Annotated in this window: 190 protein-coding genes, 5 pseudogenes, 1 riboswitch and 1 other annotated feature (2 of these 197 running past the window's edge); of the genes and pseudogenes, 27 read left to right on the top strand and 168 right to left on the bottom strand. The window is 46.2% G+C overall.

The features are described from left to right. The 4 genes from ABN764_RS14885 to ABN764_RS14900 all read right to left on the bottom strand — a co-directional run. Positions 1–9393, bottom strand: partial view of a non-ribosomal peptide synthetase gene (locus tag ABN764_RS14885; RefSeq protein WP_446672348.1) — the 5' portion only. It extends 7218 nt beyond the left edge of the window; 9393 of the gene's 16611 nt are visible here — the first part of the coding sequence; the start codon lies at positions 9391–9393; its stop codon lies beyond the left edge, outside the window. Between the two features lie 13 nt (positions 9394–9406). Next, a complete protein-coding gene (locus tag ABN764_RS14890; RefSeq protein ID WP_072729889.1) occupies positions 9407–9883 on the bottom strand; it encodes a DUF6790 family protein in 477 nt (158 codons plus the stop codon). A 410-nt stretch (positions 9884–10293) separates the two neighbouring features. Then, a complete protein-coding gene (locus tag ABN764_RS14895; protein ID WP_174808164.1) occupies positions 10294–11619 on the bottom strand; it encodes an MFS transporter in 1326 nt (441 codons plus the stop codon). 345 nt (positions 11620–11964) lie between these two features. Then, positions 11965–12579: a class I SAM-dependent methyltransferase gene (locus ABN764_RS14900; RefSeq protein ID WP_446672349.1), complete on the bottom strand. Its 615-nt coding sequence runs from the start codon at positions 12577–12579 to the stop codon at positions 11965–11967. Between the two features lie 331 nt (positions 12580–12910). Between ABN764_RS14900 and ABN764_RS14905 the strand changes: the two genes are divergently transcribed. After that, the gene (locus ABN764_RS14905; protein ID WP_446672350.1) at positions 12911–13144 is read left to right on the top strand and encodes a hypothetical protein; all 234 of its coding nucleotides are present in this window, start codon (positions 12911–12913) and stop codon (positions 13142–13144) included. Here the strand turns inward: ABN764_RS14905 and ABN764_RS14910 are convergent. Further along, a pseudogene (locus tag ABN764_RS14910) lies at positions 13089–13283 on the bottom strand (DUF7002 family protein); the annotation flags it as partial. The gene ABN764_RS14905 and the pseudogene ABN764_RS14910 overlap by 56 nt on opposite strands. A gap of 183 nt (positions 13284–13466) precedes the next feature. After that, positions 13467–13937: an SRPBCC family protein gene (locus tag ABN764_RS14915; RefSeq protein ID WP_446672351.1), complete on the bottom strand. Its 471-nt coding sequence runs from the start codon at positions 13935–13937 to the stop codon at positions 13467–13469. Between the two features lie 385 nt (positions 13938–14322). Here ABN764_RS14915 and ABN764_RS14920 point away from each other — a divergent pair, with 385 nt between their 5' ends. After that, entirely contained in the window at positions 14323–14751 is a 429-nt protein-coding gene (locus ABN764_RS14920) for a VOC family protein (RefSeq protein ID WP_065293717.1), read from the top strand. 531 nt (positions 14752–15282) lie between these two features. Then, a complete protein-coding gene (locus ABN764_RS14925; protein ID WP_446672352.1) occupies positions 15283–16632 on the top strand; it encodes a lytic polysaccharide monooxygenase in 1350 nt (449 codons plus the stop codon). A gap of 107 nt (positions 16633–16739) precedes the next feature. Here ABN764_RS14925 and ABN764_RS14930 read toward each other — a convergent pair whose 3' ends face one another. The 28 genes and pseudogenes from ABN764_RS14930 to ABN764_RS15065 all read right to left on the bottom strand — a co-directional run bounded on the left by ABN764_RS14930 (position 16740) and on the right by ABN764_RS15065 (position 46744). Continuing rightward, on the bottom strand, positions 16740–17147 hold the full coding sequence (locus tag ABN764_RS14930) for a 3-hydroxyacyl-ACP dehydratase FabZ family protein (RefSeq protein WP_174808169.1): 408 nt from the start codon (positions 17145–17147) through the stop codon (positions 16740–16742). Between the two features lie 192 nt (positions 17148–17339). Next, a pseudogene (gene brnQ / locus ABN764_RS14935) lies at positions 17340–18632 on the bottom strand (branched-chain amino acid transport system II carrier protein); the annotation flags it as partial. A 71-nt stretch (positions 18633–18703) separates the two neighbouring features. Continuing rightward, positions 18704–18992 (bottom strand) — a binding site (T-box leader). Between the two features lie 207 nt (positions 18993–19199). Next, positions 19200–25586 carry a S8 family serine peptidase gene (locus ABN764_RS14940; RefSeq protein WP_446672549.1) on the bottom strand — a complete coding sequence of 2129 codons (6387 nt, stop codon included), beginning with the start codon at positions 25584–25586 and terminating at the stop codon, positions 19200–19202. 257 nt (positions 25587–25843) lie between these two features. Further along, positions 25844–26662 carry a class I SAM-dependent methyltransferase gene (locus ABN764_RS14945; protein WP_446672353.1) on the bottom strand — a complete coding sequence of 273 codons (819 nt, stop codon included), beginning with the start codon at positions 26660–26662 and terminating at the stop codon, positions 25844–25846. Between the two features lie 37 nt (positions 26663–26699). Further along, positions 26700–27197 (bottom strand): DinB family protein, encoded by a 498-nt coding sequence (locus ABN764_RS14950; RefSeq protein WP_268624792.1) that lies wholly within the window; start codon positions 27195–27197, stop codon positions 26700–26702. A gap of 25 nt (positions 27198–27222) precedes the next feature. Continuing rightward, positions 27223–27924 (bottom strand): hypothetical protein, encoded by a 702-nt coding sequence (locus ABN764_RS14955; protein ID WP_446672354.1) that lies wholly within the window; start codon positions 27922–27924, stop codon positions 27223–27225. Positions 27925–28197: 273 nt separating this feature from the next. Next, positions 28198–28683 (bottom strand): 8-oxo-dGTP diphosphatase, encoded by a 486-nt coding sequence (locus tag ABN764_RS14960; RefSeq protein WP_446672355.1) that lies wholly within the window; start codon positions 28681–28683, stop codon positions 28198–28200. A 124-nt stretch (positions 28684–28807) separates the two neighbouring features. After that, positions 28808–29488: an HAD family hydrolase gene (locus ABN764_RS14965; protein ID WP_446672356.1), complete on the bottom strand. Its 681-nt coding sequence runs from the start codon at positions 29486–29488 to the stop codon at positions 28808–28810. Between the two features lie 58 nt (positions 29489–29546). After that, positions 29547–30128, bottom strand: a complete 582-nt coding sequence (locus tag ABN764_RS14970) for a hypothetical protein (RefSeq protein WP_446672357.1) — start codon at positions 30126–30128, stop codon at positions 29547–29549. A 61-nt stretch (positions 30129–30189) separates the two neighbouring features. Then, positions 30190–30486, bottom strand: coding sequence for a DUF5316 family protein (locus ABN764_RS14975; RefSeq protein ID WP_072729871.1), 297 nt, complete (start codon positions 30484–30486; stop codon positions 30190–30192). A gap of 187 nt (positions 30487–30673) precedes the next feature. Next, a complete protein-coding gene (locus ABN764_RS14980; protein WP_446672358.1) occupies positions 30674–32368 on the bottom strand; it encodes a M3 family oligoendopeptidase in 1695 nt (564 codons plus the stop codon). A gap of 311 nt (positions 32369–32679) precedes the next feature. Next, positions 32680–34374 (bottom strand): M3 family oligoendopeptidase, encoded by a 1695-nt coding sequence (locus ABN764_RS14985; protein WP_446672359.1) that lies wholly within the window; start codon positions 34372–34374, stop codon positions 32680–32682. Positions 34375–34487: 113 nt separating this feature from the next. Then, positions 34488–35003 (bottom strand): hypothetical protein, encoded by a 516-nt coding sequence (locus ABN764_RS14990; RefSeq protein WP_028531534.1) that lies wholly within the window; start codon positions 35001–35003, stop codon positions 34488–34490. Positions 35004–35016: 13 nt separating this feature from the next. Further along, complete coding sequence (locus ABN764_RS14995) at positions 35017–35514, bottom strand: Tim44 domain-containing protein (protein WP_072729867.1); 498 nt, start codon at positions 35512–35514, stop codon at positions 35017–35019. Positions 35515–35803: 289 nt separating this feature from the next. Next, positions 35804–36346: a hypothetical protein gene (locus ABN764_RS15000; protein WP_446672360.1), complete on the bottom strand. Its 543-nt coding sequence runs from the start codon at positions 36344–36346 to the stop codon at positions 35804–35806. Between the two features lie 252 nt (positions 36347–36598). Beyond that, positions 36599–37318 carry an alpha/beta fold hydrolase gene (locus ABN764_RS15005; protein ID WP_446672361.1) on the bottom strand — a complete coding sequence of 240 codons (720 nt, stop codon included), beginning with the start codon at positions 37316–37318 and terminating at the stop codon, positions 36599–36601. Between the two features lie 60 nt (positions 37319–37378). Beyond that, the gene (locus tag ABN764_RS15010) at positions 37379–37819 is read right to left on the bottom strand and encodes a GNAT family N-acetyltransferase (protein ID WP_446672362.1); all 441 of its coding nucleotides are present in this window, start codon (positions 37817–37819) and stop codon (positions 37379–37381) included. Between the two features lie 189 nt (positions 37820–38008). Further along, on the bottom strand, positions 38009–38755 hold the full coding sequence (map, locus tag ABN764_RS15015; RefSeq protein WP_065290526.1) for a type I methionyl aminopeptidase: 747 nt from the start codon (positions 38753–38755) through the stop codon (positions 38009–38011). Between the two features lie 216 nt (positions 38756–38971). Continuing rightward, positions 38972–39193, bottom strand: coding sequence for a hypothetical protein (locus tag ABN764_RS15020; protein ID WP_044355742.1), 222 nt, complete (start codon positions 39191–39193; stop codon positions 38972–38974). 83 nt (positions 39194–39276) lie between these two features. Continuing rightward, a complete protein-coding gene (locus ABN764_RS15025; protein ID WP_446672363.1) occupies positions 39277–39804 on the bottom strand; it encodes a DUF4269 domain-containing protein in 528 nt (175 codons plus the stop codon). A 125-nt stretch (positions 39805–39929) separates the two neighbouring features. Next, positions 39930–40646, bottom strand: a complete 717-nt coding sequence (locus ABN764_RS15030; protein ID WP_021255091.1) for a pentapeptide repeat-containing protein — start codon at positions 40644–40646, stop codon at positions 39930–39932. 17 nt (positions 40647–40663) lie between these two features. Next, complete coding sequence (locus ABN764_RS15035) at positions 40664–40990, bottom strand: PadR family transcriptional regulator (protein WP_044355744.1); 327 nt, start codon at positions 40988–40990, stop codon at positions 40664–40666. Positions 40991–41237: 247 nt separating this feature from the next. Then, positions 41238–42953, bottom strand: coding sequence for an ABC transporter ATP-binding protein (locus ABN764_RS15040; RefSeq protein WP_174809145.1), 1716 nt, complete (start codon positions 42951–42953; stop codon positions 41238–41240). 164 nt (positions 42954–43117) lie between these two features. Further along, positions 43118–43942, bottom strand: coding sequence for a nucleotidyltransferase domain-containing protein (locus tag ABN764_RS15045; RefSeq protein ID WP_446672550.1), 825 nt, complete (start codon positions 43940–43942; stop codon positions 43118–43120). A 24-nt stretch (positions 43943–43966) separates the two neighbouring features. After that, positions 43967–44161 carry a hypothetical protein gene (locus ABN764_RS15050; RefSeq protein ID WP_174809146.1) on the bottom strand — a complete coding sequence of 65 codons (195 nt, stop codon included), beginning with the start codon at positions 44159–44161 and terminating at the stop codon, positions 43967–43969. A gap of 481 nt (positions 44162–44642) precedes the next feature. Continuing rightward, positions 44643–45065, bottom strand: coding sequence for a metallothiol transferase FosB (fosB, locus tag ABN764_RS15055; protein WP_174809147.1), 423 nt, complete (start codon positions 45063–45065; stop codon positions 44643–44645). Between the two features lie 118 nt (positions 45066–45183). Beyond that, positions 45184–46161 (bottom strand): GNAT family N-acetyltransferase, encoded by a 978-nt coding sequence (locus ABN764_RS15060; protein WP_446672364.1) that lies wholly within the window; start codon positions 46159–46161, stop codon positions 45184–45186. A gap of 25 nt (positions 46162–46186) precedes the next feature. Further along, on the bottom strand, positions 46187–46744 hold the full coding sequence (locus ABN764_RS15065; protein WP_072729861.1) for a GNAT family N-acetyltransferase: 558 nt from the start codon (positions 46742–46744) through the stop codon (positions 46187–46189). A 279-nt stretch (positions 46745–47023) separates the two neighbouring features. On the opposite strand from ABN764_RS15065, the gene aac(2')-IIb reads away from it, so the two are divergent. Further along, on the top strand, positions 47024–47797 hold the full coding sequence (gene aac(2')-IIb / locus ABN764_RS15070) for a kasugamycin N-acetyltransferase AAC(2')-IIb (RefSeq protein WP_446672365.1): 774 nt from the start codon (positions 47024–47026) through the stop codon (positions 47795–47797). Between the two features lie 79 nt (positions 47798–47876). Here aac(2')-IIb and ABN764_RS15075 read toward each other — a convergent pair whose 3' ends face one another. After that, positions 47877–48815, bottom strand: a complete 939-nt coding sequence (locus ABN764_RS15075) for a DMT family transporter (RefSeq protein ID WP_446672366.1) — start codon at positions 48813–48815, stop codon at positions 47877–47879. A 136-nt stretch (positions 48816–48951) separates the two neighbouring features. Between ABN764_RS15075 and ABN764_RS15080 the strand changes: the two genes are divergently transcribed. Continuing rightward, the gene (locus ABN764_RS15080) at positions 48952–50313 is read left to right on the top strand and encodes an aminotransferase-like domain-containing protein (protein ID WP_446672367.1); all 1362 of its coding nucleotides are present in this window, start codon (positions 48952–48954) and stop codon (positions 50311–50313) included. A 104-nt stretch (positions 50314–50417) separates the two neighbouring features. On the opposite strand, the gene ABN764_RS15085 is transcribed toward ABN764_RS15080, so the two are convergent. The 25 genes and pseudogenes from ABN764_RS15085 to ABN764_RS15205 all read right to left on the bottom strand — a co-directional run bounded on the left by ABN764_RS15085 (position 50418) and on the right by ABN764_RS15205 (position 72669). Then, positions 50418–50837, bottom strand: a complete 420-nt coding sequence (locus ABN764_RS15085) for a VOC family protein (RefSeq protein ID WP_174810969.1) — start codon at positions 50835–50837, stop codon at positions 50418–50420. A gap of 241 nt (positions 50838–51078) precedes the next feature. Next, positions 51079–51624 carry an NUDIX hydrolase gene (locus tag ABN764_RS15090; protein ID WP_446672368.1) on the bottom strand — a complete coding sequence of 182 codons (546 nt, stop codon included), beginning with the start codon at positions 51622–51624 and terminating at the stop codon, positions 51079–51081. Positions 51625–51827: 203 nt separating this feature from the next. Beyond that, positions 51828–52346, bottom strand: a complete 519-nt coding sequence (locus ABN764_RS15095) for a DUF6886 family protein (protein ID WP_446672369.1) — start codon at positions 52344–52346, stop codon at positions 51828–51830. 47 nt (positions 52347–52393) lie between these two features. Next, positions 52394–52884 (bottom strand): annotated as a pseudogene (locus tag ABN764_RS15100) (HAD family hydrolase). A gap of 54 nt (positions 52885–52938) precedes the next feature. Continuing rightward, positions 52939–53472, bottom strand: coding sequence for a hypothetical protein (locus tag ABN764_RS15105; protein WP_174811109.1), 534 nt, complete (start codon positions 53470–53472; stop codon positions 52939–52941). Between the two features lie 34 nt (positions 53473–53506). After that, a complete protein-coding gene (locus tag ABN764_RS15110; RefSeq protein ID WP_174811110.1) occupies positions 53507–53962 on the bottom strand; it encodes an NUDIX hydrolase in 456 nt (151 codons plus the stop codon). A 161-nt stretch (positions 53963–54123) separates the two neighbouring features. After that, on the bottom strand, positions 54124–54678 hold the full coding sequence (locus ABN764_RS15115) for a GNAT family N-acetyltransferase (RefSeq protein WP_174811111.1): 555 nt from the start codon (positions 54676–54678) through the stop codon (positions 54124–54126). A 44-nt stretch (positions 54679–54722) separates the two neighbouring features. Then, positions 54723–54995, bottom strand: a complete 273-nt coding sequence (locus ABN764_RS15120; RefSeq protein WP_174811112.1) for a GNAT family N-acetyltransferase — start codon at positions 54993–54995, stop codon at positions 54723–54725. A 42-nt stretch (positions 54996–55037) separates the two neighbouring features. Continuing rightward, positions 55038–56060 carry an alpha/beta fold hydrolase gene (locus ABN764_RS15125; RefSeq protein WP_446672370.1) on the bottom strand — a complete coding sequence of 341 codons (1023 nt, stop codon included), beginning with the start codon at positions 56058–56060 and terminating at the stop codon, positions 55038–55040. Between the two features lie 205 nt (positions 56061–56265). After that, the gene (locus ABN764_RS15130) at positions 56266–56469 is read right to left on the bottom strand and encodes a DUF4177 domain-containing protein (protein WP_028531552.1); all 204 of its coding nucleotides are present in this window, start codon (positions 56467–56469) and stop codon (positions 56266–56268) included. A 57-nt stretch (positions 56470–56526) separates the two neighbouring features. Further along, positions 56527–57105, bottom strand: a complete 579-nt coding sequence (locus ABN764_RS15135) for a GNAT family N-acetyltransferase (RefSeq protein ID WP_446672371.1) — start codon at positions 57103–57105, stop codon at positions 56527–56529. 65 nt (positions 57106–57170) lie between these two features. Continuing rightward, positions 57171–57710: a DinB family protein gene (locus ABN764_RS15140; RefSeq protein ID WP_446672372.1), complete on the bottom strand. Its 540-nt coding sequence runs from the start codon at positions 57708–57710 to the stop codon at positions 57171–57173. After that, entirely contained in the window at positions 57711–57914 is a 204-nt protein-coding gene (locus ABN764_RS15145) for a DUF6199 family natural product biosynthesis protein (RefSeq protein WP_174810269.1), read from the bottom strand. 44 nt (positions 57915–57958) lie between these two features. Continuing rightward, positions 57959–58597, bottom strand: coding sequence for a histidine phosphatase family protein (locus ABN764_RS15150; RefSeq protein WP_174810270.1), 639 nt, complete (start codon positions 58595–58597; stop codon positions 57959–57961). Between the two features lie 454 nt (positions 58598–59051). Continuing rightward, complete coding sequence (locus tag ABN764_RS15155; RefSeq protein WP_446672373.1) at positions 59052–59855, bottom strand: AAC(3) family N-acetyltransferase; 804 nt, start codon at positions 59853–59855, stop codon at positions 59052–59054. A gap of 29 nt (positions 59856–59884) precedes the next feature. After that, on the bottom strand, positions 59885–60706 hold the full coding sequence (locus ABN764_RS15160; RefSeq protein WP_446672374.1) for a GNAT family N-acetyltransferase: 822 nt from the start codon (positions 60704–60706) through the stop codon (positions 59885–59887). 179 nt (positions 60707–60885) lie between these two features. After that, positions 60886–62364, bottom strand: a complete 1479-nt coding sequence (locus ABN764_RS15165; protein WP_446672551.1) for an amidase family protein — start codon at positions 62362–62364, stop codon at positions 60886–60888. A gap of 91 nt (positions 62365–62455) precedes the next feature. Beyond that, positions 62456–62635 (bottom strand): hypothetical protein, encoded by a 180-nt coding sequence (locus ABN764_RS15170; RefSeq protein ID WP_065290549.1) that lies wholly within the window; start codon positions 62633–62635, stop codon positions 62456–62458. A gap of 89 nt (positions 62636–62724) precedes the next feature. Next, positions 62725–63408, bottom strand: a complete 684-nt coding sequence (locus ABN764_RS15175; RefSeq protein ID WP_446672375.1) for a carboxylesterase family protein — start codon at positions 63406–63408, stop codon at positions 62725–62727. Between the two features lie 43 nt (positions 63409–63451). After that, positions 63452–64276 carry a GNAT family N-acetyltransferase gene (locus ABN764_RS15180; RefSeq protein WP_446672376.1) on the bottom strand — a complete coding sequence of 275 codons (825 nt, stop codon included), beginning with the start codon at positions 64274–64276 and terminating at the stop codon, positions 63452–63454. A gap of 37 nt (positions 64277–64313) precedes the next feature. Further along, on the bottom strand, positions 64314–64820 hold the full coding sequence (locus tag ABN764_RS15185) for a GNAT family N-acetyltransferase (protein ID WP_446672377.1): 507 nt from the start codon (positions 64818–64820) through the stop codon (positions 64314–64316). A gap of 248 nt (positions 64821–65068) precedes the next feature. Continuing rightward, positions 65069–65593, bottom strand: coding sequence for a GrpB family protein (locus ABN764_RS15190; protein ID WP_446672378.1), 525 nt, complete (start codon positions 65591–65593; stop codon positions 65069–65071). Between the two features lie 653 nt (positions 65594–66246). Then, a complete protein-coding gene (locus tag ABN764_RS15195) occupies positions 66247–69459 on the bottom strand; it encodes a cohesin domain-containing protein (RefSeq protein WP_446672379.1) in 3213 nt (1070 codons plus the stop codon). Then, positions 69456–71003, bottom strand: coding sequence for a dockerin type I domain-containing protein (locus ABN764_RS15200; RefSeq protein WP_446672380.1), 1548 nt, complete (start codon positions 71001–71003; stop codon positions 69456–69458). The genes ABN764_RS15195 and ABN764_RS15200 overlap by 4 nt, the downstream gene beginning before the upstream one ends. Positions 71004–71019: 16 nt before the next feature. Next, entirely contained in the window at positions 71020–72669 is a 1650-nt protein-coding gene (locus ABN764_RS15205) for an S-layer homology domain-containing protein (RefSeq protein ID WP_446672381.1), read from the bottom strand. 599 nt (positions 72670–73268) lie between these two features. Between ABN764_RS15205 and ABN764_RS15210 the strand changes: the two genes are divergently transcribed. Beyond that, the gene (locus ABN764_RS15210; RefSeq protein ID WP_446672382.1) at positions 73269–73952 is read left to right on the top strand and encodes an MIP/aquaporin family protein; all 684 of its coding nucleotides are present in this window, start codon (positions 73269–73271) and stop codon (positions 73950–73952) included. A gap of 176 nt (positions 73953–74128) precedes the next feature. On the opposite strand, the gene ABN764_RS15215 is transcribed toward ABN764_RS15210, so the two are convergent. The 4 genes from ABN764_RS15215 to ABN764_RS15230 form a co-directional block, all read right to left on the bottom strand. Beyond that, on the bottom strand, positions 74129–74965 hold the full coding sequence (locus tag ABN764_RS15215) for a phosphoenolpyruvate hydrolase family protein (RefSeq protein ID WP_446672383.1): 837 nt from the start codon (positions 74963–74965) through the stop codon (positions 74129–74131). Continuing rightward, positions 74962–76206 (bottom strand): Tm-1-like ATP-binding domain-containing protein, encoded by a 1245-nt coding sequence (locus ABN764_RS15220; protein WP_446672384.1) that lies wholly within the window; start codon positions 76204–76206, stop codon positions 74962–74964. Before ABN764_RS15220 ends, ABN764_RS15215 begins: the two co-directional genes overlap by 4 nt. Positions 76207–76328: 122 nt before the next feature. Then, a complete protein-coding gene (locus ABN764_RS15225) occupies positions 76329–77528 on the bottom strand; it encodes a phosphoenolpyruvate hydrolase family protein (RefSeq protein ID WP_446672385.1) in 1200 nt (399 codons plus the stop codon). A 181-nt stretch (positions 77529–77709) separates the two neighbouring features. Then, positions 77710–77934 carry a hypothetical protein gene (locus ABN764_RS15230; protein ID WP_072731263.1) on the bottom strand — a complete coding sequence of 75 codons (225 nt, stop codon included), beginning with the start codon at positions 77932–77934 and terminating at the stop codon, positions 77710–77712. Between the two features lie 277 nt (positions 77935–78211). Between ABN764_RS15230 and ABN764_RS15235 the strand changes: the two genes are divergently transcribed. After that, complete coding sequence (locus tag ABN764_RS15235; RefSeq protein WP_446672386.1) at positions 78212–78727, top strand: DUF1572 family protein; 516 nt, start codon at positions 78212–78214, stop codon at positions 78725–78727. Positions 78728–78752: 25 nt separating this feature from the next. Here the strand turns inward: ABN764_RS15235 and ABN764_RS15240 are convergent, their stop codons facing one another. From ABN764_RS15240 to ABN764_RS15260, 5 genes are all read right to left on the bottom strand, one after another. Next, positions 78753–79889, bottom strand: a complete 1137-nt coding sequence (locus ABN764_RS15240) for a sensor histidine kinase (protein WP_446672387.1) — start codon at positions 79887–79889, stop codon at positions 78753–78755. Then, positions 79886–80560 carry a response regulator transcription factor gene (locus ABN764_RS15245; protein WP_174810311.1) on the bottom strand — a complete coding sequence of 225 codons (675 nt, stop codon included), beginning with the start codon at positions 80558–80560 and terminating at the stop codon, positions 79886–79888. The genes ABN764_RS15240 and ABN764_RS15245 overlap by 4 nt, the downstream gene beginning before the upstream one ends. Before the next feature lie 27 nt (positions 80561–80587). Then, positions 80588–82363 carry an ABC transporter ATP-binding protein gene (locus ABN764_RS15250; protein ID WP_174810312.1) on the bottom strand — a complete coding sequence of 592 codons (1776 nt, stop codon included), beginning with the start codon at positions 82361–82363 and terminating at the stop codon, positions 80588–80590. A gap of 189 nt (positions 82364–82552) precedes the next feature. Next, complete coding sequence (locus ABN764_RS15255; RefSeq protein WP_446672388.1) at positions 82553–84007, bottom strand: lytic polysaccharide monooxygenase; 1455 nt, start codon at positions 84005–84007, stop codon at positions 82553–82555. A gap of 419 nt (positions 84008–84426) precedes the next feature. Further along, on the bottom strand, positions 84427–86763 hold the full coding sequence (locus tag ABN764_RS15260; protein ID WP_446672389.1) for a putative bifunctional diguanylate cyclase/phosphodiesterase: 2337 nt from the start codon (positions 86761–86763) through the stop codon (positions 84427–84429). 413 nt (positions 86764–87176) lie between these two features. On the opposite strand from ABN764_RS15260, the gene ABN764_RS15265 reads away from it, so the two are divergent. The 5 genes from ABN764_RS15265 to ABN764_RS15285 all read left to right on the top strand — a co-directional run bounded on the left by ABN764_RS15265 (position 87177) and on the right by ABN764_RS15285 (position 92620). Then, positions 87177–87857, top strand: coding sequence for a response regulator transcription factor (locus tag ABN764_RS15265; RefSeq protein ID WP_044355347.1), 681 nt, complete (start codon positions 87177–87179; stop codon positions 87855–87857). Between the two features lie 36 nt (positions 87858–87893). After that, positions 87894–89336 carry a sensor histidine kinase gene (locus ABN764_RS15270; RefSeq protein WP_174809787.1) on the top strand — a complete coding sequence of 481 codons (1443 nt, stop codon included), beginning with the start codon at positions 87894–87896 and terminating at the stop codon, positions 89334–89336. Positions 89337–89409: 73 nt separating this feature from the next. Then, positions 89410–90228 (top strand): DUF3919 family protein, encoded by an 819-nt coding sequence (locus ABN764_RS15275; protein ID WP_021255143.1) that lies wholly within the window; start codon positions 89410–89412, stop codon positions 90226–90228. 1 nt (position 90229) lies between these two features. Beyond that, the gene (locus tag ABN764_RS15280; protein WP_446672390.1) at positions 90230–91273 is read left to right on the top strand and encodes an ABC transporter substrate-binding protein; all 1044 of its coding nucleotides are present in this window, start codon (positions 90230–90232) and stop codon (positions 91271–91273) included. Positions 91274–91276: 3 nt separating this feature from the next. Further along, the gene (locus ABN764_RS15285) at positions 91277–92620 is read left to right on the top strand and encodes an MFS transporter (RefSeq protein WP_021255145.1); all 1344 of its coding nucleotides are present in this window, start codon (positions 91277–91279) and stop codon (positions 92618–92620) included. Positions 92621–92912: 292 nt separating this feature from the next. Here the strand turns inward: ABN764_RS15285 and lepB are convergent, their stop codons facing one another. The 3 genes from lepB to ABN764_RS15300 all read right to left on the bottom strand — a co-directional run bounded on the left by lepB (position 92913) and on the right by ABN764_RS15300 (position 95496). Next, entirely contained in the window at positions 92913–93410 is a 498-nt protein-coding gene (gene lepB, locus ABN764_RS15290) for a signal peptidase I (RefSeq protein WP_446672391.1), read from the bottom strand. 15 nt (positions 93411–93425) lie between these two features. Further along, positions 93426–94079 carry a hypothetical protein gene (locus ABN764_RS15295; protein WP_174809785.1) on the bottom strand — a complete coding sequence of 218 codons (654 nt, stop codon included), beginning with the start codon at positions 94077–94079 and terminating at the stop codon, positions 93426–93428. A gap of 217 nt (positions 94080–94296) precedes the next feature. After that, positions 94297–95496 carry an MFS transporter gene (locus tag ABN764_RS15300; protein ID WP_446672392.1) on the bottom strand — a complete coding sequence of 400 codons (1200 nt, stop codon included), beginning with the start codon at positions 95494–95496 and terminating at the stop codon, positions 94297–94299. Between the two features lie 313 nt (positions 95497–95809). Here ABN764_RS15300 and ABN764_RS15305 point away from each other — a divergent pair, with 313 nt between their 5' ends. Further along, entirely contained in the window at positions 95810–96436 is a 627-nt protein-coding gene (locus tag ABN764_RS15305) for a phosphatase PAP2 family protein (protein ID WP_446672393.1), read from the top strand. A gap of 64 nt (positions 96437–96500) precedes the next feature. Here ABN764_RS15305 and ABN764_RS15310 read toward each other — a convergent pair whose 3' ends face one another. The 6 genes from ABN764_RS15310 to ABN764_RS15335 all read right to left on the bottom strand — a co-directional run bounded on the left by ABN764_RS15310 (position 96501) and on the right by ABN764_RS15335 (position 101300). Next, the gene (locus ABN764_RS15310; RefSeq protein WP_446672394.1) at positions 96501–97235 is read right to left on the bottom strand and encodes a YdcF family protein; all 735 of its coding nucleotides are present in this window, start codon (positions 97233–97235) and stop codon (positions 96501–96503) included. A gap of 10 nt (positions 97236–97245) precedes the next feature. Further along, positions 97246–97539: a zinc ribbon domain-containing protein gene (locus ABN764_RS15315; RefSeq protein WP_446672395.1), complete on the bottom strand. Its 294-nt coding sequence runs from the start codon at positions 97537–97539 to the stop codon at positions 97246–97248. A gap of 88 nt (positions 97540–97627) precedes the next feature. Further along, positions 97628–99532, bottom strand: coding sequence for a DNA translocase FtsK (locus tag ABN764_RS15320; RefSeq protein ID WP_446672396.1), 1905 nt, complete (start codon positions 99530–99532; stop codon positions 97628–97630). 176 nt (positions 99533–99708) lie between these two features. Next, the gene (locus ABN764_RS15325; protein ID WP_174808033.1) at positions 99709–100248 is read right to left on the bottom strand and encodes a GrpB family protein; all 540 of its coding nucleotides are present in this window, start codon (positions 100246–100248) and stop codon (positions 99709–99711) included. A gap of 112 nt (positions 100249–100360) precedes the next feature. Then, the gene (locus ABN764_RS15330) at positions 100361–100759 is read right to left on the bottom strand and encodes a RidA family protein (protein ID WP_174808032.1); all 399 of its coding nucleotides are present in this window, start codon (positions 100757–100759) and stop codon (positions 100361–100363) included. A gap of 25 nt (positions 100760–100784) precedes the next feature. Then, positions 100785–101300 carry a GNAT family N-acetyltransferase gene (locus ABN764_RS15335; RefSeq protein WP_174808040.1) on the bottom strand — a complete coding sequence of 172 codons (516 nt, stop codon included), beginning with the start codon at positions 101298–101300 and terminating at the stop codon, positions 100785–100787. 240 nt (positions 101301–101540) lie between these two features. On the opposite strand from ABN764_RS15335, the gene ABN764_RS15340 reads away from it, so the two are divergent. Continuing rightward, the gene (locus ABN764_RS15340) at positions 101541–102323 is read left to right on the top strand and encodes a helix-turn-helix domain-containing protein (protein WP_174808031.1); all 783 of its coding nucleotides are present in this window, start codon (positions 101541–101543) and stop codon (positions 102321–102323) included. Between the two features lie 43 nt (positions 102324–102366). Beyond that, entirely contained in the window at positions 102367–103068 is a 702-nt protein-coding gene (locus ABN764_RS15345; RefSeq protein ID WP_446672397.1) for a transglutaminase-like domain-containing protein, read from the top strand. Between the two features lie 119 nt (positions 103069–103187). Here the strand turns inward: ABN764_RS15345 and ABN764_RS15350 are convergent, their stop codons facing one another. From ABN764_RS15350 to ABN764_RS15430, 17 genes are all read right to left on the bottom strand, one after another. After that, complete coding sequence (locus tag ABN764_RS15350) at positions 103188–103817, bottom strand: HD domain-containing protein (RefSeq protein ID WP_446672398.1); 630 nt, start codon at positions 103815–103817, stop codon at positions 103188–103190. A 253-nt stretch (positions 103818–104070) separates the two neighbouring features. Further along, positions 104071–105078, bottom strand: coding sequence for a zinc-dependent alcohol dehydrogenase (locus ABN764_RS15355; protein WP_446672399.1), 1008 nt, complete (start codon positions 105076–105078; stop codon positions 104071–104073). Positions 105079–105095: 17 nt separating this feature from the next. Then, complete coding sequence (locus tag ABN764_RS15360) at positions 105096–107345, bottom strand: helix-turn-helix domain-containing protein (protein WP_446672400.1); 2250 nt, start codon at positions 107343–107345, stop codon at positions 105096–105098. 69 nt (positions 107346–107414) lie between these two features. After that, the gene (locus tag ABN764_RS15365; protein WP_021257906.1) at positions 107415–108278 is read right to left on the bottom strand and encodes a carbohydrate ABC transporter permease; all 864 of its coding nucleotides are present in this window, start codon (positions 108276–108278) and stop codon (positions 107415–107417) included. Further along, positions 108272–109198: an ABC transporter permease gene (locus ABN764_RS15370; protein ID WP_174808039.1), complete on the bottom strand. Its 927-nt coding sequence runs from the start codon at positions 109196–109198 to the stop codon at positions 108272–108274. Before ABN764_RS15370 ends, ABN764_RS15365 begins: the two co-directional genes overlap by 7 nt. 112 nt (positions 109199–109310) lie before the next feature. Then, complete coding sequence (locus ABN764_RS15375; RefSeq protein WP_446672401.1) at positions 109311–110942, bottom strand: extracellular solute-binding protein; 1632 nt, start codon at positions 110940–110942, stop codon at positions 109311–109313. Positions 110943–111171: 229 nt separating this feature from the next. Further along, positions 111172–112236, bottom strand: coding sequence for a dihydrodipicolinate synthase family protein (locus ABN764_RS15380; protein ID WP_446672402.1), 1065 nt, complete (start codon positions 112234–112236; stop codon positions 111172–111174). A gap of 2 nt (positions 112237–112238) precedes the next feature. Then, positions 112239–113255 carry an NAD-dependent epimerase/dehydratase family protein gene (locus tag ABN764_RS15385; protein ID WP_446672403.1) on the bottom strand — a complete coding sequence of 339 codons (1017 nt, stop codon included), beginning with the start codon at positions 113253–113255 and terminating at the stop codon, positions 112239–112241. Between the two features lie 403 nt (positions 113256–113658). Then, positions 113659–114672 carry a linear amide C-N hydrolase gene (locus tag ABN764_RS15390; RefSeq protein ID WP_446672404.1) on the bottom strand — a complete coding sequence of 338 codons (1014 nt, stop codon included), beginning with the start codon at positions 114670–114672 and terminating at the stop codon, positions 113659–113661. Between the two features lie 2 nt (positions 114673–114674). Beyond that, complete coding sequence (locus ABN764_RS15395) at positions 114675–115193, bottom strand: XRE family transcriptional regulator (protein WP_446672405.1); 519 nt, start codon at positions 115191–115193, stop codon at positions 114675–114677. Positions 115194–115447: 254 nt separating this feature from the next. Next, complete coding sequence (locus ABN764_RS15400; RefSeq protein ID WP_446672406.1) at positions 115448–116329, bottom strand: GNAT family N-acetyltransferase; 882 nt, start codon at positions 116327–116329, stop codon at positions 115448–115450. Between the two features lie 81 nt (positions 116330–116410). After that, the gene (locus ABN764_RS15405; protein WP_446672407.1) at positions 116411–117211 is read right to left on the bottom strand and encodes a hypothetical protein; all 801 of its coding nucleotides are present in this window, start codon (positions 117209–117211) and stop codon (positions 116411–116413) included. Between the two features lie 127 nt (positions 117212–117338). After that, entirely contained in the window at positions 117339–117788 is a 450-nt protein-coding gene (locus ABN764_RS15410; RefSeq protein ID WP_268624722.1) for a GNAT family N-acetyltransferase, read from the bottom strand. 118 nt (positions 117789–117906) lie between these two features. Further along, positions 117907–118485 (bottom strand): histidine phosphatase family protein, encoded by a 579-nt coding sequence (locus ABN764_RS15415; protein WP_446672408.1) that lies wholly within the window; start codon positions 118483–118485, stop codon positions 117907–117909. Between the two features lie 116 nt (positions 118486–118601). Next, positions 118602–119063: a GNAT family N-acetyltransferase gene (locus ABN764_RS15420; protein WP_446672409.1), complete on the bottom strand. Its 462-nt coding sequence runs from the start codon at positions 119061–119063 to the stop codon at positions 118602–118604. A gap of 327 nt (positions 119064–119390) precedes the next feature. After that, positions 119391–121466 (bottom strand): serine hydrolase domain-containing protein, encoded by a 2076-nt coding sequence (locus tag ABN764_RS15425; RefSeq protein WP_446672410.1) that lies wholly within the window; start codon positions 121464–121466, stop codon positions 119391–119393. Positions 121467–121517: 51 nt separating this feature from the next. Next, complete coding sequence (locus tag ABN764_RS15430) at positions 121518–122687, bottom strand: serine hydrolase domain-containing protein (RefSeq protein WP_446672411.1); 1170 nt, start codon at positions 122685–122687, stop codon at positions 121518–121520. Positions 122688–123172: 485 nt separating this feature from the next. Here ABN764_RS15430 and ABN764_RS15435 point away from each other — a divergent pair, with 485 nt between their 5' ends. Further along, positions 123173–123646, top strand: a complete 474-nt coding sequence (locus tag ABN764_RS15435) for a pentapeptide repeat-containing protein (protein ID WP_174811547.1) — start codon at positions 123173–123175, stop codon at positions 123644–123646. A 308-nt stretch (positions 123647–123954) separates the two neighbouring features. Here ABN764_RS15435 and ABN764_RS15440 read toward each other — a convergent pair whose 3' ends face one another. Both ABN764_RS15440 and ABN764_RS15445 read right to left on the bottom strand, forming a co-directional pair. Beyond that, complete coding sequence (locus tag ABN764_RS15440) at positions 123955–124848, bottom strand: PhzF family phenazine biosynthesis isomerase (protein WP_446672412.1); 894 nt, start codon at positions 124846–124848, stop codon at positions 123955–123957. 223 nt (positions 124849–125071) lie between these two features. Then, positions 125072–125494 (bottom strand): hypothetical protein, encoded by a 423-nt coding sequence (locus ABN764_RS15445; RefSeq protein ID WP_446672413.1) that lies wholly within the window; start codon positions 125492–125494, stop codon positions 125072–125074. A gap of 174 nt (positions 125495–125668) precedes the next feature. Between ABN764_RS15445 and ABN764_RS15450 the strand changes: the two genes are divergently transcribed. Beyond that, the gene (locus tag ABN764_RS15450) at positions 125669–126565 is read left to right on the top strand and encodes an alpha/beta fold hydrolase (protein ID WP_446672414.1); all 897 of its coding nucleotides are present in this window, start codon (positions 125669–125671) and stop codon (positions 126563–126565) included. Between the two features lie 259 nt (positions 126566–126824). On the opposite strand, the gene ABN764_RS15455 is transcribed toward ABN764_RS15450, so the two are convergent. Further along, entirely contained in the window at positions 126825–127421 is a 597-nt protein-coding gene (locus ABN764_RS15455; protein ID WP_446672415.1) for a hypothetical protein, read from the bottom strand. A gap of 224 nt (positions 127422–127645) precedes the next feature. Between ABN764_RS15455 and ABN764_RS15460 the strand changes: the two genes are divergently transcribed. Next, the gene (locus tag ABN764_RS15460) at positions 127646–128251 is read left to right on the top strand and encodes an undecaprenyl-diphosphatase (RefSeq protein ID WP_446672416.1); all 606 of its coding nucleotides are present in this window, start codon (positions 127646–127648) and stop codon (positions 128249–128251) included. 119 nt (positions 128252–128370) lie between these two features. Here the strand turns inward: ABN764_RS15460 and thyX are convergent, their stop codons facing one another. The 3 genes from thyX to ABN764_RS15475 form a co-directional block, all read right to left on the bottom strand. Continuing rightward, positions 128371–129087: an FAD-dependent thymidylate synthase gene (gene thyX / locus ABN764_RS15465; protein ID WP_446672417.1), complete on the bottom strand. Its 717-nt coding sequence runs from the start codon at positions 129085–129087 to the stop codon at positions 128371–128373. Positions 129088–129267: 180 nt separating this feature from the next. Continuing rightward, positions 129268–129627: a DUF1634 domain-containing protein gene (locus ABN764_RS15470; RefSeq protein ID WP_446672552.1), complete on the bottom strand. Its 360-nt coding sequence runs from the start codon at positions 129625–129627 to the stop codon at positions 129268–129270. 47 nt (positions 129628–129674) lie between these two features. Next, entirely contained in the window at positions 129675–130553 is an 879-nt protein-coding gene (locus ABN764_RS15475) for a sulfite exporter TauE/SafE family protein (RefSeq protein ID WP_021255182.1), read from the bottom strand. A gap of 109 nt (positions 130554–130662) precedes the next feature. Here ABN764_RS15475 and ABN764_RS15480 point away from each other — a divergent pair, with 109 nt between their 5' ends. Beyond that, positions 130663–131118, top strand: a complete 456-nt coding sequence (locus tag ABN764_RS15480; RefSeq protein ID WP_021257925.1) for an Lrp/AsnC family transcriptional regulator — start codon at positions 130663–130665, stop codon at positions 131116–131118. A 238-nt stretch (positions 131119–131356) separates the two neighbouring features. On the opposite strand, the gene ABN764_RS15485 is transcribed toward ABN764_RS15480, so the two are convergent. The 23 genes from ABN764_RS15485 to ABN764_RS15595 form a co-directional block, all read right to left on the bottom strand. Continuing rightward, positions 131357–131854: a GNAT family N-acetyltransferase gene (locus ABN764_RS15485; protein WP_174808008.1), complete on the bottom strand. Its 498-nt coding sequence runs from the start codon at positions 131852–131854 to the stop codon at positions 131357–131359. Between the two features lie 51 nt (positions 131855–131905). Next, positions 131906–133393, bottom strand: a complete 1488-nt coding sequence (locus ABN764_RS15490) for an MFS transporter (protein WP_446672418.1) — start codon at positions 133391–133393, stop codon at positions 131906–131908. 129 nt (positions 133394–133522) lie between these two features. Next, the gene (locus ABN764_RS15495) at positions 133523–134572 is read right to left on the bottom strand and encodes a helix-turn-helix transcriptional regulator (RefSeq protein ID WP_446672419.1); all 1050 of its coding nucleotides are present in this window, start codon (positions 134570–134572) and stop codon (positions 133523–133525) included. Between the two features lie 133 nt (positions 134573–134705). Further along, entirely contained in the window at positions 134706–135092 is a 387-nt protein-coding gene (locus ABN764_RS29550) for a hypothetical protein (RefSeq protein ID WP_512699558.1), read from the bottom strand. Positions 135093–135101: 9 nt separating this feature from the next. Next, positions 135102–135311 (bottom strand): hypothetical protein, encoded by a 210-nt coding sequence (locus tag ABN764_RS15505; protein ID WP_446672421.1) that lies wholly within the window; start codon positions 135309–135311, stop codon positions 135102–135104. Positions 135312–135524: 213 nt separating this feature from the next. Continuing rightward, on the bottom strand, positions 135525–136148 hold the full coding sequence (gene yqeK / locus ABN764_RS15510) for a bis(5'-nucleosyl)-tetraphosphatase (symmetrical) YqeK (protein WP_446672422.1): 624 nt from the start codon (positions 136146–136148) through the stop codon (positions 135525–135527). Positions 136149–136421: 273 nt separating this feature from the next. After that, the gene (locus ABN764_RS15515; RefSeq protein WP_446672423.1) at positions 136422–138377 is read right to left on the bottom strand and encodes a TOMM precursor leader peptide-binding protein; all 1956 of its coding nucleotides are present in this window, start codon (positions 138375–138377) and stop codon (positions 136422–136424) included. Continuing rightward, on the bottom strand, positions 138374–139948 hold the full coding sequence (locus ABN764_RS15520) for a hypothetical protein (RefSeq protein WP_446672424.1): 1575 nt from the start codon (positions 139946–139948) through the stop codon (positions 138374–138376). Before ABN764_RS15520 ends, ABN764_RS15515 begins: the two co-directional genes overlap by 4 nt. 211 nt (positions 139949–140159) lie before the next feature. Further along, complete coding sequence (locus tag ABN764_RS15525; RefSeq protein WP_446672425.1) at positions 140160–140894, bottom strand: YfjL-like protein; 735 nt, start codon at positions 140892–140894, stop codon at positions 140160–140162. A 113-nt stretch (positions 140895–141007) separates the two neighbouring features. After that, positions 141008–141562: a GNAT family N-acetyltransferase gene (locus tag ABN764_RS15530; RefSeq protein WP_326848320.1), complete on the bottom strand. Its 555-nt coding sequence runs from the start codon at positions 141560–141562 to the stop codon at positions 141008–141010. Between the two features lie 242 nt (positions 141563–141804). Next, entirely contained in the window at positions 141805–142674 is an 870-nt protein-coding gene (locus ABN764_RS15535; protein WP_446672426.1) for a GNAT family N-acetyltransferase, read from the bottom strand. A 123-nt stretch (positions 142675–142797) separates the two neighbouring features. Then, on the bottom strand, positions 142798–143232 hold the full coding sequence (locus ABN764_RS15540) for a GNAT family N-acetyltransferase (protein WP_446672427.1): 435 nt from the start codon (positions 143230–143232) through the stop codon (positions 142798–142800). Between the two features lie 56 nt (positions 143233–143288). Next, complete coding sequence (gene corA, locus ABN764_RS15545; protein WP_065290607.1) at positions 143289–144242, bottom strand: magnesium/cobalt transporter CorA; 954 nt, start codon at positions 144240–144242, stop codon at positions 143289–143291. A gap of 367 nt (positions 144243–144609) precedes the next feature. Beyond that, positions 144610–145158: a GNAT family N-acetyltransferase gene (locus tag ABN764_RS15550; RefSeq protein WP_446672428.1), complete on the bottom strand. Its 549-nt coding sequence runs from the start codon at positions 145156–145158 to the stop codon at positions 144610–144612. Between the two features lie 94 nt (positions 145159–145252). Next, complete coding sequence (locus ABN764_RS15555) at positions 145253–145666, bottom strand: NUDIX hydrolase (RefSeq protein WP_446672429.1); 414 nt, start codon at positions 145664–145666, stop codon at positions 145253–145255. Then, complete coding sequence (locus tag ABN764_RS15560) at positions 145666–146658, bottom strand: 5'-nucleotidase (protein ID WP_446672430.1); 993 nt, start codon at positions 146656–146658, stop codon at positions 145666–145668. The genes ABN764_RS15555 and ABN764_RS15560 overlap by 1 nt, the downstream gene beginning before the upstream one ends. 16 nt (positions 146659–146674) lie before the next feature. Continuing rightward, positions 146675–147196 (bottom strand): hypothetical protein, encoded by a 522-nt coding sequence (locus ABN764_RS15565; RefSeq protein ID WP_174807993.1) that lies wholly within the window; start codon positions 147194–147196, stop codon positions 146675–146677. Positions 147197–147315: 119 nt separating this feature from the next. Beyond that, a complete protein-coding gene (locus tag ABN764_RS15570; RefSeq protein ID WP_174807992.1) occupies positions 147316–147882 on the bottom strand; it encodes a GNAT family N-acetyltransferase in 567 nt (188 codons plus the stop codon). A gap of 5 nt (positions 147883–147887) precedes the next feature. Continuing rightward, the gene (locus ABN764_RS15575) at positions 147888–148358 is read right to left on the bottom strand and encodes an NUDIX domain-containing protein (protein ID WP_174807991.1); all 471 of its coding nucleotides are present in this window, start codon (positions 148356–148358) and stop codon (positions 147888–147890) included. Positions 148359–148444: 86 nt separating this feature from the next. Next, positions 148445–148810, bottom strand: coding sequence for a VOC family protein (locus ABN764_RS15580; RefSeq protein ID WP_446672431.1), 366 nt, complete (start codon positions 148808–148810; stop codon positions 148445–148447). A 301-nt stretch (positions 148811–149111) separates the two neighbouring features. Further along, on the bottom strand, positions 149112–149672 hold the full coding sequence (locus ABN764_RS15585) for a DUF4303 domain-containing protein (protein ID WP_446672432.1): 561 nt from the start codon (positions 149670–149672) through the stop codon (positions 149112–149114). 134 nt (positions 149673–149806) lie between these two features. After that, positions 149807–150196, bottom strand: coding sequence for an SMI1/KNR4 family protein (locus ABN764_RS15590; RefSeq protein WP_446672433.1), 390 nt, complete (start codon positions 150194–150196; stop codon positions 149807–149809). A gap of 159 nt (positions 150197–150355) precedes the next feature. Further along, positions 150356–151114, bottom strand: coding sequence for an SMI1/KNR4 family protein (locus tag ABN764_RS15595; protein ID WP_446672434.1), 759 nt, complete (start codon positions 151112–151114; stop codon positions 150356–150358). Positions 151115–151261: 147 nt separating this feature from the next. On the opposite strand from ABN764_RS15595, the gene ABN764_RS15600 reads away from it, so the two are divergent. Together ABN764_RS15600 and ABN764_RS15605 are read left to right on the top strand one after the other, a co-directional pair. Further along, positions 151262–151489 carry a hypothetical protein gene (locus ABN764_RS15600; RefSeq protein WP_446672435.1) on the top strand — a complete coding sequence of 76 codons (228 nt, stop codon included), beginning with the start codon at positions 151262–151264 and terminating at the stop codon, positions 151487–151489. Positions 151490–151527: 38 nt separating this feature from the next. After that, positions 151528–152610, top strand: a complete 1083-nt coding sequence (locus ABN764_RS15605) for an ankyrin repeat domain-containing protein (protein WP_446672436.1) — start codon at positions 151528–151530, stop codon at positions 152608–152610. Between the two features lie 87 nt (positions 152611–152697). Here ABN764_RS15605 and ABN764_RS15610 read toward each other — a convergent pair. From ABN764_RS15610 to ABN764_RS15620, 3 genes and pseudogenes are all read right to left on the bottom strand, one after another. Beyond that, positions 152698–152793 (bottom strand): annotated as a pseudogene (locus tag ABN764_RS15610) (aminoglycoside adenylyltransferase domain-containing protein); the annotation flags it as partial. 28 nt (positions 152794–152821) lie between these two features. Further along, entirely contained in the window at positions 152822–153307 is a 486-nt protein-coding gene (locus tag ABN764_RS15615) for an SF0329 family protein (RefSeq protein WP_446672437.1), read from the bottom strand. Between the two features lie 407 nt (positions 153308–153714). Further along, positions 153715–154239: a metallophosphoesterase gene (locus ABN764_RS15620; protein WP_174810829.1), complete on the bottom strand. Its 525-nt coding sequence runs from the start codon at positions 154237–154239 to the stop codon at positions 153715–153717. Positions 154240–154703: 464 nt separating this feature from the next. Between ABN764_RS15620 and ABN764_RS15625 the strand changes: the two genes are divergently transcribed. Beyond that, positions 154704–155045, top strand: coding sequence for a DUF485 domain-containing protein (locus tag ABN764_RS15625; RefSeq protein WP_446672438.1), 342 nt, complete (start codon positions 154704–154706; stop codon positions 155043–155045). 3 nt (positions 155046–155048) lie between these two features. Then, on the top strand, positions 155049–156596 hold the full coding sequence (locus ABN764_RS15630) for a solute symporter family protein (protein ID WP_446672439.1): 1548 nt from the start codon (positions 155049–155051) through the stop codon (positions 156594–156596). A 343-nt stretch (positions 156597–156939) separates the two neighbouring features. Here ABN764_RS15630 and ABN764_RS15635 read toward each other — a convergent pair whose 3' ends face one another. The 4 genes from ABN764_RS15635 to ABN764_RS15650 are packed head-to-tail and all read right to left on the bottom strand — an operon-like array spanning position 156940 to position 158932. Next, complete coding sequence (locus ABN764_RS15635; RefSeq protein WP_446672440.1) at positions 156940–157383, bottom strand: MFS transporter; 444 nt, start codon at positions 157381–157383, stop codon at positions 156940–156942. Beyond that, complete coding sequence (locus ABN764_RS15640; protein ID WP_446672441.1) at positions 157320–157619, bottom strand: MFS transporter; 300 nt, start codon at positions 157617–157619, stop codon at positions 157320–157322. The genes ABN764_RS15635 and ABN764_RS15640 overlap by 64 nt, the downstream gene beginning before the upstream one ends. Positions 157620–157664: 45 nt before the next feature. Beyond that, positions 157665–157871, bottom strand: coding sequence for a hypothetical protein (locus tag ABN764_RS15645; RefSeq protein ID WP_446672442.1), 207 nt, complete (start codon positions 157869–157871; stop codon positions 157665–157667). After that, positions 157868–158932 carry a bifunctional transcriptional activator/DNA repair enzyme AdaA gene (locus ABN764_RS15650; RefSeq protein ID WP_446672443.1) on the bottom strand — a complete coding sequence of 355 codons (1065 nt, stop codon included), beginning with the start codon at positions 158930–158932 and terminating at the stop codon, positions 157868–157870. Before ABN764_RS15650 ends, ABN764_RS15645 begins: the two co-directional genes overlap by 4 nt. Positions 158933–159220: 288 nt before the next feature. Here ABN764_RS15650 and ABN764_RS15655 point away from each other — a divergent pair, with 288 nt between their 5' ends. Next, positions 159221–159730, top strand: coding sequence for a GrpB family protein (locus tag ABN764_RS15655; protein WP_446672444.1), 510 nt, complete (start codon positions 159221–159223; stop codon positions 159728–159730). Positions 159731–160044: 314 nt separating this feature from the next. Here the strand turns inward: ABN764_RS15655 and ABN764_RS15660 are convergent, their stop codons facing one another. The 3 genes from ABN764_RS15660 to ABN764_RS15670 form a co-directional block, all read right to left on the bottom strand. Beyond that, the gene (locus ABN764_RS15660; RefSeq protein ID WP_446672445.1) at positions 160045–160884 is read right to left on the bottom strand and encodes an SDR family oxidoreductase; all 840 of its coding nucleotides are present in this window, start codon (positions 160882–160884) and stop codon (positions 160045–160047) included. A 151-nt stretch (positions 160885–161035) separates the two neighbouring features. Further along, the gene (locus tag ABN764_RS15665; protein ID WP_446672446.1) at positions 161036–161422 is read right to left on the bottom strand and encodes a MerR family transcriptional regulator; all 387 of its coding nucleotides are present in this window, start codon (positions 161420–161422) and stop codon (positions 161036–161038) included. 167 nt (positions 161423–161589) lie between these two features. Next, a complete protein-coding gene (locus tag ABN764_RS15670) occupies positions 161590–161916 on the bottom strand; it encodes a DUF6506 family protein (protein WP_446672447.1) in 327 nt (108 codons plus the stop codon). A gap of 489 nt (positions 161917–162405) precedes the next feature. Here ABN764_RS15670 and ABN764_RS15675 point away from each other — a divergent pair, with 489 nt between their 5' ends. Next, positions 162406–163383: an EndoS/ChiA family endoglycosidase gene (locus tag ABN764_RS15675; protein WP_446672448.1), complete on the top strand. Its 978-nt coding sequence runs from the start codon at positions 162406–162408 to the stop codon at positions 163381–163383. A gap of 223 nt (positions 163384–163606) precedes the next feature. Here the strand turns inward: ABN764_RS15675 and eutH are convergent, their stop codons facing one another. From eutH to ABN764_RS15795, 24 genes are all read right to left on the bottom strand, one after another. Then, positions 163607–164722, bottom strand: coding sequence for an ethanolamine utilization protein EutH (gene eutH / locus ABN764_RS15680; RefSeq protein WP_021252523.1), 1116 nt, complete (start codon positions 164720–164722; stop codon positions 163607–163609). A 274-nt stretch (positions 164723–164996) separates the two neighbouring features. Then, complete coding sequence (locus ABN764_RS15685; RefSeq protein ID WP_021252524.1) at positions 164997–165542, bottom strand: BMC domain-containing protein; 546 nt, start codon at positions 165540–165542, stop codon at positions 164997–164999. Then, positions 165535–165810: a EutN/CcmL family microcompartment protein gene (locus ABN764_RS15690; protein ID WP_021257962.1), complete on the bottom strand. Its 276-nt coding sequence runs from the start codon at positions 165808–165810 to the stop codon at positions 165535–165537. Before ABN764_RS15690 ends, ABN764_RS15685 begins: the two co-directional genes overlap by 8 nt. A 15-nt stretch (positions 165811–165825) precedes the next feature. Then, on the bottom strand, positions 165826–166554 hold the full coding sequence (locus ABN764_RS15695) for an ethanolamine utilization protein (protein ID WP_446672449.1): 729 nt from the start codon (positions 166552–166554) through the stop codon (positions 165826–165828). An 18-nt stretch (positions 166555–166572) separates the two neighbouring features. Beyond that, a complete protein-coding gene (eutD, locus tag ABN764_RS15700) occupies positions 166573–167208 on the bottom strand; it encodes an ethanolamine utilization phosphate acetyltransferase EutD (protein ID WP_446672553.1) in 636 nt (211 codons plus the stop codon). 10 nt (positions 167209–167218) lie between these two features. Beyond that, on the bottom strand, positions 167219–168034 hold the full coding sequence (locus ABN764_RS15705; RefSeq protein WP_142544427.1) for a cobalamin adenosyltransferase family protein: 816 nt from the start codon (positions 168032–168034) through the stop codon (positions 167219–167221). Further along, positions 168025–168162, bottom strand: a complete 138-nt coding sequence (locus tag ABN764_RS15710) for a hypothetical protein (RefSeq protein ID WP_155987197.1) — start codon at positions 168160–168162, stop codon at positions 168025–168027. Before ABN764_RS15710 ends, ABN764_RS15705 begins: the two co-directional genes overlap by 10 nt. Before the next feature lie 40 nt (positions 168163–168202). Continuing rightward, on the bottom strand, positions 168203–168493 hold the full coding sequence (locus tag ABN764_RS15715; protein WP_005549798.1) for a BMC domain-containing protein: 291 nt from the start codon (positions 168491–168493) through the stop codon (positions 168203–168205). A 107-nt stretch (positions 168494–168600) separates the two neighbouring features. Beyond that, complete coding sequence (locus ABN764_RS15720; protein WP_072731102.1) at positions 168601–170076, bottom strand: acetaldehyde dehydrogenase (acetylating); 1476 nt, start codon at positions 170074–170076, stop codon at positions 168601–168603. 27 nt (positions 170077–170103) lie between these two features. After that, positions 170104–171033, bottom strand: coding sequence for a BMC domain-containing protein (locus tag ABN764_RS15725; protein ID WP_446672450.1), 930 nt, complete (start codon positions 171031–171033; stop codon positions 170104–170106). An 11-nt stretch (positions 171034–171044) separates the two neighbouring features. Beyond that, on the bottom strand, positions 171045–171698 hold the full coding sequence (gene eutL / locus ABN764_RS15730; protein WP_021252532.1) for an ethanolamine utilization microcompartment protein EutL: 654 nt from the start codon (positions 171696–171698) through the stop codon (positions 171045–171047). 78 nt (positions 171699–171776) lie between these two features. Beyond that, entirely contained in the window at positions 171777–172742 is a 966-nt protein-coding gene (gene eutC / locus ABN764_RS15735) for an ethanolamine ammonia-lyase subunit EutC (protein ID WP_044355399.1), read from the bottom strand. Positions 172743–172760: 18 nt separating this feature from the next. Continuing rightward, positions 172761–174125 (bottom strand): ethanolamine ammonia-lyase subunit EutB, encoded by a 1365-nt coding sequence (locus tag ABN764_RS15740; protein WP_021252534.1) that lies wholly within the window; start codon positions 174123–174125, stop codon positions 172761–172763. A gap of 292 nt (positions 174126–174417) precedes the next feature. Next, on the bottom strand, positions 174418–175848 hold the full coding sequence (gene eutA, locus ABN764_RS15745) for an ethanolamine ammonia-lyase reactivating factor EutA (protein ID WP_446672451.1): 1431 nt from the start codon (positions 175846–175848) through the stop codon (positions 174418–174420). 188 nt (positions 175849–176036) lie between these two features. Next, entirely contained in the window at positions 176037–177461 is a 1425-nt protein-coding gene (locus ABN764_RS15750; RefSeq protein WP_268624683.1) for a sensor histidine kinase, read from the bottom strand. Then, positions 177454–178026: an ANTAR domain-containing response regulator gene (locus ABN764_RS15755; protein ID WP_021252537.1), complete on the bottom strand. Its 573-nt coding sequence runs from the start codon at positions 178024–178026 to the stop codon at positions 177454–177456. The genes ABN764_RS15750 and ABN764_RS15755 overlap by 8 nt, the downstream gene beginning before the upstream one ends. Positions 178027–178100: 74 nt before the next feature. Then, positions 178101–178532: a EutP/PduV family microcompartment system protein gene (locus ABN764_RS15760; protein ID WP_268624682.1), complete on the bottom strand. Its 432-nt coding sequence runs from the start codon at positions 178530–178532 to the stop codon at positions 178101–178103. A gap of 12 nt (positions 178533–178544) precedes the next feature. Continuing rightward, positions 178545–178901: a BMC domain-containing protein gene (locus tag ABN764_RS15765; RefSeq protein WP_021252539.1), complete on the bottom strand. Its 357-nt coding sequence runs from the start codon at positions 178899–178901 to the stop codon at positions 178545–178547. A gap of 194 nt (positions 178902–179095) precedes the next feature. Further along, positions 179096–180238 carry a 1-propanol dehydrogenase PduQ gene (locus tag ABN764_RS15770; RefSeq protein WP_446672452.1) on the bottom strand — a complete coding sequence of 381 codons (1143 nt, stop codon included), beginning with the start codon at positions 180236–180238 and terminating at the stop codon, positions 179096–179098. 571 nt (positions 180239–180809) lie between these two features. Then, a riboswitch (adenosylcobalamin (AdoCbl) riboswitch) is annotated at positions 180810–180961 on the bottom strand. Between the two features lie 110 nt (positions 180962–181071). Continuing rightward, positions 181072–182382 carry an alpha/beta hydrolase family protein gene (locus ABN764_RS15775; RefSeq protein ID WP_446672453.1) on the bottom strand — a complete coding sequence of 437 codons (1311 nt, stop codon included), beginning with the start codon at positions 182380–182382 and terminating at the stop codon, positions 181072–181074. 140 nt (positions 182383–182522) lie between these two features. Next, the gene (locus tag ABN764_RS15780) at positions 182523–182981 is read right to left on the bottom strand and encodes a DUF3021 family protein (RefSeq protein ID WP_021257974.1); all 459 of its coding nucleotides are present in this window, start codon (positions 182979–182981) and stop codon (positions 182523–182525) included. 12 nt (positions 182982–182993) lie between these two features. After that, positions 182994–183431 carry a LytTR family DNA-binding domain-containing protein gene (locus ABN764_RS15785; RefSeq protein WP_138185347.1) on the bottom strand — a complete coding sequence of 146 codons (438 nt, stop codon included), beginning with the start codon at positions 183429–183431 and terminating at the stop codon, positions 182994–182996. Between the two features lie 235 nt (positions 183432–183666). After that, the gene (locus ABN764_RS15790) at positions 183667–186831 is read right to left on the bottom strand and encodes a collagenase (protein ID WP_446672454.1); all 3165 of its coding nucleotides are present in this window, start codon (positions 186829–186831) and stop codon (positions 183667–183669) included. Between the two features lie 403 nt (positions 186832–187234). Then, positions 187235–187690, bottom strand: coding sequence for a GNAT family N-acetyltransferase (locus ABN764_RS15795; protein WP_446672455.1), 456 nt, complete (start codon positions 187688–187690; stop codon positions 187235–187237). Positions 187691–188260: 570 nt separating this feature from the next. On the opposite strand from ABN764_RS15795, the gene ABN764_RS15800 reads away from it, so the two are divergent. After that, positions 188261–188428, top strand: a complete 168-nt coding sequence (locus ABN764_RS15800) for a hypothetical protein (protein WP_268624677.1) — start codon at positions 188261–188263, stop codon at positions 188426–188428. Continuing rightward, positions 188425–188955: pseudogene (locus ABN764_RS15805) on the top strand (MFS transporter); the annotation flags it as partial. The gene ABN764_RS15800 and the pseudogene ABN764_RS15805, both read left to right, overlap by 4 nt. 189 nt (positions 188956–189144) lie before the next feature. On the opposite strand, the gene ABN764_RS15810 reads toward ABN764_RS15805, so the two are convergent. The 10 genes from ABN764_RS15810 to ABN764_RS15855 all read right to left on the bottom strand — a co-directional run. After that, positions 189145–190044 carry a chitosanase gene (locus ABN764_RS15810; protein ID WP_446672456.1) on the bottom strand — a complete coding sequence of 300 codons (900 nt, stop codon included), beginning with the start codon at positions 190042–190044 and terminating at the stop codon, positions 189145–189147. A gap of 235 nt (positions 190045–190279) precedes the next feature. Then, positions 190280–191950 (bottom strand): glycerol-3-phosphate dehydrogenase/oxidase, encoded by a 1671-nt coding sequence (locus tag ABN764_RS15815; RefSeq protein ID WP_446672457.1) that lies wholly within the window; start codon positions 191948–191950, stop codon positions 190280–190282. Positions 191951–192127: 177 nt separating this feature from the next. Further along, entirely contained in the window at positions 192128–193618 is a 1491-nt protein-coding gene (glpK, locus tag ABN764_RS15820) for a glycerol kinase GlpK (protein ID WP_446672458.1), read from the bottom strand. Between the two features lie 139 nt (positions 193619–193757). Further along, on the bottom strand, positions 193758–194558 hold the full coding sequence (locus ABN764_RS15825) for an MIP/aquaporin family protein (RefSeq protein ID WP_446672459.1): 801 nt from the start codon (positions 194556–194558) through the stop codon (positions 193758–193760). 173 nt (positions 194559–194731) lie between these two features. Beyond that, positions 194732–195292 (bottom strand): glycerol-3-phosphate responsive antiterminator, encoded by a 561-nt coding sequence (locus tag ABN764_RS15830; protein ID WP_021252550.1) that lies wholly within the window; start codon positions 195290–195292, stop codon positions 194732–194734. 223 nt (positions 195293–195515) lie between these two features. Further along, positions 195516–197357 carry an ABC transporter ATP-binding protein gene (locus tag ABN764_RS15835; RefSeq protein WP_446672460.1) on the bottom strand — a complete coding sequence of 614 codons (1842 nt, stop codon included), beginning with the start codon at positions 197355–197357 and terminating at the stop codon, positions 195516–195518. Then, positions 197354–199165, bottom strand: a complete 1812-nt coding sequence (locus tag ABN764_RS15840; RefSeq protein ID WP_268624672.1) for an ABC transporter ATP-binding protein — start codon at positions 199163–199165, stop codon at positions 197354–197356. The genes ABN764_RS15835 and ABN764_RS15840 overlap by 4 nt, the downstream gene beginning before the upstream one ends. Positions 199166–199448: 283 nt before the next feature. After that, positions 199449–208952: a non-ribosomal peptide synthetase gene (locus tag ABN764_RS15845; protein ID WP_446672461.1), complete on the bottom strand. Its 9504-nt coding sequence runs from the start codon at positions 208950–208952 to the stop codon at positions 199449–199451. 260 nt (positions 208953–209212) lie between these two features. Beyond that, positions 209213–228499 (bottom strand): non-ribosomal peptide synthase/polyketide synthase, encoded by a 19287-nt coding sequence (locus ABN764_RS15850; RefSeq protein ID WP_446672462.1) that lies wholly within the window; start codon positions 228497–228499, stop codon positions 209213–209215. A gap of 166 nt (positions 228500–228665) precedes the next feature. Then, positions 228666–230686 carry the final stretch of a non-ribosomal peptide synthase/polyketide synthase gene (locus ABN764_RS15855; RefSeq protein WP_446672463.1) on the bottom strand. Its footprint extends 17944 nt past the window's final position, so 2021 of the gene's 19965 nt are visible here — the last part of the coding sequence; its start codon lies off the right edge, out of view; its stop codon occupies positions 228666–228668.

Below are 230686 nucleotides of genomic sequence, written 5' to 3' on the forward strand. Positions count from 1 at the left end.
TGTCGCATGACTTTCAGCAGCAACTGGAGCAACTGGCATTGCAAGATCAATGTCCTGCAATTCTGAAGGAATTCCGATACTCTTGACTAATGATTCAATCGTTGGATATTGGAACAGCTGCATTAACGGAATGGAACGCCCGAAAAGAGAATTGATCCGATTATTGATCAGGATTAGTCCCAATGAGTTCCCGCCAACGTCGAAGAAATTATCCCGCACGCTAATGCGATCGGTTCCGAGCACATCCTTCCAAATATCCAATATCGCCTTCTCCAATCCTGTTGAAGGCAATTTCGTTTGTCCCGTCATTTCCGATGACTCTTGTGGGAGCGGCAGTGCTTTTTTGTCAATTTTTCCATTTGGAAGCGTCGGCAGCTCCTCCAGCTGACGGATAAAGCCAGGAATCATATAATGAGGCAGCTTCTTTCGCAACCACGGCTTGAGCCATATATGCGCTTCTCCGTCAACATCCGCTTCTTTTTTAACCGTGCAATATAATCCAAGCTGTTTGTTCCCGCGCTTATCGTCGTAAGCAGCAGCTACAGCCTGTCTAATATGTTCATGCTTCTGAACAACCTTCTCGATCTCATCAAGCTCCACCCGATATCCGCGTACTTTGATCTGCGAATCCAACCGCCCCATCAGTTCGATTTCGCCATTGGCAAGCAATCGTCCACGATCCCCTGTGCGATAGAGGCGGCAGCCCGGAAGCTGTTCCGTTTCGAAAAACTTCCACTTCGTTTCCTCCGGATTGTTCAAATATCCGCGTGCAAGTCCATGTCCCGCCAAGCATAATTCGCCGTATACCCCTACCGGCTGCAGCAATCCAGAATCGCTGATGATATACGCTTGTGTGTTCGCAATCGGCTGTCCAATCGTAACCGACTTGGAAGCCGTCAACTCCTTCACAACCGACCAGATCGTTGTTTCTGTCGGGCCGTACATATTGAATAATCTTGCTTCGGAACGAGTTTGCAAGTCTTTCAACAAGGCGTCAGGATAATGCTCTCCTCCGCTCAAAATAGAGGTAAGCTGCTTCAGCGCAGGTGCAAAATCTGGATTCTCAACAAACGCCTTAATTCGCGAAACCGTGCTTAACAAATGCGTAACCTTGTGCTGAACAATTTTCTCATTCGCCAGCATCGGATCCAGCTGCTCATTCTCATTGGCAATATATACGGAATGGCCCGTGCACAGTGGAACAATCGACTCGAATGCAAAAATATCAAAGGATAACGTCGTTACACAAATGACACGATCCTCTTCGTGCTGGAACACACCTCTCTGTTGAATATCTTGAATGAAATTGAGGATGGAGCCTTGATTGATCATGACTCCTTTCGGCTTGCCCGTTGAACCTGACGTAAAGATGACACAAGCTAAGTTGTTTTGATGAGTTCGTGATACGGGATTGCTGCAGTCATCTGTATTGTGATTTCTGATAGAGCTAACGATCTCTCTGCAATCTACCATTTCCCCTGCAAACTCAATACCCGCTTGATACTCTTGTGGACATAATAGAATATTCACATTGCTCTCTGTGAGCATGTACGTGATTCGTTCCTTCGGGAATGCTGGATCGATCGGAACATATGCTCCGCCTGCCTTCAGCACCGCCAGCAGTGACACGATTAAGTACTCATCCCGTCTTGGCATCACGCCAACCAGCGTATCAGCGGTAACACCTTGCTCAATCAAGTGGTGCGCGATCACATTGGCTTGTTCATTCACTTCGCGGTACGTAAGCTGTCGTCCATCGGATACGATAAGCGCCGGTTTGTCTGGTTGTGTTCGTGCATGCTGTTCGAACAGCTCTACAATTACTAGGTTCTCGTCATATGGCAGCGCCGTATGATTCACTTCGGTCACAATCCATAACTTTTCTTCTGGCGTCAAGAATTCGATCTGCCCCAGACTGGTATTAATATCCGTTGTGATGCGCTGCAAAATGGCCTGAAAGTGTCCGATCATTCGCTGCACGGTTTCCTTGCGGAACAATCCCGTCGCATATTCTAGGAAACCTTCTACCGTCTTCTCTTTTTTGTTTTCCTGACAGGTTAGTACCAGATCATAAGCGGACGTCGTTGTCGGGAAGGCATATGGTGCAAACGAGATGCCATCGATTTCAAGATCATGGAACTCCATATTTTGAAAGTCGAAGCAGACATCAAACAGTGGATTGCGGTTGAATTCTCGTTGCAAGTGCAGACGGTCAACGAGTTCGTCAAATTGGCAGTCTTGGTTCGAAAATGCCTTCAGTGCGTTCTCCTTCACTTCATGCAGAAACTCAGCAAACGACTTCTGGCTCAACGGACGGTTCCGCATCGCAAGCATATTCACAAACATGCCGACGGTATCTTTCGTCTCTTCCTGCGTTCTTCCCGCTACAGGCGTACCGACGATAATATCCTCCTGACCAGAATAACGGGCTAGCAGGACATACCATGCACTCAACATCATCATATACAGCGTCGTTCCCGTTTCTTGAGCCAGTTGAATGAGCTTCGCCGCGCAATCTTCTTCAATGTGGAAATAAATCCGGTCGCCATGGAAGTCCTTGACAGGCGGTCGTTCATAATCTGTCGGCAATTCCAGTACAGGCAGTTCGCCGCCAAGCTGCTGGAGCCAGTATGCCCGCTGATCGTGGATTTCTTGTCCAGCAGACTGCTGCTCCGCTTGCCAGACTGCATAATCTTTGTACTGAAGAACCGGCTGCGTCAGCTCCCTGAAATACAACGCATTGAAGTCCCTCGTAATAATCTCCATGGATGTGCCATCCGCAATGCTGTGGTGCATGTCGAACAACAATAGCTGCTCGTCCGAGCCTGTACGGATGAGTTCGACTCGGAACAATGGTGCACTTTCTAAAGAGAATGGCTTAATAAACGAACGAATCAATGGCATGATATCCTCGTCATTGAAGCGGTCTATTTCCCGATACGTAAATGGAATTTCTACGGAATCATGAATAATTTGACCGGCTTGATCGCCGATAATGTCAAAAGAAGTTCGCAAAGATTCGTGGCGCAACATGAGCTTTTCCAGTGTCTGTTCTACTCGGGTTCTGTCCAACAGCCCTCTAATCTTCGTAGCTGATGGAAGGTTATATGCAACGCTGCTAGGATCAAGCAGATGCAGGGCATACATCCGATTTTGAGCAGATGACAATGGATAGTAATCTCTTTGTGCCGCAGGTGTGATTTGCACTTGCTGATAAGTGCTTGCTGAATTCTCATGCAAATGAGCGACCAACGCGCTCGGCGATGAATAGGTGAATAAATCAACAATCTCCACCTTGATACCTGCATGCTGCTGAATCGCATGAGCCAAGCTAACCGCCTTTAAGGAGTCGCCGCCGAGCGAGAAGAAGTCTTGATCGCTTGCAATCGTGTCGAAACCGAATACAGATTTATATGCATCCAATACCGCCTGCTCTAGTTCACTCTGGTTACGAAGTGTCGCTGCCACTGTGAGACGATCCACATGATTCTGCGAATGCTGAGAATAGGGCGTTTGATGCACAGCAGCATTTGATCGTGGCAATGATGCTTGTGGAGCGCTATGTGCAATACCTATTGGGAAATGTCCTTTGTCAAACACATAGGTTGGTAGCGACACACGCTTGCGAACAGTATTGCCTCGCATGGCTTTCCAATCGAGATCGACACCTGCTCCCCATAGGAGTCCTAGCTTATGATGAATATATTCCACATCATCCAGCGCCTCTTGCGGATGGCGTATTAAGTTCACGAAATGTTGACCGGCAGCCTTGGATTCATGTTGTCTCGCAAATGTACTTAAGGTACGACCCGCCCCGACTTCGATGAATACATCGTGCTCCGACTTTAAGATTTGTGTCAGGCATTTGGCGAAGTTCACTGGTCGCAAAATATGCGCTGCCCAGTAGGACGGCCGATTCATTTCGCTCGGCGACACCCATTCTCCGGTCACATTCGAGACGATCGGAATACGAGGCTCGTTGAACCGATAGGCGGAGAGCCGTTTCTCAAATTCTCGAGCAGCCTCCTCCATCATCGGCGTATGGAAGGCATGGGATGTTTTTACCCGAACTGCCTTCCAGCCGAGTTTCTCGCACTTCGCCTCGAAATGTGCAATCGCTTCTTCCCGTCCGCCAAGGACGCAGCTATTTGTCGTATTTTCCAGCGCAATCCACACATTCGGAATCAGTTCCGGCTCTACCATGCTTGCTGCCGCCATAACGGCAAGCATTACTCCTGGCTCCTGCTGCTGCATCAGACGTCCGCGCAAGCGAACAATTTCCACCGCATCCTTCAGTTCGAATACACCTGCGACCGTTGCCGCGGCAAGTTCTCCAATGCTGTGTCCAATCATTCCTGCCGGCTTCACGCCAAGCTCCAGCATCGTAAGCGCCAATGAGTAGCTTGTGGCAAACAGTGAAAATTGACTGTTCTCCGTCTGATTGATTCGTGAGCTATCGCCATCGCCGTATATCATATCCTCGAACATCAGCCGTTCGTCTTCAGTCAGGCATGACAGCACATGATTCATATGCCGCTTGAATATGCGGGATACTGCGCTTTGTTCAGCGGAACGGTACAAGGAACGACCCATTCCTTGGTACTGGCTCCCTTGTCCTGGAAACAGGAAGTATACCTGCCGCTTGGCTGGCTGCACCTCATGAACAGCAGCGTCTTGCAGCTGTTTCAGCAGAAGCTGTGGATCATCGGCGTAGCGGTTATTCACGACGAGCGCCTTACGGCAGGCAAATGGCTTCCTTCCTATCTGTAATGTCCATGCCGCATCGGTAACGTTAATGCTTGGGTTGTCTATCAAGTGCTGTACGATATTGTACGAGGTGTTGACAAGTGCCTCCTTGCTCTTGGCGGAGAACACAAGCAAATTCACCTGCTCCGGATCGCTGCTGTCCATCATGCTCGGAGCTTCCTCCAATACCATATGGGCGTTCGTACCGCCAACCCCGAACGAGTTGATGCCTGCTCGGCGCTTGCTGCCTGTACCGATGGTCATCCACTCCATTCCTTGTGCCTGCACAGTAAATGGCGTACTCGCAAAATCAATTTTGGGATTCGGTTCCGTATAGTTAACCGTTGGCGGGATATATTTGTGCTTCAAGCTAAGTGCGACCTTCGCCAAGCCGACCACTCCAGCAGCTGTATCGGTATGCCCTACGTTGCCTTTCACCGAGCCTAACGTACAAAATTGCTTCTTTTCAGATGCGAACGCCTTCGTTAAAGATTCCACCTCAATCGGATCGCCGAGCGCAGTGCCTGTTCCATGAGCCTCAACATAGGTTATCGTTTCTGGATCAATGCCTGCAACACGATACGCCTCCTGGATAACCTCAGCTTGTCCTTCCACACTTGGCGCCACAAAACCAATCTTCTGTCTTCCATCATTATTAATCGCGGAACCTTTAATGACAGCATAGATATGATCGCCATCCTCAATGGCATCGTCCAATCTCTTCAGCACGACTAATCCCATACCGTTCGAGAACATGGTTCCCTTCGCCTTGGCGTCAAATGGCCGGCAGTGTCCATCCGGAGAAAACATCATGCCTTCCTCGTAATAATAGCCCCCCTCATTCGGCAGTTCGATCGTGATCCCACCAGCCACAGCAATATCGCATTCGCCAAGAATTAATGACTGACACGATAAGTGAGGGGTAACCAGCGTTGTCGAGCAGCCTGTAAGCGCTGAATAAACTGGCCCTTTAATATCCAGCTTATAAGCGATCCGAGTCGCCAAGAAGTGATTCGTGCTCAGTGTAAAAGCTTGATACTTGTCACTAAATCCACTTTCGCCGAACAGAACCTTCTGATACCATTCAAAATCATCAGACCCGCCGAGAAACAACCCAATCTTCGAGGTGTCAGATCCGGGATAATATCCGGCATCCTCTAATGCTTCCCATGTCCCTTGATAGAGAAGACGAAGCTGTGGCGACATCATCTGCACTTCACCTGGTGTATATTCGAAGAAGCTTGCATCGAACTCATCAATGCCATCGATGCGTCCTTTTGCCTTCACATAATTCGGCGATTTCAGCAGGCTGGGCTGAATGCCTAATTCGAGCAATTCTTCATCCTTATAGAAATGGATGCTCTCTACGCCGCCTTTTAGGTTATTCCAGAAATCATGAATATTGGAAGCACCGGGCGCGTGAATGGACATGCCGATGATCGCGATATCCGATCGTACGACTTTTCTGTCCCGTTGGAAAAATGATGTCCGATCGGTAATCGTCTCTTCCTCAGCTTGATTGAAATGATCAGCCAGCAATCGTACAGTTGGATATTGGAACAGCAGCGTGATTGGGAAATCCTGCGTCAATGCTTTTTTCAGCTTGTTGTGCATTTGGATCAAGGCTATTGAGTGACCGCCGATTTCAAAAAAACTATCATCCACACCGACATGGGTAATTCCAAGTACCTCTTGCCACACAGAGGCAATAAGAACCTCTAAATCGGTATTCGGTGCTGTGTCGCTTGATGAAGCTGCGTCTAAATAGTCTTTGTCCGCGATCAGCGCATTCCGATTCACCTTCCCGCTCGTATTGAGAGGAAGCTCTCTTTTATGTACAAAGAAGGAAGGAATCATGTACGCTGGCAATTCCTTGGATAAGTGCTCCTTCAATTGAGCCACAGGAATGTCTTCATCAGAGAGATAATAGGCGCACAACGCAGCCGACTTGCCCGTCTCCTTCTTCACAACAACGATAGCCTGCGTAATTCCTTCCATCTGCGACAGCACATTCTCGATTTCTCCCGTCTCGAGCCGGACGCCGCGCACCTTTTCCTGAAAGTCAATTCGTCCGAGAAACTCAATCGTTCCGCTTGGAAGCCAGCGGGCCAAATCCCCCGTGCGGTACATATTGCGGAAGTAATCCGGGTCGATCCCTCCTTGATAGAACGGATTCGCGACAAACTTCTCCTTCGTCAGCTCATCCCGATTCAAATATCCCCTTGCCAACCCGACACCGCTAAGACATAATTCACCTGCTATCCCAATCGGCTGTAATTGATCTTGCTTGCCTACGATGTACCAGCGCGTCTCATTGAGCGGCTCACCAATTGGAATCGAGCGTGTTGTATCGTCGCCCCTAATCGAATAATGGGAAGCCCATATCGTGCATTCCGTTGGACCATATACATTTTCAAGCTTAATATCCGTATGCAGCGAATTGAATTTATGCAAAATATCCGGCGTTACGGCCTCCCCTCCAATACATATCCACTTCAAGGAGGCTAGCTTTGACAGATTGTCCGCATTATCCAGCAGTTCCAAAAAGGCACGGAACATCGTAGGGACAAAATTGATATGAGTAACCTTATGCTTGTGTATCTCCTCCAAAATGAATTGCGGGTTTTTCTCTCCGTCTGGCTCCAATACGAGCAAGCTGCCTTCTCCCATAAACCAGCCAAACAATTCCGTTCCGGAAACATCGAACGTATGCGGTGTTTTGAGTAGGTACAGATCATGTTCTTCCACCGGAAAACGTCTTTCCAGATCGAGCAATGTATTCACGACACTATGATTCTCGACCATGACGCCCTTCGGCTTGCCGGTCGAACCCGAAGTGTACATAATGTAGGCCAAACTGTATGGATCCAGCTGTACTTCGGGAATCGAGTCATCCCCACTGTATATGTTCGGATCACCCACATCGATGATGTCTACTTTCCATTCTTCCTCGAATGGGAGATCTGACGTAGTGATAAGATAAGACAAATTCGCATCTTCGAAAATAAATTGTTTTCTAGCTGACGGATACGTTGGATCTAGAGGCACGTATGCACATCCCGCCTTAAGAACCGCTAATAAACTAATGACTAAGTTAGCTGATCGTTCCAGCTGAATGCCGATACAGGATGGAGTTCCTTGCGTTTTATGAAGGATATTGCGAGCCAATTGATTAGCTTTTGCATGAACACTAGCATATGTCTCAACTTGGTCTTGGTCGATCAATGCCTTTCGTTCCGGATGCTTAGCGACCTTAGAGTGGAATCGTTCAATGATGGTACGAGGTTCGTATGTAAAATAGGAAGTTTGATTAAATTGTTGCAGGATGCGGCTTCGTTCTTGATCCAACAGCAACTCCGCTTCTCCGATCTTGATGTCTGCCTGTCCGCTTACCAGTTCCAGCAGTTTCATGAAGCGAAGACCTAATAAATCAATCGTTTCATCTGCAAAAAGTTCTGGCTTGTATTGAAGTTTAATCAAATCTTTGTGAGGGGCATGTTGCAGGATAACCATTAGGCTGCCGGGAAATGTTACGCGATCTTGATCGAGGATTTCTGCCTTAAGTGCGTACTGATCGCTGTCTTCTACGATATCATATACGAAGCTAACATCGAAGATAGATGGAGTTCCCGGCAATGGGAGCAATTGATTATCTCGCATAATCAGATTGTTCGGATAACCGATATGCTTGTAGACTTCGATAAGCTCTCTCGACACTTGCTGCAGTGCTTCGGAGAAGTTCTGTTCATCCTTCAGCAGCAGACGCATTGGCAGCATATACACAAAGCAGCCTATCGATTCCTCGAAATCCATATCGGGACGATATGAAAATGGAGAGGAGAACACAACATCCTCTTGCTGCGTATAACGATTCAACAGTACACCGAATGCGGCCAAGACAAACATAAAGGTCGTAACTTCCTGTTCCCTCGCCTGTTTATGAATCTGTTGCAATAGATTAGATGAGATCTCGATTCGTTTTTCCTTGCCGATGCCATGAACTTGATGTCGAATAAAGTCATTCGGCAAGGCAAGAGGCTCTGCACCTATCATCTTATTCGCCCAATATTCTCTTTCTTTGTCGTACCTTCCCTGAGCAAGTTTTGTATTTTCTTGGCTCATGAAGTCGGTAAATCCCGTATTCGGCTTTATTTCAATTGGCTCTTTTCGTGCGAGCTTATGATCGTATTCCAAGAGCTTTTGCTTCCATATTTCGAGTGATAATCCGTCGGAAATGATGTGATGAATGCTGATGAGAAAAATATGCTTCTTGTCAGATAGCTTAATCAAGCTTGTGTGAAATAGAGGAGCTGCTGTGAGGTCAAATACTCGGTTTAACTCTTGCTCAACCTGAAGCTTTACCCGTTCTTCCTGAAGTTCAGGTTCTGCAGAGAAATCTAACTTTGTTAGTTGAACATTGATTCGGTCGTGGACAACGAGAAGAGGCATTTCATTACTGACATCAAGACTGCATCGCAAGGCTTCCTGCTCCTCAATGACTAGACTCAGAGCTTGCTCGAACCGAACTTCGTCCACTCCCTCGAGCATGATGGAAGCTGTGATGTTATAAGAGAGCGGGTCGTCAATTTGGCAATCGAAGAATATTCCCTTCTGGACTTCTGTTAATTCTAGTCTGCGCGTTACCATAAGCTAGACCTCCTTAGTTGAAGACCCAGATTCCGCCGGCCATGATCGACAGAACCGTAATGAACGTTTGGTACACGACATCCATGATCAGATTTCCAATACTGTCTGCATCTGCTTTCTTGTTCTTAATCATGACATATGTATGAGACCACAACCCGCTTAACCCGTATATGTACATTGTGACAAGTACGCCTACCCAGAAGTTTCCGTGAAACCAAATTGCCATAATTCCCATCACCCCAAGACCAACTTGGGAAAATCCGTACTTGACTTGAAACGGCCCGCCTGGCCAGCCCAATTGAGATGCAGTTCTGTCAGCAATCGCAATGTTGTAAATAAATCCTATGACACCCACTAAGCCAAATGTCACAACAAACTGATGCAGCAACAGCACATTCGCAATTTCGCTCGTATTTGCTGAAAAACCATTAATCCAAAGCTGTACTACCGCTGAGACAATTCCCAATCCCCATAACAACAGAAACCACATCGTTACAAGCTCCTCTCAATTGATAGATTTGTTACCAAAGATAATAAAGTTGAAAGGTTAATTCTGTCAATAATATTATTTTTATACTAAACAATATCTGTCATCAATTATCCCAAATGGATTTAATCCAATATTCCTGAAATTTTGTTTCTTTTCTATCTATTGACTTCTCTCTAATTCTGATCATTTTGACGAACCAGAGTTGTTCCTCAATTCGGTCTATTAATGCTGACCTTATCTCCCTAATCCTTGATATAGTGCGATTTACACGTGTATTTCCCTACGAAGAACATAAAAAAAACACTCCTTCTTGCCTATCGAAGCACGATAAATCACAGCCGTGTTTGGATAAAGAAAGAGCGCTTATATTTTGTTGTCATTATATTGTATTAATGTTATTCATCTCTTTTTTATTTCTCGTCCACTGCATTGCTTTCCAATTCTTTAATCACTTTGGTTCGACCTGTAACAAACGATAAGAATGCGATGAGAATTCCAAACACAATAAACATAAAGCCAATGCCACGACCCGGCCCAATGCCAATAATGCTGCCAACTGATGTAGCGAGCAAACCGCCCTCCACCAATAGCGGATTGAATACATGCTCGGCCAATACACCAGAAAGAACATAGGCAATCGGATATCCGAGCTGCGTAGCCACCGATATGAGGGACCATACCCGCCCTTGCACGGTATTGTCAATATTTTGCCGAATCAATACTTCCAAGCTCGTCTGCACAAATGCTAGAGCAAAGAAAAAGAGAAATCCTGATACGACAATCACATATACATTCGTCGAAACGCCGATAAGCGAATAGAAGAGCCCAACAAAGACAAGACATACCGTCATTGTAGCGACATGCTTCTTAATTCCTCCAAAAATACTAATCAGTAAACTGCTGACTAGCAAGCCCGACGCACAGACGGATAGAGAGATTCCGTACGTTTTCGGATCTGTAAAGTTCAACATCATCGGAGCAAGCAAGGTCTGCAAAAATCCAATATAGAAGCACAATACAGAAGTAAGTGTAATGAGTACGACAATCCCTTTATTGGCGTTGATTGTCCGCATTCCTTCTTTCAGCTCATGCCAAAAACTTAGCTTGACCTGCTCTTCAACATGATGATTCTGGAGCTCAGCTTGCTCGGCAACTACCCGATTGCTTCTAACCCATACAACCAATAGCGCCGCGATGATAAATGACAAAATATCAATGACTAATATGTATTTGATGTCCATAATCGTAATCAAGATACCAGCTAGAACTGGGGAGACTAGAAACTGAGAAGTGGAGGCAAGCTGCATCAAGCCGCTTGCTTGGGTGTATTTTTCTTCACTGACGAAGTCGGTAACAGAAGCTTTGTAGGCGGGATTATGCAAGGCACCGAATATCGAACTAATGGATGCCCCTACGTATATGTGCCATACCTCCAAGCTGCCCATCAGCACGAAGGCCAAAATGAATATGAGACCAAAGGCAGAGCCTGCATCACCTAAGATCATCATCAATCTGCGATCGAAGCGATCGGCGAGGACACCCCCGACCGGCTTTAGCAACAGAGATGGCATAAACGAACAAAATATGACCATGGCATAGCTGGTCGGGCTTTGTGTTTGCTGTAATACTAGAATGCCGAGCGTAAAGGCAGTCAGACCGCTGCCAATATTCGATATGAGCTGGCCGAACCAGACTAGAAGGAACTTGGAAAATAGTTTCTGTTGAAGCGTATCCATGTTCTACCCCTTTTCCTCAATTGGTTGCTATGAAATTGTACAAGCAATATAAAATTAACCAAAAACCCTCCTTCTATTATCTACTTCCGATCGAGTAACAGCATTAACTAATACTAACATTTTTATCCTTATCCAAGCCTGTTGTCAAGACGTAAATTGCTGTGCTATGTAAAGGTGATCCACAATTCCCCCATCGACAAATGGTGCCGACAAATAAGGAGAAATAACGACAAAATCACTCTTTCATCACCCAATAAAAAGAACCGTTTGCGGCAGCCCAGATTATGGACCAAAAACGGTTCCTCCATTATATATATCTATATACGATTTTCCTTAGTTCCTTGTTTATGAATCTGTAAGTTTCCGCTTTAACAAATGGACATACCATTTCAACTCTGCATGATGATTGAACACACTGACCTTGTCCATCACCTCAAAATCCTTGCATCGATCCATTTCCGTTACTTTATTCTCGATCATCATATAGGCGAGATCTTCTTTGTTTTTATGTGAATACAGAGATGAGATAATGACACCATGTGGGGTTAGATAATTCGAGTAGTCCAGCAGCTTCTGCGGCGTATTGGGCACATAATGCAGCGATTCATTAAATACGATCACATCATATTTCTTTGCAGGTACATAATGATTAATGTCACCACAGTGGAACTGATTCAATGAGGATTTGGCCGATGCGACGTTAATGGCTTCTTGTGACAGATCAATCCCTGTATACCCTTGTTTCTCGCTGTCGAGAAGCATATCGAACAAGATGCCTGTCCCGCAGCCCATATCCAGAATCCCTTCTGTTCCAATAAATTTCCGAATGTAACCATACACCACCGAATATCGAGCATATTCCGTAATATCCGACAAATAATCCCACGCGTTCGACTTGTATTCCTCGTCCCATTGCTGCTGATTGCTTTCTAAGAAATCCGGAATTGTTACTTTTTCCATGTTGTTTCCTCCCACGCGTCAGATAGTTGATTGTTAACTTTTACGTCGCATCATAGGTGTTGTTCGATAAGAAAAGCAAATAAATGGAGAGTATGTCTTGTTGAGTTTGATAGTCGTAGATATGCAGGGAAGTATTAATAGTAGTCTTTCTTCATACTAGTATGCAATCCAGATCATGTCAATCTTATAGCGCTTTTACATTCGCAAGAAAGCGGCCTGCGATGCAAGCACAGCTCCAAGTGCCTCTAGATGTAAAAAACTCTTTACATGTTTACGTTTAACATATACACTATCGATGTAAAATTCTTTTGACATAAGGAGGTTTACAAGGATGAATAACTTTTTTCGTCCGATGGATGAAATGGAATTCAGCATTAGTTTGCGGGCAATCAAGATTGCCTTGATCTATTCTGTATTGATTTTGTTTATTCGTATGATATATGATTTTGCAGTAACGGGTTCTGTGATCGGTTTTGCTTTTTACCTGCTAATTACCCAAAATGCACTGTTCAGCATGGCACAAATTTATTTAAAATGGAAGTTGGGTAAATCTCCTCATTCTTAAGCTTGTTAGGTCGTAAAGAATACGCTTCACATTGTAAGACAGCAAATGCCTCAGAAGGCTCACGGCTTGTGTATGTATCCAGCATCTTTAAGCAATCTCTCGCCGTTGGCCAAAAGAATACATGCTGATCCCAACATGCTCTGAATTGCTGTCTTCAAATTATAGGCTGGATCCAGACTCTCCAAAATTCCCATATGAGAATTGATCGTCATGGTATATCCATCGCGACCGACATCCATGAATTCTGTTCGACGTTCTTCCGCCGATGGAGAATCGATCCAACCTCTGGAATGTAGCGATCTCTATATGACTTTCAACTCTTTCATTCCATGTTCTTCATCCGGTTATCAAGCTGTTCCAGTACCATTGGCCATGCTTGCTCATGCTGATTCTTGGATGCTTCATCTGGAAATCCAGCATGCGTTAGGCGGAGCTTCGTTCCTTCTGCAGAGGGAAGCAATGTTACGGTAACGACAGTCTCAGCTCCCTTTGTCCCCCCACTCCCCGTCACCCAAGCCAGTTCAACTAGCCTATCCTGTTCGAGACGAAGAAATCTCCCGTAATGCGGATGCCGCTGAGTCTCATGCTTCGTATCAGGTCGGTATACCGTTTCAAAATAAAAAACCGTATTCACCTCACCCTTCATCAATACGGTTCCCGGTTCCGCGAACCAGCGATCGAAACATCGTGTCCATGCTTTATATAGAACGGCTGGAGGAGTCTCCATTTCTCGTTCCACTGTGAGCTGATAAGGTCTTAATGAAAGATCAGGGATTGCAATCGGTTCTGTCATTGTGGAATCCATCCTTTCTTATTCCCGTGTTAGATACCCGCTTCATATATCTTCCCCATTTCATCCCTCATAGAACCCTTCCAGTACTTCATCTTAGCGCGATCCGATCCAACCCTATACCAGTCAACATTCGATTGTTCACACTCAGCCGCCACTCAAATCCTCCGGGATCATCCACATTTTTTTCTTTCTCTTTCTCTTGCAAACAATCTCCTGCAATAACATGCCTACTCTATAACTCTATGGACAGTAAAAAATATAGATAAAATTTAATATTATTGAATTTCACTCCCATGTATAATGAATCGTGAAACGACAATAATGCTAATATGTAAAGGTACCGTTAGTCTTCAGAACCAACAACTGCTAAGGAGTGAAGCCAACCATGTCCATCCATCCATATCTCAACTTCAACGGCAACTGCCGTGAGGTAGTCGAGTACTACGCCGAAGTGTTCGGGCTAGACAAGCCTCATATTATGACATTTGGGGACACACCGCCAGATCCATCGCATCCTCTTCCCGAGGAGGCCAAACATTTGGTCATGCACGCAAGACTGAACATTCAAGGAACGATCGTGATGTTTTCTGACGTATTTCCGGGCATGCCATACCAAGCAGGCACTAATATCACTCTTTCTATTGTTGACACAGATGTCGATAAATTGACATCCATCTTCAACAAGCTCAAGGAAGGTGGACAAGTTGGCATGGAGCTCCAAGAAACGTTTTGGAGCAAAGCCTACGGTAATTTGACGGATAAATTCGGTATTCAATGGCAAATCAATCACGATAATGGCGACTTTTCAAGTTAAATACAACCAACACTACATTATAAAAGGATGTACGCCACTTCGATTACGAAGGATGGCTGCATCCTTCTTCCTTATCTATGAACCATAATGACCTTATCCGGTTCCAAAGTACAACCTGAAAGTTAATGCGGTTTAATTAATTTTTATAATGGCATGCGCAATCTAATTAAAATATTTCGTTCACACGTTGGTCACACTTTCAAGTATGATAGAAGCAAACAACAACTGTAACATTTCAACAGCATTTTCTTCTATAATTCGACCACGAATACCTGTTCATGAAATCCACTCGCTTGCTGGACAATGTCCACGATTCCTTCATTTTGGGACTAAGTATGTTGCTTTGTATATGAACTCTTCCGAGTTTATATAATAGAGTTGCTAGAAGCTGTATCCATAGCGTCATCTAGGAGCTCCACTCTTTTATTTTGACAACTTCATATGGAAAGGAGGCCGACTTTAAGTTTAAAGGGTTTAACATTTCATTTGAATTGTTTCATGACATCCCATTATTCTTAGGAGGTTGATAGTGTGAATCAACTGCGTCTTTCCAACCCAATAACAACGAAGTTGCTTGTCGGTCTTGGTGCAATGCTCGTAACGGTTATCTGTATGGTGCTCTTTGCTGATAAAGCGTTTGGACATGGTTATATCGAAGGCCCTGCCAGCAGAGCTGCATTGTGTAAATCCGGTCAGAATACAAACTGTGGAGCGATTCAGTACGAACCACAAAGCTTGGAAGCACCGAAGGGGTTTCCTAATGCTGGACCTGCTGACGGCAAAATTGCAAGCGCTAACGGAGCCTTCCCTGAACTGGATGAGCAATCCGCAACTCGCTGGACTAAAGTCAACATCAATGCTGGACAAAACACGTTCAATTGGAAACTAACTGCAGCTCATGCAACATCAAGCTGGAAATACTATATTACAAAAGAAAATTGGAATCCTAATGCAAAGCTGACACGCGACTCCTTCGATCTAACACCATTCTGCTCCGTTAATTATGGTGGCGTACGTCCTCCATCGACGTATTCGGATACTTGTAATGTACCAGCTCGCACTGGCTATCATGTTATCCTTGCAGTGTGGGAAATTGCAGATACTCCAAACGCATTCTACAATGTACTCGACGTGAACTTTAGCGGAACGAACCCTGGCGACAACCAAGCTCCTACTGCACCTGCTAACCTGGCAGTGACTGCAACAACAGCAACAAGCGTGTCCTTGAAATGGGATGCTTCTAGTGATAACGTTGGTGTAACCGGTTACAACGTGTACAATGGCAACTCCCTTGTTGGCAACGTATCGGGATCCACACTTACGTATACTGTAAGCGGTCTCACATCCAATACTGCATATACCTTTACTGTGAAAGCGGTAGATGCTGCAGGCAATCAATCAGCTGCTAGCAATGTAGTAAGCGTTACCACACCTACAGTACCTGTTGATAATGACGCTCCAACTGCACCAACTGGCTTGCATGTAATGGGTACACCGACATCTACGTCGGTATCCCTGATGTGGAGCCCTTCCACTGATAATGTTGGCGTTGCTGGCTACCGCGTTTATCGTGGAGCGACATTAGTTGCAACTGTATCCGGCACAACAACAGACTATGTGGTTACTGGCCTCAGCCCGAAGACAGCGTACACATTTACTGTCCGTGCATTTGACGCTGCTGGGAATGTCTCTGCAGACAGCAATGCAGTATCCGCTACAACTGCTGATGCACCTGCAGTAGCTGCTTGGGTAGAAAATAAATCCTATGTAGTGGGCGACAAAGTTACTTACAATGGCACGGTATACGAGTGCCTCCAGCCGCACACGTCATTAGCTGGCTGGGAGCCTACTAACGTTCCAGCATTATGGGCTGTTAAATAAGATATAAGATATTCCCCCCCTTCCAAATAACAAGAAGAGTCGTCCATGTAATTCCCCGGACGACTCTTCTTTATTGATTGCGATTTAGATAATAATCCTTCATCTCATCAAGCGGTATAAATCATGATCTCATCTGCTCTTAGAATGACACGTCCGTCCACTGAAGCCTCGCCTTTGCCAATTGTGAATCCCTTTTTGCTCCGCAGTACTTCATAGCTGAGCTCTAGCTTGTCCCCTGCATATGCTCTCCCCATTGATTCCACACCTTTCAATGAAGATAAGAAGCCAAGACCACCCTGCTGACTCTGGACAGCTGTAAAAGCTCCTAGCTGGGCAAGTGCTTCAATAATAAGCGAATCCGGCATGAAAGTTGACGCACCCGACATAAACCATTCATTGTGAGAAATGAGTTTATATCCGTTCGCGGACGTACCCGGTTCAATCTGAGTGACGCGATCAATCATGAGAAACGGGTAACGATGCGGCAATATATCCATCACTTCTTGAATGTTCAACGTATCAGCTCCTAGATATCATTCATCTATGTTTTCACCAATTATTTCATATAAGGATGTTACTGTAAAGAAGCGATTTCCACGTAATGCCAGCCGCTTAGCTTCTCATTCATTTTACTTCTTTTTGAAATAAGTCTTGAATTTTCTTGTTACTTTGTAAAAAAACCGTTTGCTTTCCGGCCAGATAAGACCAAGTAAATAACCAATAACCCCTCCGACAATGGCCGGAACCAACCAGCCAATTCCTTGATTGTACAGCGGGAGCATCTTCAACCACGACAGAATCGTCTCGAACTGAATATCAGCTTGCTTCAATCCGTCGAATATACTGATGATGAACGTACCGACCAGTGCACCGACATATACCGATTGACGACCGCCGAACAAGCGATGTGACAGTGATAAAATGATCAATACAATGGATACGGGATAAATGATAAGCAAAATTGGGATTGAAATCGAAATGATCTTGTTCAAGCCTAGATTCGCCACCAATAACCCCAGCACGCAAATGATAAATGCAATTTGGTTGTAAGTAAATCGGCCAAGTAGTGTTGAGAAATACTGACTGCATGCGGACACCAATCCGATGCAGGTCGTAAGACAAGCAAGCGTGACAATGGCAGCCAGCAATATTAATCCAGCTTCCCCGAACAACTGCTGTACGATTTGCGTTAGCAGCTGTCCTCCATTTGCCGCATAACCGAGTCCAGTCACACTTGTAACTCCCAAAAACCCGAGTGCTGCATAAACCAAGGACAGTCCAACACCTGCGATGATGGCTGCTTGTATAGCCGCTCTTGTAATCGTTCGCTTGTCTTGGACTCCTTGATCACGAATGGCATTAATAACAATAATGCCAAAGGCCAATGCTGCTATCGTATCCATTGTTAGGTAGCCTTCCATAAACCCTTTGAATCCTGGTGAAACCGCATATTCCTTGATAGCAGGCTGTGCTTCGCCGAGCGGCCCCATCATGGCAGCAATGAATAATATCGTAATCGAAATCAGCAGCAATGGTGTTAGGATATTGCCAACCCGCACTACGAGCTTGGATGGATTTAGACATAACCAATAAACAACACAGAAAAAGACGAGTGTGTACACGAACAAAACCCAACTGCTTGATTGCAGTGACTCAGGTACAAAAGAGCGTACCCCCATTTCAAATGCAACGTTAGCAACCCGCGGTATTCCCATGGATGGCCCAATGGACAAGTAGACAACAACCGCAAACAAGATCCCAAACTTAGGATGTACTCGACTTGCTAAGTGCTGCATATCTCGTCCGGATAGTGCAATCGCAATTACCGTTAACAATGGCAGCCCAACACCAGTCAGGATAAACCCTGATATGGCATATATGAAGCTGTCTCCCGCCTGTTGTCCTAAAATTGGCGGGAATATTAGATTCCCCGCTCCGAAAAATAGCGAAAATAGCATAAGTCCCACGAAAAACACGTGGCTTCTCGGCAATGACTTCATCTTTCTGTTCCCCCTAGACGTCTAGTACATTTCTACAGCAGCATCCCCATACAACAAAAAAACCGTCCCTCGAAAGGGACGGATTCTATCCGCGTTACCACCCATATTCATGCAGCATGATGATAGACATTCGCAATTGCCAATGCATCTATCTCTCCTGCTCCATGCAGCTCTCTTCGCAGCCACACTTGCTGCGATATCCGAATAACGGTGGATATTCCGGCGCAGCTTACTTACTCTCGTTCGGCCACGCTTCTCAGAGATGATGTTCAGTTATGCGCCGAACGTTGGCTTGCAGCACTTCACCAACTCTCTGTAGATCGGCATTCATAGCTTACTCGTTCTCTTCGTTGAAGTTTTCATTCTTCAAGTTGTTTTCTATTGTCACATGAGCCTGATCTCGATGTCAATGTACAATATATCACAGTAACGAATGATCATGTACACATTTACAATTAATTCTAGTTCTTCTTATTCGATAAACAGAGCAAAATCCGCCCAATTGTTGCGGACGGATTTGCTCGAATTCTTACTTGTAATTAGACATCACTTCGTATTGCCGTGCACCTATAATTGGTTCATAGTCTTCAAATATCGATAGATAAGCATTGCTGCTTGCGCACGAGTCGGAGTCTGATCGCTTCCAAAGCGTCCCGTACCGATCCCTTGAATCCAGCCCTGCTCTACCGTAAAAGAAATAGCAGCTTGATTCGCCTGATCTAGATGATCCGTATCTGTAAAATGGGACTTCGCGGTAGTTGGCATTACTTTCGCAGACTTCTGAGCAAGCAATGCTACCATTTCAGCACGTGTAAACGGCTCATTATCTGCCTTAGCTGCCGACTTACCAACTCCGTCCAAAACCTCATTCACGAATCTTTCATTCTTTTTCATGGAAGCTTCTGTGCCTGCATGATGTGGCAACCGATCGAGCATCATGAGGAAATGCGACCGAGAGATAATTGCATTCGGCGTGTAGAGTCCCTTACCCGTTCCATTTACAATTTGCTGTGCTGCCAGTACTTCAATTGCATCTTTGCCCCAGTGATTTGCCAAATCCGCAAAGCTTGGAGCGTTCTCATACAACGCATACGTTCCCGTCTGTTCAACAGTCAAAGCAAGTCCTTCCGCATTATGAGTTGCCATTCCTGCAACACTCCATGTCCCCTGTGCGTTTATCCGATACATAGCTGTCTTGCGCAAATCCCTCACTTTCGAAGCGTCCCCTCGAAGCAAGAGGATAACTGGCTGAGTCAATTTGTCGCTCTCGTTATGAATGGCAACAAGGCTGGATACGAGATTTCCCGGGTCGCCACTAGCACCTCCCCCTGTTCCTGCCTGACGCTCCGAACCCTTCTTGACGGATACAAGCAGCTTAAACTGATCTTCCGCAGCATAATCCGCCAAGGAGGCCGTTGGTATCTTCAATTCATAGGCTGCTGAACGAATATGCAGTTCCTTCCCAGAAGCCAGAAGCTGCTTCATCATCGCTGCATGGAAAGTGATCGATACGTGAGTATAATCCTCGAAACGTACATTAGTAAGATCCATCTCAACTGCTGTACTAGCTTTACGCGTAAGCTGCTCACTCAGCCATGGTTCCAAGAGGGATACCGTAGCAGATTTAGCACCTGTCGCGGAAGCTGGCTGTTCTACCAAATACCCAATCGTTCGAGTATTAGCAATAACCGGTATCCGCTTATCCTTCTCTGGTACAGTGGTTACGGCCGAACTGGATGATCCACCGCCTGAAGGAGCAGGCGGCTCATACGGATGAGCATTCTTCTTGCGCACCGTAACGGTCGCTTCTGCTTGTTTGTCTTTATATCCAACTGTAATCGTTGCCGTACCTTCGTTCCATCCCGTTACCCGTCCCTTGTTATCTACCTTCGCTACTTGCTCATCTGAGGAATGGAACTGCAACGGCTCTGTAATTGGCGATAATTTAACTTCTCCATCTTCATATACGATCGCTGCAACAGACAGTGGTGCTGAATCTCCCACATGTATTGCAAGCTTATCAGGATACACTGTAATGCCTTGGAGTTCAGGCTCCCTTCCATCCCCGCGATGCACGGTTATCGTTGCTTGATCACTCCACTGTTGGTAGGTTACCTGAACGACCGACACCCCTTCACTCACGCCTGTAACACGACCAGCTTGATCTACCTCTGCAATTCGACTGTCTGACGAAGTAAATATCAATCCTTCTGTTATTGGCATCGGTAGGAGGTTGCCATTCTCGTATACGGCCGCTGTTACAGTCAGCGTCGACTGTTCCCCCGCCTTCAGGGACACATCTCGCGGATGTAGAGCGATCGATGTAATATCCCCATTTTGTGCAGGTGCCTGATAGTTGATCGTAATCGTGGCCGATTTGCTTGTCGCTTGTCCATTCGTTTCTGCGACTGCATACAACTTATTCGCTCCACGCTCCAATTCAGCTGAAATCGCAAATTGTCCTTGCTGCACCGTTCCAGTTCCGACACGAACGTCTTGACGATATAAGTGAATCGTCGTTCCATCGGTTGGATATATTCCTTTCACAACAATATGAGCATCTGTAACTGTGCTGCCTGACACTGGTTCAGTAATCACCGGTTCTTCCACAATCTTTGTAACCTTAGCCCGTATCATGTAATTGCCATCGCTGTTCCCTATCTTCTTCCACGAACCGCGATCCAGCTTCCATGAACGCCCTGAAAAATTGCCAAGCTTCGTCATCGACAATCCTGGTACATTTGGCATGACACCGTCCTGCATGTAGGCTACATAGAAATCACCGTTGACAATAATCGGATTCGGTATCGTTACATCTGTCCACGAACCATCCAGCATTGCCTTGCCTTCATACGGACCGGCCACCATCTTGCCTGGAAGGCCATCAGGGCCGCTGGCATCATAGATGGCATACTTGAATTTCTCCCCGCCAGGATTCGGCCAGCCTTGATCCCAGAATAAGAATCTTGCACCGGTTACTTGTGCAGGTCCGTCCGTTGTCATACGAACTGCAAACCCATTTCCAGATACAAAGAATGCCTTGGCATTATCAGCCACGCCATCATCGTAATAGATTTCATCTGCTGATCCTTGGAAGCTATTTAGCGTATATGAAACGTGAGTTGTATCGTTACCTATGAGCTTAATGTTGTCTTGAACCGATAAGTAGTTCAATGCGGATACCGATAGTTGATAATCGCCTTCGTAGGCTTCGAGTTCAAATTGTCCCTCTTCATTTGTTTCAACTGGTTTAACACGAACATCATTTAATAATCTGATTGTCGCATGCTTCACCGGCAACCCTGTTGCACGATCCGCTATCTTACCGGTAACCTTGCCTTTCGCCAATGGCTGTAAATGAACATCCATCACCGTATCTTGATTTTGCTCGATAACAATCGGTCGCTGCTCCGTCTTATAACCATAAGCCTCCACTTGCAGCGTATATGCACCAGGCGGATGCTTCAGTGTATAGCCTCCGGTTCCTGCATCAGAGCGTGTTGCCCGCTGCGATTGCAAGACGCTGATGTCCGCCATTATCGGCATCCGGCCCTTATTTGACTGCTGCATCACAGTCTGCAGTTGCTCATCCGACTTCGCGGCATGATCACGCTTCGCTGATTTCAACATTTCTAAGGTAAAGCGTGCATTCCTTGCTCCCTGCGTATAATCATTTGCTTTCCCTGCTTGTCCGGCAGCCGCCTGAGTAGAAGATGTCTTCGGTCTTGTCATCACCGGAGGGGTCTCCCTAACCTCCACATCATCAATGTACCAACCGAACTGGCTCGATGGCTGCTTGCTCTCGAATCGGAAGCGTAATTTGATCTTCTCTCCCATGTAAGTATCAAGTCCAAGCTCTTCCAAATACCAGAACCTACGTGGATGATTCGTATCATACCCCTGCTTCGGATATTCAGCGAGCGGTTTCCATGTCGCTCCCTGATCCTTGCTTATCTCAACTGTTGCCTTATCTCCATCATCAATATCGTACCATTGTTGGAAATACAACGTCGCATGCTTCACCTGTGTTAAATCGATTTCAGGCGATACCAGGCTCTCATTTACATCGCCGCCATAAGGGCCATTCAAGTTCGTGCCCCATACATTCTTGCCCGAAACTGCCTTTTGCGGCCCACGAGTCGGATGCGGAACACCATGCTCCCATTCGTTTCCTTTCCCTTCAACAGTCCAGCCCTTATTATTGCCTTCGAAATCATCACTGAAGATTTCACTGCCACCCGTAAATGTCCAAGATACGATATCCGAATCTGAACTCATCGTATGACTGACAGTTCGCGCCTTTACCTTGTAATAATACGTCCCCTTCTGAGGGGCAGGCAGATCGGCAAAGTTATAGCCAGAGCTTGTGCCAATCTCGTCCCAATTCCCACTCAAATCCTTCGTACGATAAATGACATATTCCTTCAATGTCCCCGAAGGCGCCTTGTCAAAATCAAGAATGACTTTGCCTGGTGCGTTGCTCCTAGTCTTAATTTTAGGGGGAAGCGGAATTGTCGAATCAGGAGCTTGGATTTTAATATCATCGATGTACCAGCCCTCGTCACTGCCAAAGTCTCCTCGTAAATTGAATACAACGTAGATTTGATCCCCTGCATATGGGGACAAGTCGATATATTCGGTTGTCCACGTGGTGTTGCGCATCGTAAAGGTTTTTACCCGTTCGAACGTGAAGTTCGATTTCTTGCTGCCGATAAACACTTCTGCCCGATCAAAGGAAGCGCTCCACCAATCGCCGAGCTTATACCAATGAGCAAAGGATAAAACAGCGTGTTTCGTATCCGTCAAGTCAATCACCGGCATTTCAACATAACTATTTGTTCCATTCGGATAATTGCCATCCAGAACGGTTGCCATTACTTTGGTGCCGGAGAATGCTTTTTTCGGGCCGCTTGTTGGAACGCCCCATTGCCATACTCCGGATGCGTCTCCGAATCCAAATCCTTCTATCGAGGTTTCGAAATCTTGCGTATAGCCAACCTTGACTCCCTTCGATACCGTTACGGGATAGATGTCTGTCTTGGACGAGCTGCCTGCGAAATTTACTGCTTCTATATAATATTCAATACCATTCAATGACAGCTCTTGAACAGGGATAGCTCCTTCATATAAACCATTCATATGACTTCCGGAAGTTCGAAGCAGCGCGTGCTTACTCCAGCCGGTAGTCCCCTTCTCACGGACATAAAGGTTCACATCCGTTACACTCACATCGTCCTTCACACGTGCAAAAATATCCTTGTCCAATATATTGAACGTCAAAGCGACAGACTCATGTTCAATCGTCGGAGTTCCCGCATTCAACCCATCGATCGTCACCTGACCAACAGCCTTGCCCAGCCCTTTGTTCTGGGTTGACACGGCATTGAGTGCATTAATAAGGCCTGAGCCATAGCCATTATTCGGCGTTTGTGGGAATTCATTGTCGGTTAATGCATCTGTAGTGGACGTCAATATGTCCCCTATATCCTTCACCTTTAAGCTGCGATTTGCCTGCTTAATCAGTGCAGCCACGCCTGCTGTATGCGGACTTGCCATCGAGGTGCCGTTCATGAGCGCATATTGTCCGCCTGGTACTGCTGAACGAATATGTACACCTGGAGCAGATACTTCCGGCTTCATTTGTCCATATGGCGTCGGCCCTTGCAGCGAGAAATCTGCCAGCTTGTTGTTCATGTCAACCGCACCCGTGGCGAATGATTCAGGGTAATTGCCCGGTGCTGCAATAGAGCCTGGTCCGCCATTGTTCTCCGGAGGATGCGTATTCCCTGCTGAGAATGCCGGGAAGATATCTGCTGCAATCCATGCCTTCACGATATCTTGGAAGAACTCATTCTTGCCAGCAGGTACGTTCCCCCATGAATTATTCACGACATCGGGCGCAAGTTCGGGATGCTTCACTCCGTGCTTGTCCGTAGGTGCAAGAATCCACTCCCCCGCCTTAATGAGATCTGCATCTGTCGTTTGTCCATTCGAATCGAACACACGAGCCGCTATCCACTTCGCATTGGGGGCTACCCCAATCTTGTTGCTGCCATCCTTCTCAGAGCCTACCATTGTGCCCATAACGTGCGTACCATGACCGCTTCCATCCGTAGGAAGCTTCTTCCTCTCGATTGTAGCGTCGAACCAGCTTAGCTCTGGGTCCACAATGTCACCATTTTGATTCAGACCTCTCCATTTATGCTGCAGTGCCGGATGGGTTCCATCTACACCGGAGTCCATGTTGGCAACGACAACGCCTGTTCCATCGAAGCCAAGCTCCCACGCCTGGGCTGCGTTAATATTGCGCAAGTTCCACGGAACTTCTTGATTGTCAGCAGCAGATTGTGCTTCCGTTAGCTTCGACTTCGACACGATTTCAGATTGAAGCGTATATGTATGGTTAGGCAGAATCTTCTCGATTTCATCACGGGCTGCGAGCTTCTCCATGGCCGCCTTCGTACTGGTTACCGCAATCGCATTCACAATGTAATACGGATGGAATTCACGCACATCCCCAGCGGACTCCATTTGACGGAGCTGCTGAATAATGCCTGATTGCGACTGGTCTGCTGTGCTCATTAGCGAGTTCACAATGAAGTTGCGCACCGTGCGTGTCTGCTTCGCTGATGATTCTCCCTTCCGCTTAGACCATTGCAGCGCATGCTGTGAGATGGCTTTCATATCCGGCTGTTCCTTTAACTTGATGATGTACGTCTCAACCCCGTCAGACTGAAAAGCTTGCAACAGCTTGGGATCGATAACTTGGTGACCACCGTCCGATGGCTTCGAATCCATAACTTTCTCATCGTACGCCATCGATGCATTAGACAGTACAGTAGACGCGGATGAATCAACTGATGTACCAACTGCGGCATACGTAAACGCCGGCGATGTAAGGACTAGAATACATACGAGTAATGATGCAATCCAACTTTTCAACCATGATTTCACCTGCAAAATCAGTTCCTCCTCGTTATCTCTCAATCTAGCATGTCGGTTCAACTTCTTCTTTTTTGGGACATCTTGTAATCTATCATATTTGTTTCCCTGTTACAATAGTTTTGTATTAGTGCAAAAAATGTTGTAAATTGTTGCATCCTCAGAAAAATGTGGTCATTTCGTCATGTCTATACCAAAAAAGACCCAGCATCGCGGCGTTTACCTCGATACTGAGTCTTAGAATTGTCAATCAAATTGTAGAATGTTCGTTATCTGATTTTCTTACCGATGTATAACAAATGGGTTCCTGTTCCTAGCAGCGAAGGATCTGCAGCAGTATCATATAGCAACTGATAGAGTCTTTCGAGCTCTTGTTCGCCACGGCTCGACCAATATTGCCACTGCTCCGGTGTTAAATTTCCTCCAAGCCCAGAGGAGCTGATCAACTGGATCCCTTCAAATCCATGTTCACGCATGAATGGCATAATCTCTTCTACCTTGTAAAAGTATGCGCCCGTAAATCTGCCTTTATCTGCATGATTGAATATTCCGGTATGTAAAAAATCTTGTAATGCCTCTACGTTATCAAGCGGCTTCCAATTCTGTGGAAACTTAAGAGAGAGAAGGGTGTGTACAAGGCGTGGTCGGAATGCAACAAAGACGATACCTCCCGGTTTTGTTACACGGTATAATTCTTCTGCGGCGGCTGTCCGCTCCTCTTCCTCCTGCAAATGATACAATGGCCCTAACATGAGAGCTGCATCATATTGTTCATTCGGTAGCATATGCAGTTTCCTAGCGTCTGCGGCATAGAATCCGCGAAATTGTGCAGTAAGATCAAGCTCAGCAGCCTTATTCTCTGCAAAATCAACAGAGGCAGGTGTTAGATCAGTTAAGGTGACCTGATAACCAGAGCGAGCCAATTCCATCGCGTACCGCCCAGGTCCGGCACCATTATCCAGAACCTCCCCTTGTGATGGAAGATACCGCTTCATGTAATGCCAATTGATGCGAAATTCTAAGCTCTCCCTCTCCAATCTTCCCCACTCGTCAAATCCTGTGTAATAATCAACGATGTCTTGCCGCATCTTAACCCCTCCTTTTATCCCAAACCATGATGTATGATTAAGCCCCTAATTGTGAGTCCCATACTCCTTGCAGCTTGCGCAAATAAACAATCTGTCCGGCGTGATAGGCAATATGAGCATTCATATTGATGAGCGTCGATTCCCAAGGTTCATCGGAACCGGGACGTGCAGGCTCTTCCATCTTGCTCTCGCTGGACGAAGTCAATTCCTGCTTCCACTGATCAAGAACAGAAGCGAACCGTTGCAGCAGCTCTGACCAATCCTCCTCGGTTCTATCAGACTTACCCAATCTAAAGGTTTCTTCATTTTCCATTGTCAGATCAGGGACTAGTTTTTGCTGAAAGCGAAGCAAGTAGCGTTCTTGCCAGAAGAGCAAATGTTCGGCAATCTCCCATATCGAGTGAACCTGATCATTCGGCTTCCATAGCGCCTGTGTTGCGGACAAGCCTTCCAACGATGTGAATAACGGAGCGAACCAGCCTTTTTCTAAGGTGCAGACGAGAAATTGATCGAGCAATATTTCTTTCCTGTTCATTTTCTTTCTCCTCCAAACACTATATTTATACTTGGGGCGTCGATTGCATTCGCTTACGAGCGCGCGATCTCCATTTGTATAACAACCAGGTCCATGCGGCAGATTCTGTGCTCTTATGCGTGGCTACATGATCTAAGAATATAAAGTCTGACGGCTCGACATGAATGCGAGCGAGCGGCTTTACTGAAGTGCAACTGGTCCATTCATCGAACGCGGCAGCTTTCTGTTCGGGGCCGTTGAACGTATCCTTGGACAGCAAATAAATCGTCCCACTCCTCCACGGGTGGTTGGTGTCTTCAAACGTTTCTCTTGTTAAAGAGAAAAAATAAAATCTCTTATTCCGTAAGCTAACTACACATCCATTGCGAAAATTGATCTTCAGCTTCACGCGGTCGAGCACGGCATAGAACATGGCCCAAATTCCATCACTAGTCGCAAAAACCGCCTCGGTCATGATCCCGTTGTACAACGTTTGCTGCTTCGTAAGCAGCTCATCGATTTCTGGATGATTCGACCCGTGTAGCAGCACGTTCTCCGCAGCAGCGATGTAACGTACAAACCGTTCTTTTGAATAAGAAGGAGCAATCCGCACGATGCCATCCCCATCAAGCGCTTCCTGATATGCCCGCTTGTATTCCCTCGTTTCTTCTTCTGAACAGCTTAGAGGCGCTGTTGTTCTAAGAAGTATGCGCAGCCCCAGTTCCGCAAGAATTGTAAGCAAGGACACGATATCGATCCTCCTAAAAAATGCGATAATAACCTGCAACTCCATCTTTAATACCATATTTAACCACACCAATTACTAATGTGCAATCTTTATAATTCTCATTAAGATACAATGAGTGCTGCGTTCCCTCTTCAACAAGAATGTCGGATCATGCAGAGGGCATGCATGACATGATTTCGATACAAATACACAAAAAACGCCAGGCACTCCCGGCGTTTTCTGCAAAGGTTACTTATTACGAGTTCACAACTACACGTTTGGTTGTCCTCTTCCTCATACAAGCAAGACAATCTTCTCTTCTATCGCTTGCTTCTCGTCTTCATTCCATACTACAGATATCTCAAATGTCCCTTCCTTGAAAAACAAAGAAAACTTTCGTTTGAACCAGGACTGCATTGGCAATTCCAACGCTTCCTCAATTGGCACCCACCCCAATTCCCCCTCAGGAGGATTCTTCAACAATTCTCCCTCATAGGAGGTAGCCAAATAATTGAATACCATGTACCGATAATTCGTAGAAGGAACGACATATTCGTCCAAGCCCTTATAGATCAGTCCACTCACTCGCAGACCTGTCTCCTCATAGACTTCTCGAATCGCTCCCTCCGTCAGACTTTCTGGAAATTCGACCTTGCCTCCCGGAGCCAAATATCCAGGAAAACCCTTACTGTCAGGACGATTCATCAAGAGTACTTGATCTCCATCCTGTACCATACACATCGTATACATACCATATGTAATTTCATTCGATGCAGTCATTTCTATCCCCCAACTTTCATGTAGAACAGATCATTAAAGTTCCGATCGTTAGTATCGTTGTTTATTGGCGGGAAGACCTTGTAGTTCATTCACCTGACGTTCCAGTTCCTCGATTCTAGGAAGATTACACAGATTCAACTTGGGAGCTCGGTGCGACGCTTGCGAGTACAGCATTCAATTCCTTCTCCGCCATCGAGTCTAATCGTCCATCACTGCCTGTGAATTCCATATGCGAGGTAACATTGTTCGGTACGACCACACAGTAAGCTCCCGCTGCTTTGGCTGCGATCATGCCGTGCATCGAATCTTCGAACGCAACCGCTTCCGTGCCTTTAACATCAAGTTCACGCAGCGTCTTCTCATATAAATCTGGAGCAGGCTTGATACGTTCCACATCATCCGACGTGTTCACAACTTCAAAGTATGATCGAATATTGAACTTATTCAAATAGGATTCAACCCACACACGGTTCGAGCTAGATGCAAGTCCGATACGTAATCCAGTACGCTTCGCTTCGGTTAGATACATCTCAACTCCAGGTCTCAAGCCCTTCCCTTCCATGATAATCGCGAACTGCGCATCCGCCTCCCGCTTGAATTCATCTCGATCTATCGGATGATTTGCATGTTCTACGATATAATCCAAAGGATCAAAGTGCTCGAAGGAAGCACCGACACACTGTCCCCATACTTCTATTTTCAAGTCTACTCCGTATGCAGCACTTACCTGTTTATACGACTCATACCATGCTGTTTCCGTATCGACAATCAAGCCATCAAAATCAAAAATTACTGCTTTAATCATTCGAATCCGCTCCTTCTACCATGCAGATGCCACAGCAATATGCACAGAATTGTTGTCGTTATTGTTGGTTGTCAAACACACGTTCTTCCTTCGACATGCGAGACTGCTTTTTCATCTTCTTCTGTTCTTCCTTACGCAGCGCATCGTTCACTTCTACCTCAATCTCGGTCAGTACCTCTTCCAGCTTCTTCGGCTTGGCTAACAGATTAAAACCTAGTGCACGCACCGTATTGATAGGCCCAGCTGGGAGCGCCCACCAGCCAAATACGAAGGTATACAGACTGAAGGCCATATTCAGAAGCGGTGTCAGATGATAACCCTTCACATAATAGCCCGTTTTCGTTCGATAGCTGAATATCCCGAAGGATAGACAGACCTCATACTGCACGAATTCGGATTCGTGATCAATTAGACATTGTTCATAGTTGGTTCCTTCTTGTCGAAGCTGCTCACGATTCAAGTACAACCAAATCACGAATTCATTACTCCGCTTCTGATCCTTGCGGAATACGATATACAGCAGAAGCATTACCGAGAGAACAATAGATTGAAATACGATATTGCGATAATCATGCCGAATGATGCTAGACACTAAAAAAATGGCAAAAAGCCCTGCTACAAGTAACAATACAAAGTGCATGAATGAATCTCCTGTTGACTAGTTAATCCATGATTTCTGATACCGAAAGTTCGTACCCAAGCTATTGGCTAATTGCTAATAAAATCAGAGATAGCACAATAAATGGGGTGGACATGATTAGAAACAAGGTTCCCCACCGTTCACGTTTCTGCCGCTCGTCCTTACTGCTCGTATGGTGGATATATCGTGCCTGATTCGGATCGGCAAACACGCCAAATAATAAGGCGCCTATTCCAATCAGGATTGCAGCTGTGAGGCCCAGCCATTTGCCAGCTGTGGTTAGGCTAGCTACACTTATTAAAATAAGTGTTAGGAGCAGACAGCTCCCACACGCGATGCCTAGCCACTTCATCTTCATGCTATCCCTCCTTCCTCAACCAATCCAGTTATCGCTCAATAACTTTCACAGCTATATTATACACGACCGCACACGATTACGAACCCTGTAATTCCCAATCCTCTTCCACTGTTACTCCATCTGCTCCGCATGCAAAGACCACAAGTACTTTTCGCTTGTGGCCTTCATTACTACTTCAATTGAAGGCTTACAAGGCAGTATCGTCAACCTTGTTCAACCAGTTCTCAATGTCCCCGATCACTGAAGCAATACAACCATTCTCGAATGGTGAAATTAAGCCGGCTACTTGAAGCAAGCCTGTGAAGGATTGACTTCCGCCTGCACGGCACAACTTCAAATAATCTGCCCAAGCGGATGTGAAATCTTCATTCATGCGCTTCCAGAATTGGAGAGCACACAACTGTGCCAATGCGTAGTCGATATAGTAGAATGGCCTTCGATAGATATGGTCTTGCCTCTGCCAAAGACCGCCACGCTCCAAGTAATCATTATCCTCATGATTCCAGTACGGCAAGTACTTCTTCTCGATCTCGCGCCATGCTGCCTTACGCTCTGCAGGCGTTGCTTCTGGATTGCTGTATACAAAGTGTTGGAATTCATCTACGGATACACCGTATGGCATGATCAACAGCGCTCCAGACAAGTGAGCGAACTTGTACTTCTCTGTATCTTCCTTGAAGAACAGCTCCATCCAAGGCCATGTGAAGAACTCCATGCTCATGGAATGAATTTCTGCTGCTTCATAAGTTGGCCAGTTATATTCAAGTACTTCCAAATGACGGCTCTCGTACTTTTGGAACGCATGGCCCGCTTCGTGCGTCAATACGTCGATATCATGGGACGTGCCATTGAAGTTGGAGAAGATAAACGGCGCGCCATACTCACTCAAGTACGCACAGTAACCGCCGCTTCGCTTGCCCTTCTTGCTGACAAGATCCATCAGCTCGTTCTCACGCATGAAAGTGAAGAACTCATTCATCTCCGGAGACAGTTCCTGATACATCTTCGCCCCGTTCTCAACGATCCATTCTGGATCGCCCTTCGGTGCTGCATTGCCTGTCTTGAAGTCGAATGCTTGGTCATAGTAGTACATTTGATCAATGCCGATCCGATTGCGCTGGCGCTCCTTCAACTTCACAGCGGCTGGCACGATATGTTCCAGCACCTGTGCTCTGAAATTCGCGACCATGTTCGCATCATAATCCGTACGGTACATTCGGTCATAGCCAAGCTGAACATAATTCTCGTAGCCCAGCTTCTTCGCAATCTTCGTACGTACTTTGACCAGATCATCGTAAATACGGTCGAACTTCGCTTCATTCACTGCCATGAAACCGTAATACGCGTCAGACGCACGCTTGCGCATGTCACGATCCGTTGACTGCTGGAACGGTGCCAATTGGGCTAGTGTACGCTCTTCCCCTTCAAATGAGATTTTAGCAGAAGCAATTATTTGAGCATATTCGGTTGAGAGCTTGTTCTCCAACTGCAAGTCTTCAATAATTTCTGGGCTGAACGTCTTGAGCATCTTCTCAGCCACCTGGAACAGTTGAATGCCACATTTCTGTTCAAGCTCCGCTCTGAACTTCGAATTCACAAGCGCCCGATAGTAGTCTGTTGTGTATTCTTGGATCACTGGACCTACCTCGTTCATGTATTCCTTCTCAGCTTTGTAGAATTCATCATTCATATCGATTGAATGGCGAATGGATACCAATATCGCCTGTGTATCGAATACACTGTGAAGCTTGTTAATCTCTGACATGATGTGATCCTGCTGCTCGAAGCTTTCTGCAGCTTCAAAGGAACTGATCAGTCGTTTCATTTGCTGTTCAATTTGTTTCGTATCCGGTCGGACATATGCGTATTCACTAAACTTCATCTTCTTATGCATCCTCTCTATCAGATAATCCATAGATTATTTTGGTGGGGGATATTGTAGAAAATAGAAGCCGGCTGCACCCACATGAAGTTCCGAAACACTTTAGCTTTATTCTACCCGCCTTTTAATTGCCATACATGGAAGAAGTAAAAAAACTATCTACCAACCCCTCTCCTCTCCCCTAATATTAACAGTACATCAATTTGCAATAAACGGAGAACAGCAAAAATTTGACCTTATGCAAAGACCACAAGCACGACTCGTGCTTGTGGTCCAAATGTTCATATCAGTTGCTATTCAATACTGATTGCTTACAATGCCGAATCATCGACACCATTCAACCAGTTCTCAATGTCCCCGATCACCGAAGCAATACAGCCATCTTCGAATGGTGAGATCAGTCCCGCTACTTGTACCAAGCCTGTGAAGGATTGACTTCCTCCTGCACGGCACAGCTTCAGATAGTCTGCCCAAGCGGACTTCCAATCTTCATTCATGCGCTTCCAGAATTGGAATGCACACAATTGTGCCAATGTGTAATCGATATAATAGAATGGCGACTGATAGATATGGCCTTGCTTCTGCCAGAATCCGCCGCGCTCCAAGTAATCATTGCCTTCATAGTCTCTGTGTGGCAAGTACTTCTTCTCGATGTCGCGCCAAGCAGCCTTGCGCTCCGCAGGTGTTGCTTCCGGATTGCTGTATACAAAGTGCTGGAATTCATCCACCGTTACTCCGTATGGGATGAACAACAGCGCGTCAGCCAAATGAGCAAACTTATACTTCTCCGTGTCTTCCTGGAAGAACAGCTCCATCCATGGCCATGTGAAGAACTCCATGCTCATCGAGTGAATTTCGGCAGCTTCATACGTTGGCCAGTTGTATTCTGGCACTTCGAAGTGACGGCTCTCGTACACTTGGAACGCATGGCCCGCTTCATGTGTCAAAACATCGATATCGCCGGATGTACCATTGAAGTTGGAGAAAATAAACGGTGCGCCATATTCGCTCAAGAATGTACAGTACCCGCCGCTTTGCTTGCCTTTCTTGCTGACAAGATCCATCAGCTCGTTCTCACGCATAAACGTAAAGAACTCATTCATCTCTGGCGACAATTCTTCATACATTTTAGCACCGTTCTGTACAATCCAATCTGGATCACCCTTCGGCGTCGCATTCCCTGTCTTGAAGTTAAACGACTCATCATAGTAGTACATTTGATCAACGCCGATCCGGTTGCCTTGACGCTCCTTCAGCTTCGTAGCTGCTGGCACGATATGTTCCAACACCTGCGCTCTGAAGTTCGCTACCATTTCCGCATTGTAATCGGTACGGCACATACGGTCGTATCCAAGCTGAACATAATTCTCGTAGCCCAGTTTCTTCGCAATCTTCGTACGCACCTTAACCAGATCATCATAAATGCGGTCGAACTTCGCTTCGTTCTCGGACATAAAGCCGAACTTCGCTTCAGAAGCACGCTTGCGCATATCGCGATCTGTGGACAACTCGAACGGTGTCAGCTGTGCCAGCGTGCGCTCTTCCCCTTCGAATAGAACTTTCGCAGAAGCAATCAATTGGGAATATTCTGTCGACAGCTTGTTCTCCAGCTGCAAGTCTTCAATGATCTCAGGGCTGAATGTCTTGAGCATCTTCTCTGCCAACTGGAACAGTTGAACGCCCCACTTCGCCTCGAGCTCCGCTCTATACTTCGAATTCACTAGCGCCCGGTAATAGTCAGTTATGTATTCTTGGATAACGGGACCTACTTCATCCATATACTCTTGTTCTGCTTTGTAGAATTCGTCATTTGTATCGATCGAATGGCGAATGGATACCAACTGCGCTTGCGTATCGAATTCACTGCGGAGCTTGTTGATGTCTGACATGATGCGATCTTGCTGTTCGAAGCTTTCCGCAGCTTCAAAGGAACTAATCAATTGTTTAATTTGCTGCTCAATTAACTTCGCATCAGGTCGAACATATGTGTAATCACTAAATTTCATCTCATATGCACCCTCTCTATTAGATACTCCATAGATTATTATAACGGAAATGTTGTAAAAAATAACTATTTAAAAGTAAGAGAGTGTGCATATGCGCTAATAATTTTTGATAATTACGTTACAAGCTCAACAAATTCTTCTACGTTATGCTGAATATAATGATGGATGTGTTCAAGCGTCGCTGGTGCTTGCTTCTTGTACGCTTCATAAAGGTGAGATACCTTGCCGTAGAGTTCCTCATTTTGTTCCAAATCAGCAACGATCGCTTCGCGCCAAGATCGGTCTGGCTTGCGATTGTATGACTCCACTAACGCTTCTACTTGGTCATACAAGCGAAGCATGCCTTCATCCTCAAATTGCCGCATGCCCTTCTTCAAAGCCTGCCACGCCCGTAGATCACCTACAAAATAAGAGGAAAACCAATAAAACTCATCGATAGATTCAGTATGCTTATGAAACACAAAAAACATAAACAGCGCCTTTTGACCCTCGGTCAACTTAGCATACACCTGTGACTTCTCAATAGGGTCCTTGCCCTTGATTCGCTCAATTATAGGCTCAATCATCTTCCAGCCCAGCGAGTCTTGTGCAATCGAACGATATACGTCCGTTTGCATTTTAATAATCATGACAATCAACCTCCTAGTTGTACTTGCTCATTAATGGCTCCCCATCTCGATCACTCAATATGAACAATCCTCCATCCTGGATTGCAAAATCCATCTGACCTGCCGGCACTTCGATCACTTCAATCAGCTGTCCCTGTGCATCACGCAGCTGCATGGTCATGGAATACGTAAATGACATTGACTTCACCGTCTTAGGTTCAGCCTCAGTCTCAGATTGTTCTTCTAGCTGAAATGAAGTCACTTCGATATTGCATTGCTGTTTCTTGGCTGTACCTAACGCAATGGCCAGAGTTCGGTTTCGATACAGTTGGTTATATGTCTCTCGGGTCAGGAAAGGCTTAATCCTCTCGTATCTCCCGAGGAGCTGATCCACATGTCCTGTAATTTGCGTATAATCAGGTACATCGTATTGTGCTTGCTTAAATGCTTCGGCCAACTTCGTATACTGCTGCCATTCTGTTGACGAGCAACCGATTGTGGACAACATGACACAGAAACACAATACAGTCATCCATATGATCCTCATCCTGAAATTCATACCTCCAACTCACAAAACGAGGAATAACTATTACCTGCACGATGAATCAATCCATCGAAGCATCCGATGAACTTGGAAGATCAAGAATAGTTGGAGCACTGTCATGCACATATAAAAATGGAAAAATCACATGTTGTGGGCAAAATATCATTTCTTGCGTAAAGAAAGAACGAGTTGTTTGTTGTGGAAGTCTGAGGTGTGCTTCTTCACCTTTGCTTGCCTGTAGAGCGCATCATAGGGCAACAAAGACAAGTTTATTCTTCTATTGAGAACCATGTTCCGCTACTTCCTGCTTGTTACGGAGGGAATGAATGAGAAGTGCAATGAAGTAACTGAACACAATCGTGAAAATAATCCCTAATAAATACGTGAATAGATTGAAGAAAGCAGAATTCATATACGGAGTGAGCAAATAATCCAATAAGGAATTGTCCGAAACATCATCAGGTACGCCCTCTCTCATAAACACAAAGCGCTGTACCAATCCTAATCCAATCGATATTCCAATGAGGAAAATGAGAAAACCGCTGTTGGACTTCTTATTACTCAACCGATTCATATAAACGAATCCTGATGCAGTACCAATGAGGGACAGCAACAAGAGGTAGAACGGAAGAAATAGGAGGATTGCAATCAATCCTATGTTGCCATTGCCTGATGTTCTGCCCGTTGAATGATAATGAATGGTCATCATATCAATGAGTTCAAGTTCGAGGAGCGTGACGACGAATAGGCATACAAAAAAACCAAGCATAAGCTTCTGCTGCTTGGAGCCGGAGATGACCGCATTCCAGAAGCTTGACATCCGTACACCACCAGAGATTTATAATATATGCCATATTGTACCATTTATTTGTTATGCAGATCAACACCTCAATTATGCCTAATCGGTGAACTTTATTAGCCACCTTCCCAACAATTGTAGACTTCTTCCCAATATGAAAAAGAGAAGGAACAGTGCACTCCTTCTCCCTGCATCATCTTTAATTTTTACCTTTTTAGCTCGACCTCAGATCCGATTATAAAAGTTGTAAAAGTTCCCGAGCCCTGCCCTTGCTTACTTGTCACACTGATTCAAAAAGTCTCGAATCGTCTCATACAATCCTTGTTCTTCCGTCATTCTAATTCCATGCCCAGAGTGAGCGAAGGGCCGCACCGTCAGATCCGCGCACATCAACTTGTAACGATTCAGATCTTCTTCCGTAATCATTGAATCATCCAGCATACCATGCATAACTAGAACAGGCTGTGGAAGCATGATTTCAAGAGCAGCATATTCAGAATCACGATGAATTCCGATTATCGCTTCCTGCCGAATGTGCGGTAAGCGTTCGTGCGGAATGATGTATTCATGTAAGTATTCTTCGGCCCACGCTTCGCTCATGGCACGATGCTCAGGCGGATAATCATCAAGCAGCAGACTGCGTATATGCGGCTTTTCTGCTCTCGCATACCCCAACGCATAGGATACTCCTCTTGAGTGGCTGTACATGTGATATTGAATCAATCCAGCGGTCTGTACAACCTTCTCGATATCGGCCACATGCTCCTCCAAGCCATATCCAGAGAGCGGTGTGTCACTATGTCCTCGTCCACGGAACGACAATGCCACACATCTTCGTGGAAGCAAGAATTCCATAAGTGCTTCAAATTCCTCCGCGGTCTCGGACAATCCCGGGCAAATAAGCAATGGGGTAAAAGACAGATCTGCTTCATCCAACGTATCCAGAACATGTATGCCTACGCCATCGCTGCTGTTCGTCCGATACGATTTCATCGACATCCCCCTTTAATTGCGAAGTCATTGCAAGATCTCTTCCTTCTCTTGCGTCATTGCTTAATTCAATGGCTTAATAAAGCCATATGCCGCATCCTTCGTAAATCCAAGCTTCTCATAAAATTGATGCGCATCCGTTCTCCACGCACTTGATAAAAGAACGACACTCTGACAGTCGCTTTCTATGGCAATTTTCTCAATCGCATCTACGAGGAGTTGTCCAATGCCTTTTCGATGATAGCTCTTGCTGACGATCATATTTTCCAGCACCATGAACGGGCGACATTGACCTGTTAAGTCATAGCAGCGAATCCCCATTACGGAGCCGACAAGCTTGCCGGAATCATCTACTGCACCTATGAATGTATAGTCTGGGTTCGATTGCAGCGCAGTAAATCTTTCTCTTAGCCTTTCAATGTTCGTCTCACTTTCATCGAGCTCCGTATATAGCTCTGCCAACTCATCAAGTTGAGTTCGTGCAACTGTCTGTATATGTATCATGATTGATCCCCCTTTTCGCGATAGACAGATATATCCATTCTATAATCACTCTGACAAATCCTTCAACATATAAATTAAACGGGATACAAAAAGAGAAAGCGCCCTCTAAATGGGATGATCTCCACCAGAGGGCGCTTGCACATACTCACATACATGACGCGTGTAACAACTGCTCGCAGCTATTTCCACTTATAAGGTTGTCAAAATAACTGGACCATCCTTCGTAATCGCAATCGTATGCTCATATTGCGCCGACAAACCGCCGTCAGCTGTACGTGCAGTCCAACCGTCGCTGTCGAGCTTCACATGGTAGCGGCCCGTATTCAGCATCGGTTCGATCGTAATGACCATGCCTTCCTTCAAGCGAATGCCGCGATTTGGAGAACCATAGTGCGGTACTTGCGGCTCCTCATGCATATCCTTGCCTATACCATGGCCGATGAAGTCTCTTACTACCGAGAATCCATTCGCTTCTGCATAGGATTGAATCGCATGTCCGACATCTCCGAGTCGATTGCCTGGAACCGCCTGCTCGATGCCGAGATACAAGCATTTCTCCGTAACGGTGAGCAATTTGTCTGCCTGCTCCGATACTTCACCGACACGGTAGCTCCACGCTGAATCAGACAGAGCGCCATTCAAATTTACGACCATATCAATGGTTACGATATCGCCATCCTTCAATGGCTCTTTGTTCGGGAACCCGTGACAGATCACATCATTCACAGATGCGCATGTCGCAAACGGAAAGCCGTGATATCCCTTCTGTTCAGGCGTTGCACCATGCTTATGCAAATAGCGCTCCACGAACTGATCGATCTCATGTGTGGTCACGCCAGGCTTAATCATACCTGCGAGCTCTTGATGCACCTGCGCAAGCAGTCTCCCCGATTCGCGCATTGCATCGATTTCTTGCTGACTTTTCAAAATAATCATATTTCTACACCTCAATAGCTGCGTAATGACGTAATATATCTTATTGTACACCAAAACACATTGCTACCCGGTCATTTATCACAAAAAAATTCATTTTGGCATCAATTGGTGTCTTTTCGCGGTCTTTCCACTCCACTGTAACATGCTGTAAAATCGCATTTCTTAGCCTTATACAACATGGGAGGGTTGGTAGATAATCCTCCCCATATGAGCTTCCTACTCTTCTGGCTGCAAACTCTCAATGGCCGTAAAAAATACATCCATTAATTCCATTTCGAAGTTGTGCTGCACATAATCCGTAATTTCATGAAGTTCCTGTTCGGATTTGAATTCAAGCACAGGACGTCCTTCGCATTTCAAGACGGTACAGCTATACTTCTCTTTGACCTGCTCGATGATATAATCTTGACTGACTGGTGCAACTGATTTTCCACTCATGCTGTGACTTGCCCCCCTATTATCTTTGCCAAATGTTACATATGTATCATTTCTAGCAATCAGCAGCATGATTGTCTATGAAGTTAATCACAATCGATTCGAAGTAATTGCTCATAGGGATCGCCATCAAGCTGAAGAAGCAGTGCGAAGGCAGGCTCGGTCTTCATACCCCGCTGTTTCAAGCTGATCACTTCCTTGCGGAACGATTCGCCATATTTGCGAAGCAGACAATCTTCAATTTCCATATGCCGAAATCCATTCTGAGATACCGAAGCGATAGGCTGACCGAAGATTTCAACAGGCCATTTCCCACAGCGAAAATTTACCTTTATTCGCTCTATCCCATCAGTCGTTCGACGTACGAGATCAAATTCATCGTAATGGCCAAAATGCTCGCTTACAAGCCGCTCAAATGCAGTGAAATCATGTACCTCGCAAGCAATGTCCAAATCACTTCCAGGAATATGGATGGATATGGGCAGCGTACCGATAAGTACTGGTGTGTACGGCTCTAGAATCTCCATAATCCGATGCTCTTGAAGCAAATGATACACGTCGACTTGATCTGCACTGCCATAGAGCAAATAGTCAGTGGTAAGCCACTTTTTCAAGAATGCCCCTCCTTCATTCCATTACGAGACTTCGGGCTATTACAAAAACTTACCCGCTGCCTAATGGCCCGCAGGTAAGTTCACATTATGAATACTTCATCCTTTACGCAGACGCACCAAGCTTCTTAGCGCACCGTTACATTGGACAAATCAGCCTTATAGCTCTTCAGCAGCGCATAAGTCAGCTTATCCATCGTCGCCCCGTCGAAAATCGTCTTCTTCACATCTGTCTTAAAGGACACATTGTTGAATACCGCATTGCGGAATGTTGTCTTTCGCAATCCAGCATAATCAAACACAACCCCATTGAATGTTAAGTTGTCGAAGCTGACGCCAGAGAAATCAGAGGACTTGAACGTGGTATTCTCGAAGATACAATCTGTGAAAATCGCTTTTCTCGCGCTTGACTTCACAATTTGCGCACCTGACAAATTTGCCCCTGTAAAGTTGACCTGATCCAAGCTGCTGCACTTGAAAGAACTGTTCGTTAAATCAGAATAGCTGAAATCCGATCCTTTCAAATTGCTGTAATTGAACTGTCCATCATGAACAGAAGTCGATTTGAAATCAGAGTTTTCCAAATTGCTTTTCGAAAAGTCCATCCCCACCTTCTGCTGCAGCTGAACCGTTTGCGAATTAATACTCTCAATGAGTTCAGAAATCTCACCAATCGATTCAATCGTTAGAAGATAAGCTGCCTCATCATCATAACCCTCCTTCTTCAAATCGCTCAGCTTCTCCTGTAAATCATACAGCAGTTCTTCCTTCAGTTCCTGGATCTGCTTCAAATCTTCATATGGGGAAAAGACGCTGTCCAAGTATCGTCTTAGTCGCTCATTCATCGCATATTCCACCTTTCTTATATCAAAATATCTAATATTTTCTTCGCATATTCCCAATTCTGCTTATTGTCTGCATATGTGACGCGCCCTTTGTCCGTAATGCGATAATACTTCCGTCTACCGCCATGCGTCTCGTCGCCCCAATAGGAAGTAATGTTTCCTTCTGACTCCAGCCGCTTCAGACTGGAATACATTGTGGCTTCCTTCAGCTCGTATTGCCCGTCTGATCCACTGTGCACCAGCTTGCATATTTCATAACCGTATTTATCTCCGCTCATCAGCAGCTTCAAAATAATTGTATCCGTATGGCCGCGCAGCAAATCGGAAGACAGCTTCGCATTCATGCAAGGATCACCTCCTCAATAACAATATAGATCAAAGTACTGTGACAGTCAAGGTACTATTATGATCATTGCAAATTACCCTCACACAACCACCTGCTGGAAGTGGTCCAAATACCCTAATCGAACAAAACAAAAAGCCTGATTCGAAACGCAATCATGCGTGAATCAGGCTTCAAAATCTAATTCATTTTATCATACAAATATACAAGTATGATCAGCAATGCTGGTCAGCACATAAAATTAGATGCTATTCTCTGAATTGCGCCTTGTGCAGTCGGCTATACACGCCGCCTTCTGCAAGCAGTTCGTCATGACCACCCTGTTCTACAATTCCCTTATCGGTTACAACTACGATACGATCGGCATTCTTAATCGTTGCCAAGCGATGAGCGATAACTAGCGTTGTCCGTCCCTCCGACAATTCCGCTAGAGACTGCTGGATAGCTGCTTCCGTCTCCGTATCAAGTGCAGATGTTGCTTCGTCCAAGATAAGGATTGGCGGATTCTTCAAGAACATACGCGCAATGGCAAGGCGCTGCTTCTGACCTCCCGACAGCTTCACCCCACGCTCGCCAATTACTGTGTTCATGCCGTCCGGCTGATCACGAATGAAGTCATCCAGTCGCGCGCGCCGTGCTGCTTCCCAAATATCCTTATCGGAGGCTCCAAGACGCCCATATGAGATATTCTCACGAATGGTTCCAGCGAACAAGAAGACGTCCTGCTGCACGATGCCAATCTGCTTGCGCAGCGATTGCAGCTTCAAATCGCGAATATCAACGCCGTCTACCGTAATACTGCCTTCAAGCACATCGTAGAATCTCGGCAGTAAACTGCAGAGCGTCGTCTTGCCAGAGCCCGACGGCCCTACGAAGGCAACCGTCTCGCCGGCGTTGATGGCAACGTTAATGCCGCGCAGAACAGGACGATCCTGTTCGTAACCGAACGTAACATCTTGGAACCGAATATTGCCGCGCAGCATGCCCACATCCACTGCATCCGGCTTATCCTTCACGTCAGGCTCGGTGTCGATAATCTCTACATAGCGCTTGAATCCAGCGATTCCTTTCGGATAACTCTCGATCACGGTATTAATCTTCTGGATCGGGCCGAGGAATACGTTCGTCAGCAAAATAAACGCCAAAAACTCTCCGTAAGATAATTCCTTCTGAATGACAAACCATGTACCGCACAGCAGTACAAATACGGTTACAATACGCATCAAAATATAACTGATTGACGTATTCCACGCCATGATGCGATAAGATAACAGCTTCGTCTTGCGGAAGCGGCCGTTGTTCTCTGCGAACAACTCCTTCTCATGTGTCTCGTTAGCAAAGGCTTGAACAACGCGGATGCCGCCAATGCTGTCTTCTACGCGAGCATTGAAATCAGCAAGGTCTGTCATCATTCTCCGAAATGTCCCCATCATCTTCTTATTGAAATAGATCGTGATGGAACATAGTAACGGAACAACGACGAACGTCAACACGGCCAGCTTCCAGTTCAACCCTAGCATAAGACCAAATGCGCCGAGCAGTGTCATCACCGCAATGAATAAATCTTCCGGCCCATGGTGGGCTACCTCTCCGATTTCAAGGAGGTCATTTGACATGCGGGACATCAGCTGCCCTGTCTTATTGTTATCGAAGAAACGAAATGACAGCTTCTGCAAGTGCTCGAACATTTTCTTGCGCATATCTGTCTCAATGTTAATGCCGAGCATATGCCCCCAGTACGTGACGACAAAATGCAGCACCATATTAATCAAATAGATCACGAGCAGGCCAATGCAAGCCCATACGATCCACGTCCAGTTCCCCGTTGGCAGCAGCTTGTCCACAACCTGGTTCACTGCCAGCGGGAACCCGAGCTCAAGTAATGCGACGAATACCGCACAGGTAAAGTCTAAGAAGAACAGCCCCATGTAAGGACGATAATAGGAGAAAAACCTTCGCAGCAATCGATTCCCTCATTTCTCTATGTCAGTATAATCATAATCAACAATCTATGTCATTATATAGCATTGATAATGATTATCATAGAGAAAAATAAAAAAGACTCGAGTTCACTCCTCCGCGATCCCGAATCTTCAGAAATACATCGATATTATAATTGCGTTACCAATCAAATTACACTGCTAGGCTCATTATCGAACAAATGGTTGCACTCATTCAGCAAATAAGTCATATACGCCAAGGCATCCCGCTTCCTCTCCCACTTCGAAGCATAGAGTGACTCCCCGATGCCTCGTCTTTCGTTGATCGATTCTTGCAGAATCTTATGCCATCGCTCAGGAACTATGCTCAATGCATATTCCCCCGCTCCAGCCTTACTCATAATCGCTCTTTCACGGAATGTATACCATTGTCTGGTTACACCAAGTACCCCCCATGCAACTTGAGCACGATTGAGCAGCAGGTAGGAATGAATAGACAATAACGGTGTTGATCTCTGTATCCAATTCGCCCAATAGGTATTCAAATTCTCATGCATGTCAGACATGAACAAGTTCATATCTAAGGGAATATCCAATTCAGAAATAGGCGGCCCAACGATTGCTATGCCATGATGCTTCATTTCATACCAGGTCACACGATTGAGCTCGAAATAACCGGCTCGGTTCATCTTCCCATCGCAATAATAGGGAAACGACGCAATTTCATGAGGCAGCTTGCCCATGTCCTCCCAAGTCAAGTAGATCCCGTTCATATTAGGCTTTGGAGCAAACCGCCTTACTTCCGCATGAATAATAGCCATTTGTCTGATCTCATCTGCATTCAGTCGTTCACGAGTGATCGCAATGAAGTCAATATCGCTTAATGATAACGAATAATCCCCTAACGCAATTGAGCCATAGACATACAAACCCTCTAGCCAATCCTGCTTATATTCGTCAATTAGCTTGATATATCGATTCAGAATAGTTTCAATCTCAGGTTGTATATTCACCAATGCTGTACGCTCCCTTGTATGTTACAAACTGCTCGGATACAAAATCATGGCCACGAAAACCAGTGTAACCATGAGGCCAACTACGAAAGCTCCATAGCGAACACCACGTAAATGCTGTGTTTCTTTGTCATAGTGCTCTCCTCGACGAAAGATACCATAGTACAATCCAAACATCAATTCGAACGACATCTTCAGAAAGCTCTTCAACGTTCGCATCGGAAAAACACTCCCTATCTAATCAGATAAATGATCATTACCTCTTCTGACTAGTCTTGATGCAGCGCTGTCTGATTATTTCTTTTTTTATATCCTTTTCTTCATCATCTCATTTAACAGCGGAAATAACAAATGATTTTGGAATTCCTTTGTACTTTCTCCTCTGATCCAGCGATTCTGTATTCATCTAAATATTTATTGTAGGCGACATTCTTCTCTTTTAACGAGCAATCGAAACAGTCCCCTGTCACCTTATGCTCGCGAATGCTCGCAGTCGTCCCTGATGATGTAATAAGCTTCATAGAAACAGGATGGAAATCCTGCAGCACAAACGTACCCCCAGAAGCTAGCAAAGTGCTGTTTCAAGATGATTTATTCTGTTCTGAGGTTGGTTGATAAGACAATCATCTTGATGTGGCATGCCAGCAGAATCGTGATGAAGAACATTATCTTAAATAGTATTAGATGATTATGGATTCACTCATTCCAAAAAAGTCATATGCGGCATCGTTTCCTTGTAATAGTCCAAGCGATCCGCCAATTGACCGGAGTGGAATTCAAATCGGTGTCCGTCTGGGTCTGTGAAATAGATCGACCGCTTGTCCCGCTCATCGCGCTCTCTTCCAGGCAGTATTCGGGCACCGTATTGGACAAGCTTCGTCTTTATCTCATCAATATCATGTTCGCTTACGGTAAAAGCAATGTGGGTATAGGTAGGATGAATCTCATCGCGTGGTACGTCTTGCTCTTCATTTAACGCAATCCATAATCCATGTAAATCGAAGTATGCCAGCTTGCGCCCCTTCACGACTAATTTCGCCTCAAGAATATGCTCATAAAATGAAATCGAGCGCTCCAAATCAGAAACAGAGAAGCATAGATGGTTCAATCCCTGCACCTTCATGTCTATTTCTCGCCACCTTTGTTAGTATTCATCGTTCATCCCGGAAATGTGTGATCATGCAAAAATGCACAGGAGGCGAATCTAGCGATTCGCCTACCCTGTTAGGAGTTGCTGACAGTTATGTACGATTGCTATCTGATCGATCAGTTTGTGCTGGAATGTACATGCGCTGAACCTCTATTGGCCCAGGCATAAAACCAAGATTGTAGTATACCGATTCCGCTGTATTCCCCTGCATCACATACAGTCTTAGAACAGGATAGTGCCCTTTCAAATTAGATAATGCCGTTTGAAGCATTCTTGTGGCAATCCCCTGCCCCGAATAGGAAGGATGCACGGCAATATTATAAATAGCTGGGTAACTTCCTTGCATGGACACGAGACATGCGCCTACCACTTCATTCGTATGACTATCGACAACGATCGTCGAGGCGTTCCTTACCAAGTCATTCGTGTAAGACACATATTCGCGGATATCCTCTTGATAGAATTGCATATCCGTCTGCTGTCTGCGAATGGCATCTATCGAACCTGCACCGGCAAAACTTCGATATAAGAGCCTCGCAATGTCATTCTCGTTCCGCAGTTGATTGATGCCATCCTGCTGGATCATTTCTGGCGTCTCCACAACAAAGCAATCTTCCCACGTGATTACAAAAGCTTCGGTTGGCCGCTGCATCCAGCGGCATCTGAATGCTGATGGCCAGAAGCCAGCCCTGCCTAGCAGCTCAACCTGATCTGGCAGTACCTCGAATATAATAATATCCTTGCTTAGATCAGACCAGCTGATTAGCGCTTCCTTCAATAATAACACGATCCGCCGTTCATCTCTGAATGGCGGGATGAAGAAGAGCGTAAACATGACATTGGGTGCTATCACTACCCCACCAATGAGAGCTTCGCCTTCATAAATCCAGAAGGGATCTCGCCATCCTTCATATTCATATCCTTGATCCTTGAAAAAACCGTTATATTCTGCACTATAATACACAGAGCAGTATATTCCCCATTCGATCTTATCCGCCTTCAGCAGGTATACCTGTTCCGATAACGCATAGCGCTGCTGTTCAGGCTCCCATGGTGGGATCATTGCCATTATGCATCACCTTTCAGCTGATAGGTCATTTCCCATCAAGTTGCATCTGCTCATATTCGTCCTTCAACACGCTCATCACGATAACATCCGAGTACTTTCCGTCCTTGAACATCTTCTGGCGGAGTCTCCCTTCCTCCTTGAAGCCACAGCTGATATAACAACGATGCGCCCGCTCATTGAATGCATACACCTCCAGCTCCAGCCGGTTCAAATTCAAGGAGTGGAATACAAACTTCTGCATCAGTCGAATCGCTTCCCTGCCATAACCGGCACCAAGCATATCTTTGCGGCCGATCACGATGCCAAGTACGGCGGAGCGATTTTTCCAGTCAATCTGATGCAAATCAATTTGACCGATATAATCCAACGATTGCCGATCAGCGATGACGAAGCCTTTCGATTTAGACGAACTGTCAATCATCATTTCTAGAAAGGCTTCCGTATCTTGTTCCGCATGCGGATACAAAAAAATATCACTCAGTGTATTCGTTATCTCCTCATCATTTGCCCATTTCCGAATCCATCCCAAATCTTCTCTGCGATATTCGCGTAATGTGATGCGGTTTCCATGTAAATATGGCATCAATTGCACCGTCCTCTCTTGAAAAAATTATTAGCTATTTCCTACCATTTATTTTTGCTATCATAACAATCAAGACCTAATCCATCAAGGTAATTTTCATTACAAGGTATTCTTTACTTCGACCACCTGTATACAGAGTGCCTTATCCACTCTTTGGAAACATCACACTAGGGTGCAACACTTCGATGGCTGCGTACTGCATTAGCATGACGCAAGACTTTTCCTTAGAATCACTGCAACAGGAAGCAGAGGTACACGTAGATGAAGAATTAGGGTACGTTGCAAATCAATAACAACTTGGGGGTGCTACTCATTCAAACGGAAAAAGAAAATCCAGAAGCAAGTCTGCTATCTTCTAATAAGCTTATGAACATGCACGCTGAAGCCCTGTTTACGCATGATGACAAGATGCGGCTCCGATCGATTAACGAGCCGTGGCCTGGTGAGCGTCCAGCTCCTCGCTTTTTCTTAGGACGAACCATGGATGGCAAGACGATATGTAGATTTCGCCATGATGTTCCAAGCTCGCTAGTCGAACAACTGAAGTCATTAATTAAGGTTGAACCCGCAATTCGTGATATTCATGCAACACCGAAGCACTATGAATCCTATATGAGCCTCCTGCATGCTGAACAATTCACAATGGGGCCTTGTTACTATGTACCTGAAACCAGCTTGGCGGATGCCAGTTCGGAGAAGCCAGTAACGATCACGAAAGAAAATATAACAAAATGGGATTATAGCGGATTCGAGTGGCTGGCCTCAGAAATCGAGTATGCACAGCCTTGCGTCGCAATCGTTCACCATGAGCAGATTATATCGCTATGCCGGAGTGTTCGTATTTCTTGTCACGCCCATGAGGCTGGGCTAGAAACGCTTCACGACTTTCGTGGTAGAGGGTACGCAGCTCACGTAGTTGCAAGCTGGGCTCAAGCGGTTCGCAGGATCGGAGCCATCCCGTTATACAGCACGTTCTGTGACAACTTCTCTTCACAGCGTGTCGCCGCAAAAGCTAATTTGCCGATATACGGAGTCAACTTCACTATCAGATAGCACCTATCTATAGCATGCAAAAAAAGCACCGAGTTTCGGTGCTTTTGGCTTTTCTTACACACTTCACAAATTCACTATCTCACGCCTGCTTCTTCATGTTGCTTGTACGGTGACGTTGACGAAGCGGGATATTGACGCCCAACACGCCGATTATAATGAGCACGGCTCCAACGATATGATAGTACTGCAAGCTTTCGTTCAAGATCATGACACCTGCTCCCATCGTCACAACCGTCCCTAATTGCGTAAATACGCTTACCTTCACTGCCTCTAGCTTCGATAATGCATAATTCGTCAAGTATGCGGTCATCAGAGAAGACAACACGCCCAAGTAGAGAATGGAGACTACGAACATCGGATCGAACAGCGGCTGCATCACTTTCCATGTCGTTCCTTGGGCAATATGCTGGAAGATCGCCATCGCATTAAAGAGCACGAATCCGAAGCTGGTCATAATAAAGGTTACATCCATCACTCCATATTTGCGTGTTCTCTTGCGTGCCGCAACGTTGTATCCCGCTAAGGAGAGAACAGACAGGAAGACAAGCAAGATACCTGATAAACTTGTATTTCCAACGTTAACGCCTTTCATCGCAAAGATATACATAAGTCCTGAGACCGACAGAAGTAGACCAAATTTTTGCTGCCATGTGGAATGCTCCTTCAACCAATACGATGCAAATATCATCGTGAATATCGGTACAGCCGCCTGAATAATCCCGGCTTCCGAAGCAGATACGGTGACGAGACCGAATGTTTGAAAGGCAAAAAACAATCCGGGATAAAGAACCGCAAGCGGGATAATCGTCGCAACATCCTTCCATCGCAGGTTCAGCTTTACCCTTCCGAACAGGATCAAGATCATGATAGCCACAAAGGATGCCGTAAATCGATAGGCAAGCATGTCTAGCGAGTTTACGCTTTGCAGCGCTATTTTTACAAAAACAAAGGAAAATCCAATAATCAGTGTATTTAGGATAGCGGCGATATACGCTTTTTTTACAGCTGAATGATTCATGATCGATTCCTCTCTTCCTTGCTTGCAAGCAATTGATTACTGAAGGCCCTACAACCATGTTAATTGCTGCAGCGCTATGCTACAATCAAGAAAATTAGCATCTGTACCGGTACAGATTCGAGGTGAATGGAGATCGATGTATAAATTCGAGCAGGTCATTCAGAATTTGGAGCGCAATCTGGAGAAGCACACCTTGAACGACGGGGATAAACTTCCTTCCATTCGAGAGCTTGCCATTCAATATGGGGTCAACAAGAGCACGATCATTCGGGCACTGCATGATTTAGAAGAAAGACATCTCATCTATTCGGTGGCGAAGAGCGGCTATTACGTTGTTCGGGCACGAAATCAAGCAGATTTCAAGAAGCAGGAAATTATCGATTTTGTCTCCGCCGCGCCTGACCCTGGCGTGTTCCCATACTTGGATTTCCAGCACTGTATCAACAAAGCGATCGATACCTACAAAAATGATCTATTCATATATGGGACCTCTCAAGGGCTGCCATCTCTACTTGCACTCATGCAGCGGCATCTCGCCAATTATCAGGTGTTTACACAGTTGTCCAACATCTTCATTGTATCAGGGGTGCAGCAAGCCCTCTCCATACTTTGTACCATGCCTTTTCCGAACCGAAAAAGGATGATTCTTATTGAACAGCCTTGTTATCATCTGCTGGTCGAACATCTGCAAACGCATCAACTTCCTGTAATGGGCATTCGCCGAACGGAGCAAGGCATCGATATGGACGAGCTAGAACGAATATTCCGTACGGAGGACATTAAGTTTTTTTATACAATACCAAGATTCCATAATCCGCTTGGCTCTTCCTACCGTACCGAAGAAAGGAAGCGAATCGCTGCCCTCGCACGCAAATACGACGTCTATATCGTCGAGGATGATTATTTGGCCGATTTGGAACACAATCCGAAGTCCGATCCACTATATGCGTACGATCAATCTGGGCATGTCATTTACTTGAAGAGCTACTCGAAGATTATTTTTCCAGGGCTCCGCATTGGGGTGGCTGTGATTCCAGATGCACTAATCCAGACGTTCAATCGGTATAAACGAACACAGGATATTGACAGTTCCATGCTATCGCAGGGAGCGCTCGAAATCTACTTGAAGAGCGGCATGTTCGAGCATCATCGCGAGAAAATACGCACCTCGTATGCCAGAAGGTCGCAGCTCATGCAGGAAGTATTGCGTGATATCTCCCTTCAGCAGCATGAACATTTCGCAATCCCAAGCGCTTCATCCCATCTAACGGTGCATACCCATCTGGAACTGCATGACAGACTGCCTGTGCAGCGGCTTATTTCGGATGCACAAAAGAAATCGATTCATCTCGAATCGATCGACAAGCATTACTTAGCTTCGTTCCCGGCAAGCAATTTGTTGAAAATCAATGTGACGAATGTGCCTGAGGATCGCATCGAGCTTGGGCTGCGTCAGCTCATAGAGATAGTGAGCACTATTCAGTTCAACAAAGGATAGCCTGAACCAAGATCCCCTACGAAGCGAAAAGGAGCGGCTCTCCTTAAGGTCAATTACTGACCATTAAAGATCCCGCTCCTCTTCCTTTCTCATGCAAATGCAAATTATGTATTCGCCAGATTCAATTGCCACGATACACCGAACTTGTCCTGTACCCAAGCAAATTTGGCGCTCCAAGACGAGGCTTCAAGCGGCATCAGCACTTGTCCTTCCTCAGACAGCTCCCGAAATACTCGATCGATTTCTTCTTCCGAATCGCATGTCACGAATAAGGATATAGCCGGCGTGAACTCATGGCGATGCTGCTTGTCCAAGTTATCAATGCACATGAACACCTGTCCTTTCAACGAGAACACGGCGTGCAGCACCTTATCCTTATCGCCTTCGTCCAGATTAGGCATTGCATCTCCATGTCGTACAAGGCTTATCACCTCAGAAGGTTGAAATATGGAAGTATAGTGCTTGATTGCCTCTTCAGCATTGCCGAAAAACATCAGAAACGGATTGATATTTGATGCGTTCACGCAAGTTCATCTCCTTTTAGCATTTATCCCCTTCTACTAATATTCTCGACTGCGGTCATACACATACCAAGCATCATGAACGGCATCTTTTAAAAAAACTCGACTGCATGGAACAAGTTCGTAAATTCTTAAGACAAAAAAATAGCCAATGACACCCTAAATGCAGTGCCCTTTGGCTTATAATCTCGTAATGCCCCAGCGTTTAGCAGTGAGGTATTAACGATCACATTTCAATTATTGATTATGAGGAATTGATCATAACAGCATATTTCTGCAAATACGCCTCCCGCTGTACCTCATCCCGTTCCAACGTGGAATCTATCTGTGTTGCAGTAATGTCCAGCAGCTTCCCTTTTTCAAATATGCAGTGATAATCGTAGCAGTACATATCGCTTCTCATGCCTTGAAGAACTTGGGGCATATTAGAGGCGACTCCTTGATTATGAACATCCATAATCCAATCTACTCGTTTCCAATCCAAGATGCCCTCGTCTGTCTTAATCGGCGTATTGTATGTAAAGCTCTTCTCCACACTTGCTGCGTACAAATACATGCCGCCAAACCTCGTCCCGTCCACCATCCAACTGACGATACCCTTGAATGTCAATTCCGTGGGCGTAATCCCCGTCTCTTCCGCCAATTCGCGTTCCATCGATTCACGAGGAGACTCCCCCGCTTCCAGCTTGCCGCCGATGCCATTCCAGCACCCCATCCAGCTCGGTTTCTCCCGATTAAGCAGCAGTACCTCGTTCCCGCGTTGAATATAACAGATATTGTAGATTAGCATATGATGTCTCTCCTGATGTTTCATAATGACTTCAGTTATCGTACCAAAAATAAAGCTAATTAGCGACAGTGGCACGCCATAAAGGAGTAGCAGTACGCCCGTTAGTAAATAACCCTCTTCCTCTGAGACAACCCATCCAAGAGGTTGATGATCGAGTTCTCCCTACTTGAAATGACTGATGCCTCAGTGCCACATCCTGCACTTTATTCAGCTGCTAATGGCTTCGCATGTTGAAATCGAATAATAGAGAAAGCATCCACCGTAGACGCAAGCACTGCATTGTAAATGGGATGCAAATTCGGTGTAAACCGCAATTCTACCCCAGTTCGCACGATGTGCTGAATGAGATTGGTCATCGGCTCGATCTGAATGGGCTTCACCGTTTGTTGCGAAATATAGTATCCAGCATTCGCATCTAGTAACTGAAAAGTGGAATCTTTAAACGTATATTTATAGATCGTTGTATTGCTTATCTGCTCGAGCCAGTCATTCTCAACCACTATTATTTTGTTTGCCACTGTGTGACCAAAGAATCTCGCTTCATCTTCCGTACTCATCATGTCCGATTTTGCATAAATGACCCTTGGACAATCTCGGGGCAAATAATAGTGAACCGCATTCTCCTCATTTATCGCCCATACTGCCGGCGGAATATGCGATTGTTTTGCTGGACGCGGTATAAATGTGGAAATGGTTGAATCTTCACTAAAATGGTATAGCATCGCTGATCTCCTTCATATATTCTTGTTGTCTTCGTATGAATATAAATCTATAAATATAATTTGAGATCCAACAGATCTCGAATCATCGCATCCGCCTCTGCAGGAATCTCATAATACTTGTCTCCCTTCCAGATTGCAGTCATTCCAATAGCGCGGCTCGCCCTCACGTCATTGTCCGGATGATCGCCGACGTAAAATCGCTTCTTCTGCTCGAACAGACAGTTTATACAATGCACGATGGAATAAAGCTGGATCTGGCTTGCGTAGCCCTTCCCACTCGGAAATCAAGATACAGTCAAAATAGGCTTCAATGCCAAGACCCTGCACATTTGCATACTGAAATTGACCATATCTGCCGGTAAACTGCATCCTTCCATACATAACCCCGGCAATCCAGCTCGACAAATCGATTCACGAAGGCCTGCTTATCGATCTTCTGCAAGCCTCTGAATCTCACATATTGATCCTCAAGAAAAGATAGCAATGAGCTCTCTCGATCCAATAGCGTACCATCCAAATCTAAGATAACAGCCTTCACACCGACACCTCCCGACCCGTATACCGTTCATTGTAAACAACAACTATCACTCACTTATGAGAATGTGGTATGATTGTTCACTTCCAACTCAATTATTTCAACATGCTCCTCACCATAACTATCTGACCAACGCAATTTGACATAACTGCCAGCGAAGTCATCCTTCGTCATGGTCCGCTCGAACTCCGTAGGCTCGCTTTGAGTGGAGCCCAAGTGATCCAATTCCGATAATAGTTGCACACTGCCGTTCGTAGCTAGCATTCCACTCGTAAGAACTCCCTCTTCGCGTTCCCCATGCTTCTCGTAATATTCAATATAGAACGATGAGGAATCCTTAATATCCTTGGTGTCACCCAGGTAAGTCAATGATGCAGATCCTCTTCGTATCGAATTCGATGTTCGCATCACCTGATAATGACGAAGCTTCCAGTGCTCTGACTGCCCTCTTAACTCGAACACATCCAACGCAGGCTGCACAACTGTCTCATTTTCTTTCTCTTTCTCTGTCATAAGGCATCCTATCGTGATCAAGTTTGTAATAAGCAAGATAAGCGCTATCCCCCATGGTACTTTAGAATGACGCATCATGCTCAACCTCCTTGCTTCCGATTGTCATCTTCAATTACCACTTCTGAATATATCCCGCCTTGCGCAAATACTTCTCATTGAATGGATTCAACTCTGGAATCGGTTCATCAAGAGCGAAATACTTCACTTCCAAACCCTCATGATCATTCACGACAGGTATTCCCGTTACATCCAAAGCTTCATACACTGCAATTACATTATAGACTTCATCACCGTGCGGGTATTGGAAGTACATATCCGATCCAGACAACAGTGTAACAAATTTCATTCCTCCTGCACGAAGTCCCGTTTCCTCATAAAGCTCGCGATGCGCCGCTTCCTCCATCGATTCCCCTAATTCCATTGCGCCGCCTATCGTTCCCCAATCCAGAGTATCCGCCCGCTTTTGAAGCAATAAGTGGCCTGCTTCATTAAATACGAGTACACAGGCACCTACTAAAAGCAATGGCTTCGTACCTACAACTTTCCGCAATTCCGATATATATCCCATGTCTTTCATATCTCCTTTATGAACGCTGTGTTGTTAGGCAGAATGCTGAATATGAATATTAACCCCAAAATTAGGCATAATCATTATCCTAAAAACAGGAACCGATGTACATACAAAAAAAAGCCATGCTTCCTTCGTTAAGATAAGCTGGCTGTTCTGGTCTACTTTGCATTTATGTAGTAGATGAGATGATCTGTCCACGCGTCATTTTCATATATAAATCCTTTTCGAATACACTCAAACTTCATTCCAACCCCTTCTGCACATTTGATTGAAGGAGTATTATCAAGGTTAATATGCGCCTCAATGCGATGATAATTAAGTTTATCAAACGCAAAAGTAATTGCTGCAGCTACAGCCTCTTTTCCATACCCCCTTCTCCAGTATTGATTATGAATCATATAACCTAATCTGGCCCATTGAAAATCATCCCGCAATAGCGTAGAAAAGTCGATGGCCCCTACATGGGCGTTGTCTTCTTTTCGAAAGATGCCGAAAAAATATAGTTTATCTTCGACAGCCAATCTATGATGATTGTCTATCTCGAGTTGAAACCATTCTTCGGTGTATCTGCTCATCTCAACGGTGCCTTCATCATATTTATGCTGTGCAGGCATCCTATTTTCATATCCAGCTAGCCATGCGAAGTAGTCTTCTCCCTCAAGCGGTCTAATCACAAGCCGTTCAGACTGTATACGGTAAGAGCACTTGTTCAACCAAACACCTCATCTTCAACTGAGATTTATTATGATAAAGATCGCTATTTCTCCAGGACATACAGATAATGAAGCATATCTCCGATCTGATATGGCTTGACGAATTCTTTTATAACAGCCATCCCTAGCCCACATAATCCAAAGCCATACTCTTGATAGCGCGCGTTCTGCCGATCTAACCATGCTTGTACATCTGCATCCTCAAACTTGCGATCATAGGCATACATGACCTCTTCATCCTGCAGAATCTCGCATAAATCTGGATAATCTGCCTGGTTCATCTGCCGCAATTGCAGCCGCTCTGTTTCTAGTATCATCTCTGCCTCCCCTTAATGCTACATTAGGATACAATAACGAACCTACGCCCTTATTGCGATTTCGATCAGTTCCTGTTCAATACGACGAGCATCATCAAGATGGAACATATGAGCGGATTTATCCATCCAGATCAACCGTTTGCCAGCAGGGGCCTCCAACTTCGCGCAAAACGTTTCTACAAACTGCCCATGCACATGAACATCATGTCTGCCGTGTATAAATGTAACTGGTATATCAAGCCTTGTTAATTTGTGTTCCAGTTGAATTTCGGCAAATTCCTCGACCATGCGCTGCGTATAAGTCGTTCGGAATCCATTGATCGTGTTTATCACATCTCGCAGCGTATAATCTGGTGAGCGGAGCAACATGCTTATAGCAGCCTTCATTCCTGGGGATTTCGTATCCTCATCCTCATACACCATGGAGTTGAATCTGCCCATCCATTTGCGAAGCGTACCCCACTGCTCCACACTATCCACATATGGGGGATCACCACATCGAAGCAGTTCGTCTCGTGCTTTTTTCATACCTCTTGCATCCGCCTGCTGCAGTGTCCATTCCAAACAGAGCTTGTCGTTTTCAGCCCAATTTATAATCTGTGAAATACCAATATACGCATGAATTTGCTCCGGAATTTCGGCTGCCAGAAGCAGCCCAATGATCGATCCCCAAGAATGACCAACAAGCGTGACCTTTTCACAACGATAGGTGTTCCTTACATAATGAATGAGTTCCTGTGCATCGTCTACAAATTGCTGCACATGAAATGATGCCCGAGGCGTACCGCTGGAGTAGGTTTTGCCTGAACCACGCTGATCCCACATAACGAGTGTATAATGTTCCATAAGTTGCTTGGTCGTAGTAGCGATAACGTAATCCCTTCCACGACAAGATACACCTGGCAACGGCAGACCAGGACCACCATGAAGCATAAGCAGGATAGGAAGACCTTCTCTTATCGATTGAACCAATATGTATTGTTCGATTCCACCGATCTGAACCTTCTCAATCTTATTGATGCCAGTATGAGGAATGTTGAACTCTCGTTTAGCTAACCATTTCATAGAGCTCCCCCTTGCAATCAGTGCGTTCCACGCCAACGGTACCAATAGCGATATGCCTCTTTGTACTGAAGCTTCTGATAGAGATGCAAGGCAGGCGCATTGTTCTGTACGACTAGAATATAGCTGCGAGATGCCCCTAAGCCCAGTCGCGGTTTTATGAGAATCCAGGACTGGGCCAACTTTCATCAAATTCCTTATATGTACCTTACAAATAGACTTTGCGCTTGAATACAGCAATGATATCTCTGGACTGACCATGGGTGGTGCTCGTGTCGAAGCAGGACACTAACTCCCATCCTTCGTAGCCAGCTTCATTCAGCATTTGCTCGAAGCCATCTTCATCGACCTTGCCGCCCAGAAATCCTCCTGTCTTATATTTGATCGTACGATATTCCCACTTCGTATCCAACTTATCATCTCCCAAGATAGCCAAAATAACTGTTCTCGTAAATTATATCACGATACTTCAGACAGATGATGACGCTCCTGCTGAAACGCCATGTCTCTCCCGAAATTCTCGCGCTAGTATACTCATCAAAATAGAGTCGTGGTATTCATGATTGTAGTAAAGTGCTTCTCTCTGAATCCCCTCTTGTACAAACCCAATCTTCTCGTAGGCTCGGACTGCCCTTGCATTGTATGAAAATACAACCAATTCAATTCGATTGAGGTTCAGCATACCGAAGCCGTAATCCAACATAAGAATCATTGCTTCCGAACCGTACCCTTGTCCGCAGTCCTCTTCAGCGAATATCGCGATACGAATATGACCGCTCCGATTCGATGGATCCATATCCATAATCGCAATTTCTCCAATCGGCCGATCATCATCCTGCAATGTGATAACAAACTGCGCCCGAGCACTGTCAGCTGCAATCGTATTCAAATAGTTTTGTAGAACTTCTTTGGAAAACAGCTTTTTCGTACCCGTCAATCGGTTAGACTCCTGTTGGAGTAATGCCTCATAGTACCAATCTATGTCGTCACCAGTAAATGGACGTAAGTATATTCTTTTTCCTGCTATCCCTTTGCGTGAATTGCTCATTTTACGTCACCCTCTTCAGTATATTTAGAAAAGAAAAATAGTTATGTAGCCATGTTCTTTGCTTTTCAAACTTTCAGTTCGGTTTCGATCCTTTGCCGCAGTGCCTTTTCATTCAGCCCATGCTGCACAAATTGAAACCGCGTGCCTGTTCTCCGCTGTACACGGTCTATGACTTGCCCAGCATGATAGGCTGTATGTTCAACGAGATGATAGAGGTCATACATAGAATGATTCTTGGAATGAGATTGATCGATCGCCACACCTAAAGCCTCAAAGGATTCGATTACCCGGGCAATCAACTCCAGCTTGCTCATAGGCTTATTCGGAAAATGCGTTTCGATGCCCTGATCGAAGCGGCGATCAGGGTTCGAGAGCCGCATCGTATTGCGGTCGACGTGCGCGATGATATGCAGCACAATGCTGCCAATACAATTTTCACCCTCTGACTCCTGATCCCACAGCATTTCAGGTGAAATGCATTGAAGACATGACAACAGCTTTACTTGATAGTGGGAAACCAGTCGATGTTTAGATATCAAGAGAAATTCATCTAACTGTCTATCATCCACCATATCTCCGCCCCCATTGCCAGCATCAAAAGCCACTCAGACAATCATCCTATAGATCAATAACCCTAGGCCTAAGGCCATAATGAGTACCCCGCTTGCCTTGGTAAGCATGATGTAATTACCACTTGGACCAGATTCTCCATCTATGGCCCGCCCATGCTTCATCTCCCATCCGAACTTAGGAAAGAAGAAGCTGACAGCTCCTGCAATAATAATAACAACAGCAAGGAAAACAGTCATAAGCAGCACATCCTCCGCTTCACTTATTTGCCTTCATTTCGACCTTACTCTTGGAAAGAAGCCTGATAGTGACTTGTATCTCCATGCTGAACAATTACAGCTTGTGACTCACCCGCAATAATCTCCACCTGACTAAGACTAGTTGGCTGAATATGAGGCGGATCCCAGAGTTGATCTGGAAGTCTGTGCTCAAAGTAAGCCATCAGCGTCTTCACGACAACCGTATGTGTCACGATCAGAATCGACTTGCCTTCGTTGTCCGCAATCATGGACTGTACATACGGCAGCACTCGATGACGAAGCTCTTCGAATGTCTCTCCGTTCACGCTCTTATATTCGGTCGGCTCATACCAAAATGCCTCGAACTGATCTGGATAGGCTCGCTGCAATTCATCTGCAAGCTGTCCTTCCCAGTCTCCCATATGAATTTCCTTCAACGCATCCGTACTAATAATCGGGATATCACGCTCCCCGCGAATGAGCCGTGCCGTCATATCCGTTCTGCCGCTGCTGCTGGCATAGATGCAATCAATCGCTGTATCCTTCATCGCTTCACCCAACCATTGTGCCTGCCTAACCCCAAGCGCCGTCAACGGGGAGTCCATATGCCCCTGCATGCGCCGCTCCACATTCCATTCGGTTTGGCCGTGGCGGACAATATATAATGTCGTCTTCTTGCTCATCGCTATCACTCCTATTCGCGAGCCGTTACTCGTTCGAAATCATTTCTGCACATACAACACAACCCGATCTGAGATACGGATGATCCTGGATCGGGCTTATCACGAGTAAATGCTGTTCCATTATTATACATACGAATTTCGATATTAGAAGTTACAAAATCGTTGTTCTGTCAATGCGCACTCGGAATATCGTGAACCGGCAGTATATCCCTCATGTAAGGCATAATAACGCAGTGTCATCCAACAAGTTATACCCTGCGATATGCATTCCAATCGACTTGCTGCAAGTTTTCTACTTGGAACGTTTCTCTTAGCAGTACGCCAAGCGAATAATTGCCTAACTCCTCTCGATAGCGCTGCTCGTCGATGAGCGATTTTTACATTTATAGGTAGTGAAGTAAGTCTGTTCGAAAACGTGAAGTAGGTACCACAAGGTGCTCGTTCACTCTATCATTCAGCGTCGATGTTTCTCCATCCACTGAACAGCATAATCAACAAGCTCTCGGACAGGCATTAGCAATGCGTCTGCATTTGCTATTTTCCCGCTGCGCACATAACCAGTATCACGGGCAAAATCAGCCCCCAGCTTCTCAAAGTCATCGGTATCGAAGTCTACATCTTGATAGGCTACCCATGATTTCACACCGTCTACGATCATCGGAGACTTCAACTCCATTATCTGCTTGCTCGCATAGTCAGCACGATACTCAGCCAAATGGATAGACGTATTATTGCCATGCCCAACGCCCAGCAGCAAGACCCAACCGTTTAGCTCGTACAATTTCGCTAGTGGAGACTGTTCACCAAGACTGTAATCGAGACTGTGATTCGCAATGATCCGATCCTTGTTCGCTCCCCACGCAGCAAAGGAAACCTGAGGGTGATAGCTTCGCACAACCCCGCTCTGCTTACGGAAAAGCTCTGGAATAATCCCCATTTCCAAGCACGGTGTAAATGCAATATCAAATGCTGGCATTTGCTCCCGAATCGGTTCCCACCACGATTCCGGAACAGGAGGGCATTGCCATGTCGATGGATCTGATAAATCCACGGTATGCGTTGGCATGACCAGAGTTCCCTGCTCACTTAGCTGCTCTTCGAGCGCCAGTATGACAGCTGATGCGCCGCCCGCAACCCAGCTGCCTAATGATTTCATAGAGGAGTGCAGAATAAGGTTCATCCCCGACTGCACGCCCAGAGCCTCAAAATCTTTCGTTAATGTGTCAATCGTAAATAGTTCCCCGCTCATGACTTCCATTTCGAATCCCACCTTATTTGAGTTACTTTCTATTTGCTCGTCCATGTTGTTCGTACGTAACCCAACTTCATTCCTACCCGCTCCATATTACGATGGCTTGGTGATAGAAATGCGCACTGGCTAACGGCCAACCGGCAGCCACTCTTTGCTGCTTCTGCGATTCTATGTTTCAACAGCCTGTTCTGTAATCCGAGCCTACGATATTCCGGTAAGGTCGCCGCAAATGTCAAGGAGGTAATACTGTTGTGCATATGCATGACCCCTGCAGCTGCAGGCTGCTGATCAACATAAGCGACATAGAACTTCCAGCCCAGACGATGATATAAAATTCGATTATTCATCGCGACATGCGGGATTCCGCTGTCCGGTAACCCAGTTCCCTTGCAATGAATCGTGGCATACATTTCGAAATCGTCTTCTTGCAGCTCAGCTACGCGAATGCGCTGATCATCCACCCACTTTTCTGCAAACGCCTTCGGCTCTATACCGTAATACATGGATGTATGATGACCAGAGGGATACATGCCACGCTCCGACAACCGCTTCAGAAATGGAGCGTCCACCATCCCGGGCACAATTTCGAACTGCGGCTTCCCTCCACGATCCGTGAAGAACTTCATCATATCTTCGATTCGGTCTATATCCGCTCCTCTGCATCCTTTTATCGTGTTGAAGGACGGCCAAGGCATTCCAGCACTAAAGTAGCACGCAGCTTCCCCAATTCGTTCCAGTTCTACAGCCTCGGGATTGCCCGGTTTCTGCTGAATCGCAAGCATGCGATCCCACATATAATTGATTTCGGATTGTTCAATTTCATTGATTAACCCTTCGGATGCGATGCCGCTTTCCATTTCCAATCCACCTCTGACTCTAGTAGGTATCGTAATACTATTCACACAATTTCGTGACTGTAGAGCAGGATCAATATTCCAGCTATTTTGCTCATAATAGCTGGCGCATAGATACAATATGTATCAATTGCGATGAATAAATATACAGCGCCCTGTCCTCTACAGAAGGGATATCCCCATTATGATTCTAACTGCGGAGCAACCCGATGCCTCGTCGCCTGCTCATAACCATAGGCCAGTCTCAGCAAAGTCGGTTCCGCATAAGCCCTTCCGACAAAGGTAACTCCTTGCGGCCCTTTCGTCGTATAGCCCCCAGGTGCTATAATCCCAGACTCGGCATATCCCGCCGGGATGGTGATGGATGGATACCCGGCTCGAGCGGCCAGATCAGCGCCATGCTCATTGCCTAGGAAGAACAGTGCATCCAATTCATGCTTACTCAAGACTTCGTCGATACCATGGCGAGCCATCTCCTGATTGCGATTGAGGCTAGCATGGTATTCTGGCTCCGTTAGCGTTCCACTTGTCTCTTCCGCCAAGTAGAGCACATTTTGACCGTATTTCAAGGCAATGTCTGCGTGCGCTTCATTGTACGCAATAACCTCTGCAAGAGAATGAACGGGCATCGTAATGTCCAATCTACCTAGATAGTCATTCAGCGCTTTTTTGAATTCAAATCGAAGTACATTGGAATCCCATTTCACATGCTCACAAGACAGCTCTACCGGATCAATGATGGTTGCACCCTTGCTTCTCAGCACCTCGATGGCAGACTCCATAATCGCTAGCCTCGCTTCATCCAAGTCCTGATAATAAAATCTTGGAATCCCTATTCGCGCCTGCTCGATGAAGCTCTCGTCTAAAAATGGTGTATAGTCGCGATATGATCGAGACTTACTCGTCTGCGTACATGCATCTGTCTCGTCGACCCCCGTTATCGCACCCAGCACTATGGCTGCATCTCTTACGGTTCGCCCCATCGGTCCAGCCGTATCCTGACTCACTGTAATCGGGATAATTCCGCTGCGGCTGATGAGACCTAGTGTCGGTTTAATTCCCACGATACCATTTTGACTGGATGGAGAAATAATCGAACCTGACGTCTCCGTTCCAATTGCAGCAGCTGTTAAATTCGCCGCTACCGCAACAGCCGAACCCGAGCTCGACCCGCCAACAAATAATTCGCCTGGCCCGTATGGATTAAGCGTTAGCCCACCTCGTGAACTGTAGCCCGCCCACATTGTGCTTGACATAAAATTTGCCCATTCGGTCATATTTGCCTTCCCAAGAATGATTGCGCCCGCCTCACGCAGACGTGCTGCTACGTAAGAATCCTCTGGCGCGATCCATTCCGCCAGTGCGATCGAACCTGCACTTGTATGCAGCCTGTCATGTGTATCGATATTATCCTTCAATACAATGGGGATGCCATGCAGCATCCCACGACATCTTCGTTCTTGCCGTTCTTTATCGAGTTCACGTGCAATCGCAATCGCATCCGGATTTACTTCCAAAATGGAACGAAGCTCCGAATCAACCTTACGGATACGTTCCAAATAGACGTTAACCAGCTCTTCCGCGGTCAGTTCTCCCGCATTCATTGCCGCCTGCATACTTGATATATCTGCTTCGATAATCCATGTAGATAATGATTCCATGTTCGATTCAACAACCTTCTCTGTCGTGTAATTTTCTATATCTATCATTCTTGTTCTAACGATCTGCTGTGTGAATAAATGATTCATTCATCTATGCAGAGCCTGCACCAATGAACTGAATGACTCCGATTCCGAATGTAACAAGGAAAATAACGATGACTGCAATGATTACATACTTGAACCCTCGAATAAACCTCTGATTTCTCTCAAGCTGCTTCTCTACCTCCGTTAGGCGCTGTTCAAGGTCTTGCAGATTTACTTCCTTTGACATGTCTTCGTTCCTCCTAATGAAGATAATCTATTGGAATAAACCGGATAGGCAGCTGGTAAAGATCATGGATGCTCGTTCATCGGCTTAACTTATTTCTCATTCGCTTCGCTTGATGAAGCAGGCTTGGAATGGCTTAGCAGCCATTGATATAGCTCTGGATTTTGATAGGTTTCCGTCCATGCATCGTGATTGGCATTCGGATAGATGGTTAACTTGGCATTGCCGCCTGCTGCGTTCGCCGCATCCACCATTTCGCTCGATTTTTTAACAGGTATTACATTGTCTTTCTCGCCATGGAATGCCCAGATGGCTGTATGTTTGAGCTGTGCCGCCTTTTGTGGGTTCCCCCCGCCACAGATCGGCGCAATCGCTGCAAACTTATTTGGGTAATCCGCAGCCAAGTTCCATGTTCCACAGCCTCCCATACTTAGACCAGTTGCATAGATCTTGCTTTCATCAATACGATAGGTTTCGCATACGTCATCCAGCAAAGCGATAATCGCATCGCGTTCGATTTCCCATAATGATTCTTCCGGGCATTGTGGAGAGACGATAACAAAAGGGAGTTTCTCTTCCTTCTCAGCCAACTTCGGTGGACCATGCCGCTTCACTAATTCGATGTCGTTCCCTCTCTCGCCAGCCCCATGCAGGAAGAGCAGCAATGGCCATTTCACCGCAGGTTCCACTTCATACTTGTCAGGCAAATATAATAGATAATTTATCTGTACTTGCTTCGTAATCTCACGCTGCATTCGATGTGATAATTGCGTCATTCATCAATCAGCCTCCTGGTTTACATAATAGAAAGTACGTTCCCTACTGCAGCTTATATTGATATCCCTTGTAGCTTATTTCTCTCTGGAACCCTATTCGCTCTGCAATTGCACTCGACGGCTTATTCGACGCTGTACAGTCCCAGCACATCGATTGGCCTTGGGAAAACAAATGCTCCGCATACGCACGAACTGCAATCTGCGCAAGCTTGCGTCCACGATATTGTTCTATCGTGTCAATTCCTAGCGCATGAATATGGCGGTATCGGAATCCGGTCATGCACAAGCTTGCGACGGTCTCATTGTGCATCACACAAAAACCACCACCTTCTTGTAGAAACCGCTCCGTCGATTCCCAAAAGTCTAGTACTCTGGATTCAACAAAAGAATGATTCCGAATACTTTTATTTTGCAGCAGTTCCTCTGTAACTTGGACAACCGTATAATCACGGTGAGGCAATTGGATTGCTTCTTGCTTGTAATCCGGCAACATTAGCGAATATACATAAGATGTCCATGAGGACAACTCTCGATCGGCAAATATGTGCTCAATCGCTTTATTCCAACTTGGATGAGTGCCGATGCATTCTGCCCACTCCAGCCCAAATCCCATCGCTTCTTCACGTATCACTTTATCCATATAGACTCTTATGTCCCTATTGAAGGATGCATTAGTAGCGTCACCAACAAATAAAAAACCATCTAAATTGCCCTGCCACACCATTGCGGACCTTGGAGAGTCCGGATGATCGACAAAAATTCTGCCTGGGTTGTTGCCTGCAACGATCGCCTTCGGCTCCAGCATCGTTGTGCAATTTACTAGATCCTTGCATATATAAAATTGATCGCGCTCAAGTTCAACTATCATATATATCGCTCTCCTTTCGATTTAGTTGATAGGTGTGTTAACGAATTCTTTTCTCTAAGCAGTAAAACGGGACATCCGAATGTGGAAAAATAACCGTTCCTCTTATTTCATATTGTAAATGTTGATAGAATGATAAAGCCCTTTCATTTTTGGAATAGCAATCTAATCGAATGCTGGATAGAGAATGGTTGCCTGCATACCACTCTGCAAAGCCCATTAATTTCGTTGCTATCCCTTGCCCCTGCAATTCCGGATCAACCCCAAGGCGATAAACAACAAGACACTCCGCATCCTGACTAGACTGCCATTGAATCGTCTCATACTCGGTAGGCTGACTGCTGTGCAAGGTAATGACTCCACAAATCAAATCATCCTTAAAATAGGCATACATTGACCCACTGGCTATACTTTGTTCTACCACTTCCACGTTGGGATAATGTTCATCCCATTGATCGATTCCTTGAGCAATCATATGTGCTGTGCACTGTGAGAAGAGCTTCATGATGTGTGGTAACTCCAACTTTTCAGCTAAACGAATGGTCACTTCATTTCCTTCTTCCTATAGGTTTTATACGATATTTTACAAAGGAATAACCTTTTCTTCCCTACGCAACAATTCCTGTTTTTTGATTTTTCCTTTCTATTACACTCCCGCTCATTCTGCACAAATTCTTCCTTCGTTAAGCCAAATAGAATCACATCCATTTACCGTCCATCGATATACCTTCAATATACCGCTTAAAGTGGAAGATTTCTTGTGAAAGAACAATATAAATAAAACTTTACCCAACCTTAATCCAGATTCACATTTTCCCTACGCGCCATGTTGATGATGCCTTGTATGAAATCAGACTTCCCCGCTGTGTATTGAACGCGATCATGCGGAAATTGTGCAACTAAAGCATGCTTAAGCTGCATATACTGCTCCCTTGCATCCCGGTGCATCTGTAAATAATTGCGGAATCGGATATTGTCCTTCCAATTCTCCCCATTATACAGATAGACATGCAGATGTTCTGTGCCCGCTCTCCACTGTCCCCTGCGAAAAAACAATCGTTCAGGGAAATCTGGCTTATGCACATATTCATAACCAATCTCCAGCAATCGTTCGATGTGCTTCGCCTTCATATCTTCTAATTCCCGTACACCAAGCATCATATCAATGACTGGCTTGGCACTGAGCCCCGGCACCGACGTGCTTCCGATATGCTCAACCGCCAAACCTATGTCCGCGACGGCTTCCATAATCTTGTTTCGTTCTTCTTCATACCTTCTTATCCATTCAGGGTTATATGAATCAATAATGACCTGTTCCATATCCGCACCTCATCCTGTCAAAACTTCAAAAGCATTTTTTCGAACCAACTTTCTAAAAAATCACACTCTACAGTGGCAGATATTAGTGACAACCGCGTCAGATCAGTATCCTGTTAATGATTGCCCCTCCATAATTATAAATCCATATCCCACTTCATTCCAAATTGATCTACTAATATTGTCAAATATAATTTGATTCGTATGTAACAGTGTATTCATTACATAAATTAAGTGTAGGCTTGTGGAGCTCTACAAATGAAATCGTTGAACTTTCGCTCTATTCCAAAGGGCCTTCTGGTCAACTTAATAGAGTATTTTCAACTACCGTGAATCTTGGCCCCACTTCCCCAAGTCCTGTCGAGATTTCAGTTGGATACCTTAGTGCAGGAACTTATGTCCTTAAAGGGGAATTTCAAGGTTCTTACGGTAGTCTTGGGATGGTTAGTTTGAATCAAGTCTATTAAAATAAAAGGGCCAAGCGTATGATTTCGTTCGTTTGGTCTTTTTATCTATCGCCCGCCCAAAACTAGTCGTAACAACGTACTATAAACATCTCATTGATGTACTCATAGAATGAGACAGCGCCCCTTTTCCGGCATTCAACCGAAAGAAGGGGCGCCTTGTTTATAAAGGGCTGCTCAGATGGCAGAACCCTAGTTCACGGACTCTAGCGATTTCAATACGACCAGTGCAATATCGCTGATATCAATGATTCCATCTCCGTTCAAGTCCATCATTCGGTTGCTGTCGTCAAGCTTCTTGCCCAATTGCTTGGCAATGAGCGCGATATCCTGAGCGTCTACTCTATGGTCTTTGTTGAAATCTTCTACATCGTAAGCGAATCGGATGCCAAGCTTCTCATCTTCCGAGAGCATATAAGACAGTTTGGTCACATCTCCATTTTTGTCGGTAAATAACGACTGTTTGGTAAGCACCACTTCCGCCGGATCGCCAAATTGCTTCGCCTTTATGGTTATATGCGCAATATCCACGTTGCCGCCTAGTGCTCGATCTCCTAACTGAGTAGCAATGATGTTGACTTTGCCCTTCGCACCGTCTTGGTTCCAACCCAGATAAGCGGTAGATGTGGAACCGAACCCGTCTGCCATCCGAACATCCACCACTTCGAACAGGACGGGCTCAAATGCCAATGCTGCCTGCACCGCATACAGGTCGGCAACGTCCTTGGCCTGCAAGATCACATCAAACGTATCTCCGACGGACACTTCGCCCACAGCCTTCAATTGCAGCCCGCCAGGTGACTGTCCTTCAAAGGTCACTTGGTCATAATATCCGACCATCATGTTCCACGCCGAAGAATATAGGGATATTCGTGCGAATACCGCTTGTTCTGGAGCAGTGCCGGTCGCTGAAATGTCGATCCATTCTTTTTTCGGCATGCCTTTAATTACCGTGCCTGCTACCGTACTGATCCGGGCACCGGATTTATCATAGAAATATAAAACGATGCCGGAGTCATCCGTTCTCAAGCCTTCAATCAGTCCCTGCTCGATATAGAGTTTCGCCGAAGCCGTATATTCGCCGCCGCGGACGACTGGAATCGGATCACTAAGATAGCTGCCGATTCCTTTATCGCTTTGTGACTTGTCAATAATTTTCAAGCTTTGCCCCGCTTCTCCGCAATAACTCTGCTCCTTCGAAAGGCTATACTCAACTTCCTTTCCTGCTTCCGTGCGACTCCAGCCCGGGATGGTTCCATCCGCATTTAGCGGTTCCTCGAAGCAGCCGTTTCTAACAGTCGTCTTGACGCTGTCAGACTCGGAAATCGGGATCATCATCAGTTTCGTTTTATCGGTGTAATAGATTTGTTCATGCCCGTCCGCGTCCTTAGCGAGCGTCATGAAGCTCAGTTCAAAGTTGCTTGGGGTTAAGGTGCGATGCTCCATCGTGGCTGGATCAACGACCGTCATCCGGCTCGCCAGGCCAATATAGAGAAGGCCATCCTCTCCCCAGCGGGAATAATACGGACGCCACATTCCGTAATCCTTTACATCGGAATAGATGTTTTTCTGCTTGACCACCGAAAGATCTTCCGGATTTAAAGCAAATAGGATACCGTCAACGCCGCCCCACAACAAACCGTCTGGACCAAACGTAAGGCCGCTGATCATCCGATGATTGCCAAGCCCTGTTAGTGATGTAAGCTGCGTATGCATCGTTATTTCCTTTTTCGCGACATCCCACACAAACACTTCCGGATTATTCGCAGGCATCGTTGTGTTTAACCCGCCGGATTTGGTAGTTGAACCATAAATTTTGCCGTCCTTATAGGCAAGACCTACAATGCTATGATCCTTGATGATATTGCGGTAAACCTGCTTTTCTCCGCTCGCCAAATCGTATATCGTTAATGCTCCGCCCAATAGCCCATAGTCCGGAATCGTGCCGATCAGCAGCTTTCCGTCCGCATACTCCATCTTATAGGGTCTATCTTGACCTGATCCAATCTGGAACAGCTGCTTAGGCTCACTCATTTTGCCGCCGGAAATATCCGTCTCATAAATGTACCCGCCAGGATATATCCCGTAATATACCTTATTTCCGGCAGATACGATCCCTTCCGCTTGTCCGATCAAGAAGTTGGATGATTCACGGGTTACCGGATCAAACGCACCTCCGACCCCGCCGGGATAAGCGGTCATATACAGGCGTCCGTCCGTACCCCGCTCCATATTATGAATCGGAATCGGTCCGCCTTTGGCGGCAACGCCCGGCAAATCTTTGCGCAGTCCTTTCTTCACGTCCAGCGCCGATAATTTGCCGTTGCCCTGGATCGTCACAATCGTGCGGTCAGGGGTTAGCTCAGGATCCCCCATATCGATCCATGCCGCCCCACGTAAGGAAGTAGCAAAGCTAATTCCCGTATTTCTCGTCGCAAGCGTCGACAAATCAACCTCCAAGATGCCTCCGTGGGCTGGCACATAAGCCTTGCCGTCCGCGACAGGGATCTGGTTATAGCTCATCACTCCCTTACCGTTTACTGGATCAACACCTATATATTTATCTTCCCACTTCTGTTCCTGCAGATTGTAGTAGACCATCATCAAACCTGCTTCTCCACTTGCTTTGACAAACAGATATTTATCCACTACGGCCATATCATAGGCAAATTCCAGTTTTTCATGTTCTACACCAAGAATGCCCGGTACTGCGTCAGAGATCACTTCCGAAGCCCCTGTCTCCACGTTTACCTTCACGACTTCGAACGGAAGTGCCATGCCGGCATAAATGTATCCATCAACGTATGCCATGGAGCGTATATAGTTGTGGTTAGCGAGCAAGCTCCCGTAATCCTTTAATTCTTTGGTCTTCGGATTATATCGGAACAGCTTGCCATGATCATAGGTGCCGATATAGACATTGCCTGCCGGATCGGTCGTCATGGACCATACTGACTTTTCGCTCCCGATAACCTTGAGCTTCTGGACGGTTTTGGTAACCGGAGAGTAGCTCCACAGCTCTCCCGTTCCTGATGCGGTATTGGTGCCAATATAAACGGTACCGTCGGGAGCAATGACATGTCTCCACGATTGGGCGACTCCTTCAAGCTCAAAAGTACGGATTAGCGCGTTATTTTTGACATCTATCACGTTAAATACGGCAGGAGTGGTTGATGCTGTTGTGTACAGCACATCCCTTTCATTTTCTTTTCCCATCACGCCGTCGTTGATCGATACGGTACGGATCGGATAACCGAGATTTATGGGCGTTCCAAACTTTAATTTCGACAATTTACTCTCCTTCTCCGAGGCTGCCTGCGCCCCCATCGGCAATAGCGTACTCAGCCCCAGTGCCAAGATAAGCGCCATAGTAATTGAACGGTTTCTCATACCGCGTGGTATCATAGAGCATGTCCTCCTTCATCCAAATTCAGCAGCTTCGACAGGATCGCGTTGGTCAGCGCCTCGACATCCGCATGATCAATTCTGCCGTCATTGTTGATATCATATTTCCAGTTGTCCCCCGTCGCCATTTGCCCGACCATTTTGGCTACAGCCATCACATCAAACAGATCAATCTTCCCGTCGCCGTTCACATCCAGAGATGCTCTGCGGATGTAGGTGCTGGATCGTTCATCGGATGTACCGATATAAATCTTGTTGTTCTGGATACCTTCTGAATCCTGTAAGCCAGAGCCCGTAAGAAGCGTAACATCAACACGATCTGGCTCACCCAAAACTTTAAAGGTGACATTTATGATCTGTTTATCATCGCTGACGCTAGAACCCGCTGTTTTGGATACCTCGAATTTCAGAACCCCCGCTTCATGACTCCAATCCAGCTTTACTTCCCCACCTGTATGAAAGTCACTTGCGACGGCTGCATACACAACCTCCAGCACTGTCGGATCATAACGCAAGCTGCCAAATGCCTTCTGCACGTCCTGACCTCGGCTCAGCATAATTTTGGCTTCAAGCTGCTGGCTGCCTGAAATGCCTGTCGGCATTTGCAGATGCAAGGTGCCTGGCGCTTTCTCTTCTTGCGGTGAGGTTAGAGTGAAGTCATCATAAAAAGCACCTGACTCCGCAGTAAAGTAGTTAGAAATAGAAGCTGCTAATCTCGCATTTACGGCATTGGAAGGAGCAATACCCGTTACCGTAACCCGCGTCCACGACCCGACGGTTCTTAAATGAACGATGTTCTCGCCATCCTTATCCGTATTGACCTGTTTCCCGGCTGCATCATAGAAACGAAGCACAAGGCTCGCTCCGGCCGCATTTCCTGCATTCGGGGCAATATACATCATGGCCGACCCGTTATACGTATAGCCCGGCGTTACAGGGTGCGGATCGCTCTGCACATAAATCGGCAGTGTATTCGATTTATCTACCAGCTTCAGGCTGGAAGTGCCGTAATACCGCATATCCTGCGATATTTCATGGGAAGTTCCCTCATTCGGAGCAAAAAACATGCTCCAGCCCGGGATGGTTCCATCCGCATTCAACGTCTCTTCAAACCCGTTATTGAAGAGTGGTTTCACTTCATGAATTTCTTGAGAAGCCAGTTCGCCCGCCCCTACAGGCTCAAGCAGCGGATCCTTTTCTTCTCCTTCCGGGATCAAGGAGTCATCCACCGGATCTTCCTGCGGTTGTTCAACCATACCGTCCGCCGAATCACCATCTTTGCCATCGGACGGCACATCAACTGAACCATCGCCAGGCTCACCGTTATCCATGCCAGATCCATCAGTCGGCCCACCATCAGCGGGTTCGCCAATCGGCTGATCGGCTGGATCACCGCCCTGTCCGGCAAATATCGCATCTTCACTTGCCACAGAAGCCTCGGCGGTTCCGGGAACAAGCATTAACGGCGGCTGCAAGGCGATTAGAAAAGCCAACGCGGCAATTCTCCCCATTTTCCAAGCTTTTTTCAATCCGGAGTTCAACATAACCGACTCCCCTCCCTTATTTCGCATGCTGATGCATTTTCCAAATCAACACGGCCGTATCGGCACGATTTGAAGACTGCTTCGGCATAAATAGGTTCTGCCCCGTACCTGAAATGATCTTCATTTCTTTTGCCTTATTTACCGACGATTTGGCCCAAGAACTAATTGCATTTTGATCAGCAAACGCCTTGCCTGAAGCCTGCGCATTGCCGCCCTGAACCTGACCGAGGATTTGTAATGCATTCATCATCATGACGACCATCTGCTCACGGGTCACCGGTTCATTCGGCTTGAATGTGCCATCGTCGTAACCTTTGGTTATTTGAAGCTGATGCATTATTTTCACGTCTTCGTAATACCAATCGCCTTTCCTAACATCCGAATATGCAGCTTCTTCTTTACGATCCGTTATAAGCCGATCCAAGGAGAGCGCTTTCACGATCATGGAAGAAAACTCAGCGCGGGTCACTGCTTTGCTAGGCGAAAATAACGTCTCCGATGTCCCTTGCACGATATGCTTCGCAGTTAGAGCCTCAATTGCATATCGAGCTTCCGGATAAATGCCGGAGATATCTTCATACGACTTGGTATATTCCATCACTCGGTATGTCCCGGCCTGCTTTACAACCAGCCTGAATTTACTAGCCTGCTCTTGATGGAGGGCTTCCCTGATATAATCCCAAGCAGCCGTAGCCGTGTTATAACGATAAACGCCCAGTTTATTGACATCACGTCCGCCCAGCGTATATTCCAACAATGCATTAAGCTCGATTTTATTGATTTCCGCAGTATTCATCTTCCATTGAGACAGAGATAATTTCATGTCCTCCAAAAGTGTTTTTCGCTTGCTCAGATCCTCTGGGGCAATCACATAGGTATCCACGCCCTCTTTATTCATAGAAATGGAAGATAGTTTCTCCAGGATGGATAACGCAGCTTTCTGCATGACCTCCTTGTCCGCTGAAGCCGGTTCCAATTTCAACCCGTTCAGTAAGGTTTGCAGCATTTCCGCAGCACGTACCGGATCCTTTTCCTTCAATATGGCATCCATATTCCAAACCGGCTCCTTGCTTGAACCCGTCTGTCCGCTCGTGGTGCCCGATCCTGAACCTGACCCCGATCCCGGAGACGGATCTCGGTCGTCCTTCTTCGAAATTGTAAATGTTATTGCTTCACCTACACCAAATGTAAGCACTTTCAAATCTTTGTATCCTTGCTCATTAACAACTCTTTCGCTGCTTACGGCTTTCACATGCTGAATCTCGACAGCGGCCTGTTTTCCTTGCAGCGCCTTAAACGTAATTTCTGCTAGGCGAACAGATGCCTGCGGAATTCCTTGCAGCTGTTTTCTCATCACGGGGATATAAAGCTTCCCTTCATTGGCATCATCCTTGTAAGCGCCAAAAGTATCATACCCGTCACCGGCCTTTACCTCCAGCACCTGCAAAGCCTTGAGGTCGTACGTTAGCGAAACCTCGACACCAAATAGATCATTGAAATTTTCACCGCTCACTTGCAACTTGAACGTGTCACCAACATGTACGCTGCTTGAAGGGTTACTAAGAGCAATCCGTGCCCCCTCAGCCGCCTTGGCGTCCATGCTACCAAAGTTGAAAGACGTCAATATGAGCAGCATCAAGCAAAGCGCAAACATCATTTTTTTCATCCTGATCTCTCCTTTCGGATCAAACTTTTGGGTTAGATACGGATTTAGCTAAAAGAGATCACCTCCTTCGGTCATGTCCTTTATTCTGTATAAAGTGAACCCACGATTGTTCAGATGAATTTTTCAACATGAAGTGCCATGGGTAAATGAAAACCCGCTTCATCATCTTATAGTCGACAGTAGCGGGTTTTCTTCGTTGTATATGGAAATGCAGTTCTAACTGAATCTCCTTTTGTAGTCGTGCATGTTTCATAATATTGCTTGAGTGAAATTGAAGTTTTGACGCTTTCATTTTCAAGGAACTTTTCTCCTATTTCGCTGCCTACCAATTGGAATTCTTACCCACCCCTCGATCTGATATAAATTTCTCCATCAGCCTACGTTTTCCTCTTTTATTCGCGTTATATCTTCAAAGGTAAGACAAATGCCCTTTTTCTGAATCGGATTCAACATATTTTTGCTGTAATGACGCATAGTCTTAACAGAGAAAGGACATTTTTAATGACTTTTCAGAAAATATTGGATGTTTCTTTATGGTTTTCAAAGGTGTATATGGTATTTGTCATTGACAATTCGTAAGTATTACAAGGAGGAACTACATGCACTCACCAATCAAAAAATATCTTTCCGAACTTATCGGTACATTTGTACTCGTTCTGTTCGGTTGCGGAAGCGCAGCAACTGCAGGAGCACAGCTCGGAAATCTCGGCATCGCCTTTGCCTTCGGCTTGTCGATCATTGCGCTGGCCTATGTAATCGGGCCAATCAGCGGATGTCACGTCAACCCAGCTGTCTCACTTGCCATGCTGTTCAATAAAAAAATGTCTGTTACAGACTTCATCGGGTATGTTGTCGCTCAAACAATCGGGGCTGTAGCAGGCGCTGGATTGCTGTATGCAATCATTGATTCCACGGGCACTGCGGTAACGAACCTTGGCCAGAACGGATTCGGGGCTGGTTACGGCATCGGCATTACTCCAATCATGGCATTTGTTGTCGAAATCGTATTGACGTTCGTGTTCATTTACGCCATTCTTGGTGTAACTTCGGATGAAAGCAAGGGCAGTGTAGCCGGAATCGTGATCGGTCTTACACTTGCGTTCGTTCACATTCTTGGTATTGGATTGACAGGAACATCCGTTAACCCTGCCCGCAGCTTCGGGCCTGCTGTACTGCTCGGCGGCGAAGCATGGTCCCAACTGTGGGTGTTCGTAACAGCACCATTCGTTGGCGCTATCCTAGCGGTCATTGCACTCCGCGTATTGGGAAGCCGCAAAGCCTAAGATAGACACCAACACATAACGAAGGGGCTTGCTGCATAAGCGCAGCAAGCCCCTTTGTATATGCAAAATGCACATGTGCTGTATATTCAAATTCAAACATCTTCATGCGAAAATGAGACATGCAAACCTCAACGAACGAAGCGGGAGAGCGCTCACTCCCCCGCTATGCTAATGTTCTATTGCTGCTTCAACTTCACATTCTTGAATGCTTCAGCTTGCTGTCTGATTCCGACTTCTGCAGCAAAACGCTCGATACTCGATGCCCCGAAGAATCCATCGATGCCTGTTGTATGTTCGAAGATATATTGCGCATCCTCTGGATCAGCGATTGGACCTCCGTGGCAGATAACGAGTATATCTGGATTAACCGATCGACCTGCGTTGGCAATTGCCTGCACTCTCTTCGCGCAATCATCAAGCGTCAATGCTGTCTTCGCTCCGATAGTACCCTTCGTAGTCAGACCCATATGCGCAACCAGAATGTCAGCCCCGGCCTTCGCCATCTTAATCGCCTGTTCTTCATCGAATACGTATGGCGTCGTCAGCATGCCGAGCTCATGTGCTTGGCGAATCATATCTACCTCTAGGTCATAGCCCATGCCTGTTTCCTCTAAGTTCGCTCTAAATACCCCGTCAATCAGTCCGACTGTCGGGAAGTTCTGCACACCCGCGAAGCCCTGTTCCTTCAATTGCTTCAGGAACACTTCCATGATGCGAAACGGATCCGTCCCGCACACACCCGCAAGTACCGGCGTATTCTTCACGACAGGCAGCACCTCAGCGCCCATGTCGACTACGATTTGGTTAGCATCGCCATAAGGAAGCAGTCCTGCAAGTGAGCCGCGTCCCGCCATTCTATATCTGCCTGAGTTGTAAATGATAATTAAGTCAACGCCGCCCGCTTCCCCACTCTTCGCGGAAATCCCCGTTCCTGCTCCGGCTCCGAGAATCATTTCACCATTGGCAACTTGTTGCTTTAATTTATTGATGATATCTTGGCGTGATTGTTTCATTGTACTTCCTCCTTGATGTAAGTTTCGCTGCTGCTGTGCTTCATCAGCTCAATGAGCTTCTGAGCTGCTGCGATTGCGAACTGTTCGTCATTGATGTCTGCATTCATTTCAATAAGCTCTACAGCTTCCTTATTGATCCGCGTACGAAGTGTATCGAATAAAGCCTTATCCTCTTCCATCCCGTAGAATGGCTGTCCTTCTACATCCAGTGCGGATACCCCCTTCAACGGCAGCATCAGCACTGTCGGTGAAGTTGCTTGATTCAGCTTATCGGCAATGATCTTACCGAGCTCTATATTCTCTTCAACCGTGGTTCGCATCAGCGTTACGGTCGGATTATGCTTATAGAAATTACGATTTTGGAACTGCTCCGGCACGGAATCGAATGGCCCGAAGTTCACCATATCCAGCGCCCCCGTCGATACGACCTGAGGCACTTGAGCCCGCACTGCGGCCTCCAGCCGATGCGGCCCAGCATTCAGCACACCGCCGACCAGTTCGTCGCACCATTCTGTTGTTGTCAAATCCAGAACACCATCGAAATAGTGGGATTCAATCAAGCATTCCATCGTCTTCCCACCTGCACCTGTCGCATGGAAGACAACAACCTCATATCCATGCTTCTCCAAGTACTCTCTCGCATGATTGACGCAAGGCGTTGTCACACCGAACATCGTGGCTGCAACTAGCGGCTTCTTCTCTACCGTCACCGTTACTTCTTCTTTCACCATGCCAGCAATCGCAAGTGCGGCATTCGTAAAGATGCGTGTCGAGATCGAGTTCAAGCCCGACACATCGACGATCGATGGATACATCATAATATCGCTAGTACCTACGTATTGCGATACGTTGCCAGAAGCAACCGTCGATACCATGATCTTCGGCACCCCAATTGGCAGCGCTCTCATTCCTGGCGTTACAATAGAAGTACCGCCAGAGCCGCCGAAGGAGAGGATGCCATCGAACTTCCCTTCCGAATACAACCTTGGAATCAGCTTCTCCATTCCTTGGGCCAACACTTCGGTTGCTAAGGCGCGATCCTTCTTGGAGGCGATTTCATGAATATCCGCCCGCACCTCTCTAGCCACTTCCTCGTTCGATACATCGGGAACGAACATCGGATCAAATACTCCACTATGAATCGTAAGCGTATTCAATCCAAGCCCTTCTAGAATTTCCTTCACATACAAAAACTCTTCTCCTTTGGAATCGAACGTACCGACTATCGCCACTGTTTTCAATATAACAACCTCCTTATGAAGTGGAAGTATATGAAGTACTGATCTATATGAACTACCTAAGCCGGCTTACAATTCAAGTATAGGGCGATTCCGATTCTGATTCATGTATATTTGTACGATGTTCATGTGTTTTTGTATTGTCGTTGATATTCTCTTGGAGACAATCCCGTTGTCTTTTTGAACATTTTGCTGAAGTGCGCATAATCGTTATAGCCAACCAAGCCAGATAGCTCCGACAAATCTAAATGACGCTGCTTCATCAACTCGATCGACTTATTGATTCGGAATCTAGTCAAGTATTCTGGAAATGTACATCCCACCTCTTGCTTGAATAAATAACTCAGATGGGTTCTAGACAGATGTGCAACTTGGGCCAGCTCTGCAAACGAAATATCATGCATGTAGTTCGCCTCAACGTATTCCTTCACGAACTGCACATAATCGTAATGCTTCGTTACCCCTTCGAGCATTTTATGAAGCAGCTTGTCTTGCTCCGTTACCCCAACTTCCTTAAAATCAATCGCAGTCTTCGTGATCGCCGCCTCTGAAGGAATTCGCTCAAATGATGAGCCGCCCAAGTACCCGACTGCACTTGTATTGTCATACATATATTTCACATCAGCCGGCGTATTGACTGGACCGCCATAGATCATCTTGATCACATTCGGATTGATTTTATCACTCACTTGGAAAATCTGCGCCGCCAAGTCTGCGGCTGCCTTCAAAGAGAGCACCTTCGCCGCACCTAATACGCCGCCCTTCGTAAATCCTAAGTGAGCACAGATTACATCTGCACCGGCTGCTGCCATCAGGTGCGCCTGTTCCCGGTTGAACACGAACGCAATCGTGAACATGCCCATCCCGCTTGCGATACGGATCGCTTCCACTTCCGACTCGAAGCTGATACCCGCTTCTTCTAGCGCCTCGCCGAATTGTCCACCAATCAGTCCAACGGTAGGGTAATTGTTGATTCCCGAGAATCCTTTATTCTGAATTTCTTGAATGTACGCCTCCAACCGAATTGTCGGATCTGTTGCGCATAACCCGAACATCACCGGTACCTCTCTGACGAGCGGTACAATTTCCTTCGAGCCAAATTCCATGACGAGCTCATTGCAGTTCCCAAATGGGAGCAGTCCCCCTAGAGAGCTTAAGCCCATCTGTCTGAAACGCCCCGAATTCAAGGCCAAAATGAAATCGGCGCCGCCCTTTACCGCATATTTAGCCGAAATCCCTGCACCGGCTGCTACGCCAATAATGTGCCCGTTCGATTTCAATTGGGCATGCAATCTATTTCGAATCGTTTCACGATCAAAGTACATGTTCACACACCTTCTTTTCATTGCCGTTGCTGCTGCTAGGTTGTTGTTTCGTTTCGATTGTGTTGTGAATATCATAACATTCTCTGATTAGCCGGTCGAATGTCCATAAATGAATGGCTTCAACTCGAGCAACATGCAAAAAAGCAGCTTGGTGAAAAATCTCCAAGCTGCTGCCTACGTACTATTGTATTTTCCTCTTAGCCCGACGCTGCGCAAGCAGACTGATTAGCACTGCCGTGTTGCCAACTATAAAAAAGAGTGACAGCATTGCTGCGAACAAAGTCGTTCCCATATAGTTAGAATCCTTATTCCCCTTCAATTGGATCAGAAATACGATGACGGCTATACAGCACGCAATACAACAAATCAGTAAGGCGCACAGGCGTCGCTTTATTCGTCGATCCATCTACCTATCCACCACCACATCATTCTCGTCTCATTCAAACCCTTCATTGATCCTCTAACACGAATGATTCCCATTTTCGTACAACTAACTGTATGATAAGCTTCGCTTTCGTCTCTTCTGTTATAAAAAAATTTGCTCATTTCCATTGCCCACAGTTCATATTCATTGCATAATACGAAGTATCATTACCATCATGAGGAAGCTGCTATACTACTCATTATTTCGTGTTGATCCGTAGCCATATAGTAACGATGTTCATTCGAGGAGGATGATTCGTATGGTGTTGCAAACGGAAAGCCAGATCGCCAAGCATTATTTGCAAGTCGTCAATGAGAAATTTGTAGAATTGAAGAAGATGGGTGAACGAACGTTTGAACAATTAGAGGACGAAGAGTGGAACTGGTCTTACAATGTGGACTCGAACAGCATCGCGGTCATCGTAAAGCATATGAGCGGCAATATGATCTCACGCTGGACCGACTTCCTCACTACAGACGGCGAGAAGGACGATCGCAATCGAGATGAAGAATTCGAGGACAACATAACGAGTCGCGAAATGCTCCTTGATGTGTGGAACCAGGGATGGAAGGTGTTTCTAGACACCCTTCAATCGCTGACCGTAGATGATCTCACCAAGACGGTGACGATCCGTCAGCAGCCGCACACTGTCATGGAGGCCATCGAGCGCCAGATGTCTCATTACGCCTATCATGTCGGTCAAATTGTGTACGCTGCCAAGGAATTGAAGTCCGAGAAATGGAGCACCTTATCCATTCCAAGAAAGAAAAACTGAACCTATTAAAAAAGCGCCGCTCACGCTACTTACGTAAACCGGCGCTTCCTGCTTCTAAAATAGATGATTCAGCCGCATTTGGGTCTAAGGGAAGCTTCACACAGAAGGTTGACCCTTCTCCCTTCCTACTTGACACTTGGATATCTCCAGAGTGAAGCTGGACGATCTTCTGCACAATAGACAGCCCCAACCCATTACCAGCGATGGTACGATTGCGAGACACATCTGCCTTGAAGAACCGCTCAAATAAATGCGGAATATGCTCCTCATCAATCCCAATCCCACTATCGCTAATGCACACTTCAACCGTTCCATTAGACATGCGCGCCTCGATATGAATAGCCCCACCTTCAGGCGTGAACTTAATCGCATTATGCACAAGGTTCATCCATACTTGACTCAGCATCTCTTCATCCGCTGAAATCTCCATTTTATCTACAATCAAATCTAATTCGATACGCTTCTCCAGCCATTGGGGTTCGCTGATCAACGCGATATTACGAAGCTGCTGATCCAATCGATAGCGCTTCATTTCCATCGGATGGTGCTCCGATTCCAGTGACGTTAATTTGAGCAAATTCTCGCTAAGCTTGGATAGTCTCATCGTCTCCATTTCAATGATTTGAAGATAATTTAGACGCTCTTCTTCGCTCAGTTCCTCACTCTGTAAGGCACGTGCGAATCCGCGAATCGAGGTCAATGGTGACTGAATTTCGTGCGAGACATTCGATATGAACTCCTGCCGCATCTGCTCCATTTCCCCTAAGCTGTCTGCCATTTGTTGAATCCCGTCAACGAGAGATCCGTATTCATCGCGGAAATCCTCATACATCGGGATACTGATATTAAACTCCCCTTGGGAAATTTTCTTCAGCGCATCCAGAATGGATTGGTAGAACTTAACGTGCTTAACGCGGACAAACGGGAATATGATTGCAAGTACCGCAACGAAAAATAGCAGTCCCATCACGCATAGAACAAGAAAAGCCCAATAGCTGTCTTGCTTCCAACCGACCCAGTTCATGACGTAAGGATTAATCAAATACGATAATGACCATGATGCCAGGATAAGTAATAATATGGTTGCCATTCCTGTTATGAATTTCAGAACACGACCTATCTTCGTCGCCTTAAAGGCTGCATACCGTTCACGAAGGGTCATTCGAGCACCTCTAGCCGATAGCCAAGCCCGCGAATCGTCTTGATCTTGAACCCATGTTCAGTCTCAGGGAACCTCTCCCGCAAGCGATTAATATGCACGTCAACTGTCCGCTCATTACCCTCGTAGTCATACCCCCATATATCCTCTATCAATTGTTCCCTGGAAAAGGTTTTGCCTGGATATCCGCCCAGCTTGAATAATAGTTCGAATTCCTTCAAAGGCAATGAAAACGTCGCATCGCTAGTGGTTACTTCGAGTGTATGCTGGTTCATGACGATACGTCCGAACTGAGCGATTTTTGATGTAGCGATCTGGTACCGCTTGAGCAGCGCCCTGACGCGAACGACAAGCTCCATCGGATCGAAAGGCTTCACTAGATAATCGTCTGTTCCAAGGTTGAACCCTTTGACCTTCTGTGATGTCTCGCCCTTAGCGGTTAGCATAAGGAGCGGGATATCATACAGCGCCCTTAATTCACGGCACAATTCCCACCCATCCATGTTCGGCATCATAATATCGAGCACAACCAAGTCAGCCTTATTGCTCTCCATTTGGGTAAGAGCTTCAACTCCATCAGGGGCTTCAATGGTCTTGAAGCCCTCCTTCTGCAAAAATACGGTGACTAGCTTGCGAATATGTGGATCATCGTCAACTACGAGTATGGTTGCCATCTACTCATTACCGCCCCTTTCTTCCTACTAGCAAGCCTCCTCCGATTCATCCAGAATGCGGAGCTGCTGTGCAGCGAATTCACGGTACATTTCGTGCGTCTCGAACAATGTCGCATGGGTGCCGCAGCCTGTTAGCTGGCCCTTCTCGACGAACAAAATTTGATCAGCATCTACTACGGTAGACAATCGATGTGCAATCACGAGCGTGGTACGGCCCTGCATCAGATTGTTCAATGCCTTCTGTACAACAATTTCTGATTTGCTGTCCAGCGCGGATGTTGCCTCATCGAGCATCAAGATACGCGGGTTGCGCAGCAGTGCCCGTGCAATGGCAATCCGCTGCCGCTGACCGCCAGACAGCTTAAGCCCCCGCTCTCCTACAGGAGTCTCATACCCTTCAGCAAGCTCCTGGATGAAGCCGTCTGCGTATGCCATTTGCGCGGCATGTTCCAGTTCTTCGTTCGTCACTTCACGATTCATACCATAGCAGATGTTCTCACGAATCGTTCCATCGATAAGCGGACTTTCCTGTGACACATAACCGATCTGAGTCCGCCAAGACTGGAGAGAGAATTCGTTAATATCCACCTCTCCAAGCTTAATTGCCCCTGAGGTTGGCAAATAGAAGCGTTCGAACAGCGAGAATAGTGTGGTCTTCCCACCGCCGCTCGGACCTACGATTGCCGTCACTTTTCCAGCAGGAATCGTGAAGCTTACATCCTCTAGTATAGGCTCACCGTGAGCATAAGCAAAGTGGACATTCTCCACTTGTATCGGTTGATCGGCTTGTTCCACCTGCTTGCCATGTACATGATCTTCCTCTGCTGCATCGAAGATGGAGATCATATGATCCGTTGCTCCAATTGCCTTCTGCAGCTGCGTAAAGAACATCGATAGCTGACTCATCGGCATCACGATCTGAATCAGATACAAAATGAAGGCAACCAACTCACCCGCAGACAACACGCCTGAGGATACCCGCATTCCACCATATCCGATGATAACAACAAGCAAGACCATTAACACAAAGGACATGATCGGAGCGATCAACGCCTGAACGACACCCTCTTTAATGCCGAAACGAAGCAAGTTATTGATGCCCTTGCGTCCGTTCTCATATTCTCTGGACTCTGCATTCGATGCTTTCACGAGACGAATCTCGGACAGGACTTGGCTTAATACAGCAGTGAAGGACGCTGTCTCATCCTGCAAGCCTTTTGATATTTTGAACATTTGTTTCCCAAGCGGGAGTAAAACCAGTGCTGCGAGTGGAATGACAACGAGCATAATGACCGTCATCTGCCAGTCCAAGTACAGCAATACGATAAATGAACCGATCACGGAAACGATTCCCGTGAAGAAACTTGATAAATGCTCAGTAATGAACCCTTTCACAATCCCGGTATCATTCGTAATTCGGCTTACCGTCTCACCAGTCTTGTTCTCATCATAATACGATACGGGCAATATCAGGAGCTTCCTCCACAATCGATCCCGCAATCCAGCTACAACCCGTTGGCCGATAAGATTCAGCATGTATATCGATAAACCGGAAGCAACCGTCTGAATAATGAAAGCTGCGGCCAGCGCCACAATCTGCATCGTATCCAGCTTCGACATGGAGAAGTTGTCTACCATCCCCTTCGTAAACATCGGTATTACCAGTGAGACAGCAGTTGAACCAATACTCATCAGCAACGCAATAAATAACATCAATTTCGATGGCTTTGTCTCATTTATGACGCGTAAAAATTGCCGCCAATTTCCGAATGACCCCTTCGTTCCTTCTATTTCTCTATCCATTGATCCCCAGCTCCTTATATATTATCCACTTGTGAAGTTGAGTCCATCATAATCAATGAATTTAAACGGAATGTAAACAAAAGCGACATCCATGCAAAAAGCCGTCCCATAACGAGAGCGGATGGAGAGTAAATTCTCCGGCTACTTTCGTTCGAGAACGGCTTTTTCGGGTTGTATTCAACTATGCATTTATTTTACAAGCTTCCACACATCTGTTTTTCCTGGCGTCTCGCCTTTTGTCCACCACTTCGCTTGGTACGTGGCGCCTTCATATGTCACCTTAGCTTGTCCATCATAGGAGGTTGAAGAATTCCACTCTTGTGCCACATCGCTCAGCAGCTTCCATACATCAGAAGAGCCTGGCTTATCGCCTTGCGTCCACCATTTTGCTTCATAATCCAGACCTTGATAAGTGACGCGATCGCCGCTTACATATACTTTCGTGCTGTCCCATGTCGTCGATGTCTGCTCATCCGACTTCGTAGTCACTTGAACCGCATTGCTCGCCGCAGATCGGTTGCCCGCTTCATCTACAGCCACTACAGTGTAAGTATAAGTCGTGCCAGACTTCAGCCCTTGATCCATGAAGGATGGCTCCACTGCTGTACCGACAAACGTACCATTGCGGAAAACTTCGTATTGGGCCACCCCAACATTATCCTTGGATGCATCCCATACGAGATGAACACCTGTAGTCATCGTATGAGGCGCTCTTACGTTCGTCGGAACGGATGGAGCTTCTGTATCCACAACAGCCGCCTTCGTTGTCACAGTAAGCGGGTTGCTTGCCGCTGAACGATTATTAGCCCCGTCAACTGCGACTACCGTATACACATACGAGGTGGAAGCAGTTAACCCTTTATCTACATAGGATGGAGTCACAGATGTGCCAACGAGTTTGCCATCACGGTAAATTTCATACTGCTTAATGCCATTTGAAGCATTTGATGCTGCCCAGCCTAGCTCAATACTTGCAGCTGTTTGGATTTTCGATTCGAGATTAGATGGAACCGTTGGTGGCTGAACCTCGCCATTGTTCACCAAGTTCACATCCACGACCTGATAGAATGCATTGCCTGTGTCCGCAATTTCCCAGACACCCAATATAATATGATAACCACTGCGGTCTGTTGGAATGGTTACCTCATGAGATACTTTGGTCTGTGGTTTTTTACCGCCATCTTGGAACGATGCGAACAATTCCAAATCCGAGCGCTTCAACGGCTCGTTCGGGTTCCAGCCTTTTTTCGTAATGTAGTATTTCCATTCCTTCGTGCTGTGCGGAGCAGTTAGATGCCAAGACATCGTGTTTTTGCCGCCATGCAGGGTAACCTTCGTCCATCGATCTGCCGATTGCTCGAACAGCTCGGGGAAGATCCCACCGCCTGTAATTTCTCCGTCCTTCGGACCGCCTACTGGGAAATTACCTTTTGCTTCTACACTCTGTGGCTCATATTGAATAGAACCGCAGTTTTTATTTTCTCCTTGCTTGCACAGCAGCGCCCGGCTTGTCGGTCCTTCCATATAACCATGTGCGTACGCTGTACCAGCATAACCGCCTGCTGCTGCGGCACCTAATACAACTATCCCGCATGAAAGGATAAGCGTTTTAACATTTGTGCTCCATTCGCTTCTCTTCGTCATTCGTACTGTCTCCTTCCGTGTCATCACGTCACTTATAGGTGAAAATGTACAGGACAATATGAGCATACATTCATTAGTTGTCCCGACCACATCTTACCCATAACTTCACGCTCTGCAAAGGTTCCACATACCTATAGACGCGCTTTCGAACCAGCACTATGTGCGGGATTATAATTTCATGAGGAAAGAACCATTATCGCGACTTAAGTCACAGGAATTAGTTCCATCCATTTCCATAATTCGAAAATGAAATACCATTATCCCAATTACCGGAATTTTGGCACGATTCTTCTTCATTGAAAAATAATCAAAAAATGCTATTAAAGTTAAAGCATTATAATTCATTGTGACTATGAAGACACCAATTTCATATGTCTTCATGATCATTTATTTAACCGAAAATTATTCTACATTTATCTTCATACCGTATCTTCAGTTCGCAGCGGTACAAAAAAAGAGCTCTCGACATCTGCTGCAGGCAGCGGCTTACTGAAGTAATAGCCTTGAATTTCACGACATTCCTTCTCAGTCAGAATATCCAACTGCTCCTTCGTCTCAATTCCTTCTGCAATCACATTCAGCTTCAAATGCTGCGCCATGGAAATAATGGTTGCAACGATCGCTTTATCATTCTCGTTGCTGGATATATCCGTAATGAAGGATCTATCAATCTTCAGCTTATGTATCGGGAACGTCTTCAAGTAGCTGAGAGAACTATATCCTGTACCGAAGTCATCCAAGCTAATACGAATGCCAAGCTTATTGAGTTCATGCAGAATGGTCGTGGATATCCCCGCATCCATCATCATGCTCTCCGTGATTTCGAGTTCCAAATATTGCGAGGGCAGACCTGTTTCGTGCAGTACCAGCTTCACTTGCTCGGTGAGATTCGAATGATGGAACTGCTGTGTTGACAGATTGACAGATACAGGAATAAGCGGACCTCCCGCATCATGCCATTCCTTCATCTGACGGCATGCCTCCCGAATGACCCAATTGCCGATTTCACTAATCATTCCTGTCTCTTCAGCTAATGGAATGAAGGCGCCTGGCATTAACAGGCCTCGCGTCGGATGGTTCCATCTCACGAGCGCTTCGACGCCGATCATTTTGTTCTCTTCCGTACTGATTTGAGGCTGATAATGCAGGACTAGCTCTTCCTTCTGTACTGCCTTGCGCAAGTCACCTTCTAGCTCTATCTTGCCTAGCAGGCCAACATCGAGATCTGAAGTGTAGAATTGATGACCGTTCTTGCCGTGTTTCTTCACCTCGTACATAGCTGCATCGGCCTTCTTAATCAATTCAACCGGATCTGTGCTGTCCTTCGGATAGATAGCCGTGCCGACACTTGTTGAAATGTAGAAATCATTATCCTTCAGCCGGAATGGCTGCCGCATCTCCTCGACGATACGCGTGGCCAATTTCTCACAATCAGTTCCAGCCGGATTCGTACGGCAGAGTACAATGAATTCATCGCCTCCGAGCCGTGAGATCGTTGCTTCATACCCTTCTACGCTAGAGATAATTCGATCGCTTACAGCCTTCAGGAATATATCGCCGTATGTATGTCCAAGCGAGTCATTAATTAACTTGAACCTATCAATATCCAGGGCCATTACGCCGAAGTATCCATCCTCCCGTTCACAATCCTTAATGAGCTGTGTCAGAATCTCGTTGAACATGCGACGATTCGGCAGTCCGGTCAGATCATCATGATAGGCCAGATGCTTAATCTGTTCCTTCGCTTTCTTCTCTTCCGTTATGTCCCGAGCGATAACATGATTGCCTGCAAGCTCACCTTCAATCTCCACCGGTACGATAATTACCTTCAGCTCTAACCGACGCCCATCCTTCGCAATCACTGCCGTATCATAGCTATGTGTTTTGTTTTCAATCGCAATATCGTACAACTTGCGGGCTCTTTCAGTTAAATCATCGGCAACGATCGCTTCAATATTAGATATATTTTGGTTTATGTATTCTTCCGCTTGCCCGCCAATCATCCGAATGACCGCAGGATTTATGCTAATGATTTGTCCGTTCGTATCTACGGATATGATTCCATCCACATTGTTCTCATACAATGTCCGGTACCAACCAGCATGTTCTTGAATCACATAATCTTTCTGGGACAGACGTCTGGTGATAAATACGCCGAATAAGGTCATGCCCAGTAACAAGAATGTCGCACAGGCAATAATGTAAGCGAGCACTGCCGGATCGATCAATAAGGCAGATCTCCGATAAATGTTCGGATCAATGTAGAAATGAGCTGCAATCATACCTGTATAATGCATGCCTGCAATGCCAGCGCCCATGATCAACGCACTTCCCAGCTTGTACCATGTTCCGCTTCCTGCTTGATCCTTGCGGAAATAGAACAGAAGCCACAGAGCGATCGCAGAAGCAGTCACCGCGATTGCAATCGACAATATCACAATTGCTGTATCATAGGTAATCCCAATCATCATCGCATCCATGCCAACATAATGCATGCCAGATATTCCAAGCGCCATCAATATGCCTGATAGGATAAGCTCGCCAATGCCGATCTTCTTCCTCGCTACGGTAAAGAGAGAGATACTTGAGACGAAAATCGCAAGGATTACGGAGATAACTACATAGTCGATGTCGTATGTAACTTTCACCGGCAGCGACATGGATAACATCCCCACAAAATGCATGGACCAGATGCCCAATCCCATTGATGTTGCCCCGCATATTAGCCAGATTAATCTTCTGTTTCCTTTGCTCATACTGATTCTCCCGGCAAGATCCAATGCAGAGTAGGATGCAGTTACAGCAATTAAATAAGAAACGATAACGAGAAACAAATCATATGTCCCATGAATATGATGGACATGCCCCACTTTCAGACACCTTCTTTCCCTTTGTTGATAGGCACTTGCCATCATTTCAAAGCAACCGTATTTATGCGACAATCATACTATATTACTGATAAATTTTAAATATCTTCTAGGCGATAAGTTGCTTTTTATAGGACTAATGAACCAATTAATTTTGTATATTTAGCAAACATTACCACGCATGCTTGCATCGCTTATCGTGTACAGTTATGGGTGTGGTTCATTTAGGATCTTTGCAGTAGCCTTTTCCAAAGCTGTTTTTTATAAAAAGTACTATTATTCCTATCAACGAGGAGAACACGATGAATATTCTAGTTGTCGATGACGAAGAGAGTATCTTGAATCTCATTCGACTTAATTTGGAAATCGAAGGATATCAAGTACATACCGCCGCTAACGGCCGCGAAGCCAATGAGCAGTGGCAGAAAGAGCATATCGACCTCATTATTCTCGATGTGATGCTGCCTGATACAGACGGCTATCAGCTGCTTCGCGAGTTCCGCGCTAGCAACGCGGATATTCCGATTATCATGCTTACTGCCAAAGGACAAATTAATGACAAGCTGCTCGGACTACAATTAGGAGCAGATGATTACCTTGTCAAGCCCTTCCATAGCACGGAGCTGCTGCTTCGAATTAAAGTTATCGAACGCAGATTGAACAAGCCAGTTCAAGTAAATGACAGCAATGGCAGTCTTATTCAATGTGGCCCGTTCCGGGTAGATTCAGAGAAGCGATCCATCCACGTAAATGACAAGGAACTAATATTAACTTATCGTGAATATGATTTGCTTCTGCTGCTCATTTCGAACAAGCAGCGCATATTTACACGTGACGATCTTCTCATGAAAGTGTGGAAGCTCGACTATCCGGAAAATACGAGAGCCGTTGATATTATGATTCAGCGCCTTCGCAAAAAGCTCGGCAATGAAGGTGATCGTATCAAAACCATTTATGGAGTTGGCTATAAAATTGATTGCTGACACAGTTGGCTATGATGATTACAAGGTGGACAACCGATGACTTTACAGAAACGAATCTATTTGGCACTACTCGCCCTTTTCATACCCGTTATGTTGTTTCTTTATATTGTGCTCGACATCTCACTGCAGAATAATATTTATCAATCAGCCGTTCATTCCTTGCAGAAGCTCAGCATCGAGGCCCAGATCTATACGATCAATTATGTGGAACGCGAGCAGCAGGGCGAACCAAAAGAAACGCTTCAAAAAGGAGCAACGCTCATTGCCTCTTATTTGTCCAAACGGATGGGTGTCCGGGTACAGATCATGAATGCACAGCAGCATGTCCTTTCGGATACGGAACGCGGATCGCTGTCTTATGTAAATCAAGATACGGAGCAAGCTTTGCATGGGACCAAGTCCTATATGATTCAAAAAGCTTCTCCTTCGCCGCTGCTCCTGTTCTCGAGTCCTATCTATGTGGATAATCAAGTCATCGGCTTGATTCGTTTTCTTCAACCCTTGGAAGAAGAGGCTCAATTACTGAATCGAATGAATGCGACCTTTGCGATTACATTCCTTCTCATTCTTGCCGTTGCTGTGCTTATTGCGAATCGCTTCGCGAAATCATTAAGCAAGCCTATCGAGCAGCTTCGAGATATGGCGAAGAAGCTGGCAAGCGGCAATTATAGTACACGCATCGAATTAAGCGCCTACGAAGAGATCAGCCAACTCGCCCATTCCTTCCATGCTATGGCCGATGCAATCGAGCTTCATGTTCAGCAATTAAGTCAGGAGAAGGACAAGCAGCGTGATTTCCTTGATCGGGTCACCCATGAGTTGAAGACTCCGCTGACTGCAATTATGGGGTATTCAAATTTAATTCCGCGGTTGAAGGACAGTAAGGATGTTGAGACGAGCCTGCGCCATATTTCCGTCGAAAGCGAACGAATGCTTACCCTAGTAGAGGAACTGCTGTCTCAGTCGAAATATAGCGACAGCCCATTCTCGGTGTCACCTACCATATGTGATATCGCAACCATTGCAAATGAGGCTGTCTATATTGTTCAGCTACGATTAGATAAATATCAGATTAAGCTTACGAATCAGCTAATCTCCACAATGGTCGTAGCCGACCCGGATAAGACAAAGCAAATCTTGTTGAATCTGCTTGATAATGCAATCAAATATAGCGATGCGTCTGAACTCATCATTCAACAGCGCACCAGTGAGCAGACAGTATCCATTACATTCCAAGATGATGGTATCGGACTTAGTCACTCACTAATTGAGAGATTCAGGATCGCATCAGCAGATGACTCCCTTCGTTGCTCCAGCGGAGGCAACGGGTTCGGTCTGCTCATCTGCAAACAGCTAATGACTAGACAAGGCGGCTCGATGTCTATCCATTCCGAGGAGGGAATCGGAACAATCGTTACGCTGGATTTTCGTTCACCAGCAGCACTTGATTCACATCCGCTGCCGATTTTCACGAAATAATACATTTACGAAACAATTACGAGGCGATTATGAAATGATAGTCGTTTATTCTGTCCAAGGAGAATAATGAAGGATGAACAAGATGTTAAGGAATGCCTTCCTATTTGGAGGTGTCATTCTGGTGCTGATGATCGCCGGCTATTACTTGAATGAACAAGTCTATCAAGAAGTCGGCCTTATCTATGATAAGCATGAAGTACTGCAAAAAGTAAGCGATTCCCTTCCCGTGCAGGCAACTATCTTTCATGGGAAATGGGGAACTCTCCAGGTCAATGACGAGGTAAGTTTGCATGCATTTGTATCCTATGTGGATCGCATTAAGCAGCAGTATGAACCGAAGCAGATAATGACTGCGAGAGATGAAGGACATGCCATGTTCTCCGGACGAATTCGCTATTTGAACGGAAGTGAGCAGACCTTCTCGCTCGAAAATACCTTAACCCTTGGCAAATGGTCTTACGGCCCAGGACATGAGACTCCAATGCTGTCTGCTATGCAGACGCAGCTGTTAAGTCTGTTCTATACGCCAGAACATTATGCGGAATTTATCCGCTCTTCCAAAGAGCTTACCTATCGTATAGATGGTATACAGGAAAGTCTGCAAGATGATGAAAAGGGTTACTTGGTATCTCAGATAAGTCAGGCATCTGAAATTAAGGATCCGGTAGAGATGAAACAGCTGCTGCTGCTGCGCAAGCAAAAGCCGCTCGCTTATATTACCGCTTTCAAACAGGATAATGAGATGCTGAATGACCGCAACAATCTGCTGCATATGGTCGTATACGCCGATTACGTCGTCATGGAATACATGGGGGATGACAACGGCAATTCAATCTATTTGCGGACAAAATTGGGGTCACTACTTCATGGGAAGAACATAGGGGCACAATAAAATGACACGATTCCTTTACCTTCTATTATTTATCTGCCTATTCACGCAGGCAAGCTGTACCAAAGATCAAAATACGATCACCGTAGATGAGCAAGGTGTGCCCCAATTAAATGGGCGCCATATCGTTGCATACGTCGCTGCTCGTGAGGAAGTCGGTAGCGCATTGCTATCCTCATTCTGTCAACGAACAGGTTGTACGTATGAGTACATTCGTTTGTCCACAGAAGAAATATTGCGGCGTGTTACACAGGAATCTGCCAAACCGCAAGCGGATCTCGTCATCGGCGGAACGATTGACGCGCATTTGACAATGAAACAGGAGAAGCTCTCCTCCCCTATTCGCAGCTCGAATCTCGCTGCGATTCCTAGCTCCTTCAAGGATGAAGATGGGTATTGGGCAGGATATGAGATTGAACAATTGTCTATTGCTGTCAATCGTGACCATTGGAATAAGGAATTTGCGCCATTAGGCTTAACGATGCCTAAGAAGTGGGAAGATCTTCTTCTTCCTGCTTACCAAGGGAAGATCGTTATGCCCGATCCGAATTACTCCGGAACGGCATATACATTCCTTTCCTCCTTATACGAGGCATGGGGCGAGCAGAGAACAACGGCCTTTCTCAAAGGTCTTACCCGCAATGTTGGGCTTCTCACAGTGAACGGTTACATGCCAGCTCAATACGTTAGTTCAGGCGAGTATGTAATCGGTATCAATTTCCTCGGAGATCAGCGCAAGCTGCGCGATGCAGGATTCGATCTTGTTAGCAGTGTTCCGAAGGATACGAGCTTATCTGTGAACGGGATCTCTAAAATTCGGAATGCACCTAATGAGACCGCTGCGGACTGGTTCATTAATTACAGCTTGTCCCAAGAGGCAGCAGCTGTTCTGGAACAAGTATCGTTCGGTACTCCTACCGTTCATCAGAACGAACAGGATATTTCGAATTCAGCTGTACTTCCCGTACACAGCTCACTACGCAGACTTGAACAGATTTTGAATCAATGGAACAACTTGCGTGCAGACACAAAAGGTCAAGGAGAATGAAGAATGTTTGCTTGGTTGAAAAAAGCTCCCGCCATACCACGATTGCCGGAGCACATGATCGCGAAATTGTACCGAATCTTCCGGATTCGTACATTGATCGGCATTTCTATCGGTTATGCAGGCTACTACTTAGTACGTAGCAACTTTACGTTATCCACACCTTATTTAAAGAGTGAGCTCGGGTTTACCACTTCTCAAATTGGTTTGTTGAGCTCGGCACTCGCCGTCACTTACGGGATAAGCAAGTTCTTCATGGGGAACTTGGCAGATAAAGCCCATACACAGCGCTTTATCGCTGTTGGTTTGTTCTTGTCTGCCATTATTAACCTTATCATGGGCTCTTCTTCCACGTTCGGTCTCATTTTCATGCTTCTTATCGTGAACGGGATGTTCCAAGGCATGGGTGCTCCTCCTTGCAGTATCACCCTGGCGAACTGGTTCTCGAAGAAAGAGCGCGGTACTTATATGGGAATCTGGAATACATCCCATAATATCGGCGGAGGTCTTATTGCACCAATCGTCGGTGTTGCATTAGGGGTTCTCGGCAATGCTTACTGGCAATCCGCAATTTTCGTCGTTCCCTCGATTATGGCCATGGTTATCGCCGTATTTGTATGGTTCTCCGGTAAGGATACGCCACAATCGATCGGCCTTCCGCCAATCGACGAATATCGCAACGATTATGATGATGTAGAACGCAATCCAGACGGCGACAAGCTGTCCTTGAAAGAAATCTTGTTTAAATACGTACTTAAAAACAAATTTATCTGGTTCCTGTGCTTGTCGAACGTATTCGTCTACTTCATTCGCTTCGGTGTCTTGAACTGGGTACCATTATACTTGACGGAAGAAAAAGGCTTCACACAATCGCAATCTCATGTTGCATTTGCTGTATTCGAATGGGCAGCAATTGTAAGCTCGCTCGTAGTCGGTATCCTTAGCGACAAGTTGTTCAAAGGCAACCGGATGCCGCTCTGTATCATCAGCATGGTCGGAGTCTTGTTGGCTACGCTCGTATATTGGCAGTCTTCGGACGTTCTTGTAATTACGATTGCCGTATCCATTATCGGCTGTCTCATCTATGTACCACAGTTCTTGATTGGCCTTAGCGCAATCGACTTCGTACCGAAGTTCGCTGTAGGTACAACGGTTGGTTTGACTGGTTTGTTCGCTTACTTGTTCGGTAACTTGACTGCAAGCGCACTCGTTGGATTTATCGTTGAATCCTCCGGCTGGAACGGCTGCTTCCTGATGCTGCTTGGAAGCGGTGTATTGGCAGCATTCTTCTTGACGCTTATTCAGATCGGCCGCAAGAAGCATATTCGCAATACTGCAAATCAAGCATAAGTGAATCGAGACTTAGAATTACTTATTTAACTTGCTATGTACACACCCTCTGTTGCGAGCTAATAGGCTCAGCATACAGAGGGTTTTCTTTTCCCCGCTACCAAAGCCAATCTCAACCCTCCCATCTATGCTTGAATAGCTATGGGAAATATTGATGTTCTGCAACAGAGGTTCCAAATACATATCGAGGGTCATACCTTGCATAAAAAGACCCCACCCTTGATTAATAACAGGTAATCACAGGTGAGGTCTTATAGTTTCTTCTTGTATGATAATGGATAAAAGGCGACGCCTATTGGCTAAAAATATGTGTCGGTACAACAGCCAGCACCTTGCCGATTATTTCGTCTGTGCTCACGAACGGCTTATCCCAAAGATGGGAATCGTTGCTATTGTTCCGGTTATCTCCAAGGAAAAAATAATGATCCTGTGGTACCGTAATCGGCCCATAGGAATAGTTCATCTTTTCCAGAATGTATGGTTCCTCGACTGGAACATCATTCCGATACAGCTGTCCATTCTTTACTTCAATACGATCTCCCGGCAAGCCGATAAGCCGTTTCACATACCGGTCTTCCGCAACTGGCGGATAAAATACAACAATATCCCCATGCTTTAGATCGGTTAACCACATCATTTTCTCAACGATCAAGTGATCCTTCTTCTCTATCGTCGGAATCATCGAGCCAGTCGGGACACTCATCGCTTCCGCGACATATGCTTTAATGAATAATGACAGACAGACTGCGACAATTACACTTGGAATCCACAGCTTCAACGTTTTCCACATAGTTCGGTTCCTTTCTTATTTATCGCTTTTAGTTTCACCAAACAACTCCAATTCCGCTCCAATCTCGTTCGATCTCCCGCTGTAAAAAGCCGTAGAATCTCTCGCATAGACACGGTATTCCGCGGTCACACTATTTTTCTGGTGAGGGATCAGCTCTACACTTTGAAAATCAAACTCAATAGTGTCGTCATTCATCAATCGTATGGGACGAATGCGGACATTTGTTTCTTCACCGTAATTATATACGGTAAATGTGCAAATAGTGGTCAGCTCCTTCACATCTTCAGAATATTGCACAGTCGAGCAGCTGCTGCCCTCCTTTGTGTAGTCTAACGAAGATATCCCCGATGCGAAATATTTCACGGTGAACATCACACCTTTGCTAACCGTAGGGGATACCATCGCGAACAAAATACACCCGATAATCAGCCGTTTTGCTAGCTTTGGATGATTATAAGAGCGAGCTGCACCCCGAATTCCAACAATTAATAAAAGGATACCAAAAATTACAGGCGGATGCCAACTCCCACCATCCATTTGTACCCACGGCGATAGACCAAGAAAGAGAAAGATCTCATCTCCGAAGGAACGTCCTAAGTGATGCATGGATATCAAAACGATACCAACAAATGTCGCCCCCAAATAAATTGGCCCCGGCTTCACCAACATTCTCCCCTCCCTCTCTTTCTAGGCGTGGTTGTAAATCATATGTACGATGCAATCGACTCAGCTCCCCTGTATCAGTCTTATTATCAGGCGGAATAGACAAATAACCCGGTCTCGTAACAAAGCCAGGTCATGATGTCCATATAAAGCGAACAGAATGTAACAATCAGTTTCACATCCCATAATTATACATACAAATCAACAGAGACGGAAGCATTCGTTATATTTCTTTGGCAACTGGTTGGGTAACATGTTGGGTAGACAACCGTTTAACCATCCATATCGAGAGCACGACAAACAGTACGCCGAAGGCAGCAAATGTCATGCTTGAACCAAAGTTCACGATAATCAGACCACAAATAAGCGGCCCGGCCGACATCCCAACATAGCGGATCAGATTGTACAAGCCTAATGCACTTGCTCTCTGTTCTTCGAACTCGCTGCTAATCATGGTTGAATAGAGAGGCGCAATCACCCCACCTGCTGTACCGTACAAGAACAAACCAATTGACAGCCCTACTAAAGAGTACGATTCAGTCAGAGCAAATATAAGAATGCTGCATGCTGCCATTAGATTACTGTAGAGCAGTAAACGACGTTGATCGATTTTAGCTTGAATTGATTTGTATACCACAGTTCCCAGTATCATACTGACCGCCATAGGAAGGTAGACCAAGCCGACAATCGTCAAGCTCATGTGATATTGATCGGTCAGAAGCGCAGGCAAGTATACGATGAGTGCGAAGTACAGGAAGAAATACAAGAAGCTATTCATAAGAATTCCTCTCCCGACTTGGCTTCGTAACACAATACCATATTGAACGATCATCCTGCGAATATTTATGGAAGCTGACCGATTCCTCTGGTCCTTCGGGAAGTATAATCCATTCCCAAGAAGCAATAATAGCGACACGCCAGTGAGGAACCAGAAGATGCCGGGATAATTATATTTCCCTCCTATCCATCCGCCAAGCACGGGGGCAACTGCGGGAGCAATTGACATTAGCATCTGATAAGTCCCCATTGCACTGCCCCGTTCCGCTCCTTGGTATAGCTTCCCAATGGTGGTAGCTGCAATTAACGGAATCGATGCTGTCCCTACAGCTTGCAATGCACGAAATACGAGAAACCAAGTAAAATCCTTCGTCACTGCGCAGCCGATACTAGCAGCAATCGATATAGCAATGCTAGGCATTAATATAAACCTTGCTCCCTTCACATCAATGAGTGCCCCACATCCAATTTGCATGATCGCAACGATAAAAATGAAAATCGAGACCGATGCGTTCACCATCGATAGCGACACATGAAAGGTATCACGTAACAGCGGAATAATCGGGGAATAGATGTTTTGCATCAATGATGCGAAGAACGTGCTTAGACATACTACGTATAAAATTAGCTTAGAATTTGATTGCATTCGCTTTCCTCCTCATCAGAGCTCTGATATTGCTCATTTCGTAATCTAATACTCGATGTATTGTTACACATGTAACGATATTGGTGTGAAAATGAGTTTGACATCTAAAATGAGACCACCAATATTGTTACGAATGAAACAATATTCAAAGTTTACTACGATATCTCCGTATTTACAACCCTTATTCATCACGAAAAGAAAAGCTGTATTGTTCTCATCCGTTCTTCATACATTCTTCAGCTTTTCATGCGGTTCGTCTATAGTTTTATGCTTTACGATGAGTTCAAGTTCGTAAAAGAAAGGATGAGCGAAGATGAATCGAAAGCTCTCGGCATATATTCCCCTGCTGTGGCTATTAGCAATCCCGGTGCTTAACATCTGTTACGGGTTATTAAATCATGGGAATACGATCGTTCATGACCTATCGACTGATTTGGATCAGGAAATCCCTTTTATCCCTGCATTTATCATTCCCTACGTAATTTGGTATCCCTATATTTTCACCGTACTTGTGCTGTTCTTCAGGAAGCAAAGAAATGTGTACTATCGAACGCTGCTCTCCCTCTGCGCCGGACTGGTCATCTGTTATATGGTCTATGCAGTATATCAAACGACTGTACCACGTCCTGAAATAGGAGAGCCTGGATTGCTGACAGCTCTTGTACAGCTTGTGTATCAAACAGATGCGCCATTCAACTGCTTCCCAAGCATTCATGTCTTCACATCCTATCTCATGATTAAGGCTGTATCCGACCCAGATTCACTGCATCGCTTCCCGTATTTACGAGCCATTGTCCTCATCCTCTCATGGGCAATCATAATATCGACATTGTTTGTGAAGCAGCATGTATTTATGGATGTGGCGGCAGGGATTGTAGTTGCAGAATTGGTATACAATCTTATACGAAAATGGCTATCGTATCTTAACATCGTTCCCTAGCATACACAAATAGGGAGATCCCCGAGCACTTGTGCATGAGGAATCTCCCTTACCGCAAATTTATTTAAAACAAAACCGCCTTCACCATCGCTAAAAATTCACGAATCATATTCGTTGGTTTCAGATGATTAGGGGAACTGCTTGATATTCCGTACGGCTCAAACCCAATCTTCCTGGCGAGCATCTTCGAGCGATACATGTGGAAATCACTTGTGACAATCATTAACTTGTTGCCTAATGCACCTTGTTCTCGAAGCAGAGTCTGTGAATAGAGTAGATTCTCCTTCGTTGAGGTTGACTTCCGTTCAGCAAGTATACGTTCCTTAGGTATCCCATTCTGTATTAAATAATCTTCCATTGCACTTGCTTCAGGTATATCTTCACCTGGCCCCTGACCTCCGGATACAATTACGGGAACTTGAGGGTTGGCTCGAATATAAGGCAAGCTTGCATCAAGTCTATCTTGCATCGTTGTTGAGAGCTTCGTGCCTCTTAATCCTGAACCTAGAACAATTACATAATCGACTTGTGCCTGATTACGATCATCTGTCCCCATCTCGGATATAATGAGCGATTCCACTACAACGAACAGCATTAAACCTATGGACACACAGATCAAGAATAGATTCCGCAACCATTTATACTTTTGAAAGTCTATTTTACGCAACAGAATATACAGGAAGCTAAGCGAACACGCGAAGGCGACTTCGAAAGTTCTTCCATAAACGATAAACAATACAACACATAGCCCAATCAAACCAAGATCGACGAGCATTGACTTACGACTCCAGCTTTTCATCTTCACGCTCCTAATTCTCCGTATTCGCCAGGGTCAACCCACATTCAGGACATACGGTATCATCTATACTTACCCGTATGCCGCAGGCCGGACAACATTCAGTATCATGGCTTGGCTGGACAGAATCAGGGGTTTCTTGTACTTGCGTCTGGGTCTGTATCTTATCCTTATGCAGTTCAACCAACAAATCTCGAATTTCTTTGATATGTTGGGCCATCTTCGACTGTTCAATGGCAGATTGAATCAGATGGTACCAAATATATAAACCACTACCTGCAATAATGATAACGACAACAATCCCCATGCGCTACATTCCCCCCTGTTCTATTTGCAGAAAATAGAGTGACACCCAGTCCTCATCTTACGCTAATCCAATATGGTGCATCACATGGTTAAGAGCCGATTTCCGACAAACTTGGTAATTGAATGATTTCTGAGAAACGCATCCGTAGTACTGAGCTGTTTTTCAAAAAGACGGCAACATCGTTGGCATCCCCTTCGATGATGATTACGGTTTCGGAGGAATAGCGATCCGTAGCTTTCACCAGAGACTCCGTTAATGCACGCACCTTGTCTGCATGTGTACGTTTTCTATCTTGTGCAGGAAGCCGCAGCACAAGCATACCATTCTTCGCATGTTGGAGATTCGATATAACGTTACTGCTTATGGAACTTGGATCCTGATCCTCCATATTGTCTATTGATACAGGTACGATTTGCCCCCATGATAGAATGCCGCACTTCTTATACACCTGAGACAAGAGTTCAATTACCTGTACCCTAGCAGGCTCGATACCGCCCATAACTGCAAGACACATGGGAGGCATATCGACGTACAATCCTTTTGCCTTCCCTTCTTGATATTGTGACAACCGATGGACAAGTTGGCGTAGCGATTCTGCATATTCGCCAAGTACTCCACTGGATAGGAATTCATTCAAACTACCTTGTAAATCGAATCTTGCTTCCCCCGTTTGATCTGATTGTGCCTTAGAGTAGTTTGGATTTGCTGATAATGTTCGTCCCTGCAGCGATTCATCTGGCTGTTGAAATTTATCAGTTTGCTGGGGTTCATCAGCATTCGATATCTCGCTACTCTTCATATTGGAATGCATTTCTGCTGTGTGATTGCCTGACTGGTCAGTATCGCTCAGCGATGTTGACTCCTTCCGCTTCTCTACTGATGGAGAAGTCGTCCGACTAGCGGATGGAACCTCAATGTTGAGCGCATACACACTTGTGAAATAAAGTCCTATTTCAATATGTTCCTCCAAGAAGCGGTGCATTTTCGCTGGCGCTCCCGTTAAAATGACGAGGATTTCATCATCTTCTTCAGTCTCATTTTCCAAACAACAAAATAACATATCTAGCGCTTCCCGCCCCTGTCCGGTTCGATCGTCTTCAAGCAGCTTGTAGGCATCTTGTATTACAAGTACGCCTCCGCGTGCCTGTTCAACAATATCGAGCGTAGACTGTGAGCGTCTTCGGCGGTACGGATCAATTAATTGTTTATAATTCACCTCAGTTACCGTTCGTTCAGACAAGTAGAACAGTTCGTGAAAGAGAGAAGAAATGAGATCAGCAGCCCTCATCTCCCAAGTACCCGGTTCCGTAGCGAATATCATATGAATTCTCGGATAATAAATGTCTTGTCCCAAATCATAGCGATTATTAAGCCTCTGGATTAGTCGAACGAGGCGCTGAATGTTCTGATGCATCGCATCAAGACCCGTTAACTCATGAAGCTCCTGCAAAAGGGCTTCTATATTTCGGTCCGCTTCAGCCTGTTCTTCTTCAGTCAAGTCCTCCTCATTGGAATACACCTCTTTGATAAGTGCAGTTACTCCATCTGGGGTTAGGAGCGCTTGCCGTCTATCACTTGCTGATGGCGGGCCAACAATTTGCACCACCTCTAGCTGCTCCTGAATGAGCCGAGCTCTCTGTGCTCCTATATTTAATTTTGATTGAAGGAGAGCCGTTGACGCGTATCCGACTTCCGCTACAATTATGGCTGCATCTTCGAGCAATTCGTCCTCTTCATCACCATCCGCACTTTCTTCTTCCCCATCGTCCTCATATTCCTCTTCCTCGTTATCTTCGTAGTCTTCTTCATAGCTTGTCGCATCAGCAATCATTCTCTGCCTTTCCGCCTCGCGTTCTTTCTTATCGCTAAAATAACGGTATATAACATAGATGCTTGATACACTGCCAAATAATACACCCAATAACAGAGAATATTCTGTCAGAAAGAAAATTGTCATCCAAACAATAAAAAATATGACCCATGGTAGATTCACACGTACACCCCATACTCTCTCTATTTTTTCCTTATCCTAATTCGAGTTGCGGTAATGCGATGATGAATTTTTGATACGGTCGAAGCTATATGTTCCGAATCCAAAAAAGGATCAATTATGCTCGCTGACTTCCATGGAACCATGATTGCCTATATCGGTCTAATTGAAGGACGATTTTACACATCTGTCTCTCCAGCCCTCCAGCCAACTTCCTGACTCCAACTGCTCGCTCTGCGCATAATGTCCCAGATGATAGGTTCTTTGGCATCAACATATCCATGCCTGTCCTTCTGGTACTTCTTCATCAGCTCATATTTGACCGCAGCATACAACTCACATTCATCAGTATGGCAGCGCAAGTAATCTCTGAGCAGAAGCGGGAACTGCTCCGCCCAACTCCCCAATTCTCGCACATGGATATGCGTGCGCTTCCCTCCAGGAGCTTCGCGAAAATAACGCTTCGTCTTGTCTGAATTATCTGCGCGATGAACATAGCCGATCGAATTGAATTGACGTATCAAATGTTCAAAGTTATTCCACGAACGAACAGATACCTGTATATCAATAATCGGCTTGGCTGCCAATCCTTCCACAGAAGTAGAACCAATATGATAGATTCGAAGCGCCGTATCACCAAGCACCTCTCTGATTTTCTGTCCGATTTCGGTGAATTCGGTTTTCCAGGATGGATCGTACGGTACAATCTCTATATCCATAAGTCTTGCTATCTCCTCTGAAGTCTCCTAGTTTCATGTGCATAGACAATCAAAGATTGGCGCACAGTCACTTCAACAGTAGCTGACACCCTATCAAGTACACCCTATATGTCTATACAACCGTATCCATCACAATCGCCTGTACTTCGATTTCAACGAGCAAAGCGGGATCGATAAGGGCCTTTACTTCTACCATCGTAGCTACCGGGCAAATGTCGCAGAAAAATTCACCGTGAGCTCTGCCAATCTCTTCCCACTTGGTTATGTCTGTGACGAACATTCTTGTACGCACAACATCGGACATGCTGGCCCCAACTTCGTGAAGCGCATCAGAAATTACCTGCAGTATATATGTAGTTTGAGCGTAAGCGTCATTTTCGCCGACCACTTTACCATCGCGCATCGCTGTTGTACCCGCAACCTCGACCTGATTGCCCACTCGTATCGCTCGGCAATAGCCTACCAATGGCTCCCAAGGTGATCCTGTTGTTACCCGAACTCGTTCGGTCATTGTATCCCACTCCCTCTATATCATGTTAATGTTCGAGCTTCTTATAATAAATAACGGTTGCGTGATAATCTCCATCTGCAGACTTGGCGAATTCCGGAATCCGTCCAGCTTCCATATACCCGTACGATTGGTATAACAAGTTGGAAGGATCTCCTTCTCTCGTATCTAGCACCAGCAAGCTTCGTTCTTCATGGTGCGCGCAATCTTCCACAACACGCAACAACCCCTTGGCAATTCCCATTCTGCGCTGGGAAGGGTGCACCATCAACTTCGCCACTTCCGCACGATGAAGAGCATTTGGCTTTTGAGCGAGATGAAGCTGGATTGTACCGCACACCTGATTATCAACGAGCGCAACCCACAGGCGCACCTCCGGCTGCAATACCGCCGCCCAGTAATCGTCAGCCATCTTGCGATCCAGTGGAGGAAGGAATCCTATTGATGCACCATCATTCACGACGTCCATTAACAACGTTGATAACCCATGAAGCACCTCTTCATCCAACTGCTCTATCTCTCTAATTTGAACACGACTGTCCATAGACTTCCACTCCGTTCGTCTGTCATGTATATCCAAGAACATGCTCCACGATTGCTTCCACAATACCTCTCGATATCTATTATTATCCACCCCAATAGAACCTGTCAAAGCAAGAAACGCTACAAAAATACCATTCTTACTGCGAGTCCCTCCCTTTACTTCAACCGTTCCGGTAGGTATAATTCGAACCAATGCTCCATTGGTCAACCGATGAAGTCGCGCAAAGGAGGAGTAAGCAAGATGTCTGCAATCATGAGCCCCTACGACCTAATCGTCTATTTTGGCTCTGATCATGTGTCTTTTCTCACGAACAAAGTAGATGCGGACAATCACAGCCATAACTATATTCAGATTACGATCGGCCTTGAAGAAGATGTAGCGATTACGGTAGACGGAGTCGCCTATCAAGCTTCCGGATTAATCTTGCATTCTAACATCGTTCATGAACTGCAAGGCCATGGACAGTGGCAATGGTATATGCTCATCAACCCAGAATCTGCATTCGGTGAGCATCTGAAGAGAACCTACTTACAGCACTCACCGATTTATATCCTAACAAGCAATCAAATCGAGGAACTGCAGCAGCTTGCAATCCAGCATTTATTTTCGCTACAGCAAGCAATGGAATACGACCAGATTTGGAACAAGTGCAAGCACATATTGAGCATGACGGATGACAATCTGCCGCCTATTCTTGACGCACGAGTTCATCACATCATGCAAGCACTAGAGAGCATTTCTCTCCCTCAATTGACTGTAAAAACACTCAGTAAGAAAGTATTTCTGTCCGAGAGCAGACTATCTCATCTATTCAAAGACAAGATCGGCATATCACTCGCCAGCTATATCGTTCATCATAAATTAGAACACGCATTCCATGCTGTCTTTAGCGGAAAATCCATAACAGACGCAGCAATGGAAGCGGGCTTTAATAGCCCTTCCCACTTCTCTAAGACCGTTCGAGACAAACTTGGCATGACTGCTCGTACAATTGTTCAACATAGCAGATATTTGAAAGTATGAATTCCTCCTCTCCTTTATAGTTGAAGGAGAAGGAGGAATGACCATGAAATCCTATTTAGAAGCGACGGCATTAGTTGATTATAACCATCCATCGATTCAGAAGCTTATCATAGAGCGATCCTGGAAAGAGGCTAAGGAGTACGATAAGATTCGTGATATATACGATTATGTGCGCAACCAGATCAAGTTCGGTTACAACCGTGGAGACGATATTCCCGCTTCGGAGGTATTAGCAGATGGATATGGCCAGTGCAATACGAAGAGCATCCTGCTGATGGCCTTGCTGCGTGGAGTCGGAATCCCTTGCCGTATTCACGGCTTCTATATCGATAAGAAAATGCAAAAAGGAGCATTGACTGGCATCATCTATACATTCGCTCCCCGCAATATCGTTCATGCCTGGACAGAAGTTCATTTCCAAGGCAAATGGCTCGCACTTGAAGGAGTCATTATCGATGATATGTACCTTCATCAAGTAAAAGATAGACTGTGCAGCTACAACGATGGTCATATCGGATACGGTATAGCAGTGAAAGACGTGAAGAACATCAACTTATGCTGGCGTGGCGACAGCACCTATATTCAGAACTTCTCGATTACGGAGGATTTAGGCTACTACGATAACCCAGATGAATTCTTCGCGGCATACAACAATACGAAGAGTCGGCTTAAGAAAGCCATGTTGAATCTGCTTCGCAAGCGGGTAAATCGACGCACCGACGCATTACGGGGAGGCAAACTATAATTAGCAACTATACCTGACCCCAAACATAAATAGCCTATCCCCAAAGAGAGTAGGCTTAGATGCAACCTCAACACCCGTGCCCGCATTGCTTCGGGATAGCAAGCAGTGCGGGCATTACGTCATCGATGATGCAACAAGATCTCACCATTGCATTCTGCACGAAATTGCGCTTGGAATTGCTCGGCGAAGATCATCTTCTGATCGAAAATATCTTTGGACAATTCATAGTTCAGCGCTTCTCGCGAGCTAGCTACATACTCGGCATAGTTCTCACTATCCCACAATTGAATGGCGTCGAATACATTTTCTTCGTTATTCCCGCTGTATACGAATTTCAGCCATATCTCCATGGAACCGAAATGATCCAGTATATCTGCATCTTGAACCAGCTTCATATAATAAGGCAATTCAGGAGAATCAGCTTGCTTCCGCGTATTATGGTGTCTGATAATTTCTGAAATACCTGCGAGTTCCTCTGCTGAACATGCGCCGTTCAGCAAGGTATGCACAAGTTCGGCTCCAGTAAGATGATGCGGCTCAATCCCTTTTGTTACGTCATGGAACAAGGCGCTCGCATAGATGATGTCATCCATTGTCGATTCGTTCGGAAAGAGACTCTTCCGCAAATGCATGGCTAGATTCGCCACACGTTGACCATGATAGTAAATGAATCCGCGTTCTCGATTGAGATGAGATTTTCGCTTGCTCATTGTCTTTCTTGCAATTTCTTTCACTTCATTCATATCCATAAGACCATCTCCCCCATTAACGACTACTCGCAATTCAAATCACTAGCATCATACAGTCGAGATTACTAGGCAATCTGGATGTATTGCTACATCAGCCCAGTAACCACAGAGAGAACCAATGGTTCATTTTTCCATACTAGTCTATTATAGAATTGCCTTTCTCTCAACAGAAAAAGCCGTACATCACAAATCATGGATTCGTCGTACGGCTCATATGTACTTACAAGAATACAAGTATATATAGACGCGAGTATTACGTCTCATGCCCGTATTGAAGCAAGGTCGCAACCACGTCTCTACGTTCCCTGTAATTATCGTAAGCCTCCTCGGCTCTTGCTACCGGATACACATGGGTGATCAATTTCTTCATCGAAATGCGTCCATCAGCGAGCAGCCGTATGTAGGCTTCGAGATTTCTCCCCTCCGTCCATCGCACATGACCGATCGGGTAATCTCGATTCTCCTGCTCATATTGCTTGTCATACCGACCGGGTCCTCCTGCCCTTGAAATGAGAACTTGAGCCTCTTTCTGGAACATGAGCTCTCTGGAATAGTCCATCGACAGATCGCCAACAATGACCACCTTCCCCCGATCTCGAATCCATGTCAGCGCACTGTTCGTCACTGCCTCTCCCGATCCGCTCACACAGAGCAATACGGCATCTGCTCCCGCCTCTCCAACCGCTTCAGACAATTCCAGTTCCATTTGACTTTGATCCGCATACACATAGTCTAATCCGTGCTGTCTGACCATCTCTGCCCTGCGGGCATCCGTATCCAGCGCAACCGTTCGATAGGCCGCAGCATGAGCGATCTGTGCGATCAAATTGCCTAAAGTCCCTAGACCAACAATGACGGCAGATTCCCCAAATCGTAAATCAGCTACACGCAGCGCATGCACCGCAATTGCACCTAAGCCCCCGAACGCCGCTTCCTTCGGATCAACCTTATCAGGCACAAGTGCGATCAAATTCGTGGGAACAGTCAGCCATTCCGCATGGCATACGTACGGCGCTCCATAGCAAGCCACCCGTTGCCCAACTAAAGCATGACTCACTCCATCCCCTACCTGCTCAACGATGCCTACTGCACTATATCCCAAGAGGAGCAGCGATTCCGATGAACTGTTTACCATGCTCAGCTCTGTCCCCGGACTGATTGCTGAATATTCCGTTCGAATTCTGACATGTCCATACTCCAGTTCCTTCGGTTCCACTTCTGCAATCACAATTGTACCGGATTGTGTCGCCACAGCCTTCACTTCAATCCCCCCAATCGTTAACCTGTCTGCCGTTTTCGATACTCACTAGGCGATATTCCGTAATATTTCTTAAATGTAGTAGCAAATGTAGACGCATTCAAATACCCTGTTTTTTCTCCGATCTCAGACACGGAGTAGGAGGTGTGCTTCAGCAGTTCTCTGGCATGGGCTAGTCGCACCTTGTTCAAGTAATCCACATAGTTAATATCGAACGCTTTTTTGAAATAACTAGAGAAGTATTTCGGTGAAGTATGGAAGACTTCTGCAATATAATCCAAATACAAATTCTCCATATAATGAAGCTCGATATATTGTGCAATGAACGCAGGATTCAACTTATTTGTTGGCTCACTCTTGCACTGCTTTACCAAAAATGCAGCAACCTTAATAAGCGCCTGCTTCATCTCGGTATATCGATTCGCCCGTGTAATGCTTCGAAGAAAATCCCCTTCAAGCTTGCTCCACTCCGCCTGTTCCAACGACGGATTGCCGATCATGCGGAACAAATCATAGAACATCGCTTGCGCCACATGCACCATCTGATGCATATGAATATTGCGCTTGTTATTCGCTTCGAATGTATCTTCTATGATTTGGACGGCATCTTCCAGCCTTCCGCATAGCACGTGGTTGGAGAGTTTCTCTATTTTGTCCAGCGGGTAGTACAAGTTATAGGTGTATCTTATCTGTTCGGCATCCATCACAGCTTCATCGTTACTTACCAACCGATGTGACATCCCATGGTTTACATCTTGAAAAGCGCGTTTCCAGTGTACCTCATCAGCGCTGTACATACTGCTTACACAAGCCCCTACTTCATAGCGGCTTAGCTCATTATTTCCTGCAGCAGCAATGTAAGCACGAAGCTGTTTGAATAGTGTACGCCTAGTTAAAGACTGATCCAATCCAATCCACGCGACGAATTGCAGCTTATCGGTATGAAATAGAAGTGCCTCTATCGACTCTCGCTTCAATCCAGCAGCAATACGTGATTCCAACTCTTCAACATGGATACGCTCATGTGATTCCGTATCCTCCTTAGGCAGCAGTTGGATCAGAACCATCACAAATTGTTTCTTTATCGTGCTTTCCGGGAAGTATTTGCGGATAAGCTGCTCCGATTCACTTGGATCTGCATACTCATCAATCACCCGAAGGAAGGCAGCCCTTCGATGTTCTACATGTACGACTTCAAGTTGCTCTCTGAGCTTACCATTGTCTAATTGGAGCACACGAATAGCCTTATGGATATTGCGAATATCATTTCCTTTACTCGTTTCCATGCCCAACTGCTGAATGATGTTACGGATGGGTCGGTATAAGTACATGCTGAGCAAGTAAGATAAAGTGATAGCTCCAAATATGGCAGTGATCATGATCGTAAGATTCGCACTGCTTACGGAGTTGATGTTCTTAAACTTATAAGGAATTTTATTGATGTACATAAATCCATTGTACGTCGATTTGTAGAAATTGTACTCGAAATCCTTGCCCGTGATCGTCCCTTCCGATTGGAAATTAGACGTCAGCTGATTCCATACCTCTACCAAGTCAAAATCATCATTCGTGCTGAGTATCACATTGCGATTCGAATCAAGCACGATAAATGATGCTCCTGGTATAACAGCAGTTTGGTCAACGAATTTCATCCACTTTTCGGCACTGATCAAAAACATGATATGTTTATCGGATAGACGAAATTTATTGCCTCCCACCATAATCAGCAGTTTCTTTTTTTGCCATGTCGTACCGCTGTTCATGACCTTGTATGTATCGGACGGAAAGACTTTCGATTCATGGGGCATGGACATAAAGCGCTTCCAATACGCTGCATTGTAGATGGAATGTACATATTTTTGCTCAAATAGCTCTCCTAAATCAGTCGTACCGTGCAAGGTTATTGCAAGATTCGAATTGTCATGAAATACAATAATATCTTCGATAAAATCAGCTTTGGAGACGAGTGCGGTAACATTTTTCTGTAAATCGTACACCTTCGCCATATCCAGGCTTCCATCACTATTTACAATGTTGTTATAGGGTAAGGAGTGAATGGAATGATTCATGCTGTCTAGGGACCTGAAGCTGTTATCGATCGATTGAATCATCGTTTTCACGACTAGCGCATTATTTTGAGCTACTTCGTCATAGACTTCTGAGATGGAGTTCTTGTGTACAATATAGTTGGAGACAAACATGACCATGATCACGATTAACAAAGCCATGAAAATTTGAAGCAGGCCGACGTTCATCAATAATCTTTTCATCTCGCTCTTCCCCTTGTCATGTTCTCATACGCCTGAAGCGATTCCAACTACATTCTACACCGTGATCAACTATCCCTTCTCCGCTCCTAGCATAACCCCCTTTGCAAAGTATTTCTGTGCAAAAGGATAAATAAGCAAGACGGGGATCATAGACAATACAATTGTCGCGTTCTTCATCGCCTGTGGAGCCAGAGCTGCACGATCTACGAGCGAAGCATCCGACTCTGCATTGAAGATGAGCATGTCTCGCAAGACAATCTGAAGCGGGAACATATCCTTGTCATTTAAATAAATTAACGGGAGGAAGAAGCTGTTCCAATGCCCCATGAAATAAAAGAGTCCAATCGACGCCAAGGCGGGCTTCGACAACGGGATTACGATGCTGAACAAGATGCGATACTCGGAAGCTCCATCGATTTTGGCCGCTTCCCGAATTTGGGACGACATGCTCTCATAGAAGCTCTTCAGTATGATGAGCTCAAATGTCCAGATTGCATTAGGCAGCACGAGTGCCCATACTGTATCAATTAAGCCCAGTCCTTTGACCACCATGAAAGTTGGGATAATACCTGCATTCAGGAACATCGTCAGCACGATCGCAAGCATCCAGAACTTTCTGCCGACAAAATTGCGCTGCGCTAATGGGTAGGCGGAAATGGCCGTAAACAACAGGTTGATGAATGTGCCAAGCGCCGTATAATAGATTGTATTCAGATACGCCCTTGGAATTTTGTCATCCTTCAGCACCTCAACGTAAGCATCTATATTGAAGCCTTTCGGAAACAGGGTTACTTCCCCTTGCAATACAGAAACCGTGTCACTAAATGAAATGACAGCAATATACCATACCGGATAAAGGGTACACACTGCAACGAGAAGCAATAGGATCGTATTGACAACATTGAAGATCGACAGCTTACGTTCTCCTACCATAGACTGTTACCTCCAAATCGCTTGCTTACATAGTTCGCTCCGAGCAGCATAACCAAAGCTACGGCCGATTCGAACATCCCAACAGCCGCTGCATAGCTGTAGCTTGATTCGAGGAAGCCCTTGCGGTACACATAGGTGGAGAACACGTCGGCGACACTATATGTCATTGGGTTGTACAGCAGCAGCACCTTTTCGTAACCGATTCTGAACATATTCCCCATATTTAAGATGAACATGACGACGATCGTCGGCATGATTCCTGGTATCGTAATATGCCGCATCATTTGCAGCCGCTTCGCACCATCTACCTTAGCTGCCTCATACAGCGAAGGATTAATACCGGCCACAGCCGCCAAATAGATAATCGCCTGATAACCCATCGTGGCCCAAATATCGGATATGACGTAGATCGGCCGAAACCATGCAGCATCAATCAAAAAATGCTTTTTTTCAAATCCGAAATAGGAAAGAACTTGATTGACGATCCCATTCGTTGGAGAGAGAAAGTCAATAATCATACTGCAAATAATGACTACTGATAGAAAGGAGGGTAAATAACTAAAGGTTTGAATCGATTTCTTAAACCATTTTACTCGAACTTCATTTAAGAAAACGGCAAATAAGATCGGAAACGCAAAACCGAATATTAACGTATAGAAGCCTAGCAGGAATGTATTTGTAAAGAGAATAAGAAAGTCCTGATTGCTGAAAAATTTAATAAAATGCTTCAGTCCTACCCATTTGCTATCGAATACACCTTTGTACACACTGTAATCCTTAAATGCGATGATTAACCCATACATGGGCCCGTATCGAAATATCGCGTAGAAGAGAATACAAGGAATAAAAAGCACGAGAAGCTGCTTATCGCGCTTGATATGCTTCCAGAAGTCCGCCCCACGCATGCGACTTGGCGTCATTGTTCGTTGGTGCTTAGTCTCAAGCTCTGATTGCTGCACAATTGTTCCCCCTTGAGGAATGAGCACCTGAATCAGGATACAGGTGCCCATCCGATTTCAAATGATCCGCAGCTTACTTGGAGTCAAAACGCTTTTGTGCTTCATTAAATATGGCAAGCATTTGATCAATCCCTGCTTTTTTCGCAGTGTTTTTCCAGTCCTCCCATTGCTTATCACCATAGTTTTTATCCATCACATATTTCGAATTGAACTCTTCCGCTGCCTTCTGGATCGACGTCTGCAGCTCTGATAGGGTCGCAATTTCATCATCTGTGAAGTTAAGGGTTGGATCTAGCTGCTCTCTTCGATTATCCTTCATGATTAGATCTTGCGCTTCCTGCTCTTTTTCCGAGAACTTGAAATAGACACTCTTCGGATTCGGTCGCAAATAGGCGCTTTCCTGCCACATCCCATAGCGATCCTCGAGAACACTAATATCCACTAGCGGCAGGTTAGCCAAGTCTGGATACACAGGATATCCATCCTCACCCCACTTGAAGTTCACACCTTCTACACCAAGTGTCATTAAATCCCCGCCAGATGGACTTGTTAAGTAATCCAGCAACTTCAGCGCAACTTCCTTATTGTCGTTATCCGCTATTGCGATACCGTAGTCGCTAACCTCAGGCAGCGATCTTACGTGCCCCGTCGGACCAATTGGCAGTGCATATCGCAAGTTGTAATCTGGCATCGCACTCTTCACCTGGTTGTAGAACAGATCCAATCTGCCAATCCAGTCGAAAGTTACAAATGCCTTGTCTGTTGTCATTTTCGTTGTCCAAGAATCCTGCGTATTCGTTAAAAACTCAGGATCGAGCAGCCCTTCGTTGAACATCTTTTTCATGAAGTCGAGCATATCTTTGTGCGCATCCTGCACGGAGGCGAACTTCCAATTTCTATCTGCTTCATCATAATAAATTGGATAGTTCTCACCGCCTATTCCCCAACCATAAGACCAGTCTCCATAAATGTGCTCTTTCGTCTTAGAAGCGTAAGGATAGCTGTTCGGATACAGCTCCTTCAATTTTTTCATACCGGTGTAGAATTCATCTGTATTCGTCCATGGCTTGATGCCGTTATTATCGAATATATCCTTTCTATACATGAAACCGTGATTGACGTCCCGATTCAACTTGTATATCGGCCATGAGTATAAGTTCCCGCTCTGATCGCCGAATGACTTGATTACCCACGGGTTTTCTTCCATGTACAGCTTCTTGAAGTTGGGCAGCATATCGACATGCTCATTAATGGCCACAACACCGCCCTGCTTGCCTATATCCTTCAGTTCGGCACCCTTTAATCCATTGAAAATATCTGGAAGATTCCCGGAGGCAACGGTCGTTCTCAGCTTATCCTCGTAAGTCTGGCTGGAGTATGTCTGAAACACCACCTTAATGCCTGTTCGCTTCTCAATTTCCTTGACGACGAGCATTTCATTCGTAATGGAGACATTACCAGGATGCATCCATGTTAACGTTACAGGCTTATCAACGATCGGAAGCTTCAGCCCGCCCGTATCCCCATATTGCTCACTATCACCCGTGACTGTGGAACCGGAACCTGCATTACCACTGTTACTGCTGTTATTACTGGAATTTGTGCTGCTTTCTTGCTTGCTTTCGCTCCCACCCCCACCGCATGCCGCAAGCAGCGAGAAGACCATTGTTATCATGATGACAATACTTATCACTCTTCTTGACATCGCGATCATTTCCCCCTTTATTTTGTTGCGTCTTTCTTGTTGAAAGCTTCTGATGTGAGTCGCATTCTCAGTATAAGAAGCTTTCAATATTTAATAAATAAAGCGTTTTCATAAATTGTTCTAATTGGCCCTCCTTGGGATAAGAGTTCACGTAAAACCCTTATGTACCAAGGATTTCCCCGAGTGGAAAATGATAAAGTGGTTGAATTTGATGAAATATAGTTAATGTTTATTCCAGCCATTCCTGTAGATGGGCTGCAACGAATTCGTCATCATGCAGATGCGAATATTGTCTATATACTCGATCGATTTCGTCCGCTTGCCCAGCAGAAAGCGTCTCATTCGGATTCAGGCACCAAATGCCCTTGAGCAGCCCTTGGCGGCGCAGCACTTCATGAATCCCTGGAATACATCCATGAAATTGATGAGCAGTATCGAAAAATGCAGCATTGCAGTCCGTAATTTGTATATTTCTCGTTAACCATTCCCCAGAGATTTCGCCGCGTTCTCTCTCCTTCTTGATCTCCTCCAGTAATTCGACTGCCTTCTTCGTCCATACAGCCCAATGGCCGAGAAGACCGCCCACAATACTCTTCTCAATTGACTGCCCTCTCACATCGAAGCGGTACGTTGTAAGCAGATCATTGACAATGTTATCGTCATTCCCTGTGTACAATGCAATCTCATCTCTTCTGTCAGAATAGCATACCGCTCGTACAACATCGATGGTCTGATAGCGATTGAAGGGAGCCATTTTGATTGCTACTACATTCGGGATGTCAGCGAATTTGCGCCAAAAATCAAAGCTGAGGACACGTCCTCCAACAGACGGCTGCAGATAGAATCCGATTATCGGCATAATAGCAGAAACCCGTTCAGTACGTTCAAGCAATTCCTCTTCACTCATGCTGGAGAGTCCGCCCATGCTTAGCAATGTGGCATCATACCCCACCTGATGTGCCAGTTCCGCTTCCCTCATCGCTTGTTCCGTACTGCCGCACACACCGGCAATCTTGATAAAAGGACGTTCTATGTTAGCTCGTTCTACCTCTTCAACGGCCATGCGCAATACCGTCTCAAATAAATCATGCTTAGGGTCGCGAATCTCAAATTGTGTGGAATGAACTCCTACTGCGATTCCACCTGCTCCGGATGCAATGTAATACCTCGTCAACGCGCGCTGATGGCGTTCGTCCAGCTGACGCTCCTCATTGAGTGCAAGAGGATGCGCAGGGATAACTAAGCCCTGATGGAGAGCCTCATGCATTATATTAGAAAGCTTCTTACCTACCATTATCAGAATTTCCCCCTTCTCTCCTGAAAGTGAGTCGGTTTATTCCATGTTGTTCCTCCTGACTGAACCCATTCCGCCACCCAGTCGATCATCTGCAGCAATGATACAGATGGATACCCGAAGCGCTGATGTGACTTCGATGCATTATTCAACAAGGCCAGTTCTGCTTCCTCGCCTTGATAATGCACGCTTTTATTGAATCGCATGGCGAACTGCTCTGCAGCCCATCTCACCGACATTGTCTCCGGCCCTGTGATGTTCATGATGGTCGGCGGACTCGTGCATTCCGTCAAGGAGCGAAGAGCCATTGCGTTCGCATCCCCTTGCCAGATTACATTTGCATGCCCCATACTCAGATTAATCGGACTCCCTTCCATCACAGATTTAGCTATTTCTAACAAGACACCGTAACGGAGATCAATCGCATAGTTCAATCTGTAGAACAGCATTGGGGTATTGTTTTTATGGGCATGGTATTCGAAGATCCGTTCTCGACCTAATGTGGACTGCGCATACTCACCGATTGGTTCTGGTGATACAGACTCATCAGCCCCTCCGCTGCCGATCGGCATGAATGGATAGATATTACCAGAGGAGAACACAACAATGCGAGAGTCCTTGTACTTCTCGGCCACTCTTCCAGGCAGATACACATTCATTGCCCAAGTAAAATGCTCTCTTCCCGTAGTGCCGAATTTATTGCCCGCCATATAGATCACGTTCGATGCTTGAGGCAACTTAAGGAGTTCTTCGTCATTAAGCAGATCACAAGCAATCGTCTCTACCCCCGCTTCCTCCAGCTCGCGCTGTACTTCTCCTCCTGTGAAGCGAGATACCCCGATCACCCGCTTGTTCAGCCCGCCCTTGCGAACCGCATTAACCGCCAGCTTAGCGAGACTTGGCCCCATTTTCCCTCCTACACCAAGAATAACAATATCTCCGTCGACTTTCGCCAGATCTTGAATACATTCATCTGAAGGCTCAGCTAGTCTCTCCTCCAGTTCAAGCACAGATTTCATATCCGTCATCCCCTTCTGGATTTATTCGATTTCACCATATACATATGGAACCTGATCCTGCGAAACCGATAAGCTTCCATGAAACCATATATATACCAGGCAGAAGATCATGTATATCATGCTTTTTCCCACGTCTTACGTATTTCGGAATAGGGGTATCTCCCAATGTTATACAGCCTAACTCTCGGGCAATTATGAAGGTTGAAAATCATCAAGTAGACGAAATAAATAAAGTGACTCGCAATCGATGGGCACGGGGCGCATGGATCAGTCACTTTATTAAAGAGGTTATAACTCAACTTTCGCCGAACAGAAATTGCCATGAAAGCTTATCGTCATAGGATTTCTACGAGATTAATTTGCTTTTCGAAAAATAGAAAAACACCGCTTCGCATTTTAAAAATTATGTAGTACTATCTAACGGTGTTGAGTTCTTTACCAATTTGAAGGAATCCGGGAAGGCTGCCATGAAAACGATCATCTCCTCGTTAATTGTCATCCCGAATACGGCTGTCAGAACCGGATGAAGGAAAAACGCTTCTGCTACCGTGCGATTCAAATCTGTACTATAGGGAACGAAACCCCCTTCTCCGGTTCGCTGAAGGTTTAATGCCATGGGGTCATCCCTAGAAAAATCGGTATCTTTGAGGCTAACCATTTTTCGGTCAGGATAGCGATTAGATGTAAAATGAATTTCCAAATTATTTATATCGTAAACCAAACTGAAAGCAGTATCTTCCCTTTGAATGGCCTGCAGCACATCGAAAGCAAATCCCATCTCTGCAACCTGCCTATCCAGATATGATGCTGCCCGAATGAATCGTTCCATTGAATTCTGTTCGTAATCTCCGTAATCCATACGCCATTTCCCATCATAATCTTTCCAATCCCTAATCGCCTTAGGATATGACGTGTTCGCCATAACGGGCATCGGGAGTTCTTCTCCTTCGTAGATGGATAACACCCCATTCGCGAACTCGAAAATCGCGCAGCCCCCTATTTGATCGCAAGCCATATAGTGTAGCCGCGACGTCGGATTAACGATCATGACACGCCCAGCCTTATCCTTCACCTCTTGCACGGATGCGCATGTATCTAGCATAAGTTGAATCCACTGCAGCTCCCCTATAGCCGGTTGGTTCTGATCGTGGGGATAGCTGGACTGCCAGAATGTCGTTTGCTCTACCACAAGGCCTGCTTCATTCATCCCTCCGTTGGGCATTTCTTTGCCTACCTGTGATATCGTGATACTTCCATACTTGGAGACCCACTCCATCGGGCGGTTCGGTGGCATGACCAACGCTGACTTGGCTATTCCCCTGTGGTTCGTGAATAAGTAAGCTCCATCATAGGGTACGTCCTGATTTTTACCAAGTAATCTCACACCCGTCTGGTTCATGTATACAGTTGTACTCATGGTTATTCTTTACCCTCCTGCAGTTTATTAGATAGTTCATCCACTTGTCCTGCATTTAGCTTATCGAGAATGACATCGAATATAGCCCCAACCCGCTCATCCCCCTGTTCCAATGCTGCAGCCATTCTCCCGAGACGGATTTGGTTACTTTGCTCTCGCTGAAGCTGCCGCTTCTTCTCCTGATAAGAGATAATATCTTCATCCTCTGCTCCCTCAGCCTTCAGCCTAGCTACTTTCTGATCCAGCAGCAGCATATGGAGCTCGGTTTTGGCAAATGGTGTTAATTGTTTCGCAAATCGCTCCCCATCTACAAGAACAGTCTCTTGAACCTTAAAATAGTTAGCGAGAGCCTTCAGCCTTTCTTCCGGAATGGGCCTCCGTTTTTTGATCCAATCTGAGAATTGTTGCGGGGTAATATTGAACTCACGACCTATCCCGGAATACGACTGCTCGTTGATCACGACAAGATACTCCAATACCGTCTTATACTTGACTATCTGTTGATCATTCAATGGAATCATCCTTTGACATAATTTATGTCAACAACATAACCCAATGACATAATTTATGTCAAGCAATTTTTAAGTCATGTATATCATTTTTTATGCAAAAAACCCCAACCATTTCTGATAAGGGTTTGTAGGCGGAAATCATAAAGACAGGAGGGGAACTGGTTTCGTCTGCTCGAGAGCAACAAAGCTGAGTCCTTTCCTGGCAAGGACGCCGTTTATCCATTCAATTTCACAGCATATGCTGCACTCACTTTCCCCCATCATTACGACTGCGCGATTTTTGGGAGCTTTATGTGATCAAGGGATTGAAGACGATTCGGCAACATAAACAAATTATCATCTGATGGTTCTGGGTACTCGACCTTAAACCCACCTTGCTCAGGATGAAATTGATAGTATACCCGTTCCGTCTGCTCAGTTGAAATCTTATTGACAACTTGCGAGAGATCAACTTGGTTCGGAGTCAGGACATCGTATAGTTTTATTGAATTTCCATCTTGCATAAAGATAACGACTGCGTCTAATTCTTCAATAAAATACAGATGCTCCTCAAACACATGCAAGCAATACCAAGCGAAGATTCCTTCTGCATGAATGGCGTCACACGTCGAGTATCTTACGTTCCGTGAATCATAGTATCGCATGACAAGCTCCCAATCCTGAACGTCCATTACGTTCAGCTTCCGCATATGAGGACGATCGCTGTGTGCCTCTAGCGTATTTATGACGGAGTAGAATTCCGGTTCTTGTACTCTATGGAAGCCAAACTTCGGATAGAAATCGAGAACCGTTCGATTCGCATATAAGTACATAAAGCTGCATTTTTGCTGATACTCTTCGATTACGATTTCCATTAGCTTTCTCGACAATCCTTGATTCCGATACGCTTCATCCGTCATGACCGTGCCGATCATAATGGCTTCATGAATCTCACCTTTAACAATGATATCCATTACATTCGCTGACACATTAGCAATGACTCTATCACCATCAGCATAAGAATAACAAATATATCGATCATTCCAGCATCCTCGCTGATACCAATCTTCAAACTGAATGCCGAACGATCGCTGCGCCAATGCATTGAAGCTGACACGGTATTTCTCTATGTCTTTATAATCCTTAATGAATACGAGTTCTTTCATAATAAATAACTCACCCTCATCGCCTTGTTGATGATATACCATTTAATAACAGTGAAAAATGATAAAGTAGATCAAAGAGGATTAAGTACGTCTTTCTATACGCCAAGCAAGCGTAAAGCCGCCTTGAAGCTTATCTCCTGTTACCGTCACATCATAGATCTCCGATTTCTGAGCGTAAAGCTTCATCGAGCTGTCCCCATCAGGCTCCATTCCGACGTGGTTCCCTCGCTCATCCTTTATATGAAAACCGTGCCCTCCGCCATTCTTGTTGCGCACATGAATGGATAGTGTTATCACATCACCGCGTCTCACTTGTATCGGAATTTCATGCTTTCCATGGAAATAATCAAAAGAAGCTGTATAAGAAATCGCGGTGCGCTCCTCAACCCAGTTGCTTTTCGTTGTAAAATCAATATTCGCAATCAGTAGGAGGACGGAGGGGATAATGAGGGAGAAGAGATAGGGAGCAACCTTCCGGCCGCGTATAATTGGATAAGCATATGTTCCCCAGAAAAAGAAAAGGGCGAAGAACGAGCCAAACATTCCGATAAGAAATGAGCTCATACTCACTTCCAGTCCTAGAAAAAAGAGATTTCCCGCTATCGCGTGCAGCAGAATACGTAACAGCACCGTTAGCCTTCCCAGCTTGATCGTTATTAGATCAATGATCACCGAACATGCAATTCCATACCCAAAGAATATCTTCCAGTAGGCAGAGTTGGCAAACTGTTCTGAATACGCGTACAAATCCATCTTCGGTAATACAAACATAGCAAAGAAAACAAACAAAGAGAAGCCTGCACCTGACAGCTTAGAAAGGATATACGCTGCATATCGATCCCCTCTCGGCTTCTCCATTCTCATCCCGGAATTCGTAATCAATCCGGATCACCTCTTCAACCAATTGATGCAATACCGATTGAAATCCTAGCTCTCTTTAATCTACATATACCTTGTTTTCCATCCATATAATCTTTGAATGCATCTCTATGCTACTCAATTCATGAAGTCATGCACTCGGCTCAAATTGGTACTTTGCCATCATCTCTCCCCAATCCGCTAACCCTTGCTCAACAAAACCAACACTCGCATACAAACGCTTCGCTCTTTCATTTTCAGGATTGTAACTAATAAAGACCACTTCTGTTCGATCCTCCTTGGATCTAAGCTCATCCATTAACAACTGCAGGGCCTGCTTGCCATAGCCTCTGCTCTGATGCTTCTCATCGATCATAAACCGATAGATCCAGTAGTTGCCGTCATCTGCATCTAGTCCATACATCGTAAAGCCTATCATTTGTTCATCCTCATATATGGCCTGCGCCACGAACCCAGGCAAAAATTGCACTTCTGCTATGGAGTACAGATTAGAAGCTATAAACTTGCTTTGTTCCTCCGACGGACGAAGGTTGATGCTCTCTTCCCAATTGTCCTGATCAATATTTTTCAATGTAATCATCTATGAAACCCTCCTGATTATTAAATCGTTTCTTAGTACTCGTAATAGATCACGATCGGCCAATGATGCGAATTTTCAAGGTCTCCCTCATTTCTTAGTAGGGGTAGTATCGATTCGACTATTCGTTATGCCAGAGCTTATCAACTCGTACAAGTTGCAAATCCTGAAGCTCAAGCCTATAGATATCCGGCATTGTCGTGGAGATCCAGAACTCGAATCCATAAGCCGGATCAAAGTAATTCAACATCAACGTCATAATGTCCCCGTGTGTCCCAAATACAATATGCTGTCCTTCATACTCGCTTATCAATTCTTGAAGTACAGCAACTGCTCTTCGCTGAGCGTCACGGCTTGATTCTCCATCAGGAAAAGAAAAATGGAAGTCTGCGTACAACTTACGTTTCGCCTCTTGGAAGCTCAATCCTTCAAATGCACCAATTTGCCGTTCTTTCAAATCCTCGTATATGTGGATAGGACGATTCAAAAGATCAGCAAGCGGCTGAATCGTTTGAATCGCCCGAGCATACGGGCTTGATACAAATACATCAATCGGTATATGCTGCATCAATTCGGCGAGCTTCATTGCATCCTGTTCTCCTGCAGCAGATATCCCCCTTGAGCGCTCTTCCCCTTCGATATATGGTGACTCACAATGCCTCACAAAATAGAGTGTAGTTGTCAGATCATAGCACCTCATTCCATCTGTAAGTTTAGTAGATTCCAGTTATTTTCTGTATACGAACGCAATTCTGATTACGGTTGTTCGGTTCGCCCAATTCATGATTAGCCCTCCCTCATTGATTGAGAACTACACTATAAATGCAACTCCATCGGATCATTGCATAGGCTGTATCCATTTCGCTCATAGAAGCGAACGCTCCATTCACTAGGCCATACGATGATGAATTCATGCTCCTGCTGCTTCGACCAAGCCTCTATCTCTTTCATCATCCTGCTTCCAATCTGGTTGCCGCGATGCTCTGGTACGGTATATACATTCGTCATATAGACAAATGGATTTGTCTTTCGCCCAGGTCGAGGGACTTTGTGAATCAATTCCAAGTAGATGTGGGAGATGACGCTGCCATCTAAATCAGCAACCCAAATAAACCACTCCCCACCTTTCATTGCTTCTAGTAAAAAGGAACGGCACTCCTTGTAAAAATCTTCGTACAGCTCCTCTGCAATCTTCTGTTCGTTATACTCATTCGAGAAGTCCCATCGCATTCGAATAAGCTGATCAATGTCTTGTACGCCGGCTAATCTTATATTCATCTCGAGGTTCTCTCCTTATCATGACAAGGCCCAACCAAAAACGAGTTTTCAGTCGGGCCATATGGTGTCTTACTGCACAGGATCTCATTCCATTATTATACACTCCAATTGTCAATTTCAAGTAGAAGGGTTACGTTCAAATTCAATTTTTTGGACGAATACGGCTGTTCCTTCAATGAAGACAAGAATATATTCATTTATATAATCATAATCGACCACAAAAGAAAGTTAAAGAAGCTGCCGCCAGTAGAGTACCGACGACAGCTTGCTGCTTAGGTATTTTACCTATGTCGTGCTGGTCTTGTTGAAGATCATTTTGAACTGTAGCTAGTTCAGCGTAACTGTAAATTCCGAGTTCGGCGCGCCAGCAAATACAACCGTTCCGTTCTTCGGCAGTTTTACTTTGTTATTTCCGCTCGCAACAGTAAAGTTGATACTTACTCCCTTCTCATCATACACCGCGAACGAACTCTTCGATGGCAACGCCACGGTCATTGTTTTCCCTGCTGCCGCTTGCGGGATCGTAAACCATTTCGCATGCCCATTTGCTCGCAGCTTAACTTTGGATGATTGACCTGCATCAAGCGGTTTTACCTTGGATTCACTTACATATAAGAAGCCGGCCATCTCCATATATTCATTGCCATCTTCTGTATAGAAACGGGCTTCCGCCGTATCACGCCCACCCATCACGGGAATCTGGAGTTGATGCTTTGCCGTATTCGGACCTGTAATTTGTTTGCTGTCCCAATAGCCCTCATTGAGAGTAATTTGTGTGGTAACAGGTATTAGTATTCCGAGATAGATCATAGAACTAAATTTCTCGTTCACGAGATAGAACTTGCCATCCTCCCGCTTCGCCCATGCAGCAGCGGTTTTCTTCGGTAGCACATTGTCTTCTAGTTTCTCGGCTAAATAGTTATTCATTGCAATTTGCTCCAAGCCTGGCGATAGTTCATATTTGCTCTCTTTCAAATAAGTTTTTCCATTCTTCTCGGTGACGAAGTTGAGCTTGGAAGTACCCTTCTCATTAATAAAGCTTCCATCCGCCGTATATACATATTTTTCTCCTGGCTTAAGAGGTAAGGATAATTCTCCCTTTTTCGTAATTTCTATTTTGAACTGACTGTAGGTATTCCCGTAAAAGCCCGCTTTCTTTGCCACGTCTTGAGGCATCTTGACCTTGACTGGCTTGCCGAAGGATTTATCCGGCTTTATATCTTTAATTGCACCCTTCTCTTTAAGCGCGGTTAGCAGTAATTTAGTTGCCACCATTTGATTTGTAACGCTGCTACCGCCTGACGACAACACAGCCGCTGCCATCTTCTGCTCTGGAAGCACGACCAGTGCAGCATGTTGCAGTACCGTGTCTCCGCCCTTAGCCAAGGCCTTTATCCCATATCTATTAAATGGGTATAGTTTTACACTATCCCATCCAAGACCATAGTTGAACACACTATCTCCGTTCTCCGGCCACATTCCTTTTTTATATTCCTCTTGCTCCATCTCCTTGACTGCCTTATTAGAAAGTATTCCTTTTCCCTGTCCCATAAATAATTGTGAGAATCGCACCACATCTTCTGCCGTGGAAGAGATCCCTCCCGAACCAATCGCATTCAATGATTCAATAGGAAGCTGTCCTTGGTACGTCGGAATATAAAGTCCAGCCCGCTTTTCGTCTTCCCATTTGTCCTGTGGCGTTTTCGTATGATTAAGTTTTAATGGCTCTGTAAACTTTTGATGTAGAAATTCAGTAAAACTCATACCGCTGACTCTTTCTACCAAAATCTCGGCCAGCGTAAAGCCGTCATTACAGTACACCGAGAACGCGCCAGGGTCGGCCTTCAAGCTTTGGCTGGATAGTTCCCGCAACAAGCTATCATGAGCAAAAGTATCATTATCATTAAATAAAACTACATTATTGAACGTCATACCTGGCATACCCGAGGAGTGGTTCAACAGCATACGCGGCGTAATGCGCTTATACCGCGCATCTTTCATCTTGAAATCAGGAACATAGCGGACGACAGGAGTATCCAAATCGACTTTTCCTTCGTCGACCAATTTCATTACAGCCGCAGCTGTATATACTTTACTGGTTGAACCAATCCCGTATAGAGTATCTTTCGTCAGCGGGAGTTTCCCTTCCATATCGTTCTTGCCTGTCTGACCCGACAAAATAATTTTTCCATTATCAATTAGCGCATACTGCACGCTAGTCGTCTCATAGGACTTCGTGAGTAGAGCAGCTTTCTCAGCTGCAATCTTCTTCAGTTCTTTGCTAGCAACCTCTTGGCTAGCTACAACCGCAATATTACTGCGAGAAGATGCTATCGCCAATGTCGGTAAGGTCATCGTGAGCGCCAATGTAGCGGCTAACACCCCAGATAGTTTCTTGTTCATAAGATAATTGCCTCCTAGATAATGACATAGTTTAACCTTTTTCCTTTTTACCTACTTGCTAAATTCAGCAAGTAAAATATTTTTAAAAAGTTCCGAACTTTTAACTTTACCCATACTGTTCAAACTGATGGCTAACGTATGTCTACCTCCATGTGTACCCCCAGCAAAGGTATCAAATCCTGGAATTCCACCCGTATGTCCCCATATCAAGACACCATTTGGAAGCTTAGTTTCATAGATTCCAAGACCAAATCCATCGATTCCTTCTATTCCTGTAGGAACGGTAGTAAGCATTTGTTTTAGTTGCTGATCTTTTAGTAATTTGCCACCGAGCAAGTAAGAAAAGAATTTGTTTAAGTCGTCAGCAGTAGAAATCATCTCTCCAGCCGATTGACCCATACTTGGGTTATAATAAGTAACGTCCTTTGGCTCACTTGCTCTGTCTAGTTGGATATATCCGCGGGGATGCTTGGTGCCTGGAATAACGGTCGAATTGCCAGGTAGGAATGTATCCGACAATTCAAGCGGTTCAATAATCCGATTTTCAATTTCTTCCGCATAGCTGTTTCCGGTTACTTTTTCAATAAGGATACCCAGTAATACGTATCCTGTGTTCGAATAAGACCACCCCTTTCCTGGGGCAAAGTCAGGTGGTAGAGAAATCCCCATACTTACTAATTCTTCAGCTGCATACGATTTTTTTGTATCCATAAGATCAAATTCTTTTGACCTTGAGTATTCAGCGATTCCACTTGTATGGTTCAATATTTGCCGGATCGTAATCTGGTTACCATCATATCCGTTTCTTTGAATGACACCAGGCAACCATTTTTCAATGGAATCGTCTAGATTCAAGCGGTTCTCTCCAGCTAATTGAAGTACAACCGTTGCGGTGAACGTCTTCGTCACGCTGCCAATGCGAAAGCGAAAATCTGTTTTCATTGGTTTATTGGTCCTCAGATCCGCTATCCCAACAGCATAACTCCACGTTTTTCCACTCTCAGAAGTTTTAGCGAGTATCCCCGGGTATCCAAGTTGCAATGTATCCCGCATTGCTTGCTTGACGGAAGAACGATCTCGTTGAATACTTGTTTGTGACGAACTTGATCCATTTAGAGTGGGCTCTGCTTTTACAATTGGGGTTGGCGATGTGTATAGCAAGAAACTTCCAGCTATTAAAAGAGCCAAACTTGCAAATGTAATTGGACTACTTGTTTTCATAGGGCATTCCACTCCTCTATTCATTTTGTATGGGTGGTTGCTTGTTGTTCCGTACTAATTACACTGCTATCTCCTTCCCTCACCTCCTCATATTTATATCCTATACAGTAAAAATTTCTTTTTTCTTATCCATTTCTTACAAATCCCTTACGTTCAAAATAGCTTCAATAAAAGGGTAGAAGGAGCATCTGTGCCCGAAAACGTGAAGCGTTTTCCAATAAATTATTGGCTTTGTTAAACTTTGTTGTTGATACTTGATAATTAAGAACAAATGTTCTATATTAAAGATAATATCACTGCTCGAAGATGGTTTAACCATGGATTTAAAGGAACTGAAAAATCTTGTTCGGCTTTCTGCTTATTCTTGTTAAGCTAACTGGCAGTAGCGTGTGGAAGATACATTGCATTTTTATCGTGTCGGAAATAAAGGTACTCCTAATCAGGTGTCGAATATTTTATAACACCATTAATTGGAGGTTAATAAGATGGAATTAAATGTTGAACATTTAGATTTTGAAATGGCTGATATTTCAAAGTCGAGGTTCCATAAAGTTAAGGCTGAGGAGTTACATTTTGACAATGTTAACTTGGCTAAGACACAAATTAATAATGCGAATTTGAGAAGGATGGCATTGAATGATGTGAACATGTCTGATGGCAGAATCTCAAATGCTAATCTCTCTGGTACTGAAATTAATCATGCTGATCTTAGCCATGTTGTAATTGACCATGTTCAATTATTCGGAACTGAATTTCGTAATATTGTTCTCCCTATGGAGGGGGATGGGAATTACAATCCCAGTGGTGACTACAAACCAATTAGTTTTATGAATTGTGACCTATCTAACGGGCAATTATCCAACTGTAATTTATCAAATCTGGACATTCGTGATTGCGATATATCTGGATTGAAGGTTAATGGAATATTGGTAGAAGACTTATTGAAAAATATGAAATGAATATATTAGTTAGTTAACTAACGGATACTATGGTTCAAAAAACCGCCTTTTCACGCCAAGGCGGTTTTTCTTATGGTCAAATATCAACATTAGAATTTAACAAAACAAAATTATTAAACAAAAAGAAACACAGAAGTTTTTCACTTCTATGTTTCTTTTTCCGTCCATAATTATTAAAGATTCGATTTACTGAGAACCTTATTATGAAGTCTCCCCCTATAATGAAATAACCCAACTAAAAAACGAGTTTTCAGTCGGGTCACTTAGTGTTTTATAAGGACGCTTATCATATTTCATTACTATACACTTTATTGGTCAATATCAACGGTTATATCCTTGACAAATACAGCAGTCCCCTCAATGTAAACTTCAATCTGGTCATCATTTCTCACTGCTTGAACCTTAACCCTGCCATCGCGATCCATCTCTTGGCCTTGCTCTACAACGAATTCAGCTGAATCCAGATCTGTGCGCATATATTGCAAGTAATAAGCCCCCATAACCCCGGATGCTGTACCTGTTACAGGATCTTCTACCGTTCCTGAATACGGAGAGGAGAAATGTCTTCCATGCATGAACGCATCAGGATGATAAGTCTCCATACAAAATGGATGAATGGACGCTTGCGGGATTTCTGTCAATATACTCGGGAACATGGTATTCATAGGCTTCATGGCCTTAAACTTCTCAAGTCTCTTAATAGGTACTAGCAGAGTCCATATGCCTGTGCTTCCATAAGCTATAGATGCGGTCAGATCGATATCGTCTACCTGCAATCCGATTGACTCCGCTAATCGCGCGATATCTCCTTGAAAGGGAATAAACTGTGAACGGTTCTGCTTCATTTTGATGTACAGTCGTCCATCAAGGATCGTGAATTCAATCGGTAATATACCTGCCTTCGTTTCGATGTTGATGCTTTTCTTTTCTCCAAAATAGCCTTTCGAATGTAAACAATACAACGACGCTATAGTTGCATGGCCGCATAGATTCATCTCATGCCCTGGGGTAAAATATCGCAATCGAACATCTGCTTGATCCGAATGAAGAATGAATGTCGTTTCATTATATCCGACCTGCTTCGCAATTCGCTGCATGTCCTGCTCGCTTAATGCATCTGCATCAAGCACAATACCTGCTGGATTGCCCTTCTGTGGAATTGTAGTGAACGCATCATAGTGAAGAACAGTGATTGAGCTCATGCTATCCTACCTCCTTCAAATTGGTTTTCATTTCGTAGATCATGTAATCTACTGCCTTCTATTTTTCCATGCAAAAAATGATACCACGAACAGAATAGCTGCTGCCATCAAACCGTGGCGGATAATCCGCTCCACCTAACTATACCCTACACCAATCTCTTCATATCAGATATCCTTTCGACCTCTTCAAATGGCAAACCTCTGACCTTCTTTACGAATAAATTTAATCAATATCGTAGATAAGCCATTTCGAGTCCGGTTCTTTTCCCTTTATAAATACATATTGTGACGTGAAATAATCATCGTTGGTCAGCATATCATCAGCTAGGAGAAGGACTTGATATGCCTTCTTCTGCTCTTGGATATGGATGGGAGTGTGCAGCTTCACCGCCTTCAATTGATAGGTCGGCATGCCTGTTATCGGACTATTCGGTGCGATTAGCTTCATATATTCCTCCGCATTGCCCTCATGCAAATATTGCATTCGTTTGTTGATGAGCTGTACAATATCTTGTTCATCTTGATTCAAGCCCTTCATTTCCAAATACTCAGGGCCAGACTTGGATGTACAGCCTTGAAGTAGAATGAGAAATATGACAAGCCATACAGTCTGAACGACATACCTATTTCTACAGACACGTCCCATTAACCAACACTCCTTCTTTTTTCAAATGCCGAGCAACCACCTACGTCTTCAACCTGACAAAGATCAGCCTCGCCACATCTTCAATTAGAGAATTAAACTTTCTCGCCCCATCTGCATCCAATTTCGATATGTAACGTAACTATAGGATGGTGCTAAGTACGGAGGAGGCGTTCGATGAACAGCATAGTAACGATTTATAAAAGCGAAAAGGGTAAGAGTTTGATTGCGAATCATTATGAAAACTATATACAAGCTTTGCCGTTTCCCGTTGAACGCATGTATCTGAATACGAGCTTTGGCTCAACTCATCTATTAGCTGTGGGACCCACTGATGGAAAACCGTTGTTCCTATTACAAGGGGGAAACTGCATCAACCCAATGACATTGTCTTGGTTTTCTCCATTAACGAGCCAGTATCGAATTTATGCGCCTGATACGATTGGTCATCCTGGGTTTAGTGCAGAAACTAGAGTGTCAGCTAAGGATAATAGCTTCGCCCTATGGCTTCAAGAACTCATGAACGGTCTTGATATCAAGAAATGTGGATTTATAGGCACCTCTTATGGAGCAGGAATCATATTAAGACTAGCCGCCTGTATGCCGCATAAAATAGACTGCGCCGTGCTTGTGTCACCAGCAGGAATACGTTTAGGATCGAAGCTCAAAATGATCAAGGACATCCTTTTGCCACTGCTTCTGTTCCATGCAACTTCCTCAGATCGATACCTTGATAAGCTAACCAATGCCATGTCTGACAACACGATGAAGGCAATAGACAAGAAAATTATTGGAGACATTTTTCGATATGTGAAACTTGAGCAAAATATGCCTAAGCTTACAGAAAAAGAGGAACTCCAGCATTTCCATGCGCCGACTCTTCTTATTACAGGCCGAAAGGACATCTTTTTCCCTGAACGGCAGGTCAATCAAACAGCACGCGCAATCATCCCGAATCTGACCGCAATCAAATCATACGAGATGGGACATTTCCCTTCAGAATCCGATTTGGTCACCATTAACGATGAAATCTCTTTGTTCCTGCAAACTTATTACGTAACGAAATTTACATAGATTCGCTATCGTCGCTTAGGTGGATTATTATGCCTTGTCACAAGAATCCTCCTAAGAGACGCCTTATGGCTCTGGTATTTCTCTCATTCTCGTCTCCAACATTTGAATGAAGATTTCACATCTTCCTCATAGACCATCATCAATATTCACAATTTTCCTTTATCATTCCAATCCATGTCGTTAATGAAACTCGTCCGGAACCTGAATACATGGCTTCCCCTCGATCACTCAGGCTGCAAAGTAATAAGCGACGCTATACTCATACCATTGTTCTCCCCTCAAAAGCGTGGATGTCTGCATGTTCAGTATTTATCCATTTGTTTCTGTATCGTTCTATGACCCGATCATCCCATATTTGAACTTCAATATATCGCTCAGGGCCATAATGACCGTGCGCGTTCCATTGCTGTGGCCAGCCAAACTGTTCAACTACCTGCCGAATACTATCTCGGGTATATACCTTTTTGCGATATGGCTTCCCGTCCTCAACTCGCATCGTAGGAAATAAGTCTCCATAAGTAAAACTAATGGTACTACCATCGAAATCATCAATATAGATTAGTATTTCTCTTCCCTCTTCATACCACTCCAGCAGCCAGTGGCATTGCCCTAATGTCATATAGTGAGGATACAGCGTCCGAGGATTGCCGCCTTGCTCTACAAACATCATTCTTGCCTGCTTCTCTAATTGACGCCTAATTTGCATGTAATCTTCAGATCGTTTGCTTGCAAAACCTCTTCCATTCTCTCTTAACTCGGACAAGATGCTGTTCGCTTCTTCAATAGACAGTGCAGACAAATTGTGAAATGGCCCTCGTGCGGCTTCGTAATAGTGACACAAAAGATTGAAGTCCATTTTGACAGCCTCCTATTTCAACATAGGAATCATAACAATCGTGTTCCCCATTCGGTTCATATTAGCAAATACGCGACAACCCATAAATAACCAGGTGATTCTGATCAGATTTTTATGTAATATTAAGAATTTATTAAGGAGCAATTAAAGCCCTCTCCCTATACTAAGCATATGGAATAAATACTAGATCTAATTGATATAGGTCACAAGGAGGAAGAACATACGTGTCATTACCCCAATTAAATATTGAAATGTTTCGTGGAATTAACGACTTAGGCAAGCAGCTCTCCTTTCTAAATCCATCTGTCGTATTCATTGCGGAATATACGATCTATCTGTTAGCAGCTAGCATGCTGTTATTTTGGTTCACCCGTACAACGGCCAATCGCATGATGGTGCTGCAAGGCGGATTTGCATTCATTCTCGCAGAGCTCCTTGGCAAAGCGGTTGGAATGTTCCATTCGCATCATCAACCATTTGCGGAACTCCCGAATGTTAGTAAATTAATCGATCACAGCATCAACAATTCATTTCCTAGTGATCATACGATATTGTTTTTCTCCATCTGTGCGTCGTTCTGGCTGATGCGCAAAAAAACAGGCTGGGGCTGGTTGTGGCTCGTGCTGGCGGGTTGTGTAGCGTTATCTCGTGTATGGGTTGGCGTACATTATCCTGTAGATATTGCAGTAGGCGCAATGATCGGGATCTTCTCAGCAGTGCTCGTGTTCTGGTCATCCACTAGATTTGCGTGGCTATCTCGCTTGCTTGATATGTACGAGAGCGTGGAACGACGCTTACTACCAGCGGGCAATAAATCTAAAGGTCTATAAGTAAAGCATTTCAAAGAAAATGAGAATGGACGCACCATATTGGAGTAGCCGAATACCAATATGGCTGCGTCCATTGCATAATCTCCTCAAGACCATTTACATGCACTTGTTACCTGCATTTACTCCCCAACATCCTGCTTCAAGAGCTCTTGCAAGGAATGTGGGAAAATAGGTCTGCTAAGCTCCAATATCGCCTTCGCGTAAGATTGAATTTCCTTCTGAGCATCATGCTCCAGGCGTTGATTCAAGAAGTGAGCCACCGATTGCAGGGAGGCTGTCCAATACCAGCGTACATACATGCCATAGGAAGGCAGAAATAATCTAGCTTGTTCCGCGCATATGCCATCTTCTAGTGCCGCTTCATACTTGGCAACACCAAGCTCAATGTAATTCATCAGTTCGTCCGTGTGCCTCTGCCCGATTTCCCAGGATACAATGTCTCCACTGCCCTGCTTTGAATTCTCGGGCTTGCTTCTCCATTCCCCCTGGGACGGTATGTAGAAGGTAGGATCTTCAGTGATATATCTACGACTCGATTCATTCCAAGCCTCCAAGCTGTCGCCTGTGCCTTCCATATGGGAAGAACCTATGACATACTTCCACCACTGTCTAGCAACCATAAGCGGCGCGTACACTTCGAACTGCAGCATGACATGTCGAAATGGCGAGGTATGTCCTTCTCTAGCCAGAAATTGAATCAATCGAATATCCCGTTCACTTAGCTCCATCGATTCCTTGGCATAGGATACCCGTGCGGAGTTGACAACCGTCAAATCCGAACCCATCGTGTTGACTAACCGGACATACCCCTTATCTAATACTTGCAGCATAGACATGGCTACCACTCCTATCTAGTAAATGAGACGAAAAGAGAACATCAAGTTCCCACTCAATGCTCTCTTCATTTGGATACATATTCTATTTTAGTATACATGAATCCAAGTGGATGAACAGGTATTTCCTGGCGAATATTATTGACTGACTTTTCTCTGTTCAGGCACTCCTAACACAATAGATCACCCTGCACTTCCAATGAAAAAGCTGGCGACTAAGATCAAGAACACTATTATTGTTATTCCTACATACAAATAATCTTGTTCATGCAGAAAAACAAAAATAGAGATAAAGACCCGCAGTACTGGTGTAGCAATGAGCATAAGCAGTCCTGTCAGGATAATCGCATATGACTTCATTGATAATAGACCGGCATAAATTCCTGCCAGACTGGTTGGAAAGGTCTGCTCAGGATATCCACTGTCTCCAGAAATGAGGAACAGCAGCAAGCCAGCAAGGATCACTGCTGCACTAGCCAGTACCCCTACCCGAAGCCACTTGCTGACAACAATCTCTACCGCTTCCGATTTGTTATTGCGCATTTGTGCGATCTCGGACTGCTGTACGCTGCCTTCTCGCCTAAGGTCACTCATAGAAGTCCCCCCAATCCCTGTACAATCATCTGAATGGCCACATAAGCCAATACGGGAATAAACCATTTGCGAATCGTCTTGCTCTTCATCTTCTGCATGATTCTCGCGCCAGCCGTTGCTCCCATCAGAACCCCCAGCGCCACCGGAGCCGAGATTGCCGGATCAATGTCACCACGGAACAGATAGACCCCCGCGCTTGCCGCGCCCGTAACGCCCATCATGAAGTTGCTCGTCGCACTGGATACCTTAAGCGGGAGCTTCATGAAGACATCCATCGCCATCACTTTGAAGCTGCCGCTGCCAATTCCAAGCAGACCCGATATCACCCCTGCCCCGTACATGACGCCGAATCCGCCGTATACATTGTCCACCTTATACGGAACCGTCTGATTCAAAGCCTTATCAAAATACTCACCTTGCAAGCGCAGCTTCTCCGCAACCGGATGCATAGTTACATCCTTCGGCAGTTCATCATTCCGCTTCTTAAGCATAGTCCCCGCCGAGTATAGCAGCAGCAGACCGAAGATAATATACAGTACCGTAGGCGCCATGATTCCGCCTAGAAATGCACCGGTTATCGCTCCCACCGTTGTTGCAACCTCCAAGAACATGCCTACTCGCACATTCGTAATCCGATCTCGGATATAAGCGATCGCTGCCCCGCTGGAGGTTGCAATGACCGAAATAATACTTGCGCCAATCGCCGTCTTAATATCAACACCGAACAATAAGGTCAATGCTGGCGTAACTATAATCCCTCCACCCAGACCAAGCACTGCCCCGACGATTCCAGCCAACACGGAGATCAACAGTATTTCAATCGCTAGTAAAGACAACATCCTCTCCCCTTCCGCGCCATGTTCTTCCTCATACATATGTATACACCTTTTTATACATTCGATCAATAGATTGCATCATTAACTTTACATTGTATGTGCTATAATGGGCTTATTAGGACAAGTACAAGTCGAAAGGGTTGATCAAATGCAGTTCCGTAATTTAGACGAAATCGATACACGGATTTTGCAGCTGTTATCCGAGAATGGACGCTTAAGCAATGCGGAGCTTGGACGAATGGTCAACTTGACCCGAGCGGCTGTTCGCGAACGAATCCATCAATTGATGGAGGATGGGATTATTGATCGGTTCACCATTGTCGTGAATCCGCTCAAGGCGGGCAAAACCTTGTCGATGTATTTCGATATTGAAGTGGATTGGGTGAAGCTGCAGCATGTCGTAGAACAGCTAAGATTGGCTGAGGAGATTACGAACGTGTATCAAATGAGCGGCAAGCCGCATCTGCATGTCCATGCACTGCTGGATGATCCGGAGCATGCTGAGCAGTGCTTGAGAATGCTTCAAGCGATTGATGGTATCACTTCCGTCACTAGTGAGGTACTCATTGCGCGGCATAAAGAAAGAGGCGGATTGTTGATCTAAACAAATCTGCAATAAATAAAACATAACTACCAAATAGCCCGCTCAGACAAATAGCTCGTGCATATCAGCCGTTCGTCAAGCGGGCTTTTTCATTTGCATGCTCATCTGTTCACTTCACACTTCCCCACTAAAAAAGCTACTGGTGTATGCAGCGATCCAGAAGCCACAAGCGGGGCGTAAAATTGATGTCGTTATTTTAAAATATTTTTTTTCGGACAACGATTATTGAAACTCTCTTCTACTGAAGCTCAGTGGAGAAGCATTGGATCGGGCCGTCCCAGCCGTTTTCCCGAATCTCTTCATAGTTATCGTTTGTGTACGCTGCAATCACCTTTCTCCAAAAATGCTGCGAAGGTATGTTTTCGTCAATCTGCCCGACCTTCCAAGTTCCCTGAAACCGATCGAACAATGCTGTTGCCGCATACCTTCCTGCACCGGAACGCCGATATTTTTTCATTACGAAAAATTCCGCCATCGAATAAACCGTCCGCTTGTCATCATCCGTTCCTAACTTCCTTACGAGCGCTACTCCCGCAAGCTTCCCATCCACTCGAATGAAGAAAGGATATCTCCCATCCTCTGTCCAGTAATGATCGAGATACATATATTCATATAGACCGTTCTCGTTGACGTCCTCAGGATCGTATTCACTGAAATCATATTTATACAGCTCCAGCAAATTGCGAAGCGTAGATTTTTGCTCGTACTCGACCTGATGCAGCGTGATCATACTCATGCCCTGCTCTCCTCCAATTCTGATGGTTTTCTCTCTTACTTCTCTCTATTTTTACAATGTATGCTTCGCTTTTTCCAATCGGTTATTCCGGCTATGATCCGGTAAAAAACAGAGACAGACGAAAGTCGCCAATGCCAGCCCTCCGCAAGCACCAACTGATACAGAAAATGCGCGTACATAATCAGACAGCTCCGCTTCCATGAGCACATGTCCAAGTACACCGGAAAATAAAATACCAATCAATGCCACCCCTAGCGAATTCGCCAAGTACATGCAGGTCGTGAATAGTCCTGAACCCGATCCCGCATCCTTCTTCGAAACTGTGCTCAGAACGATATTCGCAAGTGGTGTCGTGACCATGCCAAGGCTGAATCCGTACATCCATAATAGGAGAAAATTACGGTAATCAAGCATAGCCCTCGCGTCATACAGGATAGAACCAATCAGCAGCGATATGCATATTGCCATGCCGATAGAGCCGAGCTTCAATGTACCTATCCCCCATTTTTCTACGAAACGGGAGGATAAGAGAGAGGACAGAAAGAATCCGACCCCCAATGGCAGAAACACCATGCTTGTGGTTTGAACATCCTTATGCAGGCCGTATTGGACATAGTAGCTTAATAGGAAAAAGAAAGCGAACATGCCCAGGTACACGACAAGCACAGCCAACATACCTACGCGAAAGGAAGCATGCAGAAATACATCAAGATTCACCAATGGAAAGGCGTTTCTTCTCTTCGTGCGACACTCGAATACCACAAAAGTAATGAGTACACCAATACCGATCAGCAAGCAAGACCAAACCCACAACGGCCACCCCTGCCTCTGCCCTTCCGATAAAGGATATACAAGCAAAAATAAGCCGCTTATGAGCAGAAGTGCACCACTCCAATCAATAGGCTGTTTCTCCCCGCGCGATTCCGGAATGATTGGCAGCAGCATCAGAACCAGCATACCGAATGGAACGTTAACAAAGAACACCATTCGCCAGCCAAGATCGAACAGGTTCCAGTTGACGATAAGCCCCCCCAAAATGAGTCCAAAAGCAAATCCAAATCCAATGATTGCACCATATATGCTGAACGCGATTGCCTTTTCTCGTGGCGGAAAGCTGACCTGCATCGTAGAAAGAACCTGGGGCTGAATGAGCGCAGCAGCCAAACCTTGAACGATCCGAATGGCAATAAGCAGGGAAGGATCCGAGGTCAAGCCACCAATCATGGCCATGATTGTGAACCCACTCACTCCAATAAGTAGCAGCCTTTTTCTTCCGAATATGTCACCCAACTTTCCGCTAATGATCAAGGCCACCGCCAAGCCAAGAGAGAAACCTGTAACAATTAGCTGCGCTTCAGCGAAGCTTGCGTTCAAGCTGTGCTGCATTAACGGCAGAGCAACCTGAATCATATAAGTGTTCAGTGAGATAAGCAGCGTCGGCAGTAGTACGATAACGAGTGCAGTCCATCGTTTCGGATTCCCCTCCATTTGCTGATTACCATCCGTGTGTTGTGATGTAGTTGTCAAAATAGGAGACATTACGGTTCCCTCCAGTAGTTAGAATCACATGAATACTCTAATTATGAGCCAATCATGTTCACATGCTCTACCTGAAGAGGGAGTCTTTGCCCCTATAGCGGAAATAATTGAAGAACCCTTCTACCTACATTAGGCCAAAGGATCCCCTTGCGAAATGGAAGAGTCGCCGCCATTCGAAGACGACCTTCGAACTTGATCCTGCTGTTCCAACTGCTTGAGGAACGAGCTTGGATTGCAGCCGTAATGCTTGCGAAAGGCTGCCGTAAAGTTGCTAACATTACTATACCCGACCGCGACGGCTGCTTCCCCTACATTCAGATGCCCCATTTCCATATGCCATATCGCTTTCTCGATCCGCTGCTTGCGCACCAGTTCGAATACTGTTGAGCCGAACAATTCTCGAAATCCTGCTTTCAGCTTGAATTCGTTGATCCCGACATGCTTGGAGAGTTCTCGTATCGACAAGGGCTGTTCATAGTTGTTCATTACAATTTCCCTTGCCTCATGAAGCTTCACGATATCATCGCGTCGAACGATTCGTCTCACTGTTCGATCATGAATTTCGTCAGTCTCTCCGAATAAGGCGAGGAATTCGATAGCTTTGCTCTCCATGTATAGTCGCTTCATCTTTCCCCGATAATTGCACCGAAGCATATCCGTTACACATCGATGAATGTCAGGTGTGACCGAATAGGAGTCAATACTGCCAAGGTGACGATGAAGCAATCTCTCCATGTTCTGCTTCTCGGCCGCATCAGCGGCATAGGCATACAGTTCATCCGGTGAAAATCTCACCTCGACCATATGATGGTGCATTCCTGCCTTTTTCTCCTCATATACCTGCACATCCTCCAACAGCAGCACATTGCCAGACTGCGGTTCCGTATGGCTTGCTTTTCCACCCCATTCGCAATACACTTCTCCGCTCAAACAATAACTCAGTTCAAACAGACGGCATGCCTCCTGAATGTGGAGCCTCATATCTTCCGCATAAGTGACGTCGGTCACCATGATTTCCATACCTTCACGGACGCGCATCCGGATCACACTGCCCGTTCCTATGTGAGGAGGAAGGAACACTCGCTGCTCCCAAGTGCTGCTTTCCATATCACCATGAATCATTTCAGAATAACGCTCAAAATAATCATGGATGCTGGCTACATGAACCTCAGCTGCCATCTGATCACCTTCTATTCCACCTTATTGGCCTGAACGAGAATCTATATCATTTACCTTCATTGTTGAAGGTATTTTCCTTACAGACAACAATCAGGAATGAAAATTAGCATTTCTATGGAAATCAACCTATAATTCATAAATATGCACCTACTTCTTCCACTTCATCTTCCATAAGCATATACTGCGCCATCTCAGGCAGGTAAAGATAACGGTCGATATCAAAATCAACCTTTACATCCATAAAGCAATCATAGGTCAGCTCCACTGTACCGTTGACCTGTTCGACTATATAATCAATGAATTCCTCAGCATGGCGTTCCCTTAATTCTTCCTCATGCTCTTGAAAACGGAAAGTCTTCTCGAGCACGGCCCATACCGCCATCGGAAAATAATGCTTCTCCTCAAGAAACATCACCATTTCATCTTGTAACTGCGGATTCTCAATATCCCATTCCGCATTCTTCTGGAATAAGGCTTGCCAAGATGAAGGCTGAATGCGATTTGCGAAGTTGCTATACAGCTCAGATACTTATCCTAGAAACACCTGAATCGGATTTTCGGCATACGGATAAGCTGTGCTCGCAGCAACTTCTTCTCTTGCATTCTCCACATTTTCATATGTATTTTCCAACCGTTCACCATGATCGTTCAGCATCATGTTAGAAGCTTCTATCGCTTCCGTTACTGCTGATCTTTTGCGCGCCAGCTTTAACGCTACTTCATACGCTTCTTGCAGCATTTCTTTCCACTGTGGGTCATTTTCTTAATGCTAAAAGCGAAAAACTTCCTTCAACCATTCTTTATTCTACCAATACCACAAGAGATAATCATCCATTTTATACTAGATTCGAACTAAGTGGGAACCCCATTTCCCTTTCAAATTTCCGGCAGCAGGTCAACAAAAAATGGAGTAGTCTGACACCACTGCATCAGACCACTCCATATTGCAACTTCATTCCGCATTCAATTGTACATGTAATTGTTCATAAGCATCTGCAAGCCAAGGGTGAACGACCTTCAAGGTGTCCTTGCGCTCCCATAAATATTGAATGTAAGCAAACGCCGCATGTTCCAGCGATATTGCGAGATTATGATGTAATTCCTCGATATAAGGAGGAATACCTTGCTGATCCCATGCAATCTTGTCGGCAACAAATAGTACAAGATCGAGCTGCGTGGCATCAGCTCGCAGCGTTGTATGACAGCCCACCGCATCCAGCACTTCGGCATCCGTAACGCCAAATATGTCCCGGGCCATCACCTTGGATAGCTTCTGATGGATGATCATAGGGAATTGCTCTTCTTCGGGCAGTATATCAATTCCTAGCTGCCTCGCCGCCTCAATTCGTTCCTCGTTAGGAAATACGGCGCTTATATCATGCAGCCATCCCGCCAATTCCGCTCGCTCCGGATCAGCATAATATAATTGCGCAATTCTTCTAGCTTCTGTCCCTACATCCATACAATGCTCTGCAGTGCCCGGGCTATGATTTGCGGTTAGAAACTGTTGAATATCCTGCTTCATATTTCCCGTGAACTCAATTTCTTGCACAAGCTTTTCAAATAATAGATGCATGATAGATATACCTCTCTCACTATAGAATGTCATCCCTATTAATCATTTATTTCTATTTTGAAAAAGAAATGGTCGGCTTCTTATCAGATAGCATTTAGAAATAGATCAAAACAGCGATTGAGCTCAACATATCTCAATCGCCGTTTCATGGAATCAACTTCTCATTCACTTATTTTACCAGTATGTTTATTTCAATACCACCTTGTTTTCGTCCTTATGCATGAATCATGATAATCATTGGAGTCAATCCGAATGCCGTTCGTTCAACATCCCCTACGGAAATGGGTGCGGATAAGGGTTCAGTTCCTCACGTGTAAGCTTGCGATCCACATATCCAAGTTTCATCGGTACTTCCAACACTCTGTCAATCCCCTCTAATCGACGTAGATGGTGGCCAAAAGTCATTGGAAGCATGCCTGGAATCAGCACTTTCACGCAGTGTAGGCCATTGCGTAGCGTCTCGCTGGACGATTGATCAACAACAATCACGTCTAATTGCAATCGACGAAACACTTCAAGAACTTCCTTCAGCTCTTCTGTTACATCTGTACTGACCGGAACCACTGGTGTTGGGAATTCTTCGGCAAAAGAACGGACTGGACGCTGCTCCTCTAACAGAAAGTGAAGTCTTTCCGCTGCTTCTGGCAAACTGTACAGCAAGGTATGATCTTCCATCTGCTGTACCTCATACGGATCCATAAACATAGACAGTGCTTCCGAACCACGTTCCTTCCAACGTTTTTCAACCATAGAGATCGTCCCCGCAAGTTCATGGACAGCACTCTTAGCTGCTCGTATCGGGTCAAGATGAGCTCCCGCAGAACAGACTACACTCACTTCATGTTCTGGTGTTCCCCGAGCAATCGACCAGATGCTCGGAATCCCATTCTCCGTTGTTATGTTGTACAACAACACCTCATATCCTAAGACAGCCTTGATCCGTTGAATCATGAGGACCAGCTCCTCATCCCCTGAGGAACATGGATCAAGCCTTGGGCATTGGAGCTTCGCATACCAAGTCATTAAGAAGGCATCTCGTTCAACTACCTCAAATATGCCATACAACACCGCTTCTTCCAGACTGCCTCCTAATGCGCAGCCGTTAGAGGTTTCATACACGAAACTCCCTTCGTGCCCTAAGCTGTAATAGGCTACTAGATGAGGAACTAGAACGGGGCGTTCCTGTAAAAATGAATACCCCCACACCCATTCAATAGGGGTATCTGGAGCAAAGGAGGCAAACGGAAAACCTTCCTGTTCGTATTGTTCTTGTGCATGAAGCCCAATTGTAGCAGGATCCATAGCAATTTCCTTCAGTTGGTTGTAACTATCGAACACAACTGGACGTTTACCGCGGGGTGTGATGCCGCAATAACGTTCCAATCCCTCTAATATGGCAGCAAGCTGACTGTTCATGAACGAATGGGAACGTCCCCCTGTCACCTCATCGTAATAGCCGAGCGGGAGATTGACGACTGCATCTGCAAATACAGAAGAAAGATGCAGCTCTATGTCGTTAAATAAGCCGGATCGACGATCCCAATAGTCGTTGAACAGAACACCCTGTAATTCATTCATGGAACGACACCGATAGCTATTATCCAGCTTGGGAGATGGTTTAAGCACAATACTCGCTGCTTCTGGCGAATCTTCTTCTAGCTGGCCGCATACTGGACAAGCACCATAAGGAAGAATATAATGCCGCGTACAGTTCAAGCTGTGCAAGTTGATCATATAAATGTGACTGTCGGTACACAGACTGTGTCCGTTTACGCATTTCGATGTCTCCTCAACAAGTAACTGAGCCATAAATCGATACCCTGTCACTTCAATGTCCGATTCAACTCGAGGGACATAGTCAGGGTTAATCAGCATCAAAAGCATGTCATCAGTTGCATTGGTGTTACTGCCCGCTATCGACATTCTAATGTCTGCGCATTGGAAGCATCCGGATGCACCTGGCCAATTCATCGGACCGACGAACCCTTCTTCCCCACTCAAATAAGCCGATATCCACGGAATTCCCGATTGCTGAAGCTTCTCATTCATTTCCAACAGCAAGCCAAGGTTTTCTTGATCCTGAAGCACCAATGCGATGCTCATACTTGTACTTGGAATTCCTTCATTGTGATTCGTCAATCTTGTTACGTTGTAATCGCATTGATCCATTAACTGTGCATATACGACATCTGCAAGTAATCCCTCGCCAATCACCAGGACAGTGTTCACGTAGAGCCCTCCTCTCTGAGCCGCACTCCACATACGAAGAATGCCTCTGTACCCAGGAAAGAACTGCTGTGTAAATCATATATTTCGAAGCACGAATCGTTCTTCTTGTTCTTCTCCAATACTCTTTGCACCGTTGCTATCCAATAAGCAGATGTGAACGGATAGGAAATATGAGGGATTGCGGCCGTGTTCATTGAATTATCTTCTTCGCATTGAACTAGAAATAGATTGGACGCATGCCCCTCAACCTGATTTAGCGCCTTCTGAAGGGACTGGCGCAGCGCAATTGTGAAATCTACATCCACACTTCCATACCAATTATCCCTCGAATAGGCCCATACTACCGGATAACCTAGCAGCGGCTCCCCAACCGCAATAATAGACTCAACTCCCATGATACCTAGCGACTGCAAATAATACTGACAGCGGCTGTCTGCTACATGTTCAAATCGCAGTCGCGATACGATCATCTGACTCGCTCCGTGTCGGCTGCGGTCAATACGATCCTGCAACCGTTTCGTCAAGCATGCCCTAATTCCCCGTCCAACAGCTTCAGCTGCCTCACAACCAGCACCTACACCGATAGCATCTACATGGTCATTCCCCGATACAGGGAACAGAAACGGTAATATACGTGCCGCATACGCTTCCAATCCTGCAAGCCCCGACTCACGCCGAGCCTCTTCATGTGTCAATCCACTGCATATGATTGCTGGCAGTAGTCGGACAAATGATTCTGATGCCGGATCAATCGGCTGAACCATGCATTGTGCAATAGGAAGCTGCACAATTCCCGCCTCTTCCCATTTGTGAAAAATTCCAATTAAAGAGGAAGTCATATCTGCGAAGCTGGTATACCAATCTGAATCATTCATTCGCTCAGTACTTGCTGTGATGATTTCATCCACTGTAGATATACGGCAAGCCGCCTTACTCTCTCGTTCAACATCGATGAGATGTGAACGAATGGAATGCCAGCTCCCTGTTAAGCTGTTCGGATCAAGAATATAGCATTGATCTCTACAATTCCCGTCTCTTCCTGCTGCCACTTCCCGATGATATTCATGCACAACCAGATTTGTAAGAATATGAAGTGCCGTTAACGAGAAGCTCTGTTGCTCTTTCTCACTTCGGAACACGGTCGGGTGCAGGCTCCGCCACACCGCTTCTGGTCGTGTTGATCCGTCCACATCTAACAATGGCCCAACTAATCCAACCCCACGTAAGGTTATCGCAGGCAGAAGGGGTTTCCCCTCCAATTCACATGCATCTTGAAGGTCTCTCCATTCAACCAAATTATCAAGTTGGGCAGCGTATAGGATAAAACGGTATGGTCGAATAATACTGCGCCAATCTTGTTTGAGATCTCTCCGTTTCATCGTGACATTTGAGGTCAATCCTCCCTGTTCGTCAGGCTCCTGATATACCGCAAATGCAACATGATCGGGAGTTTCCGTGTCAGGTGTGCAAACCGTCAGTGTGAAGTCTCCCGCTTCATGCCAGGTTTTAACCAATGAATCCAGCATGGATCCCGAGCCAATAGCAAGTACTCCCTTCTCTTGCTTAGACATAAACAATCCTCCTTTCCCACAAACACCTATATTTCATTGAATTGAATTCGATTCGCTTCGTTATCGTGAATCCGACCTAGAAATGTCATTGTTAACGTATGTCGACGTCTGCTTCACTATGACTCGCTTACGGCCTAGTCCTACTGCAACAAAAAAAAAGAGCTGCCTCATGTCATTAGCGTAATGACAGTTGAGACAGCTCTGCCTTCCCTTACAAGAGCTTTATGTCCTTCTTCAAATCCTCAATAGATTGGATAAACTTGAGTTGATCGTGCTCTAGATGAAGAATTTCGTTCTTTGACATCTTATTTTGTTGAGTCCCTTTCGTCTCAGCTGCCCTTACGAAGACACCCATGGGTTGGGAGGTTCTCACCATATCATTGATTACCTCACGCAATTGCTCCAACACATGGTCGCCTATATCGACAGACTTCAATCGAATAAACAATTCAGGAACATCCTTGGGCTTTACCGGAATGTGCACCCCGTTCTGATCCTGATCACCGCTGAGCCCTTCGGTAAGTGATAACGTGTAATATGCGTATTCAATCTGAATCGTATCAATATCTTGAAGCTTGAACAGATCAGGATGCTTTACTTGCAGTCCATCGCGAATAGATTCAGACCAATACACAAGGGTATAATCGTCTTGCAATCGCTTCCCAACATAGTTGCCCTCGGCGTCGAAGTCACTATCATCATCCACACGAATAATCGCTTTGTTCGAATCCTTCACGTTATATACTTTCGCTGTATATACTTTAAATTTAAAATTATAAGAACTTCCTTCCGCTGCAACATCCATATTGTACTTTTGTTTCATATAATCGATTGCCTTCCGCTTTACTTCAGCATGTTTCCAAGGTAATCCTTCCATTTCCGTATAGACGAAAAACACAAAAGACAACAGCAAGACAACAACCACAATCGATATTATTTTCTTCATGCACAACACCTACCTGACCGAATTGTACGCACTAACTTCATTGGTCTCACTTCTCCGCGTAACTGATTCGTGTACAACATGCGAGTGCGGAGTGCACAGTTTCACTTCATCATTTATCCGTTTTCTGTATAATCCTTTTGAAGCTTGGCAAATAGAATAGCATCTATAAAACTGTCATTTTTGCGATAGCACTCCTGCAGCAATCCTTCTTGGTGGAATCCGGACTTCTCAAGCAGTTTTTGGGAAGCCGTATTTGTCTCAAACACATAGGCTTCGATTCGATTTAATTGCATTTCTTCAAATCCAAATGCGACTATGCGGTTCAATGCTTCCGTCATCAGGCCCTTACTCCAATGGTTTGGATTCAATTCGTATCCGATCTCGGCTTTGCAATCTGCTCTCCGCCAGTTGTGATAGCCGCAAGTCCCAATGATTCTATCCTCCGATCGAAGTGCAATTCCCCAGCGAATGCTCTGTCCTTCCTCAAATCGTTGGTTCCATCTCTCTATTAATTGTTCGGCTTGTTCAATCGCCACGAAATTATCCAAGTTATAATACTGCGTTACTTCGTCCGTTGAGAAATTCTCGAATAGATTGGGCGCATCCTCCGACCTGAGCTGCCGTAGAATCATTCTGTCCGTTTCTAATCTAGGAAATGTTGATATCATCTTGCTTCCTCCTTCAATTCTTCATGTTCTTTAATTCATCCAAGATATCCTGAAGCTGTTTCATTATCTTCATATCATTATCAAGCTTCTTCTTGGTGTTAATTTCAATTCTGACGAGTGTAGCTAAGAAGAAAAACGAGATAATAAGAGCAGACCACTCCATATTCATTTCACCTCAGTTTACATTGTCGTTGACCAGCTACACGCGTATGGGCAAGACACTTCTGACCTAGTTCCACCCGTTATCCAAATATTTGCGCTGCAAGCCCGTATAGTGTACGATTTCTTGCCGGCAGCTGTTGTGCATTCTTAATCATCACCGGAGGATGAGTCTCTCTCTCAAAACCAGCCTGTATCAAAAGCTCGATAAATTCAGGTTGTTCCTCTGGCACATCAATACGAAGCAGCTTGCCCCGGTTATCTTCGGCCAAGTAATGAATCATGGCTGATGCCGCTTCCTGCTGTACAGCTACCACTGGTCCAAGAACGAGATACTTCGGGCCTTGAACGGCAAATCCATACCCGATCAGAGTACCTTTGTTATCCAGTACAACTACCCCCTGCTTCGCCTGTTTCCAGCGAGCAGATAGGAATGTCTCTCTGTCTGCTCCAACGGCCAACTGATCCAGTTCACGAATCCCAGGGAAGTGTTCCAACCCTAGCGGCATGGTACGCATTTCAGAGACAGAATCACGCCGATTAGATAATGTGTTGTAGCTAGAACATACAAGCTTATTGACGTACGATACGATATGATACCCCATGCCTTCATACAAAGGTCGGCCTTCTTCCGTTGCAATCAGCATTATGGTGTCGCAGTTATCAACAGCGTCCATACAAGCTTGAACAACCGCCTTCCCTAAGCCCATCCCTCTATAGCCTTGATCAACGATAACCATACCAATGGTAGACAATCCAGGCTTGTAGGTAAGAATAGCAGCACTTGAAATAATGTCGCCTTGCTCATTGCGATGTCCCCATACCGTTCCCGATGACATAATCGTCTGAATATCCTGTTCATCATAATCCCAACCGATCGAAGCGGATAGGTCTATCAATCCCTGCGTATCTGTTATACGCAATTGCTCTACAGCTAATGTCTGATTCGGCATCAAATCTATCACCTTTCTGAGCACACACTTTAGAAATAGAAATAAAAGAACCCAGCTTTACAAGATCATGCTTCTGTAGGACTGGGTCTGAGGTCGAAATTCAATTATTCCATTATTATACACCTAATAACTCTTTAACACGCATAAAAATCGCTCCACACCTGGATATTTTTCACCCAGACTTGTAACAGCAAAGCCAGCTCTCTGATAGAATCCAACCGCATCTCGATCCGTTTCTGCTTCAAGTCTAACAAGATTGTGGATCTGCATCACATGTTTGATCATCGCATGTCCAATTCCTTGACCACGAAGGTGCGGCTTTACCGCGATATGACGCAGTACGCCTTCTCCGGTTGCATCTGCACGTACACCAATTAATCCGACCAGTTCTGCTTCAATGACGACTCCATACAGTAACAGGGACTCATCGCTTCGGTAGAGAACAACCTGGCTATTGATCTTCTCTTCGTTCGGGTACATACATGCTGCAAGCAGCTCTCGCACCTGCTCCCAATCCGAATCCCCCTTGAGGTTAACTGGTGTATTCATGTTGTTCATGTTGTTGCGGCCTCCATATAGCGACTCTTATTTTCTTGAATTCCCTGCTCCATTTTTCAATCAAACCAGCCTTTTCTTTTAAACCATGCGTACATTCCAATGCCGCCGCCAACGAGAACTGCCAAAACGATAAAATAACCCCATTTCCAATGAAGCTCAGGCATGTTATCAAAGTTCATACCGTATATTCCAACTATGAAAGTTAGTGGCATAAAAATGGTCGTTATGACTGTCAATGTCTTCATGATCGTATTCATTCGATTGGAGTTTAAGGACATATAGCTGTCTCTCATATCAGCAGTCATCTCACGGTTCGATTCGATCATTTCGGAGAGCTTCAACAAATGGTCATAAATATCTGTGAAGTAGAGCATGTTGGTCTTTACACCTTCGATACGCTCGGAATTAATGATTCGGTACATCAATTCCCTCATCGGCAATATCGTTTTTCGCAGTTTTAACAGCTTGGATCTGATTTCAAATATGTCGTCCATCACGCTTTGGATAGAGTCTTTCCCCTCTTTGGATTCAATATCAGACAATTGATCTTCAAGCTGATAGGCCGCAGGGAAATATTGATCGACTAACTTATCGATAACCAAATGAGCCGCATACACATGGCCAGCTTCGAACAACTGCTGATTCTCCGCAATGCGATTCCATGCGTCGTCGATTTCCTGTGAAGGATTCAAATGAAACGTTACAATAAAATTGTCTCCCCAAAATAAATCCACTTCTTCCGCCGCAAATGTATGAGGGTGGAGTGAGTGCAGAACAAAAAAATGAGTGTTTTCATAATGATCAACTTTCGGCCGCTGCAGCAAATGGTGCAAGCAATCTTCAACTGCCAACGGGTGGAAATGGAAATACTGCTCCAGGAGCAACGCTTCTTCAGGCGAAGGTTCATTGAAGTCGACCCAGTACCACTTTGCTTGTATCTGCTTAAGCTCCTCTAAGGTGATATCCCTTCTCAATTCTAACTTATCCGTCACAGCCAATACACGAATCATAGTACATCGATCCCCTCAAGTTAGTTAAATGACATTCAGATAAAATAGGATCCAGTTGTATTATGTGTCATAATCATAACTTACTGCGTATAAATCGGACGACCATTCAGACGATATGCTTTCCATACCTTTCGAAAGATGAAATACAGTCTCACTTTGAGACTTGCTCGCCATAGTTTGACCGATTCGACCCCAGCTGAGACATCTAAGATTTGATTTTTGATATTCCAAACTGCTTTCATCCCAATAAAAAGTCATAGACTCGATAAGCTTCATAAGGTTGCCCTTGATAGGCAGCCGACCCTTTATCAACAAGTATTGCCTCCATACCCGCATCTCCCCTCAATAAATAGCATCCAAACAACGATTATGAAAATACAGCTCCAATTTCCTTTTGGTAATTGCTATGACCGTCTGTACTCCCTACCTTCTCAAAGCCTTGTGACACGTAATACGCATTCAACTTCTCATTATCACCAACGCAATCCAGGCGGATATACTTCTTTGCAGAAGGAAATTGCAAGCCATTCTCTACCCACGTTATGATATGCTTGCCTATCCCCGTCCCGGCAAAGTCCCGTGACACGGCCAATCGATGAATCATTACAGAATCCTCTAGATTGGTATCAGGCCAAATATGGTGATCCCACTCCTCTGGTTCTATGAGCACACAAACCGTGCCAATTACAGTATCTCCTTGCAGGACAACATAGGCAGAACCACTGTCAATGCTCGCTGTAATATCATCTCTGCCATATCCGTCAAGGAAATGTCCCCATTGTCTTATTCCCTTGCTGCGAAGCCACTCGGCCGTCTCTAGAAATATGTTCAGCATTGCCTCAAAATGCTCAGATGTCGCCTGACAAATCAGATATTCCTGAGCTATGTAATGTTGCTTGACGATCGTATTCTCCATAACTACCACCTCATCTGATGTTCAACCTGTTCGATAAAAGGGAACTAATATTCGCATTTCATTCAAATGTCATCATCAAGCTGGAACAATAAGGCTAGAAAGGAGTCACTTTACACTTGGGCAAATCTTCAATGGCAATCCAACAAGCACCAAGTGAATCCTCCCCATCTCCGCCCACTCTCAATTCATGATCATTAGGTATGTCTACATTGTAAATGATGCCGATGTGGTGGAGCTCTTCTAACGTATCCTTGGCATAGGGATAAATCAGGGTGTAAGAGAGCGCGGTTCGTATCGTTCCCGAACAAATCGCGATTCCTGTTTCTTCTTCTATTTCCCGCAGCAGTGCAGCATAAGGCTCTTCTCCGAACTCTATCCTTCCTCCTGGAAGATCCCATTTCCCAGTATGCGGGCCTCTTGCTTTTTTGATGAGCAGAATTTCATTCCCTCTCACAATGACACCGTATACGCCAAGAAGCGTATGCTTGATTACGCTGCTCTGACTCACTACGTCTCAGCTCCTTCTGTCGAGAGGATCGATGCAAGTTCTCTGCTCTGTCGTGTCTCACCTGCTGCCTCAACATTTCTTACTCCGAACGGGACGTGGACGGAAGGTGCGATTCTCGCAACTCCTTCTATATGCCCAACCTGGTCATCAAAGAAGATGTGCGGTTTAAAGATTTTCAGTACCCGCTCCTTCTCAACTCCGCCTAAGAAAAATGCTTCATCAATCCGAATATCCAGCTTTCGTAGAGTGGAAATCACCCGTTCATGCGCAGGAGCATTCCGTGCCGTCGCGATGGCGACTCTTATTTTGGGCCGGTAATCTGGATTATCGATTCTGCGATTAATCTCTCTCCGCTGCAGCTTGGATATTTCAAGAAAGAAACGTAGCAACGGCCCGGCAGGGAGCGGCTCTCCCGCCTTCAACCGCTCATGCTGATGAAACAGCTCAATTGCTCCCTTTTCATATACAGCCTCTGCCGAATCATCTGCAATAATTCCGTCGAAATCAAAGGCAATACGGAGCTCTTCATCTTCCTCATCATCAACGAAATCAGTCGGATACACGCAGCCCGCTGGCAATCCCAACTCAACGGCCTGCTTCACATCATCCTTATTGCCAGACAAGAAGAGCGACGCATTAAAAGCATCCATATATACAAACGGATCATTTCCCGTGACGAATACCGCTCGCGTAATAGGCAGACCATAATGCTCTATCGATTTGAATACGCGTAGACCAGTATCCGGATCATTGCGGGACAACAGAACGACCTCAACGGCTTGATCGCCGATATCCGCATCGTTCAGACCGAGCAATCTTTTAATAAGTGGGAAAGCCACACCTTTATCCAGCACTCGCTTCTCATTCTCACGCTGATACTTCCGATATTCTTCTTCACCATGTTCCTGAAAAACAGCATCTGATTCTGTCAAATCAAACAACGCACTCGACGCTACAGCCACTACCAATTTATCTTGGATGTGATACCCCATATCATTTTCCTCTCTGCTAGATCTCCTGTCCTTTTTGGATATGCTCGCGCATTTTCTCCCCAATGATGTCATAGAACGACACGATATTATCCTCGGGACCGTTGACAATGCGTTTATATGCCTTCCCTATCGGATTGGCCTGGGCTCCATGAGCATTTAACAGGTACCCTCCATCAACCTCTTCCCATCTGCATTCTTCGCCTAGCTCAATCCTCATAATTTCTCCTACATAGATGCCCCAAATCGCCGCTATTGACCACACCTCTCGATCGAGCGGCTTAATCATATCATCATGACTCGCATAATCATTCGCGTAGTTATCCAATATGTCTTCTACCCGATGAATACTCTCGCTGCTGAAGTCCAGCGTGTGCCCCATCGTTTCAGCAATTTGAATGGCCAACTTCGTATGATGTGCGACCATTTCATTCAAGCTGTTTGTATCCATATTATGATCCTCCAATTTATTCTCGTTATTGTTATTCACTGCCTTCTCATGAACCAGCATGCCCAGGCTCACTGTGCTAGATAGTTTCACATGAAGGCCATCTGTATAAGGATGCTTTCAATTCTCCGGTAAATAGTCTGTAGTTAGTTCTATCCCTTGCTGAATATTCTTACTTATCCGCTTCCAATACTCCCAAGCTCTTCACACTTCTACTTCCCAGTCCATTCAGACTTGCGCAGCTTGTAATACAAATGCGCCTTCCCATTGATATCGATCTCACCATATTGAACAAACCCACACTTTTGGATCACTCTATTTGAAGAAATATTGTTCAATAGCGCTACAGCATTCAGCTCTGTTACATCTGTATTCTCGAACAAATAAGCGATAAGCGCTCGTGCCGCCTGCGTCATATATCCCTTCCCGGAATAATCTCGGGAGATTGCATACGCAATTTCCCGATTCGGAGACGGCAATTCATCCTTCATCCCTGTTACGCACCAGCCTATAAATGCACCTGTCTCCTTCAGCACAATTCCCAAGCGTAGGCAAAGATCACCAATATGTCCGTCTTCTGCGACCGCCTGCAGAAAATGTTTATTCTCTACCAACTCGTAGTTGGCCATCCAATCCAACCTTTGCTCCTTCGTCGCGTTCCAATCCGGTAAGAATTCCAAAATAGCAGGCTGCTGCGTTAATGCACATATTGCATCCACATCTTCCATTCGATACTCACGCAGCAATATGTCGCCACAATCAATTGTTAACTCTGTCATTCTAGTCAGCTCTCCCCTGATGATGCAATGTCGCTCCCCCAGAAGGGAGTTCGATTGCCACTCTTATAATGTGTAATCGCTTCCCGAACAGGATACGGGAGTAGATTATGCTTGTCCATTTCATTGACATGAATCCAATAAAATTCTAAATGTTGTTCCTTCGATTCCGGGTTCCTAGAATGTTCAATGCCCTGCGCATCTGCAATAAATAAATGATTGATTTCTTGATGATAAACATTGTTGTCTTCATAACCCGCTTCAACCGCACCAATATACTGCTTCACTTCACACTGTAGGCCCATCTCTTCGAATATTTCACGAGACAGTGACTCCTGCATTCCTTCACGAAATTCAACATGTCCACCAGGCAGGAACGTATTGTCCATCCCAATACAATGTGCCACTAGCAGGTATTCCCCTGATAACATAATGCCTCTGGCTAACACGTGATATTTTTGTCGCATCTCACACTGCATTCCAAGCTCATTCCTCTCCGATGTTACCGCTCTTTTGCTACCTTCATGCAATTATGCACGCAAGAATCTTTCCGTTGATAGCTCAATTACGAACGATCCGTATGTGCCAAAATATTTACAAGCTTTCCGAAAGGATCTCGCACATAAAAGCGTCTCACTCCCCATGGCTCATCTGCAGGCCCGTATTCAATCGGGAATCCAGCACGCTCCACATTCATCAGAACAACATCAACATCATCTACTTCTATCGACATATCCGGTACAGGCGTGTCCGAACCTCCTTGCGAAGCAATGCTTATCTGGATACTCATTTGGTCGTTAGAACCATAAGTAGCGATCCAGCCATGATCCATCATGAGATCAAGCCCCAAAATTTCCTCGTAGAAACGCTTAGCTTCCGATAGATTCGACGCGGCTATATCTATATTGGCAACGATTCGTTTAACCGTCATAGGTACCTCCATCATAAGAAATCAGACCTTGACTCTGCATTCGCCTCGGACTACCATGAACTTCCTTTCTCAAGTGTACTTCACCTACAAAAGGAAGTATATACTCTCATTCCGATGAAGCGATGATAACCATATGCATCGATTTGGGACTGTTCTGAAGGAGTTTTTTCGGGATTTGGCAAAAAAACAAGCCAGAGCGTATTGCTCGGGCTTGTCGGAATTTTATTAATTCTGCTGTTCAAAATCTTTCTTAGCTCCAACGCCCTTAATAGATTTGCGAAAAGTTGAACTCTTTCAATTACTATGCCAAAAGTGCGCGAATCTTTTTCCTTTTTGCTGTAGAAACATCGCCGTTTGAAACGCAGACACTAAGCAAGACTGGTGAATTATATTCTTTGGCGAAGAAATCCTCTGCTTTTAATTCCGCCAATACCTCCGTACAAAGATCAAGCAACTTATCGCGGAAACGTTTCATTTTGCCATCTGATCCCAAAGCCGCACTATACATGGCAAGTTCGTTGCATATCGGTTCGAATAAATCGAGGGTAAAATCTGTGCCTTCATAACGCCATTCGTTAGTGGCGTAAGCAAAATATTCCTTATCTGAGGGATTTTCAGCCACAAGTTTTTCGAAATGTGCTTTTGTGTTTGCCGCGTCCGCTACCATAGAGCCTTCATCAGCAACGTACAGTCCAAAAGAGATGATTTCTTCATGTCCATGCGCTTTTATTATTTCACGGAATGATTTTTGTGCGGCTTGTTTCAATGGTGCTTTTAATGCTGCAAAGTCAAAAGCAGGCAGTTTGGGCATAACGATAAGTTCTTTGATAAATGCATCAAAAGTAGGAGCAACGGTTGTCACTTCCCAATAATATGTTTCGTTTATATTCCGCCAGTCCTCTATTCCGTCGACAGGTTCGCCGTTTTTGCCACGTCGAACTTTTCGAGTTATGAAAGCTATAGACGGCTCCCCGCTTGTCCCACACTCCAAATAGTTTAAACATAATAAGGTGCACCCAAGATGCCGCCAATTTCCAATAGATTTGGAATGTCATAGAAGAGTGGGGGCATATCACGCGCCTTGTGTCCGGCATAGTGCGTTGGAAGACTTTCATCTCCATGACGACGACCGATTGCATTAATATAATCAATTTTTACATGCCGAATCGCAATGCCGGATGCATTATGAATAGGAAAGCCATTCCGTTTAAGTAATCCACCATTTTGCGATGTGGACACAAACTCAATGTAAGAAGCGGGCAGTTTAACGCCAAGCCGTTGCTCCAACGCTGTTAATTCCTCATCGGATGGCAGTGGCAGGGTAAAATACGCTGATACTTCCCTCTTCCATAAGTTTTTAAAATCAGCTTCAGTAAAATAACTCATCTAGGTACCCCTTTTCACAAGCATTCTTTGCGTTCACCCAAAACATCCAAAACAAGGCGTAACACAAACGTCGCCACGTAAAATATAATTATTGCCGTTCGCTAAAATTGATCTACCTACGCCGTATGCTTATTAGGTGTATGTAAATATATGCCCTTACTACTGATCCAGTTCTTTGCACGTCCCGTTCACTTCAACCCAAAATTCATTGTTCAAATCAATTTCTAAAGACAGTTCGTTTAAATCAAAAGGAACCTCTACATCTTTACTTTTGAGTACTCTCGAAATCTGTTCAAATTGTTCTAACGTATCTGCAATTTTAATCGGAACCCACTTTCCCGTTCCGTGATATGAAAAGTAGACAGGAAATCCATTATCTTTTTGAGTAAAGTCAATATAAAAGGGATCGTCCATCGTGTTCACCGCAAAAACATACCAGCCATCTTGCCAATCGCCGTTTTTATCTGAAACGAGAAATTCCCCTGAGAGAGAGTTAAAGCGATAGCCTTCCTGCATTTTATTGAAATCATTTATGTCTGCGTAATATGCAGGAAGCATTCCTATATAATCAAAGCAGATATCAAGATTTATAAAATCTACTAGTTGCTTCGGCAATTCTGGAATCTGTTTGGCTTCCTCGGGGATCCGAGCTTCAACGGATATCACTTCCTCCCTATCATCCCTTTCGATGATTTGAAGGATCTCTGGGTTCTTTAGTCGCTTTACTAAATAGTCTGCTGTACCAAAGTACACCTTTTCCATAAGCGTATATGGCAATGACTTAGATTGTTGGTATAAATGTGTTGCATTCGTGGTGAGTTGCAAGGCTTCTCTAAGATGTACAAACCCCTTCAAGCCATCAGGTGGCAACTTAACAAGCACGATATCAACCCATACACTGTTAGGTATATCCTTCATCGTCGTCTAAAACCTCCTGTCTGTACTGCAAATAAGGTAGCATACCCACCTACTAAAATCTACATTTAGATACAACCGCTATTTTAGCGATTGAACTTTTTGGAGTAATCTGGTGTAATTAATGTGGTTGAATGTTGATAGAAATCGTTGAGAAATGTACCTTTCTATGAGAATCATTATAATGGTTATCATATTGATGTTCCTGATCAAGGCAAACTTCATCATTTAGGTTTTTATGAAGTGGTTAATTCTACATACCTGCAAGAAAACGTAAAAAAATATGACCCTAAAAATAGGCTTGGTCTAAGGCATTATATGATTACAGGATATGATGGCTATGTTGAATTAATAGCTTCAACGTTTTCGGTCAAATAATAACTGCTGTAGATTCTTACACGAGTGGAGTTGTTGAGATGTTTAAGCTAAAGGACATTGGAACCGATACGTCGCTGCCTGATCTTGTCAGACACATCAATGAAGGCAATCTATCAGAGCTGCGCGATGCCATTGCACAGGGCTGGGATATGGAACAAGAGATTAGAATAAGCCAATATACGACTGTGATCCCAATAGAAGCAGCCTTAATTGCGGGACAATTCGAGGTAATTAAATTGCTTATCGAGCACGGAGTGAATTTGAATCATAAGAAGGAACCGTCCTTCCTGCTAGCTGTTCGCTATTGTGAAGAGGAGATCATAAGATACATCGTAGCGCATGGAGCCAAGGTCGATGCCCTGAATCAACTTAAATCCAATGCCTATCAACAAGCTTATTACGGGAACAAACACAACCTCCCGCTAATCCATGAGCTTGGCTTGGATGCAGCCAGTTATGGCGGCTATACACTACGTAAAGCCGTTAACGATCGGGATTGGCGTACAATTGAATTTATGCTTCAGCATGGAGTGGATATCAATTTCAATAAGCCGGATATGGTCTTCCCTTATTGTGCTACCCCTTTAACCACTGCCGCACGAAATGGCGATATGAAGATGGTTCAATACTTAGTTGAACATGGAGCGGACGTGTGTATATGTGAAAAAGGCGGTGATCGTGCCTATACGATTGCTGTGCAAAATAAAGATAGCGCGATGGCCGAGTATTTGAAGTCATTGGAGCCTGCAGAATTCCATAACTATGAAAATAAAAAATTGGCACTGAAGAACTATAAACTGCCGCAAGGACTGATTGATTTTCTATTGGGAGACAAGCTGCGAATCGATTTGCCTGACAATGAGTTCGAAATCGGCTACATCGAGTTCTTCCCTTATACGGATACGATTGAAATGAAGGCAGGTAGGAAGAAATTGCTGCGGCTCTCCGCGGAAGTTGATAATTATACTTCGATTCTCCTTGTCTGGAATCCAAAGACGAAATGCGTCGGCTACTATGATGAAGAGCATCAAGAATACGGCGATGTATGCAGTTTCGAGGACTTCCTCGCACAGCCTGAGCTGTATATGACCAAGATTATAGAGGGAGAAATGGTGACATAAGGGGAAGAAAAGCAAAGCAAAACCCAACATCCGGCATGGGTTTTGCTCCATTTTCTATCAATCGCACCCTTATGTTCAAGTACATTACAGGATAGTCGCATACTCTTTAGGCAACTGAGGTATAGCCCCTTCTGCGGCTATATCTTTTGATGAGATTTCACCAACAGCCACTGTCAGCCACATTCATGAAAGGGCTAAACTTACGTGTTACTCATCGGGTAACACTCTTCATTTTCCCGTTTCTTTGACACAAATCCATTCTCGCTTGGAGTATTTTCAAAGCAGCTTTATTATGTATTTTTTTTCGTAGTTTTTCAAATCTACGCTTGCCAATACGTCGATCGGCACAACGTAACATATTGATAAGTCCCCAATGATCATGTTCAAACACTTTGCTCATCAATTCGTTTTTGGGAGTTTCGATATATTCTCGAATCAGCTTGGAAATGTTCGAAATATCTGTATTATAAGGATAACCTGCAACGAATCCTGTTAGATTTCGTACCCTACCGTCATGAGTCACAAACTGTTTGGGATAATCCCAAATTATTTCCTGGTCAAGAGTGATCCAATATCGAGGCAAGTTGGTTCTTCCATATTCACTGTCCATCCGATAGACAGCACAATGAACTTGAATGTCTATTTGATCTGTCATGATCAAATAGAGTTCCTTTTGCAATTTGCTCCATCTACTCATACATTACCGTCCATTTTGAAATAAGAATCATCGATCAACGAAATAATTTTCAGCATCAACATACCCAAGTTCCAACAAAATGTGATTCCCGTTAAAATGATACTGACCGACTGATGTATCGTCCAGGTTATAATCTAATACATACTGCAACATTTCTGCCACGAAGCGAGGTTGATTAAGATTGATTACAATGTTTTCCTCGCTCCTAGTCATAATTAAACCTTCATTTAGCGGACTTCCTGCTGTAAACGTATCATGCGTCTTAAAGTTGAGTATAATTCTTTGTTTCCTATTTTCTGTACATAGAGTTAAGTTCGAATGATACATTACATCCCACTTCCCTATAAAACTCCAAAAGTAGGTCTTGTTACGAACAACTATCTTTCTCATGGTTTTTCTCAAACTTCTCACCTGTCCAAAGTCTTCAAGATCTCTTCCATACTCACAGGCGCATACAAATTCGCGTCCACGCCAACATCATAGCGGTTAATGCCTTGTTCAAGCATCTCCAGATTATACGACATATCAGAGTGAATGTGCCCATGCAGTTGAATCGAGCCATGCCTTTGTTTATGCCACTCCAGAATTGGATAATGAAACAAAATGAAATGATGATTTCCATGTTTTAATTCAAAATAATCTTTGATCCAGACGAAGTGACTTTGGTCAAACGGTTCGTCATCAACGAAGTTATCGTGATTCCCTTTGATCAAATATTTCGTTCCATTTAGCTGTGATAAATAATGATTGGCCACCATTCCGCCTTTCATTGTCACATCTCCCAAAATGTATACCTCATCTGTATAGGATACTTTTTTGTTCCATTTTTGAATTAATTTTCGGTTCATTTCTTCCACACTGCGAAAAGGGCGATGTGCATGCTTAATAATTTTGTCATGTTCAAAATGCAAGTCCGCGATAAAATAGATCATATTGTCTTCCTTTCAAAACGTTTTACCCGTTCAACACTCAATTATCCTTTAAATTAGGAACCTTTCACTTGAACCAGCAGCTTACGAGCATCCAGCTTTCTCCGTAAACCCACATGGATCGAACACTTTTTCCTCCAATACGTGGACAAAAGGCTTCTCATACAGCTTCTGCATTGCTAGATCTTTCTATTATATATCTATAGGGAATAATTTCTAGTCAGATACATATATCATTTCATACAGGTTATTCTATCTTCAAAATAAGCTATGTCCGATAAAGATACAAATAAATTTATATCTTTACAACTTTAAACGTTGTAGTATAATGTTTTCGAATTGGTTTTTCCACAAAATGTATTACGAATTTGAATAAGGTGGTGGCCACTAATAACTGCACGGAGCATTTTGTAAGCGCTTCGTTTATGTACGTTGCAGGTAGACTAATTGAATGAGAGGGATTGCTGATGGCAGGTAAAAAGTTAACAGCCAAGCACACGAGGCAGGAATTAACTCCCGAACAATACTCATCAATTGCAAAGTCAGAAAACTTCAGAAAGCTGATTCGAACCAAGAAAACCTTCATTATTCCTTTCACAATCTTCTTCCTTTGCTTCTATTTCGCCTTGCCGCTCCTTACATCTTACACAGACATCTTGAATTATTCCTTTTACGGCAGTATTACATGGGCTTGGGTATTTGCCTTCTTGCAGTTTGTGATGACCTGGGCATTTTGTATGATTTACTACAAAAAGGCATCGAAATTTGATAAAGCCTCCGACCAAATTGTTGCAGAGAAAGGGAGGTAGACTATGAATACTGCTGCATTTCTTATGTTTTTGGCCATCGTTGCAGTGACACTTATTATTACATATTGGGCATCGAAAAGGAGTAAATCTGCAAGCGAATTCTATACAGCTGGAGGCGGATTAACCGGATGGCAGAACGGGATGGCGATTGCCGGGGACTATATGTCAGCGGCTTCGTTCTTAGGAATTGCGGGATCGATTGCGCTAGCAGGATTTGATGGATTTTTCTACAGTATCGGCTTCCTTGTTGCTTACTTGGTCGTACTCTTCTTGGTCGCAGAACCTTTACGGAATTTAGGGAAATATACGTTTGCCGATATGATTGCCGCTCGCTTTAAAACGACAAAAATCCGCGGATTCGCAGCATTTAATACCATTGCCATATCGATCTTCTACATGATTGCACAGCTTGTAGGTGCAGGGGCTTTGATCAAGCTGCTTCTCGGCATTGATTTTGCAACCTCCGTCATCATCGTAGGTGTTCTTATGACAGTCTACGTCACTTTTGGTGGAATGCACGCCACGAGTTGGGTACAGATTGTCAAAGCAATTCTCCTTATGGCCGGGACGCTTCTTATCTCGATTCTCGTGCTGTACAAGTTCAACTGGAGCCTCACAGGCATGTTTGATCATGTCAAGGATGCAACGCCACTCAAAGAGAAATTCCTTAATCCCGGTGTTAAATATAAAGATGGTCTTGATACACTCTCCTTAACGATGGGATTAGTACTTGGAACCGCAGGCCTTCCCCATATTCTTGTCCGCTTCTTTACGGTAAAAAATGCGAAAATAGCTCGCAGCTCGGTTGTATACGCAACTTGGATTATCGGTATTTTCTATGTGATGACGATATTCCTAGGTTTTGGTGCTGCTGCATTTGTTGGAAATGGAGATATTACCGCTGCGGATAAAGCAGGAAACATGGCAGCTCCGCTCCTCGCAAAAGCACTGGGTGGCAATATGCTATTTGCATTTATTTCTGCTGTCGCCTTCGCGACCATTCTCGCCGTTGTAGCAGGACTTGTACTTACCGCCGCTGCAGCCTTCTCCCATGACTTCTACAATCAAATCTTAAGAAAAGGGCAAGCGACAGAGAAGCAGCAGGTCAATATGGCACGTTATGCTTCCATTGGGATATCTGTGATTTCCATTATTCTAGCCTTATTTGCACAAAATCTTAACGTTGCATTCCTCGTATCGCTAGCGTTTGCCGTTGCAGCAAGTGCAAACCTTCCTGTTATTTTATATACGATTTTCTGGAGGCGTTTTAATACGAATGGTGCGATCTGGGCCATGATGGTTGGTCTGATCGCCTCCGTGGGGCTCGTTCTCGTCAGTCCGAACGTATTTAATCCTGAGGCTGGAAAGGCGATATTCGTTGGACACGCACTGTATCCGCTCACGACTCCAGGTATTGTCTCCATTCCGCTCGGCTTCATCGCTGGTTATATCGGCACCATATTGTCGAGAAAAACAGGAAAAGCCGACAATCAAGTCGAATTCGATGAAATTCTCGTGCGCTCTAATACGGGAATCGATACCACGGTGTGATCCTTAATTAGCAAAAAGCATCCGTTCTTCGGATGCTTTTTGCTGTATCTCTTGCTCACAATGCATCATGGATACGAGACGTTGCATCATCTGCGACGCGATGCCCTATCTCGTCTTGATAGCCTGAGTACATTCGGTTACACTTCGCTCCCACCTACTTTGAATCTGATCTGATCGCTTTACATGCAATGGTGAAGATACGAACTATTTATTTTTCAATCCATTGTTAAGTGTCGGCGACAGAGAGCTACTTTACGAAATTTGATTTACTATGAGCCACTAATATATTACCGCTAGGGTCATAAAAATCGAAATCCATTACCAACTTGTACCCCTATACTCTTTAGGCCTTTAGCGGAATCAATAACAACCCCGACTCTAACGGACTGAGGTGTAATGCAGCTTGCATATACAGCGTGAGCAGAATGGTGACGGCGAAATAACCGATACAGTAGCTCATTGTGATTCCGAGTCCTATGGAGTATTCCCGATAAGCGAAAAGACCCAAATGAAACAATGGATGCTTAACCTTCTTCTCAATGAAGATGAAGATAATCCAAAGGAACAGCGCTACTGCGAACAGTCCGAACGTTTTTTCCGATATCCACCCCCAAGTTTGAGCCTCGGACAAGGCGATAAGCAGTGCGGTTAAACCTGTTCCGTACGTCAACACGCCGAGCCAGTCAGTCTTCGTTTTTTCGCTCGATTTATCATCTTTTAGAATTAGAATACCGGTGACCAAACCAACAATACCGATCGGAACGACCCGTAGAACATGGAACGCCATCCAAATTCGCCGATTAGTAGACCTCCGGCAACAGGACCAATGAGAGAGCCTGTCACCCATGCGATATTGTTAATGCCGAGTGCGACCCCAAGTTCACTAGGCGGAAATGTCCGTATCAAGATCGGAGTGGATGCCGCCATCGCCATGGCAGCACCGGTACCTTGCAGAAGGCGAGCCGCGATTAGAACTGCGCCGGAGTCTGACATACCGTAAAAAGCAGTAGCAATCGTGAACAAAGCGAACCCCCATAGAAAAATGCGTTTGGTACCGAACATATCGGATCATCGGCCAGAAGGAAGGAGGAATACTGTACTAGTAATGTAGAACGAGGTGATCGTCCACATTCCCGTTCCAATCGAAAGATGCAGTTCTTCCATGAGTGGAGGGAGACCGTTAACCACAATCGTAGCATCTAGATTCGTAATAAATGACACGAGTGTAACCACGAGTAAAATGGACCACTTGCCCGACTTCTTGATCTTCATCATCTTATGTCCTCCTCCACGCTCCCATTCTTCTCATGGTCAAGCAGCCATTGTTTCCGAGATATACCTCCTCCATAACCGCCCAAGTCGCCGTTCGAGTTGATAACACGGTGACATGGAATCACAATCGCCATCTGGTTGGCTCCATTTGCTTGGGCTACGGCACGATAAGCACTTGGCTTTCCAATCGCCGAGGCAATGTCGGCATACGAAGTAGCCTTACCCGGAGGAATTTGCCGCAATTGTTCCCACACCTTCTTCTGAAAAGGCGATCCAAGCAATTTCACTGGCGTTTTGAATTCTGTTAACTTACCTTCGAAATAATCTCTGAGTTCCCTTTCAATCGAATTGATCGGCGCTGTGCTGCCTGGAATGACCGCGGATTTTGTCTTCCTTCTCAGGCGTTCAATCTCTCGCTCCAATCCTCTGCGGTCTATAAATTCGAGTAAATATAGCGCTTGTTCATCAGCGATTGCGATCATCGGACCAAGACGCGTATCCAACCACGATGCCTTTAAAATCTGTTGATTGCCCAGCCCGGCAGGTGCTGTACCCATAATGCGCGAAAACGCATCCCTGAAGCCGCTGCCGGATTCATAACCTGCGGACAACTGCGCTTCTATGACCGTGCTGCCTGCCCGGATATGCTTCAAGGCTATTCCCATTCGCCGAGATCTCGCATATTCAACAAAAGTCATTCCGAACCTCTTCTTGAACTGGCGGCGCGCAGTTGAAGCATCCACGGATAATTTTCGGAAGTCTTCGTCCGTCCAGCGGTGTTCCGGGTTTTCTTCCACCGCGTTGACTAGTTTACGAACCAGCTCCGAGACATGGCCCGGATGGGATAGCGGACGGCAGCGCTGGCAGGGTCGGAATGATGCCAGAAGGGCTTCCTTGGCTGTCTCATAAAATTCACAATTTTCAAATTTGGGTTTTCTTGCCGGACATGTAGGTCGGCAAAACACACCGGTTGTCTTCACTCCGACATAGAAAATGCCTTCATACTCGGACTTTTTATCGATAAGCGCCTGGTAATACACGAGTTTCCTGTCGGTCGGTATCATTCTGCTCCTCCTTTTACTACGGTTTTGAATTCTTTGAAGCCATTGCGAAACACTGTTATGATTATAACGTTTCCGAAAAATAGTTCCGCCGAAAATCGAGCATTTATTTTTTCATGTTAATCCACATTAAAATATAGAAGTCAACTTAAGCGAAGCGTTGATCAAGATGCCGAGCGCTTCGGCAATTTCCAGCAACCCAGTAGCCGTCCCCCCTATTATATATCTACAGGAATAGATCGCTAGTAAGATCAACATAACGTACAGATTCGAAGGAGGAGATCAGTAACAATGAACGTAATCGTCACGAAATATAATGAAAACTGGAATCGTATGTTCGAGGATGAAGCGCAAAAAATAAAAGCGATATTCAGAGATGAGTTGATCGAAATCCATCATATCGGCAGCACTTCAGTACCCGGACTACAAGCCAAACCGATTATCGATATGATGCCAGTTGTAAAGGACATCACCAGAATCGATTCTTTTAATGAGCAAATGAAGGAACTTGGTTACGAATGCATGGGCGAGTTCGGCATGGAAGGAAGACGGTATTTCAGAAAGGGCGGAGATCATCGAACCCACCACGTGCATGCGTTCCAGATGGATAACATAGAAGATATTCAGCGCCATTTGGCAGTAAGAGATTTTTTGCGAACACACCCCGAGGTAGCATCACAATATGGCAGCTTAAAAGAAAGACTAGCGCGACAATACCCTGATGACATCGAAGCTTATATGGACGGGAAGGATTTGTTCGTGAAGAACCTTGAAAAAGAAGCAATAGATTGGCATGCTTAAACTACCATCCGTAGAGTCGAATTCGACTTGAATCCGGTTAACGTAGCGACTTGAATGCCACTCGGAGTTCTGAAATGAAAAGTTCCGGCTGTTCCCAGGCTGCAAAGTGTCCGCCCTTGTCGAGTTTATTATAATGCATAAGTTTGGGATACGCTCTCATTAAGCTCCATCCGAAGGGCAATTCCTATTCCATTTTCCAATGACTATGTTTTTTCTCATTTCACGCTAATACTCTATCTTTATATTTGAGTTACACTGGATTACACAGAAAATAGTGAAGTACTATTAACTACCGCTCCTCTTCTCTTATGGCTTTACAAATTCAATTGTACTTTTCGAATATTTAGCAAGCTGTCAAGACCAGTAGGATCTTGCTGCACTTTAAATCGCACAAAAGCGTCTGCTTGCTCGGATGTACGAATGCGCATTGGCTTCGTCTCCATGTTTACCAAATTCAGCATAACTTCAGCCACAGACTCCGGACGCTGTGGAACGGAATTCCGTTTGGAGAACGTGCTTATATACCTTTCAAAAACTGGTTTGTATTCATCTTCTTTAATACCTCCAGTTTGTTCTATATGCGAGAGTACCGTGTTATTGAAATTGGTCGCTATCGCGCCCGGTTCGAGCAGAGTAACATCGATGTTAAATGTAGGCTTGTAGTAAGTGGCTAAACTCTCTAACAAACCTTCGACTGCAAATTTGCTCGCACAATATATTTCGTTTAAGGGTTGACCGACTAATCCTCCAACACTTGTTGTTGCTATAACATGCCCGGACTCAGCTTTGCATAAGAGGGAGAGACCAGCCCGAATGGTATGCATTACCCCATAGACATTTGTATCAAAAATGCTTTTGATTTCCTCAAATGTTGCTTGCCCTAGGGGCCGTAAATAACCGAATCCTGCATTAGCAAAAAGTACATCCAAATGACCGTGATTGTTCTCGATCGTTACAAAAGCTCTTTCCAATGATTCAGGTTTCGTAACTTCCATTTCAAGAAAGTGAAGATTTGCTCGGTTTCCATGTTTCCCCTGATCACGTTGAACGTTACGTGTACCTGCATAAACCGTCCACCCATTATCAGCAAATAAATTGGCAGTAGCTAGACCAATACCTGATGAAGCACCAGTAATAGCGATAATTTTATTCATGTATAAAACCCCTTAATATTGAGTCGTTTAAGCAGTGGATCTTTTTCTCATTAAACTGACTGATCCCAGTTAGCTGACTGGTAAAAGACTTCTTCATTCATAAGTTACTCTAACTATACAAGTTGAAGTAAACTTTAAGTCAAGAGAAACATTAAATAAAAAGATCCTTTGGATTCTTCTTAAGAACCAACACATCATAAACTGTTATTTTTTTGTTTATTTTTTCAAGGTGCTCCAACGTTAAAGTTAATTTTTTTTCAACACTTTGTTTATGTTCTAACAGGATTCTTCTTCTTTCTTCTAAGGTTTTGTCACCTTCATAAACCATAGCAATGTATTCTTTTATTGTCTCCAAAGCCATTCCAGTATCTTTTAATGCAATTACTAACTGCAACCATTCTAATTCTTTTTCCTCATATACTCTTCGTCCGCTTCTATCTCGATTTATTTTGGGCAGAATACCCTCCTTTTCATAAAAACGTAATGTGGATGCTGATATTCCATACATTTTTTTCAAATCATTTATTGTGTAAAACATAAAATTTATCACCCTTCTTCGTTAAAGCTTACTTGAGCATCAGTTTAATTCATTATCATTCAAAAACATTATAAAAAGAAGAATCCAATATTCCAAATGGATTCTTCAGATTGAACATATTTTTGAGAAATTAATTATTTAGTGATTCTACATCACAATTTACTATATTAATCTATTTTCAAACCATCTGGTGCGAGTAAATCAAGCATAGGTTGGCGTGCTTCAGGTCCATATGCCACACTTCCTACTGGAACTGCATTATCTATGGCTTCACTTACTTTTGCAATCCATATAGGTCCAAATCCTCCACATAGCTCGATCATTTGTACTCCCTCTTTGACAAGTTGCTTCGCAATTGGTATTACCCGCTCTTTGTCATTAAAATCGATTCCAACAGCAATAAAAATACAATGCTGGTTTCCAGTGGTGATAGTATTTTCTTCTGGACTAAATCCTGGAGATAAATAAATATATGCCCACTTATGAAGCGCCATAAAATCATCCTCCAAACCTATCCTAGTCGTTTTATATAAAAATTATAAATACAAAAATTGTTTATTGCAAATACCATACATTTTATTAGGAGGTAATGCATTGTCTTCATGTTTATCCTTGTTTGTTACACATGTCCGCTCTTAGCGCCCCAATAATGGAGACGATAAATTTGTCATGAATATCAAAAACAGAAAAGCACCTTCAAAAGTCTGGATAATCACTTCAACATCCGTTTGATAATATTATTTTTATTACACTATTAGTCCTATTCACTTTTTTGTAATTCTGTACGATAATAGTAATGACTCAACTTTTGCAAATTCAGGAATTTACGCAAATCGAGAGTCAAAACATAATGCGTGAATACTTCTTTGGGGAGGTTTTGAATTTATGGAATGAAGGACAGCGCTGAAGACGTGATTTCCCCTTAAATGTAACCGCTTACTTTATTGTGGTAAATTATCATCTAAGAAAGGGAGTTATCTTTTATGAAAAAGACATCCATGTTGTTGCTCTTGTCAGCCGTTTTAATTTTATCTTTAGTGAGTGGCTCAATTGTTTCAGCTAATCCTTCAACTTCTTTAACAAATGAATTGACTAAAGGTCAAAAATCTCCTGTAATGATGGCATACTACAGAACATGGCGTGACGTAACCATGCCACACGATGCAAATTCAACTCTTCCAGACCCTAATGTGACAGCGATGACAGATATTCCTGAAGAAGTCGATATCGTTTCCGTCTTTCACTATGTTAACCCGGGTACAGATGAACAATTATTTTGGGACACGCTTCGTGATACATATGTGCCTACCTTGCACGAACGTCAAACCAAAGTGATACGCACGATAGATATCAGGGAGCTTTATAACGTCCCTAGTATGGGTAAAACGCCCACCTCCAAAGAATATGATGATTACGCGCAATCCTTAATTGATAAATACGTAACTCCCTACAATTTAGATGGCTTAGATATTGATATCGAAGAAACGTTAACCCAAGAAAAAGAAGCAAAAGCATTTGGTACTTTTGAAGCTCTGTCTAAACGTTTAGGGCCAGTATCGAATAGCGGCAAACTGCTTATCTATGATACAAACAAAGACAATCACAGCCTATTCAAAAAAGTAGCTCCATTTTGTGACTATTTGTTCCTTCAAGCTTATGGCAGAACCCCTAGCAGACTCGATACTACATGGGCAACTTATAAAAATACGATCTCCCCTGATCAATTTCTTCCGGGAATATCTTTTCAAGAAGAATTAGGTGCAAACTGGGGTGATGCACAGGAACCATTTGAAACAAGTAGAGCTTACAAATATGCCACTTGGCAGCCGAAAGATGGCCCTAAGGGCGGAATGTTTATCTATGCCATCGATAGAGATGGCAAAGTATACGGAGATAATACAATTACGAAAACAGACTTTAGCTGGACAAAAAGATTGATTGATGTCATGAGAAACAACTAAATATCCTTAAAGCGGGTGCATGAGCGTTCATTCATGCACCCGCTTTAGTATGCTTCACGTTCCGACACTACACTGTCCACATTTAAGGCTTCCATTTCGTAATACTCCTAACCAATATCAAAAAAAGAACCCTTCTTAGGCATTACGCCTAAAGAAGAGTTCAAAACAATTTATATCATGCCCATATACATAAAATAGAGAGATAGAGTGCCCATACCATTCATTAGATCGATTCCGGAAGCTCTTCCTTCTGCTCCGGTTCGGGTGCCAACTTTTTGGCCAAGAACATAGCGACGATAATCGCTGTAATACCACCGACAAGCTTGCCGACGATCATTGGGAATATCATTTCCTTTGCAACCCCAGCCGTAAAGCCGAGGTGATCGCCGAATACGAATGCGGCAGAAACAGCAAATGCAACGTTGATGACCTTACCGCGCACATCCATATCCTTCATCATACCGAACATTGGGATAACGTTAGCAAGCGTTGCTACCAAGCCCGCTGCAGCAATCTCGTTCATACCGAGCATTTTGCCCAGCTTCATAAGCGGCTTGTTGAATACCTTCGTAATGACGAATACCATCGCAAAAGCACCAGCCAATACAATGGAGATGTCGCCAACGATCTTAATTCCTTCTTCAATCGGTGCAAGTCCCGGAATGATTGTAATATCCGTCAATTGCTGCGTGATACCAGCCGCAAGTCCAAGCGTCGCCACAATGACGATGAACTGACCGAAGATCGTGAAGCCCTTAATCATTCCATTCGGGAATTTCCATAACCCTAACACAATCAGTACTGCGAACAGGATGATTGGAACCAGGTTGGTCAAAATCATTGAAATCGAGTAACCTGCCACCAATCCCCCGATTAAGCAACCAAGAGGAATGGTAACAATACCAGCCAATACGCCAGTTGCCAAGTACTTCTGGTCTTCCTTCTTAATAATGCCGAGTGCGACTGGAATAATGAATACGATTGTTGGGCCAAGCATGGCGCCTAGAATCGTACCCGCGAACAATCCCGCTTCCGGCGTCTGCGCCAATTCCTGAGCGAGTGAGAACCCGCCCATATCGTTGGCTAACAGCGTCGTGGCAAACATTGCTGGGTCTGCTCCGAGCGCACTGTACAGCGGTACGACCACCGGACTTAGCACCTTAGCCAATACTGGAGACAGAGAGATAATCCCCACCATGGCTAGTGTGAGCGACCCCATTGCCATAATCCCCTCATCGAACTGGTGACCCAATCCGAATTTATACCCGATGCACTTGTCGATTGCACCGAGAATCATGAAGATGACCATGCCGTATATGATGATTTCATTAATCTCCACGAACGTGCTCCTCCATTCATACCTAAGATCAAAAGCGAGCTTTTTACTCTACCTAATTTCAATCACGTTTAAAAAGATCGGTTTTCAGCACCGAGAAGGTTGCAGGAACTCGAGGCCTATGCTTTCGTAGCGAGTTTTGCGTTGCAAAACTTGTAAGGAGCAGCGCAGTGTAGGCAAAACTACATGAGCAGAGGACTTCGAGAGTGAACGCAAGATTCGATGCCGAGTTACCTTCAATTTTACTTCGTGATCAAAAGCGAACTTTTTAAACTACCTATCGGAAGTGTTGTTTGAGTTCTTCTGATGGGGAAGGTATCACGGAATAATGTATAATCCGCTTTTGATCCATGGAGGATACGAACACCTTCATCCCCTGCTCGACATCGCTCACACTGCCCGTGAATACGGCGAGGAACTTGCCGCCGATAGCCATGCCGAGATTCATTTTCTTCACGTGAATGTCACTTTGCTTTAGTGCTTCATTCAGTGCATAAATACCGGAAGACACTGTAGAAGTCTCCACAATTCCAAGCGCATCCACAGGTAGTGAAGCGTTGCTGCGTTTCAGCCCCTCTACGATTTCGGAATGAACACCGTGCAGCTCGAAATCGCTAATACGGAAATCACTTGCTTCCGCTCGGGCTGCTTCCATCGCAGCCTGAACATCAGCCGTGTCCCCACTCATCATAATAAGGAACTTACCCGGGCAGATCGGCTTCATATGATGCACGCTGACGGGAGAAGTCTTCAGCATGCGGTCAGCCGTCTCATAGCCTTTGCTTATGCTGCGCAGCTCAATCACACCGATTGCACTAGTCATGAGATACCTCGATGGAATCGACAATGCCGACAATAACCGCGTCGACTGGTACGTCTGAATTAGTGAATGAGGCACGGGCTGCGCTTCCCGTTGTCACGAGCACAGTATCACCGATGCCCGCTCCTGCATTATCTGCCGCGACGAAGTAATCACGCTGAACGGGTTCATCATGATTCGATAACGGCTTGACCACCAGGAAGGTCAGACCATTCAGCTTGTTGTCCTTGCGGGTCGCCCACAGGCTTCCCGTAACTTGTCCCACGATCATAGCTTCACCCCGCCGTTATCTTCTGTGCACCTGCATCTTCTGCATGCGCAAGTAGTCTTGCGCGAGCGGTGTAATGATGCTGTGCCGATCAATGACAATTTCTTTTCCGTTATGCAGACGATGCTTCTTCAATTCCGCTTCCGTAATAACCTTGCGATTCAGCACTAGTGCATGAGACGCTATGTCGCCTACTATGGATTCAACCCGAATATCTTCCTGTGACGCCACTGCATGTTGTCCAGCTTGCAGTTTTCCAGAGACATTGCCAATCTCTAGGCAGGCTGCAGGAAGATCCTGCTCCTTTACAAGTCGAATCCCGTAAGCACTAAGCTTTGCCGCAAACTCGTCATACATCTTGTACAAGAGTACAGGTGCCGTCGACTTGTATTTACGATACTGCAATCCTTCTTCGAGTGCGATAACCTCTCGCCCCTTAAGCAGCATCGTCAAGACAAATCGTTCGCGTGGGCCTGCACTTATGCCGTTAGCAAGGTTGGCTAACAGCTGAATGCATAGCTTAGGGATAATTAGTACATCACAATCTCTGAGCGTCTCATCATAATAACGAACATCAACATGCGAGTTCAGTACGCTCTCCAATTCCGGTACCGCTTCCATGGATAGAAGAACCGCTTGCTTTCTCGCTGTAGTCGGTTCTTTCTTGTCCTGTTGCCCTAGTCTTTTGATTACCTCTGCTGCTACGGCTTCAATGATTGCAGCTCGGTCTTGAGCTTCTATGTTCATTTTTTCACACTCCTAAACCTAGATGCTCTGCTTTACAATTATGCCCTTCGTCCCTTTTGCAAAGCCGCATGCATTTGCCTCATCATAGTCGATATGCATGTAAGTCTCATAGTTGGAGCTGACGCGTACAAGCACATCGTCAAAAATAAGCGGGCGCTTGCCAAACACTTTCACCTGTACGATCTCGCCATTTTTCACGTTGAACTTCTCAGCATCCTCAGCTTTCACATGAATATGGCGCTGTGCAGCGATGAGTCCTTTTTCCAATCGAATCATGTTACTGCCAGAAGCAATCACGATGCCCGGAGTTCCTTCCAGCTTGCCGCTTTCTTTTACAGGTACAGACACACCAAGCACAACAGAATCTGTCAGTGATACCTCAACTTGAGATTCCTTGCGCTCAGGGCCGAGCACGACTACGTTGTGCAGTGAGCCCTTCGGACCGATCAGTGTAACGCGTTCTTTACAGGCATATTGCCCAGGCTGGGACAACTCCTTCGCCTTCGTCAATTGATAGCCTTCGCCGAACAACGCATCGATCGCTTCCCGGTTCAAATGCACATGCTTGCCGGATGCTTCCACCTCGAAGCAGGCTTCATTCTGCATACGCTTCACCACTTCGTTAATAATGCTTTCTACCAGTTGGTTATCCACCATTTTCACCTCATTTATCGTAGTGTCCAACACGGATGCGGAACATGATAATCCAGAACAAGGAGGACAAACGGTTCAGCGAACGGATAATATCCTCGCGATCTGCTTCGCCATGCTCCTTCTTGAAGGCCTGATAAGCCAACAGTTCCGTCTCCCTTGTCAATGTGCGCAACGCATTTATGACAACAACCGCTTCGCCCATTTCATAGCTGGGTTGAAAATGTTCCAATCCAAAGTACTTCTTAGGAAAATGAGATTGCTCTCGAAGTTCCTTCGCTGTCATCCCAAGCAAATGAAACTCTTCAATACTCTCACTCAGTACCTCGCATCGCACGACTCGCCGTACGAATTGCAGGATTTCTTCCAAATCATCGACCAGCTTGGTCATGTTCAACTTGAAGCAGCTAATTTGCGCTTCTAATAATTTTGTTTCTAGTGAATCCAACTTCCCGCGGAAGAGGATCCGTGGATGATCCTTGAATACAAGCATATTTCCATATAAATGGGTCATATGCTCCGGCTTCGTTTCCAAAAAACCGCCATACAGCGTACGAAACCGCTTCTTGCCTTCTGTCGCAGGTTCGACATCCAGGTTTTTCGTAATCTGCAGTTTAACTTCCTTAGTCGCCGACGGTGCCTCCACCGTGGCCGTATTCGCCCCAAGTTCAGGAGCCGTCACATATCGGAGTTCGATCTGGTGATCGGTCAAGAAGCTCTTGGCCGACGGCGTTAGAATTGTACCTGCCGCCGTCTCATATACGGCAACATCCTTCAAATTCTGGTTTCGAAAATGCTTGCGGAGTTCGCTTTCCGTAATCAGAGCCATGTTCTCACATCCTTCTCGTGCGAATGCGTGTTGTTCAAATCCATCTCGTTAACGCCAATCATCTCGGCTTGAACAAGCCGATTCATCACGATAGATGAGTTGCAGGATGCCGAGCTTAACGCCAGCATCCTGCTTCATCTCTTTCAATAAAACTCGTCGGAATCCGAATTACTCTACTGTTTTTGTCTTAGGCAAGATTGCGTCCACTTCGGAATGTGGTCTTGGAATTACGTGTACGGACAACAATTCGCCAACACGTTCTGCTGCTGCTGCACCTGCATCTGTAGCTGCTTTAACTGCACCTACGTCGCCGCGAACCATTACAGTTACGAGACCTGCACCGATTTGCTCTTTGCCGATCAATGTAACGTTAGCTGCTTTTACCATTGCGTCTGCTGCTTCGATTGCGCCTACCAAACCTTTCGTTTCTACCATTCCCAATGCGTTTGCGTTTGCCATAATAAAATTCCTCCTAGTAGTCAATAAATTAGAATTAATTGTATATAAAGTGTTGAGTTACCATTGTTGTGAAACAAATAAATAGGAATCCTCATGAATCTATCAACTTACAGTTTTTCGAGAATACGAGCGACGATCATGCCGATCAGCTCTTCTTTGTCTCCTAAATTAAGGCTTGCCAATTTATCTTGCTGAGCCACAGGCTGCTCCTGCTCCATCAAATCTTCCATCTCGCGAAGTCCATAAGCGACTCTGCGGATGTTAAGTAGATTAAGCGGGCTGATGTTGTCGGATGTCGAGCTGCCGCCAACGGCACCGCATCCCAGCGTAAGCGCCGGTGCAATTGCTGTTGTTGCGCCGATACCGCCAAGTGTACCCGGTGTGTTCACAAGCAAGCGGGATACTGGCTTCTTCAATGCGAACTCGCGAATGATTTCTTCATTTTCGGAGTGAATGACCATCGTGTGGCCTGCACCCTCGCCATGCAGAATCTCGATGCAGCGCTCGCATGCCGCTTCCCAGTTGTCTTCTGTGTAGAAGGCAAGAATCGGAGCCAGCTTCTCGCGAGAGTATGGAACCTTCGGTCCAACTTGTGTCTCTTCTGCGATCAGCACGCGTGCATCTGCTGGAATGCTCAGGTTCGCCAGCTTCGCGATATGTTCCACACTGCGTCCGACGATTTGCGGGTTCATTGTGCCATTGGCGCGCATAATGAACTTGCCAAGCTGTGCTGCCTCTTCCTTGCTAAGGAAATAAGCCCCCTGCTTTTTAAATTCCGCAATTACTGCATCCTTACTGCAAGCTTCCACAACAACCGATTGTTCGGATGCACAGATTGTGCCGTTGTCGAACGTTTTGGAATCCATGATGCGCTTGACTGCAAGCGGGATGTTCGCACTCTTCTCAATGAAGGCAGGGCCGTTGCCCGGACCAACCCCGATTGCTGGCGTACCGGAGGAATAAGCGGCTTTGACCATCGCTGTTCCGCCAGTTGCAAGAATCAAGGCAACATCTTTGTGCTTCATCAATTGATCCGTTCCTTGGATCGTCGGAACCGTCATGACGCCGATGGCACCTTCCGGACAACCTGCTTGCACAGCTGCCTCGCTGATGTCCTTCACTGTTTCCAAAATGCTCTTGAGCGCGTTCGGATGTGGAGAGAACACAATGCTGTTCCCAGCTTTCAACGCGATGAGCGCCTTGTAGATAACTGTCGATGTTGGATTCGTAGACGGAATCAGACCCGCAATAACGCCGACTGGAACCGCTACCTCCATCACCTTGTGTGCCTTGTCATCCTTCAACACGCCAACTGTCTTCATGTCCTTGATCGATGCATACACGTGCTTCGAAGCAAATGAGTTCTTGATGATTTTATCCTGCCAACGGCCGAATCCAGTTTCCTCATTTGCCATCTTCGCGAGCTTCTCGCGATGCTTGTAGCCAGCATCCGCTACTGCCTTGACGATTGCGTTAATCTGCTCCTGCGTCATGACGGCAAGCTTGGCTTGTGCTTCTTTCGCTTTCTTGATCAGATCACGGACTTCTTGAATGGATCGCAGGTCTTTATCCAATGTTTCCATCAATATTCCTTCTCTCTACTCCATTTTTTACGAACTTGCTTTTTTTGTGCTTTTGCTCCGTTTCGCGGCTGGTGAAGGCACTGGCTTTACGCGTGCAGCGCCGCCATTGCCGGTTCCAGCTTGCTTCTGCTTGTCGCCAACAGTTGACGTATTCAAACCCGCAGAATTCGAAGCATGAGCGGTTTTCGTTATGCCAGCGTTTGTCTTACCTTCAACAGTACTGTTGCTAGCCTTAGCAGCAGTTGATTCTGCTTTCGCTTGCGAAACCTTCGGAGCAGCTACTTGTTCAGACTTAGTAACAGTTTCTTCCTTATCATTAGCGTCCTCAGCTGCAGGGGCTTCATCTGCTTGTATTGCGATCACGGAATCCGTGATTCCAGATATGCGTTCCTGGCCAGTTGCAGCAGCTGCATTGTTGTTTCCTTCGGTCGACTCTAGCTTGAGCGACTTCGAAACTCCATCCGAAGCATCATGCTTTTCGCCTCTGGAATTCTTCTCGTCAGCTTCGTTGATTCTCGTTGCAGCGAACTTATTTGCAACATCCTTTGCTTCTTTCGTATCTGTTACAGCTTCATGTTCAGCCGCAATCTCAGATACGAGTTCCGCCTCGTCTTGCTCATTTTGACTCGTGCTGTCGCTCTCCTGAACCTGACAGTGATTGTCGCCTTCATCATCAGGAGTATCCGGAGTCGCAACCATCGCTGCTGTCTCTTCATGCATGCGAGCAATCACATGACGAGTGACAAGTACATCCAGCTGCTTGGCCAGCTCTGCTCCCGCGTCAACGGCAGCTTGTACAGCTCCGACATCACCATCGAGCTTCACCGTTACCAATCCACCATTGATGATCTCTACACCGATGCAAGTAACGCTTGCTGCCTTCAAAGCGGCATCTGCCGCAGCGACTGCTCCGAGATATCCCCTAACTTCAACCAATCCTAATGCACTATTTCTCATCGCCCGTTACCTTAATAACTCGTCGGATTGTCTGCGACGAATTGAACAGCGTCTGCGAACGCATCGCATGCTGCCTTGCAGGCCGATTGACTTCCCGTAAGCAATGCACCACCGAAGTTCGTTTCTGAAGGTGGTCCGAAGAAAGCGGCAATTGTCACATCTGCGGCCTTTAGTGCTGCATCAAGTGCATACATTGCTTCAAGTGGAGGAGCGATTAAGTAAGCGATCGCTTCTCCTTCCTTGATGCCTGCTGTCTCGGATAAGTGCGTTCCTGTACGGGATACACAGTGAGCGAAATACGTAATGCTGTTATCTTCATTTGCACTCACGAAATGCGCTCCGCTCTCGATGAAATCCGCAACGGCGCTCATGCCGCTGCGCACTTCTTCTGGATTGGGTCCTGCCAGAATACCAATGACCTCGCCTGCCAGCTTCGTTGAAGCATTGGCCGATCCGGCATACATGCTTTTTGCATAGACAACATCTACGGCTGCTGCTTTTGTCGCTTCATCCAATGCCACGTACGTGACATCGTCAATGTCAGCAGTAATAATACCTAAGCTCTTATGGTGCGGCTTCAGCTCCAGCTTGCTTGCCATATCCAGGCTTACGTTGGAAATGAGCTTCATGCCGAGCACCGTTGCATGAATCGGTTCGTTTCTCATACGTGCCTTCCTCCTTGCGATAGCTTATAAATTGCGTGTTCAACTTGTCGTGATTATTAAACGACATTGGAATGAACGCTACAGTTTCAAATCAATACCTGATGCTTTGCGGTCAATCATCGTCTTGATCAGCTCTGCAATATGCGCGCCGGCTTCAACTGCAGGCGTACCGCCTGAGTGAATGTTGGAGATAACCGTGCGTCTCGCTTCAGGCATACCTACCGTCGGCTTATAAGCGATGTAGGCACTCATTGATTCAGCGGTAACCAATCCTGGACGTTCGCCAACGAGCAGACACACGACATCCGCTTCTGTTACATCGCCAATGACATCCATGGAAGGAACGCGGCAATGCTTAACAAACAAGATATTGCCGACTTCGTAACCATACATCTTCAGACCTTGTGTGATGGATGGAATGATATCGCGCAAATTGGCTTCAATCGCGGCGGAACTTAAGCCATCACCAACCATAATCTGAACTTTCGCCTGATTGGTCGTACGCTGTTTAATCGTCGCAATCGTTTCATCCGAGAATTGGCGTCCCAAGTCAGGGCGCGTAATATATTCATCCTTGTCCCGACATTTTGTCGCAATCGGCACAAGATTCATTTCCTTCACGAAGTCCTCAGACACGTAGGAGAACACGGCATCTTGTGCTGCAGCATGGTCAGCACGGAAGCGCAGCGACGTAATTGTCTTGTATCGTGGGCCTGCACGCCATACGCCAAGGCGTGCCGGTGTTTTTTCTTTCATTTTCAAGTAGCCTTCGCGGTCTTCTGGATCCGGTACAAGCAGCAGCTTGCGCAGATCGATATCTGTAATATCATCCAGACATTCGCCATCGTCCAGTTGCTCTTCTGCAGGCATGGTGGCTTGTACCAGCCCACCTACGGCAGACTCCGTTTTTCCCTCTTGCGGAGCAGTCACTTCCACTGCCTTCGTGACGACTTCCTTCACTGCTTCTGCAGCCGGCACCGTCTCGTTTCCTACCATTTCGTTCAATATCGACTCAATCATCGATTTTAGATCTTTTTCGTTCATGTGAGCTTCCTCCTTTCCCTACTTAAGAAACACGGATGCGTCTCCGGCTTTTTTCGTCAACTTGCCATTTTCAATGAAGCCCATCTTCTCCATCCATTGTTCGAACTCGCGGATTGGACGCAAGCCAAGCAATTCACGCAGGGTCGCGGTTTCATGATAGCCCGTTGTCTGATAGTTAAGCATGACATCATCGCCATGCGGGATGCCCATGAAGAAGTTACAACCTGCTGTAGATAAGAGCACAGCCAAGTTCTCCAAGTCATTCTGGTCAGCCTTCATATGGTTCGTGTAACAAGCATCACAACCCATGGAGACGCCTGTCAGCTTACCCATGAAGTGATCTTCCAAGCCGGCGCGAACGACTTGCTTCGCATCGTACAGATACTCAGGCCCGATGAATCCAACAACAGTATTGACTAGGAACGGATTGTATTTCTTCGCAAAACCGTAGCAACGCGCTTCCATCGTCACTTGGTCAATGCCGTGATGCGCTTCGGAAGACAACTCCGAGCCTTGCCCTGTTTCAAAGTACATGACGTCTGGCCCTGCTACTTGCCCGTGCTGCAAGACAAGCTGCTGCGCTTCCGCAATCGTGTCGGCATTGAAGCCGAATGCTTCATTCCCTTTTTGAGAGCCGGCGATCGATTGGAAGATAAGTCCTGTCGGCGCGCCGCGCTTCACCGCTTCCATTTGCGTGGTAACGTGAGCCAAAACGCAAGTTTGCGTTGGAATCTCCCACTTCTGACGGAATTCCTCGAATCGCTTCAATACACGCGTTACACTCTCAACCGAGTCGTCAACTGGATTGAGACCAAGTACGGCGTCCCCGATACCGAAGGTCAAGCCTTCCATAAGGGAAGCCATGATTCCATCCGGATCATCTGTCGGGTGATTCGGCTGCAAACGTGCGGACAACGTACCTGCACGGCCAATCGTCGTATTGGCAGTAGCCTCAATGCGAATCTTCTTCGCACCGTACATCAGGTCAAGGTTGGACATAATCTTCGCAACCGCTGCAATCATTTCGGCTGTCAACCCGCGCGATACGCGTTTAATGTCAGCTTCAGTCGTGTTCTCATTCAAGATCCACTCCCGCAGCTCTTCAACCGTCCAGTTTTGAATTTCACTGTAAATGCGCTCATTAACCCCATCTTGGATAATGCGGGTAACCTCATCTACCTCGTAAGGAACGGCTGGATTGTTGCGCAGATCAGACAGCTTAATTTGGGAGAGAACTACCTTCGCAGCTACACGCTCTTCGGACGAAGTAGCACCCAGCCCAGCCAGTGTATCCCCTGATTTTTCCTCGTTTGCTTTTGCCATAACTTCCATAAGGCTGCTGAACTGATACACGCGGCCAAACAACTTCGTTTTTAAAATCACAAAAGCTCCTCCTTCCAACTCAATATCAATTTGTCTTAATAAAAGTTCAAAAAGTTCGGATTTCAGCACCGAGAAGATTGTGAGAACTCGAAGCTTAAGCTTCCGTAGCGAGTTTTGCGTTGCAAAACTTGTAAAGAGCAGCGCAGTGTAGGCAAGACTACATGAGCAGCTAAAATGTTTCCGAAGGAAACATGCTTCGAAAGCATACGCTTTTCGAGAGTGAACGCAATGTTCGATGCCGAGTTACTACCAGTATCACTTCGTGATCAAAATCGAAATTTTTGAACCTCCTCTAATGAAATACGAGGGTTTTAATGACGACTGGCAGCACCTTGCCATTCGCAATCGGCTTGCCGATATCGATATAGTCGCCGTTGTCAACCACAACACTATCGATGCAGACAACATCCTTCTTGTAGTCAAGCAGGGCGTACAGCGTCTGCCCCAGCACCTTCGCCATGTCGTGATGGACGATCACGATGAGGGGATAATCCCGCTCCAGCAGCTCGGACATGCCTTGATACATCCCTTGCGCATATTTCTGAACCTCTTGGAAGCTGGGGCTCTTCTTCCCTTCCAATGCGATCGCAACCCGCTGCAGATCGTTGTTCAGCTTGAACCAATTCAGCTTGTCGGCAATCGCCTGCGCCAGCGTCTCACTGCTTCCCGACTCATCTGCCGCAGCAAGCTTCAGAATCGGAATATTCTTAATCGGGAAGCTCTCTTCCGTGTACGTAATCGTGCTGCCGCTAATTTCCGTCGTATGAGACCCTGCTCCAACTACGGTTGCTCGGATGGTCTCAGCCGATCGGGCTACTGTCATTTGCGTCGTAAGCGGAGACGCTGCGATGGCACGGCCGAGCAAGATGCCGATGTCACCGTACTGGAACACATCGCCCGTCGCCTCTTCATAAATGTAGTCCGCGACGCCGCCTGAGAAAGAAATGCACGGAATCGAACGATCCAGCTTGATCCCTTTATTCGTAATAATCGTGTTATAGAAGTCGTCAGTCTGCCTTAGGCCAACACTCTCTTCGAGCAGCTTGACCATCTCTCCGATAATCGGCTCCAAGTCGGCTGGAGTAACTTGCTGACCGAGTGTGAGCTTAATGCCTCTCCGCTCTGCCAACTGCTTAATTTTCGGTGCAATGTACGTCACTTTATGTGTGGCTTGATCCACCTTAATGAGTCGTCCACCGATATCAAGGCAGCCTGTATCGATGAGATCGCCGCTAGCGAATAGCGCCAGATTGCTCGTACCTCCGCCAATATCGATATTGACGATGGAAGTCGAATGCTCCTTGGAATACGTATGGGCACCTGCACCTTTCGCAGCGATAATGCTCTCCAGATCCGGGCCAGCCGTCGCAACTACGAAATCTCCAGCGAAACCGCTTAGCGACAGAACCGCTTCGTTGGCATTGTCTTTGCGAGCTGTTTCCCCCGTAATAATGACGGCGCCTGTCTGAATATCTTCCTTGCGAATGCCAGCCTTCGCATACTGCTCTTCAACAAACACCTGAATCTGCTGCATATCGATGCGATTGTCCTCCATTACAGGCGTGAAGCAAATATCGCTTCGATATACAACTTCTTTGTCCGTAATGACCAATCGCGGCACTGTGAAGGAAGATGCCATGTTCTGAATGTGCAGCTTCGATAACACAATCTGTGTCGTAGAAGTCCCCATATCGATGCCTACACTCAGCAATTGTTCTTCCACTTTCCTCACCCCCACCGATTGATTTCCGTTTAACTCCACTGGGCATAGTTCCTGAATCGCATTGTGGTAACATTCGAACAACACCATTCGAACATAAAAAGGCTTAAAGCACCACTTCCGATTCACACCGGATATGGTTGACTTTAAGCCTCTTTGCTTCTAAAACTACGCCCTTGTAGTTCGAATATTTATTTTTTGAACGTAAATGTAACAGCCGTGCCCTTATCACCTGATGCAATCGTGAGCTTCCCTTTCAGCTTATCCTTCACATAGCTGCGAACGATCGACAGCCCTAAGCTCTTGCGAGAAGCTTCCTCTACCACGAATCCTGTTCCGTTGTCTGCAACGACGACGGTAACAAGACCTCCTTCGACTTGAGCCTTGATCGTGATTTCACCTTCTATACAATCCCCGAACGCATGCTCATAGCTATTGTGCAGCAGCTCACTTACAATCAGCGCGATATCTACGGTACGATCACTATCTAAGCAAATACTGTCCGTTGAAGAGATGTTCACACCGACAGCATGGCAATGGACGAAGCAGCGCTCAATGTTCGATGCTATGAGTCGTATGACATCAAGTAGATCTACTTGTGCATCGATTTCCGTCGATAGCAGTTCATGAGTGGCCGCAATTGCCAATACCCGACTGACACTGTCATCCAGACATTTCTTAGCCTCAGGGCTCTTGCACTGTCGGCCTTGAATGCGCAGCAGGGATGCCACCGTCTGCAAATTGTTCTTCACTCGATGGTGAATTTCACGAATGGCTACCGACTTTGAGATGATTTCTGCTTCCTTGTCCTTAATCTCGGTTACATCGTGCAGAATGACGCCTACGCATAGATCCTTCTCCTCAATGAATAGCCGCTTCACTTGGAAGTATCGGCCTGCAGCCTTCACATCTGTCGTCAATGGACAACATGGTGAAGATGAATGCTGCTTCATCACCTCGGAGAACATCGTCTGATCGAGCGACAAATTGTCATAATGCAAGCCCTGTATATCCTCCAAATAGCCAAGTTGTCTATAATACGCATCTGCCTGCATATTTTTGAGCTTCAAAAATCCATGCTTGTCAAACACGAGAACAGCGTCCTCCAACTGATTGATAAGCGAATCTTTGAAACGAAGCATAGCCGTCAGCATAGAAGACATCTCGCCATCTTCATACGGTGCTCCCGCCATATTGAAATGAGCTTGAATATTGTCACTCACATCTTTTTCATAAATGACGACCGCAATGACGCCATCTTGATTTTTCATCGGATATACCGTCTGCCGAACAAGATGATTCTCCTGTGTGTTGGCGACAAGACCTTGCGACATAATGCCAGTCTCCAGTGTTCTCAGAACGCCAGGCTCATTCTCGCGCAGCGCCTTCTCTCCCGTAACTGGCCGCTCATACAAGGACTGTCGTTCGCTCGGACGGCGATGATATACGACGATAGCCTCGTTCGATACACTGGACAGTACATCAATGAACACATCGTCTTGTACCTCGGTATGTTCAAAAGACTCTGCAATTTCGCATATCCATGCCATATCCGCTTCAGACAACCCCGTATGGAGTCTGCACAGCTGCTTGATTCGTTCTTTGAAATCAATCATAGGACATGACGATCGTGGTTGCGATTTCCATCATCGGACATCGTCTATCCATACTTAATTTGCGCAGGGTTTGATAGGCTTCCTCTTCGGTATAGCCATTTTCCTTCATCAAGATCCCTTTCGCCTTCTCCACTGCTTTGCGCTCTTCCATCTTCTGCGTCAGCTTCGATAGATTCTGCTCCAGCTTGCGTATCTCCTTGCCTTTGGCAATGGTCACTTCCACCATGGGAATGAACGACTTTTCATCAAGCGGCTTTACCAGATAGCCAAGCGCACCGACAGCCGAGGCTTTCTCGATTGTTTGCTTGTCGCTGAAGGCGGTCAAGAGAATAATCCCTCCTGCCAGCTGCTCTGATAAGATTCGTTTACTAGCCTTGAGCCCATCGAGGATGGGCATTTGAACATCCATGATGACGAGGTCAGGCAGATGCTTCTTACATAATTCGATGGCTTCAAATCCATCGGAAGCTTCGCCTACTACATTGTAGTCCGCCTCTTCGAGCATCTCACGAATATCCATTCTTGTAATAGGTTCATCGTCGACTATTACAATTTTTCCATTCATGTGTCATGCACCTCATTGTCTGCCGTTATTTGCTTGTCTATTGGTATTGCGCCTCTTGAAATAGAATTAGCCGTTTACGCCTCCAAGTATTGCTGAAGCGCCTCCACTCCCACATTCTCTATCGTCGAGACTTCAAATATCTGCTCTACACCAGCCGCCTGCAGATGAGCTCTCGCTTGTGCGATTTGCTCCTGCGACTCGGCCAGTTCCGCCTTCGTCACCACGCCGATGACCGGCTTGGCGAATACAGTTGCGAAGGCCGGTGGGAAGTAGCTATCTTCCTTCGTGCAATCTTGCACAAGCCCGATTACGTCAGCATCTACGCTCGATACGAGCAGCATCTTGTACAAATATCGGTTCTCGATGCACTCGCCCGGCGTATCGATCGCTTGGTCGAAGCTTTCAATCGCTTGCGTCTTTTTATAGGCAATTTCTTGACCGTGCAGCCATTGGCACAGTGTCGTCTTGCCAGAACCGGTACTTCCGGCGAAAATAATTTTTCTCATCAGCTTCTTCACCTACGTTCTCGTTATGTTCGCAGCAGTTGAGAAGCCTAAAATATTTTGAAGTCCAAACAGCACTTCACTTATAGCAGATTCGACAGAGGATACATCGCCTGTAATGACGAGTGATCCGCTGAAGCGATCGACGAAGCCGATCTGTACGCCAGCTGCCTTTGTCGCGATATCCGCTGCAATAATGGACGCTTCGCTTGGTGTTATCGTCATGACTCCGATTGAATCATGTGCGTCATTCCCTAATCCCAGCTTCTTATAGATATCTGGATTCGGATTCGCGATAATATGAGCCAGCGTGACCTGTTTACCAGGCACGTACTCTTGGATAACGCGTTGTTTCTCAGTGTGTTGCTCCATACCATCATCTCACTCTCATATCAGAAACACGTGAAATTGCTGTAAAAAACATAAAAGCCCCTTAAAAGTTCGCACAGGAATTTTAAGAAGCCTCTTTGCTTGGTTTTGTATGCAACACGCCGTTGTGTTACCTTTACTATATTTTAATACTGCAAACGTTGTCAATACACATTCAGACAAAATTCGACGCAAACCTACGATTGAAACATTTTGTTCAAAATTTCAGCCACATCTCCTGCTGTTGGTACACGAGGATTCGTCGCTGTGCAGCCGTCTTTCAACGCGCCTTCGGCAACCGACGCTCTCATTTCATCCAGCAGCGCCTGCTCAATTCCGCATTCCTTCAGCGTCTGCGGCATCTGCAATTGCTTCTGCAGTTGCTTGATTGCTTGCACCAAGCTGCGTACGCCGCTCTTCGGGTTCGGTGCGGATAGACCCAAGCTCTTCGCGATTTCTGCATAGCGAACCGCTGCAGCTGTGCTCTCTTCTCTGCCATAGCCTGGTTTATAATTTGCATTGTATTCAATAACATGCGGGAGCAGCATTGCATTCATGCGGCCATGCGCAATTTTGAATTTGGCTCCTGCGACATGCGCAATGCCATGGTTAAGCCCGAGCGAAGTAATATTAAATGCCATGCCCGCAATACAGGAGGCATTATGCATCTTCTCACGTGCTTCTAAATCTCCACCATCTTTATATGCACGTGGCAAGTAAGCAAACACCATCTTAATTGCCTTCTCAGCAAGCGCATCGGATATATCATTCGCTTTAGTAGACACATAAGCTTCAATCGCATGCGTCAATACATCCATTCCGGTATCTGCCGTAATGAAGTCCGGCACACTCTTAACCAGCTCTGGATCCAATATTGCCTCTTGCGGCAGCATTTCATCGGACACAAGCGGGTATTTGATATTTTTCTGCTTGTCACTAATCACAGAGAACGAAGTCACTTCTGATCCTGTTCCGCTTGTTGTCGGTATCGCGACGAACGGAATCTCCTGCTGGTTCAGCAGCTTATGCGCAAACAGCTTCATTGCCTTAGCCGCATCAATCGCAGACCCGCCGCCAATTGCAATGATTAAATCTGTGTTGAAGGCACCCAATGCCTGTACACCTTCAGTTACGATTTCAACAGGTGGATCGGGTACGATATTGCTGAAAATGTATTGCTCATTGCTCTCATGCAGCCGATCGAATACCATGTTGATCATCCCTGATTTGACCATGAATGGATCGGTAACGATGAAAATCCGCTTATTGCGCCATTCCATCAGACGATCCAGCGCGCCATGCCCCATATAGAGATCGGCTTTGATCGAAAGTTTATCCACGTAAAGCACCTCCAACGAGTAGTTGCAACAAAAAAAGAGGCCTCTCAAAGGGATGGATCCCTTCAAAAAGCCTCTTTGCTTGTTATGTCGTGTGCACGCCATTGTGCAACTTATCATTCAATTATCATCTATACTGTACATCGTAACGCAAACATGCGTCAACCTCAATAGGGTCGAGTTCATCATTACGACAAATTTGTATAAGTGCGTGTTCAAAAAGGCCGGTTTTCAGCACCGAGAAAGTTGGATGAAGCTAGGACCTGAGGAGCGGAGCGTACGTTTTGGGTACATGAGCACCAGAAGGTCCGGCTGAATTCAAATTTCGATGCCGAGTCCACTTCATGATTTACTTCGTGATCAAAAGCGGACTTTTTGAACAACCTCTATAAGAAAAAGTTGGGACATGCACATCATTGTGCATCTGGTTCTTCTTCGTTGAAAAACGTCCCGCTTGCCCAGCTTGTACATCTTCGTATTTTCGGCGGCGACCACCAGGCTGACTCGACTGCGTTGTCGACAGCCTCCAAGAAAATATAAAAAAGCCTAGTGAGGCGCAATCGTCACTAGACTTGTAAACCAGTCACTTTCGCCTCGAAATGACTGGCCTGGCAAAGTTACTAGACAAAAGACCTGACTTAAGACCGAGCATTCGGCCTATTACAGTGGCGGGACCGTGTTGGATTTGCACCAAACTTCCATTGTCTATAACTTCTTCTGTTGTGCATGACGTGAATGGTCGTCCATTCGACATTTATTATAGCACAAACGATCTGAAGCGCAATATGAAAAAAGATAAAAGTTGAGGATCGAAATAGTTAAGAGTGATTTGCCCGTCAATATGTCCCGGCAGATGTGAAGCTGCCCTGCCCTTTGAGATAACTATCGAAAAATTGTACTAGAATATGATTCATCGTTTCAAGACAGTAATAGGGATCAATCTCTGCCACCCTGCCGCCCTGCAGCATATTGGATATTAGCGGGGAAATGAGGGACAGGTCGGTAAGACTCAAATGCTCCGCTCCTTGGAAATGGACGGTATGCACTACTTTACCTTTTTTATCAATAACCTTGTTAGCTGCATAAGGAGATTTGCTGTTGCGCTGTAGGAGCTGTACCCACACAGCGTCAGAATAGATATTAAGAAGCGGAGTTGTATAGGTCTGGTTGCTTGCCGCAAAATCATCGGTCTCCTTGTTGTATACGAGCTCGCCAATCATTGGGGCATCGATATTGACAACGGCGCCAACATCATCACGCTCCCTGCCAAGCATCGTGCTTGCCGCTCCACCCATAGAGTGTCCGAACAGACCTATTTTGTGGGTATTCACCAGTTGATACGCCTTGTCACTACTCGTTTTTGTTTTTCCTAAAACCGTATCGATTACAAAATTCATGTCATCCGTACGCAGCTTCATCCATTTTTGATTAAGCCCATAGGTCTGCTCTACCGTGTATGTTCCCTTGTTGGCACCAAAGACTTCCTGCATATATCCCTGATCGATGAACGCCCTGTTTCCGTCCTCGGACTCCGTATAAAAAGAATGATACGGATGATCAATAGAGCATACTACGTACCCGTGGCTCGCAAGCTCCATATAGGCTGAATAATTGCTTTCTTTGCTGCCGAATGCACCAGGAGAGAATACCAACAGCGGATAGGTACCGTCTGCCTGTTCAGGATACCAAAACTCAACATTAACGTGCCGATTTTCTCCTGTGTCTGTAAATTGTTCGATACGATTTTTGTCAACATAGGTGTATGTTGCGGTTGCGACTTGATATTTCCCCGTAACAGGTAGCAAATGATACTGCGGGAATACGAGAGCAGGAATTATAGCGATGATGACGAGCATAAGCATAGCAATAGCATTTCTGATAACGCGGCTGCTTTTATATTCTTTGTGCTCCTCTTTGCTGCGTATGAGCGTCCACACTCCAAGAAGCGCCCAGACAAACAGCAACATTCCAAGTCCCATCCAACGGAAGCTCCACTCTATGACCGAAGCCAGTGTGAAAATTAGGAATGCTGCAAACGCGCCAATCCTTATTATGGCTTTAATTTTTTTCTGATATGACTTTGTACAAATGCGGAATACTGCAAATGCTACTTCACAAACAACAGCAATAATCATGTTTCCTATCATCCAAATCCAAGCCTCCTCTGCTTCATTCGTGCAGCATCAGCATACATAACGATTGGTGCAGAGTAAATATGAACGACACTATGCTGTATGAATAACAAAGTAAGCTGTAAAAAAGACGAGGTAAGCTGCTGCCTCCCGTCTTATTGTTCTTCATCATTTTTTAGTTTTTGTAGCTTCTCGTTGATTTCCATTGCGACCTTCCTGTCACTGCTCCATTCAAGCCAACGGACAAGCAGGGAGATAATTGCGATTTCAAATGCGAGTATCATTGTGTTAACTACTCCCGTTACCCAACCCATCCAATTCGTGAAAATAAGCAGCACTACTTCCAAGATCACAAAATGGATCAAAATTCGCAACCTCATTCCCTTTTCGCTTGTATCATCAGCAGAATAATAGAACAAAGGACTTGGCAAGACACCTACCAAAGCGCATATCATGATTGCGTATATATGATGGAAACCGAGAGAAAATATCGAAGCATCCGAGCCGTCTACCCATATATTTAGATGATTCAGCAGGGTGATGAATATGACAATGCCTGCAAATACAAGCAAGTAATTTCTTACAAAGCTTTTTACAATCTCTGAAACATTCATGTTCGTCCCTCCCTATAGACCAAGCATCGATTTCAGAATCGGCACATATTGACGCGACACCATAACCGTCTCTCCATTATCCATTCTCGCCTCGAACCTGCCGCTGATGGACGGCTTGATGTACGATATTTTAGCGATATTGAGAATGCTAGATTTCGATGCGCGGAAAAACTTCTTCCCCTCAACTATCTGTTCGAGCTCGTACAGCTTCTGTTTCGCCTCAAACACCTTATCCTTGCAATACATAAATACCTTGTTATCCACCGATTCAAAATAGTACACATCGCTGAGCTTGATTTGGTGAATCGTGTCCTCCTGAAAGCCCATAAGCATTTTATTTTTCAGTTTTATCCGTTTTATCAGACTCATGATTTCATCAGTGACTTCATGACATCGTATAATAATTTCTTCTTCCTTCTGAATATCGATTTCTTCGATTGATATTTTCATAACTATTGTTTTTCACCGCCTATTTACCCCTTTTGTCGGTCATCGCTAGACTTTTTCATTTCCTTACACCAAACTCACTCTACTAAGTATAATTGTGGTTCATAAAATTGGAAATATATTTTGATAAACGCTTGATAACTGAAAAAAAGCGTGCCGCTCAATGAAGAGTGACACGCTCGCTTTTTCGGTTACAGCAGCACTTCGGTAACCAACTTACCTGTTATGAAATTAAATATTATTGAATTTCGAGCTTGTAACGAACATCCTCATCGGCAAATTTATACACATACAAATGATACCGGCCAGGTTCCGCTTCGACTTGACCCTTCATCCAATTTCCGTCTATATCAACAGGATACAGAACTTGCTCATTATCGCCCTCGCGGTACAACACCCAATTTACGTGTTCGCCCTGCTGCTTTTCCAATCCAATGTTCAACGATGTTGGTTTGTCCAAGTCAATCATGAATACATCCTGCTTGTCGTCTCCTTCAAGCGTTCCATTTACCGTCCGGCCTACTGGTACCGGTCCATTAGCCATGTCAGGCGCATCATTCGGTTCAGTCTCCTCAAATAAAGACACCTCTGGTTCAGGCTGTTGCTGCGCTTCCGACTTAACAGACAGACGATACGACTGATCTCCTTCTGTTGCCGCATATACGTGTAAATAATAGGTTCCCGGCTCGGAAACGGATATAGAGCCAGCTAAGCTGTTCCCTTCCCTTTTAGTCGGATAGGCCTGATAATTGTTCGGGTCAGACTCATGGAATAGCACCCAAGCTACTCCCAGTTCCTGCGCCGATTCCAATTCGATCGTCCATTCCCCTGCCTGCTTCGCGTCAAAACGATAAATATCCAGCGCATCCTTATTACTCAATTTACCGGAAATCGTTTTTCCTGTATCGTCGAGTCGAACAGCTGTCTTCCATGTGTCGTTTGGCTCACGATCCGCAGTATCTTTTTGATCGCCGTCTTTATCCCCATTGTTGCCTTCGTTGCCGTTTCCGGGATTGGTGCCGCCATCCGGCAATTCTACATCCCCGCCGTCTGCGCCTTCGGGAAGCTTGCCATTGAACACAACATCATAAACGAAATTGCCTTCATCATTAACACGATAATTAGTAAAGTATGCCGTAAGCGTCTTGTATCCGTTCCATGGTTTGTCTGACAAAGCTTGCAGGAAGCCATCCGTCAACTTGTTCATCGTCTGCCAGTCTTGTTCTACTCCTGCAGAAGCACCGCCGACATAAGTGCCGCGCAGCTCGTACGACTTGAACAAGCCAGAATTACTTTTCTTAACGCTTCTGTTGCTCAGTCCAGCCAAGTTCGTGATCTCATCGTAGATTTCAAGTTCCGGCTTCGGCTCTACTGCTTTTAAATAGTCGTCAGACACAAGCGGTACCGATAATTTGTCATAGCGTGCAACCTTCTCTTCAATGGAGCGTTGATACGATTCGTTCAAGCGCGCATCACCGCTTATGGATTCGAGCTGCTGCTCATAAGCATCCCCATCATTGTTCCGGATCGCACGATGAATCCGATCCATAGCCGTGAAATCATGATGATATAAATAATCGTATAGTGCAAAAGAATAATTATAAAATTGCCAGGATCCATATTTCGAGTTTACGGTATCCGATACAGTGTAGCGCTGCCCTGGCTCGTCAGCAACCAAATAACCGACAACCGACTTGCGGGGCTGAATACCCTCCATTCGCGTGGCGCCAGCGAAGAATTCAGCTCCCCCTTCATCGAACCATTGCATGCGTCCGCCTTGATACAACGGCCCTTGGCCAAACATGCCAGGTACCTCAAAGCGTGCTTGCAAATAATGCGTGAACTCGTGCCGGAACAACTCCTCCAAACTATAAATGCTTTGAGCTTCCGTGCGATCATATGTAAAGAAGGTACCGTCCCCTTCGATGTAAATGCCGCCGTTGTCCGTACTATATCCGTACAATAATCGGTTCATTTTATATTCATCTGGATTGTTATAAATAACGATCGTAAGCACATCGTCCGGATTTCCTGCCTCTAACGGCTTGTCATTCCCGATCACCCGGTGGAATTGGGCCTTCACTTCTTTCGCCGCCCAATATAGGCGTTGAAGCTGCTCTTGGGTCAATTGGCCCCCCGCCCGGATCACAAACTGGCCGTCATCGAACTCAACTCGCTGCGGCAAATAATGTTCCTTCCCGCGCTGCTTCAGTTCATCTATATCAACCCGGTTGCCGTAAGCATCCTTCTCATCGTAATTCCGTGCAATCTGATCAGCTGCTACGAAATAGAGCTCCCCAAGCTTCGGCTTCGTCTGCATCACGTTCGTCAGTACCCGATTCGCTTTCTGCGGGTCGCTATGATAATGACCGAGCGCGCCAGAATAGTAAATCGCATTGCTGGTCAGCCATATCTTATCCTCTGCTGTGGAACCTTCGCTCCCCAGACGGAATAATTGCTCCAAATATCCGTCGATGTTGCCCTTGAATTCGGCCTTCTGATCCGGCTCGGTCATGCGATACATCAGAACATACCCGACGCCCTCTAGTACATCGTAGAATGCCTTTCCTGATAAGAAATTACCACCCAAATGGTCTATGCGATCATTAAAGTCTGACAAAAGCCCGGTCAACCGGTTGACGATATATGTATCGACCGTGACGTTAGAAATCAATCTGCCTGTTGACGAAATAACCTTATGCTGTACTTCATTTCCCCAAGTAAAGGACGGATTATCAACAATCGCCTTCATGGCAGGCAGCATTTTCTCACGGAAATCTAGCTCATTAAGGCGACTCAGCTCCTTATTGTAGTACCCTAGGTACACACCGGAACGCAGTACCTCTACCAGTGTAGGAATGCCTTGCATATCCTCGGTCGTAAATCGTCTTCCGCTCTCCTCCAGCCGATCAATGATCGCTTGCATGCGATTTTCGTCCGCATAAAAACGACGTGTGTCCTCATTAAATTTGAATAGTTCAGGAATCTTTTCCCAATCAATACTTACCAGCAGATCTGTAAGCGCCTCATACGACATCGCACTCAAATCAGCCATGCTGTATGTGGACTGCTCGCTTATGCTCTTCAGAGCTTGAGCAGGAGGCTCCGGGATCCCTGGAGCTTCAGACTGTTCTGTCATCGGCAGCCTTCCTTCGATATCAAGCGGCAAATCAGATACAGAAGGATCTTGCGTTGCGATTACATTGCGAATTCCAGTGTGAGCTGCATCTTCCCTAACCTGCAATCCTCGCTCCTCAGCCGCTGCGAAGCCCGCTGTACTCCCCGTCGCGACTGTGGCCGCCAATAGAATTGAAGTCCACTTCACCCATGCTCGTTGTTTCATCTGCTGTTTCATCTGTTGTTTCTTTTGTATTTTTGTCAGTTGTTTCGTCTGATGTTTCATCTGCTGCTTATCCCCTATCTGTATGATTGTTTACGTTCATAATTGATGAACGATACACCTAATATCGGTTTCATACAGAGCTACAGTCATGCATCTAAAATCCTCTTTTTATTACCGCATAGCACTTTCGAATCATTCACATGTTCCCGAATTTAGGACAATAAACATCATGTTTCATCCCTCAGAATCCTACACAAGGGCGTTTCGACTCATTTCACTATGATTGTCGAATTTTGCAAATGAAGAGGAAACCACTCTAAAAAAAGATCATACAAAATCAGTTTTCTTTACATTTAACTAGAAAAATATCCATTGAATATATCGTAAATTCCGGGAATCTGAGAGAGATTTTATCTTTTTTAGCAAAAAAATAATGGGCAGCTCTCCGCTGCCCTATCGATTACTATATTAAGTTTTTCCGATAAATTCGTTTGTAACCACCTTCCAGCAGCGGCGCTGCTTCTACAAACTCCCAACCTTGTCTCTCGTAAAATCCAATATGATTCGTATTCAAATATAAACTATCATATCCGAGCCGCTTTGCCTCTTGTACAACATAATGTTGAAGCGCAGCAGCGACTCCCTGTCCCCTTGCCACTTCCGTCACATACAAGCTTGCCAGCCATGGGTATAAATCTTGACGACACTTAAAATCATTCATCCACAGCGATACCGTACCTACAGGCTGCTCATCCAGCAAAGCCACGAACGTCATCGGCACACGGTCGACATGGACATGATGTTCAGTAGCATATTTGATCGCTTCGTACGGTTTATCACTTGCCCATTGCTTCCACAGCCAACGACTCACCTGTTCCAGTAAATCCATTCTTTCCTTCAGATTAATAATTTGCAGCAAAATAGAACTCCTCTTTTCCTTTAAATCGTTTTATCATTTATGTATACTTCATGGACTCATTGCCGATGGGAATAGCTCTTCTGAATCCAGAGAAAACTGTTCATCCAGCTTGCCTCTACTCCTTTCATGGATGGATGTTTTTTCGTTATCGTAACAAACCTACGAATAGGCGTCCAACAGATATTTTAACGAAAACAAAGTAGATGACAATCGAGCAATAAAAACCAGTGTGTTATGCTCTGTAGCAATAAGCATTGAAAGGGTGACCTCAAGCCAATGATCTACTAATCCGATTCCGCATAAGAAAACATCGTACCTGTACGACTTTTCTGGATAGGATTAGTGTGGGCTTTTTGACCATAACGAACGGACACTTACTGGCTTTTGCATGTATGCGGAGCAGTGTGTCTTTGTGTTCGCATGTCTGCCTCCTATCCAGTACTTTATGGATAAGGAGGTTTTTTGCGTTCTATGACTTGCTAGAACATCATCGTTATTGTGGTGCAGCCCACAAGTAAGGAGACTTTCGTATGGTTACCTTTCTCAAAAACAAAAGTACTCGCAATATTAATGCTCAAAATATTTTTTGTGATGGTCGGTGTTGGCTTGATTACGCCCATCCTGCCTGAATTAATCATCGAATTCGACGCAAACGGCCAAGCGATGGGATTGTTAGTTGCTGCTTACGGCATTACTCAGTTTTTGCTGTCCCCGCTTACAGGCAGCATGTCTGATTGATATGGAAGAAAACGTTTATTCTTGCCGGGCTTGTCATTTTCAGTGCTGCGAAGCTGCTGTTCGCCGTTGGTGATGCGTTATGGAAGCTCTATGCGTCAAGGCTCCTGGAGGGAGTCTCAGCAGCTCTGATAGTCCTGCTTATGATGGCCTACGTAGCGGATATTACCACTACTGAGGAACGTGCGAGAGGAAACAGCCTGCTCGCCGCAGCCATGTCCTTCGGATTTGTAGTCGGGCCTGGGCTAGGAGGATTTATCGCCGGATATGGAACGAGAGCTCCAGTCTATGTAGCTGCAGTTGCAGCTATTGCCGCAACTGTTTTTTCAGTGATACGCTTGCCAGAAAGCTTATCCAAGCAGCAGATGGAAGCGGCGCGGGCACATGTGGCAAGCAAGGAATCGATATTCAAGCTGTATGCAAAATCACTCACATCCAAATATGCAATGCTATTCATGCTTGTACTGGTAATGACTTTCGGACTCGCCAATTATGAATCCGTGCTCGGCTTAATTGTACTTTTATGCGCTACTCATTTTTGGAGCATATTCCTTGTCACTTCCATCATATTTTTTGCGACAGCCAAGCTTCGGCCAGCGTTGAATACGCAATTATCCAAGATGGCAGGCAATGAGCAGGGGTATGTAGCCGGGATGAATAATGCTAAAAAGATAAAGGAAAAAAATCCCGCATCCAAAAACGGACGCGGGATTTTTGACTCATTTCATTTTCCAACTGGTAACTTTAACGACCGCTTCGTCGGCGTTCTTGAGGTCTGCTTTCCCCATATCCCACAGCTGGCTCCATTGCTTCACACGGTTCTTGCCATTAGGCGGCTGATTGTATTGTCTGGTATCCACGATTTTTGTTCTCTCGTCATAAAATTTCTTCATAAATGTCTTCTCATCGCTGCTTTTTCCTGAACGGGACAAAAGGCCTTCAAGTGTTCCAGAATCTCCAGTAGCGCCATGATTTAAGGCTGTATCAACAAAGGAACCAATCGTCAGAGCAGAATTGAAACCACGTTTGCGCGCTTGCTCCACGCTGTATTTTATGTAAACCTTATAGAAGGTTTGCCACATTGCCTCTCTCCACGCATCATTGTTTTGCAATTTTTTGATTTTGCCGCAGAACACTTTTTCGCTATCATTAATTTTCAATATTGATCCTTTCATTGACCCCTTAACACCAATTCGGGACAAGCCTCCCTCAACCGAAGGATTGGAAGCACCGCTGGCAGCGTCGAATTCCTTGAACAAGGTCGGGCCGTCCGGATGCTTGTCGTTGTCTCCCCCTGTCGTGGCTCCGAATATGCCGATTGTATACCCTCGATCATCATCAATATCCTCGCAGTACCCATAGTACTCGGTCCATTTAAGCGAGTCCTGCTCGGGTTTGTTAATGAGCTTCATAATATTGTCCCACTGCTCACCATCAAGCCCTGTATTGGCACGAAGGAACGTAAGCGTCTTCGGTGAAAAATTGTCATCGTGAGAGCTTGCAGCAGAAGCCTTCGATGGAAGGAGAGCACTAATTCCGGACAAGGAAACAAGTAAAGAAAATGAAAGCAGGACGACCAGTAATTTTGTTCTTTTCATAATTGGCTTTTCGTTGAACAAAACATAAGCACCTCCAAAAATAATGGGTTAATGCGAAACTTCAAGCGATACTTCAAACGAAACTTCATCTCCTTCCCTACGAGATCGACTTGATTTGCTGTTGCTCTTCAGCATGCTACCCCTGATAAGTATGAAGCTACATCAAAAACAATTCTTTACTTATTTGTGAAATATGGAAAAAGACGGGAGATATAAATCCCCCGTCTTCTCCATGTAACCGTTATTCTTCATTACACTAATTCGCTTCCACCTGTGGAACGACGGCTTGATGCAGTGCGGTGTCGAGCTCCGCTGCATATTGATTACTCTGTTCTTCCGTCCAGCCGAATGTAGAAGCCATGTAGGCAATGACCGGCTGCTTCCAATCCCGTACCCACTGGATGTTAAAGAAGAGTGCACCCGTACGGCGAATGAAGAAATCCACCGGCTTCAACGTCATTTCCTCTTCGATGGCATATATGAGCGGGACAAGTACCTCTAGCGGAAGACCACTTCGTTCCGTCTTGCTCTGATATTGATCTGCCAGGTTGAAGATTACATCCACATTAGAGCCATACATACGTGCCCAGCGCTTGGCTAGTGACCCGTCAAGTCCATTTCGTATGCCTTCATTCATTTTGCTTTCCACGAAGCTCGGGAAATCGGTCGAGCCACCTACATGCCCGCCTGATATTGGCATCTGCTTCGTCATTGCAGTAGTAAACGCAATTCCTTCTTCTTGGCTGAGCAGCTTCATGACCAAATCAACGATCATTTCAGCCATTTTGCGATATCCGGTCAGTTTGCCGCCTGCAATTGTAATCAATCCAGATGGAGATTGCCAAATCTCATCTCTGCGGGAAATCTCGGATGCATTTTTACCTTCTTCATAGATGAGCGGCCTTACCCCCGCCCAGCTCGATTCAACGTCGTCTGCAGTAAGCTGAATCGAAGGGAACATGTACTGTATCGCCTTCATGATATAATCACGGTCTTCCTTCGTCATGACAGGTTGAACCGGGTCTGCCTTATAGAACGTATCCGTTGTGCCTACATACGTTTTTCCGTCGCGCGGAATTGCGAATACCATTCGGCCGTCCGGCGTGTCGAAGTAAATCGCTTGCTTGAGCGGAAATTTCGACTGATCGATGACAAGATGCACCCCTTTGGACAGCTGAAGATGCTTGCCTGTCTTCGAATGATCTTTATAACGAAGCTCATCAACCCAAGGGCCTGCCGCATTGATAATCTTCTTGGCACGGAATTCGAACGCTTCCCCATCCAATTGATCAATAACACGGACGCCAACAATTTTTCCGTTTTCATACAAAAACGAATCTACCTTCATATAGTTCAGAGCCATGGCTCCATTCCGAACGGCTTCCTTCATGACTTCAATCGTCAACCGCGCGTCGTCGGTTCGATATTCTACATAATAACCGCCACCCAAGAGCCCTTCCTGCTTCAACAGCGGCTCACGGCTCAGCGTCTCTTGCTCCGACAGCATGCGGCGTCGCTCGCTACGCTTAACACCAGCCAGGAAGTCGTAAACACGCAAGCCGATCCCAGTGCTGAATTTGCCGAACGTTCCGCCGCGATGAAGCGGAAGCAGCATCCACTCAGGCGTTGTTACATGCGGCCCATTCTCATATACAATGGCGCGCTCCTTGCCGACTTCAGCTACCGTCTTCACATCAAATTGCTTCAAGTAGCGGAGACCGCCATGAACTAGCTTCGTTGAACGGCTAGACGTCCCTGCGGCGAAGTCCTGCATCTCGAATAGTGCCGTTCTCAATCCTCTCGTTGTCGCATCCAACGCAATCCCTGCGCCCGTGATTCCTCCTCCAATAACGATCACGTCAAGCGGCTTCTGACCCATTGCTTGTACGATAGATTTGCGCTTCATAGCGGAAAAGACAGTTGTCATATGATAACCTCCCTCGTCATAAAGACGGCATGAAAAGTAAGTACTCGCTAATGCTCACATCGAAAACAAAAAAACCGCAATAACACTAAAGTCATAGACTAAAGTGCAATTGCGGTTCTCAATTCTCCAACCGAATTTAAATATTAACTTATTTAAAATTGTAGCATATTCATACACTTATTTAAATACTTTTGTTGCCTCAATGGCTTTGCCCCAGCCAGAATACAAGGCATTGCGGCGTTCTTCCTGCATGGACGGGATAAAGGTACGATCAATGCTCCATTGCGCCGCTATCTCGTCCCGGTCGCTCCAGTATCCCACAGCCAAACCTGCAAGGTATGCCGCACCTAGTGCAGTTGTTTCAAATACTTGCGGACATTCCACCGGTACGCCCAGCATGTCGCTCTGGAACTGCATCAGGAAATTGTTCTGAATTGCTCCTCCATCCACACGCAGCTTGGTCAGCTTGATGGACGAGTCGGCCTCCATCGCAGTCAATACGTCTTTCGTCTGATAAGCGAGCGATTCCAATGTTGCACGGATGAAGTGTTCTTTCGAAGTGCCGCGCGTCAGGCCGAAGATCGCGCCTTTCACCTCACTATCCCAGTACGGCGTACCCAATCCGACGAAGGCTGGAACGACATACACGCCGTCTGTTGACTCCACCTTGCTTGCATATAACTCACTATCCTTGGATTCCTTGATCATGCGCAACCCATCGCGAAGCCATTGAATAGCGGAGCCAGCAACGAAAACGCTTCCTTCCAGCGCATATTCTACTTTGCCATCAATACCCCAAGCGATCGTCGTTAGCAGCCCATGAGAGGACTTCACAGCCTGTTCGCCAGTATTCATCAACATGAAGCATCCCGTACCGTACGTGTTCTTGGCCATACCCTGCTGGAAACATGCTTGCCCGAACAGCGCCGCCTGTTGATCGCCCGCAGCTCCTGCTATCGGAATTTCCTCGCCGAAGAAATGGAAGTCCGCTGTTGTGCCGTATACTTCGGAAGAAGAACGCACCTCTGGAAGCATCTGCTTCGGAATCGTTAGCAGCTCCAGCAGTTCATCGTCCCACTTCAGCTCATGTATATTGTACATAAGGGTACGTGAAGCGTTGCTATAGTCTGTTACATGCACATTGCCGCCCGTGAGCTTCCAAATAAGCCATGTATCGATTGTCCCGAACAATAGATCGCCACGCTCTGCCTTTTCCCTCGCGCCAGGAACGTTATCGAGAATCCATTTGACCTTCGTACCCGAGAAGTAGGAGTCAATGAGCAGCCCTGTCTTGGATCGGAACAGTTCCCCGTAACCTGCCTCCTGTAATTCATCGCAGATGGACTTCGTCTGTCTCGATTGCCATACGATCGCATTGTATACCGGACGGCCGGATTCCTTATCCCACACGACAGTCGTCTCGCGCTGGTTCGTAATACCGATGCCTGCAATTTGTTTTGGCTTTACGCCGGATTCAATGAGGCATGTCGCGATGACAGCCAAAATCGTTCCCCAGATTTCCTGTGCGTTGTGCTCTACCCAGCCCGGTTCAGGGAAAATTTGCGTAAATTCCTTCTGGGAAACGTGGACGATTTGTCCTTCTTTGTTGAACAAGATGGCTCTGGAGCTCGTTGTGCCTTGGTCAAGAGATAAGATGTACTTTTCCATATAAAATTCCCCCATATTCAGTAGTGGTGAATCCCTATCTGTTGAATCATCATGATTCATTTCATCGTGATCCTTGCAAGAGAATTGAGTGATATGCAATCACGGAAAAATTATTGATTATACACATTAGCGATAGTACTTATCGAACAACATTTTTTCTAGACAAGAACAACGAAAATACAAGGATAACAAGTGCGGTACCCGCTACTGCCCATATTACTGCATCAGACTGACCTAAAAATACATTTTTATAAAACAGCCCACCGAGCGATCCTCCGAGCAGCGGCCCAAAAACAGGTATCCAGGCATATTTCCAATTTGAACCGCCCTTGCCTGCGATCGGCAGCAGCATGTGCGCGATTCGCGGCCCCAGGTCGCGTGCAGGGTTGATGGCGTATCCCGTTGTTCCTCCCAAAGATAACCCTATGCTGACAATGAGAAATCCAACAATCAGAGGATTCAAGCCATCCGTGAACTTGTTGGCGCCAATCGCCAAAATACCGAGAACCAAAATGAACGTTCCAATCATTTCACTAATTAAGTTGGAAAATGGATGGTAAACGGCTGGACTTGTCGCAAACACACCCAGCTTCGCACCCTGATCTTCCGTCAGTTTCCAGTGCGGCAAATAATGCAGAAACACAAGAACAGCTCCAACAATAGCGCCTAGCATCTGTGCCGCTATGTACGACGGTACATCAGCCCATGGAAAATTCCCAATAAAAGCGAGCCCCAATGTAAGTGCTGGGTTGAGATGGGCTCCGCTTATCGAACCTACGGAATACGCCGCAACCGCGACAGCCAAACCCCATCCCATCGAAATGACAATCCAGCCCGAATTAGCAGCATACGATTTCTTTAGCGATACCCCTGCACATACGCCCCCGCCGAGTGCAATCAGTATCATGGTTCCAATAAATTCTCCCCAAAACGCCGACATATTGACCCCTCCTGTTGTACATTCCTGTTAAGAAAATGCAAAGAGACCTACGTTCAAGCACACGTCGCATCTGCTGCAAGCAGAGATGACAACGCGTTTGAAAGTAGATCTCCAAGTCTCCGTAACAGTATTAACTTGATTTAAATTTTATTTAAAATTGTAAGCGTTGTCAATCACTTTTTTTCATATTTTGTCCATAATTTCGTATTTGAGGTTGTAACCGCCTCGGCACCAGCTTGCAGAGCGAGCTCCACATCTTCACTCGTCGAGATGAACCCCCCTGCCAAAATTGGTAGGCTTGTTCGTTCTTTTACTTTGCGAATGACGTTCGGCATGCCTCCTGGCAATACTTCAATGACATCGGGCTGCGTCGTCTGCAACAACTTGCAGCTCTTCTCCAGAGCGCTATTGTCGATCAAGAAGATGCGCTGCACAGCTACGACGCCTTTTTGCTTCGCTTTTTGAATGACGCTGGATTTTGTCGACAAAATCCCGTACGGCCGATACTCCTGACAAAGGTACTCCGTCGCGTGAGCGTCGCTTTGAAGTCCTTGGATCAGATCGATATGCAAGAATAATTTCTTGTTTGCCTGATGCACCATACTGCAGGCGTGCTTGAGTTGAGCGATATGGACATCGAGCAGGACCAAATATTCGTATGGTGAAGCTACGGCTTTCTCCAAGTCTTTCATTTGCCTCGATGCGGGCAATATTCGCTGTTCATAAAAATTCATTGGTCGAGCCCCTTCGGTTGAATCGATCTCAAGTTATTCCTATGCTGTGGTAATTCTGTTCATACCTTTCTAATAGTAAGTGTGATCTTACTCATATGCAAGTATTTTTATATCTTACGCGCTTACACAGCCACCGGGAAGTGAAATAAATGAAAAGAACCTCCGATTATTAGGATCGAAGGTTCCATGTCAGGTTATATTTCGACACTTCCAGAATAGGAATTTAAGCCTGTCCTTGGAGGCTGGCATAATAGGAGCCATGTTGGAGCAAGCTTCGGTGCGTGCCATGCTCCGCAACGGTTCCCTCCTTCATGACGAAAATAATATCCGCATGTTCCACGGTCGACAAGCGGTGGGCAACCATGATGGTCGTCCTCCCCTGCATCAACTGCTGCAATGCCTTTTGCACCCAGTGCTCCGATTCCGTATCAAGCGCAGATGTCGCCTCGTCAAGTAGCAGGATCGGTGCATTTTTGAGCAATGCTCGTGCAATTGCAATCCGCTGACGCTGCCCGCCAGACAAGGAGGCACCCCGCTCCCCTACTGAAGTCTGATATTGATCTGGCAGCTCCTCAATAAAATGATGGGCGTATGCGGCCTGCGCTGCAGCCACCACTTCCTCATGAGATGCCTGTGGGTTGCCGTAACGGATATTCTCTTCGATTGTTCCGCTGAACAAAAATGCTTCCTGCGGCACATAGGCAATCAACTTCCGAATTTCCTCCAGCGTATAATGCCCGAATGATTTGCCTAGAAGGCGAACATCTCCTTTTTCAACCGGATAAAATCCGAGCAACAGCTTGATCAGTGTGCTCTTCCCGCTGCCGCTGGCGCCAACGATAGCTGCCACTTGTCCCGGATATACCTTCATCGATACTTGTGATATGGCTGTTTTTCCAGCAGCATAGGAGAATTCAACATCATCTAGTTCGAGCATCGGTGCTGCCGTGTTGGTATGACTATCGATGTCGTCGGCCTTTTTAATTGTACCAGTTTGTTTCACAGTGTCGTTGTTCAGATCAGGTCTAAGGGTCATATCAAGTATGGCATTTTCACTCTTGATCTCACTGCCGAATCTCTCCGGCTCTTCTTCTTCATAAAGCAGCTCCTGGACTCGTCTTGCACCAGCCAACGAGTTTTGGATAAGCGACATCGTAGAGCCGACATTCATGAACGAATGAGTCAAGTGAATTTGCAGCACGGCCAATGCCGCTACCGTCCCCATTGAAATGAACCCGTATGCATACAGCAAACTCCCAATAACAATAATTCCGCAAAACGTAATGTAACTGACGAAATGATTGATCGCTGCGAGCAGTCCCTTCTTATGGGCTATCTGACTCGATAATTCTGTTACTTGCTCGTTCAGCGCTTCATATTGTCCATAGATCGGTCGAATGCGGAATAGCTTTACCAACTGGATCCCTCCAAGGAAATCGGAGAATTTCTCAGTCAGCTTAGCGATCACATGCAATTGACGATCATATAGATTCCGTACCGTATTTACGAAGCGCGAGCTGATATAGAAGGATAAGAGCAGCACGAGTAAAGAAACGCAAGCAAATTGCCAATGCAGCGCGAACATCATGATGATAGAGCCAAAACTAATCATAATCTCGAGCAGCATGGCAAACAGGATGCCGCAGTAGGTCACTTCCAGTGTCGACACATCATTATTCATCCGGGACAGCAGCTCACCGTTGTGGGTTCGCTCAAGCATTGACATTCGCAGGTTGCACATCTTCCGATACAAGCGCTCACGTATGTTCGCCAGTGTCAGTTCCACACTTCGATGAAACAAATACGTGAACGGCGGAGCTATCAGGTTCAATAGCAGAATGGAGCCCCCCAAAATGTACAGTCCTCCATACATAAGGGATATATCATTTGACTCGGCATAATTAACCAGACTCTGCACTAACAAGCTGAAGGATAAAATAAACAGGGTGTTTACGGCGCCGCTCGCAATCATACCAATGTAATAATGCAGCTTATGCTTTTTGCTCATGAAATTCATCATGCCGACTATTTCTTTCCCATATGTAATCATCTCAGATAGTCTCACGTGCAGGCCACCTCCTCCCGCCCTGATGGCTCAGCAGAGAATTGTCGATGATATAAGCTGGCGTAAGCGCCTCCCTTGACCAATAATTCATCGTGCGTTCCTGCTTCGACGATCCCTCCGCCTTCCATCACCCATATTTCATCTGCGTGTTGAATGGTTGACAAGCGATGTGCGATGACGATCGTTGTTCGGTCTTGCATGAGCGTGTCGAGCGCTTGTTGAACGAGATGTTCAGACTCCGTATCCAAGGCAGATGTCGGCTCATCGAGCAGCAGTATAGGCGCATCCTTCAAGATTGCACGCGCAATCGTAATTCGCTGTCGTTGTCCACCTGACAGCAAGCCTCCACGCTCTCCGACCTCCGTCTGATAGCCATCCGGGAGTTCCATAATAAAAGAGTGCGCATGAGCAGCCTTAGCTGCTTCAACAATATGATCAAACGCAGCATTAGGCCTGCCATATCCGATATTGTCGGCTATCGTTCCGCTGAACAAGTAAGAATCCTGCGTGACGACAGACAGGTTCGAACGCAACTCTTCTGGATTCCAATTCGATACGGAATGTCCATATACGCGTATCGTTCCTCCGTTGCTAGGCAATGAATAAAATCCACATATCAGCTTCATTACAGTGCTCTTCCCGCCGCCGCTGGCGCCGACTAACGCCACGGTCTTCCCCCGCTCCACCGCGAAACTCAAATTTCGAAGCAGCAACGGTGAATCCTTCTCATAGGCAAAGCTAACCTGTTCAAAGGTGATCGGCATTTGATCCCGTATGCCACCATCATTCAAACTTTCGTCTGCAAGCTTCTCTCCTTGCTGTTCGACAGGCTGGGATGCAACATCATAAATCCGCTTCAATGCACCGCCCATCTCAAACGTATGTGTGATAAGCGTCGGAATGTTTTGCAGCGGTTCGAGACATAGATTGAGCAGGTAAAGGAATGTAATCAGCTCTCCTGTGCTGAACGAGCCTTGTGAAATTAAATAACTTCCATATAGAACGGAAAAGACGACCGGACTCATCATTAGCGTAAATAAGATCGGCGTAATGATGGCTTCTCTTTTGCTGACGGCCAGCTTCTTGAGTAGGGTGAGCTGAAGCAGCGATTGATAGGATCGGAACAACATGCCTTGCAGCAAATAGCTTTTGACAAGCACCATGCCGTTCAATGTGTCCTGCACGATAGCATTCATCTGTCCCGTGCTCTCCTGCGCTTCTTCTGTCAATTGCTGCAGCTGCTTGCCAATCCACTGAGATACGAACAAAGAGACCGGCACAAGTAATACGCTAAGCAGCACAAGCTCCCACCGGATCCAGAGCAAATAAGCAAAGCATCCGATAAACAGCAGAGGATGATAGAACCATTGCGGCAAGTCGCGTATCATGAACTGATTAATGATCTGCATGTCGTTTGTGAATCGCGAGACCATATCGCCCGAATGCTGCTTGTCCAAATAATGGACAGGAAGCTTCCCGATATGGCGCATCATGGAGTTGCGTACATCCCGCATTGCACGGGCGCTCCCTTTTTCAATGCCGAATGTCATCATGTATTTCGCGGGAACGCCTACCGCAATAACGACAAGCACCATATACACGGTGTTGATAACTACCTGCCCATCCCCTCGTTCAGCCTTGGCGGTCAGTTGTTGGATCAGACTGCCCGTCCATATTTCGATCACCGCCGCAGCAATGGCACATAGCATACCGGCAATTAACCAGCCCTTGTGCGACTTCGCAAATGATACTAGCCATGCCACGGACTTCCATAGGGCAAACACACCTTTTTCTTTTTGCTGCTTCACGTTACGGTCTCCCCTTTGTGTCCCATAGTCGCGGCACCGCTCACAAACTGCCCCCTTCTACAGCATTCAAACATTGCCTTCGCCGAAGTCGAGCAGTCTGTGCGCATGAGCAGGCTATGAGCATCAGTTGGCCTGTGTACTTCAGTTAGCTGTGATTATCAACAAGCTGTATGCATCAGCGTCCTTTGTACATCAGCAGTCTGTGTGCGTTCAGCTACTTATCGCCAACTGATGCAGGCCTGCAAGCATGCCTTTCTTCATCAGGTGCCAGAATTCTGTACAACTAGTGGGTAACCATTGTTTGCTCGAGAATATGCCGAATGATTGCTTGCATGACGTTAGCGTTCGCTTCCAAGAAAGGCGGTTGAAGCACTTCTTCGTGTACACCGCGTAGGCTGTATTCCGCATACCTGCCGCGAGTAGCCTCCTGCCATGTTGCGAGCTGCTCCCCGTCTGCCTGGTTCACCTCGGATGGCTCCGCCATCAGTGCATGAATATTGGCATCAATGATGTCGGAGTTAACGAGTTCAGTCGCGTACGACCAGTACGCCCTCATCTTGTTCTTAACCTGATCGCGGAGAAGAGGATGGTGAACCAGCATTTCTTTCAGTTCCTCCACACCATCAATCATTTGATCGATGTCGCCGTCGAATTCGTCTACTTCATGCACCTTCAGCTTCCGCAAGGAATCAACCATGATGACATCCGACACTGGATACCCTCGGCACTCCAACGCTTTCGCAACCTCGAACGTCAGATTGCCACCTAGAGAATAGCCTAACAATATAAATGGCGGCTGCGGTTGAACAGCAAGGATCGCATTCACGTATCGTTCAAGCAGTTCCTCCCGAGTTTCAGCATCATCGATAAAGTCAATGCCATGCAGGATGCAGTGATGATCCAGCTGCTTGGCCAGTTCCAAGTAGCTGAGACCGTAGCCAAGTCCCGGAGGGAAGCAGAAGACAGGGATATGACCGTTTTCGTTCAATTTCATGAAGTGATTTCCTGCCTTGCCAGCAAGTTCAGATTTCAACATTTCGTACGCCATCGCTTCAATTGTCGGCTCCCGGAATACGCTGTGAATTGGGATTTCAACCTCAGTCTCGGTATAGACGCGCTCCACTAGCCTCATTAAGCTTAAGGAATGACCGCCAAGCTCGAAGAAATTATCCTTAACGCCTACCTGACCTAGCCCGAGCACCTCCCTCCATATGTGAGCAAGCAGTACTTCTTGCGGCGTGCGCGGGGCCACGTATTCCGAGGCTGCCTGCACATGCAATTCAGGGGCCGGAAGTGCCTTCCGGTTCACCTTCCCGTTCGGTGACAGTGGAAGCTTATCGAGCTGTACGAAGTAGGATGGAAGCATATATCCCGGGAGCTGCTGAGCCAAAGCTATCCGCATCTCACCAGCCGTAATCGGACGAGCTGCTACATAGTAAGCGCATAGGCGCTTATGCCCGTCACTTTCCTCCCTGACGATGACCACAGCTTCTTGGATCGCCTCAAGGTCTAACAGATGAGCTTCGACCTCACCAAGCTCGATTCGATAACCACGGATTTTCACCTGATCGTCTTTCCGTCCCACATACTCTATCGTTCCGTCTGATAGCCATCTTGCCAAGTCACCAGTTCGGTACATGCGATCACCCGGAACGAACGGATTATTCACGAACTTGGCTCCTGACAAATCTGGACGGTTCAAATATCCTATGGCTACGCCATCGCCCGCTACGCATAACTCACCAGCTACACCAATCGGCTGCAGAACGTCTCCCTCGCCAACAATATATACGGCCGTATTGCCAATTGGGCGTCCGATCGGTATGGTAACGGCGCTGTCAGCTACTTCATCAACGTTGTGGCTAGTCGCAAATACGGTGCTCTCCGTTGGCCCATATACATGCTTAAGCTTGCCTGGACCCAAATGCCGGAGCGCCTTGCGCACATGGCTCACAGATGCGCGCTCCCCACCGAACAATATCGCACGCATATGGCGCAGGCTGTCCACTCTCAGGTCGACGAGCAGATTGAAATAGGCGGTGGTAATAAACATGACCGAAATCTTCTCGCTCTCGATGGTGTCGGCCAATCGTCCAGCGTCGAGTACTACCTCGCGCGTTATCAGGACAAGCTTCGCTCCATTCAGCAAGGCGCCAAATATGTCGAAAGTCGAGCCGTCAAAAGCGTAGCTGGATAATTGCAGCACCGTGTCATGCTGATCGATCTCGATATATTTCGCATCCCGCACTACTCTAACGATGTTGCGGTGAGTTGTTAAATTCCCCTTCGGCATTCCCGTTGTACCTGACGTATAAATGACGTAGGCGAGATCAGAAGCCCCATTATGCTGCTCCAGATTCGTGCCGTCTGCGTGGTAGGAGCCCTCATCATCTACAAGTACAACCATGCAATCCGCAGGAATATGGTTCGCCTGCAAATGACGTTGAACGACTAGAAGCGATGTTCCCGAATCGTCGATCATGTATCGAATGCGTTCCTCTGGATAGTCCGGATCAATTGGCACATATGCCCCGCCTGCCTTCAGGGTCGCCATAATCGCTACAATCATGTCTAGCGAACGATCCGTCATTAGACCTACGCAGCGGCCGGCTTTTACACCATTACCTCGCAGTGTTCTCGCCAAGCGATTCGACCGTTCATTCAACTCGCGGTATGTGAGCCCTTCTCCTCCGAATTGGACGGCAACCGCATCCGGCGATTTCTCTGCCTGCTCCTCGAACAAATGTTGAATCGTCTTCTCCCGCGGATAATTCGTTATCGTATCATTAAATACCAGCTTGACCTGCTCTCTTTCCTGCAGGCTCATCATATTCAGAGACATCAGCTTCGCATTCGGTTCTGCGATGATGGCATCTATTAATTGCACGAAATGTTCTCCCATCCGCCCCGCGGTCTCTTTCGCATATAAAGCAGTCGCATACCCTAGACCACATAGTATCCCTTCTTCATTCTGTTCGGCATGGAAGGTTAAGTCGAACTTCGCGACAGAATGGCTGTGCGGGTATGGACTTATCCGAAGCCCATCAATATGGAAGGAACTCTGCTGTTCATGCTCTAGACTGAATATCGTATCGAACACTGGATTTCGGCTCATATCCCGAGACTTATGAACCTTCTCTACCAACGTTTCGAACGGATAATCCTGATTCTCGAATGCGGCGAGGGCCGTATCCTTCACCTCGGCCAACAGTTCTGCGAAGGATTTCTCACCAGTTGGATAATTGCGAATGGCGAGCGTATTGACGAACATCCCAACCAGCGGCTCCAATTCCGTATGGTTGCGGCCCGCGATCGGTGTACCGACAATGATATCGTCCTGTCCCGTATATTTGTGCAGGAGCACGGTATATGCTGCAAGCAGAACCATGTATAAGGTTGCGCCGTAGTTTGCCGCTAATCGTTGCAACTGCTCGGCCTGACTGTTCGTTAAGGTGAACAAGGCCACATCCCCTTCGAACTGCTGTACAGCCGGTCGCACATAATCGGTCGGCAGTTCGAGCGTCGGCAGTTCTCCGTCCAATTGCTTCAGCCAATAGGATTCCTGATGCGCAAGCTTCTCTGCATATTCATTGGATTGCTGCCATACAGCATAGTCCTTATATTGGATACGCAGCGCCGGTAGTTGATCGCCTGCATATATCCGGGAGAATTCATTGACGACATGCCCCATCGTTACGCCATCGGAAATGATATGGTGCATGTCGAACATCAGAATATGGCGTTCATGTCCAGTTTCAATCAATCCGACTCTGAGCAGCGGTGCTTGATTAAGCTGGAATGGACGTACGAAATGAGTGATCAGCGCCTCTGCATCTTTTTCTGCTGCAAGGTGATATTCGATAGCGAACTCCACCTGAGAGTGAATGCGCTGTACAGGCTCACCGCGTACCGTCTCGAAGCTTGTCCGCAGCGATTCATGTCGGTCGATCAGCTTCTGGAAAGCCTGTTCGAATCGCGCACGATCCAGCTCTCCTTCGAGAATCAGCACCCCCGGCATGTTATAGCTTACCTCGGCTCCTGTCAGCTGGCTTACAATAAACAGCCGTTTCTGCGCTGAAGATAACGGATAATAGGCTTTTTCCTCAGCGATAGGTATTTCCGTGTAAAGTTCTTGATGCATCTCAGTTATCGCCTTCGCCATCTCCTCGATGGTCGGATGACGGAACACACCTCTTAACGGGAAGTTGACGTTCATTTCCTTGTACAGCCTGCTCACCAGCGTCGTTGCCCGCAGGGAGTGACCGCCCAGCTCGAAGAAGTTGTCCTTCACGCCTACACTTGCTAATCCCAATACATCCTGCCAAATGCGTGCAAGCCTTGCTTCCGTCTCTGTACGCGGCGCGACATACTCCGTTCCAGTCTCAATGCCGCCTTCTGGCTTCGGCAGCGCTCTCCGATCGATCTTCCCATTCGGCGTCAGCGGCAGCCGCTCCAACTGTATGAAGTAGGACGGAATCATGTAGCCTGGCAGCTCCTGCGACAATGCTGCCCTCATCTCGCCTGCCGTGAGCGAGCGTTCCGCTGTGAAATACGCGCACAACTGCTTCTGGCCCGCATGATCTTCCAGTGCCACCACGGTCGCCTCCTGTACCGCCGGTACATGCAAGAGCTGCGATTCCACCTCGCCCAGCTCAATGCGGAAGCCCCGGATTTTCACCTGATGGTCGCTTCGGCCCACATACTCGATGCTGCCGTCTGGAAGCCAGCGCGCTACGTCACCTGTCTTGTATAGCCGCTCACCAGGGACGAACGGATTATCTAGGAACTTCTCCTCCGTTAAGTCCGTTCTTCCCCAGTACCCGCGTCCGACACATGCCCCGGATACGAAGAGCTCGCCCTTCACGCCGATCGGCTGCAGCTCAAAGCTGTCGTTCACGATGTAAATGCTCGTGTTCGCAATTGGCTTGCCAATTGGCGGCAGACCAACCTCGATAACTTCCGGCGTCATCGTGTAGGTCGTCACGACATGAGTCTCCGATGGCCCGTAATGGTTGTGCAGGCAGATATCGAGTCGCTTCAAGCACGCCTGCACCTGCGGGGTCACGACCAACTGCTCGCCCGCCGTAATGATATGGCGAACGCAGCGCGGGAATGCTTCGGCCCACTCCGGCTCGGCGAAGATGAATTTCAGGAACGCCACTGGAATGAACAACACGTCGATTTCATGCTTTTCGATTTCCTGGAACAAGCGCACCGGATCCTTGCGCATCTCATTGTCGACCATATACAAGCTTCCGCCGAACAGGAGCGCAGAGAACATTTCCTGATAGCATACATCGAAGCTGCCGGACGCATATTGCAAGATCCGCGAAGGCATCGGAATGTTCGTGCCTTTCTGCTGATAATGCAGCAGGTTAACCATGTTGCCGTGCTCCAGCATAACCCCTTTCGGATTGCCCGTCGTTCCGGATGTGTAGATGATATAGAGCAGGTTGGACGGTTTGCTGCCATTCGGTACGTCAGCTCCGTCGCCTTGGTACAGGGACTCATCGCGTACATCAATTAGGCGGACGTCATCAGGAATGATCCCCGGCAGCTCCGATTGCGCCAACACCAGCTTAGCCCCGCTGTCTGCCAGCATATAGCGAATACGCGTCTCAGGATACTCGGGATCGATCGGTACGAATGTGCCCGATGCTTTGAGTACGGCCATCACTGCGACGACTGTATCCAGCGTTCGCTCGACAATAATGCCGACAGGCTGCTCTGCGGTCACCCCATACTCACGCAGCTTCCACGCAAGCTGATTCGCCTTCCGGTTAAGATCTCGGTAACTCAATTGCTCGCTGCCTGAGACAACAGCGACAGCCTCCGGCGTCCGCTCCACCTGTTCCGCAAACAGTTCATGAACTGTCTTGTCACTTGAGTACTCCATAACCGTACCATTGAATTCATGTTGCAGTTGAGCCTTCTCCTCGCTGGTTACCATTTGCAGTGATGAGATTGCTGCTTGCGGATTATGAGTCATGCTTCCAACGACCTGCAGGAAATGGCCGCAAAGCCTTTCAATGGTCGATCGATTGTACAATGCTGTAGCATACTCCATGGTGCAGTAGAGTCCATCGCCATCTTCCGTAATGGTCAGATTCAAGTCAAACTTCGCCATTCCGTATTCAGCACCGTACGGCTTTACCTGAAGACCATCTAGATCGAATTCCCGGTGCTCTGTATTCTCAAGGGCGAACATCGTGTCGAACACCGGATGACGGCTCATATCTCGCGAAATTTGCACGTTTTCCACGAGTTCCTCGAACGGATAGTCCTGATGCTCGAACGCTCCCAGCGTCGTTTCTTTGATTTCCTCCAAGTAGGTAAGTACAGACTTGGACCCTGAAGGATAATTGCGAATCGCCAGCGTGTTGACGAACATACCGATAAGCGGCTGCACATCATCATGCGTTCGACCCGCAATCGGTGTTCCTACAACAATGTCTTCTTGGCCTGAATACTTGTGAAGGATGATCGTGTATGCCGCTAGCAGCACCATGTACAAGGTCGTTCTCGTATCGGCTGCTAATTTCCTTAAGTCTTGGCTCTGCTCGCGATCAAGCGAGAACTCGAACAGCGCACCATCATGACTCTGTACAGCAGGACGTACATAATCAGTAGGCAGCTCAAGCACAGGAAGTACGCCTTCCATTTGCTGCAACCAGTAAGTTTCTTGGCGCTTCAACTGCTCGATCTGCTCCTCGGAACGTTGCCACGCAGCAAAGTCCTTGTACTGAATGCGAAGCGGCTCAAGCTCATTCCCACTGTATAAGCTTGTGAATTCCTCGATCATAATGCCAATTGACGTGCCGTCCGAAATGATATGGTGCATGTCGAACAGGAGAATGTGACGCTGCGGAGCAAGCTCAATCAGCCCCGCCCTGAACAGTGGCGCTGTGGACAGATCGAAAGCGCGAATGAATTGCCGGATTTTCTCCTCGACTTCCGACCTTTCCAGGGCTGACATCTCTTCCACTACAAAATCAACAGTCGGATAAATGCGCTGCACAGGTTCTCCATTCACCATTTCAAAGCCGGTGCGAAGCGTTTCGTGACGTGTGATCAGCTGACGGAATGCATACTCCAATCGGTTCCGGTCAACATCGCCCTCAAGCAGTAATGCCCCTGGCATGTTATAGCTCTGCTCAGCTCCTTCCAGCTGATGCAAAATGAACAATCTCTTCTGCACCGAAGATACCGGATATACATCCTTCTCCTCAACTGTCGGGATGGATGCGAATTTGCGTCCTTGAGCATCTTCCATGAGCGCGGCCATCGCTTCCAAAGTAGGATTGCGGAACACATCGCGCAGAGACAGGCTGATATTCTCTTCTTTGTGCAGCTTGCTGACCAGTGTCGTCGCTCGTAATGAATGGCCGCCCAGCTCGAAGAAATGATCCCTTGCCCCAACTCGGCTTAGACCGAGCACTTCCTGCCAGACTCTCGCAAGCCGAATTTCTTGTTCACTTCTCGGCGCCACATATTCCGTCTCTGCTTGTACGTGCTCTTCCGGTTCTGGCAGGGCTTTGCGATCTACCTTGCCGTTAGTCGTCAACGGCATCTGTTCAAGCTGAATGAAGTATGCCGGAATCATATAACTAGGCAGTTCTTTGGCAAGCATTGTTCTAATCTCGCCTGCAGGAAGCAGACGATCTGCTACATAATATGCGCACAGCTGCTTCTCTCCGTCCTCGCGGCCTCGGACGACAATCGTCGCCTTCTGAATCGGCGCCACTTTGAGCAGCTGCGCCTCTACTTCCCCAATCTCGATGCGATGACCTCTGATTTTCACCTGATCATCCATTCGGCCAACATATTCAATCGTTCCGTCCGGCAGCCATCTCGCCAAGTCCCCAGTACGATACATGCGCTCTCCCGGTACGAACGGATTATCAACGAATTTCTGTGCAGTCAGTTCTGGACGGTTCAAATATCCGCGAACTAACCCTTCTCCCGCTACACACAGCTCACCGGATACCCCTATCGGCTGTAAATCATTTCGTTCATTGACGATATAAATGGCTGTATTACTAATTGGACGACCGATCGGTACACTTACGGCTCGCTCCGGAATCTCTGTCACATCATGCCATGTCGCATATACCGTGCTTTCAGAAGGGCCGTAGGCATGCTTCAGTCTTCCCGGACCTGTCTGTTCAAGTGCTTTACGGACATGCGCGACAGAGGAGCGCTCGCCTCCGAACAATATCGCGCGGATATGACGCAGGCAGGATACGTTTACGTCAACAAGAACATTGAAATAAGCGGTAGTAATCAGCATGACCGATATTTGATCCGTTTCGATCAGCTCCGCCAGCTTGCGTGCATCAAGCAATGTATGATGAGGAACAAGAACCAGTTGGGCCCCATTCGTTAATGCCCCGAAAATATCGAATGCGGAGCCATCGAAAGAATAACTCGATAATTGCAGTACCTTATCCTGCTCCGTAATTTCGATATAGTTGGTATTCTTCACAATGCGTACGATATTGCGGTGTGTCGTCAGGTTACCTTTGGGATTACCCGTTGTCCCCGAAGTGTAGATGACGCAAGCCAAATCTACAGCTGTACTCTTCGATTCCAGCTTCGAAGCATCCTCATGATAAGACTGCTCATCGTCAAGTATTAGGAGTCTAGCTGCTGATTCCGTATTTGGCACACGATTCTGCAAATGCTGCTGAACCAGAATGACACGAGCACCCGAATCTTCCAGCATGTAGCGAACGCGCTCCTCCGGATACTCCGGATCAATCGCGACGTAGCCGCCTCCCGCCTTCAAAACGGCAAGCATCCCAACAATCATGTCGATCGATCTTTCAGCCATGAGCCCAACTAGTGCTTCTGGCTGCACACCTTCAGATCTAAGTGTTCTGGCAAGGCGATTCGCCCGGGTATTCAGCTCACGATACGTCAGCTTGGTATCTTCATAAGAAACCGCGATTGCCTCTGGCTGTCGCTCCGCATGTTCCTCAATGAACTGATGTAGTGTTGCTTGACGAGGGAAATCCGTCCACACATCATTAAATTCATGAAGCAGGCGATGCTTCTCATCTTCGGACAATAACACGGCATTGCCGATAGGCTGGTCTGGCTGGAATAACACAAAATGAAGCAGTCGGAAAAAATGTTCGAATAGAGTGGCAATATAGGAGGCGTCATAGCGGCTTTCATCATAAAGCACCTCCAAATGAAGGCCATCGTCCTTCGCATCGAATCGGAATATGACGTCGGAGCTGACACTAAGGTCGATAGAAGCGGTATGTATGGCTGAATAAGACACTACCGTATTCATCACCGGAAGTCCGTTCGTGTCCATCTCCAGGTTTAGGTTGTGTACCATCTTCCGAAACGGAAGATGACGATGCTCCAATGCTCCTCCGATAGCTGTCTTAATTGACCCCAATACGGAACGGAAGCTGCTTCCGCGTGTCAAATTCGTCTTCATAATGAGTACGTCACGAGGTGATGAGTCATCATCCGATTCATCTATCGTCGGCATGCCTACAAGCACATTTTCTCGGTTCGTATAATGGTGGAGCAAGCAAGTGGCCCCTGCCAATCCAATCATGTACAGGGCAATATCCGAACCGTTCGCAAGGGTATTCATTCTGTCTGACAGATCTGTTGGGAGTGCTCGGATCATAGACACTTTGGCGGCATTCGTATCCGCGTTCGCTTCTCTTCCGTGTGTACTGCAATATGGCAAGATGCTCATGCTGTCATCCGAATCAAACATCCCATTCCAATAGGCTTCTTCTTTCTCATATACCGACTTCATTCGTGAACCTCCCTGTCTTAACGGGTGTAATGAAATAGGAGAGCGCGTTCCTGCAGCGGCCACGCGCTCCCGCAATTACACAGTTCCAAGCTCAGCATGTATCGCTTGTGTACATGTACAAATGTAGAACAAGGTTGTGCACCTAGTTAACCAAATTGATAGAGCTGCAACCCTAGCTATGATCGTTAGATAAGCGGGGTTTCTCAGGGTGGAGGCGGTAAGGCATTGCTGCCTTACCGCAATACCTGCTGCCAGACATTTTAGAACGCGAACTCGATCGTATCAATCTTGCTCTTTTCCTGTGTCTGCTGTCCACTTATCGAAATATCTTGAATGCGGATGCGAGGGTTCTCGCATACTTGGGACAGGATTGACAAGTAATCTCTCATCATTCTGTGTATGCCAGCTGCTTTGAACAGCTTGGAAGCATACAAGAAGCTTCCCTTCATCCCATCATCTTCTTCCGATACAGACAGCGTCAGATCGAACTTCGCGCTGACCGAGTCATCTGTCACGTAAGGCGATATCGTCAATCCACCGATTTCGGCTTCACGCTCCTCCGTATTCTGGAGGACGAACACCGTATCGAACAGCGGATTGCGGCTTGTCTCCCACTGCAGCTTCAAGAGGTCAATCAGTTCCTCGAATGGATATTCCTGATGTTCGAATGCACCTAATGTTGTCTCTTTCACCTCTGACAAGAACGATTGGAACGTTTTATCGCCCTGCGGACGGTTACGAATCGCGAGGGTATTGACGAACATACCAATCAACGGCTCCAAATCGGCATGATTGCGACCCGCAACAGGAGTACCAACAATAATGTCATCCTGACCGCAATATTTGGATAACAGAATCTGATAGGCGGACATTAAGACCATGTACAGCGTGCACTCATGATTAGAAGCAAGTTGGTTCAACTGTCCCGTCACAACCGGGTTAATTTCGAATTCGATTTGCTCCCCATCGAAGCTGCGAACCGCCGTTCTATCATAATCCATCGGCAACTCTGCGTTTGGAAGATCGCCTTGCAGCACACTCATCCAATAGTCTTCTTGGCTCTTCCTCCGTTCGAGATTCTCTCTCGCCTGCTGCCATACCGCATAATCTTTGTACTGGATACGCAGCGGAGGCCGTTCTTCATTCGCATACAATCGAGTAAATTCATCAACTAAATTGCTCATTGAGACACCGTCAGAAATGATATGGTGCATATCAAAGACGAGAATATGCCGATCCTGCCCAACTTCGAACAACCCGACCCGCAATAATGGCGGATGCTCCAGGTCGAACGGTCGGATGAATTGTCCAATCATCTCCGGAACTTCATCCTCGGATGCCTGTCTGTAGTCAATAGCGAATTCCGTATTGCGATGGATGCGCTGCATCGGCTCGCCCTCTACCATCTCGAAGCCAGTACGCAATGTCTCGTGACGAGCGATAAGTTTCAAAAATGCCGTTTGGAATTGATCCCGATTCAGCTGTCCTTCAAGCACCAGCATGCCTGGCATATTGTAGCTGAGCTCGCTTCCTTCCAGCTGGCTCATGATATAGAGTCGCAACTGAGCCGAAGATAACGGGTAGTATTCTTGCTCCTCGGCGTTCGGAATGGCTGTATACAATGAGGTCTCCATTTGCGAGATTGCTTGAGACATCTCCTCGATAGTCGGATGACGGAACACACCTCTTAACGGGAAGTTGACGTTCATTTCCTTGTACAGCCTGCTCACCAGAGTCGTTGCCCGCAGCGAGTGGCCGCCCAGCTCGAAGAAGTTGTCCTTCACGCCTACGCTTGCTAATCCCAATACATCCTGCCAAATGCGTGCAAGTCTTGCTTCCGTATCTGTACGCGGCGCGACATACTCCGTTCCAGTCTCAATGCCGCCTTCTGGCTTCGGCAGCGCTCTCCGATCGATCTTCCCATTCGGCGTCAGCGGCAGCCGCTCCAACTGTATGAAGTAGGACGGAATCATGTAGCCTGGCAGCTCCTGCGACAATGCTGCCCTCATCTCGCCTGCCGTGAGCGAGCGTTCCGCTGTGAAATACGCGCACAACTGCTTCTGGCCCGCATGATCTTCCAGTGCCACCACGGTCGCCTCCTGTACCGCCGGTACATGCAAGAGCTGCGATTCCACCTCGCCCAGCTCAATGCGGAAGCCCCGGATTTTCACCTGATGGTCGCTTCGGCCCACATACTCGATGCTGCCGTCTGGAAGCCAGCGCGCTACGTCACCTGTCTTGTATAGCCGCTCACCAGGGACGAACGGATTATCTAGGAACTTCTCCTCCGTTAAGTCCGTTCTTCCCCAGTACCCGCGTCCGACACATGCCCCGGATACGAAGAGCTCGCCCTTCACGCCGATCGGCTGCAGCTCAAAGCTGTCGTTCACGATGTAAATGCTCGTGTTCGCAATTGGCTTGCCAATTGGCGGCAGACCAACCTCGATAACTTCCGGCGTCATCGTGTAGGTCGTCACGACATGAGTCTCCGATGGCCCGTAATGGTTGTGCAGGCAGATATCGAGTCGCTTCAAGCACGCCTGCACCTGCGGGGTCACGACCAACTGCTCGCCCGCCGTAATGATATGGCGAACGCAGCGCGGGAATGCTTCGGCCCACTCCGGCTCGGCGAAGATGAATTTCAGGAACGCCACTGGAATGAACAACACGTCGATTTCATGCTTTTCGATTTCCTGGAACAAGCGCACCGGATCCTTGCGCATCTCATTGTCGACCATATACAAGCTTCCGCCGAACAGGAGCGCAGAGAACATTTCCTGATAGCATACATCGAAGCTGCCGGACGCATATTGCAAGATCCGCGAAGGCATCGGAATGTTCGTGCCTTTCTGCTGATAATGCAGCAGGTTAACCATGTTGCCGTGCTCCAGCATAACCCCTTTCGGATTGCCCGTCGTTCCGGATGTGTAGATGATATAGAGCAGGTTGGACGGTTTGCTGCCATTCGGTACGTCAGCTCCGTCGCCTTGGTACAGGGACTCATCGCGTACATCAATTAGGCGGACGTCATCAGGAATGATCCCCGGCAGCTCCGATTGCGCCAACACCAGCTTAGCCCCGCTGTCTGCCAGCATATAGCGAATACGCGTCTCAGGATACTCGGGATCGATCGGTACGAATGTGCCCGATGCTTTGAGTACGGCCATCACTGCGACGACTGTATCCAGCGTTCGCTCGACAATAATGCCGACAGGCTGCTCTGCGGTCACTCCATACTCACGCAGCTTCCACGCTAGCTGATTCGCCTTACGGTTGAGCTCTCCGTAGCTTAATTGCTCGCTGCCAGAGACGACAGCAACAGCATCTGGTGTCCGCTCCACCTGTTCCGCGAACAGTTCATGAACCGTCTTGTCGCTTGGATGCGCCATATCCGTATCATTGAACTTATCCTGAAGCAGCGCCTTTTCCTCATTGGTTACCATGCTCAAGTTAGACAGACTTGCTTGCGGGTTATCCAACACCGCATCGACTAATTGTTCGAAATGTCTTGCCATTCGCTCAATCGTGCCTCGCTTGAATAAATCTGTTGCGTATTCAATGCTGCACACGATTTCCGCTTCATCCTCTTCCGCTTGGAAGGTCAAATCGAACTTGGATACGGTGTGTTCATTCGGCACCGACTGGAGTCGTACCCCATCGATCTTCATTTCACCTTGATCCGCATTTTGCAAAATAAACATCGTATCAAATACCGGATTGCGGCTCATATCGCGCATCACTTGCACCTGTTCGACCAATGCTTCGAATGGATAATTCTGATTCTCGAAGGCGCCAAGCGTTGTTTCTTTTATTTCATCCAAATAGGATAAGAAAGTCTTGCTGGCAGCCGGATAGCTTCGAATGGCCAGCGTATTGACGAACATGCCGAGAAGCGGCTGTAAGTCTCCATGGTTCCGGCCTGCGATCGGCGTACCTACGATAATGTCCTCTTGAGCGGAATACTTGTGCAGCATCGTCTTGTACAGCGCAAGAAGCACCATGTACATTGTGGCTCCGTTCTCCGCTGCAATTCTCCGCAGCCCCGCACTTCTTACTGGATCTAGATCGAACTGCAGCAAATCTCCGCGGAAGCTTTGCGTTGTCGGACGAATGGAGTCCGTCGGCATTTCCAGCACCGGAAGCTCTCCAGCCAGTACCTTTAGCCAATATCCTTCTTGCAGCTTCATTGCCTCCTGCTGAGTATCCGATTGCTGCCATACGGCGTAATCCTTATATTGAATCCGCAGCGGCGTAAGCTCTTCTCCACTGTACAAGCGGACAAACTCATTGATGAGAATGCCCATCGACGTACCGTCTGAGATGATATGATGCATATCGAACATGAGAATGAAACGTTCTTCGGACAATTCGATAACTCCGATTCGCAGCAGAGGCGGCATCTCCAATTGGAAGGAACGGACAAACTGCTGCATAAGCTTCGAAGCACCTTCCTCGCTTGCGCGCACATGCTCGATTGCGAAGTCTACTTCCGGGTAAATCCGTTGAACAGGCTCGCCGTTCACAATCTCAAATCCAGTGCGCAGCGTTTCATGGCGCTCAATCAGTCTCTTGAAGGCTTCTTCCAATCGCCCAAGATCCACAGCTCCCTCAAGCAGCATCATGTTCGGCATGTTGTAACTCAGTTCCGCCCCTTCAAGCTGATGCAGAATATACAAGCGTTTTTGAGCTGAAGACACCGGATAATGCTGGCTTGGAGCCGCCACCGGGATACTCACATGCCTGCTTCCCTCCGCATTGCTGAGTCGCTTCGCCATCACTTCAAGCGTCGGATATTGAAATACGTCTTTCAACGGCAACTCGATATTTAGCTCCTGATGCAGTCTGTTTACGAGCAGCGTCGCCTTCAGGGAATGACCACCCAACTCGAAGAAATGATCCGTCACGCTTACACTGCTAATACCGAGCACATCCTGCCAAATTTGAACAAGCTGTGCTTCAAGCGGCGTCCGCGGCGCAACGAAAGTCTCTCCGTTCCGTCCTTCTTCCGGAGCCGGCAGCGCCTTGCGGTCTACCTTGCCGTTCGGTGTGAGTGGAAGCTGTTCCAGCTGAATAAAGTGCGCTGGAAGCATATAACTTGGCATAGCTTGACCCATCACTTCGCGCAAATGATTCGCCTCAAGCGGACGCATCGCTACATAGTAGGCGCATAGCTGCTTCTCGCCTGTGTCAGTGTCTCGTGCGACGACGACCGCTTCTTGCACATCCTCTACATTCAGCAGCTGCGCCTCGATTTCTCCTAGCTCAATCCGATATCCGCGAATTTTCACCTGTTGGTCGATTCGGCCAACATATTCAATGGAACCGTCAGGAAGCCATTTCGCCAAGTCTCCCGTGCGGTACATCCGCTCTCCCTGGACGTACGGGGAATCGACGAACTTCTCTGCCGTCAAGTCTGGACGATTCAAATATCCTCGTGCCAATCCATCACCTGCCACGCACAACTCGCCGGCAACGCCTACTGGCTGCAGCTTATTGTTCGCATCAACGATATAGATTGACGTATTGCTGATCGGACGTCCAATCGGTACCGTCACCGCATTCTCCGTGACTTCGTACACATTGTGGCAAGTCGCGAATACGGTACTCTCCGTCGGGCCGTATACATGCTTGAGTACACCTGGCGCGACATGATTGAGCGCCTTGCGAACGTGGCTGACAGATACCCGTTCGCCACCGAATAAGATAGCCCGAATATTGCTCAAGCAGGAAGCCTGGACATCAACCAGTACGTTAAAGTACGCCGTCGTGATGAACATAACCGAAATCTTCTCTTGTACGATCAACTCAGCCAATTGCCGTACTTCCAGAAGCGTCTCGTGTGGTACAAGAACAAGCTTGGCCCCGTTCAGCAGTGCACCATAGATGTCGAAGGTCGACCCGTCAAATGCATAGCTGGACATTTGCAGCACGTTGTCATGATTTGTGATGTCGATATACTCGGTTTCTCTCACCACACGTACAATATTGCGGTGCGTCGTCAAGTTCCCCTTCGGCTTACCCGTCGTGCCGGATGTGTAGATTACACAGGCTAAGTTCTCGCTGCTTGCGTCTGTGTTCGCCTCAAGATTCGAACCGTTGCTGTCATAGGATGTTTCGGTGTCAAGATTGATAATTGCATCAAGTGGTGATGCGTCCATGACTGGAATTTTCCCCGTTAAGTGCTGCTGTGCCAGCATGATTCGCGCACCGGAATCTTCAAGCATGTACCGAATCCGTTCTTCCGGATATTCCGGATCGATTGGCACATACCCGCCTCCTGCCTTCAAGATTGCCAGAATACCAATAATCATATCCGGCGAACGTTCAGACATGAGGCCTACCAGCTTATCCGTTCCAACTCCGACTGCCCGCAGTGTACGTGCCAATCGGTTCGCCCGATCGTTCAAATCACGATACGTTATCTGGACATCACGGAAAGAGATGGCTACTGCATCAGGATGTCGTTCGGCTTGTTCCTCGAATAAGCGATGCAGCATCATGTCTCGAGGGTAATTCGTAAATGTATCGTTGAATGATTGGACCACTTCCGACTTCTCGGCTTCCGTCGCGAGCTCCAGATCTTCTACAGCAATCCGTGGATTGTCTACGATCTGCTCCAAAATATTGTTCAAATGCCCCATCAACCGTTCCATGTCTGCTTGTAAGAAGCGGTTAGCATTGTAATCAAACCGAATAGAGATCTGTTCTCCCGGTACAACGATCAAGTTGAAGTCGTAATTGGTCTGTTCCTCCACCGCTACATCAGTTAAGGATGGCATACCGTGCTCGTCGCCGCCCGCCTGCTCTAGCTGTTCGTCCATCGGGTAGTTCTCGAACACCATAATTTGTCTGATCGCATTCTGCTTCAGCGCACTGCGAGATTGTATCTCATATAGTGGATAATAATCGTACTTGCCGGACTCCAGCGCTTGTTCTTGAAGCAGCCCCATCAGTTCCGCAAAGCTGGTGCTTCCCTCGCACTTGACGCGGATCGGAATCGTATTAATGAATAAGCCGATCATCGTCTCAATGCCTGGCACCTCTGCTGGTCTGCCTGATACGACGCTGCCGAAAACAACATCATTTGTGCCATTATATTTTTGCAAAATAACGCCCCATGCCGCTTGCAGTAAAGTATTAAGCGTAACCTGATGCTGTCTCGCCGTCCGGCTAATGGATGCGCTCAAGCCAGCATCCAATTCACGACTCCATTTTTCAGCCTTATATGGTTCGTTATCGATTCCCGCCGATGATTCTTGCGGGATCTCTGTTACTTGATCGTAATCAGCCAAGTATGCAGACCAATAAGTCCCGGCCGCCTCCTCGTCCTGCTGCCCTAGCCATTCAATGTATTGGCTGTAAGCTGGAACCGCTGTTCTATCCGGCGACTTCTTCTGCAGCAAGGCGGCATACGTATCGAACAGCTCTTGCATCAGCTGTGGCAGGCACCAGCCGTCCATCAAGATATGGTGAGAGCTCCACAGTACACGGCAGCTCAATTCCCCTGTACGGATAGCCGATACGCGCATCAGGGCACCTTGTGCGAGATCGAAGCCAAGCAGTTGGTCACTGCTGACCGCTTCCTTAATGAAGGATTGCTGCTCCTCTTCATTCAAAGCGCGCACATCCTGGAACGAGAATCCGATTGGTTTGTTCCGGAATACGACTTGTACCGGTTCGCCTTGAGGGCCGCTAATGAAGTTCGTTCGCAACACAGCGTGCCGCTTCGCCAATTCGTTCAGACTGCTGGAGAACAGTTCCACATCAAGCGTACCTTCCAATGTGAACATCGTCTGCTCATGGTACGCCCCCGTCAGACTGTCCATCGCGCTGTGGAACCACATTCCCTTCTGCATCGGCGTCAATGCATATACATTCTCGATCTCGCCGATATGCTGCATTTGCGAAGATATCCGATCCAGCCACTCCAAGCTAAGTCCCTTAAACAAGACATCACTTGGCGTCAATTGCGTCCGTTCCTGTGATTCGCAGTGTGCGATAATTTCCTTCAGTGATTCTGTAAGGAAATCGCCCAATTCCTCCATCGTCTCTTTGCGATACTCCTTGACGCTGTAACTTAATCCCAGTGTCAATTGGCCTTCTGCGATCACGCCGTTAATATCGAGCGGATACTTGCGCTCCTGCTCATCGCTAATCTCCGAACCGCTTGCATATGGAGATACACTCAGTTCGTTATTGCTCAAGTCCGCATCGAACTGTCCCAGGTAGTTGTAACGAATTTGTGTCGTTGGCGCATCATTCCAAGCCTGTTTGCCCGAATTGGATAAATACCGGAACAGACCGTACCCGATTCCTTTGTTCGGAATGCGGCGCAAATCCTCTTTTACCTTCTTGAGCTGAGATCCAAGACTGTCGTTCGCTTCCATCCCGAGCTCAAACGGATATTCGGTCGTAAACCAGCCAACCGTCCGCGTAATATCCATGCCTTGTATAATGGACTCGCGTCCATGCCCTTCCAGCGTAACCAGTATGCGCTCGATGCCGCGCCACTTCATGAGTGCCCTGCCAAGCGCTGTAAGCAGAATATCATCCATTTCGGTGTTGTAAGCACGGTGAACATGCTTCAGAAGCCGTTCTGTATCTTCCCGATTCCACTCGAGCACGACGGATTCACTGTCGCGCTGCAAGGAAACCGTGCACTCGCTGTCTTTAGGGAGGGCGGCCACTTCCGTCTGCGCGACGCCGAGCCAATAAGCAGATTCCTTATCCATCGCTGGACTATTCGCATACTCTACTAGCTGTTCCGCCCATGTACGGAAGCTGTCCGTCTTCATCGGCAGACGTACTTGGCGTTGATTCAGCGCCTGTTCGTAGCCTGATGCGAGATCCTCAAGCAATATTCTCCAAGACACGCCATCGATGACTGCGTGGTGGATAACGAGCAGCAAGTGATCACCTTCACTGCCGTGGAATAAGCCTGCCTTGACCAAAGGCCCTGACTGTAGATCAATACTGCCTTGAATGTGGTTTGCTTCCGCTTCAATCGCTGCGGCGAAATCCGACTGATCCGTTAAATCGATCTCTTCCATACTGAAGAGTTCGCCCTCTACTAGGGATCGATTCCAGAGCGAAAATTCTCCTTGTTCCGTTCTCTGAATTACAATACGAAGCGCATCATGGTGTTCAACCAACTTATGAAGCGCCTTGCGCACTGCATCTGCGACAAAGCCATCCTTGCGATACAGCATTACCGACTGATTGAAATGATGCGGATTCGCAAACTGCTGATGCTCGAACCAATGAAGAATCGGTGTCATCGGCACCTCACCGACGACTTCTCCCTGATCAGCCGTTCGATTAATCGGCTGCATGTATGGAACCAACTGTGTAACCGTTGGGTATTTGAACAAGTCGCGAATTTCAAGCTTGAAGCCCGCCTGCTGCATTCTTGCTGCCACTTGAATGGACTTGATGGAATCTCCGCCAAGCTCGAAGAAGTGATCGGTTATCCCGACACGTTCGATGCCAAGTACGGCTTGCCATACAGTTGCTAGCATTTGTTCCGCTTCCGTGCGCGGCGCAACATATTCCGATTCAACTTGAAGGCTTCTCTCTGGAGCCGGCAAAGCTTTGCGATCCAGCTTGCCGTTCGGCGCCAGCGGCATCTGCTCCAGCCTTACGAAGTATGATGGAATCATATAGCTTGGCAGTTCGGCGGCAAGCGCGGCTCGCAGGTCACTTACTGTTGCTTCTCCATCTGCTACATAGTAGGCGCAAAGTGACTTCTGTCCGCTCTCGTCTTCCCTCGCAACGACGACTGTCTCCCGAACCGCGTCAATATTCAGCAGCGCAGTCTCCAGCTCGCCAAGCTCGATTCGATAGCCGCGGATTTTCACCTGATGATCAATCCGTCCCAAATATTCAATGTTACCGTCTGGCAGCCACCGCGCGAGATCCCCCGTTCGGTACATCCGTTCACCCACGGAAGGCACCAATACGAATTTCTCTGCTGTCAGTTCTGGGCGATTCCAGTATCCGCGCGCCAATCCGACGCCCGTGATGCACAGTTCGCCCGCTACGCCGATCGGCTGTACTTGATTGTGCCCGTTCACAATATAGATGCGTGTGTTGTCAATCGGCTTGCCAATCGGCACACTCACATACGTTTGGCCTAGTTCGCAGTCGAAGTACGTGACATCTACCGTTGCCTCTGTCGGACCGTACAGATTGATGAGTCGTGCTCCGCTGGCTGGTACAACATACTGATGGAATCGCTCGACCTGCGATGCCAACAGCGCCTCACCGCTCGTGAACACCTGCTGGAGTGGAGACAGACGATCACGCTCTGCCTCAGGCAGCTGCTCGATATGCTCGAGGAAGGCGTGCAGCATTGATGGCACGAAGTGCATCGTCGTAATTTCGTACTGTTCGATCGCCTCAACGATTGCTGCCGGATTCTTCTCCCCGCCAACTGGAAGCATAAGCACCTTCGAGCCGACAAATGCCCACCAGAACAACTCCCAAACAGATACGTCGAACGTGATCGCCGTCTTCTGCATAATCGTGTCATCCGCGCCTATCGGGTACCGCTTCTGCATCCACAACAAGCGGTTGATGACTGACGTATGCTCGACCATAACCCCTTTCGGACGTCCGGTCGTACCAGATGTATAGATGATGTAGGCGATATCGGTTGGCTTGTTGACCACCTCAAGGTTTGAGTTATCCTGATCGTACGAGTCAGCATCATCCAGATTAATAACGCGGCCAGCAAAATCAATTGCTTCACCCACGCTGCCTTGAACAATCAGTACTTGAGCCTCGGAATCGTCCAGCATATATCGGATGCGTTCTTCTGGATAATCCGGCGCGATCGGCACATAAGCGCCGCCAGCTTTCAATATCCCCATGATGCCAACCATTAGCTCTAACGATCGTTCCGCCATAATGCCGACGATCTGATCCGGAACAACGCCTGCTGCTCGCAGTGTCCGCGCCAACTGATTGGCACGATCATTCATCTCCTGGTAGGTCATCGTATCTGCTCCGTACAACACCGCGATCGCATCCGGCGTCCGCTGAACCTGCTCCTCGAACATCCGATGAATCATCTGTTCGCGAGGATATTCGACTTCCGTATCATTGAATGCCGTCAGAAGCTCTGCCTTCTCGACGTCGGTCGCCAGACGGACATCTTTCACAGCAATGGCCGGATCAGCTGTTACCTGCTCAAGGACATGAATCAGATGCTGCCGCACTCTCTCCATATCTGCTCGAGCATACATGGCGGCATTGTACTCGAGGCGAATCATCATATCCTCGCCAGGCATCACTACGAGATTGAAATCATAGCTCGTCTGCTCGGCCACCCGCACGTCAGTAATGTTCAATTGTCCCCGCTCATCACCAGCCTGTTCCATTTGCTCTTCCATCGGGTAATTTTCGAACACCAGAATATGATTAATCAAATCCTGCTTATGAGCGCTGAGCGCCTGTATGTCATACAGCGGATAATAATCATACCGCCCTGACTCCAGTGCCTTCTCCTGAAGTTGCTTCATCACATCTGCAAATCTGTCATCCGCTTCGCACGCAACACGAATTGGAATGGTGTTAATGAATAGTCCAATCATGGATTCAATGCCTGGGATTTCCGCCGGTCTGCCCGATACGACTCCGCCGAATACAGCGTCACCGGTATTGTTGTACTTCTGCAAAATAATGCCCCATGCCGCCTGCATTAGCGTGTTCAGCGTCAGCTGATGCTGCTTCGCTACCCGATGCATCTTCGCAGTTAAAGCCTCGCCCAGTTCAAATACGAGATTGTCAGCAATATATACATCGCTTCGCCCGCTCGATTTCTTCTGAGGAAGAACCGTTTGCTGATCGTAATCCGACAGATAGTCGCTCCAATACTGGGATGCAGCTGTGTAATCTTGCTTGTACAGCCATTCAATATAGAGACTGTATGGCGATGCTCCCGATCGGCTGCTTGACCGTCCATTTACGGAATCGGAATACGTCTCGAGCCATTCTTGCGTGAGCTGCGGCAAGCACCAGCCGTCCATCAGAATATGATGAGAGCTCCAAATGACATGACTGCAGTTCGCGCTCGTCCGCAACACGGACACCCGCATGAGCGCATCGCGCTCCAGATTGAAGCCCCGCTGCTTGTCAGCTTGCGCCATCGCTTCAACTCGATCCTGCTTCTCATGCTCCGGCAATTCCGTTAGATCCTCGTAACTAAATTCCAGATTCTTATTCCGGTATACAATTTGCAGCAATTCTCCGTTCCAGCCGCTGAAGAAATTGGTGCGAAGCACCGCATGGCGCGTCGCGAGTACATCTAGGCTGCTTGCGAATAGCTGAACGTCAAGCTCTCCTTGAATCGTGAAGCGAGTCTGTTCAAAATAAGCGCCCGCTTGACCGTCCATCGCATTATGGAACCACATTCCCTTCTGCATCGGCGTCAGTGCATAAATGTTCTCGATGTCCCCGAGATCCCTCGTCTGCTCCGCAATACGCTCCAGATCCTCAATACCAAGCCCGTTAACCAATACGTCACTAGGTGTCAATTCTGGCTTGTCTTTCGATGCGCAGTGAGCAACGATCTCCTGCAAACTTCCCTTCAGCAATCCTGCAAGCCGGTCAATCGTATCGCGGCGGTATTGCTTGCTGCTGTAGCTCACTTCCAATGCAAGAACCCCAGCCGATATCATCCCGTTAAAATCAAGCGTGGTGTTACGAGCCTGACGAACGCTTATCTCTGCGCCGCCCGAATATGGAGAGACTTCCATCTCATTGTTCTGCAAATCCTGATCGAATTGTCCCAAATAGTTGAAGCTGATTTCTGGCTGAGCTGATGCTTCTGATCGTGATACATTTTCCGTACCAGACATACCTGAGTCCGATAAATATCGATGAATGCCATAACCGATGCCTTTATTCGGAATACGTCGCAAATTTTCCTTCATTTGTTTGATTCGATAGGACAAACTCTTGTTCGGATCGCTCTCGAGCAGGAATGGATATTCACTCGTGAACCACCCCACAGTGCGTGAAATATCAAGCTCCGGCATGATATTCTCGCGGCCGTGTCCTTCAAGTGTAACTAGGGCTTTCTCATGTCCACACCATTGCTGTATAGCCATGCCGAGCGCCGCGAGCAGAATGTCGTTCATGTCCGTGTTATAAGCCCGGTGAACATGCTTCAGCAGCATATCCGTCTCCTCCCGGCTCCATTCCACTACGACCGACTCGCTATCCTGCTGCAAGGATGTCTCCGCTTCGAAATCCTTCTGCAAAGGCAAAATACTCGTTGCATTCGCTTCTGCTTGTTCCCAGAAGACTTGTTCCTCTATCATGGCTTCGCTTCGTGCATATGACGCGAGCTGATTCGCCCATGTGCGGAAGCTGTCCGTCTTGGCAGGCAGCCGAACAGGCTCTCCCTTCAACGCTTGTTCATATCCCGTAGCGATATCCTCCAGCAAGATGCGCCAGGACACACCGTCAACAACGCCATGGTGCATGACAAGCAGAAGATGATCCCCCTCGTCGGTACGGAACAATCCGGCTCTTGCCAACGGCCCATCGTGCAGGTCGAAGCTGCGCTGAATCTCCGTGGCCTTGGCTTCAATGATCTGCCGTACATTCTGCTCATGATCACCTGATGCTGAGCCAGTAAGGTTCAGAACTTCCAGATGGAACAATTCTCCCTCTTCGATTGCGCGATTCCAAGCTGTATAATCACCTTGATCATTCCGTCGGAATACGATACGCAGCGCATCGTGATGTTCCGTTACTGCCTGAAGTACATTGCGGATTGCCGCTTCGTTAAAGCCTTCTCTCCGGTACAGCATGATCGACTGGTTATAGTGATGCGCATCGGCAAACTGCTGTTCGAAAAACCATCCAAGAATCGGCGTAAGCGGCACATCACCTGATACTTCGCCCTGATCTGCAACCTTGCTTGCCCTCTGCAAGTGTGACCCCAGTTGGGCAATCGTTGGATACTTGAACAGATCCCGAATTTCAAGCTTATAGCCTGCTTGCTGCAATCGGGAAGCAACTTGGATAGACTTGATGGAGTCGCCTCCAAGCTCAAAGAAATGATCCAGCACACCGACTCGTTCCATACCAAGGACGGTTTGCCATACATTCGCCAGCGCTAACTCCTCTTCCGTGCGTGGCGCCACGTATTCAATCCCCGTGTGCGCACCCGCTTCTGGGGCAGGCAGCGCCTTGCGATCGACTTTCCCGTTCGGTGTGAGCGGCAGGCGATCCAGTTGAACGAAATAGGATGGAATCATATATGTGGGCAATTCATCGGCCAATGCGCTTCTCAGTTCACTCACCGACAGATTGCGATCCGCAACGAAATAAGCGCATAATGCTTTTGTCCCGTTCGGATCCTGACGCGCCACGACGACACTCTCACGAACAGTCTCCACCTTGAGAAGCTTGGACTCGACTTCGCCGATCTCAATGCGGTAACCGCGTATTTTCACTTGATGGTCGATACGGCCTAAATATTCGATATTGCCATCCGGCATCCAGCGAGCCAAATCCCCTGTGCGGTACATTCGGTGATCCTGCAGGAATGGATCTGCGACGAATTTCTCGCTCGTCATCTCTGGACGATTCCAATACCCGCGACCGACGCATGGGCCGCCGATATAGAGCTCACCGATGACACCAACCGGAAGCAAGGAACGTTGTCCGTCCATAATGTACATCGTTACACCCGGCAATGGTTTTCCAATCGGCAGCGCTCTTGGAACAGTTGGAGTCGTTGGTTCATAATAGCTGGCATCGATGCATGTCTCAGTCACGCCATAGCTATTAATGATGCGGAACTGCGAACCGAATCGATCCAGCATCTTCTGAAACTCATCCGGCGGGCAATAGTCCGACCCAACGGCGACAAGCTTCAAGCTGCTGATATCCAGCTTGTTCTCATACACATATTCCATTAGCGGAATGACGATAGACGGTGTGCAGTCGAACATATGAAGACGATGCTTCCGGATCAATTCGTAGATTTCAGCTGGATTCGCACGTGCGTGCTCTGGGCAAAGAACCAGTTCTCCGCCATGCAGCAGCGCACGAATCAAATCCCCTGAAAATACGTCGAATGAGAAGCTCGCCCATTGCATCCAGCGAATGCTCTCTTCCCGCAGACGATATTCACGTTCCCAAGCCTTCGCCATAACTGTCAGTTGTCTGTGCTCGATCATGGCACCCTTCGGCTGTCCCGTCGTGCCCGATGTATAAATGACGTAAGCCAAGTGTTGTGGTTCAGTGATGGACACAAGATTGGCAGCATCCTCAGCATAGGATGACTCATCATCAAGCAGAACCCATGTACCGTCAAACGATGAGAGAGACTGTAAATGGCTCTGCGTCACCAATACGTTTGCCTTGGAATCCTCCAGCATGTAACGGATACGTTCTTCCGGATATTTCGGATCAATTGGAACGTAAGCGCCGCCTGCCTTCAAGATCGCCATAATGCCCACGATCATGTCCAGCGAACGGTCTGCCAAGATGCCGACGAGCTGCTCCGGCTGCACGCCGTGTTGACGAAGCGTACGTGCCAGACGGTTCGCCCTCTCGTTCAACTCCCGATACGACAGTTGTTCATTCTCATGCACGACCGCAGTTCGTTCCGGTTGAAGAGCGGCCTGCTCCTCAAAGAGTTGATGAACCGTGTGCTTCTGCTCCATTTCTGACGGATCATGATTGAACTTGAATCGAATTTGCTCTTGCTCACCCGGCGTCAACATCCCGAGCACGGAGATTTGCGCCTCAGGCGACTGTGCAATTGAATGAAGCAGCTGTCGATAATGATCCGCCATTCTTACGATTGTGTCTTGTCTGTATAAGGACGAAGCATACTCCAAGCTGCAAGCGAGCCCATCCGCTCCTTCCGCAACGTCAAAGCTGAGATCGAACTTGGATATTTGGTGTTCGAAGCCATACGGCTTCAATTGGAGTCCTGGAAGTTCAAAATCCTTGTTCTCCATATTTTGTAGGGAGAACATCGTATCGAACAGCGGGTTGCGGCTCATGTCTCTTGTAACATGAAGCTTCTCAACAAGCTCTTCGAATGGGTACTCCTGATGTTCAAATGCAGCTAACGCCTGCTCCTTCACTTGTTCCAAATAAGCACGGAAAGTCGATTCTCCAGCCGGATAATTGCGAATTGCGAGCGTATTGACGAACATACCAATAAGCGGCTGCAAATCGTCGTGCATTCTCCCTGCGTTCGTCGTGCCGACGACAATATCTTCCTGACCCGTGTACTTATGCAGCAGCACCGTGTAAGCTGCGAGCAGAACCATGTATAACGTCGTTCCGCTATCCGCTGCGAGGCGTTGCAATGCCGTACTTATATCCGAATCGACCGTAAATTCATAGGTCTCCCCTTCGTAGCTCTGAATGGCTGGACGCGCGTAATCCGTTGGAAGCTCAAGTACAGGCAGTTCTCCGCCAAATGATAGCAACCAGTAGGTCTCCTGCTGCTTCGAACGCTTCTGCTGTGCTTCCGACTGCTGCCAAGCGGCAAAGTCTTTATATTGAATGCGCAGCGGTGGCAGCTCCTCACCCCCGTACAACCGAGCGAACTCCTCTACTACGACTCCCATAGATGCACCATCAGAAATGATATGGTGCATGTCATAGAGGAGCACATGTCGATCCGGTGCCATTTCAATTAAGCCAACCCTCATCAACGGCGGATTCATCAAGTCGAACGCTCGGATAAATTCGCGGGCTTTCTGCGCCGCTTCCGCCTCGCTTGTCTGCATATATTCAATGGCAAAGCTTACATCCTGATACACCTTCTGCACCGGTTCTCCGTCCATCAGCTCGAATCCGGTACGCAGTGTCTCATGTCGTGCAATCAGCTTGCGGAATGAGGCTTCGAGGCGTTCTCTATCCAGCAGTCCCTCCAGCAGCATGGCACCCGGCATATTGTAACTCTGTTCCGCACCTTCGAGCTGCTGCAGGACATACAGCCTCTTTTGCGCTGAAGATACCGAATAATACTCGCTTTCCTTCACCCGTTCAATCGCGCTGAACTCCTGCTGCTCCATCCCATCCATAAGCAAAGCCAATTCTTCGATCGTCGGATTGCGGAACAAATCCCGAAGCGGCACATTGACGTTCAACTCCTTGTGAAGCTTGCTTGCCAATGTAGCTGCCCGCAGCGAGTGTCCGCCAAGGGCGAAGAAATTATCCTTGATGCCGACCCTTTCCACACCAAGCGACTCCTGCCAGATTTGCGCAAGTCGTTCTTCAAGTGGAGTACGAGGCGCAATATACTCCGTGCCAATAGCCATGTTAGCTTGGGGATCGGGCAATGACTTGCGATCCAGCTTGCCGCTTGGCGTAAGTGGCAGCTGTTCCATTTGCACAAAGTGAGAAGGAATCATGTAATCCGGCAGATTGGAAGACAACGCCTCCCTTAATTCCGTCACAGTAAGCTCAGCGTCAGCTACCATGTACGCACACAGCATATGTTGGCCATTACCGTCCGGCCTAGCATCCACGATGACCTCTCGCACACCCGCTACCTTCTTCAAGCTCGACTCGATTTCGCCCAGCTCGATACGGAATCCACGGATTTTGACTTGGTGATCAATCCGTCCCAAATATTCAATTGTGCCGTTCGGCAGCCATCTGGCGGAATCACCAGTATGGTAAATGCGTTCACCTGGCACAAATGGATGAGCCGCAAATTTCTCTTCTGTTAATTCCGGACGGTTCAAGTAACCTCTCGCCAGTCCCTCACCGGATATGCATAATTCGCCCGGCACATGTAACGGCTGCAACTCTCCAGAAGTATTCAAAATCATCACACTCGCATTAGAGATCGGTGTACCAATGGTGATGGGTTGATCCTTCTCGAGGCCGATTGCGCAGGTCGCCACGACGCTGTTCTCTGTCGGGCCATATTCATTAAACAGCTTTACATCAGGAAGCTGCTCCTTGCTTCTAGCTACTAATGCACTGCTGACACTCTCGCCAGCCAATGTCACTGTACGCAGCGTAGACACAGATTCGGCCTGCATCACATTGAGCAGCGCTCCGTATAGATTCGGTACGCAAATGAAGTGCGTGATTCCCGATTGGCTGATAGCGCCATGCAAGGCGAGCGGATCCTTCGCGTCCTCTTCCTTAAGTAAAAATAGACCTGCGCCGGACAATAATGAGCCGAATGCGCTCATGACGAAGCCGTCAAAGGAAAAGGAAAACAATTGCAGAACTCGGTCGGAGGAAGAAAGCCCGTATGTCCGAATTCTCCACAACAGCGCATTGACTGCGCTTCTATGTTCAATCATGACCCCTTTCGGATTGCCTGTCGTGCCCGAAGTATAGATGACATATGCCAAGTTGCTTGAATCGGACACAGAGGCAAGCTCCGTCTCGTCGTCATGATAATTATGTTCGCTATTCATATCCACGATCGTGCCTTCATAGGTGACACGCTCGCGAAGATGGTCTTGAAGCAGTAGCGTCTGCGCTCCCGAATCCTCGAGCATATAACGAATGCGCTCCTGCGGATATTCAGGGTCGATCGGAACATAGGCCCCACCAGCCTTCATGATGGCTAGCAAGCCTACAATCATTTCGAGCGACCGTTCGGCCATGATGCCAACGAGCTGATCCGGTTGAACGCCAGCTTTTTGTAACGTACGCGCCAGCCTGTTCGCCCTTCCATTTAGCTCGGCGTATGTTACCTGTTGCTGCCCATAAACTGCCGCAACAGCATCCGGTGTGCGATGTGCTTGTTCCGTGAAGAGTTCATGAATTGTTCGGTCACGTGGATACTCTGCAGCCGTCGTATTAAATCCGTGCAGGAGCAGCGATGTTTCCTCATCCGAAAGTAAGCGAAGATCCCCCAAATTCGTATTTGGCTCAAGCAATACGATGCTCAGCACGCGCTGCAAATGCTCAATGATTTGCGATATAAATACCGAGTCATAGACACGTTCGTTATATACAACGCTCAAAAGGAGGTTCTCAGCTTCGAACTCAAATTGGAACAATACATCTGCAATAACCGTTGGAATAAAGTTAACGGTATGTATATTCTTCAGAGCTGCCATCGTATTGATGACAGGCAAGCCATTTTTTTCTTGCACATTCATCTGCTCAGTTATGAGCCGGAAGGGGATATGCTGATGTCGAATCGCTTCTGTAAAGGATTGTTTCAGTGAAGTAAGCAAGGATTTGAACGTGAGCTCTTCATTGACATTCTCCTTCAATAGGACGACTTGATTGATGGGAAGTCTCTTCTCCCCTGCTTTTCGCACGATAGGCATGCCGATGACGATGCGATTCTCGCTCGTGTATTTGTGCAGCAAGCATTGGATGCCACCTAGTAAAATCATGAAGGCTGCTTGATGCGAGCCCTTAGACATGCGAATAATTCGTTCCGAAATTTCAGCAGGCATCGTAACAGAAACGGAATAATGTCGTGCCGCTTCACTGCTTGGAGTGCTCGTGTAGGGCAAAGTCGTAGGCGTATCTTCAGTATCGAGTTTCGCTTTCCAAAATTCGATTTCTTTATCAAAAGCCATTCTGATCATCTCCCCTCTCAAATCAAGTAAAGCCCCTAGAGGACGGCATCCGTCCATCCGGGTACGTGCCTGTCAATCCATTGCACGCAGCCCGAATGAACGAGATCCAATCCTAGTGTCATGAATGACGCGTTAACAACCGAACAACAGTGTCAAATGCAGCGATTTAGAATGCAAAGTCAATTTCTTCTTCCAATTCTTCCTCTTGATAAGCACAGCCGCTCAGTTGAATATCCTCCAAGCGGATGTCAGGCTGCTCGCAAGCTTGAGATAGAATTTCCAAGAAGTCTTCTGCGAAATTCGCAATCATGTTGGCGGAAAACAGCTTTGTGCAATATTCAAACTGCCCGCTCAGCATGCCGTCTTCGATAGCCATTTCCAAGGTTAAATCGAATTTCGCAACCGTATGTGATGGAATTAGAGGCTCGAAGGCCAATTCTCCCAGGTTGATCGTGCGCGCTTTTGCGTTCTGCAGGACGAACATTGTGTCGAATACCGGATTACGGCCTGGAACCCAAGCATCCTCTAACTGCTCCACCAGCTTATCGAACGGATAATCCTGATGCTCGAAGGCGCTCAGGGTCGATTCCTTCACTTCCTCTAAATAACTGCGGAACGTCTTGTCATCATTTGGGTAATTGCGAATCGCAAGCGAATTGACGAACATCCCGATTAGCGGTTCTACATCTACATGGGTTCTGCCCGCAATTGGGCTTCCCACAACCAGGTCATTTTGTCCTGAATATTTATGAAGCAAGGTCGTATAAGCCGCCAGCAGCACCATATATAGGGTTGCTCCCGATTGGGATGCCAAGCGCTGCAGCTTCTCGTTCAACTGCCCATCAATCGCAAAGTGCAGCTTATCTCCTTCATAGCTGCGCTGTTCGCCTCTTGCAAATTCGGTCGGCAGCTCCAGTAACGGAAGTTCATTGCCCAATGTCCGCAGCCAGTATTCTTCATGTTCCTTCATCTGCTCGCTGCTTGCTTCTCCTTGCTGCCACAGCACATAATCTTTGTACTGGATTTCAAGTGGAGGAAGTTCCTCCCCGTTGTACAAGCGAGCAAGCTCATCAACCAATATGTCCATAGAGATCCCGTCCGAAATGATGTGATGCATATCGAACAGCAATAGATGTTGTTCTTCTTGCTCAAGTTGGACAAGTCCGACTCTCAGTAGTGGAGGCTGCTCCAGATCAAAATCGCGGACAAACTGCTCGGTAACCTGATCGATATCCTTCTCTCTCGCAGTCGAATACTCTAACGCGAAATCAACGTGCTGGTGTACGCGCTGTACAGGCTCACCATCAACCATTTCGAAGCTTGTGCGCAGTGTGTCATGGCGTGTAATCAATTGCAGAAGCGCCGCTTCCAGTCGATTTCGATCGATGTGTCCACTGACGGACATCGCCCCCGGCATGTTGTAGCTCTGCTGCGCTCCTTCAGCCTGGTGCAGAATGTATAACCGCTTTTGGGCTGAAGCCAATGGATAATGCTCGGCCATTGGCGCGATAGGAATCGCTCGGTGCTCCTGCTTCTCCAACTCGCCGATCGCCTGCGCCATCGCTTCCAGCGTCGAATAGTGGAAAATATCCCGCAGCGGAAGAGCAACGTGCATTTCCTTGCTTACCTTGCTTGCCAACGCAGTTGCGCGCAAGGAGTGCCCTCCCAATTCGAAGAAGTCGTCCTTCACTCCGATTTGATCGAGACCGAGTACTTCCTGCCATATGCGAACGAGCTTCACTTCCAATGCTGTTCGTGGTGCGGCGTGATCAGTTCCCGTCTGAATCACGTCCTTCGGAGCAGGGAGCGCTTTACGATCAAGCTTGCCGTTCGGCGCCAGCGGCATCTGCTCCAGCTGAATGAAGTACGATGGAATCATGTAGCTTGGCAGTTCAGCAGCAAGCGCCGCTCTAAGGTTACCTACCGTTGGATCGCCATCTGCTACATAATAGGCGCAGAGTGATTTCTGTCCGTCTTCCTCTTCTCGCGCAACTACAACCGTCTCCCGAATTTCTTGGACATTCAGCAGTGCAGTTTCCAGCTCGCCCAATTCAATCCGATATCCGCGGATTTTCACTTGATGGTCGATTCGGCCCAAGTATTCGATATTGCCGTCAGGCAGCCACCGTGCCAAGTCTCCGGTTCGATACATCCGTTCGCCGACGGAAGGAATTGTAACGAATTTCT

It is taken from the genome of Paenibacillus wuxiensis, from assembly GCF_040195695.1.
GTDB classification, from domain to species: Bacteria; Bacillota; Bacilli; order Paenibacillales; family Paenibacillaceae; genus Paenibacillus_B; species Paenibacillus_B suaedae.

Excerpts from the sequence above, each read along its gene's own strand:
- ABN764_RS14890 (WP_072729889.1), bottom strand. The coding sequence starts at position 9,883 with ATGTGGTTTCTGTTGTTATGGGGATTGGGAATTGTCTCAGCGGTAGTA.
- ABN764_RS14895 (WP_174808164.1), bottom strand. The coding sequence starts at position 11,619 with ATGGATACGCTTCAACAGAAACTATTTTCCAAGTTCCTTCTAGTCTGG.
- ABN764_RS14900 (WP_446672349.1), bottom strand. The coding sequence starts at position 12,579 with ATGGAAAAAGTAACAATTCCGGATTTCTTAGAAAGCAATCAGCAGCAA.
- ABN764_RS14905 (WP_446672350.1), top strand. The coding sequence starts at position 12,911 with ATGAATAACTTTTTTCGTCCGATGGATGAAATGGAATTCAGCATTAGT.
- ABN764_RS14915 (WP_446672351.1), bottom strand. The coding sequence starts at position 13,937 with ATGACAGAACCGATTGCAATCCCTGATCTTTCATTAAGACCTTATCAG.
- ABN764_RS14920 (WP_065293717.1), top strand. The coding sequence starts at position 14,323 with ATGTCCATCCATCCATATCTCAACTTCAACGGCAACTGCCGTGAGGTA.
- ABN764_RS14945 (WP_446672353.1), bottom strand. The coding sequence starts at position 26,662 with ATGCGGCAAGACATCGTTGATTATTACACAGGATTTGACGAGTGGGGA.
- ABN764_RS14950 (WP_268624792.1), bottom strand. The coding sequence starts at position 27,197 with ATGAACAGGAAAGAAATATTGCTCGATCAATTTCTCGTCTGCACCTTA.
- ABN764_RS14960 (WP_446672355.1), bottom strand. The coding sequence starts at position 28,683 with ATGACTGCATCGAATGAAATTACATATGGTATGTATACGATGTGTATG.
- ABN764_RS14965 (WP_446672356.1), bottom strand. The coding sequence starts at position 29,488 with ATGATTAAAGCAGTAATTTTTGATTTTGATGGCTTGATTGTCGATACG.
- ABN764_RS14970 (WP_446672357.1), bottom strand. The coding sequence starts at position 30,128 with ATGCACTTTGTATTGTTACTTGTAGCAGGGCTTTTTGCCATTTTTTTA.
- ABN764_RS14975 (WP_072729871.1), bottom strand. The coding sequence starts at position 30,486 with ATGAAGATGAAGTGGCTAGGCATCGCGTGTGGGAGCTGTCTGCTCCTA.
- ABN764_RS14980 (WP_446672358.1), bottom strand. The coding sequence starts at position 32,368 with ATGAAGTTTAGTGAATACGCATATGTCCGACCGGATACGAAACAAATT.
- ABN764_RS14985 (WP_446672359.1), bottom strand. The coding sequence starts at position 34,374 with ATGAAATTTAGTGATTACACATATGTTCGACCTGATGCGAAGTTAATT.
- ABN764_RS14990 (WP_028531534.1), bottom strand. The coding sequence starts at position 35,003 with ATGATTATTAAAATGCAAACGGACGTATATCGTTCGATTGCACAAGAC.
- ABN764_RS14995 (WP_072729867.1), bottom strand. The coding sequence starts at position 35,514 with ATGACTGTATTGTGTTTCTGTGTCATGTTGTCCACAATCGGTTGCTCG.
- ABN764_RS15000 (WP_446672360.1), bottom strand. The coding sequence starts at position 36,346 with ATGTCAAGCTTCTGGAATGCGGTCATCTCCGGCTCCAAGCAGCAGAAG.
- ABN764_RS15005 (WP_446672361.1), bottom strand. The coding sequence starts at position 37,318 with ATGAAATCGTATCGGACGAACAGCAGCGATGGCGTAGGCATACATGTT.
- ABN764_RS15010 (WP_446672362.1), bottom strand. The coding sequence starts at position 37,819 with ATGATACATATACAGACAGTTGCACGAACTCAACTTGATGAGTTGGCA.
- map (WP_065290526.1), bottom strand. The coding sequence starts at position 38,755 with ATGATTATTTTGAAAAGTCAGCAAGAAATCGATGCAATGCGCGAATCG.
- ABN764_RS15020 (WP_044355742.1), bottom strand. The coding sequence starts at position 39,193 with ATGAGTGGAAAATCAGTTGCACCAGTCAGTCAAGATTATATCATCGAG.
- ABN764_RS15030 (WP_021255091.1), bottom strand. The coding sequence starts at position 40,646 with ATGAATGAGCGACTAAGACGATACTTGGACAGCGTCTTTTCCCCATAT.
- ABN764_RS15035 (WP_044355744.1), bottom strand. The coding sequence starts at position 40,990 with ATGAATGCGAAGCTGTCTTCCGATTTGCTGCGCGGCCATACGGATACA.
- ABN764_RS15050 (WP_174809146.1), bottom strand. The coding sequence starts at position 44,161 with ATGCGAACGTTGAAGAGCTTTCTGAAGATGTCGTTCGAATTGATGTTT.
- fosB (WP_174809147.1), bottom strand. The coding sequence starts at position 45,065 with ATGAAGGTGCAGGGATTGAACCATCTATGCTTCTCTGTTTCTGATTTG.
- ABN764_RS15060 (WP_446672364.1), bottom strand. The coding sequence starts at position 46,161 with ATGGCAATGATCCCACCATGGGAGCCTGAACAGCAGCGCTATGCGTTA.
- ABN764_RS15065 (WP_072729861.1), bottom strand. The coding sequence starts at position 46,744 with ATGCCATATTTACATGGAAACCGCATCACATTACGCGAATATCGCAGA.
- ABN764_RS15075 (WP_446672366.1), bottom strand. The coding sequence starts at position 48,815 with ATGAATCATTCAGCTGTAAAAAAAGCGTATATCGCCGCTATCCTAAAT.
- ABN764_RS15080 (WP_446672367.1), top strand. The coding sequence starts at position 48,952 with ATGTATAAATTCGAGCAGGTCATTCAGAATTTGGAGCGCAATCTGGAG.
- ABN764_RS15090 (WP_446672368.1), bottom strand. The coding sequence starts at position 51,624 with ATGCTAATCTACAATATCTGTTATATTCAACGCGGGAACGAGGTACTG.
- ABN764_RS15095 (WP_446672369.1), bottom strand. The coding sequence starts at position 52,346 with ATGCTATACCATTTTAGTGAAGATTCAACCATTTCCACATTTATACCG.
- ABN764_RS15105 (WP_174811109.1), bottom strand. The coding sequence starts at position 53,472 with ATGATGCGTCATTCTAAAGTACCATGGGGGATAGCGCTTATCTTGCTT.
- ABN764_RS15110 (WP_174811110.1), bottom strand. The coding sequence starts at position 53,962 with ATGGGATATATATCGGAATTGCGGAAAGTTGTAGGTACGAAGCCATTG.
- ABN764_RS15120 (WP_174811112.1), bottom strand. The coding sequence starts at position 54,995 with ATGATACTAGAAACAGAGCGGCTGCAATTGCGGCAGATGAACCAGGCA.
- ABN764_RS15125 (WP_446672370.1), bottom strand. The coding sequence starts at position 56,060 with ATGAAATGGTTAGCTAAACGAGAGTTCAACATTCCTCATACTGGCATC.
- ABN764_RS15135 (WP_446672371.1), bottom strand. The coding sequence starts at position 57,105 with ATGAGCAATTCACGCAAAGGGATAGCAGGAAAAAGAATATACTTACGT.
- ABN764_RS15145 (WP_174810269.1), bottom strand. The coding sequence starts at position 57,914 with ATGACTGTTTTCCTTGCTGTTGTTATTATTATTGCAGGAGCTGTCAGC.
- ABN764_RS15150 (WP_174810270.1), bottom strand. The coding sequence starts at position 58,597 with ATGAGCAAGAAGACGACATTATATATTGTCCGCCACGGCCAAACCGAA.
- ABN764_RS15155 (WP_446672373.1), bottom strand. The coding sequence starts at position 59,855 with ATGGAAGTCATGAGCGGGGAACTATTTACGATTGACACATTAACGAAA.
- ABN764_RS15160 (WP_446672374.1), bottom strand. The coding sequence starts at position 60,706 with ATGGAAAGCGGCATCGCATCCGAAGGGTTAATCAATGAAATTGAACAA.
- ABN764_RS15165 (WP_446672551.1), bottom strand. The coding sequence starts at position 62,364 with ATGGAATCATTATCTACATGGATTATCGAAGCAGATATATCAAGTATG.
- ABN764_RS15170 (WP_065290549.1), bottom strand. The coding sequence starts at position 62,635 with ATGTCAAAGGAAGTAAATCTGCAAGACCTTGAACAGCGCCTAACGGAG.
- ABN764_RS15175 (WP_446672375.1), bottom strand. The coding sequence starts at position 63,408 with ATGACGCAATTATCACATCGAATGCAGCGTGAGATTACGAAGCAAGTA.
- ABN764_RS15180 (WP_446672376.1), bottom strand. The coding sequence starts at position 64,276 with ATGATAGTTGAACTTGAGCGCGATCAATTTTATATATGCAAGGATCTA.
- ABN764_RS15190 (WP_446672378.1), bottom strand. The coding sequence starts at position 65,593 with ATGGAACAGGTCATTATTGATTCATATAACCCTGAATGGATAAGAAGG.
- ABN764_RS15195 (WP_446672379.1), bottom strand. The coding sequence starts at position 69,459 with ATGATACCACGCGGTATGAGAAACCGTTCAATTACTATGGCGCTTATC.
- ABN764_RS15200 (WP_446672380.1), bottom strand. The coding sequence starts at position 71,003 with ATGTTGAACTCCGGATTGAAAAAAGCTTGGAAAATGGGGAGAATTGCC.
- ABN764_RS15205 (WP_446672381.1), bottom strand. The coding sequence starts at position 72,669 with ATGAAAAAAATGATGTTTGCGCTTTGCTTGATGCTGCTCATATTGACG.
- ABN764_RS15210 (WP_446672382.1), top strand. The coding sequence starts at position 73,269 with ATGCACTCACCAATCAAAAAATATCTTTCCGAACTTATCGGTACATTT.
- ABN764_RS15215 (WP_446672383.1), bottom strand. The coding sequence starts at position 74,965 with ATGAAACAATCACGCCAAGATATCATCAATAAATTAAAGCAACAAGTT.
- ABN764_RS15225 (WP_446672385.1), bottom strand. The coding sequence starts at position 77,528 with ATGTACTTTGATCGTGAAACGATTCGAAATAGATTGCATGCCCAATTG.
- ABN764_RS15230 (WP_072731263.1), bottom strand. The coding sequence starts at position 77,934 with ATGGATCGACGAATAAAGCGACGCCTGTGCGCCTTACTGATTTGTTGT.
- ABN764_RS15235 (WP_446672386.1), top strand. The coding sequence starts at position 78,212 with ATGGTGTTGCAAACGGAAAGCCAGATCGCCAAGCATTATTTGCAAGTC.
- ABN764_RS15240 (WP_446672387.1), bottom strand. The coding sequence starts at position 79,889 with ATGACCCTTCGTGAACGGTATGCAGCCTTTAAGGCGACGAAGATAGGT.
- ABN764_RS15245 (WP_174810311.1), bottom strand. The coding sequence starts at position 80,560 with ATGGCAACCATACTCGTAGTTGACGATGATCCACATATTCGCAAGCTA.
- ABN764_RS15250 (WP_174810312.1), bottom strand. The coding sequence starts at position 82,363 with ATGGATAGAGAAATAGAAGGAACGAAGGGGTCATTCGGAAATTGGCGG.
- ABN764_RS15255 (WP_446672388.1), bottom strand. The coding sequence starts at position 84,007 with ATGACGAAGAGAAGCGAATGGAGCACAAATGTTAAAACGCTTATCCTT.
- ABN764_RS15260 (WP_446672389.1), bottom strand. The coding sequence starts at position 86,763 with ATGAGCAAAGGAAACAGAAGATTAATCTGGCTAATATGCGGGGCAACA.
- ABN764_RS15265 (WP_044355347.1), top strand. The coding sequence starts at position 87,177 with ATGAATATTCTAGTTGTCGATGACGAAGAGAGTATCTTGAATCTCATT.
- ABN764_RS15270 (WP_174809787.1), top strand. The coding sequence starts at position 87,894 with ATGACTTTACAGAAACGAATCTATTTGGCACTACTCGCCCTTTTCATA.
- ABN764_RS15275 (WP_021255143.1), top strand. The coding sequence starts at position 89,410 with ATGAACAAGATGTTAAGGAATGCCTTCCTATTTGGAGGTGTCATTCTG.
- ABN764_RS15280 (WP_446672390.1), top strand. The coding sequence starts at position 90,230 with ATGACACGATTCCTTTACCTTCTATTATTTATCTGCCTATTCACGCAG.
- ABN764_RS15285 (WP_021255145.1), top strand. The coding sequence starts at position 91,277 with ATGTTTGCTTGGTTGAAAAAAGCTCCCGCCATACCACGATTGCCGGAG.
- lepB (WP_446672391.1), bottom strand. The coding sequence starts at position 93,410 with ATGTGGAAAACGTTGAAGCTGTGGATTCCAAGTGTAATTGTCGCAGTC.
- ABN764_RS15295 (WP_174809785.1), bottom strand. The coding sequence starts at position 94,079 with ATGTTGGTGAAGCCGGGGCCAATTTATTTGGGGGCGACATTTGTTGGT.
- ABN764_RS15300 (WP_446672392.1), bottom strand. The coding sequence starts at position 95,496 with ATGCAATCAAATTCTAAGCTAATTTTATACGTAGTATGTCTAAGCACG.
- ABN764_RS15305 (WP_446672393.1), top strand. The coding sequence starts at position 95,810 with ATGAATCGAAAGCTCTCGGCATATATTCCCCTGCTGTGGCTATTAGCA.
- ABN764_RS15310 (WP_446672394.1), bottom strand. The coding sequence starts at position 97,235 with ATGAAAAGCTGGAGTCGTAAGTCAATGCTCGTCGATCTTGGTTTGATT.
- ABN764_RS15315 (WP_446672395.1), bottom strand. The coding sequence starts at position 97,539 with ATGGGGATTGTTGTCGTTATCATTATTGCAGGTAGTGGTTTATATATT.
- ABN764_RS15325 (WP_174808033.1), bottom strand. The coding sequence starts at position 100,248 with ATGGATATAGAGATTGTACCGTACGATCCATCCTGGAAAACCGAATTC.
- ABN764_RS15330 (WP_174808032.1), bottom strand. The coding sequence starts at position 100,759 with ATGACCGAACGAGTTCGGGTAACAACAGGATCACCTTGGGAGCCATTG.
- ABN764_RS15335 (WP_174808040.1), bottom strand. The coding sequence starts at position 101,300 with ATGGACAGTCGTGTTCAAATTAGAGAGATAGAGCAGTTGGATGAAGAG.
- ABN764_RS15340 (WP_174808031.1), top strand. The coding sequence starts at position 101,541 with ATGTCTGCAATCATGAGCCCCTACGACCTAATCGTCTATTTTGGCTCT.
- ABN764_RS15345 (WP_446672397.1), top strand. The coding sequence starts at position 102,367 with ATGAAATCCTATTTAGAAGCGACGGCATTAGTTGATTATAACCATCCA.
- ABN764_RS15350 (WP_446672398.1), bottom strand. The coding sequence starts at position 103,817 with ATGGATATGAATGAAGTGAAAGAAATTGCAAGAAAGACAATGAGCAAG.
- ABN764_RS15360 (WP_446672400.1), bottom strand. The coding sequence starts at position 107,345 with ATGAAAAGATTATTGATGAACGTCGGCCTGCTTCAAATTTTCATGGCT.
- ABN764_RS15365 (WP_021257906.1), bottom strand. The coding sequence starts at position 108,278 with ATGGTAGGAGAACGTAAGCTGTCGATCTTCAATGTTGTCAATACGATC.
- ABN764_RS15370 (WP_174808039.1), bottom strand. The coding sequence starts at position 109,198 with ATGACGCCAAGTCGCATGCGTGGGGCGGACTTCTGGAAGCATATCAAG.
- ABN764_RS15375 (WP_446672401.1), bottom strand. The coding sequence starts at position 110,942 with ATGTCAAGAAGAGTGATAAGTATTGTCATCATGATAACAATGGTCTTC.
- ABN764_RS15380 (WP_446672402.1), bottom strand. The coding sequence starts at position 112,236 with ATGGTAGGTAAGAAGCTTTCTAATATAATGCATGAGGCTCTCCATCAG.
- ABN764_RS15385 (WP_446672403.1), bottom strand. The coding sequence starts at position 113,255 with ATGAAATCTGTGCTTGAACTGGAGGAGAGACTAGCTGAGCCTTCAGAT.
- ABN764_RS15390 (WP_446672404.1), bottom strand. The coding sequence starts at position 114,672 with ATGAGTACAACTGTATACATGAACCAGACGGGTGTGAGATTACTTGGT.
- ABN764_RS15395 (WP_446672405.1), bottom strand. The coding sequence starts at position 115,193 with ATGATTCCATTGAATGATCAACAGATAGTCAAGTATAAGACGGTATTG.
- ABN764_RS15400 (WP_446672406.1), bottom strand. The coding sequence starts at position 116,329 with ATGAAAGAACTCGTATTCATTAAGGATTATAAAGACATAGAGAAATAC.
- ABN764_RS15410 (WP_268624722.1), bottom strand. The coding sequence starts at position 117,788 with ATGATTACATTGAAAAATATTGATCAGGACAATTGGGAAGAGAGCATC.
- ABN764_RS15415 (WP_446672408.1), bottom strand. The coding sequence starts at position 118,485 with ATGAGGTGCTATGATCTGACAACTACACTCTATTTTGTGAGGCATTGT.
- ABN764_RS15420 (WP_446672409.1), bottom strand. The coding sequence starts at position 119,063 with ATGAATATAAGATTAGCCGGCGTACAAGACATTGATCAGCTTATTCGA.
- ABN764_RS15425 (WP_446672410.1), bottom strand. The coding sequence starts at position 121,466 with ATGAACAAGAAACTATCTGGGGTGTTAGCCGCTACATTGGCGCTCACG.
- ABN764_RS15430 (WP_446672411.1), bottom strand. The coding sequence starts at position 122,687 with ATGAAAACAAGTAGTCCAATTACATTTGCAAGTTTGGCTCTTTTAATA.
- ABN764_RS15435 (WP_174811547.1), top strand. The coding sequence starts at position 123,173 with ATGGAATTAAATGTTGAACATTTAGATTTTGAAATGGCTGATATTTCA.
- ABN764_RS15440 (WP_446672412.1), bottom strand. The coding sequence starts at position 124,848 with ATGAGCTCAATCACTGTTCTTCACTATGATGCGTTCACTACAATTCCA.
- ABN764_RS15445 (WP_446672413.1), bottom strand. The coding sequence starts at position 125,494 with ATGGGACGTGTCTGTAGAAATAGGTATGTCGTTCAGACTGTATGGCTT.
- ABN764_RS15450 (WP_446672414.1), top strand. The coding sequence starts at position 125,669 with ATGAACAGCATAGTAACGATTTATAAAAGCGAAAAGGGTAAGAGTTTG.
- ABN764_RS15455 (WP_446672415.1), bottom strand. The coding sequence starts at position 127,421 with ATGGACTTCAATCTTTTGTGTCACTATTACGAAGCCGCACGAGGGCCA.
- thyX (WP_446672417.1), bottom strand. The coding sequence starts at position 129,087 with ATGTCTATGCTGCAAGTATTAGATAAGGGGTATGTCCGGTTAGTCAAC.
- ABN764_RS15470 (WP_446672552.1), bottom strand. The coding sequence starts at position 129,627 with ATGCGCAATAACAAATCGGAAGCGGTAGAGATTGTTGTCAGCAAGTGG.
- ABN764_RS15475 (WP_021255182.1), bottom strand. The coding sequence starts at position 130,553 with ATGTATGAGGAAGAACATGGCGCGGAAGGGGAGAGGATGTTGTCTTTA.
- ABN764_RS15480 (WP_021257925.1), top strand. The coding sequence starts at position 130,663 with ATGCAGTTCCGTAATTTAGACGAAATCGATACACGGATTTTGCAGCTG.
- ABN764_RS15485 (WP_174808008.1), bottom strand. The coding sequence starts at position 131,854 with ATGAGTATGATCACGCTGCATCAGGTCGAGTACGAGCAAAAATCTACG.
- ABN764_RS15490 (WP_446672418.1), bottom strand. The coding sequence starts at position 133,393 with ATGTCTCCTATTTTGACAACTACATCACAACACACGGATGGTAATCAG.
- ABN764_RS15495 (WP_446672419.1), bottom strand. The coding sequence starts at position 134,572 with ATGGCAGCTGAGGTTCATGTAGCCAGCATCCATGATTATTTTGAGCGT.
- ABN764_RS15505 (WP_446672421.1), bottom strand. The coding sequence starts at position 135,311 with ATGCTGCAAGAAGCGTATGAAGTAGCGTTAAAGCTGGCGCGCAAAAGA.
- yqeK (WP_446672422.1), bottom strand. The coding sequence starts at position 136,148 with ATGCATCTATTATTTGAAAAGCTTGTGCAAGAAATTGAGTTCACGGGA.
- ABN764_RS15520 (WP_446672424.1), bottom strand. The coding sequence starts at position 139,948 with ATGTCTAAGCAAGAGAAGGGAGTACTTGCTATTGGCTCGGGATCCATG.
- ABN764_RS15525 (WP_446672425.1), bottom strand. The coding sequence starts at position 140,894 with ATGAAGAAAATAATATCGATTGTGGTTGTTGTCTTGCTGTTGTCTTTT.
- ABN764_RS15530 (WP_326848320.1), bottom strand. The coding sequence starts at position 141,562 with ATGATATCAACATTTCCTAGATTAGAAACGGACAGAATGATTCTACGG.
- ABN764_RS15535 (WP_446672426.1), bottom strand. The coding sequence starts at position 142,674 with ATGCCGAATCAGACATTAGCTGTAGAGCAATTGCGTATAACAGATACG.
- ABN764_RS15540 (WP_446672427.1), bottom strand. The coding sequence starts at position 143,232 with ATGAACAACATGAATACACCAGTTAACCTCAAGGGGGATTCGGATTGG.
- corA (WP_065290607.1), bottom strand. The coding sequence starts at position 144,242 with ATGATTCGTGTATTGGCTGTGACGGATAAGTTAGAATTGAGAAGGGAT.
- ABN764_RS15550 (WP_446672428.1), bottom strand. The coding sequence starts at position 145,158 with ATGGAGAATACGATCGTCAAGCAACATTACATAGCTCAGGAATATCTG.
- ABN764_RS15560 (WP_446672430.1), bottom strand. The coding sequence starts at position 146,658 with ATGGGGTATCACATCCAAGATAAATTGGTAGTGGCTGTAGCGTCGAGT.
- ABN764_RS15570 (WP_174807992.1), bottom strand. The coding sequence starts at position 147,882 with ATGACAGAGTTAACAATTGATTGTGGCGACATATTGCTGCGTGAGTAT.
- ABN764_RS15575 (WP_174807991.1), bottom strand. The coding sequence starts at position 148,358 with ATGCAGTGTGAGATGCGACAAAAATATCACGTGTTAGCCAGAGGCATT.
- ABN764_RS15580 (WP_446672431.1), bottom strand. The coding sequence starts at position 148,810 with ATGACGGTTAAACGAATCGTTGCCAATATAGATATAGCCGCGTCGAAT.
- ABN764_RS15590 (WP_446672433.1), bottom strand. The coding sequence starts at position 150,196 with ATGAGTTATTTTACTGAAGCTGATTTTAAAAACTTATGGAAGAGGGAA.
- ABN764_RS15595 (WP_446672434.1), bottom strand. The coding sequence starts at position 151,114 with ATGAAGGATATACCTAACAGTGTATGGGTTGATATCGTGCTTGTTAAG.
- ABN764_RS15605 (WP_446672436.1), top strand. The coding sequence starts at position 151,528 with ATGTTTAAGCTAAAGGACATTGGAACCGATACGTCGCTGCCTGATCTT.
- ABN764_RS15615 (WP_446672437.1), bottom strand. The coding sequence starts at position 153,307 with ATGAGTAGATGGAGCAAATTGCAAAAGGAACTCTATTTGATCATGACA.
- ABN764_RS15620 (WP_174810829.1), bottom strand. The coding sequence starts at position 154,239 with ATGATCTATTTTATCGCGGACTTGCATTTTGAACATGACAAAATTATT.
- ABN764_RS15625 (WP_446672438.1), top strand. The coding sequence starts at position 154,704 with ATGGCAGGTAAAAAGTTAACAGCCAAGCACACGAGGCAGGAATTAACT.
- ABN764_RS15630 (WP_446672439.1), top strand. The coding sequence starts at position 155,049 with ATGAATACTGCTGCATTTCTTATGTTTTTGGCCATCGTTGCAGTGACA.
- ABN764_RS15635 (WP_446672440.1), bottom strand. The coding sequence starts at position 157,383 with ATGGCGTTCCATGTTCTACGGGTCGTTCCGATCGGTATTGTTGGTTTG.
- ABN764_RS15645 (WP_446672442.1), bottom strand. The coding sequence starts at position 157,871 with ATGATGAAGATCAAGAAGTCGGGCAAGTGGTCCATTTTACTCGTGGTT.
- ABN764_RS15650 (WP_446672443.1), bottom strand. The coding sequence starts at position 158,932 with ATGATACCGACCGACAGGAAACTCGTGTATTACCAGGCGCTTATCGAT.
- ABN764_RS15655 (WP_446672444.1), top strand. The coding sequence starts at position 159,221 with ATGAACGTAATCGTCACGAAATATAATGAAAACTGGAATCGTATGTTC.
- ABN764_RS15660 (WP_446672445.1), bottom strand. The coding sequence starts at position 160,884 with ATGAATAAAATTATCGCTATTACTGGTGCTTCATCAGGTATTGGTCTA.
- ABN764_RS15665 (WP_446672446.1), bottom strand. The coding sequence starts at position 161,422 with ATGTTTTACACAATAAATGATTTGAAAAAAATGTATGGAATATCAGCA.
- ABN764_RS15670 (WP_446672447.1), bottom strand. The coding sequence starts at position 161,916 with ATGGCGCTTCATAAGTGGGCATATATTTATTTATCTCCAGGATTTAGT.
- ABN764_RS15675 (WP_446672448.1), top strand. The coding sequence starts at position 162,406 with ATGAAAAAGACATCCATGTTGTTGCTCTTGTCAGCCGTTTTAATTTTA.
- ABN764_RS15685 (WP_021252524.1), bottom strand. The coding sequence starts at position 165,542 with ATGACTAGTGCAATCGGTGTGATTGAGCTGCGCAGCATAAGCAAAGGC.
- ABN764_RS15690 (WP_021257962.1), bottom strand. The coding sequence starts at position 165,810 with ATGATCGTGGGACAAGTTACGGGAAGCCTGTGGGCGACCCGCAAGGAC.
- ABN764_RS15695 (WP_446672449.1), bottom strand. The coding sequence starts at position 166,554 with ATGAACATAGAAGCTCAAGACCGAGCTGCAATCATTGAAGCCGTAGCA.
- ABN764_RS15705 (WP_142544427.1), bottom strand. The coding sequence starts at position 168,034 with ATGGCTCTGATTACGGAAAGCGAACTCCGCAAGCATTTTCGAAACCAG.
- ABN764_RS15710 (WP_155987197.1), bottom strand. The coding sequence starts at position 168,162 with ATGCTGGCGTTAAGCTCGGCATCCTGCAACTCATCTATCGTGATGAAT.
- ABN764_RS15715 (WP_005549798.1), bottom strand. The coding sequence starts at position 168,493 with ATGGCAAACGCAAACGCATTGGGAATGGTAGAAACGAAAGGTTTGGTA.
- ABN764_RS15720 (WP_072731102.1), bottom strand. The coding sequence starts at position 170,076 with ATGGAAACATTGGATAAAGACCTGCGATCCATTCAAGAAGTCCGTGAT.
- ABN764_RS15725 (WP_446672450.1), bottom strand. The coding sequence starts at position 171,033 with ATGAGAAATAGTGCATTAGGATTGGTTGAAGTTAGGGGATATCTCGGA.
- eutL (WP_021252532.1), bottom strand. The coding sequence starts at position 171,698 with ATGAGAAACGAACCGATTCATGCAACGGTGCTCGGCATGAAGCTCATT.
- eutC (WP_044355399.1), bottom strand. The coding sequence starts at position 172,742 with ATGAACGAAAAAGATCTAAAATCGATGATTGAGTCGATATTGAACGAA.
- ABN764_RS15750 (WP_268624683.1), bottom strand. The coding sequence starts at position 177,461 with ATGATTGATTTCAAAGAACGAATCAAGCAGCTGTGCAGACTCCATACG.
- ABN764_RS15755 (WP_021252537.1), bottom strand. The coding sequence starts at position 178,026 with ATGAATGGAAAAATTGTAATAGTCGACGATGAACCTATTACAAGAATG.
- ABN764_RS15760 (WP_268624682.1), bottom strand. The coding sequence starts at position 178,532 with ATGAGAAAAATTATTTTCGCCGGAAGTACCGGTTCTGGCAAGACGACA.
- ABN764_RS15765 (WP_021252539.1), bottom strand. The coding sequence starts at position 178,901 with ATGGAGCAACACACTGAGAAACAACGCGTTATCCAAGAGTACGTGCCT.
- ABN764_RS15775 (WP_446672453.1), bottom strand. The coding sequence starts at position 182,382 with ATGATAGGAAACATGATTATTGCTGTTGTTTGTGAAGTAGCATTTGCA.
- ABN764_RS15780 (WP_021257974.1), bottom strand. The coding sequence starts at position 182,981 with ATGAATGTTTCAGAGATTGTAAAAAGCTTTGTAAGAAATTACTTGCTT.
- ABN764_RS15785 (WP_138185347.1), bottom strand. The coding sequence starts at position 183,431 with ATGAAAATATCAATCGAAGAAATCGATATTCAGAAGGAAGAAGAAATT.
- ABN764_RS15790 (WP_446672454.1), bottom strand. The coding sequence starts at position 186,831 with ATGAAACATCAGACGAAACAACTGACAAAAATACAAAAGAAACAACAG.
- ABN764_RS15800 (WP_268624677.1), top strand. The coding sequence starts at position 188,261 with ATGCTCAAAATATTTTTTGTGATGGTCGGTGTTGGCTTGATTACGCCC.
- ABN764_RS15815 (WP_446672457.1), bottom strand. The coding sequence starts at position 191,950 with ATGACAACTGTCTTTTCCGCTATGAAGCGCAAATCTATCGTACAAGCA.
- glpK (WP_446672458.1), bottom strand. The coding sequence starts at position 193,618 with ATGGAAAAGTACATCTTATCTCTTGACCAAGGCACAACGAGCTCCAGA.
- ABN764_RS15825 (WP_446672459.1), bottom strand. The coding sequence starts at position 194,558 with ATGTCGGCGTTTTGGGGAGAATTTATTGGAACCATGATACTGATTGCA.
- ABN764_RS15830 (WP_021252550.1), bottom strand. The coding sequence starts at position 195,292 with ATGAATTTTTATGAACAGCGAATATTGCCCGCATCGAGGCAAATGAAA.
- ABN764_RS15845 (WP_446672461.1), bottom strand. The coding sequence starts at position 208,952 with ATGAAGTCGGTATATGAGAAAGAAGAAGCCTATTGGAATGGGATGTTT.
- ABN764_RS15850 (WP_446672462.1), bottom strand. The coding sequence starts at position 228,499 with ATGGCTTTTGATAAAGAAATCGAATTTTGGAAAGCGAAACTCGATACT.